The sequence below is a fragment of the Nakamurella alba genome (genome assembly GCF_009707545.1).
Taxonomy (GTDB): domain Bacteria; phylum Actinomycetota; class Actinomycetes; order Mycobacteriales; family Nakamurellaceae; genus Nakamurella; species Nakamurella alba.
In genome coordinates this window covers 114,124-344,809 of sequence record NZ_WLYK01000001.1, presented here as the reverse complement: position 1 = coordinate 344,809, position 230,686 = coordinate 114,124, and the positions used below count along the sequence as shown (strand labels likewise).

Annotated in this window: 207 protein-coding genes, 2 tRNA genes and 1 riboswitch (2 of these 210 running past the window's edge); of the genes, 78 read left to right on the top strand and 131 right to left on the bottom strand. The window is 70.1% G+C overall.

Annotated features, from left to right (window positions below):
• On the top strand, positions 1-1,096 hold the 3' portion of the coding sequence (locus GIS00_RS01580) for an FAD-binding oxidoreductase (RefSeq protein WP_322097338.1). Its footprint begins 404 nt before the window's first position; 1,096 of the gene's 1,500 nt are visible here — the last part of the coding sequence; its start codon lies off the left edge, out of view; it ends in the stop codon at positions 1,094-1,096.
• A 438-nt stretch (positions 1,097-1,534) separates the two neighbouring features.
• Positions 1,535-4,855 carry a BTAD domain-containing putative transcriptional regulator gene (locus GIS00_RS01575; RefSeq protein ID WP_154766664.1) on the top strand — a complete coding sequence of 1,107 codons (3,321 nt, stop codon included), beginning with the start codon at positions 1,535-1,537 and terminating at the stop codon, positions 4,853-4,855.
• Between the two features lie 136 nt (positions 4,856-4,991).
• On the opposite strand, the gene GIS00_RS01570 is transcribed toward GIS00_RS01575, so the two are convergent.
• The 5 genes from GIS00_RS01570 to GIS00_RS01550 form a co-directional block, all read right to left on the bottom strand.
• Entirely contained in the window at positions 4,992-6,257 is a 1,266-nt protein-coding gene (locus GIS00_RS01570; RefSeq protein WP_196073071.1) for an MFS transporter, read from the bottom strand.
• A gap of 268 nt (positions 6,258-6,525) precedes the next feature.
• Positions 6,526-7,665, bottom strand: a complete 1,140-nt coding sequence (locus tag GIS00_RS01565) for an ABC transporter substrate-binding protein (RefSeq protein WP_154766662.1) — start codon at positions 7,663-7,665, stop codon at positions 6,526-6,528.
• Positions 7,666-7,877: 212 nt separating this feature from the next.
• Positions 7,878-8,864, bottom strand: coding sequence for an ABC transporter permease (locus GIS00_RS01560; RefSeq protein ID WP_154766661.1), 987 nt, complete (start codon positions 8,862-8,864; stop codon positions 7,878-7,880).
• An 84-nt stretch (positions 8,865-8,948) separates the two neighbouring features.
• The gene (locus GIS00_RS01555) at positions 8,949-10,556 is read right to left on the bottom strand and encodes a sugar ABC transporter ATP-binding protein (protein ID WP_154766660.1); all 1,608 of its coding nucleotides are present in this window, start codon (positions 10,554-10,556) and stop codon (positions 8,949-8,951) included.
• A 133-nt stretch (positions 10,557-10,689) separates the two neighbouring features.
• On the bottom strand, positions 10,690-11,097 hold the full coding sequence (locus GIS00_RS01550; RefSeq protein WP_154766659.1) for an RbsD/FucU family protein: 408 nt from the start codon (positions 11,095-11,097) through the stop codon (positions 10,690-10,692).
• 239 nt (positions 11,098-11,336) lie between these two features.
• Between GIS00_RS01550 and GIS00_RS01545 the strand changes: the two genes are divergently transcribed.
• The 4 genes from GIS00_RS01545 to GIS00_RS01530 all read left to right on the top strand — a co-directional run bounded on the left by GIS00_RS01545 (position 11,337) and on the right by GIS00_RS01530 (position 16,925).
• Positions 11,337-12,296: a LacI family DNA-binding transcriptional regulator gene (locus GIS00_RS01545; RefSeq protein WP_154766658.1), complete on the top strand. Its 960-nt coding sequence runs from the start codon at positions 11,337-11,339 to the stop codon at positions 12,294-12,296.
• Positions 12,297-12,925: 629 nt separating this feature from the next.
• On the top strand, positions 12,926-14,560 hold the full coding sequence (locus tag GIS00_RS28740; protein ID WP_322097337.1) for a hypothetical protein: 1,635 nt from the start codon (positions 12,926-12,928) through the stop codon (positions 14,558-14,560).
• An 87-nt stretch (positions 14,561-14,647) separates the two neighbouring features.
• Complete coding sequence (locus GIS00_RS29235) at positions 14,648-16,429, top strand: glycoside hydrolase family 15 protein (RefSeq protein ID WP_154766657.1); 1,782 nt, start codon at positions 14,648-14,650, stop codon at positions 16,427-16,429.
• A gap of 88 nt (positions 16,430-16,517) precedes the next feature.
• Positions 16,518-16,925, top strand: a complete 408-nt coding sequence (locus GIS00_RS01530) for a PPOX class F420-dependent oxidoreductase (RefSeq protein WP_154766656.1) — start codon at positions 16,518-16,520, stop codon at positions 16,923-16,925.
• Between the two features lie 209 nt (positions 16,926-17,134).
• On the opposite strand, the gene GIS00_RS01525 is transcribed toward GIS00_RS01530, so the two are convergent.
• From GIS00_RS01525 to GIS00_RS01510, 4 genes are all read right to left on the bottom strand, one after another.
• Positions 17,135-17,659, bottom strand: a complete 525-nt coding sequence (locus tag GIS00_RS01525) for a hypothetical protein (protein ID WP_154766655.1) — start codon at positions 17,657-17,659, stop codon at positions 17,135-17,137.
• A gap of 124 nt (positions 17,660-17,783) precedes the next feature.
• On the bottom strand, positions 17,784-19,229 hold the full coding sequence (locus GIS00_RS01520) for a phospholipase D-like domain-containing protein (protein WP_154766654.1): 1,446 nt from the start codon (positions 19,227-19,229) through the stop codon (positions 17,784-17,786).
• Positions 19,230-19,370: 141 nt separating this feature from the next.
• The gene (locus GIS00_RS01515) at positions 19,371-19,658 is read right to left on the bottom strand and encodes a DUF1905 domain-containing protein (RefSeq protein ID WP_154766653.1); all 288 of its coding nucleotides are present in this window, start codon (positions 19,656-19,658) and stop codon (positions 19,371-19,373) included.
• Positions 19,659-19,661: 3 nt separating this feature from the next.
• On the bottom strand, positions 19,662-20,243 hold the full coding sequence (locus GIS00_RS01510; protein WP_154766652.1) for an NYN domain-containing protein: 582 nt from the start codon (positions 20,241-20,243) through the stop codon (positions 19,662-19,664).
• A 141-nt stretch (positions 20,244-20,384) separates the two neighbouring features.
• Here GIS00_RS01510 and GIS00_RS01505 point away from each other — a divergent pair, with 141 nt between their 5' ends.
• Both GIS00_RS01505 and GIS00_RS01500 read left to right on the top strand, forming a co-directional pair.
• Entirely contained in the window at positions 20,385-21,611 is a 1,227-nt protein-coding gene (locus GIS00_RS01505; protein ID WP_322097336.1) for an alpha/beta hydrolase family protein, read from the top strand.
• 186 nt (positions 21,612-21,797) lie between these two features.
• On the top strand, positions 21,798-22,091 hold the full coding sequence (locus tag GIS00_RS01500) for a DUF4287 domain-containing protein (protein ID WP_196073070.1): 294 nt from the start codon (positions 21,798-21,800) through the stop codon (positions 22,089-22,091).
• Between the two features lie 213 nt (positions 22,092-22,304).
• Here GIS00_RS01500 and GIS00_RS01495 read toward each other — a convergent pair whose 3' ends face one another.
• Complete coding sequence (locus tag GIS00_RS01495; protein ID WP_230312716.1) at positions 22,305-22,934, bottom strand: class I SAM-dependent methyltransferase; 630 nt, start codon at positions 22,932-22,934, stop codon at positions 22,305-22,307.
• A gap of 668 nt (positions 22,935-23,602) precedes the next feature.
• The gene (locus GIS00_RS01490; protein ID WP_154766650.1) at positions 23,603-24,943 is read right to left on the bottom strand and encodes an HNH endonuclease signature motif containing protein; all 1,341 of its coding nucleotides are present in this window, start codon (positions 24,941-24,943) and stop codon (positions 23,603-23,605) included.
• Between the two features lie 137 nt (positions 24,944-25,080).
• Between GIS00_RS01490 and GIS00_RS01485 the strand changes: the two genes are divergently transcribed.
• A complete protein-coding gene (locus GIS00_RS01485) occupies positions 25,081-25,446 on the top strand; it encodes a DUF1801 domain-containing protein (protein ID WP_154766649.1) in 366 nt (121 codons plus the stop codon).
• A 32-nt stretch (positions 25,447-25,478) separates the two neighbouring features.
• On the opposite strand, the gene GIS00_RS01480 is transcribed toward GIS00_RS01485, so the two are convergent.
• From GIS00_RS01480 to GIS00_RS01455, 6 genes are all read right to left on the bottom strand, one after another.
• The gene (locus tag GIS00_RS01480) at positions 25,479-26,114 is read right to left on the bottom strand and encodes a TetR/AcrR family transcriptional regulator (protein WP_196073069.1); all 636 of its coding nucleotides are present in this window, start codon (positions 26,112-26,114) and stop codon (positions 25,479-25,481) included.
• Positions 26,115-26,164: 50 nt separating this feature from the next.
• A complete protein-coding gene (locus GIS00_RS01475; protein ID WP_196073068.1) occupies positions 26,165-27,400 on the bottom strand; it encodes an NAD(P)/FAD-dependent oxidoreductase in 1,236 nt (411 codons plus the stop codon).
• A 2-nt stretch (positions 27,401-27,402) separates the two neighbouring features.
• Positions 27,403-27,732, bottom strand: coding sequence for a 2Fe-2S iron-sulfur cluster-binding protein (locus GIS00_RS01470; protein WP_322097335.1), 330 nt, complete (start codon positions 27,730-27,732; stop codon positions 27,403-27,405).
• Entirely contained in the window at positions 27,729-28,970 is a 1,242-nt protein-coding gene (locus GIS00_RS01465) for a cytochrome P450 (RefSeq protein ID WP_196073067.1), read from the bottom strand. Before GIS00_RS01465 ends, GIS00_RS01470 begins: the two co-directional genes overlap by 4 nt.
• Before the next feature lie 161 nt (positions 28,971-29,131).
• On the bottom strand, positions 29,132-30,277 hold the full coding sequence (locus tag GIS00_RS01460; protein WP_154766645.1) for an epoxide hydrolase family protein: 1,146 nt from the start codon (positions 30,275-30,277) through the stop codon (positions 29,132-29,134).
• Positions 30,274-31,479 carry an MFS transporter gene (locus GIS00_RS01455; protein WP_322097334.1) on the bottom strand — a complete coding sequence of 402 codons (1,206 nt, stop codon included), beginning with the start codon at positions 31,477-31,479 and terminating at the stop codon, positions 30,274-30,276. Before GIS00_RS01455 ends, GIS00_RS01460 begins: the two co-directional genes overlap by 4 nt.
• A gap of 72 nt (positions 31,480-31,551) precedes the next feature.
• On the opposite strand from GIS00_RS01455, the gene GIS00_RS01450 reads away from it, so the two are divergent.
• Positions 31,552-32,214 carry a CGNR zinc finger domain-containing protein gene (locus GIS00_RS01450; RefSeq protein WP_154766644.1) on the top strand — a complete coding sequence of 221 codons (663 nt, stop codon included), beginning with the start codon at positions 31,552-31,554 and terminating at the stop codon, positions 32,212-32,214.
• A 162-nt stretch (positions 32,215-32,376) separates the two neighbouring features.
• Here GIS00_RS01450 and GIS00_RS01445 read toward each other — a convergent pair whose 3' ends face one another.
• The 5 genes from GIS00_RS01445 to GIS00_RS01425 form a co-directional block, all read right to left on the bottom strand.
• Positions 32,377-33,135, bottom strand: a complete 759-nt coding sequence (locus tag GIS00_RS01445; protein ID WP_154766643.1) for an isocitrate lyase/PEP mutase family protein — start codon at positions 33,133-33,135, stop codon at positions 32,377-32,379.
• Positions 33,136-33,186: 51 nt separating this feature from the next.
• Positions 33,187-33,813: a vitamin K epoxide reductase family protein gene (locus tag GIS00_RS01440; protein ID WP_154766642.1), complete on the bottom strand. Its 627-nt coding sequence runs from the start codon at positions 33,811-33,813 to the stop codon at positions 33,187-33,189.
• A gap of 258 nt (positions 33,814-34,071) precedes the next feature.
• Positions 34,072-35,274, bottom strand: a complete 1,203-nt coding sequence (locus GIS00_RS01435) for a hypothetical protein (RefSeq protein ID WP_154766641.1) — start codon at positions 35,272-35,274, stop codon at positions 34,072-34,074.
• Positions 35,271-35,801 (bottom strand): SigE family RNA polymerase sigma factor, encoded by a 531-nt coding sequence (locus tag GIS00_RS01430; protein WP_230312715.1) that lies wholly within the window; start codon positions 35,799-35,801, stop codon positions 35,271-35,273. Before GIS00_RS01430 ends, GIS00_RS01435 begins: the two co-directional genes overlap by 4 nt.
• A 97-nt stretch (positions 35,802-35,898) precedes the next feature.
• The gene (locus GIS00_RS01425; RefSeq protein WP_154766640.1) at positions 35,899-36,666 is read right to left on the bottom strand and encodes an SDR family oxidoreductase; all 768 of its coding nucleotides are present in this window, start codon (positions 36,664-36,666) and stop codon (positions 35,899-35,901) included.
• Between the two features lie 84 nt (positions 36,667-36,750).
• Between GIS00_RS01425 and GIS00_RS01420 the strand changes: the two genes are divergently transcribed.
• Entirely contained in the window at positions 36,751-37,635 is an 885-nt protein-coding gene (locus GIS00_RS01420; protein WP_322097333.1) for a sigma-70 family RNA polymerase sigma factor, read from the top strand.
• An 8-nt stretch (positions 37,636-37,643) separates the two neighbouring features.
• Here the strand turns inward: GIS00_RS01420 and GIS00_RS01415 are convergent, their stop codons facing one another.
• Entirely contained in the window at positions 37,644-38,594 is a 951-nt protein-coding gene (locus tag GIS00_RS01415) for a helix-turn-helix transcriptional regulator (protein WP_154766639.1), read from the bottom strand.
• 51 nt (positions 38,595-38,645) lie between these two features.
• On the opposite strand from GIS00_RS01415, the gene GIS00_RS01410 reads away from it, so the two are divergent.
• The 3 genes from GIS00_RS01410 (at position 38,646) to GIS00_RS01400 (ending at position 40,367) form a co-directional block, all read left to right on the top strand.
• Positions 38,646-39,113 (top strand): DUF1761 domain-containing protein, encoded by a 468-nt coding sequence (locus GIS00_RS01410; RefSeq protein ID WP_154767776.1) that lies wholly within the window; start codon positions 38,646-38,648, stop codon positions 39,111-39,113.
• A 59-nt stretch (positions 39,114-39,172) separates the two neighbouring features.
• Positions 39,173-39,598, top strand: a complete 426-nt coding sequence (locus GIS00_RS01405; RefSeq protein ID WP_154766638.1) for a VOC family protein — start codon at positions 39,173-39,175, stop codon at positions 39,596-39,598.
• A gap of 85 nt (positions 39,599-39,683) precedes the next feature.
• A complete protein-coding gene (locus tag GIS00_RS01400; RefSeq protein ID WP_196073066.1) occupies positions 39,684-40,367 on the top strand; it encodes a Crp/Fnr family transcriptional regulator in 684 nt (227 codons plus the stop codon).
• On the opposite strand, the gene GIS00_RS28235 is transcribed toward GIS00_RS01400, so the two are convergent.
• Positions 40,352-41,623, bottom strand: a complete 1,272-nt coding sequence (locus tag GIS00_RS28235) for a M23 family metallopeptidase (RefSeq protein WP_322097332.1) — start codon at positions 41,621-41,623, stop codon at positions 40,352-40,354. The genes GIS00_RS01400 and GIS00_RS28235 overlap by 16 nt on opposite strands.
• Before the next feature lie 578 nt (positions 41,624-42,201).
• Here GIS00_RS28235 and GIS00_RS28735 point away from each other — a divergent pair.
• The gene (locus GIS00_RS28735; protein WP_154766636.1) at positions 42,202-43,374 is read left to right on the top strand and encodes a M23 family metallopeptidase; all 1,173 of its coding nucleotides are present in this window, start codon (positions 42,202-42,204) and stop codon (positions 43,372-43,374) included.
• Positions 43,375-43,431: 57 nt separating this feature from the next.
• On the opposite strand, the gene GIS00_RS01385 is transcribed toward GIS00_RS28735, so the two are convergent.
• Positions 43,432-43,782, bottom strand: coding sequence for a DoxX family protein (locus GIS00_RS01385; RefSeq protein WP_154766635.1), 351 nt, complete (start codon positions 43,780-43,782; stop codon positions 43,432-43,434).
• Between the two features lie 216 nt (positions 43,783-43,998).
• Here GIS00_RS01385 and GIS00_RS01380 point away from each other — a divergent pair, with 216 nt between their 5' ends.
• Complete coding sequence (locus tag GIS00_RS01380) at positions 43,999-44,373, top strand: winged helix-turn-helix transcriptional regulator (RefSeq protein ID WP_154766634.1); 375 nt, start codon at positions 43,999-44,001, stop codon at positions 44,371-44,373.
• Between the two features lie 12 nt (positions 44,374-44,385).
• On the opposite strand, the gene GIS00_RS01375 is transcribed toward GIS00_RS01380, so the two are convergent.
• From GIS00_RS01375 to glp, 8 genes are all read right to left on the bottom strand, one after another.
• Entirely contained in the window at positions 44,386-46,353 is a 1,968-nt protein-coding gene (locus GIS00_RS01375) for a hypothetical protein (protein WP_154766633.1), read from the bottom strand.
• A gap of 213 nt (positions 46,354-46,566) precedes the next feature.
• The gene (locus tag GIS00_RS01370; RefSeq protein ID WP_154766632.1) at positions 46,567-47,178 is read right to left on the bottom strand and encodes a hypothetical protein; all 612 of its coding nucleotides are present in this window, start codon (positions 47,176-47,178) and stop codon (positions 46,567-46,569) included.
• Positions 47,179-47,795: 617 nt separating this feature from the next.
• Positions 47,796-48,218, bottom strand: coding sequence for an NAD(+)--rifampin ADP-ribosyltransferase (gene arr / locus GIS00_RS01365; RefSeq protein WP_322097331.1), 423 nt, complete (start codon positions 48,216-48,218; stop codon positions 47,796-47,798).
• Positions 48,219-48,507: 289 nt separating this feature from the next.
• A tRNA-Ala gene (locus GIS00_RS01360) sits at positions 48,508-48,583 on the bottom strand.
• 89 nt (positions 48,584-48,672) lie between these two features.
• Entirely contained in the window at positions 48,673-49,488 is an 816-nt protein-coding gene (locus GIS00_RS01355; protein WP_322097330.1) for a 2-phosphosulfolactate phosphatase, read from the bottom strand.
• Positions 49,485-50,471: a divisome protein SepX/GlpR gene (gene sepX, locus GIS00_RS01350; protein ID WP_154766630.1), complete on the bottom strand. Its 987-nt coding sequence runs from the start codon at positions 50,469-50,471 to the stop codon at positions 49,485-49,487. Before sepX ends, GIS00_RS01355 begins: the two co-directional genes overlap by 4 nt.
• Before the next feature lie 114 nt (positions 50,472-50,585).
• Positions 50,586-51,236 (bottom strand): GNAT family N-acetyltransferase, encoded by a 651-nt coding sequence (locus tag GIS00_RS01345; protein WP_154766629.1) that lies wholly within the window; start codon positions 51,234-51,236, stop codon positions 50,586-50,588.
• 11 nt (positions 51,237-51,247) lie between these two features.
• The gene (gene glp, locus GIS00_RS01340) at positions 51,248-52,471 is read right to left on the bottom strand and encodes a molybdotransferase-like divisome protein Glp (RefSeq protein WP_154766628.1); all 1,224 of its coding nucleotides are present in this window, start codon (positions 52,469-52,471) and stop codon (positions 51,248-51,250) included.
• Positions 52,472-52,648: 177 nt separating this feature from the next.
• On the opposite strand from glp, the gene GIS00_RS01335 reads away from it, so the two are divergent.
• The 5 genes from GIS00_RS01335 (at position 52,649) to GIS00_RS01315 (ending at position 55,743) form a co-directional block, all read left to right on the top strand.
• Complete coding sequence (locus tag GIS00_RS01335; protein ID WP_154766627.1) at positions 52,649-53,218, top strand: 5-formyltetrahydrofolate cyclo-ligase; 570 nt, start codon at positions 52,649-52,651, stop codon at positions 53,216-53,218.
• A 131-nt stretch (positions 53,219-53,349) separates the two neighbouring features.
• The gene (locus GIS00_RS01330) at positions 53,350-53,748 is read left to right on the top strand and encodes an FmdB family zinc ribbon protein (protein WP_322097329.1); all 399 of its coding nucleotides are present in this window, start codon (positions 53,350-53,352) and stop codon (positions 53,746-53,748) included.
• 141 nt (positions 53,749-53,889) lie between these two features.
• Positions 53,890-54,564 carry an SAF domain-containing protein gene (locus GIS00_RS01325; RefSeq protein ID WP_230312713.1) on the top strand — a complete coding sequence of 225 codons (675 nt, stop codon included), beginning with the start codon at positions 53,890-53,892 and terminating at the stop codon, positions 54,562-54,564.
• 147 nt (positions 54,565-54,711) lie between these two features.
• The gene (gene mscL / locus GIS00_RS01320; protein ID WP_154766626.1) at positions 54,712-55,155 is read left to right on the top strand and encodes a large conductance mechanosensitive channel protein MscL; all 444 of its coding nucleotides are present in this window, start codon (positions 54,712-54,714) and stop codon (positions 55,153-55,155) included.
• 111 nt (positions 55,156-55,266) lie between these two features.
• Complete coding sequence (locus GIS00_RS01315; protein ID WP_154767771.1) at positions 55,267-55,743, top strand: GNAT family N-acetyltransferase; 477 nt, start codon at positions 55,267-55,269, stop codon at positions 55,741-55,743.
• A 202-nt stretch (positions 55,744-55,945) separates the two neighbouring features.
• Here the strand turns inward: GIS00_RS01315 and GIS00_RS01310 are convergent, their stop codons facing one another.
• Positions 55,946-56,218, bottom strand: a complete 273-nt coding sequence (locus GIS00_RS01310) for a hypothetical protein (RefSeq protein WP_154766625.1) — start codon at positions 56,216-56,218, stop codon at positions 55,946-55,948.
• A 63-nt stretch (positions 56,219-56,281) separates the two neighbouring features.
• Here GIS00_RS01310 and GIS00_RS01305 point away from each other — a divergent pair, with 63 nt between their 5' ends.
• On the top strand, positions 56,282-56,704 hold the full coding sequence (locus GIS00_RS01305; RefSeq protein ID WP_154766624.1) for a hypothetical protein: 423 nt from the start codon (positions 56,282-56,284) through the stop codon (positions 56,702-56,704).
• A 174-nt stretch (positions 56,705-56,878) separates the two neighbouring features.
• On the opposite strand, the gene GIS00_RS01300 is transcribed toward GIS00_RS01305, so the two are convergent.
• Positions 56,879-57,385 carry a MogA/MoaB family molybdenum cofactor biosynthesis protein gene (locus GIS00_RS01300; protein WP_154766623.1) on the bottom strand — a complete coding sequence of 169 codons (507 nt, stop codon included), beginning with the start codon at positions 57,383-57,385 and terminating at the stop codon, positions 56,879-56,881.
• 277 nt (positions 57,386-57,662) lie between these two features.
• On the opposite strand from GIS00_RS01300, the gene GIS00_RS01295 reads away from it, so the two are divergent.
• Positions 57,663-58,307, top strand: coding sequence for a histidine phosphatase family protein (locus tag GIS00_RS01295; RefSeq protein ID WP_154766622.1), 645 nt, complete (start codon positions 57,663-57,665; stop codon positions 58,305-58,307).
• A 3-nt stretch (positions 58,308-58,310) separates the two neighbouring features.
• On the opposite strand, the gene GIS00_RS01290 is transcribed toward GIS00_RS01295, so the two are convergent.
• Positions 58,311-59,135, bottom strand: coding sequence for an alpha/beta fold hydrolase (locus tag GIS00_RS01290; RefSeq protein ID WP_196073065.1), 825 nt, complete (start codon positions 59,133-59,135; stop codon positions 58,311-58,313).
• 155 nt (positions 59,136-59,290) lie between these two features.
• Between GIS00_RS01290 and GIS00_RS01285 the strand changes: the two genes are divergently transcribed.
• From GIS00_RS01285 to GIS00_RS01275, 3 genes are read left to right on the top strand one after another with little or no spacing between them, the layout of a single operon-like run.
• On the top strand, positions 59,291-59,902 hold the full coding sequence (locus tag GIS00_RS01285) for a biotin transporter BioY (protein ID WP_322097327.1): 612 nt from the start codon (positions 59,291-59,293) through the stop codon (positions 59,900-59,902).
• Positions 59,903-59,921: 19 nt separating this feature from the next.
• Complete coding sequence (locus GIS00_RS01280; protein ID WP_154766620.1) at positions 59,922-60,602, top strand: energy-coupling factor ABC transporter ATP-binding protein; 681 nt, start codon at positions 59,922-59,924, stop codon at positions 60,600-60,602.
• Positions 60,599-61,195 (top strand): energy-coupling factor transporter transmembrane component T family protein, encoded by a 597-nt coding sequence (locus GIS00_RS01275; protein ID WP_154766619.1) that lies wholly within the window; start codon positions 60,599-60,601, stop codon positions 61,193-61,195. Before GIS00_RS01280 ends, GIS00_RS01275 begins: the two co-directional genes overlap by 4 nt.
• 19 nt (positions 61,196-61,214) lie before the next feature.
• Here GIS00_RS01275 and GIS00_RS01270 read toward each other — a convergent pair whose 3' ends face one another.
• Positions 61,215-61,439 (bottom strand): putative acetyltransferase, encoded by a 225-nt coding sequence (locus GIS00_RS01270; RefSeq protein WP_154766618.1) that lies wholly within the window; start codon positions 61,437-61,439, stop codon positions 61,215-61,217.
• A 395-nt stretch (positions 61,440-61,834) separates the two neighbouring features.
• Here GIS00_RS01270 and GIS00_RS01265 point away from each other — a divergent pair, with 395 nt between their 5' ends.
• Complete coding sequence (locus GIS00_RS01265; RefSeq protein WP_196073064.1) at positions 61,835-62,863, top strand: lactonase family protein; 1,029 nt, start codon at positions 61,835-61,837, stop codon at positions 62,861-62,863.
• Here GIS00_RS01265 and GIS00_RS01260 read toward each other — a convergent pair.
• The 3 genes from GIS00_RS01260 to GIS00_RS01250 are packed head-to-tail and all read right to left on the bottom strand — an operon-like array spanning position 62,856 to position 65,366.
• Positions 62,856-63,377: an O-acetyl-ADP-ribose deacetylase gene (locus GIS00_RS01260; RefSeq protein WP_154766616.1), complete on the bottom strand. Its 522-nt coding sequence runs from the start codon at positions 63,375-63,377 to the stop codon at positions 62,856-62,858. The two genes, GIS00_RS01265 and GIS00_RS01260, sit on opposite strands and share 8 nt — an antisense overlap.
• 2 nt (positions 63,378-63,379) lie before the next feature.
• Positions 63,380-64,021 carry an HAD-IA family hydrolase gene (locus GIS00_RS01255; RefSeq protein WP_154766615.1) on the bottom strand — a complete coding sequence of 214 codons (642 nt, stop codon included), beginning with the start codon at positions 64,019-64,021 and terminating at the stop codon, positions 63,380-63,382.
• A gap of 22 nt (positions 64,022-64,043) precedes the next feature.
• A complete protein-coding gene (locus GIS00_RS01250) occupies positions 64,044-65,366 on the bottom strand; it encodes a hypothetical protein (RefSeq protein ID WP_154766614.1) in 1,323 nt (440 codons plus the stop codon).
• Positions 65,367-65,663: 297 nt separating this feature from the next.
• Here GIS00_RS01250 and GIS00_RS01245 point away from each other — a divergent pair.
• Positions 65,664-65,736 (top strand) — tRNA-Arg (locus tag GIS00_RS01245).
• Positions 65,737-66,260: 524 nt separating this feature from the next.
• On the opposite strand, the gene GIS00_RS01240 is transcribed toward GIS00_RS01245, so the two are convergent.
• From GIS00_RS01240 to GIS00_RS01230, 3 genes are all read right to left on the bottom strand, one after another.
• Positions 66,261-66,773: a flavin reductase family protein gene (locus tag GIS00_RS01240; protein WP_154766613.1), complete on the bottom strand. Its 513-nt coding sequence runs from the start codon at positions 66,771-66,773 to the stop codon at positions 66,261-66,263.
• 105 nt (positions 66,774-66,878) lie between these two features.
• Complete coding sequence (locus tag GIS00_RS01235) at positions 66,879-67,961, bottom strand: ABC transporter substrate-binding protein (protein ID WP_154766612.1); 1,083 nt, start codon at positions 67,959-67,961, stop codon at positions 66,879-66,881.
• A gap of 61 nt (positions 67,962-68,022) precedes the next feature.
• A complete protein-coding gene (locus GIS00_RS01230) occupies positions 68,023-69,177 on the bottom strand; it encodes an LLM class flavin-dependent oxidoreductase (RefSeq protein ID WP_154766611.1) in 1,155 nt (384 codons plus the stop codon).
• A gap of 150 nt (positions 69,178-69,327) precedes the next feature.
• Between GIS00_RS01230 and GIS00_RS01225 the strand changes: the two genes are divergently transcribed.
• Positions 69,328-69,735, top strand: coding sequence for a VOC family protein (locus GIS00_RS01225; RefSeq protein ID WP_154766610.1), 408 nt, complete (start codon positions 69,328-69,330; stop codon positions 69,733-69,735).
• Here GIS00_RS01225 and GIS00_RS01220 read toward each other — a convergent pair.
• The 7 genes from GIS00_RS01220 to GIS00_RS01190 all read right to left on the bottom strand — a co-directional run bounded on the left by GIS00_RS01220 (position 69,711) and on the right by GIS00_RS01190 (position 75,913).
• On the bottom strand, positions 69,711-70,787 hold the full coding sequence (locus GIS00_RS01220; RefSeq protein ID WP_154766609.1) for a zinc-binding dehydrogenase: 1,077 nt from the start codon (positions 70,785-70,787) through the stop codon (positions 69,711-69,713). The genes GIS00_RS01225 and GIS00_RS01220 overlap by 25 nt on opposite strands.
• 12 nt (positions 70,788-70,799) lie before the next feature.
• Positions 70,800-71,792, bottom strand: coding sequence for a LysR family transcriptional regulator (locus GIS00_RS01215; RefSeq protein ID WP_154766608.1), 993 nt, complete (start codon positions 71,790-71,792; stop codon positions 70,800-70,802).
• A 28-nt stretch (positions 71,793-71,820) separates the two neighbouring features.
• On the bottom strand, positions 71,821-72,108 hold the full coding sequence (locus GIS00_RS01210) for a YciI family protein (protein ID WP_154766607.1): 288 nt from the start codon (positions 72,106-72,108) through the stop codon (positions 71,821-71,823).
• Between the two features lie 4 nt (positions 72,109-72,112).
• Entirely contained in the window at positions 72,113-73,180 is a 1,068-nt protein-coding gene (locus GIS00_RS01205) for an alcohol dehydrogenase catalytic domain-containing protein (protein ID WP_154766606.1), read from the bottom strand.
• Positions 73,181-73,242: 62 nt separating this feature from the next.
• On the bottom strand, positions 73,243-74,076 hold the full coding sequence (locus GIS00_RS01200) for an ABC transporter permease (RefSeq protein WP_154766605.1): 834 nt from the start codon (positions 74,074-74,076) through the stop codon (positions 73,243-73,245).
• Positions 74,076-74,936, bottom strand: a complete 861-nt coding sequence (locus GIS00_RS01195) for an ABC transporter ATP-binding protein (protein ID WP_196073063.1) — start codon at positions 74,934-74,936, stop codon at positions 74,076-74,078. The genes GIS00_RS01200 and GIS00_RS01195 overlap by 1 nt, the downstream gene beginning before the upstream one ends.
• Positions 74,933-75,913 carry an ABC transporter substrate-binding protein gene (locus GIS00_RS01190; protein ID WP_154766603.1) on the bottom strand — a complete coding sequence of 327 codons (981 nt, stop codon included), beginning with the start codon at positions 75,911-75,913 and terminating at the stop codon, positions 74,933-74,935. The genes GIS00_RS01195 and GIS00_RS01190 overlap by 4 nt, the downstream gene beginning before the upstream one ends.
• A 569-nt stretch (positions 75,914-76,482) precedes the next feature.
• Here GIS00_RS01190 and GIS00_RS01185 point away from each other — a divergent pair.
• The 3 genes from GIS00_RS01185 (at position 76,483) to GIS00_RS01175 (ending at position 79,664) form a co-directional block, all read left to right on the top strand.
• Positions 76,483-77,442 (top strand): LLM class F420-dependent oxidoreductase, encoded by a 960-nt coding sequence (locus GIS00_RS01185; RefSeq protein ID WP_154766602.1) that lies wholly within the window; start codon positions 76,483-76,485, stop codon positions 77,440-77,442.
• Positions 77,443-77,472: 30 nt separating this feature from the next.
• On the top strand, positions 77,473-78,303 hold the full coding sequence (locus GIS00_RS01180) for an SDR family NAD(P)-dependent oxidoreductase (protein WP_154766601.1): 831 nt from the start codon (positions 77,473-77,475) through the stop codon (positions 78,301-78,303).
• A gap of 107 nt (positions 78,304-78,410) precedes the next feature.
• On the top strand, positions 78,411-79,664 hold the full coding sequence (locus GIS00_RS01175; RefSeq protein WP_196073062.1) for an FAD-binding protein: 1,254 nt from the start codon (positions 78,411-78,413) through the stop codon (positions 79,662-79,664).
• A 326-nt stretch (positions 79,665-79,990) separates the two neighbouring features.
• Here the strand turns inward: GIS00_RS01175 and GIS00_RS01170 are convergent, their stop codons facing one another.
• The 18 genes from GIS00_RS01170 to GIS00_RS01085 form a co-directional block, all read right to left on the bottom strand.
• The gene (locus GIS00_RS01170; RefSeq protein ID WP_154766599.1) at positions 79,991-80,743 is read right to left on the bottom strand and encodes an SDR family NAD(P)-dependent oxidoreductase; all 753 of its coding nucleotides are present in this window, start codon (positions 80,741-80,743) and stop codon (positions 79,991-79,993) included.
• Between the two features lie 106 nt (positions 80,744-80,849).
• Positions 80,850-82,025 (bottom strand): sugar ABC transporter substrate-binding protein, encoded by a 1,176-nt coding sequence (locus GIS00_RS01165; RefSeq protein ID WP_154766598.1) that lies wholly within the window; start codon positions 82,023-82,025, stop codon positions 80,850-80,852.
• A gap of 110 nt (positions 82,026-82,135) precedes the next feature.
• Entirely contained in the window at positions 82,136-83,101 is a 966-nt protein-coding gene (locus tag GIS00_RS01160) for an ABC transporter permease (protein WP_196073061.1), read from the bottom strand.
• Between the two features lie 56 nt (positions 83,102-83,157).
• Entirely contained in the window at positions 83,158-84,741 is a 1,584-nt protein-coding gene (locus GIS00_RS01155; RefSeq protein WP_196073060.1) for a sugar ABC transporter ATP-binding protein, read from the bottom strand.
• A gap of 292 nt (positions 84,742-85,033) precedes the next feature.
• On the bottom strand, positions 85,034-85,825 hold the full coding sequence (locus tag GIS00_RS01150) for an SDR family NAD(P)-dependent oxidoreductase (protein ID WP_154766595.1): 792 nt from the start codon (positions 85,823-85,825) through the stop codon (positions 85,034-85,036).
• Between the two features lie 20 nt (positions 85,826-85,845).
• On the bottom strand, positions 85,846-87,075 hold the full coding sequence (locus GIS00_RS01145; RefSeq protein WP_230312710.1) for an alpha-hydroxy acid oxidase: 1,230 nt from the start codon (positions 87,073-87,075) through the stop codon (positions 85,846-85,848).
• 44 nt (positions 87,076-87,119) lie between these two features.
• Complete coding sequence (locus tag GIS00_RS27115; RefSeq protein WP_154766594.1) at positions 87,120-88,040, bottom strand: cyclase family protein; 921 nt, start codon at positions 88,038-88,040, stop codon at positions 87,120-87,122.
• Positions 88,037-89,863, bottom strand: coding sequence for a flavin-containing monooxygenase (locus GIS00_RS01135; protein WP_154766593.1), 1,827 nt, complete (start codon positions 89,861-89,863; stop codon positions 88,037-88,039). Before GIS00_RS01135 ends, GIS00_RS27115 begins: the two co-directional genes overlap by 4 nt.
• A 78-nt stretch (positions 89,864-89,941) precedes the next feature.
• A complete protein-coding gene (locus GIS00_RS01130; RefSeq protein ID WP_154766592.1) occupies positions 89,942-91,321 on the bottom strand; it encodes a dihydrolipoyl dehydrogenase family protein in 1,380 nt (459 codons plus the stop codon).
• Entirely contained in the window at positions 91,321-92,574 is a 1,254-nt protein-coding gene (locus GIS00_RS01125; protein ID WP_154766591.1) for a dihydrolipoamide acetyltransferase family protein, read from the bottom strand. The genes GIS00_RS01130 and GIS00_RS01125 overlap by 1 nt, the downstream gene beginning before the upstream one ends.
• The gene (locus GIS00_RS01120; protein ID WP_154766590.1) at positions 92,571-93,554 is read right to left on the bottom strand and encodes an alpha-ketoacid dehydrogenase subunit beta; all 984 of its coding nucleotides are present in this window, start codon (positions 93,552-93,554) and stop codon (positions 92,571-92,573) included. Before GIS00_RS01120 ends, GIS00_RS01125 begins: the two co-directional genes overlap by 4 nt.
• A complete protein-coding gene (locus tag GIS00_RS01115) occupies positions 93,551-94,621 on the bottom strand; it encodes a thiamine pyrophosphate-dependent enzyme (protein ID WP_154766589.1) in 1,071 nt (356 codons plus the stop codon). Before GIS00_RS01115 ends, GIS00_RS01120 begins: the two co-directional genes overlap by 4 nt.
• A complete protein-coding gene (locus tag GIS00_RS01110; RefSeq protein ID WP_322097325.1) occupies positions 94,618-95,796 on the bottom strand; it encodes an acyl-CoA dehydrogenase family protein in 1,179 nt (392 codons plus the stop codon). The genes GIS00_RS01115 and GIS00_RS01110 overlap by 4 nt, the downstream gene beginning before the upstream one ends.
• Positions 95,793-96,812: a phosphotransferase family protein gene (locus GIS00_RS01105; RefSeq protein WP_322097324.1), complete on the bottom strand. Its 1,020-nt coding sequence runs from the start codon at positions 96,810-96,812 to the stop codon at positions 95,793-95,795. Before GIS00_RS01105 ends, GIS00_RS01110 begins: the two co-directional genes overlap by 4 nt.
• Positions 96,809-98,920, bottom strand: a complete 2,112-nt coding sequence (locus GIS00_RS01100) for an acetate--CoA ligase family protein (protein ID WP_154766588.1) — start codon at positions 98,918-98,920, stop codon at positions 96,809-96,811. The genes GIS00_RS01105 and GIS00_RS01100 overlap by 4 nt, the downstream gene beginning before the upstream one ends.
• The gene (locus GIS00_RS01095) at positions 98,917-99,858 is read right to left on the bottom strand and encodes an HpcH/HpaI aldolase/citrate lyase family protein (protein WP_154766587.1); all 942 of its coding nucleotides are present in this window, start codon (positions 99,856-99,858) and stop codon (positions 98,917-98,919) included. Before GIS00_RS01095 ends, GIS00_RS01100 begins: the two co-directional genes overlap by 4 nt.
• 1 nt (position 99,859) lies before the next feature.
• Positions 99,860-100,888, bottom strand: a complete 1,029-nt coding sequence (locus GIS00_RS01090; protein WP_154766586.1) for an NAD(P)-dependent oxidoreductase — start codon at positions 100,886-100,888, stop codon at positions 99,860-99,862.
• A gap of 397 nt (positions 100,889-101,285) precedes the next feature.
• Positions 101,286-101,909: a helix-turn-helix domain-containing protein gene (locus GIS00_RS01085; protein ID WP_154766585.1), complete on the bottom strand. Its 624-nt coding sequence runs from the start codon at positions 101,907-101,909 to the stop codon at positions 101,286-101,288.
• A gap of 183 nt (positions 101,910-102,092) precedes the next feature.
• Between GIS00_RS01085 and GIS00_RS01080 the strand changes: the two genes are divergently transcribed.
• Positions 102,093-103,076, top strand: a complete 984-nt coding sequence (locus tag GIS00_RS01080) for an NAD(P)H-dependent flavin oxidoreductase (protein WP_154767766.1) — start codon at positions 102,093-102,095, stop codon at positions 103,074-103,076.
• A 58-nt stretch (positions 103,077-103,134) separates the two neighbouring features.
• Here the strand turns inward: GIS00_RS01080 and GIS00_RS01075 are convergent, their stop codons facing one another.
• Positions 103,135-104,241, bottom strand: coding sequence for an SEC-C domain-containing protein (locus GIS00_RS01075; protein ID WP_154766584.1), 1,107 nt, complete (start codon positions 104,239-104,241; stop codon positions 103,135-103,137).
• A 203-nt stretch (positions 104,242-104,444) separates the two neighbouring features.
• Between GIS00_RS01075 and GIS00_RS01070 the strand changes: the two genes are divergently transcribed.
• The 3 genes from GIS00_RS01070 (at position 104,445) to GIS00_RS01060 (ending at position 107,959) form a co-directional block, all read left to right on the top strand.
• Complete coding sequence (locus tag GIS00_RS01070) at positions 104,445-105,035, top strand: hypothetical protein (protein ID WP_154766583.1); 591 nt, start codon at positions 104,445-104,447, stop codon at positions 105,033-105,035.
• A 669-nt stretch (positions 105,036-105,704) separates the two neighbouring features.
• Positions 105,705-106,517 (top strand): PaaI family thioesterase, encoded by an 813-nt coding sequence (locus GIS00_RS01065; protein WP_154766582.1) that lies wholly within the window; start codon positions 105,705-105,707, stop codon positions 106,515-106,517.
• Positions 106,514-107,959, top strand: coding sequence for an aminotransferase-like domain-containing protein (locus tag GIS00_RS01060; RefSeq protein ID WP_154766581.1), 1,446 nt, complete (start codon positions 106,514-106,516; stop codon positions 107,957-107,959). Before GIS00_RS01065 ends, GIS00_RS01060 begins: the two co-directional genes overlap by 4 nt.
• A gap of 41 nt (positions 107,960-108,000) precedes the next feature.
• Here the strand turns inward: GIS00_RS01060 and GIS00_RS01055 are convergent, their stop codons facing one another.
• From GIS00_RS01055 to GIS00_RS01040, 4 genes are all read right to left on the bottom strand, one after another.
• Positions 108,001-109,044 (bottom strand): ABC transporter permease, encoded by a 1,044-nt coding sequence (locus GIS00_RS01055; RefSeq protein WP_154766580.1) that lies wholly within the window; start codon positions 109,042-109,044, stop codon positions 108,001-108,003.
• Complete coding sequence (locus GIS00_RS01050) at positions 109,041-110,477, bottom strand: ATP-binding cassette domain-containing protein (protein WP_154766579.1); 1,437 nt, start codon at positions 110,475-110,477, stop codon at positions 109,041-109,043. The genes GIS00_RS01055 and GIS00_RS01050 overlap by 4 nt, the downstream gene beginning before the upstream one ends.
• Entirely contained in the window at positions 110,477-111,691 is a 1,215-nt protein-coding gene (locus tag GIS00_RS01045) for a sugar ABC transporter substrate-binding protein (RefSeq protein WP_154766578.1), read from the bottom strand. The genes GIS00_RS01050 and GIS00_RS01045 overlap by 1 nt, the downstream gene beginning before the upstream one ends.
• Before the next feature lie 174 nt (positions 111,692-111,865).
• On the bottom strand, positions 111,866-112,870 hold the full coding sequence (locus GIS00_RS01040; RefSeq protein ID WP_154766577.1) for a DUF7065 domain-containing protein: 1,005 nt from the start codon (positions 112,868-112,870) through the stop codon (positions 111,866-111,868).
• Between the two features lie 435 nt (positions 112,871-113,305).
• Between GIS00_RS01040 and GIS00_RS01035 the strand changes: the two genes are divergently transcribed.
• From GIS00_RS01035 to GIS00_RS01025, 3 genes are all read left to right on the top strand, one after another.
• Positions 113,306-114,481 (top strand): phosphotransferase family protein, encoded by a 1,176-nt coding sequence (locus GIS00_RS01035; RefSeq protein ID WP_154766576.1) that lies wholly within the window; start codon positions 113,306-113,308, stop codon positions 114,479-114,481.
• On the top strand, positions 114,478-115,023 hold the full coding sequence (locus GIS00_RS01030; protein ID WP_154766575.1) for a hypothetical protein: 546 nt from the start codon (positions 114,478-114,480) through the stop codon (positions 115,021-115,023). The genes GIS00_RS01035 and GIS00_RS01030 overlap by 4 nt, the downstream gene beginning before the upstream one ends.
• A gap of 83 nt (positions 115,024-115,106) precedes the next feature.
• Positions 115,107-116,558, top strand: coding sequence for an aldehyde dehydrogenase (locus GIS00_RS01025; protein WP_154766574.1), 1,452 nt, complete (start codon positions 115,107-115,109; stop codon positions 116,556-116,558).
• Between the two features lie 91 nt (positions 116,559-116,649).
• Here GIS00_RS01025 and GIS00_RS01020 read toward each other — a convergent pair whose 3' ends face one another.
• The 4 genes from GIS00_RS01020 to GIS00_RS01005 form a co-directional block, all read right to left on the bottom strand.
• Positions 116,650-117,525 carry an alpha/beta fold hydrolase gene (locus GIS00_RS01020; RefSeq protein ID WP_154766573.1) on the bottom strand — a complete coding sequence of 292 codons (876 nt, stop codon included), beginning with the start codon at positions 117,523-117,525 and terminating at the stop codon, positions 116,650-116,652.
• Positions 117,526-117,669: 144 nt separating this feature from the next.
• Complete coding sequence (locus tag GIS00_RS01015) at positions 117,670-118,452, bottom strand: SDR family NAD(P)-dependent oxidoreductase (protein WP_154766572.1); 783 nt, start codon at positions 118,450-118,452, stop codon at positions 117,670-117,672.
• Positions 118,449-119,357, bottom strand: coding sequence for an LLM class flavin-dependent oxidoreductase (locus tag GIS00_RS01010; protein WP_407666776.1), 909 nt, complete (start codon positions 119,355-119,357; stop codon positions 118,449-118,451). The genes GIS00_RS01015 and GIS00_RS01010 overlap by 4 nt, the downstream gene beginning before the upstream one ends.
• Entirely contained in the window at positions 119,351-120,535 is a 1,185-nt protein-coding gene (locus GIS00_RS01005; protein WP_154766571.1) for an acyl-CoA dehydrogenase family protein, read from the bottom strand. The genes GIS00_RS01010 and GIS00_RS01005 overlap by 7 nt, the downstream gene beginning before the upstream one ends.
• Before the next feature lie 176 nt (positions 120,536-120,711).
• Between GIS00_RS01005 and GIS00_RS01000 the strand changes: the two genes are divergently transcribed.
• From GIS00_RS01000 to GIS00_RS00975, 6 genes are all read left to right on the top strand, one after another.
• Entirely contained in the window at positions 120,712-121,818 is a 1,107-nt protein-coding gene (locus GIS00_RS01000; RefSeq protein ID WP_154766570.1) for a helix-turn-helix transcriptional regulator, read from the top strand.
• A 141-nt stretch (positions 121,819-121,959) separates the two neighbouring features.
• A complete protein-coding gene (locus GIS00_RS00995; RefSeq protein ID WP_154766569.1) occupies positions 121,960-123,285 on the top strand; it encodes a cytochrome P450 in 1,326 nt (441 codons plus the stop codon).
• Complete coding sequence (locus GIS00_RS28730; RefSeq protein ID WP_322097321.1) at positions 123,282-124,526, top strand: NAD(P)/FAD-dependent oxidoreductase; 1,245 nt, start codon at positions 123,282-123,284, stop codon at positions 124,524-124,526. Before GIS00_RS00995 ends, GIS00_RS28730 begins: the two co-directional genes overlap by 4 nt.
• Positions 124,514-124,834, top strand: coding sequence for a 2Fe-2S iron-sulfur cluster-binding protein (locus tag GIS00_RS00985; protein ID WP_322097320.1), 321 nt, complete (start codon positions 124,514-124,516; stop codon positions 124,832-124,834). Before GIS00_RS28730 ends, GIS00_RS00985 begins: the two co-directional genes overlap by 13 nt.
• 120 nt (positions 124,835-124,954) lie before the next feature.
• Complete coding sequence (locus GIS00_RS00980; RefSeq protein WP_154766568.1) at positions 124,955-126,058, top strand: NAD(P)-dependent alcohol dehydrogenase; 1,104 nt, start codon at positions 124,955-124,957, stop codon at positions 126,056-126,058.
• 37 nt (positions 126,059-126,095) lie between these two features.
• A complete protein-coding gene (locus GIS00_RS00975; protein WP_154766567.1) occupies positions 126,096-127,550 on the top strand; it encodes an aldehyde dehydrogenase in 1,455 nt (484 codons plus the stop codon).
• 76 nt (positions 127,551-127,626) lie between these two features.
• Here the strand turns inward: GIS00_RS00975 and menB are convergent, their stop codons facing one another.
• On the bottom strand, positions 127,627-128,484 hold the full coding sequence (menB, locus tag GIS00_RS00970; protein WP_154766566.1) for a 1,4-dihydroxy-2-naphthoyl-CoA synthase: 858 nt from the start codon (positions 128,482-128,484) through the stop codon (positions 127,627-127,629).
• A gap of 268 nt (positions 128,485-128,752) precedes the next feature.
• Between menB and GIS00_RS00965 the strand changes: the two genes are divergently transcribed.
• From GIS00_RS00965 to GIS00_RS00955, 3 genes are read left to right on the top strand one after another with little or no spacing between them, the layout of a single operon-like run.
• Positions 128,753-129,565, top strand: coding sequence for an enoyl-CoA hydratase-related protein (locus GIS00_RS00965; RefSeq protein WP_154766565.1), 813 nt, complete (start codon positions 128,753-128,755; stop codon positions 129,563-129,565).
• Between the two features lie 7 nt (positions 129,566-129,572).
• Positions 129,573-130,712 carry an acyl-CoA dehydrogenase family protein gene (locus tag GIS00_RS00960; protein WP_154766564.1) on the top strand — a complete coding sequence of 380 codons (1,140 nt, stop codon included), beginning with the start codon at positions 129,573-129,575 and terminating at the stop codon, positions 130,710-130,712.
• A gap of 22 nt (positions 130,713-130,734) precedes the next feature.
• Positions 130,735-131,631: an SDR family oxidoreductase gene (locus GIS00_RS00955; protein ID WP_322097319.1), complete on the top strand. Its 897-nt coding sequence runs from the start codon at positions 130,735-130,737 to the stop codon at positions 131,629-131,631.
• Positions 131,632-131,781: 150 nt separating this feature from the next.
• Here the strand turns inward: GIS00_RS00955 and GIS00_RS00950 are convergent, their stop codons facing one another.
• The 14 genes from GIS00_RS00950 to GIS00_RS00885 form a co-directional block, all read right to left on the bottom strand.
• On the bottom strand, positions 131,782-132,828 hold the full coding sequence (locus GIS00_RS00950; RefSeq protein WP_154766562.1) for a phosphotransferase family protein: 1,047 nt from the start codon (positions 132,826-132,828) through the stop codon (positions 131,782-131,784).
• Between the two features lie 161 nt (positions 132,829-132,989).
• The gene (locus tag GIS00_RS00945; protein ID WP_154766561.1) at positions 132,990-134,174 is read right to left on the bottom strand and encodes a CaiB/BaiF CoA transferase family protein; all 1,185 of its coding nucleotides are present in this window, start codon (positions 134,172-134,174) and stop codon (positions 132,990-132,992) included.
• Positions 134,175-134,268: 94 nt separating this feature from the next.
• Positions 134,269-134,961, bottom strand: coding sequence for an ABC transporter ATP-binding protein (locus GIS00_RS00940; RefSeq protein WP_322097318.1), 693 nt, complete (start codon positions 134,959-134,961; stop codon positions 134,269-134,271).
• Positions 134,958-135,662, bottom strand: coding sequence for an ABC transporter ATP-binding protein (locus GIS00_RS28725; protein ID WP_322097317.1), 705 nt, complete (start codon positions 135,660-135,662; stop codon positions 134,958-134,960). The genes GIS00_RS00940 and GIS00_RS28725 overlap by 4 nt, the downstream gene beginning before the upstream one ends.
• Complete coding sequence (locus tag GIS00_RS00930) at positions 135,659-136,861, bottom strand: branched-chain amino acid ABC transporter permease (RefSeq protein ID WP_154766560.1); 1,203 nt, start codon at positions 136,859-136,861, stop codon at positions 135,659-135,661. Before GIS00_RS00930 ends, GIS00_RS28725 begins: the two co-directional genes overlap by 4 nt.
• The gene (locus GIS00_RS00925) at positions 136,861-137,712 is read right to left on the bottom strand and encodes a branched-chain amino acid ABC transporter permease (protein WP_154766559.1); all 852 of its coding nucleotides are present in this window, start codon (positions 137,710-137,712) and stop codon (positions 136,861-136,863) included. Before GIS00_RS00925 ends, GIS00_RS00930 begins: the two co-directional genes overlap by 1 nt.
• 154 nt (positions 137,713-137,866) lie before the next feature.
• Positions 137,867-139,129, bottom strand: a complete 1,263-nt coding sequence (locus tag GIS00_RS00920) for an ABC transporter substrate-binding protein (RefSeq protein WP_154766558.1) — start codon at positions 139,127-139,129, stop codon at positions 137,867-137,869.
• Positions 139,130-139,310: 181 nt separating this feature from the next.
• Positions 139,311-140,321 (bottom strand): EamA family transporter, encoded by a 1,011-nt coding sequence (locus GIS00_RS00915; RefSeq protein ID WP_322097316.1) that lies wholly within the window; start codon positions 140,319-140,321, stop codon positions 139,311-139,313.
• Positions 140,318-142,243: an AMP-binding protein gene (locus GIS00_RS00910; protein WP_154766557.1), complete on the bottom strand. Its 1,926-nt coding sequence runs from the start codon at positions 142,241-142,243 to the stop codon at positions 140,318-140,320. The genes GIS00_RS00915 and GIS00_RS00910 overlap by 4 nt, the downstream gene beginning before the upstream one ends.
• Positions 142,244-142,282: 39 nt before the next feature.
• A complete protein-coding gene (locus GIS00_RS00905) occupies positions 142,283-143,098 on the bottom strand; it encodes an SDR family NAD(P)-dependent oxidoreductase (RefSeq protein WP_322097314.1) in 816 nt (271 codons plus the stop codon).
• 267 nt (positions 143,099-143,365) lie between these two features.
• Positions 143,366-144,697, bottom strand: a complete 1,332-nt coding sequence (locus tag GIS00_RS00900) for an MFS transporter (RefSeq protein WP_154766556.1) — start codon at positions 144,695-144,697, stop codon at positions 143,366-143,368.
• A gap of 243 nt (positions 144,698-144,940) precedes the next feature.
• Positions 144,941-145,906, bottom strand: a complete 966-nt coding sequence (locus GIS00_RS00895) for an acyl-CoA dehydratase activase (RefSeq protein ID WP_154766555.1) — start codon at positions 145,904-145,906, stop codon at positions 144,941-144,943.
• Between the two features lie 40 nt (positions 145,907-145,946).
• Positions 145,947-147,281: a 2-hydroxyacyl-CoA dehydratase subunit D gene (locus tag GIS00_RS00890; protein WP_230312709.1), complete on the bottom strand. Its 1,335-nt coding sequence runs from the start codon at positions 147,279-147,281 to the stop codon at positions 145,947-145,949.
• A gap of 56 nt (positions 147,282-147,337) precedes the next feature.
• Complete coding sequence (locus GIS00_RS00885; RefSeq protein WP_154766554.1) at positions 147,338-148,519, bottom strand: 2-hydroxyacyl-CoA dehydratase subunit D; 1,182 nt, start codon at positions 148,517-148,519, stop codon at positions 147,338-147,340.
• A 188-nt stretch (positions 148,520-148,707) separates the two neighbouring features.
• On the opposite strand from GIS00_RS00885, the gene GIS00_RS00880 reads away from it, so the two are divergent.
• A complete protein-coding gene (locus GIS00_RS00880; protein ID WP_230312708.1) occupies positions 148,708-150,321 on the top strand; it encodes an AMP-binding protein in 1,614 nt (537 codons plus the stop codon).
• A 69-nt stretch (positions 150,322-150,390) separates the two neighbouring features.
• Positions 150,391-150,876 (top strand): MarR family winged helix-turn-helix transcriptional regulator, encoded by a 486-nt coding sequence (locus GIS00_RS00875; protein ID WP_154766553.1) that lies wholly within the window; start codon positions 150,391-150,393, stop codon positions 150,874-150,876.
• Here the strand turns inward: GIS00_RS00875 and GIS00_RS00870 are convergent.
• From GIS00_RS00870 to GIS00_RS00825, 10 genes are all read right to left on the bottom strand, one after another.
• The gene (locus GIS00_RS00870) at positions 150,863-151,735 is read right to left on the bottom strand and encodes an enoyl-CoA hydratase/isomerase family protein (RefSeq protein ID WP_154766552.1); all 873 of its coding nucleotides are present in this window, start codon (positions 151,733-151,735) and stop codon (positions 150,863-150,865) included. The two genes, GIS00_RS00875 and GIS00_RS00870, sit on opposite strands and share 14 nt — an antisense overlap.
• Position 151,736: 1 nt before the next feature.
• A complete protein-coding gene (locus GIS00_RS00865) occupies positions 151,737-152,549 on the bottom strand; it encodes an enoyl-CoA hydratase/isomerase family protein (RefSeq protein WP_322097312.1) in 813 nt (270 codons plus the stop codon).
• 117 nt (positions 152,550-152,666) lie between these two features.
• The gene (locus GIS00_RS00860; RefSeq protein WP_154766551.1) at positions 152,667-153,485 is read right to left on the bottom strand and encodes an enoyl-CoA hydratase/isomerase family protein; all 819 of its coding nucleotides are present in this window, start codon (positions 153,483-153,485) and stop codon (positions 152,667-152,669) included.
• Between the two features lie 5 nt (positions 153,486-153,490).
• Entirely contained in the window at positions 153,491-154,249 is a 759-nt protein-coding gene (locus GIS00_RS00855) for an SDR family NAD(P)-dependent oxidoreductase (protein ID WP_154766550.1), read from the bottom strand.
• 96 nt (positions 154,250-154,345) lie between these two features.
• Positions 154,346-155,272, bottom strand: coding sequence for a hydroxymethylglutaryl-CoA lyase (locus GIS00_RS00850; protein ID WP_154766549.1), 927 nt, complete (start codon positions 155,270-155,272; stop codon positions 154,346-154,348).
• Positions 155,269-156,537 (bottom strand): acetyl-CoA hydrolase/transferase family protein, encoded by a 1,269-nt coding sequence (locus GIS00_RS00845; protein WP_322097311.1) that lies wholly within the window; start codon positions 156,535-156,537, stop codon positions 155,269-155,271. Before GIS00_RS00845 ends, GIS00_RS00850 begins: the two co-directional genes overlap by 4 nt.
• A 2-nt stretch (positions 156,538-156,539) precedes the next feature.
• Positions 156,540-157,736: a thiolase family protein gene (locus tag GIS00_RS00840; RefSeq protein WP_154766548.1), complete on the bottom strand. Its 1,197-nt coding sequence runs from the start codon at positions 157,734-157,736 to the stop codon at positions 156,540-156,542.
• Between the two features lies 1 nt (position 157,737).
• Positions 157,738-158,493, bottom strand: coding sequence for an SDR family NAD(P)-dependent oxidoreductase (locus GIS00_RS00835; RefSeq protein ID WP_154766547.1), 756 nt, complete (start codon positions 158,491-158,493; stop codon positions 157,738-157,740).
• Between the two features lie 77 nt (positions 158,494-158,570).
• A complete protein-coding gene (locus GIS00_RS00830) occupies positions 158,571-159,737 on the bottom strand; it encodes an acyl-CoA dehydrogenase family protein (RefSeq protein ID WP_154766546.1) in 1,167 nt (388 codons plus the stop codon).
• Between the two features lie 123 nt (positions 159,738-159,860).
• Positions 159,861-160,934, bottom strand: coding sequence for an acyl-CoA dehydrogenase family protein (locus GIS00_RS00825; RefSeq protein ID WP_322097310.1), 1,074 nt, complete (start codon positions 160,932-160,934; stop codon positions 159,861-159,863).
• A gap of 101 nt (positions 160,935-161,035) precedes the next feature.
• On the opposite strand from GIS00_RS00825, the gene GIS00_RS00820 reads away from it, so the two are divergent.
• Both GIS00_RS00820 and GIS00_RS00815 read left to right on the top strand, forming a co-directional pair.
• The gene (locus GIS00_RS00820; protein WP_230312707.1) at positions 161,036-161,815 is read left to right on the top strand and encodes a FadR/GntR family transcriptional regulator; all 780 of its coding nucleotides are present in this window, start codon (positions 161,036-161,038) and stop codon (positions 161,813-161,815) included.
• A gap of 68 nt (positions 161,816-161,883) precedes the next feature.
• Positions 161,884-162,915 (top strand): DUF7064 domain-containing protein, encoded by a 1,032-nt coding sequence (locus GIS00_RS00815; RefSeq protein ID WP_230312706.1) that lies wholly within the window; start codon positions 161,884-161,886, stop codon positions 162,913-162,915.
• A gap of 82 nt (positions 162,916-162,997) precedes the next feature.
• Here the strand turns inward: GIS00_RS00815 and GIS00_RS00810 are convergent, their stop codons facing one another.
• From GIS00_RS00810 to GIS00_RS26755, 11 genes are all read right to left on the bottom strand, one after another.
• Positions 162,998-163,528: a hypothetical protein gene (locus GIS00_RS00810; protein WP_154766544.1), complete on the bottom strand. Its 531-nt coding sequence runs from the start codon at positions 163,526-163,528 to the stop codon at positions 162,998-163,000.
• Between the two features lies 1 nt (position 163,529).
• Entirely contained in the window at positions 163,530-164,750 is a 1,221-nt protein-coding gene (locus tag GIS00_RS00805; protein ID WP_322097308.1) for a phosphotransferase family protein, read from the bottom strand.
• Positions 164,751-164,819: 69 nt separating this feature from the next.
• A complete protein-coding gene (locus tag GIS00_RS00800; RefSeq protein ID WP_154766543.1) occupies positions 164,820-166,268 on the bottom strand; it encodes an aldehyde dehydrogenase in 1,449 nt (482 codons plus the stop codon).
• 45 nt (positions 166,269-166,313) lie between these two features.
• A complete protein-coding gene (locus tag GIS00_RS00795) occupies positions 166,314-167,420 on the bottom strand; it encodes an NAD(P)-dependent alcohol dehydrogenase (protein WP_154766542.1) in 1,107 nt (368 codons plus the stop codon).
• Positions 167,420-168,436 carry a DUF7064 domain-containing protein gene (locus GIS00_RS00790; RefSeq protein WP_154766541.1) on the bottom strand — a complete coding sequence of 339 codons (1,017 nt, stop codon included), beginning with the start codon at positions 168,434-168,436 and terminating at the stop codon, positions 167,420-167,422. Before GIS00_RS00790 ends, GIS00_RS00795 begins: the two co-directional genes overlap by 1 nt.
• 76 nt (positions 168,437-168,512) lie before the next feature.
• Positions 168,513-169,070: a hypothetical protein gene (locus GIS00_RS00785; RefSeq protein WP_154766540.1), complete on the bottom strand. Its 558-nt coding sequence runs from the start codon at positions 169,068-169,070 to the stop codon at positions 168,513-168,515.
• Positions 169,070-170,281 (bottom strand): phosphotransferase family protein, encoded by a 1,212-nt coding sequence (locus GIS00_RS00780; protein WP_154766539.1) that lies wholly within the window; start codon positions 170,279-170,281, stop codon positions 169,070-169,072. The genes GIS00_RS00785 and GIS00_RS00780 overlap by 1 nt, the downstream gene beginning before the upstream one ends.
• Entirely contained in the window at positions 170,278-171,303 is a 1,026-nt protein-coding gene (locus GIS00_RS00775; protein ID WP_154766538.1) for a DUF7064 domain-containing protein, read from the bottom strand. The genes GIS00_RS00780 and GIS00_RS00775 overlap by 4 nt, the downstream gene beginning before the upstream one ends.
• Positions 171,300-172,352, bottom strand: coding sequence for an ABC transporter permease (locus GIS00_RS00770; RefSeq protein WP_196073059.1), 1,053 nt, complete (start codon positions 172,350-172,352; stop codon positions 171,300-171,302). The genes GIS00_RS00775 and GIS00_RS00770 overlap by 4 nt, the downstream gene beginning before the upstream one ends.
• 92 nt (positions 172,353-172,444) lie before the next feature.
• Entirely contained in the window at positions 172,445-174,052 is a 1,608-nt protein-coding gene (locus tag GIS00_RS00765; protein ID WP_196073058.1) for a sugar ABC transporter ATP-binding protein, read from the bottom strand.
• On the bottom strand, positions 174,049-175,215 hold the full coding sequence (locus GIS00_RS26755) for a sugar ABC transporter substrate-binding protein (RefSeq protein ID WP_196073057.1): 1,167 nt from the start codon (positions 175,213-175,215) through the stop codon (positions 174,049-174,051). Before GIS00_RS26755 ends, GIS00_RS00765 begins: the two co-directional genes overlap by 4 nt.
• A gap of 511 nt (positions 175,216-175,726) precedes the next feature.
• On the opposite strand from GIS00_RS26755, the gene GIS00_RS00755 reads away from it, so the two are divergent.
• Together GIS00_RS00755 and GIS00_RS00750 are read left to right on the top strand one after the other, a co-directional pair.
• Entirely contained in the window at positions 175,727-178,609 is a 2,883-nt protein-coding gene (locus tag GIS00_RS00755) for a BTAD domain-containing putative transcriptional regulator (RefSeq protein ID WP_196073056.1), read from the top strand.
• A gap of 125 nt (positions 178,610-178,734) precedes the next feature.
• Positions 178,735-179,538: an enoyl-CoA hydratase gene (locus tag GIS00_RS00750; protein WP_322097307.1), complete on the top strand. Its 804-nt coding sequence runs from the start codon at positions 178,735-178,737 to the stop codon at positions 179,536-179,538.
• A 65-nt stretch (positions 179,539-179,603) separates the two neighbouring features.
• Here the strand turns inward: GIS00_RS00750 and GIS00_RS00745 are convergent, their stop codons facing one another.
• A complete protein-coding gene (locus tag GIS00_RS00745; protein ID WP_322097306.1) occupies positions 179,604-181,592 on the bottom strand; it encodes an AMP-binding protein in 1,989 nt (662 codons plus the stop codon).
• 5 nt (positions 181,593-181,597) lie between these two features.
• On the bottom strand, positions 181,598-182,773 hold the full coding sequence (locus GIS00_RS00740) for an acyl-CoA dehydrogenase family protein (RefSeq protein WP_154766533.1): 1,176 nt from the start codon (positions 182,771-182,773) through the stop codon (positions 181,598-181,600).
• Between the two features lie 136 nt (positions 182,774-182,909).
• Between GIS00_RS00740 and GIS00_RS00735 the strand changes: the two genes are divergently transcribed.
• Together GIS00_RS00735 and GIS00_RS00730 are read left to right on the top strand one after the other, a co-directional pair.
• On the top strand, positions 182,910-183,374 hold the full coding sequence (locus tag GIS00_RS00735) for an FAS1-like dehydratase domain-containing protein (protein ID WP_154766532.1): 465 nt from the start codon (positions 182,910-182,912) through the stop codon (positions 183,372-183,374).
• Positions 183,371-183,799, top strand: coding sequence for a MaoC family dehydratase (locus tag GIS00_RS00730; protein ID WP_154766531.1), 429 nt, complete (start codon positions 183,371-183,373; stop codon positions 183,797-183,799). Before GIS00_RS00735 ends, GIS00_RS00730 begins: the two co-directional genes overlap by 4 nt.
• Positions 183,800-183,853: 54 nt before the next feature.
• Here the strand turns inward: GIS00_RS00730 and GIS00_RS00725 are convergent, their stop codons facing one another.
• From GIS00_RS00725 to GIS00_RS00710, 4 genes are all read right to left on the bottom strand, one after another.
• The gene (locus GIS00_RS00725; protein ID WP_154766530.1) at positions 183,854-185,521 is read right to left on the bottom strand and encodes an AMP-binding protein; all 1,668 of its coding nucleotides are present in this window, start codon (positions 185,519-185,521) and stop codon (positions 183,854-183,856) included.
• Between the two features lie 80 nt (positions 185,522-185,601).
• Entirely contained in the window at positions 185,602-186,390 is a 789-nt protein-coding gene (locus GIS00_RS00720) for an enoyl-CoA hydratase/isomerase family protein (RefSeq protein ID WP_154766529.1), read from the bottom strand.
• Positions 186,391-186,454: 64 nt separating this feature from the next.
• The gene (locus GIS00_RS00715) at positions 186,455-187,435 is read right to left on the bottom strand and encodes a quinone oxidoreductase family protein (protein ID WP_154766528.1); all 981 of its coding nucleotides are present in this window, start codon (positions 187,433-187,435) and stop codon (positions 186,455-186,457) included.
• 58 nt (positions 187,436-187,493) lie between these two features.
• Positions 187,494-188,690 (bottom strand): LuxR C-terminal-related transcriptional regulator, encoded by a 1,197-nt coding sequence (locus tag GIS00_RS00710; protein WP_154766527.1) that lies wholly within the window; start codon positions 188,688-188,690, stop codon positions 187,494-187,496.
• Positions 188,691-188,781: 91 nt separating this feature from the next.
• Between GIS00_RS00710 and GIS00_RS00705 the strand changes: the two genes are divergently transcribed.
• The gene (locus GIS00_RS00705; RefSeq protein ID WP_154766526.1) at positions 188,782-189,360 is read left to right on the top strand and encodes a TetR/AcrR family transcriptional regulator; all 579 of its coding nucleotides are present in this window, start codon (positions 188,782-188,784) and stop codon (positions 189,358-189,360) included.
• On the opposite strand, the gene GIS00_RS00700 is transcribed toward GIS00_RS00705, so the two are convergent.
• Positions 189,350-190,585, bottom strand: coding sequence for an acyl-CoA dehydrogenase family protein (locus tag GIS00_RS00700; RefSeq protein ID WP_322097304.1), 1,236 nt, complete (start codon positions 190,583-190,585; stop codon positions 189,350-189,352). The genes GIS00_RS00705 and GIS00_RS00700 overlap by 11 nt on opposite strands.
• A 207-nt stretch (positions 190,586-190,792) precedes the next feature.
• Between GIS00_RS00700 and GIS00_RS00695 the strand changes: the two genes are divergently transcribed.
• Complete coding sequence (locus GIS00_RS00695) at positions 190,793-191,245, top strand: MaoC family dehydratase (RefSeq protein ID WP_154766524.1); 453 nt, start codon at positions 190,793-190,795, stop codon at positions 191,243-191,245.
• Positions 191,246-191,302: 57 nt separating this feature from the next.
• Positions 191,303-192,289, top strand: coding sequence for an NADPH:quinone oxidoreductase family protein (locus tag GIS00_RS00690; RefSeq protein WP_154766523.1), 987 nt, complete (start codon positions 191,303-191,305; stop codon positions 192,287-192,289).
• Between the two features lie 39 nt (positions 192,290-192,328).
• On the opposite strand, the gene GIS00_RS00685 is transcribed toward GIS00_RS00690, so the two are convergent.
• A complete protein-coding gene (locus GIS00_RS00685) occupies positions 192,329-193,393 on the bottom strand; it encodes a phosphotransferase family protein (RefSeq protein WP_322097303.1) in 1,065 nt (354 codons plus the stop codon).
• 122 nt (positions 193,394-193,515) lie between these two features.
• On the opposite strand from GIS00_RS00685, the gene GIS00_RS00680 reads away from it, so the two are divergent.
• Positions 193,516-194,310, top strand: coding sequence for an SDR family NAD(P)-dependent oxidoreductase (locus GIS00_RS00680; RefSeq protein ID WP_154766522.1), 795 nt, complete (start codon positions 193,516-193,518; stop codon positions 194,308-194,310).
• 28 nt (positions 194,311-194,338) lie between these two features.
• Here GIS00_RS00680 and GIS00_RS00675 read toward each other — a convergent pair whose 3' ends face one another.
• The 4 genes from GIS00_RS00675 to GIS00_RS00660 form a co-directional block, all read right to left on the bottom strand.
• The gene (locus GIS00_RS00675) at positions 194,339-195,322 is read right to left on the bottom strand and encodes an NADPH:quinone oxidoreductase family protein (RefSeq protein WP_154766521.1); all 984 of its coding nucleotides are present in this window, start codon (positions 195,320-195,322) and stop codon (positions 194,339-194,341) included.
• Positions 195,323-195,334: 12 nt separating this feature from the next.
• Positions 195,335-196,765, bottom strand: coding sequence for a PucR family transcriptional regulator (locus tag GIS00_RS00670; RefSeq protein WP_154766520.1), 1,431 nt, complete (start codon positions 196,763-196,765; stop codon positions 195,335-195,337).
• Positions 196,762-198,423 carry an AMP-binding protein gene (locus tag GIS00_RS00665; protein ID WP_154766519.1) on the bottom strand — a complete coding sequence of 554 codons (1,662 nt, stop codon included), beginning with the start codon at positions 198,421-198,423 and terminating at the stop codon, positions 196,762-196,764. Before GIS00_RS00665 ends, GIS00_RS00670 begins: the two co-directional genes overlap by 4 nt.
• Before the next feature lie 143 nt (positions 198,424-198,566).
• Entirely contained in the window at positions 198,567-199,421 is an 855-nt protein-coding gene (locus GIS00_RS00660) for an NUDIX hydrolase (RefSeq protein WP_154766518.1), read from the bottom strand.
• Between the two features lie 246 nt (positions 199,422-199,667).
• Positions 199,668-199,784: riboswitch (SAM riboswitch) on the top strand.
• A gap of 277 nt (positions 199,785-200,061) precedes the next feature.
• Between GIS00_RS00660 and GIS00_RS00655 the strand changes: the two genes are divergently transcribed.
• The 10 genes from GIS00_RS00655 to GIS00_RS00610 all read left to right on the top strand — a co-directional run bounded on the left by GIS00_RS00655 (position 200,062) and on the right by GIS00_RS00610 (position 212,861).
• Complete coding sequence (locus GIS00_RS00655; protein WP_196073055.1) at positions 200,062-201,186, top strand: LLM class flavin-dependent oxidoreductase; 1,125 nt, start codon at positions 200,062-200,064, stop codon at positions 201,184-201,186.
• A gap of 68 nt (positions 201,187-201,254) precedes the next feature.
• Positions 201,255-202,910: an ABC transporter substrate-binding protein gene (locus tag GIS00_RS00650; protein WP_154766516.1), complete on the top strand. Its 1,656-nt coding sequence runs from the start codon at positions 201,255-201,257 to the stop codon at positions 202,908-202,910.
• Position 202,911: 1 nt separating this feature from the next.
• Positions 202,912-203,907 carry an ABC transporter permease gene (locus GIS00_RS00645; protein ID WP_154766515.1) on the top strand — a complete coding sequence of 332 codons (996 nt, stop codon included), beginning with the start codon at positions 202,912-202,914 and terminating at the stop codon, positions 203,905-203,907.
• Positions 203,904-204,815 (top strand): ABC transporter permease, encoded by a 912-nt coding sequence (locus tag GIS00_RS00640; RefSeq protein ID WP_154766514.1) that lies wholly within the window; start codon positions 203,904-203,906, stop codon positions 204,813-204,815. The genes GIS00_RS00645 and GIS00_RS00640 overlap by 4 nt, the downstream gene beginning before the upstream one ends.
• Complete coding sequence (locus GIS00_RS00635; RefSeq protein WP_154766513.1) at positions 204,812-206,485, top strand: dipeptide ABC transporter ATP-binding protein; 1,674 nt, start codon at positions 204,812-204,814, stop codon at positions 206,483-206,485. The genes GIS00_RS00640 and GIS00_RS00635 overlap by 4 nt, the downstream gene beginning before the upstream one ends.
• A complete protein-coding gene (locus tag GIS00_RS00630) occupies positions 206,482-207,495 on the top strand; it encodes an alpha-hydroxy acid oxidase (protein ID WP_154766512.1) in 1,014 nt (337 codons plus the stop codon). Before GIS00_RS00635 ends, GIS00_RS00630 begins: the two co-directional genes overlap by 4 nt.
• Entirely contained in the window at positions 207,492-208,883 is a 1,392-nt protein-coding gene (locus GIS00_RS00625; RefSeq protein WP_322097301.1) for an FAD-binding oxidoreductase, read from the top strand. Before GIS00_RS00630 ends, GIS00_RS00625 begins: the two co-directional genes overlap by 4 nt.
• Positions 208,880-210,091, top strand: coding sequence for an aminotransferase-like domain-containing protein (locus tag GIS00_RS00620; RefSeq protein WP_154766510.1), 1,212 nt, complete (start codon positions 208,880-208,882; stop codon positions 210,089-210,091). The genes GIS00_RS00625 and GIS00_RS00620 overlap by 4 nt, the downstream gene beginning before the upstream one ends.
• On the top strand, positions 210,088-211,494 hold the full coding sequence (locus tag GIS00_RS26750; RefSeq protein WP_196073054.1) for an LLM class flavin-dependent oxidoreductase: 1,407 nt from the start codon (positions 210,088-210,090) through the stop codon (positions 211,492-211,494). The genes GIS00_RS00620 and GIS00_RS26750 overlap by 4 nt, the downstream gene beginning before the upstream one ends.
• Positions 211,491-212,861, top strand: a complete 1,371-nt coding sequence (locus tag GIS00_RS00610) for an LLM class flavin-dependent oxidoreductase (RefSeq protein WP_196073186.1) — start codon at positions 211,491-211,493, stop codon at positions 212,859-212,861. Before GIS00_RS26750 ends, GIS00_RS00610 begins: the two co-directional genes overlap by 4 nt.
• A 105-nt stretch (positions 212,862-212,966) precedes the next feature.
• On the opposite strand, the gene GIS00_RS00605 is transcribed toward GIS00_RS00610, so the two are convergent.
• Complete coding sequence (locus tag GIS00_RS00605) at positions 212,967-214,565, bottom strand: helix-turn-helix domain-containing protein (RefSeq protein WP_322097300.1); 1,599 nt, start codon at positions 214,563-214,565, stop codon at positions 212,967-212,969.
• Between the two features lie 111 nt (positions 214,566-214,676).
• Here GIS00_RS00605 and GIS00_RS00600 point away from each other — a divergent pair, with 111 nt between their 5' ends.
• The 8 genes from GIS00_RS00600 (at position 214,677) to GIS00_RS00565 (ending at position 225,458) form a co-directional block, all read left to right on the top strand.
• Positions 214,677-216,560: a siderophore-interacting protein gene (locus GIS00_RS00600; protein ID WP_154766509.1), complete on the top strand. Its 1,884-nt coding sequence runs from the start codon at positions 214,677-214,679 to the stop codon at positions 216,558-216,560.
• A 63-nt stretch (positions 216,561-216,623) separates the two neighbouring features.
• Positions 216,624-217,736, top strand: a complete 1,113-nt coding sequence (locus tag GIS00_RS00595; RefSeq protein WP_154766508.1) for an ABC transporter substrate-binding protein — start codon at positions 216,624-216,626, stop codon at positions 217,734-217,736.
• Positions 217,733-218,782: a FecCD family ABC transporter permease gene (locus GIS00_RS00590; protein WP_322097299.1), complete on the top strand. Its 1,050-nt coding sequence runs from the start codon at positions 217,733-217,735 to the stop codon at positions 218,780-218,782. The genes GIS00_RS00595 and GIS00_RS00590 overlap by 4 nt, the downstream gene beginning before the upstream one ends.
• Positions 218,779-219,876 carry a FecCD family ABC transporter permease gene (locus tag GIS00_RS00585; RefSeq protein ID WP_322097298.1) on the top strand — a complete coding sequence of 366 codons (1,098 nt, stop codon included), beginning with the start codon at positions 218,779-218,781 and terminating at the stop codon, positions 219,874-219,876. The genes GIS00_RS00590 and GIS00_RS00585 overlap by 4 nt, the downstream gene beginning before the upstream one ends.
• Before the next feature lie 35 nt (positions 219,877-219,911).
• Positions 219,912-220,748 carry an ABC transporter ATP-binding protein gene (locus GIS00_RS00580; protein ID WP_154767745.1) on the top strand — a complete coding sequence of 279 codons (837 nt, stop codon included), beginning with the start codon at positions 219,912-219,914 and terminating at the stop codon, positions 220,746-220,748.
• 26 nt (positions 220,749-220,774) lie between these two features.
• A complete protein-coding gene (locus GIS00_RS27110; RefSeq protein WP_196073053.1) occupies positions 220,775-221,959 on the top strand; it encodes an alpha/beta hydrolase in 1,185 nt (394 codons plus the stop codon).
• Entirely contained in the window at positions 221,956-223,686 is a 1,731-nt protein-coding gene (locus GIS00_RS00570) for an ABC transporter transmembrane domain-containing protein (RefSeq protein ID WP_154766506.1), read from the top strand. The genes GIS00_RS27110 and GIS00_RS00570 overlap by 4 nt, the downstream gene beginning before the upstream one ends.
• Complete coding sequence (locus GIS00_RS00565) at positions 223,683-225,458, top strand: ABC transporter ATP-binding protein (protein WP_322097296.1); 1,776 nt, start codon at positions 223,683-223,685, stop codon at positions 225,456-225,458. Before GIS00_RS00570 ends, GIS00_RS00565 begins: the two co-directional genes overlap by 4 nt.
• An 8-nt stretch (positions 225,459-225,466) precedes the next feature.
• On the opposite strand, the gene GIS00_RS00560 is transcribed toward GIS00_RS00565, so the two are convergent.
• The 5 genes from GIS00_RS00560 to GIS00_RS00540 form a co-directional block, all read right to left on the bottom strand.
• Positions 225,467-226,285 (bottom strand): HpcH/HpaI aldolase/citrate lyase family protein, encoded by an 819-nt coding sequence (locus GIS00_RS00560; protein WP_322097295.1) that lies wholly within the window; start codon positions 226,283-226,285, stop codon positions 225,467-225,469.
• A 55-nt stretch (positions 226,286-226,340) separates the two neighbouring features.
• The gene (locus GIS00_RS00555) at positions 226,341-227,345 is read right to left on the bottom strand and encodes a MaoC family dehydratase (RefSeq protein ID WP_230312705.1); all 1,005 of its coding nucleotides are present in this window, start codon (positions 227,343-227,345) and stop codon (positions 226,341-226,343) included.
• A 107-nt stretch (positions 227,346-227,452) separates the two neighbouring features.
• On the bottom strand, positions 227,453-228,649 hold the full coding sequence (locus GIS00_RS00550; RefSeq protein WP_196073052.1) for an ABC transporter substrate-binding protein: 1,197 nt from the start codon (positions 228,647-228,649) through the stop codon (positions 227,453-227,455).
• 253 nt (positions 228,650-228,902) lie between these two features.
• Positions 228,903-230,126, bottom strand: a complete 1,224-nt coding sequence (locus GIS00_RS00545; RefSeq protein WP_154766502.1) for an acyl-CoA dehydrogenase family protein — start codon at positions 230,124-230,126, stop codon at positions 228,903-228,905.
• Positions 230,123-230,686: the final stretch of an acyl-CoA dehydrogenase family protein gene (locus GIS00_RS00540; RefSeq protein ID WP_154766501.1), read on the bottom strand. Its footprint extends 582 nt past the window's final position; 564 of the gene's 1,146 nt are visible here — the last part of the coding sequence; the start codon falls outside the window, past its right edge; the stop codon is at positions 230,123-230,125. Before GIS00_RS00540 ends, GIS00_RS00545 begins: the two co-directional genes overlap by 4 nt.

The window sequence follows — 230,686 nt, the reverse complement described above, 5'->3', positions numbered from 1 at the left end:
GGAGGTGCGCCCGGACGGCACCGCCCGGGTGGGAGCCGGCGTGCGGTGGAACGAGGTGATGGCCGCCGCCTCACCGCTCGGGCTTGCGGCCCCCGCCGGGTCCTCCCCGCACGTGGGCGTCGTCGGATTCCTCACCGGTGGTGGGATCGGGCCGTTCGTCCGCACCCTCGGCCTCGGGTCCGACCACGTCCTCGCCTTCGACGTGGTGACCGGTGACGGCGAGATGCGCCGGGCCTCGACGGTCGAGAACCCGGCCCTGTTCTGGGCCTTGCGCGGCGGCAAGGGCGTCGCGGGCATCGTCGTCGCCGTGGAGCTCCGGTTGCCCAGGGTCAGCACCTTCTTCGGCGGTGCGATCCACCTGGACGGCTCGCACGCGGCACGCGTGCTGCACGCCTGGCGCGACTGGACCGCCGGACTGCCGGAGCAGGGCACCAGTTCCGTCGCCCTGGTCCGGCTCCCACCGATGCCGGGCGTCCCGGCCGAACTGGCCGGCCGGCTCACCGTCGCGGTGCGCTTCGGGTGGCTCGGCGATCCGGACGAGGGGCGGCGGGTCATCGCACCGATGCTCGACCTGGCACCTGTTCTGCTCGGCGGGATGGACGTGCTCCCCTACGGTGCGCTCGAACTGATCCACGCCGACCCGGTGGACCCGATGCCGGGACACGAGGCCTCCTCGGTCCTGCGCGAGTTGACCGCCGACGACGTCGAGACCGTGCTCCGGTCCGCCGGGCCGGAGGCCGACTGCCCGCAGGTGCTCGTCGAGATCCGGCACCTGGGTGGCGCTCTCGCCCGGACACCGGCCCACCCGGACGCCTTCTCGCACCGGGACGCCCGGTACCTGGTGTCGTTGATCGGGCTGGGGGTGCCACCACTGATGCAGGCGGTCGCCGATCACGCCGACGGACTGATCGCCGCTCTGGCGCCCCGATCGTGCGGTCGGCTGCCGAACTTCGCGCCCTCGACGGCACCGGCCGAGGTGCGCCGCACCTACTCCCCCGAGACGCTGCGCCGGCTGGCCACACTTGCCGCGACCTACGACCCGGCCGGGGTGCTGGCCGATGCGGCTCCGATCCGGCAGGCCTGCCTCGACACCTGAGGGTCGCACACCGCACAGTGGGAGCCGGCCCCACCGCTCCGATCCGGCAGGCCTGCCCCGACTCCTGAGGTCGGCCCACCACCGCGGGAGCCGGCGGATCACCGCGATCCGGCAGGCCTGCCCCGACTCCTGAGGTTGGCCCACCACGACGGGAGCCGGACCTACCGCTCCGATCCGGCAGTCCTGCCCGACTCCTAAGGTCTGCAATCCCGGGCGGGCACCGGCCGCCGCGGGTCGGCAGGCCTTCCCTGAATCCAGGGACCCGACCGTCAGGCCGGCACCTGTCCGGACCTGGCGGGACCTGGCGGGACCTGGCGGGACCTGGCGGGACCTGGAGGGATACGGTGCGACCGGGACATCCGGCACCGGCTTCCAGCGCAGACCCGCGGTCCGCCGGACACCACCGAACACCGCACGTCGAGCACACCGGAGGGGATCGTGCAGTACCGCGTACTCGGGCCACTGGAGGTGGTCCGCGACGACCATGCCGTGGACCTGGGCGGGCCGAAGCAGCGGGCCGTGCTCGCCGTGCTGCTGCTGTCCGCCGGGCGGGTCGTGCCGACGGACTCGATCATCGACGCGGTGTGGGGCGAGGATGCGCCACCGAGCGTGACAGGCAGTCTGCAGGCGCACATCTCGAACCTGCGACGACTGCTGCGGGACAGCAGCACCGCGACCTCCCCGATCGTCCGACGGGCACCGGGGTACTCGCTCTCCGTTCCGGCGGAGTCCATCGACCTGTCGCTGTTCACCGCGGACGTGGAGCGCGCCCGGACCGCGGCCGCCCACCGCGACTGGGGGCTGACGGTGCAGGCCGCGGAGGCCGCCCTGCACCGTTGGCGCGGAACCCTTCTCGCCGACTGGCAGGACGAGGAGTGGGTCCGCATCCCGGCCGCCGGTGTCGACGAGCGGCGGGCCGAGGCCCTCGAACTCCTGGTGACCGGACTGCTCGGATCCGGTCGGGAGACAGAGTCGCTGCACCCGGCCCGGTTGCTGCACGAGCTGCAGCCCTTGCGCGACAAGGCCTGCTGGTTGTACGTTCTCGCGCTGCACCGGGCGGGTCGATCGGGTGAGGCGCTGGACGTCCACCGCGCCCACACCCGGCGGCTCGACGAGGAACTGGGTCTGGAGACCGGACCGGACCTGCGGGAGCTGCAGGGCGCGATCCTGCGGCAGGACCCGTCGCTGATGGCCTGGCCGGGTCCCGCTGCGCAGCCGGCCGCGACCCCGACCGCACCCGCGATACCGGCCCCGCACACGCCCGACATCACCGTCCCGGCCGAGGGTCTCGTCGGCCGGGGGCGGGAGTTGGACATCGCGGCCGGGCTCTTCGCCGAGGTACGGACCGGCGGGGATCGCTGGCTGCTGCTCGGCGGCCCGGCCGGGATCGGCAAGACCCGGCTGGCCGAGGAGATCGTGCGCCGCTGGGAGTCCACCGGCGGCCGGGCGGTCCGGACGACCTGTCCGGACGACGACGGCGTCCCGCCGTGGTGGCCGGTCCGCCGCGTGCTGCGCGGGTTGGGATCCGACGACGACGCGGTGCTCACCCCGCCCGAGGGCAGCGACGCCGACGCGGCCCGGTTCGCGATCTACGAGCGGGTGCTGGGCCTGTTGGCCGAGGTGTCGGCCGACGCGGGCGGGTTGCTGCTGCTCGTCGACGACGTGCAGTGGGCGGACCCGGCGACCTTGCGCTTCCTGACCCACCTGGCCGCCGCGCCCGGGGCGAACCGGCTCGCGGTCCTGCTCACCGCCCGCGACGGGCTGCGGGCACCGGACCTGCAGCGGCTGCTCGAATCTGCGGTGCGCCGGGCCGGTACCCGTCAGGTCACCGTGCCACCGCTGTCGGTGGCGGAGGTGGGCCGGTTGTCGGAGCTGGTCGGCGGCCGCGCCGTCGACCCCGGGGAGGCCGCCGCGCTCACCGCCCGCACCGGTGGCAATCCCTTCTTCGTCGCCGAGTACGCCCGGCTCCCCGAGGAGGAGCGGGCCGCCGGCGACCTGCCCCCGTCCATCAGATCGGTACTGGGGCGGCGGTTGTCGGCGCTGGACCCGGCGGTGCTCCAGGTGCTGCGGACCGCTGCGATCATCGGCGACCCGATGGATCCTGCACTGCTCCGCTCCGTGACCCGGATCGACCCGGAGGAACTGGCCGACCTGCTCGACGAGGCCTCCGACGAACGGATCATCGTCGCCGCCGCCGACGGCAGGTACACCTTCGCCCATGCGCTGCTGCGCGACGAGGTGATGGCCGGGATGTCCGCCGTGCGCCGGCAGCGGCTGCACGCCCGGGTCGCCGACAGCCTGGGTCCGGGCGGACCGACCGAGCGGCTGGTGCGTCGGGCGGCGCACCTGGTCGCCGCGCTGCCGTTGGCCGACCCAGCCACCGCTCTCGATGCCTGCCGCGCGGCGGCGGTGGACGCCGACCGGCGCTGGCTGTCCGAGGCCGCGGCCGACTGGTGGGAGATCGCACTGCAGGTGGCGGACCAACTCTCGCTGTCCGGCCGGGACGCGCTGACCGATACCGAACGGGACGACCTGGTGATCGCCCGGGTCGACGCCCTGGCCCGGGCCGGGCGCGGGCAGACCGTGCTGGACGTGGTCGACGCGGCGCTGCTGGACGCCGCGCGCCAGGGACGAACGGGGTCCGTCGGCCGTCTCGCGTCGACGCTGCTGCGCACCGCCGGCGCCTGGCCGTGGACGACCTACGGCGCGGACCCGGCGCCGCTGCTCACCCGACTGGCCGGCGTGGAGCGGATGGTCAGCACCGACCCGGCCGCCCACGTCCAGGTGCTCGCCGCCCTCGCCGTCGGGAGCTGTTACGACCCGGACGGGGCGGTGCCGGACCGACTCAGTGCCCACGCGCTCGAGATCGCCGAGCAGCTGGGCGATCCCGAGGTGCTCGCCGACGCGCTGCTCGGCCGGGCGCTCACCTTCTCCGGGGTGGCCGCCCGCGCCGAGGAGTCCGTCCGGCTGCTGGAACGACTGGCGGAGGTGCCGCACCGGCAGCAGCGGCTCGACGACGTGCTCCGGCACAGCCTGCTCGCCATGGCCACGATGACCCTGGGCGACGTCACCGCCGCGGAGGAGCACCGACGTCGCGGAGCCGAGGCGGCCGATCTCCTGCGGTTGCCGGTCGGCCGGGTGCAGCTGCGCTGGATGGAGGGCGAACTGGCCCAGTGGCACGGCGATTTCGTGACCACCCGGGCGATCTACGACCAGACCTACGAGATGCACCAGCAGACCGAGCTGTACTTCAGCGGGGTGTACTACCACGCACTGCTCGCGCTGCTCTGGGACTCCGGCCGGATCGGCGAACTGGGCCCGCCGGATGTCGACAAGGACGTCGCCACCTGGGCTCTCGCCGCCTTGCACGCCGCGCGCGGTGAGGCCGCCGCCGCCGACCGGGTGATCGGCGAGGAGCTGGCCGCCGACGGTCCGCTGGTCTGGACCTCGCACGGCCGGTGGACGCTGATGGCACACCTCACGGCCGATCTCGGTCTGCACCATCACGTCAACGCCCTGCTCGACCGACTGGTCCCGCTGCAGCACTGCATCGCCACCATGGGCCATGTGGGCGTGTTCGGGCCGATCGGATTGGCCGTCGCGCGCCTGCACCTGCTGCGCGGGGATCCCGAGGCGGCCGCCGAACCGCTCGCGGTGGCGACCGTGCTGGCCGAGAACGGCGGTGGCCCGGTGTCGCTCGCCCGCTGCCGGTCTCTGGCCGCCGAGCTCGAGGATCTGTCGATGGCCGATTCCCGCTGAACGACTCCGTGGCGACCAGCGCCTGTGACCAGCCACCCACCATGGAGAACGAACAGCCGCGCGCCGCCGATCCGCTCGGCACCGACCCGGATGTTCTCCAGGCCGGTGTTCGCCGTTGTCCAGCGGGTCCTCGCGATCAGCGCTGCCGGACCTCGCCCGGGAACCGGCCGATGCGGTGGTCTGCGATCCGCAGGACGGGGACCGCGGCGACCAACAGCACTCCGGCCAGGATCGCGACCGCGACCAGTGCGGCGCGCAGACCGAGCTGGCCGGCGACCTGCCCGACATAGACCGGTCCGAGCAGGAACCCCACGTAGGCGGTGGTCGCGATCCGGGAGGTGGCCCGGCCGCGGCGCCGGTCGGGCACGTGCCGCAGTCCGGCGCTGATCAGCGTCGGGTACAGCACGGCGGTCCCCGCCGCTGCCACGGCGAACCCGCACAGCGCGATGCCGGCGGACTGCGCACCTGCGACGAGCAACGATCCGCAGACCGCCACGGCAGAACCCCCGAGCAGCAGCGCCATCGGATACCGGCGGGTCGCGCCGGCGGCGGCGAACCTGACCACCGCCGCGGTTGCGGCGAACACTGCGGGGGCAGCCGCCACGAGACCGCCGGTGCTGTGCAGGACGTCGTTCAGGAACACCGCCGACCAACTCTGGTGGGCGTTCTCGACCGCGAACGCCAACGCGGCGACGGCGCCGATCAGCAGCAGCGCCCCGGGCAGGGTGCTTTCCTTCGCCAACCGGCCGCCGGAACCACCGGCATCGGTTGCACTGCCGTCAGCCGAACCGGCATCACCCGCGCCGCCATCAGGCGCACTGTCATCCCGATCCGTCCGCTGCTTCCGCTCGTTCGCAGCGGGTGTCCGGCCATGCGCTGCCTGCAGCAGCATCGCCATGGCCACCAGTGCGAGGGCGGTCACCACGACGAACGGCAGAATCACCGGCCCACCGGCGATCGAGACCACGGCCACCAGACCGGTCCCGAGCACCACGGAAGCAGAGAAGACGCCGTGCGAGCGGGAGATCCACGGCCGCCCGGCGCGACGCTCGGCCGACGCGGACAGCGCATTGATCGCCACATCTGCCGCGCCGGAGGCAGCCCCGATCACCAACAGACCGATCGAGAGGGAGACCGGGCCGCGGGCGATCACCGCCAGCAGCATGGCCGCAAGACCGAACACCCCGATGCAGCACGCCGTCGAGCGGATCTCCCAGCGGTCGACGGCCCGCCCGATGAACGCCATCGCGGGCAGCGCGCCCAGCCCGACGAACAGCAGGGCGATGCCGAGCTGCGCGTCGTCGACGCCGGCCTGATCACGGATCGACGGCAGGGAAGCTCCCCAGACGCCCCAGAAGCCGCCGAAGGCGGTCCAGGGCAGGAGCGTACGGACCGGCGACACCAGATCATCGTGGCACGGAGCGCCCGCGCCAACCGGAGGCCCGGGCCACGCATGTGTCCAGCCGGCGCCGGCCACCCAGCGGGCGGCGGCACAGCGGCGTGGAGCCCGGGCCCAGCTCCGGGCGAGCAGGGCAACGGGGCAGCCGGTCCACCCGCCGCGCCGTGGATCGCGAGGCAGGCAGCGCGACGTCCTGCATCCCGTGCGCAACGTGCACACGGGATGCAGGACGTCGCAGCGGTTCTCGACAGTACCGCGGTTCCTGCGAGCGCTACTGGTACAGCACCGCCTGGATCTGCGGCTCGTTGATGTTGGTCTTGTCGTACCAGTAGAACCCGGTGTCGATGATCTTCGGCAGGGTCTCGCCCTGCAGTGCGGCGACCGCGGCCTGGACCGTCTTCTCACCGATGCCGACCGGGTTCTGGGTGATGGCGCCGGCCATGATGCCGCTGTTGATCGCGTCGATCTGGGCCTTGCCGGAGTCGAACCCGATCACCGTGATGCCGGTGGCACCGCTCTCCTCGACACCCTTGACCACACCGATCGCGGAGCCCTCGTTCGAGCCGTAGATGCCCTTGATGTCGGGGTTGGCCGCGATGATCGACTTGGTGATGTCCGCCGACTTCGCCTGGTCGCCGCCGCCGTACTGCGGCTCGAGCAGCTCGATGTCGGGGGCGTTGGCCTCCATCCACTCGATGAAGCCGTCCCGACGCTCTGTGCCGGAGGCAGAGGTCTGGTCGTGCACCACCAGGGCGACCTTGCCGGACCCGCCGATGAGCTCCGACATGTGCTTGGCGGCCTCGGCGGCGGCGGCCTTGTTGTCGGTGGACGCGGTGGTCAGCGGGATGTCGCTGTCCACGCCGGAGTCGAAGGCGATCACCGGGATGTCCGCGTCGGCGGCCTGTTGCAGCAGCGGTGCCGCCGCCTTGGAGTCGAGCGCGGCGAACCCGAGCGCCGCCGGCTTCTTGGCGATCGCCTGGGTGAGCTGGTCGATCTGCGCCTCGACCTCCGACTCGGACGCCGGACCCTCGAAGGTGATCTCGACACCGAGCTTGGCCGCCTCGGACTCGGCGCCGGACTTCACCGCCTGCCAGAACTGGTGCTGGAAGCCCTTGGAGACGATGGCGATCAGCGGCTTCGGATCGTCCGACATCGACGTCGGCGACAGGCCGTCGCCGCCGGCGGACGACTCCGTGGTCTCCGAGGAACCACCGCTGCCGCCGGTCGCCTCGCTCGACGAGGTCGGGGCGTCGGAGGACCCGGCAGCGGAACTGGTCTCAGCAGCTGTGGTGGGTGGCGGGGTGGCGGTGGTCTGGCTCGCCGAGTCGCTGGCCTGGGCACAGCCGGACACGACGAGTCCGAGAACGGCCAGTGCGGAGATCGCACCGGTGGTGAACCTGCGACGTTGCATGGTGGGTGTGTCCTCTCGTTGCGGTGCGCCGGACGGCGACCGTGGGCGGTGCTTCAGGTGGTGCGGTGCTTCAGGTGGTGCGGTGCGTCAGGCGGTGCGGTGCGTCAGGTGCTGTGCTGCCTCAGGTGTTGCAGCGCGTCAGGTAGTGCGTGCGTCAGATACTGCGGACTTCAGGTGCCGTGTGCGTCAGGTGCTCGTGGTGGTCCGGTTTCTCAGGTGGTGCGTTTGCGGGCCATGTCGGCGTAGACGGCACCCAGGATGACCAGTCCGAGGATCACGTTCTGCCACTCCTGCGGGATCGACATGATCCGCAGGCCGTTGTTGAGCACGGAGATGATCAGCGCGCCGATCACCGTGCCCACGATGGATCCCTTGCCGCCGGTCAGCGAGGTCCCCCCGATGACGACCGCGGCGATGGCCTGCAGCTCGTAGCCCTGCCCGGTGGCGGGCTGGGCCGAACCGAGCCTGGCGGAGATCATGATGCCGGCGATGCCGGTGAAGAGGCCGGCGACCGTGTAGATGATGAGCTTCCACTTGCGGGTGTTGATGCCGGAGAGCTCGGTCGCCTCCTCGTTGCTGCCGATGGAGAACGTGTAGCGGCCGAACAGGGTGCGCCCCAGCAGGATCGCCGCCAGGACCGCCAGTACCAGCAGCACCAGGACCGCGTTCGGCACCTTCGGGATGATCTCCCCGGTGGAGATCTCGCTGAACGCGGGCAGGACGCTGAAGTAGATCGGGGCACTGTTCGACAGCACCAGCGCCAGTCCCTGGGCCACCAGCATCATGGCCAGGGTGGCGATGAACGGCGGCAGCCCGAGGATCGCCACGTTGAACCCGTTGACCAGGCCGATCAGCCCGCCGAACAGCACCGTCAACAGCAGACCGAGGCCGAGTGGCAGGTTCCAGTTGATCAGGAAGACGCCGGACATGACCGCGCACAGCGTCATGCCGGTACCGATCGACAGGTCGATGCCGCCGGTGATGATGACGAACGTGGTGCCCAGGGCCAGGATCCCGATGACCACGGTGGAGAACAGGATCGCGGTGATGTTGCTGAACGTCCGGAAGTTCTCGTTCGCGATCGCGAAGAACACCACGATCACGATCAGGCCGGCGAAGGCGAGCAATTGCTCGAGGCGGCCCCGCAGGTCGGAGGACTTGCGGGGGCCCGCGTCGACGGGGGCGATGGCGGTGCTCATTCCTGGACGCCTTTCAGCTGGGTCCGGTCGACCGGGGGGTTGACGGTGTCGCGATGGATCGCGGGAGTCGTTCCAGGGTTCACGTCAGGGCACCTCGTCCGGTTCGGTGGGTGGTGGCTCGAGGCCGAGTTCCTCTGCGTCCGCCGGGTTCTCGTCAGGCCGGAGGGTGGCCAGGTGCATCACGCTCTCCTGGTCCGCCTCTGCCGCGGTCAGCTCCCCGGTGACCCGGCCCTCGCTCATCACCACGATCCGGTGCGACATCCGCAGCACCTCGGGCAGTTCCGAGGAGATCATGATGATTGACTTCCCGGATTCGGCGAGCTCATTGAGCAGCCGGTAGATCTCCTCCTTCACACCGACGTCAATACCGCGGGTGGGCTCGTCGAAGATCAGCACGTCGCAGTCCTTGAGCAACCACTTGGCGATGACCACCTTCTGCTGGTTGCCGCCCGACAGGTTCTTCGCCGTCTGCAGGATCGACGGGGTCCGGATCCGCAACTTCTCCACGTACTCGCGGGACTTCACCTTCATCGGCCGGTCCTTGACGAACCCTGCGCTGCTGAACCTCTCGGCCAGCGAGCTGATCCCGATGTTGGCATTGACGTCCTGGCTCAGCAGCAGGCCGAACTGCTTGCGGTCCTCGGACAGGTAGCCGATCCGGTGGGCGGCCGCCTCGGCCGGTGACCGGACGGAGATCGGCGCACCGCGCAGTGTGACCGCACCGCCGATGATCGGGTCCGCGCCGACGATCGCGCGGGCCACCTCGGTCCGCCCGGCGCCCATCAGTCCGGCGAAGCCGAGGATCTCGCCCTCCCGGAGGTCGAACGAGACGTCCTTGAGCAGTGCCTTGGTCGACAGCCCGCGCACCGAGAGCAGCACCGGCCGGTCGGTCCGGACGTTCTCCGGTCGGGCGTCGGTGGTCAGCTCCCGCCCGACCATCCGCGAGATGACGTCCTTCATGGTCGATGTCGAGGTCTGCAGGGTGTCGATGTAGCGGCCGTCCCGGATCACCGTGATCCGGTCGCTGATCACCTTGAGCTCGTCCATCTTGTGCGAGATGTAGATGGCAGCGGTCTCCGGCGTGACGAAACGGCGGATCAGCTGGTGCAGCGTCGCGACCTCCGCGTCGTTCAGCGCCGCGGTCGGCTCGTCCATGATCAGCACCCGGGTCGTCTCGAACGACAGCGCCTTGGCGATCTCCACCATCTGCTGCTTGGCGACGGTCAGCGAACCCACCACCTGCCGGGGGCGCAGAGGCAGGTCGAGCCGGTCGATCAACTCGGCGGCCCGCCGGTTCAGCTCCCGGTCGCCGGTGAAGAAGCCGGCGCTGCGCGGCTCGCGGCCGATGAAGATGTTCTGCGCGACCGTCAGGTCCGGCATCAGGTTGAACTCCTGATGGATGATCGAGATCCCCATCGCCTGGGCATGTCTCGGACCCGACGGCAGGTAACGCTCACCCCGCACGAAGAACTCTCCCTCGTCCGGCGTGTAGATGCCGGAGAGCAACTTCATCAGCGTCGACTTGCCGGCACCGTTCTCGCCGACCAGCGCGAGTACCTCGCCGGCCCGCAGCGTGAGGTGCATGTCCTGCAGCGCCTTGACCCCGGGGAAGCTCTTCGCCACCCCGCGGACCTCGAGCAGCAGGTCGGCAGCCGCGTCGGAGGACGGCTTCTGCAGCAACGGCGAGGTCATGCGACCACCGTCCGGGCTCGCCAGGGCCGGTCCGCGAACCGGCAGCGACCGGCCGGCGACAGAGATGTCACCGTGCCACCTGGTGACACGCGGCGGACCGTCCGCGAGGAGCGCCCCCGCGGCGGCCGGCCGGTCATACGACCACGCCCTTGCGCAGAGCGACGTTGCCGTAGATGCGGGTCTCGCCGGTCCGGACCACCAGGAACGCCTCCTGCGCGACGTCGTAGAAGTCGAACCTGTCGACGAACCGGGTGCCGTCGGCGGTGACACCGGCGGCCTCCATCAGTTCCTGCTGCACCGGCAACAGCTCCCCGTCGGCCGACCGCATCAGGTCGACCGCCGGGTCGTCGTCCAGCGGCACCACCGAGCGCACGGCGGCCAACAGCCGCGGGGTGCCGATCAACGGCAGGTCGAGCACCCGCCGCCCGATGCGGGTGGCCGGGAAATGCGCATCGGCCAGCACCAGCGCATCGGAGTGACCCATCGCGTCGAGATGGGCCAGCAGCTCCCCCGTGAGAGCCGGATCGATACCGGTCAGCATCTTTGCCTTCCTGCCGAGAAATCGGTTTCCGAGACTAGGGCCACACATTCCACCAGTCAACAGTCCGGCCGCCCGGAATCCCGGTCGTGATGGCATCGTGACGCATCACCGGCGATCGTGCCCGGATCGTCACACGGACGGCCGCACATGGCCGTGGCCGGAACATGTTTCGACCGGCAAACCATTGCGCCGGGGCACCGGTGGCGGACCGTGCCGGTCCTGCGCCTACGCTGTCGGGCATGCCGACCATCTACGAGGTCGCCCGACTCGCGGGCGTCTCTCCGGCGACCGTTTCCCGTGTGTTCAACGGGGTCTCGGTGAACCCGGACTACGCCGACCGGGTGCGGGCCGCCGCGGCGGAGCTGCGGTTCACCCCCAACCGGACGGCACGCCGGCTCCGCCGTCGGAGTTCCGAGGTGATCGCGCTGATCATCCCGGACATCGAGAACCCGTTCTTCACCTCACTCGCGCGCGGTGTGGAGGACCGGGCCCAGCAGGCCGGCTACAGCGTCGTGCTCTGCGACAGCGACGAGCACCACGACAAGGAGGCGACCTACCTCGACGTGGTGCACGCGGAACACATGGCCGGTGTCATCCTGGTGCCGGCCACGGACCACCCGCAACTCGACCGACTGCTCGGACAGGGCACTCCGGCGGTCGCGGTCGACCGTTCGGTGCCCGGACACCCGGTCGACGCGGTGCTGCTGGACAACGAGACCATCGGCAGGCAGGCCACGGAACGGTTGTACGCCCGGGGTTTCCGCCGCGTCGCCTGCATCACCGGGCCGCACGGGACTGAGACGGCGCAGCAGCGGGCGGCGGGTTGGCAGGCAGAGTTCACCCGGCGGCACCGGCGGGTGGATCCGGACCGCTATCTGGAGCACGGGGACTACCGGGTCGGCGGCGGCCGGGCGGCGATGACCGCACTGCTGTCGCTGCGCACGCCGCCGGACGCGGTGGTGGTGGCCAACAACTCGATGACCGTCGGCGCACTGGAAGTCTTGCAGGAGCGCGACATCTCCCCCGCCGAGCTCGGCATGGCCTGCGTCGGCGACCTGCCCTACTCGGTGCTCCAGCGGTCCGGGGTGGAAGTGCTGCCGCTGCCGGCGCGCGCGCTCGGCACCGCCGCCGCGGACCTGCTGCTCGCCCGGATCGCCGGGGAGACCGGCCCACCGCAGCGCGTCGTCATGCCGGTCTGAATCGTTCCCGCCCGGGCAGGGACATCCGACCTGCAGGTCCACGGCCCGCTGGTCGTTGCCCGCCGAGCAGGCAGGTCCTGTGCTGACGGTTGCAGCGCCCGCACGACGTTCGGCCAGGACCCCTGGCCCTGACGGGTCCACCGTCCGCTCGAGGCCGGGTCTGCGTCGCTGAACACCGACGGAGCCTTGACCGAGAAATCGTTTTCTGAGACCGTGGCGACACGACGCGGTCGGTGCTCGCCGGCGTCCCGGACGACCCGACGGGCACCTGCCGTGATGCCCTCGCACAACCCTGATGTCCTCGCACGACCCCCGATGCCACCACACCACTGATCGATCCGCGGGAGCGGACATCCCCGGACGACCATGGCCGGGGCACCGGTCCCCGCTCGACATCCCGGCATGCCCTGAGCTATCCGGGATGTCGGAACGATCATCGGCGGCCTGCCCAGCCATGGGCTGCCGTCGAGGCCCGCCCTCACCGACGACCTGAACTGCTCGACAACTTGCACTGCTCGACGACCCGTCCTCCCGACGAACGCACCCCGCACCCCGCACCCCGCACCCCGCACCCCGACGATCCACACCGCACCCCGACGATCCACACCGCACAGCCGAAGGAGCCTGTCGTGTCCGTCTATGCACTGCCCACCCTCCGCGAGAAGCCGGCGGCCGCTGAGAACGTCGTGTACACCGTTGCCAGCGGCGACCTCCGGTTGCCGGCGAACGTGACCTGCTGGCCGACCCAGGCGCAGCTGGAAGCCGACCTGACCGCGGCCCTGGAGTCCCTGGGCCGCACCGTGCAGCGCGGTCACCCGTTCGACGAGGCCAAAGGCCACGGGTTCATCGACAGCCAACGCGCCGGCATCGAGATCTTCCGCACGATCCCGCGCGACGCCCCGCTGATCGTGGTCGAGGCGGTGTGGCAGTACAGCCACCATGTGCTGGCCGGGCTGCGCAGCCACCGCGGCCCGATCCTGCTGGTGGCCAACTTCAGCGGCGACTTCCCGGGCCTGGTCGGTCTGCTCAACCTGGCGGGCAGCCTGACCAAGGCCGGGGTCGCGCACTCCACCCTGTGGAGCCCCGACTTCACCGACGACTGGGCCCGGGCGGGACTGGAGGAATGGCTGCGCACCGGCACGATCTCCCACGACCTCTCGCACGTCAGGGATCTCGGCCCGCTGCCGGACTCGCCGGAGACCGAGCTCGGCCGGGCGCTGGCACACCAGCTGATCGACGACAAGGCGATCATCGGGGTGCTCGACGAGGGCTGCATGGGGATGTACAACGCGATCATCGACGACGAGCTGATGAACCCGCTCGGCATCTACAAGGAGCGGCTCTCGCAGAGCGCGCTGGTGGTCGAGATGGGCCGGGTCACCGACGCCGAGGCGCAAGGCGTGCGGGACTGGCTCGACGCGGCCGGCATGACCTTCCGCACCGGGACCGACGAGGCCACCGAGCTCACCGACGCCCAGCTGCTCAGCCAGTTCCGGATGTACATCGCAGCCCTGCGCATCGCCGACGACTTCGGGCTGGACGCCATCGGCATCCAGTACCAGCAGGGGCTCAAGGACGTGGTGCCGGCGAGCGACCTCGCCGAGGGTCTGCTCAACAACGTCGAACGCCCGCCGGTGCTCTCCCGGGACGGATCCCGGGAGCTGTACCCGGGCGTCGCCCTCCCCCACTTCAACGAGGTGGACGAGGGGGTGGCGGTGGATTCGCTGGTGACCAACCGGATCTGGACCGCGATGGGCTTCGACCCGGCCACCACGCTGCACGACGTGCGCTGGGGCGACGCCTGGGAGGGCGAGTTCGTCTGGGTCTTCGAGATCTCGGGTTCGGTGCCGGCCTCGCACAACGGCGGGTACGACCGGTCGCACAGCATGCGGCAGCCCCCGATGTTCTTCCCGCTCGGCGGCGGCACCCTGGCCGGCACGTCGAAACCCGGCGAGATCGTCTGGTCCCGGGTGTTCGTGATGGACGGTGCGCTGCACGTGGACCTCGGCCGCGGCACCGTCGTCGAACTGCCCGAGGAGGAGACGCAGCGGCGGCTGGACGCGACCAACCCGGAATGGCCGATCATGCACGCGGTGCTGCACGGCGTGGGGCGGGACCAGCTGATGGCCCGGCACAAGGCCAACCACGCCAACGTCGTCTACGCCCCGGATGCCGCAGCAGCCGACGCCGCACTCGCCGTCAAGGCCGCGATGTTCGAGGCGCTCGGCGTGAAGGTGCACCTGTGCGGTGATGTGAAGCTCTGAGCCCGCGGCCCTCACCCACCAGGACCACCGCTCGTTTCGGCACCCGCCTCAAGGGCACTCCCATGGGCGAGTGGAAGGAACCCGGTGATGGATCGGCGGATCGAGGACTACGGCCTGATCGGCGACACGCAGACGGCGGCGCTGGTCGGGCGGGACGGCTCGATCGACTGGCTGTGCCTGCCGAGGTTCGACAGCGCGGCGATCTTCGCCGCGCTGCTCGGGACAGAGGATCACGGTCGGTGGCGGCTGGCCCCGGCCGGTGAGGTCACCCGTACCGAGCGCCGTTACCAGGGCGACGACCTGGTACTCGAGACCACCTTCCACACCGCGGACGGCACGGTCCGCATCATCGACTTCATGCCGGTGCGCGGCCAGTCCCCGGACATCGTGCGGATCGTCGAGGGTGTGCACGGCGCGGTGCCGATGCGGATGGACATGACACTCCGGTTCGAGTACGGATCGGTGCTGCCGTGGGTCCGGCAGGACGGCAACGCCCTGGTCGCCATCGCCGGCCCGACCGCCGTCTGGCTGCGGACACCGGTGCAGACCCGCGGCGAGAACTTCTCCACCGTCGCGGATTTCACCGTCGAGGAAGGCGACCGGATCCCGTTCGTGCTGACCTGGCGGGAGTCGCACAAGTCGCCGCCGAAGCCCGTCGACCCGGAGCGAGCGCTCCGCGACACCACCGCCTGGTGGGCGAAGTGGCTCTCCCGCGGCACCGTCCCGGACTCCCCCTGGGCGCCGCTGATCCGCCGGTCGCTGATCACCCTCAAGGCGCTCACCTACGCCCCCACCGGCGGCATCGTCGCCGCGCCGACCACCTCGCTGCCCGAGCAACCCGGCGGGGTGCGGAACTGGGACTACCGGTTCTGCTGGCTCCGCGACGCGACGATGACCCTGCAGGCGTTGATGTACGCCGGGTTCGCGCAGGAGGCCGAGGACTGGCACCACTGGTTGCTCCGGGCGATCGCGGGGGACCCGGCGAAGATCCAGATCATGTACGGCGTGGCCGGTGAACGGCGGCTGTCGGAGTACGTCGCCGACTGGCTGCCCGGGTTCGACGGGCACCCGGTCCGCATCGGAAACGCGGCCGTCGACCAGTTCCAGCTGGACGTGTACGGCGAGGTGATGGACGCGCTCTACCAGGCGCGGCTGATGGGCAGCGGCACCGGTGAGTCGACCTGGGCGCTGCAACGCGCACTGATGGGCATCGTCGCGCAGCGGTGGCAGGAGCCGGACGAGGGCATCTGGGAGGTGCGCGGCGACCCGCAGCACTTCACCCACTCCAAGCTGATGGCCTGGGTCGCCGCCGACCGGGCGGTCAAGTCCGTCGAGAAGTTCGGCGTGGAAGGACCTGTCGACGACTGGCGGGCGCTGCGCGAGGAGATCAGGGAGGACATCCTGCAGAAGGGGTGGGACTCCGACCGGAGCACCTTCACCCAGTACTACGGCTCCGAGGAACTGGACGCCGCGCTGCTGATGATCCCGCTGGTGGGTTTCCTCCCGGCCGACGACGACCGGGTCCGCGGCACCGTCGCGGCGATCGAGAAGGGCCTGCTGATCGACGGTTTCGTCCGCCGCTACACGCAGCGGCACGACATCGACACCGACGGGTTGCCGCCGGGCGAAGGCGCCTTCCTCGCCTGCACGTTCTGGCTGGCCGACAACTACGTGCTGATGGGCCGGACCGACGAGGCCCGGCAGATCTTCGACCGGCTGACCGAACTCTGCAACGACCTCGGGCTGCTGTCCGAGGAGTACGACCCGGTCGGGCACCGCATGCTGGGCAACTTCCCGCAGGCGTTCAGCCACGTCCCGCTGATCAACACCGCCCGCACGTTGGCCGGAGGGCACACGCATCAGAGATGACCGGAATGCGCTCCTGCGGGGCACACGTTGCACCCCACGGTAGCGACACCAGTTGCCCGGTCACCCGGGCCCGTCAGGAAGGCAGTCCATGTCCCTCTCCCCCGGCTCCCACGCAGATCTGCTCGAGCGTCCGCTCTTCGCGCACCTGGCCACCGTCCGACCGGACGGCAGCCCGCAGAGCAGCGTCATGTGGTTCGACTGGAACGGTGAGGTGCTGCGGTTCACCCACACCAGCAACCGGCAGAAGTTCGCCAACCTCAAGCACGAGCCGCACGTCGCGATCTCGATCGTCGACCCCGATAACGGCTACCGGTTCCTGGAGGTCCGCGGTGTCGTGGAGAGCACCGAGGCCGACCCGGAGGGCGCCTTCTACCGGTCGCTGCAGGAGCGCTACGGCAACGTCTACCCGATCCACGACGCCGATGTGCGGGTGATCCTGAGCGTGCGTCCGGAGAAGTACATCAAGGTGGAGAACGGCGGCGTGGTCAAGGACTGACCGCCCCGGATCGACCACCCGCGCCCGGGCCGAGGGGTGTCGGGCGCGGGTGGTGAGTCACCGGGACAACCGGGCGGTGCCTTGCGGCGACCGTGTTGCGGCCCGGAAGTTGCGGCCCGGGAGCGGATCGGTGTCGGACGCCTGCGAACCTGGATCGGGCGCCCGCGAACCTGCTGTCGCCGGTCCCGTCCCGTCCCGACCGATGTCTTCTACTCGAACCAGACGATGTTGACCCCGGCGCGCTCGCAGAGCGCCGCCGCGACTTCGAAACCGGCCAGGATGCCCGCAGGATCGTAGTCCTCCTCGGCAGGCGCCCGACCGGCGGAGACGGCGTCGAAGACCGGCGCGCCGGCGGTGGCCGACGCGGTGAGCGCGGCGGCGAACTCCGGTGTGGTCGCGGCCTGGACCTCCAGCTGGAGTTGCTGCAGGGTGCGGGGCAGACCCGCCAGGTTCGAGGTCCACCCCTCCCCGACGCTGCCGGCCGCGGCCTCCTTCAGCCTGGGGACCAGCACGTTCTGCTGCGTGACGAACTCGCTGCAGGTCCGCAGTTCGCGCGAGCTCAGCTCCAGGCCGTCACCGGCGACCGCATCCTCGTCGCCCGCCACCACGGACATGTCGTTCTGTGCACCGCCGCCGACCGCGGTCGGGGTCGGGTTCGACGCCGTCCCTCCGCCACAAGCGGTGAGCACGACGGCGATGGCCATCGTGCCGACAGTGATCAGGGCACGTCGCATGGGAACTCCTGGCCTGATGCGGGCGCCGCTGCTGGGCCCGTTCGGGGTCTGGTCGTTGACGCCGTAGCAACGCCCGGTCCGTCGCATTCGTCCCCGGATGTGACCAAGATCCACTCGCGGTCGTTCAGGCGTCGACCAGCAGACCTCTGGTCGGGCCGAGCAACCGCTCCGTCCGCCTGGACACGGCGGTCAGCGCGGTGAGCCGTCGGGTCGCCGGCAGGCCCTGCTCGTCGCGCCTGCCCTGTTCCGCGAGGCGCGGTCGCCACCGGCCGTCGATCACCGGGGAGACGGGCCCTTCGAGCTCGGCCGGGTCGCACTCCAGGTGTTCCGACCACAACCTGATCCTCGTCGACCGCGCCAGATCCGGATCGCGCACCAGCACGTTCGCCTCGGTGTCGTTGAACAGGGAGTGTTCGTTGAGGTTCGCGGACCCGACGGTCAACCACTCGTCGTCGATGATGCCGACCTTCGCGTGCACGTAGAGCGACGCGCTGTCCCCCGACCTGGGCGCCCGGATCGTCGCGGCCGACAGCCGACCGTGCCCGTCGTCGGCGTCCATCAGCAGACCCAGTTGGCCGCGGGTGGTGTCGCGTCCGCTGCTGGGTCGGGCGGGCAGCACGAGCACCACCCGGAAGTCGTCGGCCGGCGGTTCGCGGAGCAGATCCCCGAGCACCTGCGTGATCTCGGCGGACCACAGGAACTGGTTCTCCAGGTAGACGAACCGGCGCGCCGACCGGAGGGCGCGGTGGTAGGCGTCGAGGATGGAGAACTCACCTCGCGGGGCGAACCCGTAGGTGCTCTCCGGAACCGTCCGGAGGAACTGCGCCGGCACCCCACCCACCAGTTCGTCCGGGATCCCCGGCATCGGCAGTTGCTCCTCGGCGACCTCCTGCCAGCGGTCCCGGAAGTGGTGCGCCACGTCTGCGACAACCGGACCGCGGAGGGCGAGGGTCACGTCGTGCCAGCCGGTCGGATCCCGTGGCGGATGGTCGTTGCTGTCCCATCGATCCCCGCTGAGGTCCGACATGTCCAGGCCGCCCACGAAGGCGACGCGGTCGTCGACGACGACGACCTTCTCGTGGTGACAGTGCAGGGTCCGCTCGCGGGCGTCGAGCACACAGCGGATCCTCCCGGCGGCCGTGAGGTTGTTGCGGACGTCCTTCATCATGCGTCGGGTGGGCTGGAAGGCCGGGATCGGGGGACCGGCCCAGAGCAGCACCCGGACATCGGCACGTTCGGCGACCTCCGCCAGCAGCCCGCCCACCGTGGGCCCGTCACCGTGGGCCCGGGTCAGGCGCAGCCCGGGGCTGAGATGCCAACCCGTCACGTGCACGTGCGAACGAGCACCGCGGATCGCCGTTGCGATCTCCGAGAACGCCTCGCGCCCGTCGATGAGCACCCGGACATCGTTCCCCGGCCGGGGCGGCCGCGGACCCGGGACCCAGAGATCCTCGGGGACCTCAGGCGCCAGCACCCCGCCGTGACCGAGTCGCTGCATCCGCCGCCGGTGGTGGACCCGCACCAGATGTTCCAGCGCGTTGCCGACGGCTGCGTCCAGTCCGTTACGCATCCGGCGATCGTGCCAGGCAGGCACGCCCGTCGCAGTCCGGGACTATGCGGCATCGGCAACGGTCCGCTGCCGTTGCCGTTGCCGTTGCGGTTGCTGTTGCCGGTGCCGGTGCCGGTGCCGGTGCTGGTCCGACCGCCGTACTCAGACGTCGACCGCCAGCCGGACGGCAACGGTGTCGCCCAGGTCGATCTTCTCCGCACGTCGGACGGCCGCTTTGACCGGGACGATGTACCCGCCGTCCTTCGGCCACAGAGCCGTCGCGAAAGTTGTGGCACCGATCCGCACCTGCACCGGGATCATCCCCCAGCCGTAACTGACCTGCGGCGAGACGGACTCCAGTGCCGCCGACTGCTCGTCGGGCACGGACACGAAGTGGAACGGCGAAGGGCCGCGCCAGAACCAGATCTCGCCCGTGAACTCCAGATCCATGGCTCAGGACGGGTCCGGCCCGAGGAACAGCAGCGGGTCGAACTCCTCGATCGGGATGATCCGCAGCCGGGGCAGCACCACGTTGAAGGCACCGACGTCGTGCTCCAGGTCGTAGATCTCCAGGCCGCGCTGCTCCAGTTCGAGGTAGGAGGAGCTGAGATGTTCGCGGAATCCGAGGATCCCGACCCGCCGGGTGCCGTCGAGCAACGGCTCCAGCCCGGTGAGGAAGTCGCCGTCGTTGGACACGAGAACGACGTCGCCGGGGATCTCCCGCAGCGTCTCCAGGGTGCGCAGGATCGCGACGTCGACGATCTTGACCTCGGGTGGTCCCTGCAGCAGCACCGGCCGGTAGTTCAGTGCGGTCAGTGCCTGGACGAACGGGTTCGGGAACTTCAGGTTGGTGGCGTTGAAGTAGAACAGGCAGCGGGCCTCCGGGCCCCACGTGCTGCGGGCGAAGTCGGCAACCCGGTCCCAGCGCGGGCGTTCCTTCGGTTCCGGGCGGCGGAGCAGGATGCTGGTGCCCAGGGTCGCGTCGATGTTCTCGCCGTCGACCACGACGAACACGGGCGCAGCAGCCTGTTCCATGCCACCACGGTGACATCCGCCGGGGCCGACCGCAATCACCATCGGGTTGCTGTGGGTGATCGGTTGACGACCTGTGGTGAGCGACCTGGTAGAACGGGCACTCCCACCGTTGTCGTCGCAGCACCGTCCGGAAGGCACCCCGTGAATCTGCACGCCTCGGGTCACAAGGTCATCGAACAGGGCTTCTTCTCCGACGAAGGCCTGGACTTCGCCGCACGGATCGCCCTCGGGCGGTGCGTGCGCGGCGCAGGCGAGATCGGCGAGGTCCTGGCCACCATCGCCCGGGTCAAGAACTATGCCACCTGGGCCGAACAGTGGCAGGTCACAGCGGAACACGTTGCCGCCGAGGCGGACCGCAGCCGGGCCGGCGGTCATCTCGTCAGTGCCCGCTCCGGGTACCTGAGAGCGGCGACCTACTGGGCCTGTGTGGTCGACGGGCTCACCGTCGAGGAGGATTCCGATCGGCTGGGCGACGCTTTCCGCCGGCACCGGGAGGCGTGGGACGCGTTCATCGACTGCTCCGACGGCGCGCACCTGGCCGTCGCCGTGCCGTACGAGGGCACGACGCTGCCGGGCTACCTGCTACGGCCTGATTCTTCGGGCGCCCGCCGACCCACCCTCGTCATCACCAACGGCAGCGACGGCGCCGTCAGCGACATGTGGACCAGCGCGATCGCCGGAGCGCTGGAGCGGGGGTGGAACGCATTCGTCTACGACGGTCCGGGCCAGCAGTCGATGCTGTTCGAGCGGCACACCTATTTCCGGCCCGACTGGGAGGCGGTGCTGACCCCGGTCGTGGACGCATTGGTGGCTCGCGACGACGTCGACGCCACCGCGCTGACCGCCTATGGCATCAGCCAGGCCGGGTACTGGCTGCCCCGGGCGCTCGCTTTCGAACAGCGCTTCGTCGCCGCCGTCGCCGATCCCGGCGTGGTCGACGTGTCCACGTCATGGACCGGGCCGCTCGGCAGGAGCATGACCGAACTGCTGGCCGACGGCGCCCGCAGGAAGTTCGACCGGAACATGAACCTCGCGGTCAAGCTGCCGGGACTCGGACGGACGCTGCGGTTCCGCGGCCGGCCCTACCGGCACGAGGACTGGTACGACCTGTTCTCCGCCGTCAGCGAGTACCGGATCGATCCCGAGATCGCCGCGCGGATCACCACGCCACTGCTGCTGACCGATCCGGAGAAGGAGCAGTTCTGGCCCGGACAATCGGCGCAGCTGGCCGGTATGCTCGGCGACATCGCGACCCTGGCGCCGTTCTCGGCCGAGGAAGGGGCGGAGTTCCACTGCCAGCCGATGGGCCGGCTGCTCACCGAGAACCGGATGTTCGACTGGCTCCAGGACCGGCTCGCCACGTCCTGACGCCTGCGTCGGCAGCGGTGGATCGGGGCCCGTAGGCGTGGTCCCTTCCGAGCGGCGCAGGGGTGCCGCAGGCGGACCCGACCGCAACGATCGTGGGGCGACCCGTCCGACAGCGAGTCCTGACCGAAGCCGGCTCTGGCACGATCGGAGGAGACCGACCCGACCCGACCGGACCCGGAGGACACCGTGCCCGCATCTGCACAGTCGTACCTGACGACGATCGAGAAGAACACCGGCCTGACGCCCCGACAGTTGCTCGAGCGTATCGACGCCGCCGGCCTCGGCGGTCCGGACACGAAGGCCGCTGACATCGCCGGGTTCCTCAAGACCGAGTTCGGCCTGGGACACGGGCACGCGATGACGATGGCCCAGGTGTCCCGGCACCGGGAGTCGATCGACATCCGCAACGAGGGCACCACCCCACCTCCGCCCGGGTCGATCGGACGACTGTGGTTGGAGGGCTTGGACTCCGCTCCCTGAGCGGCGGGTCCACAGGCACGAACCGCCCACCCCTGGGTCGGGCCGGACACACGACCTGCGGTCGCACTGCAGCCGGGCAGGGCGCGGATTCGACACGCGACGCGGTCTCTCCCGCATGCGCGCTGCGCCCCGGAGCGGACCACCGACTCGCCACCACCGGCGAGTGCACCGTGTGCGGCTGTGGGGCGGGTTCAGGATTCGGCGGTGGCGGTGTCAGCCCCTGGGACGCAGCACGTAGGCCGTGTACGAGTAGTCGGACCCGTGCGCGGCGCGGATGTCGATCTCCTCGCGGACCGGTGCGAGATCCGTGTCCGGGATGCCCTCCTGGCGAAGTTCCTGCAGCCGGCGCGCCAGCGGACCGTAGTAGTTCTCCCAGTCGCTGTCGGGAAGCACGTAGCTGGCGCGGATCTCCCAGCCGGCTGCCTGGAAAGCGGCGACATTCCCTGCTGTGGTGCGCATTCCGGGATAGCCGGGGGTCCAGAACGCCTGGGCTTCCGGTGCCGGGTGGTCGGTGAGCCACTCCGCCTCGGTGAGGACGACACAGCCTCTCGATGACAGCAAGGGACGCCAGGTCTCGAGCGCGGTGTCCACGCCGATGATGTACGCGGACCCCTCCGCCCAGATCAGGTCCGCCGAACCGTCGGCCACCGGCACCGTGTCCATCGAGGTCTGCACGGTGGTCACCCGATCGGCCAGTCCGGCCTCAGCTGCGCGGCGGTCCAGTTCGGCGAGAAACGGTGCGTGCAGGTCGATGGCCGTGACATGACCGCCGGACAGCTCGGCGAGCAGCAACGTCGCGGGCCCGGTGCCGCATCCCATGTCGAGCACCGAGAACGCAGGCATCGCAACCTGTTCATCCTGTGCCATCATCGATGCCGCCGACCCGGTCACTGAACGATCGGGCGCCGACCCGGTCGTCGTGAGATCGGTCCCCGTCGGCCCGGTCGCCGCCACATCGGTCGCTACCACATCGGCCGCTGCCACATCGGCCGCTGCCAACTCTGTGGGTGACAGACCGGGTATCACTCCGGCCAGTCGGAGCAGGAGCCGGGTGGTCGCATCCGATCCCGGGGCCTCACGCGGGAGGCCCTCGTGTGCGCGCCAGAAGATCTCGGCCGGATCGCTCATGACCGTCATGCTGCCACGGGGGCAGCGCCGTCCCGACTCGCAACCCCGTGCCGACGACTCATCAGGACGTCCGCGATGGCGCGCGCAACCCACAGCGCATCGGCCACGCGCCAGGGCGCCGAGGCCGGCAGTCGCCTGAGTGATCGCGCCGACCGAACACCGCGGGACCCCCGCCGACCGTCCCGGTCGTGGGCCGATGAAGTCCAGGGCTGTACGCCCACAGAGGTCGAGGGCGGTCCACGGGTCGACGGCCGACCACTGTTGCCGGCCCGCCACTGTCTCCGGCCGGCGACGGTCTCCGGAACACCTCCTGTCGGCGCCTGGAGTCGTGCCGGTGTCGCGATGTGAGGTCGGCACCGAATACGCTTGGCGTCGAGCGGATGTCACCCGGCGCCGGTGCGTGGCCAGGGTGGGTGCGAGGTGTTGCGCCTGGGTCTCTGCCCGGGGTCCAGCCAGGCGGGCGGGATGAAGTCCGGGAGCTGGTCGACCGGGTTCATCCGGATCCGCCAGGCCTCCCGGTGGATCAGCTGGTGGTGGAACCCGCAGAGCAGAGCGCCGTTGTGCAGGCTGGTCGGGCCGAGATCCCGTCCCCAGAAATCGATGTGGTGTGCATGGCACCAGGCGGGCGGGCGGTCGCAGCCGGGGAAGGCACACCCGCGGTCCCGGTGCGCCAGCGCACGGCGGAGCGCCCGGTTGGCCGTGCGCTGCGAGCGACCCAGGTCCAGCGGGACGCCGTCGCCGTTCATCACGACCGGCAGGATCTCCGCCTCGCACAGCAACCGCCGTGTCTCGGTGGCCGACAGGGTGCGGCCGCGTCCGGACATCGCCAGGGCTCCGGCCTGCTGCTGCAACACATCCCAGTCCAGGGTGAAGTCGATGGTCGGCCGTCCGTGGCCACCCTCGTGGTCCTCGCGGCAGCCCAGCAGGTGCTCCAGCGCGTCGGTCAGCGCGTGCGCCTGTCGGGTCGGAGCCGGGCGGAGATCGGGGATGTCGCCCGCCGGTTTCGGACCTGCATGCTTGTCGAAGAGCGCGGTGAGCAACTCGATCCCGTAGTCCTCCAGCCGACCGTGGAACGGGGTCAGGCCGGTCGCATGGTCGCGCCGACCGACGGTCAGCTCGGCGCGGTCCTTGGGATCGGGGCGATCCTTGGGCTCGAGCTCCTGCTCGAGCCTGTTCCGCAGGTTCGTCGCCAGCGTGTCCAGCGACGTCGGGTCCGCGACCTTCGCGTGCTCCACCACCGACTTCTCGAACCCGGCTCGGGCCTCGGGCGTGACCTCGGCGGCCATCCCCCGGAAGCTGCGCTCGATGATCCGGCAGTGCTCGGACGAGATCTCCCCCGCGGCCAGGGCTTGCGCGAGCAGCGGGAGCTGCGGTGGCGCCTCGCCACCGTCCGGCAGGTCCTGCGGGAGTACCTGACCCGCGGTCCGCACCCGCAACCAGGCCTCGCCCGGCCCGATGCCGAGCTGCTTGGCCAGCATGGCCGCCGTGGACGAACAGCCACGGGTCTTCGCGACGTGCTGGGCCTCGTACTCGCCGGCCAGGTTCACCTGCGCCGCCCAGCCCAGGCGGGTCGCGGTCTCCAGCCGGCGCGACACCTCGTCCAGCCCCTCGGGAGCCAGCTTCCAGATCGCGACCCGCCCGAGCCGGGCCAGGGCATCGGCCACCGAGTCGACCAGGTGCACGACCTGGTCGAGATCGCAGGCGATCACACCCTCTTCCGACATGAGGCCGACGCTACGACCCGACAAACGAACCGTGGGATCTGTGATCTTCCGATGTGGACAACCTCGCCGATGTGGACAACTCAGGACTGCCGCCGCGGGCCGGTCCGCCGACGTCCGCCTGGACGTACCCTGCACAGATGGGAGAGGTGGACATCGACGATCTCCGCGCACCCCTGGCCGGCCTGGTCCGCGGACTGCAGCAGATCCTTGGCGAGGAACTCCCTGATGCGACGGTCGAGCACGATCCCGGCCGGAGTCTGATCGGTTACACCTACCTGCCCGGCACCTACAAGGGCCTCGTCGCAGCGATTGCCGTCCACGGCGCGCACGTCAATCTGATGTTGTCCAAGGGCGCCGATCTCCTCGAACTCGACGAGCACGGCCTGCTGGTCGGCACCGGCAAGAAGGCGCGGCACATCGTCTTCCGCGAGACGGACGATCTCGACCGGCCCGGGATCCGCGAACTGATCCGGGAAACCGCCCGGCGGACACCGAGGGCGTGACCGCGACACCACCGCGTCGATCGGCGACTGCTTCAATCGGCAACGAAACCCCGGACGAAGATCCCGGCCACCTCACGGCCGATCTGCTCGGGGCTGAGGGCACCGTCGGCCCGGTACCAGCGGTGGAACCAGTTCAGGCTGCCCAGCAGGGACAACGCCGAGACCTTGACGTCGAGGTCCGCGCGGAACTCGCCGCTCGCCACGCCCCGGGCCAGCAGGTCGCGGAACACCCCCTGGTAGCCGCCGTCCCTGGTGGTGATCTCCTCCTGGCGCGCCATCGGCAGGGCGGACAGGTCACGCAGGAACACCGATGTCCCCGTGAGATGCCCCGACATGAACTGCATGTGGCCGATCACCGCGGCCTCCAGGATCTGCGCGACCGTCCCCGGCCCGGCGACCAGCCGCTGCAGGTTCACCAACCCGTCCAGGTGCACCCGGGAAATCACCTCGAAGAGGAGGTCCTCCTTGGACTGGAAGTAGTAGTACAGGCTGCCCTTGAGCATGCCGACCTCATCGGCGATCTGCTGCAGACTGGTGGCGTCGTAGCCGTTGTCGTGGAAGGCCTGGGTGGCGACGTCGACCAGGTCGTTCCACCGCTCGTCCCGCGGCTTCCGATCGGCGCGACCCCTGCGGGCCGGCGCGCGTCGCGGCTCGGCCACCCCGGTCACGTTCCTCTCCTGGCTCGCTGCAGACGGACGGCGAGCATACCGCGGCCCACTCAGCCGCTGAGGGATGTCGCGGACCGACTGCGGGCGACCAGATCTCGGAGGTCGACGTCCGGATCCAGGAAGTCGTCGAAAGTCGGCGGCACGTGTGCCAGCAGGGTTCTGACCGCCAGGTGCGAGGCGGCGTCGTCCACTGACTCCGCACCCACCAGCACCCCGTCGCGGAAGCCGAACACCGTGGTGCCACCACGCCGCCCTGCCCGCACCAGGTACCGGTCCGCGGACGCCAGGTCGCCGGCGATCTGGATCCGGCAGCCCGCCTGTTCCGACCAGAACCACGGCACCGCAGCGGGAACCGGTAGGGCCCCGGTCAGCAGAGCGGCCAGCCGCCGCGCCTGGTCCGTCGCGTTCTGCACCGACCGGTACCGCTGCACACCGTCCGGTCCGACCACCGCCGCACAGTCGCCGATGGCCCGGACCCGCGGGTCGGCGGTGCGGAACTCCTGGTCCACCAACACCCCGCCATCCACCGCCAGACCGGCTGCTGCTGCCACCTCGACGCGAGGCCGGGCACCGATACCGATCAGCACCGCGCCGGCCGGTAGCACCACGCCGTCGACCAGCCGCACACCCGCCACCCGGCCGTCAGCGCCGGCCACGATCTCCGCCGCCTGCAGGTCGAGCCGGATGTCGACGCCCCCCGCACGGTGCCGGTCCAGCAGGACCCGGGACAGGTCCGCCCCGAGCATCCTGCCCATCAGTCGGTCGGTGGCCTCGATCACCACCACGTCGAGGCCGCGTTTCCGGGCAGTGGTCGCCACCTCGAGACCGACCACCCCGCCGCCGATCACCACCAGCCGATCGGTCGCGGCGAGATCGGCGGACAGGGCATCGGCGTCCGCCCGGGTCACCAGCGTGTGCACCCCGGGCAGCGCCGTACCGGGCAGCGGTGGCACCGCCGCCTCGGCACCGGTGGCCAGCACCACCGTGGAGTACCGCAGACGTCGCCCGTCAGCCAGCACGACAGCGGCCGCCTCCTGGTCGAGAGCGGTGACGTCTACACCGGTCTCGAGGTCGACACCCAGCGCGGCGTAGGCCTCGGCCGGCCGGAACGGGAGCTCCGACGCGTTCCCGCCGTGCAAGTAGGCCTTGGACAGCGGCGGCCGTTGGTAGGGCACCTCGCCCTCGCCACCCAGCAGCAGCACCGGCCCGTCGTACCCGCTCTCGCGCAAGGACACCGCGAGCTGTGCACCGGCGTGCCCGGCCCCGACGACGACGATCGGATCCACGATCACACCTGGTGCGACGGCATCGTCAGTCGCAACCCGTCGAGCTGTTCGTCGAGCACGATCTGGCAGGACAACCGGCTCTCCGGCCGGCGCGGAGCCGCGGTGAGATCCAGCATCTCGTCCTCGTCCGGCTCCATCTCCGGCAGCTCCTCGAGCCGGTCCGGCTGCACGTAGACATGGCAGGTCGAGCACATCATCTGGCCCCCGCACTCGCCGACGATGCCCTGCACCCCGGCCCCGGTCGCAGCCCGCATCGCGGTCGTCCCCGGCGCAGCCGTCACCGCTGTGACCGTGCCGCCGTCCGAGACGAACTCCACCGTCGGCACGGTCACCGAACCCCCGCATCGTGCTGCACCAGCAGGGATGTCACCGCTCGGGATGCCGTGGTCGACCGGTACGACACCGGACCGGCGAGCCGGAGACCGGGCAACCGGTCCAGGATGATCGGGATCGCCGTGCGGGTCTCCAGCCGGGCCAGCTGGGCTCCCAGGCACGAGTGCACACCCCGTCCGAAAGCGACGTGCAGCGGCTGGGTGGGTCGGGTGATGTCGAAGTCGTCCGGCCGGTCGAAGGTGCCACCGTCCCGGTTGGCCGCGCTGTTCATCAGAAACACCCGCTGGCCGGCCTTCAGCTGCCGCCCGTCCCGCTCGTGGTCCTCGACCACCCAGCGCTGGATGGTCTTGATCGGGCCGTCGAACCGCAGCATCTCCTCCACCGCGGTCGGCACGAGACCACGGTCCGCGCGCAGCTTCTCGAGCTGCTCCGGGTGCTGCAGCAAGGACACGACGCCGTTGCACAACAGGTTCGTGGTGGTCTCGTGCCCGGCGAACAGGATCAGCGAGCATAGCGCGATCAGCTCGTCGTCGTCGAGCCGGTCCCCCTCGGCGTCCTGCGAGGTGAGCAGCACACCGATCATGTCCGACCCCGGCGCCGACCGCGCCTTGTCGATGAGATCGGAGAGGTAGGACTGCATCTCGGTGATCCCGGCGAGCGCCCGCCGGTAGCGGTCGGCCCGCTCCGCACCGCCGGTCCCGAACGCGACGAGAGCCAGTTCGTCGGACCACTTCTGGAACCGCAACGCGTCCTCCGCCGGCGCACCCATCATGGTGGCGATCACCGTCGCGGGCATCGGGAAGGCGATGTCCTGATAGAAGTCCTCGGAGCCGCTCGCGACGAACCGGTCGACGAGGCCGTCGACGATCTCGCCGATCCACTCCCCCATCGCCGCCACCCGCTGCTGCCGGAACGCGGTGTTGGCGAGCTTGCGCAGCCGGTGGTGCGCCGGACCGTCGGTCACCACCATCCACTCGGCCATGATCGCCAGCATCCGGCCCATCTCGTCCTGCCGGTCCCCCGCCACCATGCCGAGCATCGGCCGGATCCGGTCGGAGGACAGCCGCGGATCCAGGTAGGCCTCGCAGACGTCCTGGTACCGGGTGATCAACCAGGCCTTCTGGAACGGATTCCAGTGCACCGGGTCGTCCCGGCGCAGGTTGGCGTAGATGTCGTAGGGGTCGGCGGTCGGGCCCGGCGCGAGCAGGTCGGTCGGCGGCAGCGTGGAGGTCGTCATCGAACACATCCTTCGGCGGCGGAGGTCTGCCGGCGAAGTTATCAGACGGCCGTCTGGTAGACAATGGTTGGCACTGTTCCCGCTGTTCGCAGGACAGCACTACGGCCGCCCGGCCCCGAGATACACGCGACTCTGAATGGGGTGTCGGTGACCGACCGTCGTCAGGTCATCGACCCGAGCGACCTGCGCAGGGCGCCGGCGTACCCGGCCGGGACCTCCAGCATCGGGAAGTGCCCACCCCGCTCGGCGACGGAGAAGGAGCGGAGATCCCGGAACCGCTGCTCCACCCAGAACCGCGGGAACTTCTCGATGTCGGCCGGGAACACGGTGACCGAAGCCGGCACGCCGACCCGCTCGTCGTTGCCCCGGGGCGGGAAGTTCTCCCAGTAGAACCGGACCGCCGAGCCCCCGGTCCCGGAGAGCCAGTACAGCATCACGGTGTCGAGGATGCGGTCCCGGGACACCGGTGACCGCCGGTCGGTCCACAGGTGGAACTTGTCCAGGATCCAGGTGAGCAGCGCGAGCGGGGAGTCGACGAGCGCGTAGGCCAGGGTCTGCGGACGGGTCGACTGCTGCAGGGAGTACCCGCCGCCGTAGGTGTGGAACCAGCGGGTGTCGGCGACCCACTGCGACTCGAGCTCGGTGAGAGGGCCTGGACCGCCGGCAGGTTCGCTCACGTAGGGGGTGAACGTGTGCATGCCGATGACGTGGTCCGGGTGCGCGTGGGCCAGCCGCGCGGTGACCCGGCCGCCCCAGTCGCCGCCCGCCGCGAGGAACCGGTCGTAGCCGAGACGTCGCATCAACTCGACCCAGGCATCGGCCGTTCGTTCCACCGTCCACCCGGTCCCGGAGGGCCGCGCTCCGAACCCGAATCCGGGCAGCGACGGCGCGACGACGTGGAAAGCCGGCGCATCGGGGTCGGCGGGATCGACCAGGGCGTCGATGATCTCGAGCGGCTCGACCACCGAGCTGGGCCAGCCGTGGGTGATCACCAGCGGCCGGGCGTCCGGGCGCGGGGACCGGACGTGCAGCAGATGGATGTCGAGCCCGTCGATCTCGGTCATCGCCTGTCCGTGCGAGTTCAGCTCGGACTCGAGCCGCCGCCAGTCGTACCCGGTCGCCCAGTACTCGACGAGCTCGCGCACCGTCTCCAGCGGCGGACCCTGGTCCCAGATGTCCTTACCCGTCGTCGTTTCCGGCTCCGGCCACCGGGTCCGGCGCAGCCGATCCCGCAGGTGCTCGAGTTCGGACTCCGGCACGTCGAGCCGGAACGAGCGGATCGGGCTGATGGGATCGGGGGATGTCATGCCACCACGGCTTTCTCCTCGGTCGTTCGGCTCCGGACACACAGCACCCCGATCATCGCGCCGGCCAGAGCGAGCGCAGCACCGACCCAACCGATCGCGGCGTATCCGGCACCGGCGGTCAGCACCACCCCGCCGGCCCACGCGCCGACCGCATTCGCGGTGTTCGTCGCCGAGTGCAGCAGTGACGCTGCGAGTGTCGGCGCGTCGGGCGCGACGTCGAGCAGCCGCGCCTGGATCGCGGGCATCGGCGTCAGGCAGGTCATCCCGATCAGGAACACGCCGATCGCGGCGGTGACCGGGGTGTGCACCAGGAGGGTGAAGACCGCCATCACCGCGGCGATCGCGAACAGGCCGAAGCGGACGGTGCGGTCCACCGACAGGTCGGCCAACCGTCCACCGATCACCGTGCCGACGGTCATCCCGAGCCCGAACAGCGCCAGCACAGCCGGCACCCACGCCCGCGGGATCCCGGACACCTCGGTCAGGGTCGAGGAGATGTAGGTGAAGACGGCGAACATGCCGCCCAGCCCCACCACGCAGATCAGCAGTGCGACCCAGAGCTGACCGTGACGCAGGGCATGCAGCTCGCCGAGCACCCGCCCGACCCGACCGGCGGGCTGCCAGGGCACCCGCAGGCGGACCGCGACCAGGGTGAACAACCCGAGCACGGCGACGACGGCGAAGGTGGCCCGCCAACCCCACCACTGCCCGATGGCGGTCGACACCGGCACTCCGGCGATGTTGGCGACGGTCAGGCCCAGGATCACCGAGGCGATCGCCCGGCCACGGCGTTCCTCCGGCACGAGCGAGGCGGCGACCAGCGCGGCCACCCCGAGATAGGCACCGTGCGGCAGTCCGGCCACGAAGCGGGTGCCGACCAGGAACCCGAAGCCCGGGGCGAGCGCCGACCCGATGTGCGCCACCACGAAGAGGCCGACCAGGGCGAGCAACAGGGTGCGGCGCGGGATCCGTGCGCCGAGCACGGCGAGCAGCGGCGCCCCGATCACCACGCCGACCGCATAGGCCGAGATCAGCACGCCGGCGGTCGGCTCCGAGACGCCGAGATCGGTGGCGACGGCCGGCAGCACACCCATGGTCGCGAACTCGGCCGTGCCCAGCGCCACTCCGCCGAGCGCCATCGCGAAGAGAGCGGGGCCGGGCCTCGTGCGCACTCCGGCGGCGGGTGCGGTGGTTGCGGTCACCCCGGCACCGTAACTGGTTGAACCGGTGTCTTCAACCGGTCAGACCGGTGTCGGTCCGGTACGGTGGACGGTATGACCACGCCGCGGATGGCCCCGTCCCTGGCCAAGCGGTTCCGCTCCGGCCGGGTCAGCCTGGACTTCGCGCACACCGCTGCCACAGACGAGTGGATCGAACCGGAACTGATCGGTGACGCGGCGGGCCTTGAACGGTGGCTGGGACACGTGCTGCGGCCGATGCGGATCACCACCGCCACCCCGGCCGGCACGAGAGACAACGACGACCCGACCACCAGTGCCGACCTCACCACCATCGCAGACCTGACCACCAGCGCCCGACCGACCGACGAGGTCACGGCCGCGCACGAACTGCGCGGCGCGATCCTGCGGCTGGCCCGCATCCTGTCCCGTGACAACGATGTCGACGACCTGCCGGGTGTGGACGTGGAGACCGTCAACCGCTACGCCGCGTCTCCCCCGCCGGCGCCCCGGATGGCCGTCGACGGGACCGCCGCTGCGACCACAGCCACGGTGCCGCAGGCGTTGTCGGTGCTGGCCCGGGACGCGGTCGACCTGTTCACCGGACCGCTGGCGCACCGGATCCGCGAGTGCGAGGCCGACGGTTGCGCCTTCCTGTTCGTCGACGCCTCCCGCCCGGGCACCCGCCGCTGGTGCTCGATGGAGCGCTGCGGGAACCTGCTCAAGGTCCGGAAGCACCGGAGCACCACGACCCCGTGACCCGGCGGACGCCGCCGTCGCCGCCCGGGGCGGCCGTCAGGGTCAGCAGTCCGAAGGGTCAGCAGCGTCCGGAGGGTCAGCAGCGTCCGGATCGTCAGCAGTCCGAAAGGTCAGCAGCGTCCGAAGGGTCAGCTGTCTGCCGGGATCAGCACTCCGTAGCGGTCAGCGCCAGCGCGAGATCATCTCGGTCATCGACTCGGTCAGCGCGCCCTGCAGCAACGGCCCGTAGGTGATCCGGCCGACGCCGAGCCGGGTGAACCGCGGCAGGTCGTGCTTCACCGGGTGCGCCGTGCAGTTCACCGGTACCGGCAGCGCGCCGACCACCCGGGTGATCAGTGCGTCGTCGTCCTGGATCCGCACCGGGTACACGCTGTTCGCGCCCGCCTCGACGAGTGCCTGCAACCGGGCGATCGCCTCGTCGGCCACCGCGTCCTTGTCGTCGGCGTGCAGGAAGAGATCAGTGCGCCCGTTGATCCAGACCGGCACCCCGGCGGCGTCGGCCGCCGCGCGCAGCCCGGCGATGTAGGTGGCATGTTCCTCGGTGGTCCGGACCCGGCCGCCCTCCGAGTGGACGGTGTCCTCGAGATTCAGGCCGACACCACCGGCCTCCAGCAACCCGGCGATCAGGTCGGCCGGCGTCTGGCCGTAGCCGGACTCGAGGTCCACCGAGACCGGCACGTCGACCGCGTCGATGATCGGCCCGACGGCGGAGATCACCTCGGCGAAGGTCTGCCCCTCGTGATCCTCGGCGCCGCGCGAATCGGCCAGCGGATGGCTGCCGATCGTCAACGCCTCGAACCCGGCGGCGACGGCGGTCCGGGCCGACCAGACGTCCCACACCGTCGGCAGCACCAGCGGCTTCCGGGTGGCATGCAATTTGCCGAGCCGCTGTGCCCGGGCCAGTCGTGTCGAGATGTCCATGGGCCGATGGTAGGACCCGTCACCGACAGGTTCCCGGGCGGACGAGGCGGGTCAGAACAGTGAGGTCCAGTGCTCCTGGAAGCGGAAGAAGACCAGGGCGGCGACCACCAGGTACCAGGCGATGAGGACCGGTGCATGGAACCGGCGCAGCCGGGGCAGGTCCACGGTGTCCAGCAGCGTGTACCACCACAGCGGCGCCATGACGGCCCACACCACCATGCAGTACGGGCACAGCGCACCGACCTCGTAGAGGCTGACCCAGATCAGCCAGTGCACGAACACCAAGGCCACCGACATGCCGGCCAGCACGGCCCACCGGTACCAGCGCGGCGGGTAGAACCCGGCGAGTGCGGCAGCACCGACCATCATCACCATCGGGAAGCCGATCAACCCGAGCAGCGGGTTGGGGAACCCGAGCAGCTCCGCCTGGTCGCTCGACATGATCGACCCGCAGGACAGCACCTCGTCGATCGAGCAACTGGGGACGTAGTTCGGATCCCGCAGGGTGGCGATCTTCTCGACCGTCAGCACCAATGCGGCGAGCAGCCCGATCGCCCCGCCGATGAGTTGCCACGCTGCGAGACCGATGCCTCCGCCGACATTCTCGTCGTCGTACTGTTCGTGGTCCAGGTCGTCGGCCAGGTCCTCACCCCGGTCCTGTCCAGCGGCGGCGGTCATCGATCCGACCCGTCTCGCCGGGGCGCACGCAGGGTCCCGGCGGGAGACGCCCCGCCGGCGGATGTGTCGGCCATGGTGGTGCTGCTCCGTCCGATCGCAGTGGCAGCGCGCTGCCCCGTCACCACGGCAGCGCGCCGCGGTGGACCCTCATTCTCCGGTGTGCCGGGTCTGCGACAGGTGAGGTCGGTGCCCCGGCCGCGTCGGTCGTGATCATCACGACGCCGGACCGACCAGGCCTCGGTGAACTCCGGTGCGGTGTCAGCCGGTGAGAGTGCGAGGGTCGGTCCAGGTGGCCACGTCGGCGAGATCGTCGGCCACCACGACCCGCTCGGCCGCTGCCACCAGATCCGGCAAGGAGTCGTCCTGGCCGCCGTGGATGAGGACCAAGGAATCCGGTTCCGCGCGGGAGAGTTCGCAGAAGTCCTGGTTGAAGTACCACTGCGCGCCGTCGATCGTGACCGCGCGATCGCCCCGGGCCTCGGCGAGCCCGGTGCGATCGATGGGTTGTCCGTCCCAGGAGTGCAGGATCGGGCCGCTGATCATCACCGACACCGGGTCCGCCCCGTCGATCGACACCCCGGCCTGGACGTCGATCCACAGGTTCCCGTCGGGATCTGCCCTCGGGACGTCCGAGCCGAAGACGGACACCATCCTGGCGCCGTCCGCCGGGACGAGGTCGAACGGCACCGGGCTGGTCCGTGACCGGCCCAGCAGCAGATCCTGCACCACGGCTGCTGCCCTGGCCCGGGAGACCGCACTGTCACTCGGCGGCGACACCACCACCGTGCTGCCGTCCGGCGCGTCCAGGAAGACGTTCTGCGTGGCGTGGCCCTCCTCGGTCGCCGATCCGGCGGGGCCGACGACGCCCCACTCCCCCTGGGCCAGAGAGGGGTTGTCGGGCAGCACCTGTCGCTCCGGGCGGTAGCCACGTGGAGTGACCCCCGCTGCGAACACCGCGATCGCGACGGCCGTGACCTTCCCGCCGGACAGCACCATCAGGTGTTCGGACTGTCCCGACCAGGAGATCCGCCGGGTGCTGAACGCCGAACCGTGCCGGAATCCGACCAGGGTCGCCGCCTCCAGCGCCGGACCGGAGGGCACCGCACCACCGGGAAGCCCGATGGTGCAACGGTCCTCGGCTGCCGACGACTGCTGCGACTCCTGGGATGACGACGAGCCGCCGGTGGTCGACGTCGGCACCGATCCGGTCGCCGAGGTCGAGCCCACCGGTGGGACTGCCGGGGCGGGCTGTCCGTCGATCGGCGACCGCAGTCCCAGCGCCACCACCACCCCGGCGAGCAGCACCACCACGGCGGCTGCGACCAGTGCCGGGAAGTGCCTACGGCGCCGATGCACTCGGTGGTCGACCCCCAGCATCCCGACGAAATCCGAGAGCCGAGCCTGCAGCTCCGGATCCGGCATCCGCAGCGCCTCCCGCAGATCCTGCTCGGTGCGGCTCATCCGGTCACCTCCTCGTCGATGGTCGGGTCGGAAATCCCTGCGCTGTCGCCGGTCCTGCGGATCCGCAGCGTGCGCAGCGCCCGGGAGGCGTGCACCCGCACCGTCCCGCGCGAACATCCCAGGTCAGCGGCGATCTCGTCGTCGGACAGGTCGAGGAAGTAACGCAGGACGATCACGGCTCGCTGCTTCACCGGCAACCGCCGGACCTCCGCCAGCAGCTCCTCGCGCAGCGCGAACCGTTCGCTGCTGTCGGGTGTCACCTCGTCGAGCAGTTCGGCGGGGCTCGGCACCGACCTGCCCCAGCGGCGCCGCCAGGAGATGAGCTCGTTGACGAGCATCCGCCGCACGTAGGCGTCCCGGCCGTCCATCGGCCCGATCGACGGCCACCGCCGGTGCGCCCGGAGCAGTACCTCCTGCAGGACGTCCTGCGCGAGGTCACGGTCCCGGCAGATGCCCCGGGCGATGCCGACCAGCACCGGCAGCCGCGCCCGCGCGTACTGCTCGAAGCTCATCGGCTCGTCCGGCATCCCCACATCCTGGACAACGCACGACGGCGACGATCTGCATACCTGCCTGGTGAACGGGATCAGTCCGCACCGGTCGGGCCGCACCCGGATCCGGAGATCAGGCCGCCCGTGCGAGCGCCATGGCTTCCAGGAACGAACGCCAGGTGCCACGACCGCGAGGAGCCGCGACCTCGGTGAGATTGTCGCCGGCCCGGTACGCACGGCCGGCCGCACCGGGCAGGCCGATCCCGTGCACCCGGCGTCCCGGTCGGCCGAGCACCTCGTTGTAGGTCCGGACCAGGCCGGCCGCGTCGAGAACCTCAGGACCGGCCAGGTCCGGCACCCGCCCGGCGGGCGCACCGAGGGTCAGCTCGGCCAGCCGTCCGGCCACCTCGTCGACGTCCACCGGTTCGAACCGCAACCCGCGCGGGGCGAGGCGCAGCGTCGACAGGGTGCGGGCGACCGGCAGCACGAAATCGTGCAGCTGCGCGGACCGCAGGATCGTCCACGGCACCCCGGACCCGACAAGTTCGTGCTCCGCCAACGCCTTCCGGCGGAAGTACCCGATGGGCATCCGGTCCGCCCCGATGACCGAGATCAGCACCAGGTGGCGGACGCCCGCCTCCCGGGCAGCGCCCACCAGCCGCCGGGCCGCCACGTCGTCACCACGGGCGCCGCCGGCCAGGTGCAGCACCGTGTCGATGCCGCCCATCGACTCTGCCAGGCCAGTGCCCTTGACCACGTCGCCGCGGACCTGCTCGATGCCGGGCGCCGGATCACCGGGGTGCCTCGAGAGGATGCGGAGCGAGCGGGTCGGGGCGAGCAGCCGGACGACACGGCGGCCGATGGTGCCGGTGCCTCCGGTCACGAGGACGGTGGAATCCATTGTGTGCTCCTGTCACATCCGGACGGCGAGATCCGTCGGGATGATGACGGGCGAGGGCGCATCGATGTGACGAGAGGAGTTGACGTGGACAGTCCGGTCGGCTGGGCGCGCCGTTTCGAGGCGGCGCGTCCCCGCCTGCGGGCCGCCGCCGCGAGCCTGCTCGGATCGACCGCGGACGCCGACGACGTGGTGCAGGACGCCTGGCTGCGCCTGGAACGGGCCGACCCGTCGACGATCGGGAACCTGGATGCCTGGTTGACAACGGTGGTCTCCCGGCTGTGCCTGGACCAGCTGCGCTCGCCCCGACGCACCCGGCAGATGTCCTGGCAGGTCGCACCGTGGCCGGACGATCCCGGTCCGGACGACCTGCTCGGCACGGCGCCCGATCCGGCCGATCTGGTGGCCGGCGCCGATCGGGTGGGCGTCGCACTGCTCATGGTGCTGGAGACCCTCGGGCCCACCGAGCGTCTCGCCTTCGTCCTGCACGACGTCTTCGGTCTCCCCTTCGAGGAGATCGCAACGTCGATCGGCCGTACTCCGGCGGCCGCCCGCCAGCTGGCCTCCCGCGGCCGACGGCGGCTCCGCGAGGCATCGGCACCGGTCGTCCCGGATCATCGGCGGGCCCGCCGGCTCGTCGATGCCTGGTTACGGGCCGTGCAGAGCGGCGATCTCGGTGCGTTGCTGGCACTGCTCGCCGAGAACGCCGTGCTACATGCTGATCTCGGCACCCAGCAGCAGACCCTGGAGGGCGTGCAGGACATCGCCGCCCAGGCGTTGCTGTCGGCCCGCCTCGCCGCCCACTCCACGCCGATCCTGATCGGCGGGAGACCTGGTGTGGCAGCGTCTTTCGGTGGCCGAGTCGTCTCGATCATGGCCTTCGGATTCGACGGCGACCGGATCGTCCGCCTCGACGTGCTGGCGGACCCGGGGCAGCTGGCCGATCTCGACGTCGACAATCTCCTCGGCTGACGACCGGTTCAGCCCGCGGCGCGCGCGCAGCGCCGGCCGACCTCCTCGACGGCCGCGGCCAGCTCCGGCGGCCCGATCACCTCGAGGTCGGCGTCGAACCGGAGCAGCGAGGCCACCAGCGCAGGCCATGACCACGAGCCGAGAACCACCCTGGTGCGTCGGTTGTCGACGGGCGTCGCCAGCCCGTCGCCGATGAACGGGCGGACCTCGTCGACGGGCAGCTCCAGGATCGCCTCCCCCTCGCACGGCCAGCGGGTCGATCCCTCGTTGCCGCGGAACCGGCCGGTGAGGAAGGTGGTCAGGTCACCACCGGGCAACTCCCGCGGGGCGAACCGCGGGCCGTTGGGGATCCGCGGGCGGACCCGGTCGACCCGGTAGGTGCGCCAGTCCTCGCGGTCCAGGTCCCAGCCGACGAGGTACCAGCGCCCGCGCCAGGAAGCGACGTGGTGCGGCTCCGCCCGGCGGACCGGCCCGTCGCCGTCCCCGTAGTCGAACCGCAGCACCTCGCCCGCATGCACAACAGCACCGATCTGCTGCAGCACGGCGGGGTCGACGTCCTCTCCGTCGGTGGGCGGCCGCACCGCCGTCACCGACAAGGCGTCGACCCGGTGCCGCAGCCGCGGTGGCATCACCTGCCGGACGGTCGAGAGCGCCCGCAGTGCCGCCTCGCCGGTCCCGGCACCGGAGCCCGAGGCGATCTGCAGGGCGATCGCCAGCGCCACGGCCTGCTCGTCGTCGAACAACATCGGCGGCAGTTGCGTGCCGGCGTCGAGCCGGTAGCCGCCGTCCGGCCCCTTGAACGTCGCGATCCGGTAGCCGAGCTCGCGGAGCCGGTCGATGTCGCGCCGGACGGTGCGGGAGGTGACGTCCAGTCGCTCCGCGAGGACCTCACCGGGCCAGTCGCGACGCGACTGCAGCAAGGACAGCAGTGCCAGCAGTCGGCTGGAGGTGGTCGGCATGTTTCTCAGTATGGCCCGAGTAGCGGACACATCCTGTCCGCTACCTGCGTGATGCTGCTGCACGTGGTGATCGCAGGGATCACCGGAAGTGGAGAGTCCGCAGTGTTCAACGTTCTGGGCGACATCAACTGGCTCGCAGTGCTCGTCGCGGCCGTGGTCGCCGTCGTGCTGGCCGGCCTCTGGTTCGGTCTGGTCATCGCGAAGGCGTATCCGCTCGCGCTCGGGCGTGACGCGTCCGCTCCGGCGCCGACGGGACCGGTGCGGTCGATCGGTCCGCTGGTCTGCACGCTGGTCGTCGTTCTCACCACCGCGGTCCTGGTGGAGGCGCTCGACATCTCCTCCATCGGCGACGCCGTGGTGTTCGGGTTGGTCGTGGGGATCGGCTTCCTGACCGCGATGACCTTCCAGATCGCCATCAACCCGAACTTCCCGCGCCCGCTGTTCTACGGCCTGCTCAACGCGCCCTACTTCGTCATCAGCACGGTCGTCGGTTCCGTCGTGCTCGTGGCGATGCGCTGATCCGTTCATCGCGACTCCCGCACACCCCTCATCGCAGCCCCGATACCAAGGAGAAGTCCATGTCCATCACCACTGTCACCCACATCAACCTGCGCGGCACCGCCCGGACGGCGCTGGAGTTCTACCGGTCCGTCTTCGGGGGTGAACTGGTCGCGATCACCTATGCCGACGCGCACAGCGTCACCGATCCCGCCGAGGCCGACCAGGTCATGTGGGGCCAGGTCACCTCCGAGGCCGGCTTCCACGTGATGGCCTACGACGTCCCCGCCGCCCGGCCGCTCGACCTCGGCACGGCACCGTTCTTCGTCTCGGTGCGCGGCACCGATGCTGATGAGATCTCCCGCTACTGGGCGGCTCTCGCCGGCGAAGACTCCACTGTTGTGGTCCCGCTGGCTCCGGCCGGTTGGGCACCGCTGTACGGGATGGTCGTCGACCCGTTCGGTGTCACCTGGGTGCTCGACGTCGCGGTGCCGTACCAGGCCTGATCCGTGTGCCCGTTCCGCCGGGGCCGGCGGGACGGGCACACCACCCGCCGGGTCCGCAGGTCATCGGCCCTGTCAGCATGACCTGGTGACCGGTGAGGCCCTCGACGTGCTCCGCGGCGTGACGTTCCTCGCGCCCGCGTCGACGGCCGGGCTGCAGCGGCTGGCCGCCCGGAGCCGGCGGCGGTCCTGGGCCCGCGGCGCCTTCATCTTCCACGTCGGCGAGCCGGCGGACAGCTTCTTCGTGATCATCTCCGGCCAGGTGGCCGCCACCGACGCCTCCGACCACGGGCGGCGGGTCATCTTCCACGTCGCCGGACCCGGCGAGACACCCGGCCATCTGGACATTCTCGAGCAATCACAGCGCACCGCCTCCGCGCAGACGCTGACCCGGACCACCGTGCTGGAGGTTCCCGGCGGCGCCGTGCGTGCGCTGCTGGAGGAGGAGCCCGCGGTGCTGCGGGCGTTCGCCCTGGACGTGGTTGCCATCAACCGATCCCTGGGCCGGACCTTGGCCGACGTGGTGCTGCTCGACCTGCCGCGCCGGCTCGCCCGCTTGCTGGCGGCCGAGGCCGACCACGACCTGGCCGTCCGCTTGCCCGGCACCCAGGCAGATGTCGCCGCCCGGCTCGGCGTCACCCGGCAATCGCTGAACCAGGCGCTCGGACTGCTGGCCATCGGCGGGATGATCGCCTTCGATTCACCCACCCGCATCAGGATTCTCGATCCGGACGCCCTCCGCCGGTTCGTCGACGGTCAGCCACCCGGGTAGGTCATGATGTCCAGGCTCAGCGGCATCGCGGCCCGCTGAGTCGAGCGTGCAATGCCCGGCTCGGTCGGGACCGGACCGCCGTCCTCGAGCAGCGGACCGAGTGCGTCCTCCGAGGGATACCGGCCCTCGACCTCGAACTCGTCCAGGACGAAGGGCAGGCCGTTGGCCCGCAACGGGTCCGGCGAGTCCATGATGTGGAAGTGCAGGTGCGGGGCGTCGGTGTTGCCGGTGTTGCCCAGCTCGGCGATCTGCTCTCCGGCGGTCAGTTGATCGCCGACCTTCCAGGCACCGGCCGTGCCGGTCTTCAGGTGGGCGTAGAAGGCGTACCGGCCGTTGCCGATGTCCTGCACGATGTGGTTGCCGCCGTACTCCGCCAGCTCGAGGCCGGTGGGGTTGACCGTCGGTGTCTGCTCCGGCATCCCGTCCACGACGGCGACGACCGGTCCGTCGGCCACCGCGTACACCCCTGTCCCGAAGTACGGGTAGGAGTCCACTGACGTGGCATCCCCCGACCACAGCCGCCCCTCGCTGTCGACCTGGACGTAGTCGATGGCGAACCGCTCCGCCGCGAAGAACTCGCCGCTGATCGAGTTGACCGCACCGCGGTGCGCGGTCAGCGCGCAGCACGACCCGCCGTCCACCCATCCCGGACCTCTCAGCGGCGGCAGCACCTCGACCGGCTCGGCGGTCGACACCTCGGTGGCCGCGATGGTCTCGGTGAGCGTCGCCGGGATCAGCGGCTCCGACGGGGTGGTCGGCGTCGCGGTGATGACGTGGTCGAGCCGGGCCGGGACCTGCTGATCGGGTTCGAGTGTCACGTCCAGCCAGACCAGACCGGCCTGTCCCGGGCCGAAGGTGGTGGTCCCCGGCTCCGTCGCGCCGAACACCCGCATCCAGGACGGCAGGTCGTCGGCCGCCAGTTCCAGCAGGTCCTCCCCGTCCCCGCGCACGGCCACCGAGTCCAACCGGACATCCTGGGCCAGCACGTTGATCAGCTGCAGTTCGTAGACGAGGTGGATCATCCCGTCGGTGGCCGGCACCGGCTCGGGGGCCGCCACCACCCGGCCGGTGATCGGGGTGAACGCGACCGGCAGCTCGTCCGCGATCGGGTTGCCACCGGAACCGGGTTGCGCCCCGCTCGTCGACGACCCCTCGGTCGACGTCGACGAGCCGGTTGTCGGTGATCCGGTCCCCGACGACCCCGCTCCCGACGACACGGCTCCCGACAACATCGTCGTGCTCGCAGCGGTTGTCACTGCCGCAGGCGGAGTGCTCGTCGATGTCGATGCCGTGGAGGAGGTGCATGCCGCGGCCGCCAGCAGCGCGGCCGCAGCGATCGCAGGGAAGAAGCGGCGGCTCCCTCGGCGGCCCACCCGGCCGGGATGTCTCGTCACGCGGCGACCGTAGAACGCGAAGGTGGTACGTGCTGTCGGGTACCCGACAACATCCGCTCCGCCGGTGCGGCAGCGTCACCCACCGAACCACGGATCGCGGACCCGGGCCGTTCGTCCCACACTCGGTGTGGTTCCGGTCACCGCGCCGGCCCCGGACCGCGCCCCCTCCATCGACAAGGAGTCCCCCGGTGACCAGAGACCGCCATCGCACCGGCTCGTCCCTCCGACGCAGCCGTTCCGCGCCCGTGGTGATCGGGGCGGTCGTGCTCTGCCTGAGCGCGTGCACATCCGCCGCATCGAGCGGCACCTCCACGTCCGCACCGCCCACCACCAGCGGCATCTCGTCGCCGACCTCCGAAGCATCGACAGCCGTGCCGACCTCCGGATCCCCGGCTTCCTCGAGCTCTGCACCCGCGTCGAGCGCACCCTCCGGATCGGCGGTGTCGTCCGTGCCGACCGGGACGTCGGCGAACGAGCCCGAGCACTTCACCCCGCTGATCATCACCAGCATCTCGCCCGACCCGGTGCCGGTGACCGGGACCGACCGCAAGATCTACCTGGTCTACGAACTGCAGGTGCTCAACGCCGCGCCGCGTCCGGCCACCATCACGTCCGTCGACACCCTGGGCGGCGCATCCGGCGAGATCCTGGCGTCGTTGACCGGGGACCAGGTGGTGGCCCGCTCGCTCCTCGTCGCCGACTATGCGCTGCCTCCCGTGCCCGCCACGACCATCCCGGCCGGCCGGACACTGCTGCTCGTCATGGACGCGGCCTTCGACGCCGCAGGGTCGGTACCGACCTCGATCGTGCACCGGATCACCGCGACCTTCGGCGACTTCGACCCGAACCAGGGTGATTTCGCGCTGAACAACTTCCCGGGCCGGATCACCCAGACCGGCGGCGCAGTCTCCGTCGGCACGGGCGCCCCCGAGGTCGTCGCCCCGCCGCTCGCCGGTCCGGACTGGGTGGCGGTCAATGCCTGCTGCGAGCTGTCCCCGCACCGGGGCGCGATGCTGCCGCTGGACGGCCGGATCAACGGGGCCGAGCGGTACGCGGTCGACTTCGCGAAGTTCGACCTGACCGCCGAGCCGATCGTCGATCTGGAGAAGGGCACCCAGGCGTCGTTCTCCGGCGACCCGGACAAGAACGAGAGCTACTTCGCCTTCGGCCAGCCGATTCTCGCGGTCGCGGACGCCGAGGTCGTCACCGTGGTCCAGGATCTCCCGGAGGCCCCGCCGCACGTCTTCCTGCAGGGCCTGGGCGTCGGCGAACTCGGCGGCAACCACGTGGTGCTGAAGCTGCGGGACGGGGTCTACGCCTTCTACGGCCACCTCAAGACCGGTTCGGTGACCGTCGCCGTCGGCGACCGGGTGCAGGTCGGCGAGCAGATCGCGGAACTCGGCAACTCCGGCAACACCTCCGAGGCGCACCTGCACTTCCACCTGATGAACGGACCGTTGCCGCTGACCGCCACCAACCTGCCCTGGGTGATCGACAGCTTCACCTGGGACGGCGATGTCACCCCGGAGAAGCTGCTCACCGCGACCGCCGGCGAGCGCACCGACGAGCTCCCGCTCATCTACGGGGCCATGACCTTCCCGGCGGTCGGGTGACATCCGGCCCTGGTGCCGTCGCATGCGGTGCAGATGCGTGGAGGCGGCGAGAGATGTTCAGGTCGACGCGATCCCGAGCGCCAGCGCGACCGCCGACAGGACCGCGAACGCGACCGCCATCGGCAGTCCTGCCGCGGACCTGGCCCGCGCATGGAACGCCAGGGCTCCCAGGAAGTACAGCAGCAGCCCGACCGCTGCGGCGATACCCAGTGGTCGCCAACCGATCCCGATGAGCAGTCCGACCGCGCCGGCCAGGTTGAGCACCGCCAGTGGCACGAACCACGACCGCGGCACGCCGGCGGCGAGCAGTCCGGACGACGCCGGCTCCACCCCGCGGATCTTCGCCAGGGCGGTCCCAGCACTCATCAGTGCCAGCACGGCTGCGACGACGACGTAGGCGATGAACATGACAACCTCGTTCTGTTGGGTTCTCGGGTCTCGACCGCAGACAGTGGCTCGGCCGGGCCGTGGGACCCGGGCACACCCTCTGCAGGTGAACAGGTGTGATGCCGGACGACACCGTCCGCCGACGGACGACGGGGCTCCCGGCGGAATCGACGGTAGATCCGGCACACCCGGAGAACGCTAGGCACCCGATAGGTACCGAAAGGTAACCTTCGGGGCATGAGCCTGCGTCCCGGCACCGTGTTCCTGGCCGACTGCCCGGCACGGCTGACCATGGAGATCATCTCCAGCAAGTGGTCCGTGGTGACGCTCTTCGCGCTGACCGACGGTCCGGTGCGGCACGGGGAACTGGTCGACCTGATCGGCGGCATCTCCCGCAAAGTGCTGACCCAGACCCTGCGGCGACTGGAGGATCACGGCCTCGTCCGGCGCGAGGTGTTCGCCGAGGCACCGCCCAGGGTCGAGTACAGCCTCACAGCACTCGGTCAGACCCTCAAGGACCCGATCGTCGCGCTGACCTCGTGGGCCAGGACCAACGGCGAGGCGGTCGCCGGTCACCACGAAGGCCGTCTCCGGTCCACCGGGACGACCTGAGGCCGCGACAGGTCAGTCGTGCCCTCCGGCCCGCCGCCTGCCGATCCGCACCAGCACGGCGCCGGCACCCAGCAGCAGCACCACCACCGGCCACCAGGAGTCGACCGGAAGTCCGGTCGCGGCAAGGTCGGTGGACGTGGCCGGTGCGGACGTCGCCATCGGGGCGGTCGTGGAGGTCGGGCCTGTGGACGTCGGACTCCCGGAGGTCGGGCCGGCGGAGGTCGACGACCCTGACGTCGGGGTCGCTGCGGTCACCACCAGAGCCGTCGACACGGCGCAGGTGTCCCCCGGTTCGCAAGCGAGCGGCGATGCCGGGGTGCCGCCGAACGGATCGACGGACGCGCGGACGACCACCGTGCTGCCGACCTGCGCGGCCGCCGGCTCCAGGTGGAGCGTGAAGGTGGCGGTCGCTCCCGGAGCGACCGGGCGCTGCAGCGCACAGCTCAGCTCCTGCGAGCCTTCACCGGTCGCAGCGGCGGTGCAGGTCGCTCCGTCCGGGGCCGGGCCGGCCGTGCTCGGCCAGGACACGGCGACAGGCGCGGTGAACGGCGCGGTGCCGGAGTTGTGGACCTCCACCGAGTAAACCGCCTTGCTCGAGACCACCACTGCCGACGGGCTCTTCATGCCCAGGCCGAGCACCGGACCCGGCGCGACGAACAGCGGATCGCCCACCGCGCAGCCCAGGGGCTCGGGGCCACCGGCACAGGCCGTCGGGTCGGCGACGCCGCCGTCGCGGTTGTCGACCGCGGCCCGCAAGGACACGCTGGTGCCGCTCGACGCGTTCGTGGAGAGCATGTCGAGGGTGACGACGGTCGGTGCTCCGCCGGCGGGGAACGGGCCGGGGACCCTGCACAGCAGCGTGGCGGTGGCGACCGAGCACTCCGCACCCTGCACCGCCTGCACCTCCAGACCGGCCGGAATCGCGAGGCCGACGGTCGCCGGTCCGAGCAGATCGAGGCTTCCGGTGTTGCTCACCGTCACGGCGAACGGGTTCGTCCGCCCGACCGCGGACGTGGCCGGCGTGTCGATGTCGAGCGTGAGATCGACGCCGGGAAGGACCTCGGCGTCGTCGCTCTCGGCACACCCGGCCGGCAGTGGGTCGCCGACGCAGGAGGCAAGAGGCTGCGGGGTGTCTCCACCGGTGACATCGAGGCTCGCGACATCACGCACCGACGTCCCCGTCGCCGGTCCGGTCGCGACCACCCACAGCCCCAGCACGGCAACGGTGTCCGGGCCGATCGGACCGGTGACGCTGCAGCGCATCTCAGGTCCGGAGGTACATGTCCCGCCGGTCGAGACGTCGAGCAGCCGGACCCCGGACGGCAACGCGTTCAACACGGTCGCCCCGGCCGCCGGCGCGGTGCCGCGGTTCGCGATCAACAGCTGATAGTCGGTCGGCACACCGACCTCGAGGAAGGTGGGCCCGACAACTCCCAGCTCCAGGGCGATGCCGGAGCCCACGGTGCGGGAAGCACTGACAGCGCATCCGACAGCAGGTTGGTCGGTACCGGTGCAGGTACCGGGATCCACGAACGGTGAGCTGCCGTCGGAGTTCTGGACCGCACCGAGGACCCGCACCTGTGCGTCGGCGCTGTCCGGCGCGGCCGTGAGTCGCAGCTCCAGGACGGCTTCGTCACCGGGTAGCACGGCAAAGATCTGGCAGGACAGTCGCTGTCCGGCGGCCGCGCAGTTCTGCCCGCCGGACAGACCGGCGAACTGCAGCGACTCCGGCAGCAGCACCAGCAGCACGGGCGAGGCGATCGAGTCGCCCCGGTTCACGACGGTGAACTCGTAGATGTCGGTGCGGCCGGCCTCGAGCGAGTCCGACGCGGTGATGCTCAACCGGAAGTCAGCGCCGGCGGCCGCTGCCGCAGGTCCGGCACCCAGGACCGACGCCGTCAGCACGGGCAGCAGGATTGCCGTCAGCAGTGTCGCGATGCGGCGGATCCGCGGACGGCGGGGCGTTCCCTGGGCAGGCACGAGCAAGTGATCCCCCTGGCGAGTGCGGACCCCGGGCGACTGTCGCAGCACCAGGGAAGGTCAGTATGGCATCGGATCGGCCGCCAACTCACCTGTTCGGCGAGAACGACTCTGCGCTGATCGGCTCATCGTCACCCGATCGAGGAATTCAGTCGCGATCCGCCGCAACGCATCGCCTGCCGGCCGTACCGATCCTGCCGGTGGCACCGAGATTCAGCGGATCACCGGAGCGAGCTCCTCGACACCCGCAGTCGCGCCCTCGGTACAGGTCGCGAAGGGGACGTCCATCGGGTACGACGTGAGGAGCACCAGGATGTAGCGCTGGGCGTGACCCACCAGGCCCGTGGTGTTCACGACGCGCCGTTGGCGCGACGAACCCCAGCCCTGTTTGATCCACCATTCCCTCCCGGGCAGGGCGTCGGGTATTCCGAAGTACTGGTCGAAGCCGTCTGCCGCGATCTCTGTGGCTCCGCCCGTGCTGTCGAGGATGGTCTCCCTGATGCTCGCCGGCGCCTGGGTCAGGATCCACGACCACAACCGCGCGACGTCGAGCGCGTCGATGCGCGTCGACCCCCACTGCCCCGGGGAGTCCGGCGCGGACAGGGTCGGCAGGTGCATCAGATCCTGCATCCGGTCGATGATCCGGGTCTCGCCGCGCTGGACCCACAAGGCACTGGCGATGGTGTCATCGCTCTTCGCCAACATTTCCCGGACACGAGCGGCGCTGTCCGATGGGGCATTGCCGTCGAGCAACAGATCGATTCCGATCAGTAATTTCACCACGGAGGCGGTCGGAAATGTCTCGCTCGCGTTCGCGGTGGCCACGCAGCCGCCTTCTGCCTGTCGACGAGTGCCATTCCCGCCGCCGCATGGGCGGTATGATCTTTCACCGTTCGGACCACCCTATTCACCGCATCCTGAACGGTGCGATCGCATTGCCGCTGCGGAATCTGCACCGTCGCCGGCATGTCGGAACTCTCCACGGACCTCCCGCAGCCCGACAGCAGGCCGGCGAGGCCGACCGCGACGACGGCAAGAACACCCAATTTCACGGACAACGATTGCCGGACGGATGCCACTGATTGCGTTTTCACAGGATTGCCATTTCATTGTCGAGCGGAACGATGAAATGAAGCTAGCCCGACGACAGAAACATCGGATCCGCCCGAGGTAGGGGTTCGGACTCGTACCCAGGTGGTGATCCCCGCTCCGATCTCCACCCGTGGTACCGCCCCGGCCGACGAGCCTTCGCGGCCTCTCCGGCCGGTCCCTGCATCACCGGTCGCAGTGTCCGTCACGCCGATGGGCACGGCACAGGTCGGCTTCCGGCGTTCGCGATCAGGAGAGGTCACCGGCATGCCCGGCCTTGCCGCCCGCATCGACGAGTGGCTCCGCGCCCGTGCCGTACCGCCGTTCGGTGGTCCGCGAGGAGTTTCACGGACTCAGTTGACGATCTCGCCTCGCTGATCCGGTGGCAGCGAGATCAGGCGATCCCGCCACGCCTGCAGTGCTTCGGGTGTCAGCCGCGTCCAGGCGGTGACCTCACCCACGACCCGCAGCGGCGCCGTGCTGCGATAGGACCGGGTCGGATTGCCGGGGAACTTCTTGTCCGTCACGTTCGGGTCGTTCTCGAAAGCTCCCGTGGGCTCGACGACGTACACCCGCGGCGACGCCCCGCCGCCCACCAGTTCGGCGGCCAGTTCCGCGGCCAGCCCGCCACCATCGGGCAATGCGGTGAAGTACACGTGGTTCATCAGCACCTCGGGCCGGTAATTCGACGGCCTACCCGGGACCAGCAGGTCACCGACCTGCAGATCCGCCACGGTCCCGTGGAAAAACGGCCCGGCGTCCAACGGTGCCGACACGCACTCCACCTCCTCGGTCCCCGTTCGTGGGCCCGTCGATCCGCATCCGGTCGAAGGCCCCTGCACGGAGTGCTCGGGACACCCACGGACCAGCATGACACCAACGATCCCCGGGGGCCCGTGGCGCCGGCGCTGCGTCCGACATGGGTGGTGGGTGACGACGCTCCGGCCGGATCACTGAGTCGCTCAGGGAAGTGTGCCCAAAATGTGCCCACGAGACGGAGAAGAGCCGGTGCCCTAGACCTCGACACCGGCTCTGACCTGCGTCAGCACTTCATTCAACGCAGTGTGGTGGAGCTGCGGGGAATCGAACCCCGGACCTCTTCGATGCGAACGAAGCGCGCTACCAACTGCGCTACAGCCCCGCGTCGCGGATCTCCCCGCGATGCCCAGCAAGGATAGCAGCCGATCACCCGGCACCCGACCAGCCCGCAAACGGCAGGGAAACGCCAGCTCAGGGCAGGGAGCCGGCGCGGAAGACCTCGCCGTCGAGCACCGGCACGGCGGTGGACATGTCGAGTTCGGCGGCGACGTCGATCTCGTCGCCCCAGCCGTCGCCGATCAGTTCCTGACCGGAGGCGCAGGCCCGCAGCATCGCCGGCACGGACTCCTGGACGGTGTGCACGCCCAACGGGTCGAGCAGCGCCCGGTAGCCCGCCGCGGCGGCCTCGGCCTCCGGGGAGGCACCCTGCAGTCCGGCGTCGAGCAACGCGGCGATCACCGCGCCGGCGCCCCACAAGTCCTCGACCGCCGGCCGCAACTGATCACCCGGCCACCGCTCTCCTGCCGCCACCACGGCGATCGGCCGGTCACCGGCGTGCGCCCAGGCCCAGGCGGCCACCGAGCGGGCGTTGCGCAGGCAGGCACCGACCACCGCGGCGTCGCCGTCGGCGAGGCGCTTGCTGATCGCGGAGCCGTTGGGCGAGGGCAGCACCAGCGCGTCGCCCGGGGACAACCGCCCCTGCTCGACGGCCCGCCGGATCGACAGTGGCGACAGGCTGATCCCGGTCTCCCCGGCCTCGCTCCGGCCGACCGCCAGCATCGCACCGCGCTGCGCCGCGAAGGACGCCGCGGAGGCGTCGCGGAAGAGATAGGGGTGCACGACGAGGTCGTTCTCCACCGCGACCGAGAGCGTGGTGGTGAAGGACAGCACGTCCACGACGACGACCACCCCGGCACCCTCGGAGATGGCGGTGGCGCCGGGAAGTCCCCAGTCACAACGGATGCGGGCGGCGGCCTGCTGGTGCGCGCCCGTCGGCGCGGCGGTCACTCCCCGACAGCTCGGCGGTAGGTGATCGGCTCGTAGTACTCGAGGTCGTCGAACGCCGGGTCGTCGTCGTCGAGATCGACGATCTGCCGCGTGCGGTGGTACGAGACCGGCGGCAGCGTGCTGGGCCGCGGGGCGGACGGATCCGGCAGCGACTCGTTGTACGGGTTGTACTCGTCGCGCGGGTGGTACTCGGGCCGGATCTGGCGCGCCCGGCGGAGTCTCGCGGTCCGGCGCGCCCGGATGTCCGCCTCCACCTTGACCTGCCGGCGCAGGTAGGTCAGGTAGCCGACGAGCAGCAGTCCGAAGAACCCGGTGGCGAACCACACCGGCTTGACCAGGAAGTACGCCGCGGCACCCGAGACCAGCGTCAGCAGCAGCAGGGTCAGCGTGACCCGGCGACGGCGCCGGTACCGGAAGGCCCGGGTGATCTCGGCCTGCTCGGGGTCGTAACCACCGCGGCCGCGCCGGTGCGGGATCGGGCGGTAGCGCTCATCGTTCTCGTACGAGTACCCGGAATCCGAGCCGTAGGAATCGGTCTCGTAGGAATCGGTCTCGTAGGACTCGCTCTCGTAGGCGTCGGCCTCGTGGGCGTCGGTGCGGCCACCGGACAGGCCGGCCGACCGGCGCGCACCGGCCCCCACCAGCTCACGGCGGCGCGGGGCCGGCTCCTCCTCGGGGTCGTCCCCCTCGAGATCGTCGAAGTCGTCCTCGGTGTCGAGCAGCTCTTCCTGCAGCTCCTCGAGATCCTCGGCGGAGTCGGTCTCGGTGAACTCGTCGTCGGCGTCGTCCTCGTCGGCCCGCCTGTGCCGCAGGAAGCCGTTGCGGCGCTGCCGGCTCTCACCGCGACGCAGCACCCGGAAACCGCCGGTGCCTTCGTCCTCGGCCTCCGGTACCGCCTCCCGTCGCCGCGAGACCATCGGCACCAGGACGGCCAGCCAGGCGATGACCAGCAGGCCGACGGCGACGGACGTGGGAATCGACACCTCCGTGCCTCCTTCGGTTGATCGTGCCGACCGAAGGCCGGGACTGCTGGATCTGCTCGCGATGAACGCTAGTCACAGGAGTCCCTCTGGTACCGGCGACACGCGGGCGAAAGATCAACCTGTGCTCGAGGCTTGTCCGGCCAGGACGCCCGGCAACCGCCCCTCCCACTCCTCCGCCGTCAGCGCGAACAGCAGGTGGTCGGTCCAGCTCCCACCGACGTCGAGGTAGCGATGCAGCACACCCTCCTGCCGGAAACCCAAGTGCCCCACCACGGCCCGGCTCGGCGTGTTCGTCGGCGCGATGGTCGCCTCCACACGGTGCAGTCCCATCGGACCGAAGGCGTGGCTGAGGGCCAGCGCCACCCCGACGGTGGCCACCCCGCGGCCGTGCCGGCTCGAGTCCACCCAGTAGCCGATCCAGCCGGACTGCAGCGCGCCGCGCTGGATCCCGCCGAGGGTGATCTGGCCCGCGAACTGCTCGTCCACGGTGACCGCGAACGGCGCCGCCTCACCGCGCCGGGCCGCCATCCGCAGCACCGACCGGTGACCGGCCCACATCGCCCGGCTGTGGCGTTCCGGCCAGCCGTGTTCGCTGCTCGCGTCCCACGGGGCGATGAACCGCTCGTCCCGGATCCGCATCTCGCGCCAGTCCTTGCCGTCCCGGCGGCGCAGCGGGCGCAGCCCGACCAGACCCGCGCGCACCTGCACCGGGCCGACCACCGCCGGCCAGCCCGGGCGGCCGGCCAGCGGCCGCGGCTGTGTCATCGCATCCGGTCTCAGGCCCGCTGGGCCAGGAACGACACGGCGACCTCGCCGCCGGTCGGCACGTCGGTGACGGCCTCGTCGATCAGCACCAGGCAGTTGGCCTCGGCAAGCGAGGCGAGCAGGTGCGTACCGCCGCCGCCCAGCACGTGCACCAGGTATTCGTCGTCCTCGTCGCGCATCAGCTGGCCGCGCAGGAACTGCCGGCGTCCCACCGGCGACGAGATCGGCTCGAGCGTGCGGGCGGTGACGGTGCGCCGGTAGGGGTTCCGGCGTCCGAGCATGACCCGGAGCATCGGCCGGACCATCACCTCGAACACCACCAGTGCGGACACCGGGTTGGCCGGCAGCAGGAAGGTCGGCACCTGGTCCGGGCCGAGCCGGCCGAACGCCTGGGCCGACCCGGGTTGCATGGCCACCCGCTCGACGTCGAGCTCGCCCAGGTCCGACAGCGCCTCGGCCACCTGCTCGCCGCTGCGGCCGCCCGCCCCGCCGGCGATCAGCACGATCTCGGAGACCAGCAGCCGGGCCTCCACCATCTCCTTGAGCCGGCGCGGTTCGCCCGGTGCGATGCCGACCCGGTTGACGTCGGCGCCGGCGTCACGGGCGGCGGCGGCGAGCGCGAAGGAGTTGACGTCGTAGACCTGGCCCGGGCCTGGCGTGCGGGAGACGTCGACCAGTTCGTCGCCGACCGAGATGATCGACAGCCGCGGCCGCGGGTGCACCAGGACCTTGTCCCGGCCGACCGCGGCCAGCAGGCCGACCTGGGCGGCACCGATGAAGGCGCCGGAGCGCACCGCGACGTCTCCCGGCTGCACGTCCTCGCCGGTCCGCCGGACGTACTGCCCGGACCGGAGCGACGCGGTCACCGACACCCGGGCACCGGTGCTGTCGGCCGAGGACCGCGGGACCACGGTGTCGGCGATCGTCGGCAGCGGGGCGCCGGTGGAGACGTAGACGGCCTGCTGCGGCTGCAGCCGGTGCGCGGCCCGGGTGCCGGCGGCGATCTCACCGACCACCGGCAAGGTGATCGGGTTCACCGGGGACGCACCTTGGATGTCCACCGACCGCACCGCGTACCCGTCCACCGCGGCCTGGTCGAAGGACGGCAGGGCGGCGCTGGCGACGACCTCCTCCGCACACAGCAGACCTTGGGCCTCGGAGATGGCGACCCGGACCGGCTGCGGGGTGACCGCGGCGGACAACACCAGGTCGAGTTGCTCGGTGACACTCCTCATCGGGCGGACCTCCGGTGGCCCGGCCCGGCGACACCGACCACGTCCATGACGTCCGTGGTTCCCCGGGAACCGGCGGGCATGCCGATGGCGCGGTGCAGGTGCATAGCGCCTCACGCTACTGTGCCGCGCCGCGCGGACCAGGCAGGCCGGTGCGGCACACGCCGTTAGGGTCGGGGCGTGCACAATCCCGTTCCCGGCGGCAAGCAGTGGTGGCGCGCCCGGGTGGGTGCCGCACGCAAGGGCATGGACCTCGAGGACCGCGCCCGCGCACGGGCCCGCAACCGGGACCATGTCGCCGGGGAACTGTCCGATGGGACGGTCTGCGCGTTCCACCCGCTGCCGAGCGAACCGCTGGATGCCGGCGTGCTGGACGACCTGCATGGGGCCAGCACCACCGTGCTGGTCCCGGTGACCGGGAAGGACGCACCGCTGGACTGGGTCCGGTACCCGGTGCCGACGGTGCCGGGCAGCTTCGGCATCGAGCACCCGCAGGGCTCGCTGCTCGGTCCCGCCGCGATCGCGGGCGCGGACGTCGTGCTGGTCCCGGCCTTCGCGATCGACCACTCGGGGCGCCGTCTCGGCCGCGGCGGCGGCCACTACGACCGCTCCCTCGCGCTGCTCGAGGCCGCCACCCGGATCGTCGCGGTGCTCTACGACGACGAGTTCGTGGACCGGCTGCCGGACGAGCCGCACGACATCCGGGTGCACGGGATCGTCCGCCCGTCGACCGGGCTGACCTGGCTCTGACCTGCCTGTTCCGGGCGGTCGTTTGCGGCGGAGGGCACGCCCGGCGCATCATCGACCTGGCACTCGTGGTGGTGGAGTGCCAGCACGGGCCCGGTGGATGCGCCTGTGGACGATCTTTCCCGGAGGTTGACGTGCCCACGTACCAGTACGCCTGCACCCAGTGCGGCCATCGCTTCGAGGCCGTGCAGGCCTTCACCGACTCCGCACTGACCGAGTGCCCGGAGTGCGGCGGCAAGCTGCGCAAGGTCTACGGGTCGGTCGGCGTGGTGTTCAAGGGCAGCGGCTTCTACCGCAACGACGCCCGTTCCGACAGCAAGAGCTCGTCCGGATCCACCAGCAGCTCCTCGAGCAGCGAGTCCTCCGGCAGCTCGGACTCGAAGCCGGCCGCGAAGTCGGACAGCTCCTCCTCGACCCCGGCCTCCTCCGGGTCGACCTCCGCCGGTTCCTCGTCCTCGGCATCGGGCGGTTCGTCGTCCTCCACCGCAGCGTCCTCGGGATCCTCGAGCAGCAGCTCCCCCGCCAAGAACTGACAGCCCGGGTCGTCCGGGCGACCACCGGCCGCCGACGCCGCGCGCGGAGCGTCCGTGCCGATCTGTCCACAGGCTCCGATCGATCCACAACCGCAGCGGGCAGTGCTGCCCCGCCACCTCCCGGCTGCCTACCGTCGCGGCATGGTGATCCCCGGATGGCTGCGCGCGGTGCCCGGTTCGGCCCGCTCGGTCCGGGCGTCGCCCGGCGACCGGCTGATGACACGCGCCCGCATGCGACGCCGTGGCGGTGTCCGGGCCCGCCGGGTGCGCCGGCTGCTGGCGCTGGTGCTGGTCGGGATCGCGGCGGTGCTCGCGCTGCGTGAGCAACAGCCCGGTTCCGGCGAGAGCACCGTGCTGGCCTGGGCCCGCGACCTTCCGGTCGGGACCGTCGTGGCACCGGGCGATCTCGTGGCCGTCGCGCTCCGGGCACCACCCGACGGTGCACTCACCGATCCCACTGCTGTCCGGGGCCGCACCCTCAACGCTCCCGTCCGTCGCGGCGAGGTGCTGACCGACGCGCGGCTGGTGCCGGCGGGCGGACCGGACGCCGGCCCCGGGCGGGTGGCGGTCCCGGTCACCCCGGCCGATCCGACCACGGTGGCGCTGCTGTCCCCCGGTGTGCACGTCGCCGTTCTCACCGTGGACGACGACGGCAACCCGACGCTGCTCACGGCTGATGCGGTGGTTGTGGCACTGGTGCCACCGACCGACGATCCGCGACGTCCGGATGCGGTGGTGCTGGCGGTCGACATCTCCGTTGCAGACATCGTTGCCGGTGCGACCCTGGCCGATCGGGTGACGTTGCGATTCAACTGATGTCCCGCAACGATCACGCCACTCACGCGGCGTAACATCCGCCCCGACCAGCCGGTGCGGGGCGGCGGATCCCGCCCCTCGTCCGGCACCGGTCGGCTGTGCCGCATCGTCCCCGCACCGCAGGTGCCGACCGGAAGAGAGACACTGATGCTCAAGGGTTTCCGCGACTTCATCATGCGCGGCAACATCGTCGAACTGGCGATCGCCGTCGTCATCGGTACCGCGTTCACCGCGATCGTCGCGGCGTTCACCAGCGCGATCATCCAGCCGATCATCAACTCCATCGGCGGTCAGGGAGCGGCGGACGGCCTGGGCTTCCGGATCCTGAGCGACAACCCGGACACCTTCGTGAACATCGGCGCGGTGATCAACGCGATCATCACGTTCCTGATCACCGCCGCGGTCGTCTACTTCATCTTCGTGGTGCCGATGAACAAGATCAACGCCCGGTTCAAGAAGGGCAAGGAGGAGACGCTGGCCGCGGCTCCCACCGACGTCGAGCTGCTGATCGAGATCCGCGACCTGCTCAAGGCCCAGCACGACGGCCCGCTGCCGACCACCGTCAAGGACTCGCCCACCGACACGGTCTGATCCGACGACGACCCAGGGTCATCGCCTCGTCCGGCAGCACCTGTTGACGAGCGACCACCCGGCCGACGACATCTGTTGAGCACCAACAATTCCGCAGCCCTGATCCGGGAGATGGCCGCCGCCGACTGGCCGGCCGTCTCCCGGATCCATGCTGCCGGGATCGCCACCGGGGACGCCACTTTCGAGCTCGCCCCGCCGGCCTCCTACGACGCCTTCGATGCTGCACGGCTCCCCGCGCACCGGTTCGTGGCCGTCGACCCCACGGCCGGAGGTGTGGTCGGTTGGGTGGCGGTGTCCGCCGTGTCGGCCCGGCCGGCGTACGCCGGGGTCGTCGAGCACTCGGTCTACGTGGACCCGACGTCCGGCGGACGCGGGATCGGCCGGCTGCTGCTCGACACCCTGATCGCCTCCACCGAGGCCGCCGGGATCTGGACCATCCAGTCCGGCATCTTCCCGGAGAACGCCGCGAGCCTGGCGCTGCACGCCCGGGCGGGGTTCCGCATCATCGGGGTCCGCGAGCGGGTCGGGCAACTGCACGGGGTCTGGCGGGACGTGCTGTTGCTGGAGCGGCGCAGCGCGGTGGTCTGAGCCCGCGGCGGGGGCAGTGTCGGCAGGTGGACGTCCACCGTCGGCCCGACCCGGTTCTCCCCGCCGTGGGACCACAGCGACAGCCGCGGTGGGCGCAATGGTGCCGCCACGGGTGGAGCATCCCGTCGGCCCGGCCCGGGGTGACAGTCGTGTTTCCTGCGGTCCGACGAGTTCCGGCGTGCCGTTCGCGGGACGGGCGCCGTCAGCCGCCGTGGTGCGGCGGCCTGTTCTCGCGGTACCAGTCGTCGGTACCCCGCGATTCCGACCGCTCCGGCAGTTCGTCGCGGGTCACCTCCGGCAGCGTGGTGCCGAAAATGCGGTCCAGCAGCGCCTTGTCGATCGGCGGGCGGGGCGTGACCGCCACAGGGTCCGGCGTGGTGGCGACGGTGTCCGCCGGTCCGGCGTCGGGGTCGGTGCCCTGAGCCGGATCCGGGTCATCCCCTGTGGCCGGTGCTGCGTCGCCGGGTACGGTCATGGTGTCAGCCTGCCACTCGTGGCCCGTCGCTGTGCCGGGCCCTGCCCCCTCAGGAGATGCCCGATGAGCTTCGTCGAGAAGGCCGTCGAACAGGCCAAGGACACCGCCGGCGAGGTCGGCGAGAAGGTCAAGGACGTCGCCGGCACCGTCACCGAGAAGGTGACCGAGGTCGCCGGCACCGTGGGCGACAAGGTCGCCGAGGTCGCCGGGCCGGCGTGGGACAAGGCCAAGGACGTCGCGGAAACCGTGGGCGAGAAGGTCGCCGAGGTGGCCGGTGCCGTCGGCGGGAAGATCGCCGACGTCGCGGGCGACGTCAAGGACAAGGTGTTCGGCGGCGGCGATGCCGCCGATGCCACTGACGCCGCGGAGAAGGCAACTGTGAAGGCCACCGACAAGGCCGAGGCGGTGGCCGCCGAGCAGGCGGAGAAGGCGTCGGAGCTGGCGAAGGCCGCGGCCGACAAGACCCGCGAGGCGACCGAGAAGTAGCGCGCTGCTGCCGGACCCGGTGCTGCTCGCGGGTCCGGCGCTGCCGCGCGGGTGCTGCTCCGGCTACGAGACCGGGCGTGCCGACGTGATGCTCGCTGGTCCGGCCGCCGCCAGGCACTGCTCCGGCGACGAGACCGGGGCGCGCCTTCGTGATGCCCGAACCGGCGGCCGGTCCTAGATCTCCGGGTCGGAGAGCTCCTCGATCACGTGCTTGGCCAGCGGGATCAGCGTCGCCAGGCCGTCCCGGATCGCGGTGCGCGACCCGGCGACGTTGGCGACCATGGTCGACCCGGACACCCCGACCAGCCCGCGGGAGATCACCGCGTCGGTGACGCCGGCGGCCATCCCGGACCAGCGCAGCGCCTGCGCCACACCCGGCAGCTCACGGTCGAGCACCTCGCCGGTGACGTCCGGGGTCACGTCGCGCGGGGACACACCGGTGCCGCCGACGGTGACCACCAGGTCGACACCGCCGATGACGGCGGTGTTCAGCGCGTTGCGGATGTCGCCGGCGTCGGAGGCGATGGTGACCGAGCCGTCGACGACGAACCCGGCCTCGGTGAGCAGCTCGGTGACCAGGGCGCCGGCACCGCCGTCACCTTCGCCGTGCACCAGCTGATCGGTGATCGAGACGATGAGTGCGCGCCCGGCATGGGTCGTGGTCGGACCTGTCGACGGCATCGCTACGTCCCCTCGTTCTACGCCGCCCTCCCGGCGAGTGCGGCGTCCGCAGAGCCTATCGGTGCGGGCGGACAGCGGGCCTATCGGTGTCCGGCGCCGGGTCCGCCTCCACGAGTGGCCGTGGGGCCGGCGATGAGCACGCCGCCGACCGGGCAGAGGCGCGCACCGGCCGGCCGTCGTGCCCCGCCTGCCGGGGTGTCGCGCTCGGCCGGCGGGTTCGGTGTGCGGGACGAGGTCTACCGGTGTCCGCGGACGGCGGCCGGGCATCATCGGGGCCATGCGGTTGATCCTGCTGCGGCACGGCGAGTCCGAGGGCAACGTGGACGAGACCCTGTTCTGCAGCGTCCCCGACCACGCGATGGTGCTGACCGACCGTGGCCGCGAGCAGTCGGAGCGGGCCGGCATCCGGTTGGGGGAGGTGATCGGCGACGACCCGATCGACGTGTACGTCAGCCCCTACCGCCGCACCTGGCAGACCTGGGAGTTGCTCGGGCTGCAGGACCGCACCCGGCGGATCCGCGAGGAGCCCCGGCTGCGCGAGCAGGACTGGGGCAATCTGCAGGACCCGGCCTGGCAGCAGGCGCAGAAGGCCGAGCGGAACAGCTTCGGCCACTTCTACTACCGGCTGCGGTCCGGCGAGTCAGGGGCGGACGTGTTCGACCGGCTGTCCGGCTTCTTCGACGGGTTGCTCGGACCGCACGCGGTCTGGCCGCGGGGAGCCGACGGGACCGGTTACCGACCCGGCGAGACGGTGGTGTTGGTCACCCACGGCCTGGCGATGCGGCTCGCCTGCATGGCACTGATGGGCTGGACCGTCGAGCAGTTCGAGTCGCTGTCCAACCCGGGCAACGGCGACTTCCGGATCGTCACCCGGCACCGCGACGGGTGGGAGCTGGACCGACCGTTCGACACCTGGCGCTGAGGGTCAGCGCGCCGGGGTCCGCGGATCGGTGAGGAACTCGGCGACCCGTTCCCGGAACAGCGCCGCCGTCACCACCGAGATGTGATCCCGCCCGGGCACCTCCAGCCACCGGGCGTGCGGCAGCGACGCGGCCCAGGCCTGAGCGGCGTCGTCGATCGGATCCAGCGCGCCGGTGACCACCAGCGTCGGCTGCTGCGGGGGTGGCGCGGCCCGGGCCAGGGCCGGATCGACGGACAGCCCGGCCACCAGTGCCCGCAGGGCGGTCAGGTCGTTCGACGGCGTCGCGGCCGCGATGGCCGCCAGCCTGGTGGCCCCGCGGTGCTGCTCCCCCACCGCCGGCGGGCCGCCGATCTGCGCGAATGCCTGGTCGACCGCGTCCGGCGGAAGGTCCTGCAGCAGCGGGGTGCCGGCGTAGCCACCGATCACCATCCGGCGCACGGCCAGCCGGCCCGGCCGGTGCGCGAGCTCGCAGACCAGCCGACCGCCGAGGGAGTAGCCGACCAGGTCGACCGGTCCGGCGAGTTCGGGCAGGGCAGCGGCGACGGCACGCAGGTCCGCCAACAGGGTGTCGAGGCGGTACCGGGCGGGGTCGTGCGGCCGGTCGGAGCCGCCGTGCCCACGCAGGTCGACGGCGATCGCGGTGATCCCGGCCCGGCCCAGGGTGCGCAGCCAGCCGGTGCGCTCCCAGTTCGCCGCGCCACCGGACCCGAACCCGTGCACCAGCAGCACCGGCGGCCGCGGGGCGCCGACCTCGGCGGGTCGGGTCACCCGCACCGCGATCGTCGTCCCGTCGTCGGAGTGCACCGGGAACTGCTCGGACTCGCTCACCGGCTCCATCCTTCTCCTCGGTGGCACGGGCGACGGCACGGGGCGTGCGTGCGCGGTCTCACGGGCCTGCACGGTGGGTTTACCCCGAAGTAGCCCCTACAGTCCCAACGTCACGGTGGTGCGCCGTTGCCCGCCGATGTCGATGAGGAGAGCCCGTGGCCGACCGCAGGACCACCGCGCGCGATCTCGCGCAGATCGCCGTGTTCGCCGCGCTGATCGCCGCTCTCGGCCTGACCGGCACCCTCTACCTCGGCGGCGGCACCGCCGTCCCGATCACCCTGCAGACCCTCGGCGTCATGCTGGCCGGCGCGATCCTCGGGCCGCGCAAGGGTTTCCTGGCCGTGCTGGTCTTCGAACTGCTGGTGATGACCGGTCTCCCGCTCCTGTCCGGTGGCCGCGGCGGGATCGGTGTACTCGCCGGCCCGACGGCCGGCTACCTGATCGGCTGGCTGCCCGGTGTGTTCGTCGTCGGCTTCCTCACCAAGCGCATCCTGCCGCGCTACCCGCTCTGGCTCGGGATCGTCGTCACGGCGATCGGCGGCGTGCTGGTCATCTACACGATCGGCACGATCTGGCTGATCGCGAAGGGCATCGCACCCGGCGTCGCCATCAGCAGCAACGTGAACTTCCTGATCGGCGATGCGATCAAGGTGGTCGTCACCGCCCTGGTCGCCAAGCAGGTGCACCGGTCCTACCCGGGTCTGATCGGCGGCGTGCCCGCCCGGTCGCCCCTCGCCGGGCGCCCGACCGCGTCGCTGGAGAAGTGACCGCGCCGGTCGGGGGCGCATGAGCGAGATTTGTTTCGCCGGTGTGCACCACTGGTTCGGGGAGCGGGTGGTGCTGGACGGCATCGACCTGACCCTCGCCGAGCCGCGGGTGGGTGTGGTGGGCGCCAACGGTTCCGGCAAGTCGACGCTGGCCCGGATGATCAACGGGCTGGTGACGCCGTCGCAGGGCACGGTGACCGTCGACGGCCTGGACACCGCCCGCGAGGGCAAGCAGGTGCGGCGCCGGGTCGGGTTCGTCTTCACCGACCCGGACAACCAGATCGTGATGCCGACGGTTGCCGAGGACGTGGCGTTCTCGCTGCGGAAGTCGGGGCTGCCGAAGGACGAGATCCGTTCCCGGGTGGACGATCTGCTGGAGCGGTTCGGCCTGGCCGGGCACGCCGATCATCCCGCGCATCTGCTGTCCGGTGGGCAGAAACAACTGCTGGCGCTGGCCGCGGTGCTGGTCGCCCGGCCGGCGGTGATCGTCGCGGACGAGCCGACCACGCTGCTGGACCTGCGGAACTCCCGCGAGGTCGCCGGGATCCTGTCGACCCTTCCGGAGCAGGTGGTGCTGGTGACCCACCAGCTGGACCTGCTGGACGATTTCGACCGCGTGGTGGTGGTGCACAAGGGTCGGATCGCCGCCGACGACACCCCGGCGGTGGCGGTGCGCCGCTATCGGGAGCTGCTCGGATGATCGGCCTCTACCACCCGGGACATTCGCTGCTGCACCGACTTCCAGCCGGACCGAAGCTCCTGCTGCTGCTCGTCGCGGTGGTGACCCTCACCCTGCTGCGGCAGCTGTGGCAGCTCGGGATCGCGGCGCTGGTGGTGCTGCTGCTGATCCCGGTGACCCGGTTGCCGTGGCGACTGGTATGGCAGCAGCTGAAGCCGATGCGCTGGTTCGTCCCGATCGTCTTCGGCTTCCAGTGGCTGCTGGTGGACCTGCGGTCCGCGGTCATGGTGTGCGGCGGGCTGGTGCTGGCGGTGGCGCTGGCCGCGCTGGTCACGCTGACGACCCGGGTGACCGCGATGCTTGACCTGATGCAGAAGCTGCTGCGGCCGCTGCGCCGGTTCGGGGTCGATCCGGACCGGGTCGGGCTGGTGCTGGCGCTGACCATCCGGTGTGTGCCGTTGCTGTCGGAGATCGTGCGCCAGGTGCAGGAGGCCCGGATTTCCCGCGGGGTCGGGTTCTCATTGCAGGCGCTGGTGGTGCCAGTGGTGGTGCGGGCCTTGCGGTCCGCCGATGCGATCGGCGATGCGCTCGTGGCCCGCGGCGTCGACGACTGATCTCCTGGCCGCGGCGGGCTCACCGGCCGCGGCGACGGCGGACGTCGGGTGGCGGCGGGATCTCCTTGCCCGCGACGACCGCGGTCCACGCGATCCGCACCGGGCCGTACTTCGTCCCGACCGTGCAGCCGTTGTCGTCCCGTTCCAGCAGCTCACCGAGCGCATCAGTGGCGCTGCCGCCCTCCAGCCGGTGCCGGATCACCACGCGGGTGCCGAGCGGCAGCGTCAGCAGCGGGTGGGTCATCCTCGGGTCACCGGGGCCTCCGATTCTGAACATCGCGTGGCCCTGAGGGGCACTGGATGTTCACGATCCGCGGGGTTCGCGGCGGGCATCGCGTGTGCGACTGGCCGTTGATCAGCCCTTGCCGCCCGGCCCGCATCACCCGTGGCCGGCAGAGCCCCGCCGGCCACCGCGCCTCGCGGGTTGTCGAGATCACCACTGGCCGCCCGGCCCGCATGACACCGTGGCCGGCGGAGCCTGCCGAGCAGCGCGCCTCGCGGGTTGTCGTGATCACCACTGGCCGCCCGGCCCGCATGACACCGTGGCCGGCGGCGCCCCGCCGGGCAGCGCGCCTCGCGGATAGTCGTGATCACCACTGGCCGCCCGGCCCGCATCAAGCACTGTGGCAGATTAGTCCGATGCCGCCCGCACCCCAGTTGATCGCTCTCGGGACGTACACCAAGAGCACCGGCGGGCGAGGGCCCGGGGTCCGGACGCTGTGGTGGACCGGGGATCCCGCGACCAGCACCTTCGCCGGCACAGCCGCGATCGCCTCACCGTCGTTCCTGTGCGCGCACCCGTCCCTTCCCCTGATCTACGCGGTGGGCGAGCTCGACCAGGGTGTGATCACCACGATCGCGGTCGACAACGGCCAACTCTCGGTCATCGACGAGCAGCCGACCGGCAGCAGCGCGCCCTGCCACCTGGCGTTCACCCCGGACGGTCGGCACCTGGTGATCGCCGGCTACGGGTCGGGCGATCTCACGGTCTTCGGCGTGAACGAGTCGGGCCGGCTGACCGGGCGGACCGAGCTGCTGGCCCACCAAGGCCGCGGTCCGCACCCGATCCGCCAGGACGCCCCGCACGTGCACCAGGTGGTCGCTGCACCGGACGGCGAGATGCTGGCCTGCGACCTCGGCAACGACACGATCACCGGCTACCGGGTCCAACCGGACGGCACACTCTCCCTACGCGATCTGGTCAACGCCCCCGAAGGCAGCGGTCCGCGCCATCTCGCCCTGTCGGCCGACGGCGAGACCGCCTATGTGACAGCGGAACTGGACTCCGGCCTGCTCTGGTACGAACGCGACGGCCAGGGTCCGTGGGTGTTGCGGTACCGCGTCCCGTCCACCGGGCCGGTGACGCCGCTCGAGAACAACCTGCCCTCGCACGTCGCCTTCACCGCCGACGAGCAGTACCTATTGGTGGCGAACCGCGGAAACGACGTGCTGTCGGTGTTCGACGTGGGCGGCGGCGAACCGATTTTCGTCGGTGATGCGCCGACAGGTCGCAACCCGCGTCACTTCTCGATCGTCGGTGATCACGTACTGGTCGCCGCCCAGGATGACGACGCCATCACCGTGCTCCGCCTCGACGAGTACGGGACGCTCACTCCTGCGGACTCCCTGGACCTGGGCAGCCCGACCTGCATCCTCCCGCTCAGCTGAGCAGTTCCCCCGCCACGTCTTCCGCAATCGCGAGCAGGGCCGGATCGAACAGCACCAGCGTGGCGGTGACGACCTTGCTCGGGGTGTCCCGCAGCGCGGTGAGGGCCTGCACGATCGCGTCGCGCTTCGGCCAGCCGTAGACACCGGCCGAGATCAGCGCGAAAGCCACGGTCCGGGCGCCGATCTCGTCCGCGACGGCGAGGCTGTTGCGGTAGCAGTCGCGCAGCTGCTCGGTCTGCGCCGGGTCACCGTTGTGGACGGGCCCGACGGTGTGGATCACCCAGCGCGCCTGGAGTTTGCCGCCGGTGGTGGCCACCGCCTGCCCGGTCGGCAGGCCGCGCCGGTACTTCTCGGTGCGGCGGAGTTCGCGACAGGCATCCATGATCGCCGGGCCGCCGGCCCGGTGGATCGCACCGTCCACCCCTCCCCCGCCGGCCAGCCCGGAGTTCGCGGCGTTGACGACCGCGTCGACGTCGAAGGTGGTGATGTCGCCGGTGGCGAGCGTGATCTCCATGATCAGTACGTCACGATCACGCCGAGCCGGTCCGCGGAGAACTCGACCTCGGTGAGGTTGCGGACCATCGGCACACCGAGATCCCTGTGGTTGGTGGCAATCCCGATGACTGGTACGCCGGCGGCCTGTGCGGAGGCGACCCCGGCCGGCGCGTCCTCGAAGGCCAGGCATTGCGCTGGGGGCACGCCCAGCTTCTGCGCACCCATCAGGTACGGCGCCGGATCCGGCTTGCCGAGGCTGACATCATCCGCGGTCACCAGGTACTTCGGCTGCGGCAGCCCGGCCGCGCGCATCCGCGAGGTGGCGAGCCGGACGCCGCCGCTGGTGACGATCGCCCATCGGTTCAGCGGCAGGTGGTCCAGCGACTCGATGGCGCCGGGGATCGGCATGACGTCGCCGGTGTCCGTGGATTCCGCCTCGAACATGAACTGGTGCCAGTGCTCGATCTCGTCGGGGTCCATGTCGGGTCGGAGCCGCGCCAGCACCTGCCGGACCGGGATGCCGTGGATCCAGTCGGCGATGTCCTCCCACGGCATGTCGATGCCCGCGGCCAGCTTCTGCCAGTTCCGCTCCACCGAGGCCGTCGAGTCCACCAGCGTGCCGTCCAGGTCGAACAGCAGCCCCTGCACCACCAGTTGCGTCATACCCGTGAGCCAAGCACACCGCTCACCGGCGCTGTGTCCGGCGCCGGGCGAGCAGGACCAGCGCGCCACCGGCGAACAGGGCGAACAGCCCGACGGCTCCGGGCCCACCGACCTGCACACCGGTGGCCGACAGCTGCGGTCCGGGCTGTTCACCTTCGGCCACACCGGGCAACGATTCAACGTCGGTGCCGCCCGTGGGGAGTGCCTGGATCGATGTGCTTCTCGTGGGGGTCGGGGCAGCCACCGTCGATGACGACGGTGGCATCGAAGCGGAGACAACGGCAGTCGAGGGAGGCTCGGTCGTCGTGGAGGTGGTCGTCGTCGGACCGTCCGACACAGTTCCGGTGCTTGTGACAGTGGATGGCGGAACAGAGGTCACGACCGTAGACGGCGGCGCCACTTGCGGAAGCCCACACGAGTCACCGACCGAGAAGTTCGTGATGATGCGGTTGTCCGTGGGCGACGAGAAGAGGAACTCCCAGGGCTCCTGTTGGATCCAGGTCCATTCACTCCACTCCTCGAGGACCTCCGTCGGGTCACAAGGATCGGTCGAACCCGGCCCGGCGGGCAGCAGGGTGTGCACGAAAGTCAGGGAACCACCCACAGGCAGGTCATCGATGTGTACGAAACCGATGTAGTCGTTGTAGTCGCCACCATCCCAGACCTGGCTGAGCGTCGGGCACACAGCGCCACCGGCGGGCGTGCACGACTCCCAACGGGCGACCAGCTGCGGCACGCGGTCTGTCCGTGGCCCGAATAGCTCGGTGACCAACACCAATGGGTAGGGCAGCGGATCAGGACCGACCCATGTCACGGTGGTGGTCACACTGATCGGCAAGCCCGGTCGAGCGACCAAGGAGCTGAAGCTAGAGGTGTGCTCGATCTCCAGAGGTGGACAGTCCGGCATCGTCGGCGTGTCCAGCGGGAGACCCATCTCGTTGTTCGAATAGTCGATGTCCGGCTCCGTCTCGGAGACCACCTCTGCAGGATCGACGCGGCCATAGACATAGGTCGCCGGCGGGCCGCAACGCACACCGGTTGTTCGCTCCACGGCGACGAAGCTGTACTTGACGACGAACGCGGCACCCGCGTCCAGACCGCTGAGATCCAGCGACCAGACATCGGTCCAGGCGGTCGACGTCGACGTCCGCTCGTGGAAGACCATGTCCACAGGACAGCCCACTGTGTCGACGTCGATCCACACCCCGGATGACGCCTCGCATGACAACAGAGTGAAGTTCGCGCCGTCGATGACCGGATCGCTGTCGGAAGACATGGACGAGAACGCATGCAGCGCCCCAGAGGCATCCGGGCCATCGTTGGCCACCACCGACGTGACGACCACCGTCTGTCCTGGTTCGACGGACGCGCTGTCCGTCGAGATCACTATCGAGAGATCAGATTCAACGGGTGCAGCTGAGACCGGAGTGGCTGCTGGACCGATTGCCAACCCGGCCATAGCCGCAACCACGACGGCCGTCCGGACCCGGAGTTCCTTCATCCGATCCCCCTCCCCCTCGGCCGGCCAACTCAGCCGGTCAGGCATGGATGATGGCAGCGGGGCCGTGCTCCGACCAGCCGCCGAACGAGGTGTCGCCGGTTCGTTCGGCGGCGCCCCGAACGGCTACTCTGGACCCGCCCCGCCCTCATAGCTCAGGGGATAGAGCATCGGTTTCCTAAACCGTGTGTCGTAGGTTCGAATCCTACTGGGGGCACGTTTGACCAGGTCACAGGCCTGCACGTCTTCGGAGTCATCCGCTGCTAGGGTTCCAGCCAGGATTTGTCCATGCCAAACGACGGCGATCCTGCTCCAGGAGCCTTTCGACGGCTTGTCGATGCCTTTCATCGGTGCTGGTCAGCCCGCTCCGACGCACGGTCACCGGCCGAACCTACTAACCGTCAGTTGGCGGGTTCGGGTGCCTGCCATACGTCGGAGCGGGCTGACCAGCACCGATGGAAGTCGTTGAAGGCGCCGGAGCATCAACGAGCAGACTGAATCAGGAGGATGTCTGCCCGGCCACCCGCGACCGAGAGCAGTGAAGGGTGACCCGCGCAGAACGTCGCCGCGGTGGCCAGCCGCATCCCGGGGAAGTCATCGCCCGTGGCGCTGCGGAGGTCCCCAGTGGTTGCTGTCGGGAACGGTTCCTCGAGGAGAGCGACATGACCCGTCTGGTTGAGTCGCTTGAAACGGGATCGAACGAGATCCCGCTATGGGGAATGCGATCTTCGCGCGAGCGAACTATGAGATCGAGGCCAAGGTCCCGAATGCGCTCCGGAAGAACACCAGCGGATCCGCAGTCGACTCCTGCGAGAGTGCACGCACTCGACCCACCACAAGAAGGTGATCCCCCGCCGGATGTTCTGCCTGGAAGTCACATTCGATGACTGCAGCGACACCTCTGATCACGGGAGCACCCGACAGCCCTGGACGATGCTCGACGTCATTCCACCTGTCGATGCCACTACGTGCCATCTGTCGGGCCAGATCCTCCTGGTTAGCGGACAGGATGTTCACCGCGAACCGGCCGGCCTGACGGATCTTGGGGTAGGACTTGGAGGCGGCCGACGGTGAGAAGGCAACCAGCGGAGGGTCGAGGGACAAGCTGAAGAACGACTGACAGGTCATGCCGATCAGTTCCCCGGCCAAGCAGGCGGTCACCACGGTGACACCGGAGCAGAAGCTCCCCACCACCGAGCGGAACTGAGCGGCGTCGAAGGGACGCTCGTCCGCAATGTCGGGCACGACGTCCATACCCAAACCTTTCAAGCCTGACTACCGGAGATGTACGACGAAGTTTCCTGCCCCGCCGAGCATCCCGGTCGGGAGAAGCACGTAGTGGCCTGATCGGCCGGCCGATCAGCCTTGCGCTCCGGTCGCGGACGTCGGCGCCGATCCCGCAGCAGCCACGGACTGTTGGCAACCGGCGTTGACCGAGGTGTCGTAGGGCGGAGGCTCCTTGCCGTACCAGAGCTGCTGCTGTGCCCAGACCTCCGGGGTGATCGCCACCGACGCCGGCCAGATCTTGGTCATGTACCGGTCGTAGGTCTCCTGTGCCTGGGCATCCGTGAACCCCAAGGCCGACTTCATGTCCGTCATCAGCGCCTCTTTGCTGGCCGGGTCGAGTGCCCAGTCGCGGATCTCCTGCGCACCGCGGCAGAAGGTCTGGATGACATCGGGATGGGCCTCGGCGTACTCGCAGGTCGTCGCATAGAGACTCTGCACGGCGCCCTGACCGGGAGCGTCCGGCGTGCCCGCCAGGTCGACCACGGTCTGGTAGTTCCCGGCTCCGAGCACCACGTCGGCCGGAGGGGTCATGTACAGAATGTCGACCTGCTTGTTCTGCAACGCCAGCGCGGCCTGCTGCGGTGCTCCGACCGCGACATACGTGACGTCGGAGGGCTTCAGCCCTGCATCCGCGAGGACCAGGTTGGTGATCGACTCCTGAGAACCGCCGAGCGACACCACGCCCACCGTCTTGCCCTTGAGGTCGAGGGCGCTGGCGGGATAGGCCTCGCCCTGGTGGGTCAGCGGCAGGTCGGGCAGGCTGATCAATGAGCTGACGACGGCATTGTTCGCGGTGAGGAACTGCAGGCATTGTCCTTGCGCCATCAGCCCGAACGCGGCGTTCGGCACCTGCAGGGCGATGTCGGCCGAGCCGCCGGCCAGGGCCGAGGCCAACTCGGCCCCGCTTGCGGCAGAGGCGATCTGAGAGACGTTCCAGTTCGCAGTGGAGAAGACTCCCGCGGCCTTGGCCTGCTCCTCCAGTTGCAGGAGCGGCGAGGTCGCCCCGGGTCCGACCATGAAGGTGAACGAAGCGGCTGTCGAGGCCTCGGAGCCACCAGATGATGAACTGGTCGAGCCGCAGCCGGCCAGTAGGGCCGCGGAGATCGCGGTGATGACGGCGCTTGCGATGATGCGTCGGTGCGGGTTGTGCGTCATTGCATACTCCCGGGTGGTCGGTGGTCGAACAGGGTTCGAAGAGCAGTTGCTGCAGAAGGGATCACACGCGCAGGCCGGCTTCGACCAGCAGTGGCAGGAGTTCCTGGTGGAACTGGGCGATCCCCTCGTCGTAGTCGATCCAGGTCAGTCCGAGTCCGTCCAGTCCGAGTTCGGACAGCCAGGCGAGCTTGTCGACGATCATCTCCGGCGTGCCGACGATCGGGAGTTGGCGACCACTTGCACTGAGTTTGGCGATCAGCTCGGCCCCTTCACCGATGTTGGCGTGCGATCCGGACGCGTTGCCCAGCAGCGTCTCTGCGAAGCGCCGGATGCCTTCGACGTCGGCGTTCGCATCGACGAACCGGGCCACGTATTCGGAGGCTTCCTGGACCGTCGGGCGACAGACGAGCAGTGCTGTCCCCCAGATGGACAGTGGCCGAGCGGCGGCCGTGGCCGCGGCACGGAGGTCGGCCACGATCGTGGCAACATCAGGGGAATTGATCTGGATGAACATGATGTCGGCCCGGCGCAGCGCGAAATCCTTCCCGGCCGCGCTCATTCCGGCGTTCATGATGAGCGGGCGGGGTGTCGACATCGGCTTCGGCTCGGATGCCAGCCCGCGCAATTGGAAGAACTGGCCCTCGTGGTCGAACTCTTCGTCCGTCGCCCACAGCCGGGTCACCACTTCGGTCCACTCGTCGGCATAGGCGTAGCGGGCGTTGCCGTCCAGTTCCGGGAGCCCGAACATCCGGAACTCCGGCATGATCCACCCTGACACCACGTTCAAACCCCAGCGGCCGCCGGCGATGTGATCGATGGTGGCGCCTGCCTTGGCAGCGAACACCGGGTGCACCATCGGCACCATGCAGCTGGTGAAGACGGTGATCGACTCCGTCACCGCGGCGACACCTGCCGCCCAGGTGAAGGTGTCGAGTGAGCGGTCCCAGAATCCGCTCTCCGAGCGGAAGCCCTTCCACCTCACGACCGGCACAGCGGCCTCGAACCCGGCCCGGTCGGCGGCGACCACGAGCGAACGCGCTTCGTTCCAGTTGCCCACCACGGGCGGCCCGTCCAGGGTGGTCAGGACTCCGGCGCCGCCCGACAAGTTGGGGCCGAACACGGCGAGCTTCAGCTTGTTCGGGCCTCCCAGCAAACGGCTCCCTGCGGTGGGGACGGTCCGGTCGAGCACAGCGCGGTGGTTCGAGAGCTTGTTCATCGATTGGCATCTCCGCTACATTCCGGGCGACGACGTTGCCGCTCGTCCATTTCATCGCCACTGGCGGTGAGCTGTCCAATACTTGTGTCGGCCCCCGGATTGCGCGTAACGCATGGAAGGGCTGCGGACCCCTCGAGTGGAGTGAGTGAGATGATCCTGTACCACGTCGGCTGTGCGGTAGCAGATCTGGACCGATCGATGCGCGATGTCGGTTCTGCGCTCGGTCTGGACTGGTCTCCGGTGCGCGAGCGCCCGGTGCCGGGTGGGCGGGCGCGGGTGGTGTACTCCCTGGGCGGCCCGACCCATGTAGAGCTGCTGGAAGGCAGCCCAGGCACACCCTGGCACGTCTCGGGGGCGCCGGTTCATCACCACATGGGTTATTGGACAGATGATCTCGCTGCCGAAACGGCGCGGCTCCTGGCCTTGGGCTTCCGACTCGAGCACGATCTCGGCCACGTCAGGTATCTGTGCTCGGACGCAGCGCCGAGGATCGAACTCGTTTCGACGGCGGCTGCGCCCGAGCTGGCCCGGCTCTACGGGTTGACTGCTCCCGGCTGAGCGCCTGGCCGCAACATCACCTTGATCGATCGTCGCTCGTCCATGGCCCGGTACGCCTCGCCGACCTGCGAGAGCGGCATCTGCGCGTCGAAGACGACACCTGGGCGCAGGTTCCCCTCGATGACCTCGCCGAGCAATTCCGGAAGGTAGTCTCGGACGGGTGTGCTCCCGCCGGACAGGCGGATGTTGTTGGAGAACATGTACCGGGCCGGCAGTTCCGGGCCGCCGTGCGGAACGCCGACGACTGCGACGGCACCTCCCGGCCGGACCGACCGGATCGCCTGGTCCCAGGCGTCGTTGGTGCCGACGCACTCGAGCACCCGGTCCGGACCGATCCCCTCGAACATGTCCCTGACCTCGGTCACGGCTTCTGCTCCCCGAGCCGTCAGCACGTCGGTTGCCCCGAAGGTGCGGGCGATCTGTTGCCGGTCCGGGTGGCGCGACATCACCACGATCCGCTCTGCCCCGGATCGTGACGCCGCGAGCACCGCGCACAGACCGACCGCGCCGTCGCCGATCACGACGACGTTGTCGCCGGCCGCCACCTGGGCCGACCGGGCGGCGTGGTACCCGGTCGTGAACACGTCGCAGAGCGCGAGAACATGAGGCACCAGTGCCTCGTCCGGCGCTTCCGGCAGGACGAGCAGTGTTGAATCCGCTCGTGGCACGCGGACCAGCTCCCCCTGGGCCCCGTCGGCGAAGCCGCCGATGCTGTCGTTCGATGCCCACAGTGAGCGGGTCAGACAGGCGACGCTCATGCCGGTGAGGCAGTTCGGGCAGGTCATGTCGCAGTCGTAGAAGGGAGCGACCACGAAGTCACCGACCCGTACGTCGGTGACGGACGGTCCGATCTCTTCCACGACGCCGATGAATTCGTGCCCGATCCGATCACCCGGCGCGGTGGCCAGCACCCCTCGGTACCGCCACAGATCGGAGCCGCAGACACAGGACGCGACCACCCGGACGATCGCATCCCCGCCGGTGCTCAACCGCGGATCCGGTACCTCCGCGTACTCGATCTGCCCGGGCCCGTTGATGATCGCTGCATACATGGTCCGATGCAATCAGCCGACCCGGCCGGGGTCCAATACAAGCTCGCGAATCTCGCTTGCGTGCGGCGCATGTCCGGGCGTTCGAGGCGTGTGCTCGGCGGCCGGCGTCGCCCCGATCGCTGTCCGGATGTGATCCCGAACGATGCGGTAGAGCTGCGCGGCGCGTTCGGTCAGGCCGTGCCGTGCCGAACAGCGCAGCGACCACTCCGGAGCACCGGGGATGACCGGCCGTCCGGGTAGTGGCTGCAGATCGAGCCGGCCGGTGAGCAGCCGGTTGCCCAGCACGATGTAGTCGAGCCGTTCAGCGAGTTCGGCCAGGGCCTGGTAGTCGTCGCTGATCACCGTCGGCACCTGCAGCTGCAGTCCGTCCAGCGCTGTCAAGGGAATGGTATCCCGCATGAAACTTCCTGCTGCGACCGGATAGTCGCCACGTGAGGATGCGCCGGCCGGATCGAGCAGGGGATGACCGGTCCTGACCAGCGGTTCCATCACATCGCCGGGGAACCGGTGTGAGATCAGTTGGTTGGCCCGCGCGAACTGGTCGGACCGGGCAGGCACACCGCTCACGGAGAAGTCGAGCTCTCCCCTGGCCAGCAGCGTGACCAGACGGGAGTTGGAGCCGTTCACGATCTCGACGGGCGTTCCTGTTCCGGCCAGCACAGGTAGTAGCTGCGGCAGGAACACCAGGCTGGAGATGGGGCCCATCCCGATCCGGACCGGCGTCCGCAGGACCCCACTGGTCAGGGCACGCATGGCATTCGAGGCGTTGTCGGCTTCGCGCAGGACCGACTCGGCGATCGCGACGAACTCGGCGCCCGAGGGGGTGAGTCGGACGCCGTCACGCCCTCGGTGGAACACGCACACCGAGAACTCGCGCTCGAGGCTCTGCACACTTCGGGTCAGGGCCGACTGGGACACCGGGATCTCGGCGGCCGCGGCGACGAAGCTGCCCTCCCGGGCAACCGCCACCAAGTGCCGCAGCTTGTTCAGATCGAGATCTGTCATGGCTGCGTTCGGGCCGCTGTTGCAGTGGTCATGCCCAAGGGCCGGTGACCGGCGTCCACGACCGGATCCGCCGCTGCGCAACCGCCCCGTGCAGCCGGAAGGGATCGCGATCCAGCATGGCGTGCAGCTCGCCCGGGCCCGGGGCCGAGACCACCAACAACGCGCCCGGTTCACCGTCCGACCACGGTCCGGTCGCGACGACAGCCACCGTCCCATGGTCGGTCTCGTTGAGGTACGCGCGGTGCGCCGCTCGGTGGTGCTCGCGAAGCGGGTCACTGCCCGGTGCGTAGTCGTAGAGGACGGCGAAGTACGGCACCGGCTCAGCCGTTCGCCGCTGGTGTCACCAAGATCTTGACCTCGTTGTCCCGGCCGCCGCCCAACAGGTGCTCGAATCCCTTCGCAACGATGTCGGCCAACCCGATGGTCGAGGTGATCAGCGGCGTCGGGTCGAGCCGGCCTTCGTGGACCGCGGCGACCACATCGGCGAAGTCCACATCGGTGTAGGCGTAGCTGCCGGTCACCGATTTCTCGGTCTCCAGGAAAAGGTTCGGGCTCAGGGTCACCTCGGAGTGGAAGAGCGCCACCGTGACCAGCGTGCCCCCGGTGCGGAGTGCTTGCAGCCCCGCGCCGAATGTGGCCTGGCCGACACCCGAGGCGTCGTAGGCCGAATCCACCCCGCCGGCGGTGATCGCCACGGTCTCGACCGCGACATCACAGTCGCTGGGATCGAGCGTGCGGGCGCCGAGCGACGCGGCCAGCTCCCGTCGGCGCGGGCTGGGTTCGCTGACGATGACCGTCCCGACCCCCATCGCCTTCAACGCGAGCACCAGACCGAGGCCGACCGGGCCGGCGCCGATCACCAGCGCGCTGGTCCCGGGTCCCGGCTGTCCGCGACGCGCCGCCCTCCAAGCCACCGCCATGGACTCCACCATGGCGCCGGTTTCCGCGGTGAACGGGTCCCGCAGCACGTGAACCTGGTCGGGTTGGACCACGACGGTGCTGCTGAAGCCGCCACCGCCCCCGTGCAGACCGACGAAACCCCAGTTCTCGCAGAGGTTCACATCACCCCGGAGGCAGGCCGGACAGGTTCCGTCCCAGACGTTCGGCCGGATGGCGACCAGGTCGCCAACTGCGATGCCCTCCACACCGTCGCCGACGGCGCTGACGTGCCCGGAGAACTCGTGCCCAAGGGTGTGCGGCCCGGTCTCGCCGAACTGCGGGTGCGCGAAGTCCTCGGGGATCGGGGAGCCGTGTTCGAAGAAGGACAGGTCGGAGCCACAGATCCCGGCGTAGTCGACAGTGACCTGCACCGTGCCGGACCGCAATTCGGGCTCGGCGACCTCGTCCAGTCGCAGGTCGTGCGGACCCCACAATCTCGCGGACAGCATCGTTGTCGTTCCTTTCTGTGGGCGTGCGTGTGCTCGGTGCATCACGGTGGTGGGAGAGACTGTCAGGACACGCGCGGGGGTTGCCAGCGCAGCAGCCTGCGCTCGGCGACATTTCCCAGGGCATTGAGGACGGCGGCGGTCACGACCAGCAGAATCAGGATGGCGTAGACCTTGGCCATGTCGAACGACCCCGACGCCCTGGTGATGACCTGCCCGAGCCCGTCGCGGGCGGCGATCAGTTCCGCCGAGATCACCCCCAACAACGAGAAGATCACGGTCAAGCGGGCTCCGGCCACCAACGACGGCACGGCCGCGGGCAGGATCACCTTGTACAGCACTTCCGATTTCCGGGCGCCCATGACCGTCAGCATCCGTACGGCCTCCTGGTCGGCAGCGACCATGCCCGCCTGCGCATTGATGATCATGACGAACACTGCGAGCGAGAACGCCAGGGCGACCTTCGCGGTCGAGTTGATCCCGAAGATGACGATGAACACCGGGGCGAGTGCGATCCGCGGAGTTGCGTTCACCGCATTGAGGATCGGGTTGAAAACCCGCGACACCATGGGAAAGGAGCCGATGAAGAGCCCGACCGGGGCGCCGATCACGATCGCCAGCACCAACGCGATGAGCGCCGCCTGCAAGGAGGCCCCGTAGTTCGACCACAACTCGCCGGAGGACGACATCGTCCCGAACGCCTCCACCACGTCCTTCGGACTGCGGACCAGCACCTTACGACCCCACTCGAAGGTGGCGGCCAATTGCCAGATCCCGATGAGTACCAGGATGAACAGGAGTTGCCACAGGGCCACCTTGAGCCGCCCGCGCCGGTGGCCCGCGCGCCGTCGGGAGGCGGTCGCGGTGGCGCGACGATCATCGGTCTGCAGAACTGTCATCAGGTCCCCTCCGACGACGCCGTGGGGTCGGCCGGCTCCAGCAGGCGGTGCAGGCGGCGTTCCAGATCGGTGAAATCCTCGGTGTAGGGCAGAGTTCCGGGGTCCCGCGGACGCGCGAACGGCAGGCGGATGTCCTCGAGGATGCGGCCACCGAGTCCCATCACGACGACCCGGTCGGCGAGCAACAGCGCTTCCCCCAGGTCGTGGGTGACGAAGACGATGTTCGACCGGTCACGTTCCCACAGCTGCAGGAAGGCGCTCCGGACACTCTCCCGGGTCTGGGCGTCCAGAGCCGCGAAGGGCTCGTCCATCAGGATCAGGGCCGGCGCCATCGCCCACGTACGCGCCAGCGCAACACGCTGCCGCATTCCCTGGGAGAGCTGCCACGGATACCGGCGTTCGGCGCCATCGAGACCCAGCACCCGGATGAGCCCCTGGGCGATCTCGCGGCGATGCTTGCGTGGGACCCGGCGGATCTCCAGGCCGATCTCGACGTTCGCCAGGGCGGTTCGGGATGCGATCAGGGCGTCCCTGGCGAACATGTACCCCATCTGCTGCCGGGCGAGCCGAGGAGCCTTCCCGTCGAAGGACACCGTCCCCTGATGATCCTGGATCAGCCCGGACAGCACGTTCAACACCGTCGTCTTGCCGCACCCGCTACGCCCGATGATGACGAGGAACTCACCCGGGGGGCTGTCGATACTGAGATCGTCCAGCACCCGGTTCGCCACACCCGTTGCCGGATCGTCGAACTCGACCGAGAGATGACTGATCGAGATGCCGGTGGAAACGGCGGGCCGGGTGGAACCTGGCGCAAGCGGTGCCCTCGTGCCGCGGTCCGCGGTGTGCGGAGCACTCACGCCTGGCCCGCAGCGGCAGCCACTGCCTGCTGGCAGTCCGCGTTCACGTTGTCCGAGTACGGCGGCAGATCCCCGCCGGTCCAGAGTTTCTGGGCCTCCCACACATCCTCTGTGATGGCAACGCTCTCCGGCCAAACGCCGGTCACGTACTTCTTCCACGCGGCTTCGGCTGCGGCTGCATCGACGTTCAGTGCTTTCGCGAGATCGCCGGCGATCACGCCGATGTTGGCCGGATCCAGCGCCCAGTTGCGTACCTGCTGTTGGGCCGTACAGAAAGCCTTCACGACCTCGGGATGCGCCGACGCATAGTCACACGTGGTGGCGAACAGACTCTGGACCTTGCCCGCGATGGGCGAATCCGGAGAGCCCGAGATCGGCACGATCACCTTGAACCCGCCCTCCCCCAGCAGTTCTTCGGCCGGTGGCTGGGCGAGGAGGATGTCGATCTGGCGCTCCTGCAACGCCGTCACCGCGGTACCGGGCGACCCGACGGCCACCTCCGTGATGTCCGTCGGCTGGAGCCCGACCTGCGCGAGCAGCGAACGCAGGATCGCGCTCTGCGAGCCACCGATCGAGGTGATCCCGATGGTGTGTCCCTTGAGGTTCTTGATGGACTCCGGGAACTGCGCGTCCGGATCGGCGGGTTGGAAGTCCGGGAGCGAGACCAGATTCAGGTAGGGGACGTTGTTCCCGGTGAGGAACTGCAGACATTCGCCCTGCTGGGTCAGCGGAATGGCGGCGGCCGGCACCAGCAACGCGAAATCCGCGGAGCCGCCGATCAGTCCGGAGGCGAGCTCCCCGCCGTTGGATGCGGTGCTGAACGCAGGTGCCAGACCGTTGTCGGCGTAGATCCCTGCTGCCAGCCCCTGTGTCTCCAACTCCTGCAGCGGGGATTCGTTGCCCGGCCCCAGTAGGAAGTTGATCGCCGTCGACGCGCCCGACGTCGACGCGCCGGATCCACCGGACGAGGACACCACGGCGCCGCCGCCGGTGCTTGCAGTGGTGCTGGGGTCGGCTGCTCCCGAGGGTGAGCTGCTGCCGCAGCCGGCGAGTAGCACCACGCCGGTCAGAGCCGATACCAGGACGGCTGCGCGCCGCCGGGTGATGGAGCCGAGAGAGGTCTGCGTCATTGCATCTCCATGAGCTGCCGGGCCCCTGCGATCACCGTGACGCCATTGGCGGCGTCCTGTAATTTTTCGGTGCCCGTGCGATATTTGGTCGTGGCAAGAGTAGCAACCTGCGCCCCTCTGTCAACAGGCCCCTACCCGCGAATCCACCACCCGGGCAACGGGTCCCACGACGGTGGCAGTCGACTATCACCCGCAAGACAGCCGGCAACCACGCACCGGCACATCCGGTGCCACACCCACGGCGCCGACCTGCACGCTCCAAAATCGTCGCCCGTGCGAAATATGCGCCGACGGTAGTGAAGGTACACAGCACTCGGAGTGACGTCAATCACTTGTCGCCGGCTGTCGTGCGGAGGCAGCACGCATCTAGTCAGAATCTCGTCCTCACTGCCAAATATCGGTCTAGAGTCCCCGGTGTGACCGCAACGACCGCGGCCGAGGCCGCTGCCCGAGTTGCCAGTGGGACACAGGTTCCGATGCTGCTCGGCGCCCTCCTCCCCAATGACGAAGTCGATTTCTCCACGCAAGATCTCATCCACTGGATCCGCGCGGCGGAATCCGCCGGCCTGCACCACGTCGTGCTTGCCGATCATGTCCTCGGGGCCGATCCGACAGCCACGCCCGAGTGGGGGACACAGTGGTCCGGGACCAGCAATGTCGGCCCGTACACGACCGCCGACGTCTTCCGCGAGCCCTTCGTGCTGATGGGATACCTGGCAGCACTGTGCACCCTCGAGTTGATGACCGGGATCCTGATCCTGCCCCAACGACAAACGGCACTGGTCGCCAAGCAGGCCGCCGAGATCGACCGCTTGACACAGGGCCGGACGCGCCTGGGAGTCGGCGTCGGGTGGAACCCGGTGGAGTTTGAGGCCTTGGGCCGGCCTTTCCACAGGCGTGGTGCCCTGATCGAGGAGCAGGTCGCGCTGTTGCGGCAGTTCTGGACACAGGACGTGGTCCGGTTCTCCGGCGAGTTCCACTCGATCCCACCGAGCGGCATCCAACGGCTCCCCGTGCAACGCCCGATCCCGATCTGGATGGGCGGCGAGGCACCGAAGGTGCTGGAGCGGATCGGCCGATGCGCCGACGGGTGGTTCCTGTTCTCCAAGGTCAGACCCGGCGCGGAGTTCGCCGAATCGCTCGCGGTCGTTCGACGATCCGCCGTCGAGGCCGGGCGCGACCCCGACAGCATCGGCACCGAGCCCCGTCTCGTCATCGGTGACCGTTCCGACGCCGCCATCCGAGCGGATGTCCGCGCGTGGCGCGACCTCGGAGCCACCCATCTCTGTCTCGACACACGTTTCGGCGGCCGGGATCCACGGGCACATGCGGACGCCTTGGCCCGCTTCACCGACCTCGTCCGTTCTGTCGGCTGACAGCCGCGACCCGCGGAGGAGTTTTCGCGAATGGACCAGCCTGGCCATCCGGCACCGCGGCCGTCGCTCGGGGCGCTGCTGTCCCTGCAGGGACGGACTGCGGTCGTGACCGGGGCCGGCCGCGGCATCGGCGCAGCGATCGCGGACCGGCTTGCGGAAGCCGGAGCGGACGTCCTGCTGGCCGACCTCGACGGCACAGCGGTCGAGCAGGGCGCCGCGGAACTCCGTCAGCGCTGGGGCACCAGATGTACCGGCCACGAACTGGACGTCCGCAACCCGCGGTCTGTCGATGCCCTGGCAGCGCTGGCAGACGGGCCTGATGGGCGGCTCCGGATCTGGGTCAACAATGCCGGCATCTACCCGGCTGCGGCTCTCGCGGAACTGGAACTCGAGCAGTGGCAGCAGGTCCAGGACATCAACGCCACCGGAACCTTCCTGGGAGCAAGAGCCGCCGCCCGTCGGATGACCGGACACCCGGACCGTCACGGTCACGTGATCGTCAACCTGAGCTCCGTTGCCGGCCTCACCGGTCGCCCAAGGATGGCGTCCTATGTCGCGGCCAAGCACGCCGTCTCGGGTCTGACGCGAGCACTGGCGGTCGAACTAGGACCCAGCGGCATCAGAGTGGTCGCCGTTGCACCCGGGTTCGTGGACACCCAGGCCTTCCGCGAACGGGCGAGCACCCCGGCGGGCGCGCGCCAGAACGCCATGGCGTCTGCCGATCTGGGGAACGCCGTCCCACTGGGGCGTGCGGCCTCTGCCGACGACGTGGCCCGGGTGGTGCTGTGGGCGGTCAGCGACCTCGCGTCCTACGTGAGCGGCGTCGTGCTGCCGATCGACGGTGGCATGCTGGCGCGTTGAGCGGGGTCTTGACCAGACCCCGAAGGAGGGCTTGAATTCAGCTCTGAGCGCCACAATATTGGTGCCGCCATCTCGCAGAGACAGCAATGAAGCTGAAGGGACGCCGCATGGCCATCAACACCTCCGACCTCGAGGGACTGGACTACACAGTCGCTCCCACCTGGAGCAACGGGACCCGGAACATCCAGGCCACACCGTCCGTACTCGTCCGTCCGCGCGACGAGACCGAGGTCGCCAGGATCGTCAAGTTCGCCCGGAGGCACCGCCTTCCGGTGCGACCGGTGGGTGGTGGCTACTCATGGATGCCGCTGGTCACGACCGGCGGGATCATCATGGATCTGCAGTTCCTCACCGGGGTCGTGTCGGTCGACCTGCCGAACCGCCGGGCGCGGGTCCGCGCCGGGACGCGTCTGTACGACCTCAACGAGCGTCTGTGGGACCAGGGCGCCGCGATGATCCAGCTCGGCGCGTGGGCAGGGCAGACGATCGCCGGTGTCGTGGGCACCGGCACCCATGGCACCAGCACCACCCTGGGCAACATCGCCTCCTTCGTGCGTGCGGTCCGGATGGTCAACGGAGAGGGCGAGATCGTCGAACTCGTCCAGGGGGACGCCGATCTCGAGGCGGTCCGGGTGTCGATGGGACTGTTCGGCATCATGGTGGAGATCGAACTCGAGGTGGCGCCTGCATATCACCTGGCGCAGGACGGCGGCTTCCACCCGTGGGAGAAGGCCGGGGAGCTGATCTTCGCGGACGCCGGCAACTACCGTCATCTCGCCGCGTTGTGGGCGCCCCACGAGAAGTCCTTCGAGTCGGTCCGATTTCCTGCCGGACCGGGCCTGGGCGATCACTTCTACCTGCAGCGCTTCTACGAGCCCGATCCTGCCCGCACCGACCAGGCGGTCGATCGCAGCTACCGGGTGCTCTCGTTCGCATCGATCACCCAGCCCCTCGGCGAGTACATCGAGCTGGAGTACGGCATCCCGGTCGAGCGGACCGAGGAAGCGGCGAATGCGACCCGCACGCTGCTGCGCGAGGAGTTCCCGTTCTTCATCGGACCCATGTACAACAGGTTCATTGCAGCCGATTCCGCCTACTTGTCGCCGTTCTCGGATCGCGACTCCGCCACGGTGAGCATCAGCAGCTCCCCGCTCTTCGAGTTCTGGCCGGTGTTCGAGGCCGTGCACCGGCTCCTGGTCGAACGTTTCGAGGCGCGCCCGCACTGGGGGAAGATCAACTTCTTCGAGGGTGAAGACCTCGAGAAGGCGTTCCCGCGGTACCAGGACTTCGTGGCCGCGCGCCGCCGGTTCGACCCGGACGGCGTCTTCCTCAACGAGTACGGCCGGGCAAACTTCGTCTGAGCCGGACCTCGACACAGCAGAACGCCACCCACGCACCGCGTGGGTGGCGTTCTGCTGTCGGGTCGATCTCGAACCGACACGGTTCCCGATCCGCGGACGGCACCGGACGAGAGCTGCATCCAGGCTTCGCATTCCGGCGAGGTCATCAGCGGAGGCGCCGGGAGTCAGCGCGCAGCACCTGTGACAGCCGCCTCGGGGCCCCGCTCGCGATGGTGCGACGCCTACCCGTGGACCGCGAAGGACGGGGAACAGCGTCGGACGACGCCAGAGCCGCTGGGCAGCCGGGTATTCCGGCCGCACAGCGGCTCAGAGCCTGCGCGTTCTGATCAGCCGGCGAGATAGCCGGCGTCCACCGGGATCATCACACCGTTGACGTACGACGACGCGCTGGAGACCAGGAAGAGCGCCACCTGCGCTGCTTCCCGGGGGGATCCGAGCACCCCGGTCGGGATGCGTGCCGTCAGCTTGGCGTTCAGGTCGGCGTGGCCCGATTCGATCGTCTTCTGCACGATGGGTGTGTCGATCATGCCGGGAGCGATCGCGTTCACCCGGATACCGCTCGTGGCGTACTCGATCGCAGCGGTCTTGGTGATCTGCGTGATCCCGCCCTTGGACGCCGCATAACCGGCGACGTGCTCCGTGCCGATGTAGGAGGCCAGCGATCCCCAGTTCACGATGGAACCGCCGCCGGACCTGATCATTTCCGGAATGGCGAACTTCATCGCCATGAACGTACCGCGCAGGTTCACCGCGACAACCCGGTCGAAGTCCTCGATACCGTGGTCCGCGGTCAGCCCACCGGGGTTCGGGACGATCCCGGCGACGTTGCAGAGCGAGTCCAGGCGCCCCCAGGTGGACACTGCTGTGTCGACCATTCGCCGCACGTCCTGCTCCTGGGAGACGTCGCCGTGGACCGCGACGGCGTTTGCGCCCATGTCCTGTGCGACAGTCTCTTCCTCACCGGAGATGTCGAACAGCACGACCTTGGCGCCCTCTTCCACGAAGAGTTGCGCGGTGGCCTTGCCCATCCCCGACCCGGCTCCGGTGACGATGGCGACCGTTCCTTCGAGAACTCCCATGTTGCAGTGCTCCTCACATGTGTGTCATGGTGGCCCGCTCGGCCGGAGCGGGTTCAAGGCCGGGCGTCCGTGCCGCTGACGGGCACCCGGCTCGAGAAGGTTGGGGCTACTTCCCCCAGATCTTCGAGAACTGCTCCTTGTAATCGACGACCACCGGGAACAGGGTGTCCGTCGACGGCAGGTTCTCCTTGGTGAGTGCCCAGACCGGAGGCTGCCAGGCCACCTGCGGCTGCCCGGCGAAGGCGCGGGCCAGCGCATCGGCGGCTGCGAAGGTGTCCTCGAACAGTGGGAAGTAGACCGACATCGCCTGCTGTCCGGCCGCGATGTAGCCCAGGTTCACCGTGTCGGGTCCGAGGCCGATGATCTTGATGTCATTCAGACCAGCTGCCTTGAGCGCCGCCGGGAGTCCGATGCCGAGGAAGTCGGTCGCCTGGATCACGTACTTCACGTCGGGGTGTGACCGCAGGTAGGACGTGATCAGGGACGGCGCGTCCTTGCCGGACTGGGTGAACGAGATGTTGATGGTCTCGTAGCTGCAGCCCGGGCAGAGCAGGGGCATGTTCTTCTCCAGCGACGCGTCGCGGGCCAGGTTGATCGGGAAGTCCGGAATCGTGGCGTAGAGGGCCTTTCCGGTCCCGCCGCTGTCCGCTCCGATGAACGACGCCCATACCTTGCCGGGGTCTTCGGTCTCCGGTCCGGCGATCACATTGAGAACACCGTTGGTCGCGCCCTCCGAGGTCGCGATGGAGACCACCTTGACGCCCTTGTCCTCCGCTTCCTTGAGGTACTTGGCCACCGCCGACTGCGGGGTGCCGGCGTAGACCAACCCGTCCACGTTGTCGTTGAGCGCCTGTTGGAAGGCGTTCTGGACCTGCTGCACGGACCCGTCCGTCAGGTACGGCTTGATCGTCCAGCCGAGGATCTGGCCGGCTTCGCCCATGATCTGCGCCTCCTGCTTGCAGATGCTGGCGCCGCAGTCGATGAACCCGATGGTCTTGCCGGTCGGGATCGGGGCGGTGATCGGTTCGGTCATTCCGATCGAGGTGGGCCGCGTGGCGAATTCCGCGAAGACCGTCGCGGCGTCGGTGCCGCTGGCCGAGGTCGGGGAGGAGCTGCCTGATCCGCCGGCTGATGCCGACGACGGCGTGGTCTGTCCGGCCGGGCTGGTGGCGGCGGTACTTGCGGAGCTGCCGCCGGAGTCGGAGGTCCCGCCACATCCGCTCAGGACCAGGGCGGCGATGCCGCAGGCGATGAGGGCACGAGTAGAGCGTCGATGCTTCACAGTCGTTTCCTTTCGATGAGAGTGACGGTCCCGAACCGGATATCCGGCAGGACGCAGGCCGGCGGGCAGCTGCCCGCCGGCGGAAGCAGTGGTCGAGGACCGGCCGGCTGTCAGTTCCGGCGGACGGTGAAGGCCAACGCGGCCAGCAGCACGATCCCGGTGAAGACGCCCTGCGTCCAGGTCGGGGCCCCGGACAGGGAGAGCCCGATGATGCCGGTCTGCAGCAGTACGGTGGCCAGCAACGTGCCCCAGGCGTTGAAACGGCCGGGGGTGAGCTGGGTGGCGCCCAGGAAGGCCGCTGCGAATGCCGGCAGCAGGTAGGCGGTCCCGGCGGTCGGAGTGCCTGCCCCGATGTTCGAGGCGACCACGATCCCGGCGAAGCCGGCGATCGTCGACGACACCAGCAGCGAGCCGAACCTCAGCCGGCTGGTGCGCGCACCGGCCAGCCGTGCTGCTTCGAGATTGAAGCCCGTCGCGTAGGTGCGGCGCCCGCCCGCGGTGTGGGAGAGGAACACCCAGATGACCACCGCGATCAGCACGGCGTACAGGATCGGCAGGGTGTAGCCACCGATGTCCTTCTGGGCGATGTCGGCGAACCCACCGAGCAGTTGGGGGGCCGTGATGCTGGCGTCATCGGTGATGGCCGTGATCACGGCCTGCAGCAACGCGCCGGTCGCGAGGGTCGCGATGAGCGAGTTGATGCCGAGAACCACGACTGCCACGGCGTTGACGACTCCGACCACCAACGCGGCGACCAGGGCGGTGACGACGCAGACCCAGGTCGGCCAGTCGGTGTGCACCAGGAGGTAAGCCACGAGAACACCGCTCAGCGACATGACGTAGCCGATGGACAGGTCGAAAACCCCTGCCGCCAAGGGAACGACCAGGGCGAGCGCAGCCAGCGCTGAGGTTGCGCTGGTGTTGAGCACCTGTTGCACGGTGGCCGATGTCGGGAACGTCGCGGATGCCGTGAACGAGAAGACGATGCACGCGACGACCAGCAGGTACAGCGCCCCCACACGCCGCGGGGACACCACGTGGAACCATCCGTCGCCGGTGCGGGATCCCGCAGGCATCGATGCTCGGTCATCGGACGGGGGCCGCGCAGGCGCCGGCGGGTGGTGGGTCGAGGTCATGAGTGGATTCCCTCCATGGCCAGCAGCACTCGCTCCTGGGTGATGTCCTGCGTGCCGAATTCGTCCACGACGGCGCCGCCGCCGACCACGAGCACCCGGTCGCACAGTGCGGTCATGTCTTCCGCGTCGGTCGTCGAGAGCAGCACGGCGAGCCCCTTCTCGGCCTCGCGTTGCAGGTACTGGTAGATCGCGAACTTCGCGGCCAGGTCGACCCCGGCTGTGGGCTCGAGCATGACGAGCAGCTGCGGATCGGCGGCGAGTGCCCGGCCGATGATGACCTTCTGCTGGTTGCCTCCGGAGAGTGCCGCGATGGGGATGCGCGGATCGTCAGCACCTCGCACGTCCAGCTCTGCAAGTCGCCGGGCTGCGAAGGCCCGCTCGGCCCGTCGCGAGAGCAGACCGAGACGCGAGAATCTCTGCAGTAAGGACAGAGTCAGGTTCTCTGTCACCGACATCTCCGCCACGATGCCCTCGGTGAGCCGATCAGCGGGAACGTAGCCGACAGTGGCAGGGCGATGTCTGCGCAACGGTCGCCAGGTGGTCGTTCCACCTGCCCGGATCTCGCCGGTGAGCCGCGCGGACCGAGCGGGCGATCCGAGCGCGGTCGCCAGTTCCACCCGCCCGCCGTCGACCAGCCCTGCGACAGCGGTGATCTCACCGGTCGATACGGTCAGCTCCGCCCCGTCGAGATACCGACCCCGCAGATCGCGCACGGCGAGAAGTTCGTCTCCCGGCGGTCGGTGGTGCGCGCGGACGGCCTCTTCGTTCGCCAGTTCCCGACCGAGCATCATGCCGACCAGGTCACGCTCGGTGAGTCCGGGCACCGGCACGTCGGCAACCACCCGCCCGTTGCGCAGTACCGTTGCTGTGTCGGCGATCTCCAGCACCTCTCCCAGCCGATGAGAGACGTACAGGATCGACGCTCCCCTGCTGCGCAACTCGGTGACCACGCCGAGCAGGACCGATACCTCGTGCGGCGGGAGCACCGACGTCGGTTCGTCCAGGACGAGCACGCCATCGGTGGCGTCCCAGCCGGTCAGCACCGCAGCGATGGCGACGATCGCCCGCTCGACCGGGCTGGCCTCCGCCAGCGGCCGGTTCAACGGGAACCGGAATCCGAAGGGCTCCAGTGCCTCCGCGGTGCGGCGGCGCTGCGCCCTCCAGTCCACCCGGCGGCCGGGACGACGTCGGTACCCGGCGTGCAGGGCGAGGTTGTCGATCGCGTCGAGTTCGCGGACGATGCCCAGGGTCTGGTGGACGAAGGCAAGTCTCGAGCCGGAGGCAGAGCTGCCTCGCAGGGCCTCCAGCTCGACGTCCTCGCCGTTCCATCGCACGACGGAGTTGTCGGCGCGATGGAATCCGGACAGGCACTTGATCAGTGTGGATTTCCCTGACCCATTGTGCCCGAGCAGGGCTCGGATCTCGCCGGCCCGCAGGTCGAGCCCGACGGAGTCGACCGCCGTGAAGGACCCGAAAGACTTGGTCATACCGGCGATGTGCAACCGCGGCACCGACTCCGCACCGGGTTCCGCGCCATGGCGTGGGACATTGGCCATGTCCGACGCCGCCGACTCGGTCATGCGTCCCCTTTTCTGCTCGCGCCGTTGCGGTGGGATGAGAAGCAAGATCGGTGTGCACATCGACCGGCGGTTCTCCCGCGCCGACAGCGCACAGGGGTGCCGGTTCGGACCACCGGTTCACTGCAGATCCGCCCGCCGCTGGGCGCTCCGTCGTCGAGTGGAACCGCCTGGGGGCGGCAGTGCGAGACTGCGTGGACCTGATGCGAAATACTGGGCTCAGAGCAAAATACAGCGCAAGCGCCTCGTGGTCAACAGCTGGCCTTCAGCGGCGTACCGGATCAGTGGCCGCGCCTCACGCCAACCATGCGCCGTCCGCACCGACGATCGAACCGGAGACGAAGCTGGCCTCCTCCGAGGCCAGATAAGCCACCAACGATGCGATCTCGTCGGCACGAGCCTGCCGTTCGGGACGGCTGAGGCGACCCCGCAGGTGCTCGAACCCCCAGGGGTCCCGCACCGCGTCGCCCTCGGCGAGCCTGGTGGTCACCGAGCCCGGACAGACGGCGTTGCACCTGATGTCGTACTGCCTGTACATCGACGCGATGGACCGGGTCAGCCCGATCAGGCCGTGCTTGGCGGCGGTGTAGGCCGCGCCCGAGATGGATCCGCTGAGCCCCGCGACCGAGGCGACGTTCACGATGGAGCCGGATCGTCGCTCGATCATCGACGGGAGCACCGCTCGCGCCATCCGCAGCGGGCCGGTGAGGTCCACGTCCAACACCCGGTCCCAGAGCTCGTCGGTCATCGAGTGCGCGGCGGAGAAGCCGTCGTGGATGCCGGCCACGTTGGCGAGCACATCGACGCGACCCCACCGGCCCAGAACCGCATGCACAGTGGCGCGAACCGCTCTCGAATCGCTGACGTCCAGACGGCGGGGATGCAGCTGCTGGTGCACGGCGCCCGTCGAGGGCATCGAGACGACGTCACAGCCAATCACCGTCATCCCGCGAGCGAGCAGCCGGTGGACCACGGCCGCACCGATGCCCGACGCGGCACCGGTCACCACTGCGACCTGCCCGGTCGGGCGCATGTCGGTGAACTCGGCCGGCCTGTCCGGCTCGATGGTTGCGGGGTGCGGCGACACAGTCTCTCCTTCAGTGACGATCAGCTGGACAGGACCGGAGTCGCTGCCGATGACGTGGACGCGGGTGTCAACCAGCTGCGGTCGAGTTCCGCGACGTCGCCGACGCCCATCAGCAGGAGCGCCTGGACCATCTCGGCGCGAATGATGTCCAGCACGTGCCGCACACCCTCGGCACCGTTGGCGACCAACCCGTAGATGTACGCACGGCCGACACCGACCGCGTCGGCGCCCAGCGCGAGCGCTTTGATCACGTCTGTCCCCCGGCGGATGCCGCCGTCGAGGTAGACCGGCACCCGGCCGTGCAGGGCGTCGACGACGGCGGGCAGTGCGTCCAGGCTCGCCTGTGCGCCGTCGAGTTGTCGACCGCCGTGGTTGGACACCATCACGCCGTCCGCTCCGAGTTCGACGGACCGCACGGCGTCCTCCGCGCTCAACACCCCTTTGATGATCAGGGGCAGGTCCCACTGGTCCCGGATCCACCGGAAGTCGTCCCAGTTCAGATCGGGACGCATCAGGCTGCCCTGCATGCGCACCGCACCGACGGCGCCGTCGGCCCTCGCCTCCTGCGCCAACATCCGCGGTGTGATCCGGTTCTTGGTGAGGAAGTGGTAGGACCAGCGGGGATGCGCCGCGCCGCTGAGCATCTGGCGTACGGAGAGGGTGGGTGGCGCTCCCATTCCCCTGCGCCGCTCACCGTCCCGGTTGCCGACCGCCGGTGCGTCGACGGTCACCCAGAGAGCGCGGTATCCGGCCGCTCGGGCGCGCCGGAGGAACGCTGTTGTCAGCGCCCGTCCCCCATGGTCGGGGTTCGCCCAGGGGTAGAGCTGGAAGAAGTGCCGGTGCTCGGTCGCATCGGCGATCTCCTCGGGCGTCCAGCTGGCGGCGGTGCTGATCACGGCCCTGGTGCCGGCGCGCTCCGCTCCGATCGCCGCTGCACGCTCGCCCTCCCAATGCAGGAGGCCGGTGGTACCGGTGGGTGAGGTGAAGACGGGGAAGGCGAGCTGCTCGCCTGCGACCGTGACCGCTGTCGAAGCGCCCGGATGACCGGCCAGCACCTTGGTGCGCAGGGCCCACTTCTCGAAGGCCGACCGGTTACCGCGCAGTGTCATCTCGTCCTCGGCGCCGCCGTCCAGGAATGGCCACACCATGTCCGGGAGCTTGCGGCGCGCACGCCGCCGGTAGTCCTCCACGGTGATCGGCTCGGACGGCCTCGCGATCCGGAACCGCATGTCCTTGAACGGATTCACCATGTGGATCGATGTCTCCTCGATCTGTGTTCGGCGGACGGAAGGGGTCAGAAGGTGGCGATCGGGTTCACCGGGGATCCGGTCCCCCGCCCTATGCGCAGCGGCGCGATGCTCAGGGAGAACGAGTACCGCTCCCGGGTACGGCATGCGGTTGCGAGGTCCTCCGCCTGGAGGTTGTCGATGAGCGGCAGACCGAGATACACCAAGGCACCGACGTGCACCGGGAAGATCACCCGCCCGACGTCGCCGGCCGGCCGGGCATCGTTGCCGCCGTCGCCGGCCAGGACCGAGATGTCGCGTTTGCGGAGCCAGCGCAGGCAGGCCGGGTCCAGCCCGGCCAGCACCGGCGTGCGGTCGAATTCGGCGGACACGCCGAGCACAGCCCGGCGGCGGGCTCGTCCGACGTACACCACCAGCGCATCCCCCGGTTCCACCGAGCACCCTTGCAGCTCCAGCGCGGCGTCGAGTTCCTCCGGCTGGACCGGCTGGTCCGGGTCGACCCAGTCGGCGCCGCGCAGGGCCGGAATGTCGGCGAGTACCGCCCTGGTGACGATCCCGTTCCCGAAAGCGGTCACCGCATTCAGTGCGGCGCCATGGTCACCCACCAGCGACGCGGGCCGCCCGTTGTACATCGAGCCGTCGAAGAAGACGTGACACAGCGCGTCGATGTGGGTGTGTCCCGGTCCGTGGAAGGCCACGCTGATGGACTCGGTGGCCAGTGTCGGTTCGGCGACGTGCTGCTCGCCGGTGGTGAGCATCTCCAGCTCGCCCCGTGACCGCCCGAGCCGCGATCCGGACAGGTCGATCTCACCGCAGCCGATGGTCAACCCCTCGATGACCTCCGCCGCAGCACGCACGACGGACCGCGGGGTCACCAGGTTGACCGTCCCGCGCTCGTCGTCAGCCCCCCAGCGGCCCCAGTTGCTGATCTCCGAGAACAGTTGCCGCAGAGCTGCTTCGTCGGTCACAGGTACACCAGACCCTCAGGGTGTTCAGCGGTCCGCCATTGCTCGAGCAGGCGGAAGAACCGTTGCGGGCCACCGGCATAGCGGCGGGCGAGGAAACCGAATGCGTTCTCGACATCGCCGTCGCCGTTGAGGTAGCTCGGGGTGCAGCGCAGCCACCGCTGCACCTCCGCATCGCCTGCGAATGCCAGCATCTCGTCCAGCCAGGCCTGCTCGGATTCCGCGGTCACCGTCACCGGCTGCCGGCGCCGTACGGAACGCGCCACCACGTCGGCGATGTGGCCGGCCTGCTCGGCAAGCATGTGGGTGAAGTTCAGCGTCGACGAGTTCTGCACGATGCCCATGAAGAACAGGTTCGGAAATCCGCTGGCCTGCATGCCGTGCAGCGTTCGCGGTCCTTTGACCCAATGATCGGACAGTCGGACCCCGTCGATACCCACCGGGTCGAATCCGGTCTGGCTGACGAAACTCGTCGCGACCTCGAACCCGGAGGCGAAGATCAGGCAGTCCAGCTGGTACTCCCTGTCACCGACCACCACGCCCCGCTCGGTCAGCCGGTCCACCCCGGTGCCGGCAGTCTGCACCAACGTCACGTTCGGCCGGTTGAACGCCGGCAGGTAGCCGTCGTGGAAGCAGGGGCGCTTGCAGTACAGGTAGTACCAGGCCTTGAGCCGCTCCGCGGTGGCCGGATCCTCGACCAGGGTCTCGATCCTGTCGCGCAACGCATTACCCGCCCGGAGGTCGGAGAACTCGATGGCCAGTTTGCGTTCGTCGGCCGACAGAGTGCGGCCAAGCCGGCGCTCGGCCCGTGTGGCGGCGGTTCCGGTGATCGCCTTGTTCAACTCCGTCCAGCTGTCGCTCACCAGATCGACGTCGTCCCTGACGCCGTAGACGACGTCGGTGAAGTTCTCCATGCGCTCGCGCTGCCACCCGGGTTGCAGCGAGACCGCCCAGACCGGATCGGTGGGTCGGTTGTTGCGCGGACCGACCACCGAGGGGGTCCGCTGGAAGACGTACACCTCCCGCGCCGATTCGGCCAGGTGCGGGACGACCTGGATCGAGGTGGCCCCTGTGCCGATGATCCCGACCCGCTTGTCGGACAGTCGATCCAGATTCCCGTTCTGGTCGCCCCCGGTGTAGGCGTAGTCCCATCGGCTGGTGTGGAAGGTGTGCCCTTGGAACGACTCGATGCCCGGGATGCCGGGCAGCTTCGCCCGGCTGAGGGCGCCGTTGGCGACCACCACGTGCCGCGCCTCGATCCGGTCGCCGCGGTCGGTCTCGACCAGCCACCGGGCCTTGTCGTCCTGCCACTGCAAATCGGTGACCCCGGTCTGGAACAGGGCGTCAGGGTAGAGACCGAAGTGCTGGGCGATGCGTCGGGCGTGGGTGAAGATCTCCTGGCCGTAGGCATACTTCAGCGTCGGCAGGTAGCCGGTCTCCTCCAGCAGCGGGAGGTAGACGTACGAGTCGATGTCGCACTGCACACCGGGATACCGGTTCCAGTACCAGGTTCCGCCGACATCGCCGCCGCGCTCCACGAGTCGGATCCGCTGCAGACCTGCCTGGCGCAATCGGCCGGCGGCCAGCAGGCCGCCGAAACCGGCCCCGATCACCACGGCGTCGGTGTCCTGGTCCTCGATCGGCATTCGGTCGAGCGGCTCGGCGTACGGATCGTCGACGTAGTGCGAGAACTCGGCGTCGACCTTCACGAACTGGCGGACGGCATCCGGTCGTTCGCGAGCGTCCCGCTCGTTGTCATAGCGGGTGCGCAACCCATCGGCGTCGACGCCGTAACCGTTCAGCAGATCGACGAAGTCACTGTTCATCTCCGCGCTCCTTTCCAACATCACATCAGGACGGCGTGGCGGCGGCGGTCCTACGGGTACCCGGGCCGCCGGACCGACTCACGAACTGCGGAGATCGAGGGCCACGTCTGCGATCGCCTCGGCCAGGGTCGGGTGGGGGTGGATGGTCGACCACACATCTTCCGGGCTCGCCGCCATCTCGATGGCCAGCACCGCTTCGCTGATGAGCTCCGATGCGTGGGGGCCGACGATGTGGACGCCAGTCACCGGTCCGCCGTCCGGCATCGCCGCCATCCGCACGAAACCTGTGGGATCACCGGTGGTCAGAGCTCGCCCCGAGGCGGCGAAGGGCCGGCGCACGGAGGCCTGTCGGCTCTGGTCGATGCCCATCGCCCCGGTGATCGCGATCTCCGGGTCGCTGTAGACGACCATGGGAATCGTTGCGGGTTCGAACGCGACACGGCGACCGGACAGGGCGGCCACAGCGACCCGCGCCTCGGCGGTCGCCTTGTGCGCGAGTGCCGGGCCCGCTGTCACGTCGCCGATCGCCGCGATGTGCGGCACGACGATGCGATCGGGGCCGACTGCGAGCAGGCCGTCAGCTCCCACCTGGATGCCGGCGTCGGCCAGCCCGAGGTCGTCGGTGTTGGGTCGCCGCCCGATCGCGACGACGACGACCTCGGCGGGGACGGCCCCGGCGCCGGCGCCGGCCAGCACCAACTCGTCTTGTTCCACACCTGCCACCGAAGTTCCGGTACGGACGTCGACCCCCAGTGCCGACAGCCGCTTCCGGACCGGGGTGACCACTTCGGAGGGCAGGCCGGGCAACAACGATTCCTGGGCCTCGACAATCGTGACCGCGCTGCCCAGCTTGCGTAGTGCCGTGCCGAGTTCGACGCCGATATAGCCGCCGCCGACCACCGCGACCGACGAGGGCAGGGCTGTCAGGCCGAGCACGTCGGTGGAGTCCAGGATGTGTACTCCGTCGCGTACCAACCTCGGAAGGGCACGCGGGGTCGATCCGGTGGCAATCACTGCGTCGGTGAATTCCAGGAACTGCGGCGGCGTGGTGCCGCCGGCGTCGACCACACCGCGGCGGGCGCCGAGGAACCGGAACCCGCCGGTCAGGATGGTCACGCCGGCCGCCTTGAGCAATCCGGCGACCCCACCGGTCAGGCGGGCGACGATGGCGTCCTTCCATGCCTGGAACGCTCCCATGTCGAACGGCTCGACGACTCCGCGCAGACCTGCGACGGCCAGGGCGGCATAGCGACTGCGCAGCTCGGCCACCTCGATGAGTGCCTTGCTCGGGATGCAGCCGACCCGCAGGCAGACGCCGCCCAGACCCGCCGGCCCGTCCCGGTCCACCAGGGTGACCGTGCGGCCCAATGCGGCAGCCTCCAGAGCCGCTGTGTATCCGCCCGGCCCGCCTCCGATCACCAGCAGGTCGATCGACTCGGCGATCTCGCCGACGACCATCAGGCACCGTCCAGCAGCAGGATCGGATCGCTCAGGTACCGGCCGAGTGCACCGAGGAACAGGCCCATGTCCTCGCCGTCGATGATTCGGTGGTCAGCGGAGACGCACAGGGTGAGCACCGGCCGGATCGCCGGTTCGCCGTCGACCGGGACCACGCGGTCCTGGATACGCCCGATACCCAGGATCGCCGCCTCGGGCGGCCGGATGATCGGTGTTGCGAGCCAGCTGCCGTACGAGCCGAAGTTGGTGATGGTGAACGTTCCTCCGGTCAGTTCGGCCGGTGTGCTGGTTCGGTGGCGCGCCCGATCGGTCAGCGTCCGGACCTGACGGGCGATCTCGGCCAGCGACAGTTGATCCGCGTCCTTGAGGACAGGGACCATCAGTCCGTCGGGCGCAGAGGTCGCCAGGCCGATGTTGCGGCGACCGTGCACGGTGACGGTGTCGGCTTCCGTGTCGATGCTGGAATTGAAAGCCGGAACCTGCGCCAGCGCGGCGGTCACTGCGCGGATCACCAATGGCAGGAAGGTGAATGGCACCTCGCCCAGGGCCAGGTGGTTCTTGAGCGCCTGCCGCGCAGTGACCAGGCGCGTCGCGTCGACCTCCCGCATGTCGGTGATGTGCGGGACCGTGTTCCACGCCGTGGTCATCGCCTTGGCGATCTGCCGCCGCAGACCGCGCAACGGTCGCACCTCGTCGGTCCCGGCCGTGGGCACCGGGAGGACGGCCGCCGAGGGGTCAGCGGCCGGCTCGGCGCCACTCCCCCCGGGTGCGGACGCCGCGGAGAGGTGCGCTTCGAGGTCCTGCCGGGTGATCCTGTGGTGAGGGCCGGTACCGCGCACGGCCGCAAGATCGACACCGGCGTCCCGCGCCCGCTGACGGGTCGACGGCGAGGCCAGTGGTCGCGTCGCAGCGCGCACGTCCGCGCCCCTGTCGGGATCGGCGGGCATGCCTGCTGCCTGCGGTGACGGATCGGGCGCGCGGACCGGCTGGGCCGCCGGTGTGGTGGCCGGGGCATCGGTCTCGAAGACGAAGAGCAGGCCACCGACCGGGACGATGTCCCCCTCGGCCGCCGCGTGCGACACCATCGTTCCGGTGCCCGGTGCCGGCAGCTCGACGATCGATTTGGACGTCTCGATCTCGACCACCGGCTGGTCGCGAGCGGCCTGCTCACCTTCGCCGACCAGCCAGCGCACCACCTCGGCCTCGTCCAGGCCCTCCCCCACGTCCGGCAGGGCGAAGTCGACCCTGGTCATGCCGGCACCCGCACTGCTCGTCGCGCGGCGGCGACAACGGAGGCCACGCCGGGGATGTAGAGCTCCTCGAACTGGAACGACGGGTAGGGCAGGTCGGGTGCGGCCACTCGTTCGACCGGCGCCTCCAGCGAGTAGAAGGCCTCCTCGTTGATGGTGGCCACCACCTCCGCGCCGAAGCCGGCGGTCAACGGGGCCTCGTGCACGACCACACAACGCCCGGTGGTCGCGACCGCCCGGGCCAACCCGTCGACGTCCAACGGGACCAGTGTGCGAAGGTCCAACACCTTGGCCGAGATACCCTCCGCGGCAAGCACATCGGCGGCCTTCTCCGCCAGTTGTACCGCGGCGCTCCAGGCGACGATCGTCACGTCCGATCCCTCGCGGGTCACCGCGGCCTGCCCGAACGGCACCGTGTAGTCACCGTCCGGCACCTCGCCCTTGACCAGCCGGTAGCCACGCAGCGGCTCGCAGAACAGCACTGGATCGCGATCGCGGATCGCCTCGAGCAGCAGGCCTTTCGCGTCGTACGGGTTCGACGGCATCACGATCTTGAGACCGGGCGCATTGGCGTACTGGGCCTCGATCGCGTCCGAGTGGAGTTCCGGTGTACGCACCCCGCCACCGAACGGGGCGCGGATGGTCACCGGGACGTCGAAACGACCCTGGGAGCGGTAGCGGTACCGGGCCAGCTGCGGCGCGATCTGGTGGAAGGCCTGATTGCTGAAGCCGAGGAACTGGATCTCTGCGATCGGCACCAGGCCCGAGAGCGCCAGACCCAGTGCCGATCCCACGATGGCCGCCTCGGCGAGAGGCATGTCCACCACGCGATCCGCACCGAAGGTGTCGAGCAATCCGTCGGTGGCGCGGAAGACGCCGCCGAGTCGCCCGACATCCTGTCCCAGCACCATCACCCGGTCGTCACGCTGCATCTCGAACTGCAACGCGGACCTGATTGCCTCGACCATGGTCATCGTCGTCATCGCGCGTCCTCCTCCGAGATCTGGAGAGCCTGCCGTCGCTGCCGCAGCAGGCGTTCCGATGGCCGGTGGTACACGTCGGTGAAAAGGCCTTCGACGTCGGGGGCGGGGTAGGCATCGGCAACGGCCAGGGCGCGGTCGATCTCCGCGTCGGCCCGTGTTTGCATCTCGCCGGCCCGGGCATCATCCCAGAGCCCAAGCCGAGCAAGATATCTCGTCACCCGGGTGATCGGATCGATGTCGTCCCGGACGGTCGCGGGGTCCTCCGGTACGTACCGCGAGGGGTCGTCAGCGGTGTTGTGCGCGCCCATCCGAACGGTCTGCAGCTCCAGTAGGGTGGCCCCCTCGCCGCGGCGTGCCCGCTCCACCGCGTCCCTCGTCGCGGCGTGGACGGCGAACAGGTCGTTGCCGTCGACCAGCACCCCGGGAATGCCGTAGCCGGCAGCCCGGGCGGCGAATGACTCCGCGGCAGTCTGCCGTGAGCGTGGTGTGGAGATCGCCCATCCGTTGTTCTGCAGGGCGAACACCACGGGCGCCCGGACGACACCGGCGAGGTTCAGCGCTTCGTGGAAGTCGCCTTCCGACGAGGCGCCGTCGCCGAAGTAGGTCAGGACGACCTCGTCGGTCTGCTGCAGCTTTCGTCCCCAGGCCAGCCCGACTGCGTGCGGGATCTGTGCGCCCAGAGCGATCTGTGTCGGCAGCATGCGGACGTTGTCCGGAACGCGTCCGCCCGCCATGTTGCCGCGCCAGTAGAGGATGAAGTTCTCCAGCGGATAGCCGTGCAGGATCATCGCGGGTGCCTCGCGGTACGCCGGGACCATCCAGTCGTGTCCGCGTCGTACCGCGATGGCCGCCCCGACGACCGCGGCCTCCTGGCCGTGCACCGCCGAGAAGGTGCCCATCCGGCCCTGGCGTTGCAGGCTGATCAACCGCGCGTCCAGCGTCCGGGACAGGATCATCCACCCGAGGGCATCGATCACCTCGTCATCGGACAGCGGTGACTCGGCGCCCGGCGCGAGCGAACCGTCGGGCAGGAGGATCTCCACCCGGTGCGCAAGCGTCGACGTCATCGCCCGCCCCCCAGCACCTTCCTGGCGATGGCGTACTGGTGCACCTCGGTCGGGCCGTCGTACAGACGGAATCCGCGCACATCGCGGAAGAGCATCGACACCGGGGTCTCCTCGGTCACACCGATCCCGCCGAGCACCTGGACGCAGCGGTCCAGCACCCGGAACAGTTCCTCGGAGACGAACGCCTTCGCGACGGAGCTCTCGTGCCTTGCCTTCTCACCCTGATCGAGCAACCATGCGACGTACCAGACGGACAGACGGCAGTGATGCAAGGCAATCTCGTTGTCGGCGATCTTGAACGAGACACCCTGGTGCTCGGCGATGGGCTTGCCGAACGCAGTGCGTGTGCGGGCGTGGTCGATGGCGATGCTCTGCGCGCGCTCAGCGGCACCGAGCCAGCGCATCGCGTGCGTCAATCTGGCCGGTGCGAGCCGCAACTGGGCGTACCGGAACGCCGCGCCGGCCTCACCGAGCAGGGCTTCCCGCGGCAGGGACAGCCCGTCGAACCTGACGACGCAGTGTCCTTCCACATAGTTGCGGTCCATCGAGTTCATCACCCGCTCGATGACGATCCCCGGCGCGTCGCCGTCGGCGAGGAAGAGGGTCGGGCCCGACGGCAGGTGCGGGTTCTCCTGCAGGTCCGCCATGATGATCCAGGTCCTGGCGCCGTTGGCCCCGGTGATCAGCCACTTGAGTCCGTCGATGCGGAAGTGGGTGCCGTCGAAGGTGGCCGTCGTCCGTAGCTGCCCGGGGTCGGACCCGGCGCCGTCCGGCTCGGTCATCGCGAACACCGAACGCTGGTGGCCTTCGATGACCGGGCGGAGGTAGCGCTCGGCCTGCGCTGCGTCGGTGATCTTGTTGAGCAGGAACATGTTGCCCTCGTCCGGGGCGGCGCAGTTCATCGCGACCGGTCCCAGGGTGGACCATCCGGCCGCCTCGTACAGCACGGCCTGCTCGAGGTGCGACAGGCCCCAGCCGCCGTACTCCACCGGGGCCTGGATGGTCAGCAGACCGGCGGCGCGGGCCTTCTCGACGAGCTCCTGGCGGAGTCCGTCGGTCGGGCCGTGCTGGGTCAGCCGCGGATCGGTCTCGTACGGGATGATCTCGTCGATCACCCACTGCCTGACGCGGTCACGCTTGGCGACCAGGTCCTCGGGGATGGAGAAGTCGATCACAGCGTGCCTTTCAGGTAGTTGTGCTCGGCAAGGTCCAACAGGGCCAGCGCCAGTCGTTCGAAGTCCGCGTATCCGTCGCCGATGACCGATCCCTGTTGCCACAGCCGGAACAGTTGCATCCACAACACCGCGAGCCGGTAGCGGGCGAGGGCGACCAACCAGACCAGGTTGTCGCCCGAGCGCCCGGTCCGGGCGAGGTACTGCTCGGCCAGATCGGTCCGGCTGCCGAATCCGTCACGCAGGGACGGGACACGTTCCAACGCCTGCACGTCCGCCGGATCCGACGGCTCGATCCAGTAGGCCAGCAGCACCGCCAGGTCGAACAGCGGCGTCCCACGGGTGGCCATGTCCCAGTCGATGACCGCCTGTGCGTCGCAGGTGTCCGGGTTCACCAACATGTTGTCGAACTTGAGATCCATGTGCAACAAGCACACCTCGTCGTCGACCGGTACTTTCGCAGCCAGTGCGGCGGACATCCGGTCGATTCCGGCGGGTATGTCCTGCGGCCAGACGGCGCCGGCCCGCTTGTGCCACGACGTCACCTGTCGCGACAGAAAGTTCTCGGGCCGGCCGAGATCTGCCACACCGGCGGCTGCCGGGTCGACGTCGTGCAGCTCCGCCATGACACCCACCAGCGCACCGGTGAGCCTTTTCGGCGCATCGACGGCGCCCATCGGTGGCATGTCCGCACCGATCGCGATGCCGTCGCGGAACTCCACAAGCAGGAACGGCACCCCGAGCACGGATTCGTCGTCGCAGTAGGCCAGCCCGAGAGGGGCGAGCGGGTACACGGCACCCAACCCGGACAGCACCTTCCACTCCCGCGCCATGTCGTTGGCTCCTACCTGCCGTGGACCGACCGGTGGGTGACGGAGCACAGCCGGCCGCCCGTCGAACGTGACGAGTTGGTTGACGTTGGCCAGACCGCCGGTGAATCGGCGCGCGCCGGATGCGTCGAACTGGTGACCGCGGGCGGCGAACCAGTGAGTCACCCGCTCCCCCTGCTCCCTGTTCACCCGGAGTCCGTGCCGCAGCGCTCGACTGTGATGAGCGCATCGACCGCGACCGCGGCGACCCGGGTGAGGATCACCGGGTTCACGTCCAGCTCGGAGATCTCCGGGTGTTCGGCCCCCAGCGCGGCGATCCGGACAGCGATGTCGAGCAGTCCCGCCCGCGGAGCGCCGTGGAGCTGTGATCGCTCGATCGCTCGAGCGAGTTTTGATGCTGTCAGGGCGTTCTCGATGGCTTCTGCCGTGGCCGGCAGCGGCAAGACCGCGGCGTCGGCGATCTCCTCGATCCACCGGCCGCCCAATCCCAGGCTGAGGATCATCCCCCACTCGGGATCGCGCTTCAGCCCGATGTAGGCCTCCAGTTCGCCTTCGACGAACTCGGCCACCAGCACCGGGCAGCCGTCGCGGCCGGTGTGCGTGCGGAAGGCGTCGGCGATGCCGTTCCAGGCGTCCACCAGTTGCTTCGCGGTGCGCACGGCGCCGGACACCAGCCCGGTGCCGGCCCGGTGGGTGGCGGAGTCGTCCAAACCCTTGAGGATGACCGGGTAGCCGATCGCGTCGGCCGCCGCCTTCGCCGCTTCCAGGGTGTCGACCACCAGTTCCCGGGAGACGCGCACACCGCGTGCATCGAGCAGTTGCTTGGCACGGTCCTCCAGGATCGTGCCGTCGGGCAGTCGAGGCGTCGAGATCATCTCGTTGACTGGTGATGTCGTGGCCGTTGGTGGGCCGGCCGCGTCGGCCATGAGGGACTGCACCGTGGCCGCGGCCTCCGTCGCCGATCGGACCGGCAGCAGGCCGGCCTGGACCAGTACATCGAGCTCCGGACCACCGCGCGCCGACATCCAGACCGGGATCACCGGCACGTCGGCCTCGGCCGCCACGGCGATCGCGGCCTTGGCGTATCGCATGGAGTTGTTCTCGTACCAGGCGTTGAAGATGACAAGCAGGGCACCGACGCCCGGATCCTGGGCTACCAGGCGCAGGGAGTCCTCGAAGGCGTTCTCCCGGAAGCTTGCATCGGCCAGGTCCAGCGGGTTGGACAGCGGCAAGGTCGGCGGGAGGAACAGCCGCATCCGATCCTTGGTGCTCGGGTCCAGTTCGGCGAGTCCGACGCCGTTGGTGGCCAGTGCGTCAGCCACCAGGACGCCCGAACCGCCGGACATGCCGACGATTGCGACCTCCCGGCTGCGTGGGGTCCAGCCCTGGTTCCCGTGGGTGACGGCGAGCCGGTAGTGCACCACGTTGACCAGGTGAATCAGATCATCGACGACCGAGATCCCGTGCTGCGCAGCGACCGCGCGCATCGCTCCCTGCTCACCGACGACCGCGCCGGTGTGCGAGCTGGCCGCCTTCCGTCCTGCCTCCGATGTGCCCGTCTTGAGCATGACCACCGGTTTACCGGCTGCCCGCGCGCGTTCGGCGGCCTCGACAAAGCGGTCCGACGACGGAACACTCTCGATGGCCAGCGCCACACCCTTCGTCGCCGCGTCCTGGACGAAGTAATTGAGGTAGTCCGCGACGTCCAGGTCCATCTGGTTGCCGGTGGCGAAGAAGGCGGAGAAACCGACTCCGCGGTGCGAGTCCTGGAGCACCGCGCGAGTGACACCGCCGCTCTGCGCGATCAGCCCGATCGGACCGGGCGACAGTTCGTCCTTGAAGCCCGGCTGGATGGTCAATCCGAGCGGCGCCAGGATCGATCCCACCCCGGGCGAGTTCGGCCCGACCACCCGGGTCGATCCGGCTGCGATCACCTCGCGCAGTTCGCGGTCCAGTGCGATGCCCTCCTCATCGCCGAACTCGCCGAATCCGCCGGCCATGATGACTGCGAATCGCGCCCCCTTGGCCTGCGCGTCCCGCAGCGCCTGCGGTACCAGTCCGCGGGGCAACAGGATCAGGGCGACGTCGATCTCGCCGTCGATGTCGGCGACCGACGGGAATGTCGGTCGACCGAAAACCTCCGGCCGCCGGTCCGTGACCAGGTGGATCGGTCCGGCGAAGGTCGAGTGCTCCAACACGTTCCGGGTGAGCCACGCTCCGAGACCGGTTTCCCCGGCACCAATGAGGGTGATCGATCGCGGGGCGATCAACTCGCGCAGATCGGCGAACTCGATCATCCGACGCTCCCGTCGTGGGCATCGATCAGATCCTGCAGAGACCGCAGGAAGCGGGCGTTACGGATGAACGGACCGTCGACCATGCTGCCGTCGACCACCACGACGGCGCGCTGCTCGGCCGCCGCGGCATCCACCGCGGCCAGAACCTTGTCGGCCCAGACGAGATCGTCGGCGCCGGGCCCGAACACCTCGTTGTAGATCGGTAGCTGGCGGGGGCTGATGGCCAGCGCGCCGGTCGCGCCGAACTGGGCGGAGATCTCCGCGTCCTCACGAGAGGCGTCCAGATCGGTGTAGGAGGTGAAACCTGTGACCTGGATGTCGATGCCGGCCGCGCGGGCAGCGGTGATCATGCGGCTGTAGGCGTAGAAGTACTCGTAACGGTGGATGCCCAGCGTGCGGTTCGACCCGAGCTGGATGCGCTTGAGCCGCAGATCCGCCCCCAGGTCGCCTCCACCGAAGATCAGACAGGTGACCCGTGGGACTTCCGCGATCGCGTCGGCGTTCTGGACCGACTGCACCGTTTCGGCCAGAGCCCATACCTCGACCGTCCCTGCCTCGCGTCCGGCCGCTTGCTCGGCACGATCGATGAGCAGGTTGGCCTCGATGATCTGCTCGGCGTTCTCGACCTTTGGCAGCATGATCGAATCGACACCGGCCGCCACTGCAGCGAAGACGTCCGTTTCGAACAGGTCCGAGTCCATCCCGTTGGTACGGATCACCCGCTCCGGACACCGCCAGGCCTTCTGCAAGGCCTCGGCGGTCAACCGGCGGGCCTCCTCCTTGCGAGCCGGGACGACGCCGTCTTCCCAGTCCACGATGCAGACGTCGGCGGCCACCGTCTCCATCTTTCCCAGGAGTTTCGTGTCGTCGCCCGGACAGATGAGCGACGACCTGCGCAGTCGGATCCGTCCGCGGTCGGCGGAGTCGACGTAAGCCATGTCAGTCCTTTCCCAGCGGCCAGCCGAGCGCAACTGCACGCCCCGGCGGCCATTCGATGTCGTTCACCGTGCGGTCGGGGCGCTCGCCACGCGAGAGTGCGAGAACCTTTGCTGCGGTGGCCCGGCAGAGCCGGTCCATGCCTTCGTCGGTCATTCCCGCCAGATGTGGGGTCGCCAGGACGTTCGGCAGGTCCAGGATCGGATCGGAGAGATCGGCCGGTTCCGGGTCCAGTACGTCGAGCACCGCTCCACCGAGTCGACCCGCGCGCAGAGCGTCGGTCAGGGCAGCCTGGTGCACTACTTCACCGCGCGAGGTGTTGATCAGTAGCGCGTCCGGTCGCATCACAGCGATCTCGGCCCTCCCGATCAGGTGCCGGGTCTTCGGTGTCGCCGGCACGTGAACGGTGATCACGTCGGAGCGCTCGAGCAACTCTGCGAGGGTCACCACCGTCATCCCGGCTCGCTCGATGTCGGCCGGTGCGGCAACGGGATCACTGATCACGACGTTCATGTCGAGACCGGCCCGGGCTCGCCGGGCGACGTCCCGGCCGATGTGGCCGTACCCGATGATGCCCAGTGTCCGGTGGGCGGCTTCGCGACCGCGCAGACTCCAATCGCGCTGGTCCCATCCGGCGCCGGCACGGAGCGCCAAATCCGCCTCACGGAACCGTTTCAGGCCGGCCACGATCGCGCCGATCACGTACTCGGCCACGGGTTGCGGGGCCACACCCGCGTTGTTGACCACCGCGATTCCCAGCTCGGTGGCGGCATCCAGATCGATGTTGTCCGTTCCCGATCCGGGGGCAACCACGAACCGCACCGTGTCGAGTCGTTCGAGCACGCCGCGTGGAAGTGTCGCCGGCCCGCGCGCGATGATCGCCACGGCACCCGTGCCGACGGTGATGAGCGATTCCGCGTCCGGGGAGGGAGATGTCGTCAGTTCGAACTCATCGCTCAGCAGTTCGTCGAGGACCGGGTGCAGGGAGGGGTAGTTCTGCAGCACGAGGGGTCGCGACCGGGCGGTACTCATGCCGCTCCCCGGGCGCGCCGTTGCGGCGATATCGTCATCGACATCCTCGTCTGATAGCACTGAATACTGCTGGACAACCACAATATTGGTTCTCGCTTGTAGCGGACGTTACTGCCGCCGGGATCACGGTGTCAATCGACGGTCCGCCGCACGACGTAGGCCCGCCGGAGCGGATTCGAACGGACTACTGCCAAGCCCTCCGGAGGGCACCATCCATCCCGATGGTCCTGCCGTCGAGATGGGTGTCGTCGGCCGGAACCAGGACCAACTGCGCGAATTCGGCAGGTTGGGTGCGGCAGCGTGGGAACTGGTCGGCCGCCCGCGACTCGTTCGACTTCGGTACTGACGCTGCGAGCATCGAGGTCATGACAACGCCGCCCGGACGATCGTGGACGACTCAGGAGTCCGCACGGACGGCGACCACGGTGTTGATCAAAGTGGTGGCCGGCGCATCCGATCGATTCACGAACACATGGGCATTCCCGGCGGCAAAAGCGCCTGAGTCGCCGACGTGCAAGGTGAACAGTCGGTCGTCGACTGCGACCTGCACGTCGCCCTCCACGACGTAGACCGTGACCATCCCGTCGTCGACCTCCGGTCCGCTGTGGCGTGCGTCCGGCTCCAGAGTCAATCGGGTGAGACGCTGGGAGGTGCCGGGAACCAAGCACTCCAGATAGTCGATGCCGGGCCCGACGTCCTTTCGCACCCAGTCCTCGGCAGGGACGTAGTTGAACCGGACCTCGTCCCGGGAGTAGCCCAGGATCGACCGCAGATCTTCTTTCAGGTAGGCCGCGATGCGCTCCAGTCGACCGATCGCTATGTCGGTCTCGCCGCGTTCGAGGGCTCCCACGAAGGAAGCGGACACGTTCGCGCCAACACTCACGTCCTGCAGCGTCAGACCACGCTCGGTCCGGATCCGCCGGATCGTCCGACCGATCCGTGTGGTGACGTGCGGCGTGGACGCCTGGGCGCGGTCGTACTCGTCCTGGCCGGAGCCGTCACTCGATGGGTACGGGTTCATCGATCCTCACGCTGCAGCTGACAATCCGCGACCACTGACCTCATGTGGCGGCCACGACTTGTGCCGGTGCCGCACGGTAGGCCATCATTGCCCCGAATTCTGGTTACCCTGCGAAATACTGGGCCAGGTGAAGGTAGTCGCTTCAGGCGTCTGCTGTCAATCGTCGTCAAGGAGTGGGCACTGATGCTTGCAACCGCCGTGACCGAGTTGCTCGGGATCGACCATCCGGTGGTGTGCGGAGGGATGATGGGCGTCGGAACTGCTCCGCTCATCGCGGCCGTCGCGAACGCCGGGGCACTGGGATTCCTCTCGGCCCTGACACATCCCACACCCAAGCGTCTGGCCGAGGAGATCAAGCGCACCCTCGAACTGACCGATCGGCCGTTCGGCGTGAACCTCACCATGCTGCCGACGCTACGCCCGGTTCCCTACGACGAGTACCGCGACGCGATCATCGAAGGCGGCGTCAAAGTGGTCGAGACCGCCGGCTCCAGCCCGGAGCCGCACCTACCGGCCTTCAAGGCAGCCGGAGTGAAGGTCGTCCACAAGGTCGTCGCTGTACGGCACGCCGTCACGGCTGAGCGGATCGGCGTCGACGCGCTCAGTGTCGATGGATTCGAGTGCGCCGGACATCCCGGCGAGGACGACATCCCCGGGCTGGTGTTGGTACCCGCCGTTGCCGCACGGACGACGCTTCCGATCATCGCGTCCGGTGGGTTCGCCACGGGTTCCGGCCTCGTCGCGGCGATGGCTCTGGGCGCCGGCGCGATCAACATGGGCACCCGCTTCCTGGCCAGCACCGAGGCGCAGGTCCACACCAACATCAAGCAGGCGATCGTGGCGAACACGGAACGGGACACCAGGCTGGTGTTCCGCAAGTTCCGCAACACGGCCAGAGTGGTGCGCAATGCGGTGTCGGAGGAGATCGTCGACATCGAGCGCCGCCCGGACTCCACCTTCGATGACATCGCAGCCCTCGCGTCCGGCGCTCGCGGCCGGGAACGGGCCCTCGGTATGGGATTGGTCGACGACGGACTCTGGTGGGCCGGCCAGGTGCAGGGGCTGATCACCGATGTTCTGCCCGTGGCCGAGATCGTCGAGAACATCGTTGGCGACGCCGAGAAGTTGATCACGACCCGACTGCCTGCTGCAGTCCGGAGGCACTGACCCGGCGCGGGGCCTTCCAGCTATGCACTGACCCAAGAGTGCACTCCGAGTGTTTCGTCTACCAAATTTCAGGATCTTGAACAACCTTACCCGTCCTGGTATTGGTGATCTTGTAGTCCTTTCGCGTGGTGCCGGGCAAAAACAAATATGACGGCATCTCGAACGGTGCGCCTCCCGCCGCTGAAGCGAGTTCACGGGTGTCCAGGCCGAACTTCTCAATGGTCGCGCCGACAGGTGGGGTATTCCGCGAAAGCCCCAGCCTGCCGTGACATCTTCGATACTCGGACCCGGACCCACACGGACATTTCTGGCGCTTATACGTCGGCGCCGGAGCCGTTACAACAGCCATCCGATCGACTGTGCCGCCGTACACAGTCGCACCGTTCATCGCTATTCCAGCACCCTTATCTCCATGCGATGCTTGAACGAAGGCAGGGAACTTGAACTCATTACTTGCTCGATTCGGCCGGTAGGACGCCTCAGGTTCCGCATCAAAATTTCTCGGGATCACGATACTGGTGCAATCCTCTCCGATGACTTCGTTCGCGCCTTGACGAATGATGTCGACTAGTACCGCGACAACGCCGGCAGCCGACATTTTCAGACTGACAAGCCGGTCGACTAGCTTCTTCGCCAGTTCGCTGTCTTCGCGATAGCCGCCACTGCCAATCGGCACGGCCAGACAGCGCACCGGCGACGTCTCTTGGAAGGAGAGACGGAACCGTTCAAACGGCCGGGGCCAGATGTCCGTTCCGGATATGGGACTCAGTTCCTGAAAGTTGCTGACCATCGCCATTCGGCTTATCGATCCACTCTCAGTGCGCTGATAGCCCGCGAAGAGAACCGAAAACTTCAGGTGGTCAGTGCGGACATTCGGCAGCATTGCAAACCTATGGCTGCAGATCGCTGAGAATCTGGCAAGTGCCTTCCAGAATTCGACACCCCCCGTTCCAGCTTCAGCGAGAGACATGGCAACCCACTTGGCAGCATCAAAGCCAGGCGCCTGCACCAGACCAGTCATAGTATAAGCGAATCGACCGTCACTGAACTCGACCAACCCTGCTTTCTCGTACTGATCGCTCAGCGCGCGGCTATCTCGACTGATCCTCCGATCAGTGACGACTCCGGCATACAAGGGGTGGACGAAGCCGATGCCGAAGGTCATGAGTCATTGTAGCGGCCATGCATGCTCGTGCCGGAAATTCTTTGCATCTGCGAGCGCGCTCGAGCCCAGAGTCTTCATCGTCACCACTGCCGGAGACTCGTCCGCGACTTGCTGAGTGGGATCGCAGCACCTTGAGTCGCGCCACACTAGACCGCGCACAGCGTTCAGGAAGATCGGTAGCGCGAAGAGTAGCGTCTGTCGCCATGACCGAGTCCACGCCGGTGGAGGCCTACGCCGACCTCTTCACCGTCATCCTACGCCCCGTTGACGATCCCCGTTTCGGCCCTGATCACGTTGACGGGGAGGTGATCATGTTCGAGTTTCGAACACCCGATGCCTTGGCCCCGGTAGACGCAATCCGACAAGACATCCAGATGGGGTTGGGGGACGACCGATTCGTCGCTCAGGAGGTCCGACGCCAAGTCTCCTGGGGTGCAGACTCGCAGACCTGGTCGCTCATCATCGACATCGCAGCCCAAGCCTTTGAAACGATCGCGACAGCCGGCATGGGGATCATGGCGGAGCGGATCATCGACCACGTCCGCCGGAAGCGGGACGCGGGCGCCGATCCGCTGACCGAAGAGCGCACAGTCGAACGAGCGAAGCGAGCCGTGGCGATCCATGCGGGTGTGCCCGCAAACCGCTTGGAGACCACTTCGGTGATGATCTCGGGCGACAAGCTCGAGGCAACCATCGAGGTGCTGGACACAGCGCCCGGCGGCCGCAGGTATGAACTGAGGTTTCGTTCGCATCGGAGCGCTGTCACTCAGACGTACCTGAAGTGGACGGTGTGAATCGCACCGCGTTGAACTTTAGTCCGCTACCTGCGTACCCGGCCATCGCCGTGGGCACCTGGCTCCATCCCCCCGCTGGACTGCAACACACGACCGATGCAGGCTCGTCCGGTCGCCAGCTCCGCCCAGGATTCAGCCATGCTTAAAGACGAAAGAGAGCCACATCTGGTCACATGCACCCAAAGCCCGAAGTCGTTGTCCACCAACAGGTTCGAAGCAGATCGCAGCGCCTGAAACACAGGCTCCGCGACACCGTGTGTCGTAGGTTCGAATCCTACTGGGGGCACAACTCTCGCCGGCCGGTGCGTCATGCACTCCTGACCTCCCCGCCTGATCGACCAGGTTCATGTCGTCGGCATGCCATCGCAAATGGTGCCCACCCGCCGTCGAGCCCGGTCGCCCGCCAGCCCCGACGGGTCGGTGTCCGGAACGGAGAACTCGATGTCGATGGCATTGCCACCCACGGCGGACCTTCCCTTCGACAGTGACGGAAGTCATCCAATGGTAGAAAGGTCGGACCGATACGGCAAGACGCCTACGATGCGATCGAGGGCCGCATCGCGAAGGGGTGCGATCGGAGCTCTGCAGCGAAGGAGAGGAGCCGTCGATGCGACACACGGGACGGTGGCCGCGCGGTGCAGTCGTGGCGCGGGCATCCGGTGATCACCGATGAGCAGGGCCACCGCACCCGCCCGCACAGTCCCGCCGGGCAGGCCGGAGTCGCTGTTCGGGCTGACCCCGATCAGGATCGCCCCGGACGGCACGGTCACCGGGTCGATGGACGTCGACGCCGGATGCGCCGACCCAGGCGGACCGGAACCGGTCGCACCGCTCTCCGGCGCGATCGGGGTGCTCGCCGACAGCGTCCTGGGCTACTCGCTGAACAACACCTCCGACGGCTGGTTCGTCACCACCGACATCGCACTGGAGTTCCTCGCACCCCGACTGGCCGGCACCGTCCACACGCACGCCCGCAGCGCGCACGCCGACGGCACGGACGGCATGGCGCGCGGCGAGATCACCGACGGCTCCGGAACAGTCCTGGCCTACGGCACCTTCCGTGGCCGGAAAACCGGCTGCGTGCCGTCCGCCGCGGAACAATCACCACCGAATGTCCAGGCCCGACCGGGTGCATCGCCGGTCGGCGCGCTGGCGAAGGCGATGCGTCCCGCTCCGGAGGGTGGCGCCACCTTCCTCGCGGATCCGATGTTCGGCAACCCGCTCGGCAACCTGCACGGCGGGATCACCGTCTGTCTGGCCGATCTGGTCGCCTGTCGCGCGATGCCGATCCCATCCTTCACCGAGTCCATCCGGGTGCACTTCGTCCGTCCTGTGGTGTCGGGCTCCCTGTTGACCCTCCGACCGGAGGTCGAACACCTGGGCCGCACCTTCGGCATCGTCAGGGTCCGGGGCTTCGACGAGCGGGGCAAGTTGTGCACCAGCGCCACCGTCGTCAGATCCGTGATGAGCGGCCGGATGTGAGCGGCCACGGCTCCGCCGGGCGGCAGCGGACGGCTGCCCTCTCCGGCACGGTCCGCGCTGAGGAGCTCGTCGCGCTGCTGGGCACCTGGCGGGTGGGGCCGGGGTCGCTCGGGGTCTCGTTGGCCTCGGCGATGGGCAACCTGATCGAGTCCGGCCGGTTGGCCCCGGAGAGCCGGCTACCGGCCCAGCGCGCGCTGGCGACCTCCCTCGGTATCGCCCGCGGCACGGTGAACTCGGCCTACGACATCCTCGCCGGGGCAGGCTATGTCACCTGCGAAGTGGGGCGCGGCACGCATGTCAACAACAGCGTCCGGCGGTCCGCGCACGGTCATGTACAGGCGTCCTCGGTCCCACCGGGCACCAGCGGGATCCTGGACCTGTCGGTCCAGTCGTTGCAGGCGGCCACCGGCGTCCGGGACGCCATCGCCCGGCTCGGGCGCGAGGTGATGGACCCCTACCTCGAAACCGGCGGGTACTTCGCCTGCGGACTACCCGTGCTGCGGTCCGCGGTCGCCCGGATGCTCACCGACGACGGCATCCCCACCCAGCCGGACCAGATCCTCATCACCTCCGGCGCACAGCAGGGACTGGCGATCGCCGCTCGCGCACTGACCCGACACGGCGATGCCGTGCTGGTCGAGGACCCGACCTACCGCGGCGCGTTGTCCACCTTCGGGTCGATCGGCACCCGGGCCGTCGGCTACCCGTTCGATCCCGATCTGTCCGGGCTCAGCCTGCAGGCCGCGGCCGGTGCGCGGTTGCTCTACTGCCAGCCGGCGGTGCACAGCCCGACCGGTCGGTTGATGAGCGAGGCCGGGCGGGCCGAACTGGCCCGGATCGTGCAGCACCACGGACTCATGACGATCGAGGACTGCTCGTCCCGTGACCTGCTGATGGACGGCGACCGCCCCGCGTCGGGCCTGACCGGGCTGGTCGACCCCGACCTGCTGGTGACCATCGGTACCTTCTCCAAGGTGCTGTGGGGCGGGCTGCGCATCGGTTGGATCCGCGGTTCGGCACGCACCATCGGGTTGCTCTCGGAGGTCAAGGCCACCATCGATCTGGCCACCTCGGTCGTCGACCAGTTGCTGGTCGTCGACCTGGTGTCGGACATCGCCGGTGCCCGGGCCAGGCGACGGGACCAGTTGCGCTCGACGATGGAGGCCGCTGTCGACCTGCTGGGCACCTACTGCCCGAGCTGGACGTCGTCGCCGCCGGACGGCGGCACCGGACTGTGGGTCGACACCGGTTACAACAGCGTCGAACTCGCCATCCACGCACTGGAGATCGGCATCCATGTCGCCGCCGGGCCGTCCTTCTCGTTGTCCGGCGGCCACACCACACACATGCGGCTCCCTCTCGGCCACCCGGCTTCCCGGGTGGAGCCGGCGCTGTCCCGGTTGGCGGGTGTGCTGGCGTCCAACCGCTACCTGCTCGCCTGACACCGGCCGACCATCGGGCCGGGGCCAGGCGGGCACGTCAGTCACCGGTCCGCCCGCAGGCTCCGCGACCTCCGTTTCCGGGTCCGGAGCGCCTGTGACAGCGCGACCGCACCGATCAGCACCACGCCGTTGAAGATGGGCTTCGCACCCGCTGACAGGCCCATGATGTCCAGGCCGTTCAGCGCCAGGCCCAGCAGGAACGTGGCGATGATCGACCCGACGACACTGAAGGACTCGGTGCCCATGAGCGAGGACCCGAGGAACGCCGCGGCGAAGGCCGGGAGCAGCAGCTCCGGTCCGGAGGTCGGGTTCGCCGATCCGATGGTGCCGGTCATCACGATCCCGCCGATCGCCGCGACCACGCCGGTCACCACGAACGCCCACCGGGTCACCTTGCGGGTCGGTACCCCGGCGAGACCGGCCGCGGTCGGATTCGCCCCGGTCGCGTAGAGGAAACGACCGAACACCACCCTCTTCGTCAGCAGCCACAAGGCAAGCAGCAGCACCAACGGCAGCAGCAGCACCAACGGGAACCCGGCCACCTTCACCCGCATCGGTTCGGTGAGCGCCGGGTCGATGCCGCTGTAGATCAGCTGACCGCCGGTGTAGAGCAGGGCGACCCCGCTGAAAGCGGTACCTGTCCCGAGCGTGGCGATGAACGCATTGACCTTGAGACCACTGACCAGGAAGGAGTTCAGCAGACCGGTCAGCGTCCCGATCACCACGATGACCACGACGATCATCGCCGGCGGCAGGCCTTCGTTCGCCGACAGTCCGGCGGTCAGCACCGCGCAGAGACCGACCAGGGCACCCACCGAGAGGTCGAACTGTCCGGCGATCAACGTCATGGTGATCGCCGCGGCGGCGAAGGCCGTGTGCGCGTTCTGTGCGAAGACGTTGGTGATGTTGCTCTGCGAGAGGAAGCTCCAGTTCCCGACCACGCAGATCACCAGGTACACGACGAGGAAGAATCCGATCGTCACGAACCGTTCCCACGGGATCGACCGCACCCGCCTGCTCGCCGTGGCGCCGGGCGCCCGGGCGACCGGCCCCGCGTCGGTCTCCGCGGTCGGGCGGGCCGTCACGACACACGCTCCAGCAGGTCGTCGAGCTGCACACCGGCGCGGTCGACGACCGAGACCAGTCGGCCGTTCTCGGCGATCGCCAGCCGGTCCGCCACCGCCAGCGCGTCGTCGACGTCGATCGTCGCCACGACCACAGCGGCCCCCTCCGCCTTCCGCTCGAGCACGAATCTGCGGATCGCGGCCCTGGTCGGCAGGTCCACCCCGCGGGTGGGCTCACAGAGCACGTAGAGATCCGGTTCCTGCAGCGCTATCCGGCCGAGCAGCACCTTCTGCTGGTTACCGCCGCTGAGTGCCAGCATCGGCATCCCCTCACATCCCTCCGGGCGGACGTTCATCCGTTCCACCACCTCCGATGCCGTGCGCAGGCCGCGCCGGCGGTTCACCCCACGCCACAGGCCGGTCCGACCCCGGGGACGGGTGTCGAGCACGGCGTTGTCGGCGACGGTCAGGCCGGTCAGCACGCCCTGTGTCAGCCTCTCCTCCGGGAGCAGCGCGGCCCGGCCCGGGCCGCCGGCCGGGGCGCTCACGACGACCCGGCCGGACACCGGACCGACGATGCCGGCCAGCAGATGGCCGATCTCGTACAGCCGGGAGGACAGCGCACCGACCACGGCCACCACCTCCCCGGCCCGGACGTCCAGCGAGATCGGTCCGACCGCAGCAGTTGTCGCCGCGGTCGCCGCCAGCACGACCGCGCCGGAGGCCGCGGCGCCCGCGTCGACCGGTTCCTGTGTCGTGATGTCGCCGGCGGCGAGGTCGTCGTGCAGGTCCGGAAGCGCCGGCACCGGACCGGTTCTCACGACCTTCCCGTCCCTCAGCACGGTCACCTCGTCGCAATGGGTGGTGACCTCGTGCAGCCGGTGGGTCACCACCATCGCCGCGCCGCCGCGGTCGACGAACTCCCGCACCCTACCCAGCAGCCAGTCGCTCTCGACCCGGTTCAGCGCCGCCGTCACTTCGTCCAGGATGATCAGATCGGGCTCGTCCCGTTCGAACAGCCTGCTGATCGCCACCATCGTCCGTTCGCCGAGCGACAGCGAACCCAGTTCGCGTCGCGGGTCGACTTCCACGTTCACCCCGGCCAGCTGCACCCTGGCCCGCCTGACGTCACCCGAGGGCGACACCCGGTGCAGTGGCCCGGCTCCCGGTACCAGGTAGAGGTTGTCGGCGACCGACATCGACGAGACCAGACCGAGGTCCTGGTGGATCACCCCGATCCGTCCGGGGCCCCCCTCCGCGCCCCGGACGGAGATCTCGCCGGCATCGGAGCGCTCGATCCCGGTGAGGATCTTGATGAGCGTCGACTTCCCGGCGCCGTTGGCACCGAGCAGCGCGTGCAACGTGCCTGGGCGGATCCGGAACGACACGTCGTCGAGCACACGTTTGATGCCGAAGGACTTTCGCAGACCGTGCACCGACAGGGTCGGCGGCATCACTTGCCCCACAGGCCGGCGTAGTAGGCCTTGTGGTCGAAGCCGGTGGGCGGCTCGTCCCCGGCCGGCACGTTGTCGCGGGTGATCAGGCGGAACGGGATGGAGACGTCCTTGGTGACCGGCTGGTCCGAGAGCTGCCGTGCCATCTGGTCGACCGCGGCGTAGGCGAGCCACTGCAGCGGGGTGTCGACGGTCGCCTCGAGGATGCCGTCGGCCTGCCGGAGCGAGTCGAGACCCGCGGCGCTGGCGTCGTAGGCGACGAGCTTGACGTCGGTGCGGCCGGAGGACTCGATCGGCGGCGCGATGGCCTCGAAGTAGGCGTCGGTCGGCGACTCGATGTAGTTGATGTCGCCCTCCGGGTACTGCGCGAGTTTTGCCGCAACGTTGGACCGGATGCGGTCGAGAATGGTGGCATCCTGTGCGATCTCGGTGTTGTCCAGGACGGTGCACGTGCTGCAGGTGCCCATCTCGCCGACGAAGCCCTCGGTCCGCAGCCGCACCGGGGTGGCCAGCTTGTTGTCCATCACCGAGACCTTCGAGGTGCCGTTCCCGGCCGCAATCACCCAGTCGGCCAGCACCTTGCCCTGCTCCGCGTAGTCGACGTCGGTGTTGGCCAGCGACGGGCTTGCGACCGGGTCCTCGGCGTAGTTGCCGCACACGCCGCAGACCACCGGGATCCCGGCCGCCTTCGCATCCTCCATCGAGTTCGGCATGAAGCTGTCCGGCTGGACGAACTTGATGATGCCGTCGACGTCCTGGTTGATGAGCGAGGACATGCCGGCGATCCAGCCCGACTGGCTCTGCGTGCCGTCGTAGAACACCGGTGTCCAGCCGAGTTCCTCGACGGCCTCGGTGGCGGCCGCGACCAGGGTCTGGCACGACGGGATGTTCTGCCCGCAGCCACTGATCCCCACCTTGAACGGCCCGGCCGCCGGGGTGAACGGCTGCAGGTCGTCCGGACCGGCCGGCACCGCCGTGTACTTCTCGACCGCCGCCTTGGCCGCTGCCACGAAGTCCGGTTCGCCGGCGCTGGGGGACGCGGTGCCGGCGCCACCCGTGCTGCTGCCGGGCGCTGTCGCCGCGCCGCTGCCCGCGGCGGACGTGGACGAGGTGGTGGAGGTGGTGTCGCTGCCGCAGGCGGCGAGCATGGTGGGCACCAGGACCGCGAGCGCGGCCACTGCCACGATGCGGTTCAAGCGGGTGGACCGGGGCACGATGTCTCCTGTGGTGTCGGCCGCAGGTCGATCGGGACTGCCTGCCGGCGCGGTGCCGAGTCACCAGGGGGTGTGGACCGCGGCCGCCGTTGGCCGTCCCGGCCGGTTCGCGGGCGGGTGTGGTGGTGCGAAGTTCGTCGATGTGCGCAGGCGGGCCTGATGGCCCCGCCCTGGTCAGAAGGCGCTGGATCCCGACGTGGTGATGTCGGTGGTCAGCCGGCCGCCGGTGGCGTGGTCGAGCGGGTAGGCCTCCATCAGCGTGCCGATACCGGTGATCGCGTCGGAGGTGGTCCAGTCGAGCATGGAGTGCCCGGTCAGACACACGCCGTAGGGCAGCCAGTTGTTGAAGGTTCTTGCGGTGGCGGTCATCTCGTCGGTCCGGCCGTTCACGTCGCGCACGGACAGGGTGATCAGCTCCGGGTAGATCCCGCGGTGGTCGACCTTCAGCGTGCCGCCGACCAGCCCGGTGAGCACACCGTCCCGCACGGTGTAGCCGTGCTTGAACTCGTGCTGCGCGCCGTCCGGCTGCGTCGGGTCGAAGGCGAAGATGGTCTGCACCACGAAGTCGTCCGGGAAGTGTGCGTTCATGTACGTCATCGGGTTCATCCCGCGCTCCGGGCGCGGGCCCCAGCTGTGGTCCTGGGTGGCCAGGCAGTTCACGTCGTACGACTTCCCCCGCACCTTCACGGTGCCGGTCACCCGGGTGGTCAGGTCGAAGTGGCTCGAGTACGCGGTGCCGAAGCCGCTGTGCTCGATTCGGGTCTCCTCGGTGTCGCGCGCCATCGGGTCGATCGCGGGATCGTGGATGTCGTAGGGGATGTGGATGCCCACGCAGTCCAGGTGCATCTCGGTCTCGTCCGCGCCGACGTAGTCGATCCGGTACTCCGACGGGCTCCGGGCCTCGAAAGTGAGACCGTTCGGGAGTGTGAAGGAGTCGAGCCGCTCCGGGATCGGGATGTGGTTCTGGATGTCGATGTACCGGGCGTCGTACATGAATTGCGACTTGCTGTCGACGAACTCGACATCGCACATCACCGCACCGGTGCCGGCCCGGAAGACCATGTACACCCAGCCGTACAGATCGTCCTCGGGGACGTAGAGGCCGAACCAATACGTCTCGGCCCAGATGTGGTCCACGTCGGCCGGGGTGTGGAACTGCAGATCGGCAGGGGTGATCACAAGCGAATCCTTCGGATCGGTCGGGTTCGAACACCGTGCAGCACAGAACTTCTCGTCCGGATCAGCTGACGCTTCGGCCAGCCGCACACAGGCTCCGGACCACGGCTGGAGGCGACCCTACGAGGCGCTGCAGAGACTGTCAATGGAACAATTGGACCAAACTGTGAGCCAGCACACCGACGCTCCGGCGGAAGCCTCCCGAAGGCCCCCATCGCGAGCCTGACAGGGGGCTCTCCAGCCCCGCCGGGCCCTCCGGGAGCCCGATCGACCGACCCCGGGAGGGCTCCGGTGGAGACTCCTACACCACCCCTGATGTCCGATCTGGCCGATCCATCGGGCCCGTGTTGGCATGTGCGCACGCGCAGAGCAGCGCAGGCGTGACCGGTGGCCGGGTCCTGGCCGGCCGACGAACGCGCCAGGCTCCTAGGAGATCTCATGTCGATCGCTTCACCTGCCGGCACCGCCCGGCACCACCTCGACGTCGACCCGGGGGTGCATGCACTCCTCGATCGGAAGCGGGACCGCGTCGCCGCCGGCGGGCCGTACACCCCGCTCACTGTCGAACAGACCACCCAACTGTTGGTGGACTACTTCGCGACAGTGGTGCCCGGAGCGAGTGTCTCCGGGGTCGGCCGGATCGGTGGCGGTGCGTCGAAGGAGCAGTTCTTCTTCGAACTCACCGACGCATCAGGCAACCGCACCGGGCACATCCTGCGGATCGACCCGGTGCAGACGGCCAGCGAGACCGACCGCCGCCGGGAGTTCGAGGCACTCGACGTGTACCGCTCCGTGGTGCCTGCCCCAGCACCGGAATGGCTGGACCATGAGGGTGCGCACTTCGGCCAGCCGGCGGTCATCATGGGATTCGTCCCCGGTGTCACCAAGCCGACGGCACCGTCGGACGACCTGAAGGTCACTGGCATCGGGACGACCTTCTCCGGATCGCTCCGCGAGAGTCTGGCAGATCAGTACCTCGGCCACCTGGCCGCCATCCACAACCATCCGGTCGACACCGCACGGCTGCCGAGCTTCGAGGCGCCGACCGCCGACCCCTGGCAGCCCGCCCGCTGGGCACTGAACTGGTGGTCCCGGGTGTGGGCCGACGACGCTGTGGAGGCGGTGCCGATCGCGGCGCTGACCGAGGAGTGGCTGCGCCGGCACATTCCGGCCTCCACCGCCGAACCGGTGATGATCCACGGCGACTTCCGCACCGGCAACTTCCTGTTCGACGAGAGCACCGGGCGCATCACCGCCGTCCTGGACTGGGAGTACGTGCACCTGGGCGACTTCCACGAGGACCTCGGCTGGATGATGCAGCAGCTCTTCAGGTCCGTCGAGGACGGCGAGGAGCTGATCTGCGGGCTCTACCCCGCCGCGACCTTCGTGCAGCGGTACGAGCAGCTCTCCGGCCGTACCGTCGATCCGGAGACCCTCCGCTGGTACGTCGTGCTCAACGCCTGGAAGTGCCTGGCCATCACGCTCGCCTCCTCGGCCAAGGCCGCCAGGGACGCGCAGAACCACCAGGACGCCCTGCTGGCCTGGATGTCACCGGTCGGCTACCACTTCGCCACCGACCTGTGCGCGCTCATCGAGAAGGAGTTGTCGGCATGATCCCGTCCACCCGCATCCGGATCTCGAGCGTGTCGAGGGCGATCGAGTCGGTGATCATCCCGGCACTCGGCGACGACCAGCCCTTCGCGCTCGAGCAGGCCCGGCTGCTGCTCGGGCACCTCGCCGTCCTGCAGGTCCAGGACCCCTGGTCGGCCCAGTTCGAGCGGCTCGACAACCTCCTGCTGCGCGAGTTCGCGCGGGACCTCGAGGGCGCCGCGCACGGTGGGCCCGCGACAACGTCTGCGGTGGGACAACTCCGGTCGCTGCTGGCAGAGCCGGTCCCGCTGACCCTGCCGGAGGTGCGGGCGGCGCATTCCGCACTGGGAGCGGCCATCCGGGACGTCATCCGGGCCGTCGGCGAGGACGGCGGTGACGAGACCTTCCGCACCACCGCGCTCATCACCATCCGGCACGAGCGCGCCGCCGCCGACCGGTACCGCGCCTACTTCGCCGCCATGGGGTACGAGGGCCCGGACAGCCCGTTGCCCGACCTGCCCGACCTGATCAGTGGGATGCAGGACTCCCTGGAACGATCCGGCTGAGTCGGCCCCGCGACCGGGTTCTTGCTCGACCCACCCGTGACCACCAGCGGACATCACTCCCCACCATCCGAAGAGAAGGAAACATGATCACCTACAACGAGTTCTACATCGACGGGGACTGGGCCGCTCCGGCCGGCACCGAGCGGCTCGACGTCGTCTCCCCCACGACCGAGAGCGCGATCGGTTCGGTGCCGGTCAGCACCACGACCGACATCGACCGGGCGGTGTCCGCGGCCCGGGCCGCGTTCGACGATCCCTCCGGTTGGCCGGCCTGGAGCCCGGAGCGGCGCGGCGAGGCGCTCGGCCGTTTCGCGGACGAGCTCGAGAAGCGCAGTCCGGAAACGGCCCGTCGGGTGTCGAGCCAGAACGGTATGCCGATCACGCTGGCCGAGGCGTTCGAGGGCGGATTCCCGCCGGTGCTGTTGCGGTACTACTCGCAGTTGATGATCGACGGCCCGGCCGAGGAGCGGCGCCCGGGGATGATGGGCGGGACCTCGCTCGTCCGGAAGGAGCCGGTCGGAGTCGTCGGCGCCATCGTCCCGTGGAACGTGCCCCAGGCGATCAGCTTCCTGAAGCTGGCCCCGGCCCTGGCGGCCGGCTGCACGGTCGTCATCAAGCCGGCCGAGGAGACCGTGCTCGACGCGTATCTCATGGCGGAGGCGGCGGTGGCGGCCGGCCTGCCCCGGGGCGTGCTGAACGTGGTCCCGGGGGGCCGGGCGGTCGGTGCCTACCTGGTCGAACACCCCGGGGTCGACAAGGTGTCCTTCACCGGATCCACCGCTGCCGGCCGGAAGATCGCCGAGACCTGTGGCCGGCTGCTCCGCCCGGTGACCCTCGAGCTCGGCGGCAAGTCCGCCGCGGTCGTGCTGGACGATGCCGACCTCGCCTCCTCGATGGAGAGCTTCTTCGGCGCCACCCTGCTCAACAACGGCCAGATCTGCTGGCTGAACACGAGGGTCGTCGCGCCGCGCAGTCGGTACGGCGAGATCGTCGACACGATCACCGATCTCGCGAAGTCCCTGAAGGTCGGCGACCCGCTCGACCGGGAAACCGCGATCGGCCCGCTCGTCTCCGGACGGCAACGTGAGCGGGTCGAGGGCTACATCAGCAAGGGCCTCGCGGAGGGCGGTCGGATGACCACGGGCGGCCGTCGCCCCGGGGATCTGGACCAGGGCTTCTTCGTCGAGCCGACGATCTTCGCCGATCTGGACAACTCCGCAACCATCGCCCGCGAGGAGATCTTCGGGCCGGTGCTGACGATCATCCCCTACGACGACGTGGACGACGCGGTCGCGATCGCCAACGACAGCGAGTACGGACTCGGCGGCACGGTGTGGACCTCGGACCCGTCCCGCGGCGAAGCCGTTGCCCGCCGGATCAGGTCCGGCACCGTCGGGATCAACGCCTACAGCAACGATCCGCACGCCCCGTTCGGCGGCATCAAGTCCAGCGGCATGGGCCGGGAACTCGGCCCCGAGGCGCTCTCCTCGTTCCAGGTCTACAAAACCATCTACCTGGACCCCCGGGCGTCCTGAAGCCCACGGGGTGCGGGCCGCCGGATCGCGGCGGTCCGCACCCCGCGACTCCTGCGCGCCGTGCCGGCGGCCGGGGTCTGCAGTCTGCCGATCAGGTCGCGAGTCTCGCGTCCAGCCAATCGATCACGCCGGCAACCACCTCGTCGCGGTTGGTCTCGTTGAAGACCTCGTGCCGGGCGTCGGGGTAGGACACCAGGGTGACGTCCGTGAGGCCGCGCTCCCGGTACCGGCGCACCAACTCGTCCACCAGGGCCATCCCGCCGTTGACCGGATCCATCTCACCGACCACCACGTACACCGGCAGTTCGGGGCGCATCCCGGCCACCCGCGCGGGATCGGCGAGCTGCCGGGCCCCGACGAACATCGCTCGCCCGCCGGGGATGTCGAGCCCGAACCCGCAGAGCGGGTCGGCGATGTAGGCGTCCACCTGCGCCTCGTCCCGGCTCAGCCAGTCGAAGTCCGTGCGCTGCGGCTGGAACGCGGCGTTGAACATGCTGAGGTCCATCGGTGCGTCCAGGTCCATCATCGGTTCCAGCAGGTCGATGACGGCGGTTCCGGACAGCACCACCGCCGCGACGTCGGCGCTGTGGTCGAGCAGGTACTGCTGCGTGGCGAAGGATCCCAGGCTGTGCGCGACGATCGCCGACGGCAGATCGGGATGCGCCGCCCGGGCCGTCGCGCCCACCCTGCCGATGTCCGCGACCAGTTCGCCCCAGCCGTCCTCGCCCAGCACACCGAAGTCGGCGGGCGAGACCGCCGTCCTGCCGTGCCCGCGGTGGTCGTGGGCGTACACCACGTACCCGGCATCGACCAGGGCACGGGCGAGCGGTCGGTAGCGGAGTGCGTACTCCCCCACGCCGTGCACGATCTGCACGACGGCCTTCGGCGTCCCGACCGGGTCCCACCGGTAGGTGGCGATGCGGGCACCGTCCGGCACCAGGACCTCGGACGACTCCGGTTCGACCATCTCTGCGCTCCGGTTCCCGGGTCCGGACCCGGCCGCGCGCCGAGGTACTCGTCACCGATCGTTGAACTGTCCGGGTCAGCGTCGGTCGGCCCGCGGGAACCCGCAACCCGAGCCCGCTGTCGGGTCCGACATCCGCAGGATCCCTCAGCCGGTGGGAGGCATGTGGCAGAGCATCCCGCCATCGACGGCGATCACCTGCCCGGTGAGGTACGACGCCCGGTCCGAGGCGAGGAAGAGCACCACCTCGGCGATCTCCTCCGGGCGCCCCAGCCGGCCCAGGGGTGTCTGCCGCTCGATCGCCGCGGGCTTGTCCGCCGGCAACCTGCCCAGCGCGCCGGCGGTGGCGATCAGACCCGGTGCCACGGCGTTGCACCGGATCCCGTCACCGCCGTACTGGGTGGCCACGTACCGGGTGAGCGACTCCACGCCCGCCTTCGCCACACCGTAGGAGGTCCAGGCGATGTCGCCGGCCCGGCCCTGCGCCGACGAGGTGTTCACGATCGCCCCGCCGCCGGCGTCGATCATCACGGGGACCACCGCCGCCACGAGATCGGCCGATGCCCGCAGGTTGACGTCGAGGGTGAGATCCCAGCTCTTGCGGCCGGCTTCGTGCAACCGGCCCTCGCCACCGGGGAAGAAGCCGGCGATGTTGACCAGCACGTCGATCCGCCCGGTCGCCGCGAGGGTCGCCTCCACCACCGCCCCCGCGGCGCCGTCGGCGCGCAGGTCGGCCGCCACCACGTGCACGGCGTCCGGCCGGTCGCTACCGGCGGCGATCGCCGCGGCCGGATCGGCCAGGCCGTCGGCGCTCCGGTCCACCAGCACCACCTGCGCCCCGCTCGCGGCGAACCGCGCGGCGGTGACGCTGCCGATCCCGCCCGCCGCGCCGGTGACGATCACCGTGCGTCCGGCGAAGTCGCCCGTCATCCGGCGACCAGGAGCCGGCGCACCTCGGCACTGAGGTCGATGCTGTCGGTCACCGTGCCGGCGACCGGGATCAGCGTGACGTGCCCGGCACCGCCGGCCACGAAAGCTGCCGCGAACTCCGCGATCTGCTCCGGCGTGCCGGCCGGCGCGATGTACTGGAACTTCTCGTACGGCAACCGGTACATGCCTTCGAGTTTCGCCGCCAGCAGCTCCCTGGCCCGGCCCGGGTCGGGATCGATCCCGCACCAGATGTTCACCCCGAACCAGTCCGGTGCCCGGCCCAGACCGGCTGCCTGCTCGAGGATCTCGGTGCGGGTGGCAGCCAACCGTCGCGCCGAGCAGAAGATGCCCAGCCAGCCGTCCCCGTACTTCGCGGTCCGCCGGATCGCCGAAGGGCTGGTGCCGCCGATGACGATCGGCACCGCCGGCGCCGGGGGCGGGAAGATGACGGCGTCCACCAGGTCGAAGAACTCGCCGTGGTGGGTCACCGGGGCGCCGGTGAGCAACTGCCGCAGCAGTCCGAGGGTCTCGTCCAGCCGGCGGCCGCGACTCGCCGGATCGACGCCGGCGTTGCTGATCTCGTTACGGTCCTCGCCGCCGACGCCGGCACCGAGCACCAACCGGCCCGGCGCCAGCTCGGCGAGGGTGGCGATCTGCCGGGCCGCCAGCATCGGGTGTCGCAGTCCGAGCAGGTAGACGCCGATCAGGACGTCGAGATCGTCCCTCGCCGCCAGGACGGACGTGGCGGAGACGATGCCGTCGAAGCCGGTGCCCCCGTGGAAGCTGATGTGGTCGCCGACGGTCAGGCCGTCCAGTCCGGCTGCGGCGACCCGGTCCAGCACCGCCCGGCGTTCGGGGCCGACGACGGCGTCGTGCGGGAGCGAGATGCCGACCGTGGTCACGATGCCGCCACCCGTCCGAAGAGGGAGGTGGCGATGATCCGCTTCTGGATCCCTGCCGTCCCGTCGCCGATGAGATAGCTGCACACGTCGCGGTAGCGCTGCTGCAACGGCGATTCCGTGGAGTAGCCGATGTTCCCGAAGGTCACCATCGCCGTCTCGATCGCATCCTTCGCCACCTGCGGCGGCCACCACTTGCACATCGCGGCGTAGCTGGTGTGCGCGCCGCCGGCGTCCCGCGTCCACAGTGAGCGGTAGCAGAGCCAGCGCGCCGCCTCGAGAAAGGTGGCATGTTCGGCGATCGGGAAGGTGACCCCCTGGAACGCCGCGATCGGCCGGCCGAAGGCCTGCCGCTGCAGCGACCACTCCACGGTCTCGTCGATGCTCGCCTGCGCCGCACCGAGACAGGCGAGACCGATGGCAGGGCGGCTGAAGTCGAAATGCGACATCGCCCCCGCGAACCCGCGGCCGGGTTCACCGACGAGGTGCGTGTCCGGGACGAACACATCGGTGAAGGCCAGTCCGCCCCAGCCGAGCGGGAGGGCACCCATCCCCGGCATGTGTCGGCGCTCGACCCCGTCGGCGTCGAGCGGCACCAGGAAGCAGCTGATCCCCTGATGGCCGGTCGACCCCGGTTCCCGGGCGTACACCAGGGCGGCCTGGGCGGTGATCGCGTGCGAGATCGCGATCTTCTCCCCGGAGATCCGATACCCGCCGGGGACCTGGCGAGCGGTCGTCAACAGCCCCGAGACATCCGACCCTGCTGCGGGTTCGGTCACGGCGATGGCCACCATCGCCGTCCCGGCGACGATCCGGGGCAGCCACTCGCCGCACACCTCCGCCGACCCGTGGGCCGCGATCTGCGCCGCCACCAGGCCCACGTAGATCGGACCGGCACCCACGTTCACGTCACCGTAGGAAAGTGCCTCGACCGCCATGCCCAGGGTGATCGGATCCGGATCGCCGGTCCCGCCGTACTCGGCCGGGATCCCGATCCCCAGGACCCCGAGATCACCCAGCCGGCGATGCGCGTCCCAGGGGAACTCGGCGACGGCGGCGCGCCTGCGGTAGTGCGGCGCGAGTTCCTTGGCGGCGAACGCGACGAGTTCCTTGCGGAACTGCTCCTGCTCGTCGTCGAAGGCGAAGGACAGCACGGCGACCTCCTCGTCGATCGGTCCGACCATTGTATCAGCAGGTGCAAACGATCGTTCACATCGCCGACCATCCCGTTGCCAGGTAGAATGGTCTGACCAACAATGTCGATCCTCGCAGTCGTCGCCGTCCGACCGGATCACCGCACCACCCGCCTGAGCGCACCACCCGCCACATCACCCCGCCGCAGGGCTCGACGAGGAGCACAGTGGACGAACTCCTGCCCCGCGTCCGCCGGGCCGTCGAGCACGCCGCGCAACTGACCGCCCGGCCGGACATCGTCGACGACCGCCGACTGGCCTCGCCGGCAACCGCCGGCGACGTGGTGCACGCGGCCCAGCAGGCGGTCATCGACCTGCTACGACGGCCTCCGGACCCGGTCGTCGGGATGGAGGCCGGCGCCGCTCTGGTGTCACTCTCCGATGTCCGCGCGTCGTTGCGCGAGCTGGAGTCGGAGCGCCGGGCCACCTCGGTCACCCAGGTCCACGAGTCGTTGCGACGACTGCGTGCCATCGACTCCATCGACCGCCTGATCGCGCAGACCCCGCTGGAGATCCGCCGGCTCGGCTACAACAGGTCCCTGCTCTCGCGGTTGTCGGGGCGCTCGTGGACACCCCGGTCGTCGTTCGCCGACCACGACCCGGAGCTCCAGGCCGCGCTGCTGCGGGTCGGTCAGGCGATCCCCGGCCGACTCGGCCGGGAGATCCCGGAGACCGAGGTGGTCCGCAGCCGCACCGCACTGCTGGTGAAGGACGCGCGCCACAACCCCAACGTGCACCACCATCTCATCGACCTGGCCGGCACCGAGGTCTACATCGTGGCGCCGCTGGTGGTGAGCGGCGAGGTGGTCGGCATCCTGCACGCCGACCAGCACGTGGTGAGCGACCGGGTGACCGAGTTCGACCGGGAGGTGCTGGAACTCTTCAGCGAGGGCCTGGGCTGCATCCTGGAGCGGGCGATGGTCGGCGAGCGACTGGCCAGGTTCCGGCGCAAGCTGGACGAGCAGTCCCGCTCTCTCGACGAGATCACCTCAGGCGGTTTTGATCTCGATCCGCTGCCGGAGGACGCCGGCGGTCATCCCGGACCGGTGTACGCGGCCGGCGGACCACTGGCGGACCTCACCCGCAGGGAGATGGAGGTGCTGCGACTGCTCGCCGAGGGCCGGACCAGCGCACAGCTCGCCGAAGCCCTCTACGTCGCTCCCGGCACGGTGAAGACCCACGTCAAGAACGTCCTCCACAAGCTCGGGGTGAACTCGCGCGGTGAGGCGGTCGCGCGCTACCACGCCTTCCGGCAGTCCGGAACGGACGGCTGATCGCGCTCGCGGGGATGGGGCAGAAATCTCCCCCAACAGGGAGACGCGGGTCACATCACGGCACGCCGACGATGGCCGTACGTCCCGCACCGCCGCGGGATGTCCGGGGCCGCCGCCCCGGCCACCTCTTCCGGAGGGCCGATGACCACCACCCAGATCCCGGACACCATCAGCGTTCCCGACTCCGTCGCCCGTACCGTCGTCCTTCCCGAGGGCCACCGGGAGGACGGTCCGCTGTTCGAGGCCTACCGCTGGTTGCGGGAGAACGCACCGCTGGCCAAGGTGCAGGTCGAGGGCTACGACCCCGTCTTCCTGGTGACCAAGCACGCCGACATCATGGAGATCGAGCGCCAGCCGCACATCTTCACCAGCGGTGGCGGCGACGAGCCGGGCTCGCACAACCCCATCCTGCAGAACCAGGCGGGCGACGCGTTCACCCAGTCACTGACCGGCGGCAGCCTGCGGATCCTGGACACCCTCACCTATCTCGACCCACCGGAGCACACGGCGGTCAAGGACATCGCCGCCGACTGGTTCCGGCCGGCGAACCTCAAGAAGTGGGAGGACCAGATCCGGTCCCTGGCACGGGAAGCCATCGACAAGTACCTCGTCGAAGGCGCCAACGACATCGACTTCGTGCAGGATTTCGCCGTCTACTACCCCCTGCACGTCATCATGACGCTGTTCGGCGTCCCGGAGTCGGACGAGCCCAGGATGATGGCGCTGACCCAGGACTTCTTCGGAACGGCCGACCCGGACACCCAACGGGCGGACGTCGAGCCGCTCACCCCCGAGGCCGCCGCCCAGCAGTGGTCGGCGGCGATCCAGGACTTCTACGCCTACTTCGACGCCCTGGTCGAGGACCGTCGCGCGGCCCCGCGGGACGACCTGGCCACGGTGATCGCCGTCGCGAAGGACGCCGACGGCGAGTACTTCCGCAAGACGTTCGCCTACGGCTGGTTCATCGCCATCGCCACCGCCGGCCACGACACCACCTCCAGCACCATGGCCGGCCTCATCGAGGCACTCGCCGAGAACCCGGATCAGTTGGCGAAGGTGCAGGAGAACCGCGCCCTGATACCGGATCTGGTGAACGAAGGACTGCGGTGGGCGTCACCGGTGAAGCAGTTCACCCGCCGTGCCACCACGAACTACACGCTGCGCGGACAGGAGATCCACGAAGGTGACCGGTTCATGTTGCTCTACCAGTCGGCGAACCGGGACCCCGACGTCTTCGCCGACCCGGACGCGTTCGACCTGACCCGGCGCCCGAACAAGCACATCGCTTTCGGCTACGGCCCGCACATGTGCATCGGCCAGCACCTGGCCAAGCTCGAGCTCCGGATCATGCTCGAGGAGCTGATCCCGCGGATCGCGAGTGTCTCGACCACCGGGCCGCGCAAGGTCGTGCAGACGAACTTCGTCGGCGGGCTCCGGAAACTGCCGGTGCAGCTGGTGCTGCGGTGACCACGGGCCGCGTCGTGGTGGTCGGCGGCGGGCACGCCGGCGCGGCCCTGGCGGGTCTGCTGCGGCAGGGCGGGTACGACGGCGAGATCACCGTGCTGTCCGCGGAGACCGACCCGCCGTACCACCGGCCGCCGCTGTCGAAGAAGTTCACCGACGCCGCCCTGGAGCAGTGGCTGCGACCGGCGGAGTTCTGGCCCGAACAGCGGATCGACCTCCGGCTCGGCACGACGGCGACCGCCATCGACCGGCGCCGGCACCGGGTGGAGCTGGCCGGAGGCGGGAGTCTCGACTACGACCACCTGGTGCTCGCCACCGGGGCGCGGCCGCGCGAGTTACCGGTACCGGGGGCGGATCTCGACGGCGTGATCGGGTTGCGCACGCTGTCGCACGCCCGGGAGCTCCGCCGGCTCGCCGGCGCCGGCAGCGGCCACCTGGTCATCATCGGTGGCGGGTACATCGGTCTCGAGGTCGCCGCGGTCGCGAGATCGGCCGGAACCGAGGTCACCGTCCTGGAGCGGGAGTCGCGATTGCTGGCCCGGGTGGCGAGCGACCGTCTGTCGGAGATCCTGGCCCGGTACCACTCCCGCGCCGGGACCCGTGTCGTGACCCGGGCGGACGTTGCCGGGTTCGTGGGTGAGGCCGGCCGGGTGCGCGCGGTCCGGCTCGGTGACGGCAGTGAGATCGCCTGCGACGCAGTGCTCGTCGGTGTCGGCGCGGTCCCGGCCGACGAGCTCGCGGTCGCCGCCGGCCTGGGCTGCGAGCAGGGGGTGCTGGTCGACGAGTGCGCGCGTACCAGCGACCCGAAGGTGCTCGCGATCGGTGACGTGACCCGGCGCCCGGTCCTCGGGCTGGACGGGTTGCGCCGCCTGGAGAGCATTCCGAGCGGGACCGAGCAGGCGCGGCAGGCGTGCTCGGTCGTCCTCGGCACCGCGGCGCCGGCGCCGGAGGTGCCCTGGTTCTGGTCCGACCAGAACGACCTGAAGATCAAGATCGCCGGGGTGGTGGTCCCCGGGACCGCAGTGGTGCTGCGCGGGTCCCCGGACGAAGGCCGCTTCGCCCTCTACCACCACGTCGGCGGGGTGGTCACCGCCGCCGAGACCGCCAACGCCCCTGCCGACTTCATGGCCGCGAAGAAGTTCATCGCGGCCGGCAGCCGCATCGACCCCGCACTGCTCGCCGACCTCTCGGTCCGGGTGCAGGACGCGGTCCTGACCTCCGAGGAGGCTTCGTGCCCACCGTGATCTACGAGCTGTCCGACGGCTCGGTCCACGAGATCGACGTTCCGGCCGGACAGAGTGTGATGGACGGATCCGTCCGGAACAACCTGCCCGGGATCGTGGCCGAGTGCGGCGGCAGCTGTTCGTGCGCCACCTGCCACGTGTTCCTGGACGAGGGCGACTCCGGCCGGTTCGACGCACCGAGCGACGAGGAACGCGACCTGCTGGAGTTCGCCGAGGGCGCGCAACCGAACTCCCGGCTGTCCTGTCAGTTGATCGTCGGGGCCGGCTGCCCGGCGGTGCGGGTCGTTGTCCCCGACACCAACGGCTGATCACCACCTGTCGATCCCCACATCCGCGGTTCCCACCGTGACCGCGCCGGACGCCGGCGTCCGGAGTCGAATGAACCCCGGCGGTGGCCCATCGATCCACCCAGTTCAACGAGGAGCACCATGGACATCACCGCAGCCGTCGTCGACGAGGTCGGCGGCCCCTTCCACCTTCGCACCGTCACCCTGGACGCACCCGACCCCGACGAGGTTCTCCTGGAGATCGCCGGCGTCGGCCTCTGCCACACCGACCTCGCCGCCAAGGACGGCCATCTCCCGTTCCCGCTGCCCGGGGTCTTCGGGCACGAAGGCAGCGGGACCGTCCTCCGGGTCGGCTCCGCGGTCACGAAGGTCGCACCCGGCGACAACGTCGTGCTCAGCTTCCACAGCTGCGGGCAGTGCACCCAGTGCAAGACCGGCGCACCCGCCTATTGCCTGCAGTTCATGCCGCTGAACTTCGGCGGGGCCCGGCCGGACGGTCGTGCGACGCTGCACGCGGGCGACACCTCGCTCGGCTCGGAGTTCTTCGGCCAGTCCTCCTTCGGCACCCACGCCCTCGCCCACGAACGCAACGTGGTCAAGGTGCCGGACGACGCACCGCTGGAGATCCTGGGCCCCTTGGGGTGTGGCATCCAGACCGGGGCGGGCGCGGTGCTGAACTCGTTGGACTGCCCGCCCGGGTCCTCGATCCTGGTGCTCGGCGGCGGGTCGGTCGGCCTGTCCGCGGTGATGGCCGCGGCCGCCCGCGGGCTGTCCACCATCCTGGTGCTGGAGCCGCACGAGGCCCGCCGCGCGCTGGCCCTCGAACTCGGCGCCACCCACGCCCTGGACCCGGCCGACGGCCCGCTGCCGGAGCAGGTCCGGGCGATCCTGCCGGAAGGCGTCGACCACGCCATCGACACCACCGGGCTGGTCACGGTGCTGGAGGCCGCGGTGCAGTCACTCGCCCAGCGCGGCAAGGTCGGGATCATCGGGGTGCCGTCCGACCCGACCGCGGCCCTGCCCGTCGGCCTCATCCAGGCGCAGATGATCGGGCTCACCGTGGTGGGCATCGTCGAGGGCGACAGCGATCCGGACGTGTTCATCCCGGAGTTGCTGGAACTGCACCGTTCGGGCCGCTTCCCGATCGAGAAGCTGATCACGACGGCACCTTTCACCGAGATCAACGAGGCGGTCGAGCGGCAGGCCCGCGGCGAGGCCGTCAAGATCGTCCTCACCCACCGGTGATCCCGTACCCACCACCAGCTGACAGGACAGGCACCCCATGACGATCGACTACGACCAGCTCTACGTCGGCGGTTCGTTCACCGCTCCGGCCGGCCGCGGCACCATCGCGGTGCACTCCCCGCTGACCGGGGACCGGCTCGGCTCGGTCCCCGAGGCCGACGAGACCGACATCGACCGTGCGGTGGCCGCGGCCCGGACGGCGTTCGACGACCCGCAGGGCTGGTCCCGGTGGACCCCGGCACGCCGCGGCGAGGTCCTCGAGCGGTTCGCCGTCGCGCTGGAGCAGCGCGGCGCGGAGTTCTCCCGGCGGGTCAGCATCCAGAACGGCATGCCGATCACCCTCGCGCAGGCCTTCGAGGGCGGCTTCCCACCGGTGCTGGTGCGCTACTTCGCCCGGATGATGCAGGACCTGCCGCAGGAGGAGACCCGGCCGGGGATGCTCGGCGGCGCCTCCCGGGTGATCAAGGAGCCCATCGGGGTGGTGGCGGCGATCGTGCCGTGGAACGTCCCGCAGGCGATCAGCTTCCTCAAGCTGGGCCCGTCGCTGGCCGCCGGCTGCACCGTCGTGCTGAAGCCGGCCCCGGAGACGGTGCTGGACGCCATGCTGCTCGGCGAGGCCGCCGCCGAGGCGGGCCTGCCGGACGGGGTGCTGAACATCGTCCCCGGCGGTCGGGAACTGGGCGCGTACCTGATCTCCCACCCGAAGGTCGACAAGGTCTCCTTCACCGGCTCCACCGCCGCCGGTCGGTCGATCGCCTCGACCTGCGGTCAGCTGCTGCGCCCGGTCACCCTGGAGCTCGGTGGCAAGTCGGCGGCCATCGTGCTCGACGACGCCAACCTGTCCCAGCAGCTCGAGGCGTTCTTCGGCGTCACCCTGCTCAACAACGGGCAGATCTGCTGGCTGAACTCCCGGGTGCTCGCCCCGCGGTCCCGCTACGCCGAGATCGTCGACACCATCTCCGATCTCGCCTCGTCGGTGAAGCTGGGTGACCCGCTGGACCCGTCCACGCAGATGGGTCCGTTGGTCTCGCAGCGCCAACGTGACCGGGTCGAGGGTTACATCGCCAAGGGCCTGTCCGAGGGTGCCCGGATCACCACCGGCGGCGGTCGCCCGGCCGGCCTGGACAGCGGCTGGTTCGTCGAGCCGACGATCTTCGCCGATGTCGACAACGGGTCCACCATCGCCCAGGAGGAGATCTTCGGCCCGGTGCTCTCGGTGATCCCCTACTCGACCGAGGACGAGGCGGTGGCGATCGCGAACCAGAGCGACTACGGCCTCGGCGGCAGTGTGTGGACCACCGATCCCGAGCGAGGCGAGGCGGTGGCCCGGCGGGTGCAGTCCGGGACCATCGGCATCAACGCCTACACCAACGACCCGACCGCGCCGTTCGGTGGGATCAAGGCCAGCGGGCTCGGTCGCGAGATGGGCCCCGAGGGCCTGGCCGCCTACCAGGTCTACAAGACCATCTACCTGGACCCACCCAAGGCCTGACGAGGCATTGCCAGGCGAAACCTCTGGCGATGTCCTGCATCCGGTGATCGCCCACCGGGTGCAGGACATCCCGGGGTCAGGGGCGGCGGGGGAAGCGGCCGAAGTCCGGGGTGCGCTTGGCCTTGAACGCCTCCCGCCCCTCCTTGGCCTCCTCGGTCGAGTAGAAGAGCAGGTTCGCGTCATGGGCGAGCTGCTGGATGCCGGACAGACCGTCCTCGGCGGCGTTGAAGCTGGCCTTCATCAGGCGCAGGGCGAACGGCGACATCTGCAGCATCTCCCGGCACCACTGCACCGTCTCGGACTCCAGATCGGCCAGCGGGACGACGGTGTTGACCAGTCCCATCGAGAGCGCCTGCGCGGCGTCGTACTGCCGGCAGAGGAACCAGATCTCCTTGGCCTTCTTGACCCCGACCAGTTCGGCCAGCAGCCCGGCCCCGAACCCTCCGTCGAAGGAACCCACCTTCGGGCCGACCTGGCCGAACCGGGCGTTGTCGGCGGCAATGGTGAGATCGCAGACCAGGTGCAACACGTGGCCGCCCCCGATCGCGTACCCGGCCACCATCGCCACCACCGGCTTGGGCAGGCGCCGGATCTGGATGTGCAGGTCGGTCACGTGGAACCGGCCCACCGCCCGGGCGCTGCCGGGTTCCGTCAGATACCCGGTGTCCCCCCGCACCCGCTGGTCACCGCCGGAGCAGAAGGCATTCGGGCCCTCGCCCGTCAGCACGATCACGCCGATCTCCGGGTTCTCCCGGGCCTCGACGAGCGCGTCGGAGATCTCCATCAACGTCTGCGGCCGGAACGCGTTGCGCACCTCCGGCCGGTTGATGGTGATCTTCGCGATCCCATCCGCGCTGTGCTCGTACCGGATGTCCTGGTAGTCGCCGGCCGGGGACCACAGCACCGGGTCCGCGCCGGCTTCGGGTGTTGTCATGGGGCGAGCCTACGACCGTCCCGATGGCGCGGCCGACAGCCGTCGGGTCGGCGCCACACGGGCCGGAAGGCCGCGGAGGGCGGTCCCCTGCACTGCGGAGGTCGTTCCGGGACAGCGGGTCTCGGTCACCCCACCACCGGCGGGACCAGCCGGGAACCACCACTTGAAAACGATCGTTCACAGCGCTAGATTGGGTGAACGATCAGACCAAATGGTGCAGCGCGGCGCCTCCCGACGTCATGCCTGCCACCCCGGAAGGACGCACGGCATGGCTGCCAACACCGACGTTTCGCTGTTCACCGACGTCACCTACGAGGTCGAGAACGGCCTGGCCACGATCACCATCAACCGTCCCGACCGGTACAACGCCTTCCGGGCGCAGACCGTCGACGAACTGGTGAAGAGCTTCAAGAAGGCGTGGGTCAGCCCCGACGTCGGCGTCGTCTGTCTGACCGGTGCCGGTGACAAGGCGTTCTGCACCGGCGGGGACCAGAAGCAGCGGATGGAGACCGGCGACTACGGCCCGTCCGACTCCGGGCTGTTCGAGATCGAGTCCCTGCACCGGGTGGTGCGGGACATCCCGAAGCCGGTCATCGCCGCGGTCAACGGCTTCGCCGTCGGCGGCGGTCACGTGCTGCACCTGATCTGCGACCTGTCGATCGCCAGCGAGACCGCGATCCTCGGTCAGAACGGTCCCCGGGTGGGCTCTTTCGACGCCGGGCTGGGCACCGGGTACCTGGCCCGTGTCGTCGGCGAGAAGCGCGCGCGGGAGATCTGGTTCCTCTGCCGGCGCTACTCCGCGGCACAGGCCTACGACTGGGGCCTGGTCAACAAGGTGGTCGCGCCCGACAAGCTGCGCGAGGAGGTGCGGGCCTGGGCCGACGAGATCCTGCTGCTCTCGCCCACTGCTCTGAAGGTGCTCAAGCAGTCCCTGAACGCCGACACCGAGCAGTTCGTCTCCCTCGGCAACCTCGCCTACACCAGCCTCAAGCTGTTCGGCGAGACCGAGGAGGCCCGCGAGGGCATCACGGCCTTCAACGAGAAGCGGCCGCCGAACTTCGGCGCCTACCGCACCAGCTGATCCCTCGATGAGGTTCAGCGACGAGCAGCAGGCGTTCCGTAGCGCTGTGCGCGGCTTCTGCGCACAGCACTACGGGACCAAGGCGCAGCGGGACGCGCTGACCGCCGACGGCACCCTGGCGAACAGCCCGCGGGCGCTGGCCGATCTGGCCGCCCTGGGTTGGCTGGGCGTCTCCCTGCCCGCCGAGTTCGGCGGCGGCGGCGCCGGCATGGTCGAGGAGTGCATCCTGCTGGAGGAGACCTCCCGCGGACTGGCACCGATCACGGCCTACTCCACGGGCCTCACGGCCGCGCAGACCTACCTCCGGTACGGCACCGACGAGCAGCGACGCACCGTGGTCGGCAATCTGGCCGGCGGCCGGTTGGAGGCGATCTCGCTCTCCGAACCCGGTGCGGGCTCCGACCTCGGCGGCGTGCAGATCAAGGCGGTCCGCGACGGGGACCGCTTCGTCGTCGACGGTCAGAAGACCTGGTGCAGCGCCGCCCATGTCGCGGAGAACATCCTGCTGCTCACCCGCACCGACGCCTCCGGCGGCAAGCACCGTGGCCTCACCCTCTTCATGGTCCCCCGGGACACCCCCGGTCTGGAGATCCGCGAGATCCCCACCATGGAGGCGCACACCGTCAACGACCTCTTCTTCACCTCGGTGCAGCTACCGGAGTCCGCGGTGGTCGGCGAGATCGATCAGGCCTGGCGGCATCTGATGCGGGGATTGTCGGTCGAGCGGCTGATCATCGCCGCGATGTCGCTCGGTGCCGCGGCCCGATCGCTGGACGACGTGCTGGCCTACGTCAAGCAGCGCGAGCAGTTCGGCGCCACCATCGGCAGCTTCCAGGCGATCCGGCACCGGATCGCCGACCTGGCCACCGACATCACCTTCTGCCGCTCGTTCGTCTACGACGTCGCCGACCGGATCGACGCCGGCCAGGAGGACGACCTGGCCACCGAGGGCTCGATGGCGAAACTGCGGTGCACCGAGGTGGCCAAGAAGGCCGCTCTGGAGGCCATGCAGATGATGGGCGGATACGGCTACGCCCGCGAGTACGGCATGGAGGAGCAGGTGCGCCGCGCCCTGGCTCCCCCGATCTACGGCGGCACCAACGAGATCCAGCGCGAGATCATCAGCAAGAACCTCGGTCTCCGATGACCGCACCCGAGAGGACCTGCACGTGACCACTTCCCCGTTCCGCCCCGATGTCCTGGCCGGGAAGCGGGTGTTGATCACCGGCGGCGGCACCGGTCTCGGCCGTGGTGTGGCCGCCCACCTGGCCGGGCACGGCGCCCAGGTGCATCTGTGGGGGCGTCGGCCCGCCGTGCTGGAGGAGGCCGCGGCGATCGCGGGGGCGGACGTGCCGGGCGCGGTGCACGTGCAGACCGTCGACGTGCGACAGCCGGAGATGGTCGATACCGCGATGGAGGAGCTGTTCACCACCCACGGACCGCTGACCTCGGTGATCAACAACGCCGCGGCGAACTTCATCGCACCGACCGAGACGCTCAGTGCCCGCGGCTACGAGGCGGTGTCCTCCACGGTGATGGACGGCTCCTTCCACACCACCCACGCCGCCGGGAAGCGTTGGATCGCCGCAGGCCTGCCCGGCTCGGTGCTCTCCACCCTGACCACCTGGGTCTGGACCGGCTCGGCGTTCGTCGTCCCGTCGGCGATGGGCAAGGCGGCCGTGCACGCGATGACGATGTCGCTCGCGGTGGAATGGGCGAAGTACGGGATCCGGCTCAACGCGCTGGCCCCCGGACCGATCCCGACGGACTACGCCTGGGAGATGCTCAACCCGACAGACAAGAGCTCGGTGGGTGCGACGCAGGCCGACCAGGTCCCGGCCGGCCGGATGGGCACGATCGACGAGCTCGCGAACCTGACGATCTTCCTGCTGTCGGATGCCTGCGATTACCTGACCGGTCAGACCATCGCGATGGACGGCGGTCAGATGTTGGCCGGGCCGGGCACTTTCGCCGGGCTGAACAGCATGTCCGCGCAGGACTGGGCCGACGCGAAGGAACGCAGCAAGGCTGCCTCCGCTGCGGCGAAGGCACAGCGCGGCACCTGACCGCCGGCAGTCCGCGAGCCCGGGCCGACCCCGGCACCCCACAGCAGTGGTGTGCCGGGGTTCTCCGTTTCCCGGTCCGGATCCTGCGTGGCACGACCCCTCGGACCGGCGCGGGGACACCGGGCGCGGCAGGGCGCAGCACCAGGCAGGTCAGTCGCCGGCCGGGACCACCGGGGCGTCGAGTCCGGCAACCTGGTGCGCGGCCACCAGGAACGCTTCGACCTTGGTCCGCTCGCGGTAGTACGGATCACCGACCCCGCGGACGGCACGCCGCCGTCCGTACTCGTAGAGCGCGGCCAGTTTCCACAGGGCCAGCGCCTGGTACCAGGCGATCCCGGACAGGTCGCGTCCGGTGGTGGCCGCGTACCGGTCGGCGAGCTCGGCCCGCGAGGGATAGCCGGGCTCGAAGACCGCAACACCGAACTCGCCGGTGGGGGTGAGGGTCTCGCCCGGCTCGGGGTAGGAGGACAGGAAGTAGCCGAGGTCGAAGAGCGGGTCGCCGATGGTGGCGAGCTCCCAGTCGAGTACCGCCGCTATCCGGCCCGGGGATTCGGGAGCCAGGATGACATTGCCGATGCGGTAGTCGTTGTGCACGATGGCCGCGCCGGACTGGGCGGGGACCGCGGACTTCAGCCAGGCATCGATCGCGGCGAACTCCGGCGGCGGTGTGCCGTCCTCGGCGTTGACCAGCCGGCCGACGCTGCGCAGGTGCCGGGCGTTGAAGTTGTCCGGGCGGCCGAGCCCGGCCAGACCCGCCTGCTCCCAGTCCACCTGGTGCAGCGCAGCGAGAGTGTCGATCAACGACTCACCGATCCGCCGCCGGTCGTCCGGCCTGTCCAGCGGCGGGGGCGTCGCGGCGGTCACCACCGGTCCGCGCACGTGGCTCATCACGTAGAACGGCACGTCGATGACGTCGCCGGCCTGACCGACCGCCAGCAGATCGGCGACGGGCACCTCGGAGGACCCGAGTGCGCCGATCAGCCGTGCCTCGCGGAGCATGTCGTGCGCGCCCGCAGGGACTGGGGGCGGCGGCGGGCGCCGCAGCACCACGTCGTGCTCGCCGTCGGACACCAGGTAGGTCAGGTTCGAGTGGCCGTCGCCGATCGGCCTGGTGGTCACCGGCCCGGAGGTGATGCCGCGTTCCTGAAGGAATCCGGCGAGGGTGCCGAGCTGTTCCGCCGACCAGTCCCAGTTCATCGGAGAATCCAGGTACCACAGGTGATCTGCATCGCAGCAACTCCCTTCCGGCGCCTTCGCCAGTCAGGTCGATCTTATCGTCCGGCCGGGCTGATCGGCGCCGGTCGGCCTGCGGACTGCACCACATCGAAGGTGCACGAGGCCGACCCACCACCGATCGCTCAGCGGTTGACATCCTCCGGATCCGGCTGCGCCAGGACGCCGTCGGACAACCAGGTATCGATCCGGTCGACGGTGAAACCCCAGTCCAGCAGGGCCTCACGGGTGTGCTCACCCGGAACGGGCGGCCGCGGTCCGGGACTCGCCGGGGTGCGGTCGAAGCGCGGCGCCGGCGCGGGCTGCACGATCCCGTCGATCTCCACCAGGCTCTGCCGCGCCACATGGTGCTCGTGCTGCCCCACCTCGTCGAGGTCGAGCACCGGCGAGACGCACGGCTGCAGGCCGAGTGCGGCGACTCTGGCCATCCACTCGTCCCGCGTGCGCCGGCGCACCGCATCCGCGACTACCTTCTTGAGCGCGGGCCAGGCCGCCCGGTCGTTCTGGTCGGGCAGGCCTTCCGGGAGCTCCAGCAGGATCACCAGGTCACGGTAGAAGTGTGCCTCGATGGCGGCACAGGACAACCACTTCCCGTCGGCGGTCTCGTAGTTGTCGTAGAACGGTGCGCCGCTGTCGACGATGTTGGCGCCGCGTGGGGCACGCCAGGTGCCCGTCTGCCAGAACCCGAAGAACGGCATGCCCAGCAGCATCGCGCCGTCCACCATCGCGGCGTCGACCACCTGGCCGCGGCCGGAACGGCTGCGCTCGAAGATTGCGGCGAGAACGCCCATTGCCAGCAGCATCCCGCCACCGCCGAAGTCGCCGACCAGGCTGAGCGGTGGGGTCGGCGGCTGGTCCAGCCGGCCGATCAACGACTGCATCCCGCTCATCGCGACGTAGTTGAGGTCGTGCCCCACCTCCTGGGCCATCGGGCCGCTCTGCCCGTAGCCGGTCATCCGGCCGTAGACCAGTCCCGGGTTGCGCTGCAGGCACACCTGCGGCCCGAGCCCCATGCGCTCGGTGACACCCGGGCGGAAGCCCTCGGTGAGCACGTCGGCCTGTTCCACCAGCTCCAGCACCAGCGCGACCCCGGCCGGGTCCTTCAGATCCACTGCCACCGAACGCCGCCCGCGGTGCAGGAGTTCCACCCGGAAGTCGGCGTTGGGGCCGGAGAGCACCGCCCCGTGGGCCCGGTCGATGCGCAGCACCTCGGCACCCAGGTCGGCAAGCAGCATGCAGCAGAACGGGCCGGGGCCCCACCCGGCCAGTTCGACGACCTTCATCCCCGCCAGCGGGCCACCGGTTCTCATGGGACCGATGATGGCAGCGCCGATCCGCTCCTTCGCATCGTGCGGTCCGCGCCGGTGTCGACTTCCCCACCGGCGGGACCCGGTGTCCACAGCCCTACAGGGCGATGAGCTCCTGCACCTCGCGATTTGCGAGATCGGCCACCGGTCCGCTGCCGACCAACTCGCCCTTGCGCAGCGCCAGGTAGCGGTCGGCGACCTTCTGGATCATGCCGATGTGCTGCTCGACGAGCAGCAGCGCGGTGCCGGTCTCCTGGATCTTCCGGAAGGCGGTCACCAGCTGGTCGATGATGACCGGGGCCAGGCCCTCGGTGGGTTCATCCAGCATCAGCAGGGTCGGCTCGGCCATCAGCGCCCGGGCGATGGCCAGCATCTGCTGCTCGCCGCCGGACAGTGCGGTGCCGGGCCGGGAGCGGCCACGCTCGAGGTTGGGGAAGAGTTCGAAGAGCCGAGCGGTGGTCCATTGGCCCTTCCGCCGGGATGCCCGGCCGAGCATCATGTTCTCCTCGACCGTGAGGTGCCCGAAGATGCGCTTGCCCTGCGGCACCAGGCTGACCCCGCGGCTGCTGGGCTCGTACCGTCGCCGGCCGAGAGGTGTCCCGTCGACCAGGATCTCACCGGTCACCGAGGGCACGCCGTACACCGACAGCAGCGCCGTGCTCTTGCCGGCGCCGTTGCGGCCGACCAGGCCGACGGTCTCCCCCGGCTCGATCGCGAACGAGACGTCCTGCAGCACCTGCGCTCCCGCGTAGGCGGCGGACACCGACCGGAACTCCAGGACCGGGCTCACGCGGCACTCCCCAGGTAGGCACGGACGACGTCCTCGTTGGCCCGCACCTCGGCGGGATCCCCGGAGGCCAGCACCCGGCCGAGATCGAGCACCGTGATGCGGTCGCAGGTGCGGAACACCCCGTCGACGTCGTGCTCCACCAGCAGCGCTGCGACCTCCCGCTCCTTGCAGAGGTCCCGGACGTGGGCGAGCATCCGCACCGACTCGTCCTGCACCAGCCCGGCGCACGGCTCGTCCAGTAGGACGACCCTGGGACGGCCGATCAGCGCCATCGCAAGGTCGACGGAACGCTGTGTCCCATAGGCGATCTCACTGCACACCCGGTCGAGGACCGGGACCAGGTCGAGTGCCGTCACGATCCCGTCCAGGTCGGTCTCCCGGTGCCGGTGGGCGATCATCTCCAACTGTGCCCGCACCGTCATCGAGCCGAAGACACTGGTCCGCTGGAAGGACCGCGAGATGCCACGGTGGCGCCGCCAACCCACCGGGCGTCGGGTGATCTCGACGCCGTCCAGCAGCACCCTGCCGGAGGTGGTCCGGGTGCGCCCGGAGAGGGCATCGATGAAGGTGGACTTGCCGGCGCCGTTCGGGCCGATCACACCGTGCACCACCCCCGGCTCCAGCACCACGTCCACGTCGGTGAGCGCCTTGACGGCGCCGTAGCGCACGGACACCTTCTCGGCGACGAAGAGGGCGGTCACCGCGCCACCTCCTGCGGGTCGATCGCGGCGGGTTCGTCGACGAAGGGGTCCTTCGCCCGGTCCTCGAGACCGGCCGGTCCGTCGGGAGCCGACGGCCCGGAACGTCGCCGGAGGATCCGGCGTGCGCCCCGCACCACCATGCCGACGATGCCGCCGGGCAGGAACATCAGCACCACGATCAGCACGATGCCCATGTACAGGTGCAGATTGCCGCCCGCGTTGAACTCGGACTGAGCGACGATGTAGAGCATGCCGCCCACCAGCGGGCCCGCCAGGAATCCCAGCCCGCCGATGATCGCGGCCGTCAGTGCGTCGCCGGCCTTGAGGAATCCCAGGGTGTCCGGCGAGACGTAGGCGGCGTTGAGCGCGAACAGCACCCCGGCGACCGATGCGACGAACCCGGACAGCACGAACGCGATCAGCCGCGGCCGGAAGGTGTTGAAACCGGAGAAACGCATCCGCTCCTCGTTCTCCCGCACTCCCTCCATGACGGTGCCGAAACGGGACCGTCCGACGAGCCACAGCACAAGGGCCAGCAGCACCAACGGGATCCACACCACGGGCCAGAACACGCCGCCCGCCATCATCTCCCGCGGCGTGTAGCCGAGGAAGTCGCCCTCGAAAGGGATCTGCAGACCGTCGTAGGCGCCGGTCCACGGGATGGCGACCTGCTGCACCGAGAACTGGTACAGCGCCTGTCCCAGCGCGAGGGTGAGCATCAGGAAGCCCATGCCGGAGGCCCGCACCACCAGCAGCCCCATCACCACCGACAGCACCGTCCCGGCCAGTACCCCGAAGAGAGCGGCCGGCAGCGGGCTCCAGCCCCATTGGGTGACCGCGATGCCCAGTGCGTAGGCCGACCCGCCGAAGAACGCGGTGTGTCCCAGGCTGATCAGCCCGAGATGCCGTGCCAGGAAGCCGATCGAGAGGGCGAGCATGGCCAGGATGAGGCCGTCGAAGAGGGTGCCGATCCAGAAGCGGTCCAGCACGATGTACGGCACGGCCAGGCCGGCACCGAGCAGCACCAGGGCGAACAGTGCCCCCCGCAGCACCAGCGGGCGGGTCAGCCCGGTCGCCGGCGCGGGGCGCAGGTGCCGGGCGACCATTCCGGACAGCCCGCCGTAGCGCGGCGGGCCCGGGACGGTCGGGGCATCGGCGGGGCCGGCCTCCACGGGTGAGATCGAACCAGGGGTGCTCATCACGCCTTCCTTCCGGCCAGACCGGCGGGTCGCCAGAGCAGCACGGCGACCAGCGCCGCATAGGGAACGAGAACGGCCACGCTCGGCAGCCAGATCGCACCGACCGTCTGCACGATGCCCAGCCCCATGCCGGCCACCATCGCGCCGCCGATGCTGCCGGCCCCACCGATCACGACCACGATGAGGACGGTGACCAGGATGGAGACTCCCATCGAGGGCGAGACCGAGACATAGGGTGCGGCAAGGGTTCCGGCGAGCCCGGCCAGGGCCGCGCCGACGCACACCACGATCAGGCTGACCTTGTCGACGTTGATGCCGAGGATCGCGGCGGTCTCGACATCGGTGCTGGCAGCACGGATGTGCAGTCCGGTGACGCTCCGCCTGATCCAGAGCACGAGCGCCAGGGCCAGCGCCAGCGCGACGCCGATCACGAAGAGGCGGTAGGTGGGGTACCCGACGCCGAGCACGCTGGTCGAGCCGTCCAGACCGGCCGGGGCACTCACCCCGAGCGTCCGCTCTCCCCAGATCAGCACGATGACCCGTTCGATCACCATGGCGATCCCGAAGGTGACCAGCCCGGTTTCGATGTGCGAGCGGTGCTGCAGCCGCCGGAAGAAGACCAGCTCCAGCAGCGCGCCGAGGACCGCGAGGACCAGCGGCGCGACGACGAGGGCCAGCCAGAAGCTGACGTTCGTGCTGACGCTGTAGGCCACGTAGGCGCCGGACATGTACAGCGCACCGTGGGCGAAGTTGGTCACGCCACGGAGTCCGTAGATCATGGACAGACCCGAGCTGAGGATCATCAGCAAGGACCCGAGGGCGATGCCGTTGAGCACCTGGGCGAAGTTCATCGTCGACTCCTGCACCCGCCACCGGCGTGCGGCGCGGTTGTGATCGGTGCCGTCCCCCGGCCGGATCCTCTGTGTGACAGGGTCTGTCGGCCGGGACGGAACCGGTGCGGACCCGGCCGCCGCGTCACCGCGGCGGCCGGGCGGCGGACTGCTGTCAGAGCTTGCACTCGGTGTTGACCGGGGGCATGATCGCCGCCCCGTCCGACTCGCTGATCAGGGTGAACCCGAGCTCACCGGCGCTGTCCTTCTCGACCTGCCCGACGTAGGACGGACGGATCAGCTGGTGGTCCCCGGCGCGCATCTCGACCGAGCCGACGATGCTGTCGAAGGTCAGGCCCTCCATGGCGGTGCGGACGGCGTCGACGTCGGTGCTGCCGGCCTTCTTGATCGCCTCGAACAGCAGCTGCGCGCCCAGGTAGTTGTCGGCCTGCACGTAGTAGGGCTCGGCACCGTCGTGGGCGGCCTTCCACGCCTCGACGAACTTCTTGTTCAGCTCGTTGTCCAGGCTCGGGTCGTACCCGACGTTGTTGAAGAAGCCGAGCACCTTGTCACCCAGCGCCGGGAAGAGCGGCTGGGAGACCATGTTGAAGCCCAGCACCGACTTCAACTGGGCCGGCAGACCGAACTGTGCCGCCTGGTTGACGAACGCGACACCGTCCGCGCCGTACTCGACGGCGAGCAGCGCGTCGGCGCCGGAGTCCTGGATCTTGGTGATGTAGGTGCCGAAGTCCGTGGTGTTGAGCGGGGCGTACTGCTCGAGCACCACCTCCTTGCCGGCCTTCGCCGCCGCTGCCTTGAACACCTCGGCCGAGGTGTGGCCGGTGGAGTAGTCGACGGCCTGGATGGCCCACTTCTCACCCGGGATCTTGTCGATCGCGGCGGCCATCGCGTTGACGTCCATGGTGGTCGACTGCACGACCCGGAACGCGTTGTCGTTGCAGTCCTTCCCGGACAGGCCGTCGTCCTTGCCGAGCGAGTTGATCGACAGGGCGCCGAGGGTGTCGAGCTGTGCGTTCAGCGCACCGTGTTCGGTGGAGGTCATGACAGCGCCGATGAAGGAAGCTCCGTCCTGGGTGACGGCCGCCTTCGCCTCGCGCAGCGTCGTCGCCGCGGCACCGTCGGTGTCCTTCTTGACCAGCTCGACCTGGCGGCCCAGCAGCCCGCCGGAGGAGTTGACCTCGTCGACCGCGAACTGCCAGGCGTCGACCGCGTCGGCGCCGAACTGGGCCAGGGCGCCACTGCTCGGGCCGATCACCGCGATCTTGATGGGGCCGTCGGCCGACGGTGCGGCGGAGCTTCCGCCGGCCGACGCCACTCCCGTGGTCGTGGCGGCATCGCCGGTCGAGGGGGTGCCGCAGCCGGCTGCGAGACCGGCGATCAACAGGAGCGACATCACTGCGCGGGACGTCTTTGTCACTGCCTACCTCTTCGGAGGGAATCGAGGAGCGCGCCATGGCTCCGGCGGGCGACGTCCGTCTGTGACGCCGCTCTCACCGACAATGGTCTGAACATTGACCCACAGGAATCCCCCATCGGGGGTGTTTCGCCACCACCAAGTGGGGGTGGCCGCAGTCCGACGGCGCCCGGCGGCGGCGGCTTCAGCGCTCCGCGACAGGCTGCACCCCGCCTGCCGCCGCACGTCCCGCGGGGCCAAGCGGGCGGTCGTCGACCGGAGTGACGTCCCCACCGTTGCGGCCGACGGGACTTCTGTTCCGACGCCGCGCGCGCTGCTCGGCGCCGATGACCAGCACCACGGCCAGTACCACCACCCCGCCCCCGACCAGCACCGCCGCCGTGACCGGCTCGTGCAGCACCACGGCCCCGAGCAGCACCGCCACCACCGGGTTGACGTACGCGTGCGTCGACACCACGGACACCGGTGCGTGCTGCAGCAGCCAGGTGTAGGCCGAGAAGCCGACGATGGAGACCACCACCACCAGGTAGGCCATCGCTCCCCAGCCGCGGACCGACAGGTGCGGATCGAACGGCTCGCCGGACACCAGGCCGGCGGTCGCCAGCGTCACCCCCGCCACGGCCAGTTGGTAGGTCGCACCGACCAACGGGTCGGCGGGCAGCGGGACCCGCGGCCGGATCCACGAGCCCAGGGACCAGCAGAAGGCCGAGACGAGCATGACACCGACGCCCAGCGCCGGCAGTGGCCCCACCCCGGCGCCGCCGCCGAGCACCAGCACCACCAGTCCGCCGAACCCGACCAGCACCCCCAGCAGACCGAGCCACGGCGGCCGGTCACCGGATGCCGTGCGCAGCAGCGCGATCCAGAGCGGCGCGCTGGCCACCAGCAGGGCCGCGCCGCCCGAGGACACCCCGTGCTGCTGCCCCAGAGAGGTCAGACCGTTGCCGATGGCCAGCAGGCACAGACCCATGAGGATGACCCCGGCGATCTGTCGACCGGAGAGTCGGAAGGACCGGAATCCCCGTCGCCACCAGACGTATCCGCCGAGCAGCACCGCGGCGATCAGGAAGCGGGCGCCCATGGCGGTCAGCGGGGGTGTCTCGTCGATGACCAGGCGGACCGCCAGGTACACCGACCCCCAGATGACGTAGACCAGGCCCAGTGCCACACCGATCTGACCCGGTCCTGCCCTCACGCCGGGGCGCCGGCCACGGAGACCTCCGACGCGAATTCGTACCCGCCCAGCCGTTCTGCCACCAGGCGCACCCCGGTGGGGTCCGCGCCGGCGGCGAGACGGACCCGGGCGGTCCGGCGCGCGGCGTCGTCGATGACGATCTCCGCGGCCACCCCCGGCAGCAGCTCGTCCAGCACGCTCCGCACCTCCGCCTCCAGCGCGAGGTTGCGCAGCGCGGGTTTGGACACCTTCCCGACCGGTGTCAGCGGCATCAGCTCGATCACATGCACATGCACCGGCGCGGCGGCCTGTTCCTGCACCCGTTCCCGGCAGAAGGCCTTGAGCTCCTCCGGTGTCGCGCCGGCGGCTGCCCGCAACTGCACGTAGGCCACCGGCAGCTCGCCCTTCGCCCGGTCCGGGCGCCCGATGGCCGCGGCGAACTGCACGGCCGGGTGCCCGACGAGCACCTCCTCGATCTCCTTGGGATCGATGTTGTGCCCGCCCCGGATGATCAGGTCCTTCGCCCGGCCGAACACCCATACGTAGCCGTCGTCGTCGATCATGCCGAGATCCCCGGTGTTGCCCCATTTCCCGGGCTCCGGAACGCCGCTCACATGGAAGTCCGCGTTCAGCGACTCGGGGAGGTACCCGGCCGTGACGCTCGGGCCGCCGATCAGCAGGACCCCGCGCTCGCCGGGCGCGCAGTCCCTGGCCCAGGACCCGTCCGGATGCAGTTCCACCACCCGGGCCGGGCTGTGCGGCAGCGGGCGGCCGACCGAACCGACCACCGGCTGCCGGCCGTCGTTGGGATGACCGGTGGTCGTGCCGTGGAACTCAGTGGCCCCCCAGTTCTCGCGCAGCCAGACCCCGAACCGGTCGTGGAACGCACGCACCAGGTCCATCGGCACCGTGCTGCCACCCACATGGAAATCGGTCAGCCGGTGTCCGGGCGCCGGCGTACCGGTGGCGGCGAGCAGCGCCTGGGCGGTGGTCGGGGTGGCCAGCAGCGAGGTCATCCCGTACCGGCCGGCGATCTCCCAGAAGTGCTCGATCACCTCGCGCGACCGGAACCCGACCGAGGTCAGCGTCAGCAGCGTCTGTCCGGTGACCAGCGCCCGGAGTCCCAGCGAGATCGTGCCCCCGCAGTGGAAGTTCGGCATGCCGTGGCCGACCACGCCGTCGCTCTCGTTGCCCATCAGGGCGCCCACGTTCCACGCGATGGACAGCTGGTGCCCCTGGCACATCCGCACCATCTTCGGGGTGCCGGTGGTGCCGCCGGTCGGCATCAGCATCGAGTCGCGCAGCGGGTCCTCGTCGACGGCAAGATCCCGGAAACGGTCGGCGAATTCGTCCCATCTGCTGCGCAGGTCCAGTGCAGGGTCCTCGTCGTCCAGCAGGAACACCTCGCGGAGCGAAGCCACCCGGTCCAGGAGCGCGGGCACCCCGCCCGGGACCTTCTGCTCCAGGATCCGCCGGTCGGTGACCAGCGCGGTGGCCGAGGTGGCGTCGAGCATCCGGACCAACGCGGAGTGCTCGAGGAACGGGTTCAGCGGCACGGCGATCCCCGCCGTCTGCGCCCCCCAGGTGGCGATCAGCCCCTCCGGCACCATCGGCAGCATGAGCGCCACAACCGGCGCGGCGTCCCCCGCCGCGTACCGGAACAGGCAGGCGGACCGTTCGATGCCCTCGACCACCTCGAGGTAGCTGACCTCGCGGTGCGGGGTCAGCAGGTCGGGCGGTTCGACGACGATCATCGCCGGTTTCCCGGGCCGATCGGCGGCGGCCTCCGCGATGCAGGCATGGATGGTGTTGCCCGGGCGCAGCTGCTCCGGGCGGTACATCTCGAGATCGCCGATGTCGTCGGCACTGCGCAGGCGAAGTCGGAACAGGTGGCGGGAATCCGGCCGGTCGATCGCCGGCCTCGCCACCGCAGGAACCGTCATGGCAGAGCTCCCTCTCCTGGGCGGGACCCGGACGCCGGATCAGGCGACCGAGATCCCTCCGTTGATGCTGATCACCTGACCGGTGATCCGGCGGGACAGATCGGAAGCCAGGAACAGCACGGTGTTCGCCAGGTCCTCCGGTTCGGTCAGTCCCAGATGTGCCTGCGACACGATCTTGTCGAAGATCTTCTTGCTGAACTCCAGGCTCATCGCCCGGTCGTAGGAACCGGTGTTGACGATCAACGACGGGGTGATGACGTTGACCCGCACCCCGTTCCGCTTCCCCTCGACGGCCAGTGTCCGGGAGAAGGTGACGATGGCGGCCATCGCCGCGCCCAGCACGGTCTCCCCCGGTGTCGGCACCCGCGCCGCGTCCGAAGCGATGTTGATGATCGATCCGCCGCCGCTCTGCTGCATGTGGGGCAGCAGCGCCCGGCTCATCATCAACGGCCCGAGTGCCTGCTGGGTCAGGATCGTTGCGACGTCGGCGAGCGGGATGTGGTGCAGCAGCGTGGGCTGGTACGGGGCGACGGTGGAGTTGACCAGTACGTCCACCCGGCCGAGCAGTCCGACGGCGGTGGCGGCGGCGTCCTCCACCATCACCGGATCGTTGGCATCCGCCGCGAGGAACTGCGGGTCCGCATCGGGCACCGCTGCGACGACTGCGCGCACCGCATCCTTGCCACGCTCCTGGTTCCGGCCGACCAGCACCGGACGACGCACGCCGGCCCGGGCGAACGCGATCGCGGTGGCCAGGCCGACACCCGAGGTGCCTCCGGTGATCACGACTCCGCGCCCGGCCAGGTCGAATCCGTCCGCGGCGACCGGCGGCGGGGGAAGATCGGGTGTACTCACGAGAACTCCTTGGGGACGTGCGTCGTTGATCGTCGCGAACGGTGCGGTGGCGCGGCTCGGTCGCCGGACGTGCACGGCTCCCGGCAAAGCCGCTTTGGTCAAACCATTCGCTATTTGATTCTAGCAGTGCCGGATGCCTACCACCATCCGGCAGGATCGGTGGCCCGTGACCGACTTCCTCTCCCGCACAGTGGATCTCGTACGGCAGGGACTCCCCGGGCGCACCCGGCCGGAGGGGGCCGGGTGCGCCCGGGGATTGCTACCCGGTCAGCCGGCGAGGACCGACTGCGGGTCCTCGGTGGGTGCGCCGGTGCGCCGACGGTCCCGCAGCACCGTACTGGCGGCGGCCCCACCGAGCAGGCAGAAGGCGAAGCAGGCGATGGCGATGGTGAACACGCCGAGCGGGGACTTCTCCAGCGACACAGCGACCAGCGGGGCGAAGCCGGCGATCAACCCGGCCATCTGCATGCCGAACGAGCCGGCGGTGTAGCGCACCTCGGTCGGCAGGCTCTCGGCGATGAAGGCCGGGAAGATGCCGTTCACCATGGCATGACCGACGCCGGCCACCAGCAGCATCGCGACGAGCACGAAGCCGACGCTGCCGCTGTCGACGGCCGTGAAGTACAGGAACAGCAGGGCACCCTCGAGCAGCAGACCCACCGTGATCAGTTTGCTGCGCCCGACGCGGTCCGAGAGTGCGCCCCAGACCGGGTTCATCACCACGATCGCCAGGTTCGCGGCGGCGATGATCCACAGCATCGAGGTCTTGCCGATCCCTGCGGAACCGGTCGCGTAGGACAGGCTGTAGACGGTGATGACGTACCAGATCGACATCATCCCGGCCATCACGAGGGTAATCGCCACGATCTTGCCGGGGTGCTTGGTGAAGGCCTCGCGCAGCGGCGCCCGCACCCGGCCGGATGCCTTCGACTCCTCGAAGTCCGGCGTCTCCTCCAGCCCGTAGCGGATCAGGATCCCCACCAGCACGATCACGGCACTGCCCAGGAACGGCAGGCGCCAGCCCCAGGACGAGAAGTCGTCGGAGGGCATCAGTGTCACCAGGGAGAAGACGGCGGTGGCCAGCAGCGTGCCGGCCTGGGCGCCCGCGGTGGAGAAACTCCCGAAGAATCCGCGTCGGTGGGCCGGGGCGTGCTCCACCGAGATCAGCACGGCGCCACCGAGCTCGCCGCCGACCGCCAGCCCCTGGCAGATCCTCAGCAGCACCAGCAGGATCGGCGCAAGGGCGCCGACCGACGAGTACGTCGGCAGCAGGCCCATCAGCACGGTGGCCCCGCCCATCAACGCGATGGTCAGCAACACCGAGGTGCGACGGCCGATCTTGTCCCCGATGTAACCGAACAGCAGGCCGCCCAACGGTCGGGCGACGTACCCGGCGGCGAACGTCGCGAAGGACAGCACCAGCGCGACATGGGAGGTCACGCCCTTGAAGAACAGATCACCGAACACCAGCGCGGCGGCGGTGCCGTAGGCGACCAGGTCGTAGTACTCGATCACCGACCCGAAGAAGGCCGCGGTGGCCGCGCGTTTCGGACTGGTCCTACGGGCGGGACGACCGGCGGATGCGACGTCAGTGGGCATGGCTGGCTCCTGATCGATGACGGGCGGTGGATCCGGCAGTGGACCCACCGTGGGCGGTGCGGACGACCACTCCGTCGTCCGCGGTACCTGCTCGGTGATGTCTTCGCGGTGCTGTATTGCGGCGGCGCCTGTGTTCCGGTCGAGCTGCGGTGGTGGTGCGGTCGTGCGTTGCAGAAGTGCGACGAATCCCGATGACCCGGGTGCTGGACGCACCGACATCTTCTTCCGATCAGTGTTTCTCGGTCAGCGGTGTGAATGGATGGTGAGCCGCAGTGGGGTCGCCGCAGCGGCGTGTGCGCCGGCATCGTGCGCACCCGGCGTCGACGTCGATCCGCCGTTCACCAAGGCGCAGGTGGCACAGCCCGGTGCGGCGCGCACCGGGAACTCGACGTCCGACCCGGGTTCCGACCCGTTCGCTCCGTAGGTCTCCAGGGCGAGCAGGGCGGCGCCGTAGGCGCCGGTCACCTGGGGGTCGGCCGGCACCCGGACATCGGTACCGAGCAGGTCGGCGAGGAACTTCACCGCTGCCGCGTTCTTCGCGACCCCACCGGTCATGACCACCGGGGATCGCTTGCCCACCTGGGCGACCATGCCCAGCGTCCGGGCAGCCACCGCCCGGTGCACGGATGCGGCGATGTCGGCGGGTTCGGCACCCTCGGCCAGCAGCGAGACCAGTTCGGTCTCGGCGAATGTCGCGCACATGCTGCTGACCTCGAGATCCCTGGTCCCGCGCAGGGCGAGGGCGCCCAGGTCGTCGACATCGACCTCGATGGCTCGGGCGAGCACCTCGAAGAAGCGTCCGGTGCCGCTGGCGCACCGGTCGTTCATGGCGAAGTTGTCGACCAGGCCCTCGTCGTCCACGGCGATCACCTTGCTGTCCTGCCCGCCGACGTCGATCACCAGCGCCACACCCGGGCACATGGCCGCGACACCTCGCGCATGACAGGTGATCTCGGTGAAGGTCCGATCGACGCCGGGCACCAGGCGGCGGCCGTACCCGGTGCCGATGGTGCCGCTGATGTCGTCCCGGACCAGCCCCGCCGCCAGGAGCGCACCTTCGACGGAGCGCCGCATGCCCTCTTTGCTCACGGCGCCCATCTGGACGACGTTCGAGCCGACGATCGCGCCGCGCTCGTCGACGATCACCGACTTGGCGGTGGTGGACCCGAGATCCACTCCCAGGTAGTACTTCCCGACTTCGGTGACCATGCGTTCCACCACCTCTCCGTTCCTCCGACGCCTGCGGGTGTCAGGCCAGTGCCCGGGCACGGCGGACGTCGATGCCCTCGAGCATGGCGACCAGCCGGCTCTCCAGGATCTCCTCCTTGTAGAAGGAGGCGTCGGCCACGTCGCCCTCGAAGAACATCGACGGGATGCCGAGTTCCTTCTGCGCCGATTTCGCCAGCAGGTGCTGAGGATTGGTGAAGGCCCGGCAGGTGCGGGTCGAGTGGAAGACGATCCCGTCCACGCCGTAGTCGGCGCAGTCCCGGTTCGTCAGGTACTTGAGCGTCCGGACCCCGTGGTTGGTCGGGCACAGCAGGTAGTGCTGGGCCATACCCCGGATCGGGTCGTCGGTGTCGATCAGGTGCGGCTCCTGCCAGAACGCATTGTGCGTGTAGCGCCCGCAGACCACTGCGACGTCGTACTCGGCGAACTTGCGCGCCAGGTAGCCGAGCTTGTTCCAGTTCATGATGCCGTCGAAGTAGAGGCGGTAGCGCTCGTTCGCGATCCCGGGCACCCCGTCCGCCAGCCGCTGCGCGACCTCGTCCCGCACTGCCTGGAAGTAGGCGACGAGCTCCGGGCCGGCCGGCAGGAAGTTGATCGGCGCGATGCTGGCGATCCAGTCCCAGTAGGTGGCCGGGGTGGGCGCGGCCTTGCACATGGCCATGGCCTCGCGGCGCAGCTCCGAGGCCTTCTTCACGTACGACATGACCTCGCGGAGCCGGTCGAAGTCGAACTTCCGTCCGGTCATCTGCTCGACGAACCGGATCAGGTCGTGCAGCTGGTCGGAGACGTAGGTGGTCGCCTCCTCCCACTCCTGACCTCGCAGGTAGCCGGCATCCGGCTTGTTCCCCCAGAGGAACGGCAGGGACACGTTGAAGATGGGGACGTCCTTGCCGAACACCCGGTAGGAGATCTCGTCCCACTGCTGGCCGGTGCTGCAGCCCGCGTAGGCATTGACGAAGAAGTCCGGTGCCGGCAGCCGGCTCGCCAACTCCCGCTGGTCGACCATGCCGACGACGCCCGAGTTCTCCTCCTCGCGCGCCTGCTGCGTGAGGACCGCGCAGCCGAGATGGGTCCGGGCGTAGCTGCACAGCTCGCCGACGTAGCCGTACTCCTCGCCGGCCAGCTGGGCCGGCTTCTCCAGGTGCTGGGCGGCCAGTCGTGCCGAGAACGCCTCGCCGTGGCACCATTCCAGCCCGGCGGCCTGGAAGATGACGTTGACCGCGGAGCCGTTGTACCAGACCACTTGCGCCCCGCGTTCCCGCGCGGTGAAGATCCTTTCCCAGTAGGCGCTGGTCATCGCGCCGGCCAGCGCGGTGGAGCCGAGCCTGTTCATCGGGCTCGCGACGGCGGTGCTCATGGGCTCGGTTCCTCTCGGGTGCTGGTGGCGTCGGGATCAGGTAGTGGCATGGGGGGTCAGACCAGGACGGCCTGGCGCCGGCGGATGCGTTCCAGGAGCGCCTCGATCCGGGTCCGCATGGACTCCAGCGGCATCCCCTCGTGCTCGGTCTCGATCAAGAGGTGCGGGATACCCTTGCTGTCCAGAGCTTTTCGGAGCTCCGGGTAGTAGAGCATGTGCGGCTCGCAGAACTTGGCCATCAGGACGATCAGGCCCTCGGCGCCGCTGCCGTCGAGCACGTCGAGCAGGTAGCCGTCCCAGTCGACGTCGTGCTGCACCCGGGTCGGGCAGGGCACTGCGACGTTGCGCGCCAGGTACCACAGCGCCATCGCCTCGATCGGGTCGTCGGCGTCCGGCACGTCGGCGGCGATCCAACGGGTCCCGTGGAACAGGTCGTCGTCGACGACCTGGGCGCCGCACTCCTCGATCAGCTCGAGCAGCTCGGTCCGCGGGGCATGGCAGAAGTGTCCGGACAGGTGGACCTTGATCCGACCGCGCTGCCGCTCGGCGGACAGGCCGAGCTGCAGCACCTCCTGCAGCAGGGCGATGTGTTCCGCCCGGTCCATGACCATCCCGGACTTCACGAGGACCTGCAGGTGGGCCGGCGAGAAGTAGGCGTTGCCGGAACGCCGCTCGTCGTAGAACCGACGCAGCAGCCGGCGCTGCTCGTTGAACAGCTCGATGCTGGCCCGCAGGTCGTCGTCGTGGATGTCGTGTCCGACGAAACCCGCGATCTCCGCACGGAACGCCGCCATCTTGCGCTGCACCTTGTCGATCGCCCAGGTGCTGCCGATGGAGGTCTCCAACTGCCCGAAGTAGACCGGCGTGTCCTCCTCGAACTCGCGGGTGACGTCGACCGCACCCAGCAGCTGGATGCAGTGGTCGGCGTTGTAGAACCCGTCGTAGATCGACAGCCTGCCCTTGGCGGCCTGGTCGGCGATGTTCCGGGTGTATCCGCAGTAGAACTCGGTCAGCAGGTTGCGGCCGACGGTGATCGTCTCCCGGTTCTCCTGGATCAGGACCGGCAACAGGCCTGCGGCATGGGCGATCTCGGCGGGGAAGTTCATCGGGAAGGCCCCGATGACCCGGCCGCCGGTGCGCTGCTTCCATTCCCGGACGTAGGCGTCCGGGTCGCCGGCGACCGCGGTCAACCGGGCGATCGCCCGACCGGGAACGACCCGGTCCTCGATGTCCACCATGTGTTCCGACCTCGCTGTCCACACCGTCGTCGACCCGTGCGGCGGCGGCGCACTGGTTTGGTCCGACAGTTGGTGACCGTACGCCAGGATGTTGTCCCGGTCAACGACTTGTCCCGATGTTCCGGAAGTCCAGATTTTTGGTCGGACCATCTGTACATCGGACCGCATCTCGGCTAGCGTCGCCGCCCATGATGCGATCCACGTCACATCGACCTGCCGACATCTCCCTTCCGCTGATCGAGACGACCGTTCCCGGGGTGCTCGCCTCCGCGGTCGCCACCTGCCCGGACCGGGTGGCACTCGTCGATGCCGTGGCGGCGCCGGAGGCGCGACGGACCTGGACCTACGCCGAGCTCGATGCCCAGGTACGACACATCGCGCTCCTGCTGCTGGATCGGTTCGCACCCGGCGAACGGGTCGCGGTGTGGTCGCCGAACAGCGCGGACTGGGTGCTGCTCCAGCATGGCGCGGCACTGGCCGGGCTGGTGCTGGTCACGGTCAACCCGGCGCTGCGCGAGTCCGAGGTCCGGCACGTGTTGTCGAACTCCGGTGCCGCCGGGGTGTTCGCCGCCGGCGAGTACCGCGGGTTCCGGCCCTACCAGGCCGTCGTCGACATGCAACCGGACCTCCCCGATGTGCGCCAGGTGGTCTCGTTCGACGACTGGGCGGGCTTTCTCGGCGGGACGCCCGGCGCGCACGAGCTGCCGGAGGTGACACCGGACGATCCCTGTCAGATCCAGTACACCTCCGGGACAACGGGTTTCCCGAAAGCCGCGCTCCTGCACCACCGGGGCCTCGTGAATGCATCGCGGTTCGTGGCCAGGGGCGCCGGCGTGACCGACGGCGCGGTGTGGGTCAACTCCATGCCCATGTTCCACATCGGCGGCGGCGCCCTCACCGAGCTCGGGACCTTCACCCACCACGGGACCTACGTCCTGCTACCGGCTTTCGACCCTGCACTGCAGCTCGAGTTGATCGAGACCTACCGCGGCACCATCATGCTCGCGGTCCCCACCATGCTGGTCGCGATGCTCGATCATCCGGACGCCCGCACCCGGGACCTCTCGTCCCTGGGGACCGTCATGTCCGGCGCTTCCTTCGTGCCCGCCGAGCTGGTCCGGCGCACCACTTCCGCGTTCGGGTGCGGTTTCTCGATCCTGTTCGGGCAGACGGAGATGCACGGTGTGATCAGCCAGACCCGGCTGTCCGACAGCCCCGAGGACATGTCGGAGACCATCGGCGCACCTCTGCCGCACGTCGAGGTCGCCGTCACCGATCCCGCGACGGGCGAGGTGGTGCCGACCGGTGAGCCGGGCGAGATCTGTGTCCGCGGCTACCAGACCATGCTGGGCTACTTCGGCGACGGGCCCGCCACCGCCGCGGCGCTGTCCGACGACGGCTGGCTGCACTCCGGTGACCTGGGCACCATGGACGAGCGGGGCTACCTGCGCATCGTCGGCCGGCTGAAGGACATGGTGATCCGTGGCGGGGAGAACGTGTACCCGGCGGAGGTGGAGCAGTTGCTCTCGACCCATCCGGAGGTCCGCCAGTCCGCGGTCATCGGCCTGCCCGATCCGCACTGGGGAGAGGTGGTGGCGGCGATCGTGCAGCGGGCTCCCGGATCGGAGGTCACCCCGGAGTCGCTCCGGGCCTTCTGCAAGGAGCGGCTCGCCTCGTTCAAGGTGCCCGGGGTGTGGTTCTTCGTCGACGAGTTCCCGGTGACCGCCACCGGGAAGATCCAGAAGTTCCTGCTCCGCGCCTGGGCGCTGGGGCAGCCCCCGGCCACGGCCGTCCCGGTCTGACCGGAGTCGACACCACCCCAGGAGCACCGCCAACCGCTCGGCGACCCGTGCGCCCTCTAGTGTCGAGTGGTGCACCCACCGTCCGACGAGGATCTCTTCCGCATCGAGCGGGCGATCGGGCATCTGGCCCGCCGGGTGCGCACCTTCGGCCGCCGGTCGGCCGGCGACATCCACCCCGGTCTGTCGACCGCCGCGTTCGGCCTGCTCCGCCGGCTGGTGGAGTCGGGCCCGGTCCGGAACCGGGACCTCACCGAGGTCTTCGGCATCGACAAGGCCGCCATCAGCCGTCAGCTGGGGCAATTGGTCCGGATGGGCCTCGCCGAGCGGTTCCCCGATCCGGGCGACCGGCGGGCGCCGCTGGTCGCGGCGACCCCGGACGGCGCGCGGCGGGTCGACGACATGCTGCAGCGCAGCCACCGCATGCTGCGCCTGCAGCTCTCGTCCTGGACCGAGGCGGAGATCGAGAACCTGCGGTCCGTGCTGGAACGGTTCAACACCGACGAACCACCCCTGGACGCCGGCGACGCACCCCAGGGTGACGTCAGCGGCCGGTGAAGACGGGTGCTCGCTTCTCCTTGAACGCAGACAGGGCCTCCGGCATGTCACTGCCTCTGGTCAGCAGCGCCTGTCCCCGGTTCTCCAGCTCGAGAGCGGCCGCGTAGGAACCGATCTCCTGGTTGCGGTGCAGGGCACGCTTGGACATCCGCACCCCACCCGGCGAGTTCGCCGAGATCTGTCCGGCGATCGTCAGGGCCTCGTCCATCAGGTCCGCCGAGGGCACGATCCGGTTGACCAGGCCGATGCGCTCGGCCTCGTCGGATTCGACCATCCTGGCGGTGAAGGCCAGCTCGGCGGTGCGTGCCGGCCCGATCAGCCGTTGCAGCAGCCAGGAGGTTCCCAGATCACCGACGGAGAAGCCGATCCGGGTGAAGGCCGCGGAGAACCGCGCGGTCGGTGCGGCCAGCCGGATGTCGGCCGCCAGGGCGAGCGCCATGCCACCTCCGACCGCGGCGCCGTGGATCGCCGCGATGATCGGGAACGGCGACTGCCGCAGGGCCGCGATGCCCCCGGTGGCCATCTCCTGGAAGGCCAGGAACTCCCGGATCCCGTAGGACGGCAGCACGCCCACCTCGTCCAGGTCGAAACCTGCGCAGAAGACCTTCTCCCCCGCCCCACGCAGGATCATCGCCCGGGCGCCGGTGTCGCGCAGCGCGTCGGCGACGATGCCGAACTCCTCGAACATCCGGATGGTCATGGAGTTCATCCGGTCCGGCCGGTCGATCGAGAGCACCACCACGCCACCCGGCAGCACCTCCAGCGACAGCGTCTCCAGCTCCGGCGGGGTGTAGTTGCGCAGCACGCTCGTCTCCTCGGTCGTGGACTTCTCGGGCGTGGACAGCTCAGGCGTGGACATCTCAGGCTCCGGTGAACTGCGGGGCGCGCTTGGCCTTGAACGCGGCGAGGGCCTCGGCCATGTCCGCGCCGCGGGTGAGGAGCGCCTGGCCCCGGTTCTCCAGTTCCAGGGCGGCGCCGTAGCTGCCGATCTCCAGGTTGTTCTGCAGCGCCCGCTTGGACAGTTGGATACCGGCCGGGGAGTTGGCGACGATCGCCCGGGCCATCGACAGCGTCTCCGGCAGCAGCTCGTCGGCCGGCACCACCCGGTTGACCAGGCCGATCGCCTCGGCCTCCTCGGCCCCGACGATGCGCCCGGTGTAGGCGATCTCGGCCGTCCGGGCCGGTCCGATCAGCCGGGGCAGCAGCCAGGAGGCGCCGAGGTCCCCCGCGGAGAGGCCGATGCGGACGAAGGCGGCGTTGAACCTCGCCGCCGGCGAGGCCAGCCGGATGTCCGCGCACAGCGACAGCGACAGCCCGCCACCGGCGGCCGCGCCGTTGACGGCGGCGATCAGCGGCTGCTTGATCCCGCGCAGGGCGGACAGGCCGCGGGCTGCGAGTTCCTGCTGGTCCAGCATGCCCATCGCGGTGAGTCCGGGCAGCTCCTCGGCGTCCTCGAGGTCGTAGCCGGCGCAGAACCCGCGCCCGGCCCCGGTCAGCACGAGCACCCGGGTCGCCGGCTCGGCGTCGACCCGCCGGGCGAGCACCTCGAACTCGCGGAACATGGTGTTGTTCATGGCGTTGAGCCGTTCCGGGCGGTGCAGCGTGGCCACCACGATGCCCTCGTCCGGCCGGTCGATCCTGATCGTCTCGAGCGACGCCGCCCAGTCGGTCACGTTCTCTCCTCGGTGGTGCTGCGGCCCGCCGGGTCCGGCGGGCGGATCTTCAATGGCGCCACAGGTACGTCCGCCAGGACGGTATCGACCTCCGGCTGTCGGTCTGCGGTCCGGACGTCAGCCGAACCGGGGCGCCCGTTTGCCGACGAAGGCGGCGATACCCTCGGCCGCCTCACCGGTCTCGAACAGTTCCTGCTCCTGCGTCACCTCGAAGGCCAGCCCCTGCTCCAGCGGGAGGTCCGCGGCGGCATCGACGGTCCGGATGACCGCCTGCTGCGCCGGCAGGGACATCCCGCGCAGGCCCGCCACCAGCTCGAGTGCGTGCTGCAGTGCCGTGCCCGCCGGCACCAGCCGGTCGACGAGCCCGATGACGTGCGCCTCCTCGGCGGGCACCTGCCGGGCGGTGAGCATGATGTCCAGCGCACGGCCGCGGCCGACCAGTCGTGGCAGTCGTTGTGTCCCACCGGCTCCCGGGATCAGCCCGAGGCGCACCTCGGGCAGCCCGAACGAGGCGTCGGCGCCGCCGACCCGGAGTGTGCAGGCCATGGCCAGTTCCAGGCCGCCGCCCAGCGCGAGCCCGTCGACGGCGGCGACCGTGATGCGGTCGGCCGAGGCGAGCCGGTCCAGGGCGCCCCGCAGCCGGTTGCCGTAGGCGAGGAACCCCTCGGCATCGGCCTCCGCCATCAGCTTGATGTCGGCCCCGGCGGCGAAGAATCCGGGCAGCGCGGAGGCAACGACGACGTACTTGACGCCGCCGGCGGCGTCGGCAGCGTCCAGCGCGGCGTTGATGCCGTCGATGATCGGTTCGCCGAGCGCGTTGGCCTTGGGGCGCTGCAGCGTGATCACCTGCAGGTCGCCGTCGATCTCGTGGGCCACGGCAGGCACGGGGGCACCAGCCGCGGCGGAGGGGCCGGTGGTGGTCGCGGTGGAGGTCATGCCGCTCACGCCATCGTCAGGCCGCCGCTGACGGACAGCGTCTGGCCGGTGATGAAGGACGTGGCGTCGGAGGCGAAGAAGGCCACGGCGGTGCCGACGTCCTCGGGCCGCCCCAGTCGCTTCATCGGGACCGCGCGGGTCATCCCGCTGATCACCTTCTCGGCGTCCTGGCCGGCGTTGTCGGCGAACTTCCGCAGTGCCGGGGTGTCGGTGGGTCCGGGGCACACCGTGTTCACCGTGACGCCCTTGGTGGCGACCTCCCGGGCGAGGGTCTTGGTGAAGGCGATGATCCCGCCCTTGGCGCCGGAGTAGACGGCCTCGAGGGACGATCCGACCCGGCCGGCGTCCGACCCGATGTTGATCACCCGGCCGTACCCGCGCTCGATCATGCCGGGCACGACGTTCCGGATCATCCGCAGGGCGCCCTTGAAGTTGATGTCCAGGATCTTGTCCCAGAACTCCTCGGTGGTGTCCAGGAACGGCATGAAGTCGTCCCAGCCTGCGTTGTTGACCAGCACCTCGATCGGGCCGAGTTGATCGGCGACGGAGGCGATGGCGGCGGACACCGACGCGGTGTCGGTGATGTCGATCCGCACCACCACCGCTTCACCGCCCGCCTCCCGGATGCCGGCCGCCGTCTTCTCCGCCGCCTCGATGTTCAGGTCGGCGATGGCGACCCGGAACCCGGCCGCGCCGAGGGCGTCCGAGATCCCCTTGCCGATGCCCTGGGCACCACCGGTGACGACTGCGACGCGATTGCTCATGGGACTGGCCTTCTTCTCTGCTCGTGACTGCGGTGTGGGGACGGCACTGTCGGATTGCTGTGTCGGACCGTGCTTCTCGTGCTGTGCGGGGGAAGGTCAGTGACCGACGACGTCGACCCCGGGGGTCCAGTTGATCGGGCCGGAGACGATGGAGTGGCTGGTCAGTTTGCGGCCCAGCACCTGCTGCGCCTCCCGCGCCGAGCCGATCACCACGTCCAGATCGACCCCGGTCTGCACGTCCATCTCGTGGAACATGCTGACCAGGTCCTCGGTCGCGATGTTGCCCGTCGACCCCTTCGGTACCGGGCACCCGCCCAGTTCACCGAAGCTCGACTCGAAGCTGCGGCAGCCCGCCTCCAGCGCCGCGTAGGCGTTCGCCAGACCCTGCCCACGCGTGTTGTGGAAGTGCGCCGTGACCTCCACCCCGGGCAGCCGCTCGATCGCCGCCGCGAAGAACTCGTTCGCGTACTTCGGGTTGCACATCCCGGTGGTGTCACCGAATCCCAGCTCGGTGGCGCCGTGCTCGGCGAACCGCTCCGCCAGATCCAGCACCCGCGACATCTCCACCTTGCCCTCGTACGGGCAACCGAACGACGTCGCGATCACCGCCGCGCACGTCAGGTCCTCCGCCACGACCCGCTTGACCAGCACGTCGTTGTCGGCCATCGACTCCTCGACCGTGCGGTTCACGTTCTTCTTGTTGTGCGTCTCCGACGCCGACACGAACAACGCCACCTCGTGGAAGTACTCCCGCTGCACCAACGCGTTGTCCAGCCCCCGTGAGTTCGGCACCAGCACCATCAACGACACCGAGTCCGGCACATCGATGCCGTGCAGCACCTCCACCCCGTCCGCCAACTGCGGGATCACGTCCGGCCGCACGAAGCTCGCCACCTCGATCCGGGAGAACCCGGCCCGCCCCAGCCCGTTGATCAACCGGATCTTGTCCGCAGTCGGGATCGTCTCCGGCTCGTTCTGGAACCCGTCCCGCGGACCCACCTCGCGGATCTGCACCGTTGTCATGACGCCGTCTCCTTCGTCCTTCTGCTGGTCCCGCCGGCCGCGGTCGCGGCCCATGCCTCCGACAGCTCCCGCCGGTGTTCGGGCGCTGCGATCGCGATCAACTGCTCGGCCCGCTGCTCCGCGGTGCGGCCGCGCAGGTCGGCCACCCCGTGCTCGGTGACCACGTGGTCGATGTCGGCGGCCACGGTGGTCGGGGCACCCTGGGCCAGCGTGGCCCGGATGGTCGAGGCGTCCCGAATCGTCGAACGCAGTGCGATGACCGACCGGCCGCCGCCGTGCGCGGCGGCCCGGCTGAAGTCGACCTGCCCGCCGATGGCACCGACCCAGTGTTCGCCGACCCGTTCCGCACCGACGTCGCCGTTCAGGTCGACCTCGAGCGCCGAGTTGACGGCCACCAGGGACCGGAGCCGGCCGAGCACCTGCGGCGAGTGGGTGTAGCTGGACGGCCGGAACTCGATCGGCAGGCCGCCGATCCGGCCGTACAGTTCCGGGCCGCCGAACGCGGCTCCGGTGATCATGAGCCCGGTGTCGATCTCCTTGCGGGCGCCGGTGAGTGCGCCGCTGTCGAAGAGCCGCAGGACGCTGTCGCCGATCAGTCCGGTGTGCAGGCCGAGGTCCCGGTGTCCGGTCAAACCGTCCAGGATTGCACCGGGCAGCGCACCGACACCGATCTGCACGGTGTCGCCGTCCTGCACGAGACCCGCGACGTGGGCGGCGATCCGCTGTTCCACCTCGCTCGCGGCCGGCTCCGGCGCCTGCACCAGCGGCCGGTCGGTGCGGATCGAGGCGGTGAGGCTGTCGACGTGGATCCGCGGGGCACCGGCCGTCGCCGGCATCTGCGCGTTGATCTCGGCGATCACCGCGCGGGCGTGCGGCAGAGCGTCCGCGATGTAGTCCACACCCAGCCCGAGCGTGCACCAGCCGCCACTGTCCGGCGGCGAGACCTGGATCAGGGCAACATCTCCCGGCAGTCGCCGGGCGGCGAACAGGCCGGCCAGCGCCGAGTAGTGCGCGGGCACCACCTCGAGCCGCCCGGAACGGGCGAGCCGCCGGAGCTCGCCCAGACCGCCGTAGGACACCACGTGCAGCTGTTGCGGCGGGTCCTGGGTGAGTCGCCGGTGCAGCGTCATGCCGACGAACGCCCGGATGTCACCGATCTCCGCGACCTGGTCGAGGAGGGCGTCCACCAAGGGGGTGGGCTCGGCGCAGGTCTGGTTCCAGAACACGCCGTCGCCGGCGGCCAGGAGCGGGCGGAGGTCGATCACGATCAGATCCGCTGCAGCAGGGTGGCGGTGCCGAGGCCGCCGCCGCAGCACATGGTGACGAGCGCGAGTTCGACGTCCCGCCGCTCCATCTCGGCGACCGCCGTGGCGATGAGCCGCCCGCCGGTCGCGCCGACGGGGTGGCCGAGCGCGATCGCCCCGCCGTTGACGTTGACCCGGTCCGGGTCGGGCTTCAGTTCCTGCTGCCAGGCGAGCACGACCGAGGAGAACGCCTCGTTGACCTCGAACAGATCGATGTCGGTGATGTCGAGTCCGTTGCGCTCCAGGATCTTCCGGGTGGCGGGGATCGGCCCGGTCAGCATGATGATGGGGTCGACCCCGACCGTGGTCTGGTCGACGACCCGCGCGCGGGCCCGCAGCCCGTACTCCTCGACCCCGTCCCGGGAGGCCAGCAGGACGCCGGAGGCGCCGTCGCAGATCGGGGACGAGCTACCGGCGGTGATCCTCGCGTGCTCACCCTGGCGGAACACGGTGCGCAGACCGGCGAGCGTCTCCACCGTCGTACCGGGGCGGACCGTCTGGTCGGACGTGCGCACGGCGCCGTCCAGGTCCCACGGCAGGATCTCCGGTTCGAACCGCCCGGCGGCGATCGCGTCGGCGGCCAGCGTGTGCGACCGGGCCGCGAACTCGTCCATCTGCAACCGGTCGATGCCCCACCGGTCGGCGATCAGCTCGGCGCTCTCGCCCTGGGTGACGAAGTCGTACCGCTCGCGCAGGGCCGCCGGCCAGGGTTCCCCGAACAGCTCGGAGATCGCCGCGGGCGAGTTCATCGGGACGTGCCCCATGTGCTCCACGCCGCCCGCGATCACCACGTCGTGGGTGCCGGAACCCACCAGGGCGGCGCCCATCTCGACGGCGGTCTGCGCCGAACCGCAGCGGCGGTCGAGGGTGACGGCCGGCACCTCGGCCGGGAAACCGGCCTGCAGCCAGGCGTTCCGGCCGATGTTGCGGGACTGCTCGCCGAACGGCGCGGTGCAGCCGATGATCAGGTCCTCGACGGCGGCGGCGGGCAGATCGGCGCGCCGCAGCAGTTCGGCGTAGACGGCGCCGAGAAGTTCGTTGGGATGGGTGTCGCGGAACCATCCCTTCTCCGCGTGCGACCGGCCCATCGGGGTGCGGACGGCCTCGGCGACCAACACCTCACGGGCGGTGCGCCGGAAAGGTCCACTGACGCGGGCCATCTCAGATCACCGTCCCGCCGTCGACGGCCAGCACCTGGCCGGTGATGTAGGACGCCGCGGGCGAGGCGAAGAACACGAAGGTGCCGGCGATCTCGTCGGGGTCGGCCCAGCGGCCGAGCGGGATCCGGGCCAGGGTGAGTGCGGCCAACTTCTCGTTGTCCCGGATGTTCTGGGTCATCGGGGTGGCGGCCAGCGGTGCGACCGCGTTGACGGTGATCTGCCGCCGGGCCAGTTCCTTGGCGAGGGACTTGGTGAGACCGACGATCCCGGCCTTGGCCGCGGAGTAGTTCACCTGCCCGATGGTGCCGACCAGCCCCGCCGCGGAGGTGACATTGATGATCCGCCCGGTGCCGTCGTCGGGCAGGAAGGGCAGCGCCGCCTGGCTGCAGGCGAAGGTGCCGAACAGGTGGATGTCGACGACCTTCCGGAAGGCGTCCGCAGTCATCTTCGGCAGCATGGCCGGGGCGATGGCACCGGCGTTGTTGACCAGGATGTGCACCGCGCCGGTACCACCGAGTTCGGCGGCGGCGGTGAAGGCAGCCGTCGCCTGGTCCGCGTCCCGCACGTCCAGCGCGGCGGATCCGGCGACCAGCCCCGACTCCCGCAGCGTCCCGGCGACCTTCTCGGCGGCATCTGCGTCGATGTCGGTGACGAGCACGGCGGCGCCGGCTGCGGCGAAGGCACGGGCCACCGCGGCACCGATGCCCGATCCCGCGCCGGTGACGACCGCGGTCCGGCCGTCGAGTGAGAAGGTCATGCGCCGCTTCCTGTCGTGTCTTCGAGAGTGTCTATAGGAATGGAGTTGTCGGAACGGAGCCGTCGGATCCGGAAGACTCAGTAGCTGCGAGGCAGGCCCAGCACGTGCTCGCCCAGGTAGTTGAGCACCATCTCCTGCGAGAGCGGAGCGATCCGGGTCAGCCGGGCCTCCCGGAAGTACCGGGCCACGTGGTACTCCTCCGAATACCCCATCCCGCCGTGCGTCTGCAACGCCCGGTCCGCCGCGGTGAAACCTGCATCCGCGCACAGGTACTTCGCCGTGTTCGCCTCCCGCGCGCACGGCCGGCCGTTGTCGTAGAGCCAGGTCGCCTTCCGCAGCACCAGCTCCGCCGCGTCCAGATGCGCCAACGAATCCGCCAACGGGAACTGCAAACCCTGGTTCATCCCGATCGGCCGGCCGAACACCTCACGCTCCCCCGCGTACTGCACGCCTCTCCGCAACGCCGCCCGCCCGATCCCCAGCGCCTCGGAGGCCACCAGCATCCGTTCCGGGTTCAACCCGTCGAGGATGTACTTGAAACCCTTCCCCTCCTCACCGACCCGGTCCGCCACCGGGATCCGCAGGTCGTCGATGAAGATCTCGTTCGAGGTGATCGCGTTCCGACCCATCTTCCGGATGGGCCGCACATCCATGTGCGCCCGGTCGATGTCGGTCAGGAACAACGTCAACCCGTCCGTCTTGCGCGGCGAGTCCTCGAACTTCGCCGTCCGCGTCAGCAGCAGGATCTTCTCCGACTCCACCGCCTTGGAGATCCACACCTTCCGCCCGTTCACCACGTACTCATCACCCTCACGCCGGGCGAACGTGGTGATCTTCGTGGTGTCCAGACCCGCACCCGGCTCCGTCACCCCGAAACACACGTGCAGACTGCCGTCCACGATCCGCGGCAACGTCCGCGCCTTCAACTCCTCCGACCCGTGCTTGATCACCGGATGCATCCCGAAGATCGACAGGTGCATCGACGACGCACCGTTCATCCCCGCCCCCGACGCCGCGACCTCCTCCAGGATGATCGACGCCTCGGTGATCCCCATCCCCGCGCCACCGAACTCCTCCGGCGTGGTGATCCCCAACCACCCGCCCTTGGCGAACGCGTCGTAGAACTCCCACGGGAACTCGTGCGCCTCGTCCTTCTCCAACCAGTACTGGTCGTCGAACTTGCCGGCCAACTCACGCACCGCCGAGCGGATCGTCTGCTGATCCTCGGTGAGGTCGAAATCCATGACGCCCGTTCCCATCTGCCTCGTCGGAGGCCGCGGTGCGATGGGAACGATCGTTCCGCAACGCCGCGGCGGGACCGACCACGGTCCCGATTGGCTTCACCGTATAAAAGGACTGACCAAAGTTCAAGCAGTCGCGGACACGAGCCGGAGCCCGTCGGCGATCCGCTCGTTCCAGGCCGCCGGCGCGCCGAAGAGCTTCTCGTCGAGCTTGAGCCGCTTGTAGAACAGCTGCAGGTCGTGCTCCCAGGTGTAGCCGATCGCGCCGTGCACGGTGAGTGCCACATCGGCCGCGCGCGCACCCATGGCCGTGACCTGCGACTTGGCGACCGCCGCGTGCAACGCCCGGTCGGGGTGCCCCTGCGCCACCGACGCCGCGGCGAAGTAGACGATGCCCCGGGACGCCTCGACCTCGACCAGCATGGTCGCAGCGGCGTGCTTGACCGCCTGGAACGACCCGATGGGCTTGCCGAACTGCTGGCGCTGCCCGGCGTACTCCACTGCCAGGTCGAGGACCCGCTCCATTGCTCCCAATGCATCGGCAGCCGTGAGCACCGCGGCGCGGAGCGCGACCTCGGCCATCACGGCCGCGCCGTCCACCTCCAGGCGCTCGGCAACGGCACCGTCGAGCCCGATGTCGGCGACGGTTCGCGACCGGTCCAGCAGCCGCCGGGGCCGGGCCCGCACGCCTTCCGCGGCAGCGTCCACGGCGTACCAGACAGGACCTCCGGACGCGTCGTGCACCGGCACGAGGAGCCGGGTCGCGCCGGCACCACCGACCACCCAGCCGATCTCGCCGGTGAGCCGGCCTCCGTCCGCGGTGACCGCGCGCGCGACACCCGGCACCCGGCCCGCATCGACGGCGACGGCCGGGTTCTGCTCGCCGGACACCGCCGCCTCGACCCCGTCCGGATCGATCGCGCCGGCCAGCGACAGCGCGGTCCACCGCCCGGACGGGGCCGCACACCGGGCCAACTCCTCCGCCGCGAGGGCACTCTCCAACAGGTCGCCGCCCTGGCCGCCGACCTCCTCGGCGAAACCGACGGCGGACCAACCCTCGTCGTCGAGCTGGCGGTCGAACCCGGCGGGATCCTCCGTGTCCAGCCACTTGCGCACCGCATCGGGCGCGGCGGCCCGGCCGAGCCACCCACGGAAGGTCTCCTGGAACATCTGCTGTTCATCGGTCAACGTCCACCGCACGGGCTGCACCTCTTCGTCGGAGTCCGGCTACCCTGCCGAGATCACGATTGTTGATCGAAGAGTATATTAGGTCTGACCGTTAGACCAGAACGGAGTGGGGCATGTCGACGGACCCGATCGACAGGGTGGGGCGGTCGGAGATCAAGTTGTCCCCGATGCAGGTTCCGAAGGCCTCCGACGTGCTCGCCGATGCCCTGCGCGAGCGGATCCTGTCCGGCGAGTTCGTCGAGGGGACACCGCTGCCCCCGGAGCGCGAGCTGGTCGTGCAGACCAGGATGAGTCGCACCACGGTGCGCGAGTCCCTGCGCATCCTGGAGGTACAGGGTCTGGTCCGCATCAAGGCCGGGCGTGCCGGCGGCGCCTTCGTGCAACGCCCCGGTGAGGAGTCGATGGCCCGGTCGGTCGGACTGCTGATCCGCGGCCGGCAGATCCGGCTCGCCGCCCTGCTGGAGACCCGCGAGGCCATCGAACCGTTCTGCGCGCGGTTGGCCGCCACCCACCGCACCGACGAGGACCTCGACGCGCTGGGCCGGGCCAACGCCGACCTCGAGGCGTCGCTGGACGAGCCGGACCTGGCGCTGTTCCTGCAGTCCAACCTGGACTGGCATGTCGCCGTCGCCGCGGCCGGCCACAACGAACTGCTGACCGGCATGATGATGGCCCTGTCCCGGGCGATCTACACCGCCACCGAGAACGAGGCGTTCGTCGACCGGGCCGTGAAGGCGACCACCCTGCGGGCCCACACCACGATCACCAATGCCATCAGGGATCTCGACCCCGATGCGGCGGTCCGCCGGATGACCCGGCACGTGCACTCCTACGCCGAGGCCCTCATGCAGGTCGACGAACGGACCGACATCTCGGTGCCGGACGAGGACTGACACCCGGCAGCCTCGCTGCTATGTTCGGTGCGATCGTTCTTTTGGTCGTACCGAACATGGAGGTTCAGGTGCTGCAACTCGAAGACACCTTCCACGATCCGCTCGTCGCCCCGGGCACCCCGGACCTTCCCGAGCGCTTCTTCGACCGGTTCATGTTCAACCTGCACCCGACGGACGCCACCGCGCCGTCGGTCATCATGGGCGCCGGGGTCTACCCGGTCCGGGACGTCACGGACGGTTTCGCGGTCGTGACCACGGCCACCGAGCAGCGCAACCTGCGGTTTTCCACCGAGCTCTCCGCGCTGTCGCCGGCGGCCGCGGGATCGGTCGGGCCGCTGTCCTGGACCGTGCTGGAGCCGAACCGCAGCTGGCGACTCCGGTTAGCGGACAACCCCATCGGGCTCGGCTGCGACATCACCTGGCGGGCACGGACCGAGGCATGGCACGGCGGCGTCGAGGTGCGCAACGCCGACGGCGTCCCGTCGACCTTCGACCACCTCTTCCAGTCCGGCACCTATACCGGCACCATCACCATCGACGGCGTCCGGACCGACGTCGCGGGCTGGTACGGCCAGCGGGACCGTTCCCGCGGCGTGCGCACGATGGCCGGCGGGCAGGGCCTGCACCTCTGGTACCAGGCACAGTTCCCGGAGTACTGCGTGGGATTCCTGCACGTCGAGGACCGCACGGGCGGCCGGCTGCTGCTGGAGGGTGCGGTGCTGCACACCTCCGGCGAGGTGGACGACATCGTCGACGTACGGCACGATCTCACCTTCGGTCCCGGTCTTGACCTGGAGACCGGCCGGGTCCGGGTGACCACCGCATCCGGCGCGGTGCTGGACATCGACGGCGACGCGCGGGCCGGCGGCGGCTGGATGGCCGGGGCCGGCTACGGCGGGCACCATGGGAAGCCCTGTGGCGTCGATCATCTCGAGTACGACGTCTACCCGCTCGACGGATCCGTGTCGCCTGCCACCGTGGACTCCGCCCTCACCGACCGGCTCACCGCGTTCACCTGCGACGGAGTCGCCGGCACCGGCATCCTGGAGTTCGCGCACAGCCGCAGCCGGTCCTACACGTACCGACCTTCGCTGGTCTGAGAGCCACCGGTCCGAGGGCCACCGGTCCGCGAGTCCCTGGTCCGGGCGTCACCGACCATCTGGCGCACCGGCGCATCCCGACTCAGCCGGCACCCAGACCCCAGTCGAGACTCGCCCCCAGTTCGGGCACCCCCAGTGGATCGGGATCGAAACCCAGTGGCGCCAGCCACGATCGATCGCCCCTGATCCCCGGTTGCGCCCCCGCCACGACGATCTGCTCGATCCGTCGGCGCTCCACGGCGGGAAGCCCGTCGGCGTCCCGGACGACCGCACCGATCGCGGCGTTGAGCCCGGCCGTGACCGCCTCGATCGATCCGCCGGCCGCGGTGGGGTCGGGACGCTGCCGGAGAGCCTGCTCCAGGCGGGGCCGGGACCGGAGCCCGGGCACCGCCGGGTCGGCGGCGAGGGCCCGCGCCGTGGCGGTCGTGCACCGCAGGTGGAACGCCGCCCGCCGGTCGATCAGATCGACCCGCTCGGCGACGAAGGCGAGGAAGTCCGCGACGAGCTGCGCCTGCTCGGCCGCCTGCTTCCTTCCGTCCCCGTCCAGTGCCGGTACCACCACCTCCCGCATGGCCTTCAACGCCGCGCGGGCCGTGTTCGCCGTGTGGTCCAATTCAGAGCACCTCCTCAAGTTTGGTGGAGAGCTGTTGCAGCAGAACAGGAACGGTTCCCTCGAGCCGGGCCAGCAGCACGTCCTGGTGCGAGCGGCCGAGCCGGGCCACCCGGTAGGAGGTGGCCAGGGTCTTCACCACGGCCGAGTACGAGCAGAGGATCGAATACCAGCCCAGCCGCACCGGGTCGATCGACAGACCCGAGGCCTCCTCGTACATCCGGAGGAGGTCGGGAACCGGGAGCAGACCGCCGGCCAGGAAGGTCTCACCGTCCTCCGCGTAGTGGCCGTACAGCGGTTGGGTGCAGTAGGCGAGATCGGCATGACGGTCGCCGAGATGGCAGGACTCCCAGTCCAGCCACGCGGTGATCCGCCCGCAGGCCTCGTCGAAGAGGAAGTTGCCGCTGCGGTAGTCACCGTGGACCACGCTCACCCGGTCCAGGACCGGGGCGGTGCGGGCGAGCCAGCCGCCGGCCACATCCATGAGCGGGACGTCCTCGCCCCTGTCGAGCTCCCACAGCTGGCGTTCGAAGTTGAGTCGCCACAGGGCGGACTCGCTGGTGCCCGTCCGCGGTGCGACCACCGCTGGAGACTGCACACCGGTCACCGGGAGGGTGTGCAGCGCGGCGAGGTGCGTCACGAAGTCGGCGCCGAGCGACGGACGCAACGACGCCCCGAAGTTCGTGCCCAGGCCCGTCACCTGGCCGGTCGAGGTCAGCGCCGGTTTCGTCACACCGTCGACGAAGCCGCAGATGAGTGCCGGTTCCGGCAGGAACTCGCCCGTTGCGTCCATCCACGGCGCCTCCGGCACGGGCAGCACGGCGCCGACAGCGCGGAGCACCTCGAACTCGGTGGACTTGTTGGTCGCGTTCAGCGTCTCCGGCGGATCCATCCTGAGCAGCATCCGTCGTGGTTGTTGCCCGGGAAGGACGACGGTGAAGGCCATCTGGATCTTCGAGGCGCCGCCGGTGAGCCACCGCGGCTCGCGGATCTCGCATCCGGCGCCGACCCGTTCGTCGAGCAACGCCCGGACGCCGTCGACGAGCCGGGACAGTGCCAGCGGTGTCCAGCCGGGACCGCCCCTGCGGTGCAGCTTCTGGTCGATGGCCTGTTGGCCCGCCGGGTCGGTCGGAAAGCTCTCCCGGACGGCCGTCTGCAGGGCATCCGAGGGCCTGTCCCGGTCCGCGTCCTCCGGGCCGGGCAGTTCCGCTCTGCCGGTGCTCACCACAGTGTGATCACTCCTTCTATCCCAGGTTCCGGAACCGCTTCCGGCCGCGAGAACAGTACGACTTCCTCAGTTGTCGAGGTAGACACTCTTCGGGAACTGGTAGGAGTGCAGGCCTTCCGGCCCGAGCTCCCGGCCGAGCCCGCTGGCCTTGACCCCGCCGAAGGGCGAATGCGGGTCGTTGGAGTAGGCGTTGATGCCAACGGTGCCGGACCTGATGCCGCGGGCGACCTCGGCCCCACGGTCCGGGTCCTCGGTCCAGACCGAGCCGCCGAGTCCGTAGTCGCTGTCGTTGGCGATCGCGATGGCATCGGCGACCGTGTCGTACGGGATCACCGAGAGCACCGGGCCGAAGATCTCCTCGCGGGCGATCCTCGCCGAGTTGTCGACGTCGGCGAAGACGGTCGGCTCGACGTACCAGCCGCGGTCCACACCCGCCGGCCTGCCGCCGCCGGTGGTCAGACGGGCGCCGTCCTGACGCCCGACGGCGATGTAGCCCTCCACCCTTTCGCGCTGCCGGGCCGATACCAGCGGGCCGACGTGCACGGCCGGGTCGAACGGATCACCGACGACCCTGGACCGTGCCATGTCGGTCACCGCGTCCACGACGCGCCCGTAGCGGCTGCGCGGCGCGAGCACCCTCGTTCCCAGCCAGCAGATCTGGCCGTTGTTCATCATCGTCGCGGCGAAGAAGCTCTCCATGCGCATGTCCAGGTCGGCATCGTCGAGGACGATGGCCGCCGACTTGCCGCCGAGCTCGAGCGTCACCGGCCTGAGCAGCTCGCCGCAGGTCCGGCCGATCGCCCGCCCGGCAGCGGTGGAGCCGGTGAACGACACCTTGTCGACCCCGGGGTGACCGACGAGGTAGGCGCCGAGCTCCCGGCCGCCCGGGACCACGTTCAGCACGCCGGGCGGCAGGCCGGCGGCCGCTGCCGATTCCGCGAGCAGGAAGGCGTCGAGCACGGTCTCCTCGGCAGGCTTCAGCACCACCGAGCATCCCGCGGCCAGGGCGGGTGCCAGTTTCAGCGCGGTGATGCCCTGCGGGACGTTCCACGGCACGATGGCCGCCACCACACCGATCGGTTCCCGCGTCACCCTGGTCCGGCCGCCACCCATGCCAGGACGGATCTCCTCCTGATCGCCGTCCACCATCAGCCCGCCGTAGTAGCGCATGAGGATCGCCGGGAACCCGGCCTCGATGGCATGTGCGACGGTCGTCGGCATCCCGTTCTGCAGGGTCACCCGCCGCGCCGTCTCCGGTCCCCGCCGCTCCAGTTCGACGGCGAAGGCCTCCAGCACCGACAAGCGGCGCTGCGGCGTCCATGTCGACCACCCCCCGGGATCGTCGAATGCTGCCCGGGCGGCCGCCACGGCCGCGTCCACATCACCCTCGGTGCCACGCGGCACCGAACCTGCCGGTTGCTCGGTGATCGGCGAGATCACCGTGATGGTCGACTCTCCCACCGGCGTCTGCCAGCGGCCACCGATGTAGAGCGCGTCGTAGTCGATCGTGGGCATCGTGGACTCCTGTGCTTCGGGAAGGGAACGGAACGGACGCCGCGGTCAGCGACCGGGTAGCAGGACGACCTTCACCACCTCGCCACGGTGCTGGGCCTCGACCGCTGCGTTGATGTCGCTCAGCGGGTACGTCCGGATCATCGTGTCGAACGGGAACCGTCCTTCCCGGTGGTACTGCAACAGCTCCGGGATGAACACCTGCGGGTCACTGTCCCCCTCGACGATCCCCTTGACCGTGAGACCGAGCTGCATGGCGCGGACGATGTTCAACGGCAGCTCCACCGAGAAGTCCTGCGGCACACCGACCAGGCCGAGAGTCGCGTTGGCCGCGGCCACGCCCAGCGCCGCCGAGATCACCTCCACCCGGCCGGTCGTGTCGAACAGGTAGTCGGCCCCCTGCGGGACGACGGCACGCAGGCCGTCGGCCAGTGGCCCCTCGGCCGGGTCGACCACGGCGGTCGCGCCGACCGTCAGTGCGAAGGCACGCCGGTCGGCATGCGGCTCGACGACGACGATGGCCGAGCAGCCCCGGATCGCCCCGGCCATGACGGCCGCGAGCCCGACCGGCCCGCCACCGAGCACGACCAGTCTCGTCCCCGCCCGGACATCCATGGAGTTCATCACCGCGCCGGCTCCGGTCTGGATACCGCAGCCGAGCGGGCCGAGCAGACCGGTGGCCAGCTCCGTCGTCACCCGGACCACGCTGCGCCGTGGAGCGAGAGCGTGGGTGGCGAAGGAGGACTGGCCGAAGAAGTGTCCGTGCATCGCGCCACCGGGCTGCGTCATCGTCGCGCTGCCGTCCGGGCGGCTGCCGATGTAGTTGAACTCGGTGAACCGTTCGCAGTAGGCAGGCCGGCCCGCCGAGCACGTGACGCAACCACCGCAGCTGGCGAAGGAGAGGACCACCGGGTCGCCGATCGCGAGGTCGGTCACCGCCGGACCCACGGCGGCGACCGTGCCACTGCCCTCGTGCCCGAGTACGAGAGGATAGGGCAGGCCGTAGATCCCGTCCCTTGCGGCGATGTCGGTGTGGCACAGCCCGACCCCGGCGATCTCGACCAGCACCTCGTCGGGCCCGGGCCCGCCCAGATCCACCTCTTCCACCGTGAACGGCTCCCGGGCCGCGCGCGCCACGGCCGCCGTGGTCCTCATCAGATCCCCGGACCGAAGGCGGTCGAGGTCAGCCGCCCGTGGCGGGACGTCCGGTCGGCCAGGAACTCGATGCCGTAGGTGTCGGCCATCAGGCCGAAAGCTGTTCGCCCGTCGAGGTCGTAGCGCACCAACGCCTGGAAGGTCACGTACGACGGGCTGAAGGTGTACCACGGGGCGTTGGCGACAGCCGTTCCCCGCAGCGTCCACGACCTGCCGAGCACATCCGTCACCTCGATGGCGTTCCACATCGGCAGCAGTCCCTGCGCCTGCCCACCGGTCATCCGCGCCTCGGTCAGGCCGGTCGTCCCGCCGTTCTCGTAGACGTAGCCGAACCGGAACGGGCTGTACCGGACCTGACCGCGGTCCAGTTCGATGCCGGTCACCACGTGGAACCCGAAGTCGTCGTCGAACGGCATGTGCAGGTAGGAGATCGCCGCCTGGCCGAGTTCGGTCCGCCGCCCCCAGCTGCGATCCATGCCACCCATGGAGTCCACCTCGTACTCGACCCCCCGCAACCGGAGGGTGCCGCGGACCCGTCCGACGAAGTCGAGATGTCCCCCGGACCAGGCGTCCCCGAGGCCGAGGTCGGTCCGATCCGGGTCGGCCAGCAGCGGATTCTCCCGGGGATCGTTCGGATCCCAGGCGGGCATGACGCCCTCGAAGGTCAGGTCGAAGGAACAGGCATCTTCTGCGGGCGAGACGTAGCTGAACCGGTAGTTGTTCGGGGGCTTCGTGACAGTGACCCGGAGCCCGTTCTGCAACGTGAAGTCGAGCATGGAATCCGGGCAGGGCACGTGCATGTGCGGGTCGGTGAAGTCCACCGAGAACGGGTGGTGGTTGCGGCCCTGGATCACGTTGATCGAGGAGTAGGCCGCGCCCACGTTCGGCCGGCACAGCACGTAGACGTTGGCGTAGATCGCCTCCTCGGGCACTGCGAACCAGAAGCCGATGGTCTCGGCCCACGTCGTCATCGACGCCTCGCTGGGGTGGAACTCGGCGTCCTCGGGCTTGATCAAGTGGTCCTCCAGGTGAAGTGCGGTGCGGGCTCGCTGCGCCGGTGGGCTCGGTGGTTGCCCCCCGTCGGTCGGGCGGTCATCCGGTCTCCTGTCGCGCGCGACGGGGCGGCGGCGCGCCGGCCGGCAATGGGATCGGCATCGCCTCGTCGAGGGTCGCCAAGGTGTCCGGGTCGGTGTCGAATCCCAGCGGTGCGAACCAGGCCCGGTCGGCCGTGATACGGCGGCGTTCGCCGGCCAACACGTGCCAGGCGGCACTGCGCCGGAGCGCGGGGTCCCTCCAGGAGAGTAGGTTCCGCAGTGTCTCCCGGATCGCACCGGTCACCTCGGCGAGCGCGTCCCCGCCGGACGGGAGCTCCGCAGCGCGCCTGGCCGCCGACACCAGCATCCCTGCGGTGTCCGGACTCTCGTCAGCCAGATCCTCCGCCAACGCCGCAGCGAGGTCGACCGAGTTCTGCAGCAGGAACGCGCTCCGCCTGGGCAGATCGGCCAGCCTGAGTTCGAGGAAGCGAAGCGTGTCCGTCACCAACGTCAGTTGGTCCGCTGCCTGTGCGTCGTCGGCGGCCTCGACGACCGGGCGGACGACCTCGTCCAGTGCCCGGATCGCGGCGTGCAGGGCGTTCGCGCTGTATTCCATCACAGCAGCCTTTCCAGCAGGCTCAGGAGTTCGAGCTCGATGACGCTGCGGGAGCCCTCCAGTCGGGCGAGAAGCACGTCCTGATGGGATCTTCCGAGCCTGGACACCCGGTACGCCGACCCGATGGTCTTCACCATCATCGAGTAGCAGGTCAGTACCCGGTACCAGTCCAGACGCTCATGGTCCACCGGCAGCCCGGACGCCTGTTCGTAGCGATCGAGCAGTTCGGGCACCGGCAGCAGTCCGCTGACCAGGAAGGTGGAGCCGCTCTCGTCGCGGTGGCCGAACAGCGGCTGGGTGGACCAGGCCAGGTCCCAGTGCCTGTCGCCCAGGTGAGCACCTTCCCAGTCGAGCCAGCCGGTGATCTCCCCCGAGGTCTCGTCGAAGAGGAAGTTGCCACTGCGGTAGTCGCCGTGCACAGGACCGACGTGATCGAGCTCCGGCAGATGCCGCTCCAACCACGAAGCGGCGAGTTCTATCAGTGCGCAGTCCTCACCACGATCCTCTTCCCACACCCGACGCTCGTAGTTCAGCCGCCACAACGCATTCTGCACCGTTCCTGCCGTCGGTGCCGTCGTGCTCCGGTACAGGTGCGTCGACGTGTCGAAGGTGTGCAACGCGGCAAGGTCCCGGATGAATTGCGGAGCCAGCCGTTTCCGGAGTTCAGGTCCGAAATTCGTTCCGAGGCCGACCACCTGACCGGTGACCGCCCCGGAGGGACGTGCCACCCCGGGGACGATCCGGTACACGATCGCCGGCTCCGGGAACCAGGTCGCATCCGCGTCGACCCACAGCGGTTCCGGCACCGGGACCGTGCCCACCAGGGATCTGACCATCTCGAACTCGCGGGTCTTGTCGGTCGTGTTGATCGGCTCGCGTGGATCCATCCGGAGGATCAGCTTCTCGGCCGTGTCTGCGCCGCCCGGACCCGGCCGGTGCAGCGTGAACCCCATCTGGACCTTCGATGCGCCGCCGGTCAGCCAACTCTCGTCCGCGACGGTGAACTCTCCACCCAGGGATGCGGCGAGCAGCGCGGTCAGCGACGCCCGTAGTCCGTCCAACGACGGGGTGACGCCGGGCCCCTGGCGACGCAGGGCCATCTTCCGGTCAAGCATCGCGGCGAGATCGGGATCGGTCGGGTAGTTCTCCGCCACCCGACGCGCGAACCGTGTCGTCGGCAGGTCCCGCTCGGCCTGGGACAGCGCGTTCACCGGGTGCCGCCCGGGTGTGCGGTGCGACGTGAGATCCCGTGCCGGGACATGCGATCCGCCAGGAACTCCAGCCCGTAGACGTCCGTCATCATCGAGTGCCCGACCTCCCCGGTGCCGCTCTCGTACCGCATCAGGCTCGAGAACGAGCAGGTGAAAGGATTCCAGGAGTACCACGGGGCACCGCCCACGGAGGCGCCGCCGAACTCCCACTCGCGCCCCCGGGCATCCCGGGCCGTGATGTGGTTGCGGACCGGGATCAGGTGGTCGGTCTCTCCGATGATCTCCGCCGATTCGATGCCGGTCACCTCACCGTCCTCGACGACGTAGCCGAAACGGACCGGGCCGTAGCGCACCTCGCCGTCCTCGATCTCCAGGGCGGCCGCCAGGTGCATCCCGAACCTGCGCCCGAACGTGACGTGCAGCCAGGTGACGGCCACGTCCTGGCCACCGGTCTCCGGACGAGGGCCCCAGCTGTGGTCCATGCCCTCCGTGCACCGGACCTCGTACTCGCGTCCGCGCAGCCGCAGGGTGCCGGTGATCTCGTTGATCAGGTCGAAGTGGCCGTGTGCCCAACCGGCCCCGAGCCCGGTGTCCGCGTCCTTGAGTCCGTCGGCGGGCAGCAGCGGGTTCGTGGCCGGGTCGTGCATGTCCCACGGGGCCATGATCGGCGAGTAGTCGAGGTCGAAACTGCAGTTGCCGTCGGCACTCCGGTAGGTCATCCGGTAACCGCCGCTGCTGTCGACCTCGACACCCATCCCGCTGTCCAGGGTGAAGCTGCTGAAGCTCGACGGGCAGGGCAGGTGCACCTGCGGGTCGTGGAAGTCGATCTCGTACGGGGTCGTGCACAGCCCCTGGTGCACGTTCACGCAGGAGGTGACCACACCGAGGTTCGGCCGGGCCAGCACGTAGACGTTGGCGAGGATGCCCGCCTCCGGTACGGAGAACACCCCGCCGATGGTCTCCGTCCACGTCCGGTCGGTCCCGTCGTTGGTGTGGAAGTCGAAATCGGCGCGCGTGATCATGCGGTGTCCTTGCTGTCGGTGTTCCCGCGCCGGCCGGGCGGCACAGTCGCGTCCGGAGGATCTCCGGCCGGCTCCGCGGCCTCGGTCATCGCGGCCTCGGCCTCTTCGTCGCCCCGTCGCTTCCGCCGGGCACGCACCATCGAGGACACGGACACCGCGACGACCAGTGCAGCGCCGTAGAAGAGCTGTTGGACGAAGGTCTGTGCGCCCAGCAACTGCAGTCCGTTGATACCGGTGACCAGGAAGTACACGGCGATCACGGAGCCGAAGGCGTTGAACCGCCCGGGCACGATGGACGTCGCGCCGAGGAACGCCGCGGCAAACGCCGGCAGCAGCAGCTCGGCACCACCCGACGGTGTCGCTCCGCCGCTGTTCCCCACGTAGAGCACCCCGGCCAGGCCTGCCAGACCGGAGCACATGACCAGCCCGAGCACCCGCGTCCGGTTGACGTTGATGCCCGACAGGAGGGCGACATCCCGCGCCTGCCCGACGATCAGCATGCGCCGGCCGAACGGGAGGTAGCGCAGCATGTAGAAGAGGCCGACGGCGATGACCATCGCGTAGTAGAACTCCGGGGCGATCCCCAGGATGCGGTGCCCGACCACCGCGTCCACCAGGCCCTGCGACACCCCGGTGATGGTGTTCAGATCACTCATCCATGCGGTCACCCCGGTGATCAGGCTGCCCGTCCCGAGAGTGACGATCAGCAGGTCGACGTTCATCGTGGTGGCGACGATCCCGTTGAACAGGCCGATGGCCATGCTGGCGACGATCGCGATGAGCACCGCCAGGAACACGGGCACGTCGTGCTGCACGTTGAGGATCGCCGTCAGCATCGCCGAGAACCCGACGACCGCTCCCACCGAGACGTCGAGATCACCGACGGTGAACGGGATCACGATCGCGAGTGTGACAACCACCAGGACCGCTTGGGAGGACAGGATGGAGGAGATGTTGGCCTGGGTGAGGAACACACCGGGTTTCAGGATCGTGAACAGGACGATCACCAGGACCCAGGTGACCGGCAGTGCGATCGGCTCCAGGTCCAACCGGCGACGCGGTGCCGGGCGTGCGCGGCTCGGATCCCCGCGGCCTTGCAGTGCGGGCGACCTCTTGGCTGCTTCTGTCGGGCTCACGTGACCTACCTGCTTCCTTCTCGTGGGACGGCACGGCCGGGCACCTTGAGACACTCCGCTGCAATGCCGTCCGCGGTCATCCGGCGACCGGCGAGTGTGGTGGCGATCCGGCCGTTGGCAACGATCGAGACCCGTGTGCAGAGGGTGGCGAGCTCGTCGTAGTCCGAGCTCGCCACGAGGACGGGACAGTTCGACGCGGCTTCCCTCACGAACTGCCAGATGTCGTTCCTGGCCGCGATGTCCACGCCCTGGGTCGGTTCGTGGAGCAGCAGCAGCGCCGTCCGGCGTTGCAGCCACTTCGCGATCAACACCTTCTGCTGATTGCCTCCGGAGAGGGTGTCCACCCGCGTCGAGGGTCCGCCGGCGACGATGCCGTACTTCGAGATCACCTCCCCGCCCGCCGCTGTCATCCGGCCCAACCGCAGCCTGCCTGCCCGGAAGTACCGTTCGAGCACCGGCAGGCTCAGGCTCTCCTCGATGCTGGCGACTCCGGCGATGCCCTGCTGCAGTCGGTTCGCCGGTACCAGCGCGACACCGTTCCGGATCGCCTGCCTCGGCAGCAGACGGGAAAGATCGAGCCGGAGGTTCCCCAGGGTCAGCGAGCCCGCAGCCCGCTCCTCGGCGCCGAACATCGCGTACAGCAGTTCCTCGTAGCCGCTCTCGGCGAGACCGGTGAATCCATGGATCTCGCCCGGCAGCAGCTCGAGATCGACGCCGCGCAGATGTCGGGAGGCGAGGCCGGACACGGTCACCGTACCGGCACCGCCAGGCTCCGCCGGTGCGACGGATGTGACCGCCTGAGCCTGCTCGAGCGGGTCCGTGCCGCTGTGCCACTCGGAACCCACTGCCATCCCGACCATCTCGTCCTCGCTCGAGCCCGCGGTGACCAGCGTCTCGATGATGCGGGCGTCACGCAGGACGGAGACGCGTGCCGTGTTCTCGAGCAACTCGGTGAGACGGTGCGTCACCAGCAGCACCCCGTGGCCGTGCCCCACCACCCGGCGCAGCAGGTCGAAGAGGGCTCCGACCTCCTTCTTCGGGAGGTAGACCGTGGGCTCGTCGAGGACGAGCAGCGCCCGCCGGTCCTCGCCGCCGCCGGCCCGCAGTGGTGCGAGCGCCCTGGCGATCGCGACCTGGGCCCGCATCAACGGGGTCAGCGTCCGCACCGCCACCCGTGGATCGACGCGCAGACCGTACTGACCCAGCATCTTCTCGGCGTCGGCGAACACCCCCGACCACCGGATGTGCCGCTGCCCGCCGGAGAACTTCTCGAGCATGAGATTCTCCGCCACGCTCAGGGAATCAACGAGTCCCAGGTTCTGGTGAACGAACCGGAGGCCGAGCTGTTCGGACCTGGCGGCCGTCAGTGGCAGCGGGATCTCTTCCCCGCGGACGAAGATGCGGCCGCCGTCGGGAGTGACGACCCCGGCGATGCACTTCACCAATGTGCTCTTCCCCGAACCGTTCTGGCCCAGCAGCCCGTGGATCTCGCCGGACTCGACGGTCAGGTCCGCGTGGCTCAGTGCCTGGGTGGTCCCGTAGGCCTTCGACAGGCCGGAGATCCGGAGCAACGGTTCCCCGGGCCGGTCCCCGAGGTCGTCCGTCCCGGTCACCCGGCCAGACCCCAGAGCTTCCAGTACCCGTCGGCGAACTCGGTGCCGAACCCGTCGGCATAGGCGGGTGCCGCGCCGGCGTTCGAGATGGTGGTCTTGTCGAAAACCCGTGCCGGGGTGGCCGCTTCGACCGGAGGCATGCCAAGAATGATCCGGAAGGCCTGGTCGAGGTTCGCGTAGGCCGTCCAGGCGAGTGGCTCCGCGACGTCGGCGGCGACGACACTGTCCGGATTCGCGACCTGCGCCATCACCGAGGAGGTGCCGCCGAACGACACGACCTTCACCCCGTCCGCGCGGTTGCTCGTGTTCATCGACGCGATCGTGCCGTCGACCAGGATGTCGAAGGTGGGGACGATGTAGTCGATGCCCGGGTCCGCGGAGAGTGCGCTCGACACCGCCTGCAGCGAACCGCCACTGATCTGATCGAGGGTCAGGCTGACCGTGGTCACCTTGCACCCGGGGCAGTTGGCGGCGTACTCGGCCTGTTCGGCCGCGTTCACCACGTCCCCCGAGTTGATGCCCTTGATGCCGACCATCAGCACATTGGCCGTGCCCTTCGAATCGTTGATGACCCAGTCGGCCATCATCCGACCCGCATCCGAGAACGGTCCCTTGACGACCGCAGCGAGGCCGGTGCAACCGATGCAGTCCGGAGCCTGCGGGTCCTTCGCATCCCAGATGTGCGAAGCGACGACAGGGATCCCGGCGGCGTTGGCGGCGGCGATCTGCGGTTGGAGCTGGCGCGGATCCGGCGCGGACTGCAGGAAGATCAGGTCCGGCTTCGCCGCGATGGCGGAGTTCATGCCCTGCACCCACTCGGCGACGGTGCCCTGGTTGGTGTGGAACGTGAGCTCGATCCCCATCTTCGCGGCGATCTCCTTCTCGGTCTCCTCCACCTGGATCTCGAACGGGGACTGGCTGGTGATCGGAATGACGTAGATGCTCTTCCCGCGCAACTTCGAGCCGTCCAGGGCCGGGCCCGGCGCCGTCCACGACGGGACGGCGCTGTCCGCCTCGACCGCGGCGGCGACCGCCGAGAGCTGCTGCGGGGACGCGCTCGATCCCGCCTGGGTGGAGGACGTCCCTCCGCCGGAGTCGGAACCGCACGCGGCGGCAGTGACGATCACTGCGAGCAGGGCACCTGCCCGGACAGCATTCTTCATGTGGAAACGCCTTTGTCTCGGTGCTGCGGTGGCAGACGCCGCCGCCGGGTCGTTCGGGGAACGCCGATCGGCGACGAGGTCTGTGGTGGACGGGCGGACCGACGGGCGATCCTGGTCTGCCGGACGGACCGGCGGCGCATCCGCGGTGCGGAGGTCGGCGCCGGGCCTCGTGTGTGGACTGACTTCGACACTGCTGCGGGTTCGGTCATCGGCGGCACGTCGGGCCGCCGAACCGGCACCTGTGGCGACCTCCACCTCTGCGTGGAAGGAAGCCCCGGTGACCGACATCCCAGACGCTACTGTGGGTGCCGAAATGCAGCCGAAATCACATGCCCGACCTGATGAGGCGGGTCCGACGAGGGCGGCCGGTCCGCCCGGACGACCGGCCGCGCACGCCGACGAAACGGGACGGCCCAAGTTCTCGGTCCCGCCGGTCAACAGGTGGGTGATCAGCCGGGCGCGGGTCCGTGACCGCCTCGCGGCGCTGTGCTCGACGCACCAGGTGACCTGGGTGCTGGGATCCGCCGGATCGGGGAAGACGACCGCCGTGGTGGATCTGGTCGCGGACCGCCTCCCCCTGACCAGCTGGCTGACCCTCGACGAGTCGGACCACGCGCCCGGGCGCCTGCTGACCCATCTCGAGATCGCGCTCCGCCGTGTCCATGCGGCGCTCGACGGCCTGGCCTCCCGCGCCCTGCAGGCCGAGGTGCCGCACATCGAGACGGCCGCGCTGCTCGCCGAGTCGTTGCACGACCGGGCGGGCACGATCGTGCTCGACGAGGTGGAGCATCTCGAGCACGCCCCGGAGGCCGCACTGACGCTGAGCAGGTTCCTGCGCTCGTTGCCGGACGAGGTCCGGGTCGTCCTCATCTCCCGCAGGGACTTCCCGCTCCGTCTCGGGGGACGTCTCGATGTCGGCGGCGTCGGTCGGTTGGAGGAGCGCGAGCTGGCCTTCGACGTCGCGGAGGCCGCCGAGCTGTACGGGGTCCTGGACCACGGCTCCGGCACGCCTGCTGAGGCGGTGGCCGCCGCCGGCGGCTGGATCTCCGGCATCCTGTTCCAGGCCTGGCGTCTCCCCGAGCACGCCTACGGCAGCGGCGGCGAGTCGGGAGCCCTGAACAGCTATCTCGCCGCCGAGATCATGAGTGACCTGTCCCCCGCCCTGCAGTGGTTCCTGGTGGCGACGTCGGTCTTCGACACGGTGACGGCCGACGACGCCGCCGCCGTCGGGGTTCCGGAGGCGACCAGCACGCTGGCGACCTTCCGCGGCCGCTTCCTCCCGCTCTGGACCTCGGAGGACGGCAGCGAGCTGCGCTGCCACCCCATGTTCCGCCAGTACCTTCGCCGACAGCTCGACGAATCCGGCGCCGCGGCCGGGGTGCACCGTCGCCACGCGCTGCGGCTGCTGCGTTCCGGCCGTGCCGCGGACGCGGTCAGGGCGGCGCAGGATGCCGGCGACGACGATGTCTTCAGGGAGGCGGTCGTCCGAGCGGTACCGGAGGCGCTTGCCCGTGGCGACGTGCGGGTGGTGGCCGGCTGGTTGGGCCGGATCAGCAGCGCGGCGATCGCGGCGACCACGACCCTGACCCGGGCCCAACTGGTGGTTGCGGTGGATGACGAGTCCTGGTCCGACGGCGCGCGGATCGCCGATCGACTGCTGGTGCTGCTGCACAGCTCCGCCCCCCGAGGGGAGCTCGAACCTGGGCTCGCCGGGACGATCGCGGCCTGCTACAGCCACGAAGGACGGCAACAGGACGCCATGACCGTTCTCGACCGGTCGAGGCCGGGGACGATCACCGCCGCGTGGCGGTCGGGGTTGGGCCTGGACGCCGCGGGGACGCTCGATCACTACCGGGACCGGTCGCCCGACTGCGGAGAGGTCGTCGACGGCATGCTCCACCGTTTCGACCTCATGCACGGCCGTCTCGGCGAGCTCGTGAACCGCAGGCCGGCACCGTGGAACGCCTCCCGGTCGAGTCGGGTGGCGGCGCTGCGCGCATCCGGGCGCCTGCACGATGCGGAGGAACTGATCTCGGAATGGACCGACCCGGGCAAGTCGCCCGCGCTGTCCCGGATGCGGGTGGAGTTGCTGCTGGACCTCGGGCGGGTCGACGAGGCGGTGGCGCTGCTGTCGGCGACCACGGATCGGGCGCGAAGTGCCAGTCGCTACTGCGAGCACCTGCACCTGCTGCTCGAAGCAGCCGTCTCGCTGCGCCACCTCGACGACATCCCCCGCGCACGACGCGCCCTGGGCCTCGTCGAGTCGGATCCGACCGCCCGGCAGCACCGCCGCGTCATGGAGCAGCTCCCGCTCTGGCTCGGGCTGGCCGATCTCAAGGAGGGGCGCCACGAATCGGCGCAGGCCCACCTGGCGACCGCGCTGGACTACATGCTCGCCTGGGACCGGCAGCTGCACGTCCCCAGCGCTGCAGTCTATCTCGCGGAGGCGGCCTGGCACACGGGCGACGAGGAGGTCATGGCCGCGGCCGCGGCCGCGGCCCTGCGGGCGGCCGAGATCCAGGGGTCCGACCACCTGCTGCTGCAGGCCCTCCGCGAGTTCCCTCTCGTGCTCTCCCGGCTCGTCGATGCCTCCCCGGAGGCCGACTCACCGTGGCACCGTCTCGGACACGGCCTCCGTCCCACCGAGACGGTCCCTGCGGTCGACCACGACGGGTCCGGGCCGACGGTCCGGGTCCACGAGATGGACGACGTGGTGGTCGAGGTCGACGGACGGCCGGTGAGCCTGCGCCTGCGGCGGAGCGTGGAGCTGCTGTGCTTCCTCGCGCTAGCAGCCCACCGGGCCGGCGTCGCGCGGAGCACCGTGCTCCGGGAACTCTTCGACGACCGCACCGACGACAGCGCTCAGGCCTACCTGCGCCGGGCCCTCGGCGAGATCCGGAGCACCATCGGAGACACCTGTCTCGAGGTCACCGCGTCGACCGTCCGCTGGCGCTGGGCGCCGATCCGGAGCGATTGGGAAGACCTCCGCCGCAGGTCGCGGGAGGCGTCCCTGGTCCGTGGGCCGAGCCGATATCCGGCGTTGTCGGATGCCCTCGCCACGGGCTCCGGCGTCTACCTCCCCGACTCCGCCGCGGGGTGGGCCACCGAGGTCCGGCGGGAGGCCGCCGACCTGCAGGAGGAACTGCTCCACCGGGTCGCCGAGACCGCCTACGAGACCGGTGATCTGATCAACGCGGAACGGCAGGTCAGAACGCTGCTGGACACCTCCCCCTACCGCGAGAGCGCCTGGCGGCTCGCCATGCGCATCGCCGGCGATCTGGGGGACGACGACCGGGTGATCGAGATCTTCCGGTCCTGCCGACACCGCCTCGCCGAGCTGTCCGTCGAGCCCGCGCGCAGCACGACGCAACTGCTCGAGCGGCTGCGCCGCTGACCGGTCGCCCCGGGCGAAGGCGCCGCAAGTGACGGGTGGGTGACGAAACCCGCACGGGTGCATACTGTTCACCATCCCACCGGTCGAACGAACCACCGGTGCTGCACACCTGCCGAGGAGCACACGTGCCCGACCCCAGCGACACCGACATCGAATCCGGCAGCGACACGGTGCTGATCCGCAGGGACGGCGCCGTGGCGATCCTGACGTTGAACCGCCCGGAGGTGCTGAACGCGCTGTCCGCGGAGCTGCGTCGCGCGCTGCACACGACGATCGAGCAGCTCGACGCCGACGGCACCGTCGGTGCGATCGTCCTCACCGGCGCAGGGGACCGGGCGTTCACCGCCGGCTTCGACCTGAAGGAGGCCGACGAGCGGGGCACCCAGCAGGATGTCGCCGAGGAGAACCCGGTGCTGGCGATCGAGAACTGCAGCATCCCGATCATCGTGGCGCTCCGCGGGTTCTGCATCACCGGCGGGATGGAGATCATGCTGGCGTGCGACGTCGTCTACGCCGACCGCACGACCAGGTTCGCCGACACCCACGTCAGGGTCGGCCTGCTCCCGGGATGGGGCCTGTCACAGCGGCTGGCCCGGCAGATCGGGATCCAACGGGCCAAGGAGATCTCGTTGTCCGGTAACTTCGTCGACGCCGACCGGGCATTCGAGATCGGCCTGGTGAACCGGGTTCTGGAGCCGGAGGATCTGATGCCGGCGGCGCTGGCGCTGGCCCACGACTTCGCCGACGGCAACCGCGAGATCGTCACGACCTACAAGCGTCTCATCGACGAGGGCGCCCGCACGACACTCGCCGAGGGCCTGGCCCACGAGGCGGCGACCTCGGCCGCCTATGCCCGGACGCTGGCCGTCGGCGACCTGGAGGCGGGCAAGGCGGACGCTGCTGCGAGAGCGCGCACCAGGTTGTCGTGATCTGGCGGCCGGCAGGTCCCGTCGACCAGCCGGCCGGGGACAGGCACCAGCGGACGGCGCTGCGATCAGCCCGCGGGAACGACGGAACCGGTGAGTGTCCGGCGGATCTCGTCGACGGCCTCCGGGTTCTCCGCGCCGGACAGGTCCCCGGGGTCGGTGCCGAGCGCGGCCGCCCGCACCGCCCGCCGAAGGATCTTCTGCGACCTGGTCTTGGGAAGACGGTCCACCCGGTGCACGGCACCGGGCGCGAAGGGCTTGCCCAGCGCCGCACCGACCATGGCCCGCAGCTCCGCGGAGACCTCCTCGTCGTGGGCCGGATCGGCGGCGACATCCGGCCGGGCGACCCAGAAGGCCCAGGGTGTCTCGCCCTTCTTGGCATCGGGCATCCCGACCACGGCCGACTCAGCCACCGCGGGGTGCGCGGCCAGCACGGCCTCGACCTCGGCCGGCGCCAGACGCTTGCCGGCCACGTTCATCACGTCGTCGGACCGGCCGCGGATGTACCACTGCCCGTCCTCCACCAGGGCGTAGTCGCCGTGCCGCCACAGACCGGGGAACGTCGACCAGTAGGACTCGAGGTAGCGCTCCTCGTCCTGCCAGACCCCCCTGGTCATCGCCGGCCAGGGCTGCCGGCACACGAGTTCGCCGATCTTCCCGCGCACCGGAGCGCCGGAGTCGTCGACCACATCGACATCCATGCCCAGCGAGGGTCCGCCGAGCGAGCAGCTGCGGATCGACTCCACCGGGTACGGTGCCAGGAACGACCCGCCGACCTCGGTGCCGCCGGAGAAGTTGATCACGGGCACCCGACCGCCGAAGACGTCCCGGGCCATCCATTCGTAGGACTCCGGGTCCCAGGGCTCGCCGGTCGACCCGATGGTGTGCACCGAGGACAGGTCGTAGGGCGGGGCTTCGCCGTCGGTCAGCCGAAGTGTTCGCATCAGGGTCGGTGACACCCCGAGCATGGTGATCCGGTGCCGCTGTACCAGGTCCCACAGCCGGTTCAGGTCCGGGACGTCCGGGGATCCTTCGTACAGCAGGAGCGTGGCGCCGTTGGCGTGCGTGCCGATCATCGAGAGCGGACCCATGATCCAGCCCAGATCGGTGATCCAGCAGAACACCCCGCCGGCCGACATGTCGAAGGAATAGGCGACCTCGCTGGCGGTCTTCACCAGGAACCCGGCGTGGGTGTGCACCGCCCCCTTCGGACGCCCGGTGGTCCCGGAGGTGTAGGCCAGCAGCAGGGTGTCCATCGCGCCGGTGGACACCCGCGCCACCGGCTCCGGGTTCGCCAGCAACTCCGCCCAGGCGATCTCCGTCGCCGCACCTGGGGCATCGACCGGCCGCGGGTCGGTCGGCACGGCAGCGGAGGCGTTCGACACCACCACCACCGTCCGCACCGTCGGGCAGTCCGCGAGGGCCTGATCCATCAGCGGCTTCATCGCGACCGGCTTGCGCCGTCGCACCGTCCCGTCCGCGACGATCACGGTCGTCACCGCCGCGTCCTGCAGCCGGGAGGCGATGGCCGCCGGGGCGAATCCCGAGAACAGCGGTACCAGCACCGCTCCCAGCCGGGCAACGGCGTAGACCGCGACCACCGCCTCCGGGATCATCGGCAGGAACAGCGCCACCGCGTCGCCGCTGCGCACCCCGGCCTGCTGCAGCCCGTGCGCCGCCGCCTCGACCTGCCGGTCGAGCTCGGCGTAGGTCATCGACCGGACGGTGCCGTCCTCGGCCTCGTGCACGACCGCCGGCCGGGCGGCGACAGCGGGATCCTCGCGCCACCGCGAGACGCAGGCGTCCGTGACGTTGACCCGGCCACCGACGAACCAGTCCGGGTGCTCGATCCCCCGACTCACGTCCAGGACCTGGGTCCAGGGCTGCTCGAAGGGCAGACCGAGATCCTCGACCACCGCACCCCAGTACCAGGAGACGTCGGCCACCGACCGGGCGCGGAGCTCGTCGATCGTCGACAGCCCGTACCGCCGCCCGAGTCTCGTCACATTGGCGTTCTCGATGTAGTCCTGCGACGGGTGCCACACGTAGTCCGACACGGTGCTCAGCCTCTCGGCAGGCCGAGCATGCGCTCGGCGACGATGTTGCGCTGGATGTAGGTCGAGCCGCCGGCGATCGCGGTCCCGCGGGCCTGGTAGGCCAGGCGCAGCCACTTGTCGGCGGGTTCGTCGGGGTCGTCCGGCAGGGACTGACCACCCATCGGGTCCAGCGACAGCCGGAAGTCGGCGAGATCCTCGACCAGCGGACAGAAGTAGAGCTTCCCGATCGAGGTGACCGGTCCCGGGGGGCCGTCCGCCGCGGCGTTCGCGATCACCCGCTGTCCGATGAGGTAGTGCACCAGCGCACGGCCGTAGAGGTCCGCCACCTTCTGCCGGATCGCCGGTACCGCACCCAGCGGCGATCCGTCCTCGGCGGTCATCCCGCGGACGTCGCTGATGATGTCGGACACCGCCTGCTGGGTGTTGACCCGGCCGGTGGCGATGGCGACCCGCTCGTAGGCCAGGGTGCCCATCGCGACCTTCCATCCGCCGTCCACCTCACCGACGCGCAGATCGTCCGGGATGAAGACGTTCTCCAGGAAGACCTCGTTGAACTCCGCCTCGCCCAGCATGTGCGCCAGCGGCCGCACCGAGATGCCAGGCGTGTCCATCGGTACCAGGAAGAAGGTGATGCCCTTGTGCCGCGGCCCGCCGCCGGTGCGGGCCAGCAGGATGGCGTGGGCAGCGAGGTGGGCCCGGCTGGTCCACACCTTCTGACCGTCGATGCGCCACCCGCCGTCGACCTTCGTCGCCCTGGTGCGCAGCGAGGCCAGGTCGGAACCGGCCTCCGGCTCGGAGAACAGCTGGCACCAGATGTCCTCGCCGGTCAGGATCCGGCGCAGGAATCGTTCCTTCTGCGCATCGGTCCCGAAGTCGATGATCGTCGGTCCGGCGAAGTCCTCGCCGATCGTGTTCAGCCGCTCCGGCGCGCCCGCCCGGTCGAGCTCCTCGGTGAAGATCGCCCGGCGCACCGGGTCCGCCCCCTGGCCGCCGTACTCCACCGGCCAGGACAGCCCGGCGTACCCGCCGTCGTAGAGCTTGCGCTGCCACTCCTGCCAGAACGGGAGCTTCGCCACCAGTTCGACCGGCTCGGGCCAGGGCAGGGTCGGCAGTGTGGCCGCCAACCAGGTGCGCACCTCGGCGCGGAACCGGGCTTCGTCAGGGGAATCGGCGAGCTCCATCGGCCACCCTCTCGTGCGTCGTCACGTCGCCGACCAGCCTCGTCGCCGACAATGGAAATGATACTATAGGTCGGACCGAAACGCAGTGCAGCGTCCCCGGACATTCCTGGTGGCGCGCAGTCCGGGAGGAGTCGGGATGACCGCACCAGGAGCCGACGGCCCGGACGGTCCGGTGGAGATCGACCGGGTCGAGTTCGAGGTCGAGCGCGGCAAGATCGGCGAGTTCGTCCGGGCCACCGCCGTGCAGGATCCGATCCATCGCGACAGCGCCGCGGCACGTTCCGCTGGCCTGGCCGACATCGCAGCGACCGCAACCCATGTCGTCGTAGCCGGGCACCACCGGGACCAACTCGCCTTCGTCCGCGCGCTCGGGCTCGATCTGCCCCGGGTGGTCGTGGGAGCGGTGCGCTGGGACTACGAGCGACCGCTGGTCGCCGGCGACAGCCTGCGCGGCATGCGTCACGTCGTCGCGGACGAACGGCGGGCGACCCGCACCGGCGGCTCGCTGCGGCGGATCACCCTGCGGACGGACTACCTGGATGCGGCCGACACCAGGGTCGTGCGGGTCACCGAGACCATCATCGAACGGAGCGCCTCATGAGTGCCGACCCGTCGACCGAGGACGCAGTGGTCGACAACTTTCCTGCAGCTCCGGTACCGCGCACCTTCGGCCCGGTCACCCAGACTGACATCGTCCGGTTCGCCGGTGCGGGCGGCGATTTCAACCCGTTGCACCACGATCCGGGATTCGCCGCCGAGGCGGGTCTCGGCGGCATTGTCGCGATGGGCCAGTTCCAGGCCGCCCTGCTCGCCGGTTGGGTCACCGACACCTTCGGCATCACCAGGCTCCGGTCCTTCGAGGTCCGGTTCACCGCACCTGTCCGGATCGGGGACGTCCTGGAGATCGGCGGTACCATCAGCGATGTCGATGACGATGCCGGGACCACCACCCTCGCACTGTCGGTGCAGGTCGGCGGGTCGCCGGTGGTCACCGGGACCGCGGTGCTGCGCAACGAGCCCGTCTGACCCACGCCGTACCCGGCCCGGGCGCGCGACCGACGAGCCCGGGCCGCTGCCCGTTCAGGCGTTCTGGGTGGAGAGCGTCTCGGCGATCATCGAGCGGAGCACGTGCTTCTGGATCTTCCCGGTCGCAGTCGTGGGCAACTCCTGCACGACCTCGACCCGCTCCGGGACCTTCTGGATCGCGAGACCGGCGCCCAGCAGGTACTCGCGGATCCCGGCGAGGTCGGGTGCCGTGCACCCGGCGGCGGGAACCAGGTAGCAGCAGACCTTCTCACCCAGCCGCGGGTCGGGCATCCCGACCACCGCGACCCGGGCAATGTCCGGGTGGGAGGACAACATGTCCTCGACCTGCCGGACGCTGATGTTCATGCCGCCGCGGATCACGATGTCCTTGGTGCGCCCGGTCACCCGCACGTAGCCGTCCGCGTCCATGGTGCCGAGGTCACCCGAGCGAGAGTGGCCGTCCGGGGTGAACAGGGCATCGGTCTCCGCGGCATTGCCGATGTACTCGAGCATGTGCATCGCGCCCTTGTAGGCGATGTCGCCCTCCTGGCCGCGGGGCACCTCGTCTCCGAACTCGTCGACGATCTTCACCGACTGGAGCGGCAACGGCCGGCCGTCCGAGGTCAGCGAGCGGACCGGCTCGTCCCGCACGGTACAGGTCGTGGTGGTGACGTTCTCCGTACGGCCGTACAGGCTCAGCACCTGCAGGCCCGGGACAGCGCTCCCCGCCCGTTCGATGATCGCCGCCGGGATCGGTGCTCCGGCCGCCACCCACAGCCGCATGCGGCCGAGGTCGTCGACGGCGGGATCGAAGGCGTCGAGCAGCATCTGCAGGAAGGTGGTCGCGTTCACGGTGACCGTGCAGCCCCGTTCCCGGATCTGCCGGATCCCGGCGACCGGCTCCCACGCCTCCATGATGTGCGACCCGGCACCGTGGATCATCGGCAGCACGATGCTGGTGACCAGCCCGGTCGTGTGCGTCACCGGGGACGGCCCGAACTGGACGTCGTCCGGCGTGTAGCCGAAAGCCTGTGCCAGCAGCCGGGACCCACAGGCAAGGGTGTTGAACGTGTGCAGGCAACCCTTGGGCCGGGAAGTGGTGCCGCTCGAGAAGACGATGGTGATCGGGTCGTCCGGACCGACCCCGGGACCGATCTCGGCCGCGGCGTCGGCGGCCGGCACGTCGACAACCAACCCGGCGAAGTCGTGGACCCCGTCCGCCGCGACTCTGCCCGGAGTTCCACGCAGCACCAGGATGTCAGTCAGCTCCGGGCACTCCGCCCGCAGATCGGTGTACATGCCGAGGTAGTCGAACTTCTTGAACGACTCCGGCACGATCGCCGCCCGGACGCCTGCGGTCCGCAGCACGTAGGAGACGTCGTCGCTGCGATAGATCGGCATGATCGGGACCATGATCGCGCCCAGCCGGGAGAGCGCGACCGCGATGACCCCGAACTCCGACCAGTTCGGCATCTGCACCGCCACCCGGTCGCCGGCACGGATGCCCAGCCGGTGCAGTCCGACCGCCAGGCCCAGCCCCCGGTCACGCAGCTCACGGAACGTCAGCGAGGTGGTGTCGTCGGTGAGGAACACCCGGTCGGGGCGGACCGCGACCTGTTGCTCGACCAGGTCCGTCAAGGTCTCGGGTTGCCACTGCCCGGTCGCGTAGAAGCCTTCGATCTCCTCGGCGGAGTACCGATCGGACACGGTGGCGAAACCCATGACAGCTCCTTCCACAACCCACTCTGGTTCGCTCCAACAATAGAATGGTCGGACCGAATGGGTCAAGGTGGGCGTGCAGGTCAGCGAAGGGTCCACTGCGGCGCCCGCTTCTCCCGGAACGCGGCCACCCCCTCCTTGATGTCGTCGGTGGTGAAGGCCAGCGCGAGCTGGGACTGCAACGCCTGCAACGCCTCCGGCAGCGCCATGTCCCTGGTGGCATCGATCGCGTCCTTGCCCAGCCGCATCAGCAGCGGGGACTTGTCCGCCAGCCGGCGCGCCCAGTCGCGCACCGTGGAGTCGAAGTCCGCCGCCGGCACCGCCCTGTTCGCGATGCCCAGGGACACCGCCTCCGCGGCGCCGATCCGCTCCCCCAGCAGCATCAGCTCGTTCGCACGCATCCGGCCGATGTTCCGGTAGATCAGCGCCGAGATCATGAACGGGAAGACCCCGACGTTGATCTCCGGGCAGCCGAAGGACACCGTGTCCTTGGCGATGACCAGATCGCAGGCCAGCGCCAACCCGAACGACCCGGCCAGCACGTCACCGCCGGCGGCACAGATCACCGGCTTGCCCAGCGCCCCGATCAGCCGGTAGAGCCGCGGGAACCGTTCCAATCCGGCGTACTTCGTGATCGTCGGGGTGTCGTCGGCGAAGGCCTTCAGATCCCCGCCCGCGGAGAAGATCCGTTCGTGCGAGGACGCCAGGACGACCACCCGCACCGCATCGTCGGAGCGGGCCCGCTCGAAGGCAGACAGCAGTTCGTCGAGCATCTCGTCGCCGAGTGCGTTCCGGCTGGCCGGATCGTCCAGCACGATCCAGGCGATGTCGCCCTGCTCGATCTCGTAACGCACCTTGGTGGTCGCGGACATGTTGCTCTCCTGATGGTGGGTGATGAGTGCGGACCGGAGCGGTGTCTCCCGTCGCCGGTGGCGGTCAGCCGATGTGCAGGACGACCTTTCCGAAACCGCTCCCGGTCTCGAGGTACTCGTGCGCCGTGACGATGTCGGCGATGTCGAACACTTTGCTGACCGGCGGCGGCGGCACCCGGTGCCGGTCGATCATGTCCAGCAGCCCGGCGAAGTCGGCCGGGCTGCCCATGGTGGTGCCGAGCAGGTCGTACTGCCCGAAGTAGTACGGCCGCAGCGACAGGGTCGCGGTCTCCGCCCGGGAGGCACCCAGGACGACCAGGCGACCCCCCGGCCGTAGCGCCGCCACGGAGTCCGCCCAGCTGCCGACGGCGTCGAGCACCAGGTCGTAGCCCCCGCCGTCCGGTGTCCGGGATCTGGCCGCCCGCACCCAGTCCGGGTCGGTGTACAGCACCCCGCCCTCCGCGCCCAGGGCCACCGCCTGGTCGATCTTCGCGGCGGACGACGAAGTCACTGTCACCGAGGCACCGGCCGCCGCCGCGAGCAGCACCGCCATGGTGGCGACGCCACCGCCCGCACCCAGCACCAGCAACCGTTCACCGGCGACGAGCCGTCCCCGGGTGAACAGCGCCCGGTAGGTGGTCAGGCCCACCAGCGGCAGCGCCGCCGCCTGGGTCCAGGTCCAGCCGGCAGGTTTCGGCGCCACGCAGTCCGCCGGCACCACCACCCGCTCCGCGTGGGTCCCCCACCGGCGGTCACCCAGGATCTCCCACCCCGGACCGGGTGCGGCCGTCCGCGGTCCCCAGTGCAACGACGGCAGCACCACCACCTCCTGCCCGGTGTCGACCCGGACGCCGGCCCCGTCCGAACCCGGGACGTGCGGCAACGGCGATCGGTACTGCCCCCGCCGCACCAGCACGTCGTGCCAGTTCAGCGCGCCGGCCCGCAGCTCCACCAGCACCTCACCGGGACCGGGCCGCGGATCGTCGGTCTCGCGGACGTCCAGCACGCCGGGTTCACCGTACGCGGTGAGAACTGCTGCTCTCATGGAACTCTCCTTGACGGGGCAGGCAGCCGGGTTCGGCCTGACGGATGTCCGGCGACCTTCATGTGCGTCCCCGCCCGATGGTCTCCCGCAGGTAGAGCGCGATCGCCTCGGCCCGGTTCTCCACCCGGAGCTTGCGCAGGATCTGCTTCACGTGGGACTTCACCGTGCCGCCGGCGATGACCAGCGCCTCCCCGATCCGGTCGTTCGAGGCGCCGGTGGCCATCAGCGACAGCACCTCGACCTCCCGTTTGGTGAGAATGGTGCCGAACCCGGAACCACCCTGCAGCGGGACGAGCCTCGAGCTCACGAGCATGGGACCCGGTGCCCGGGTGGACAGTTCGATTTCGCCGTGGGCCAGTTCTTCGAGTGCCGCGTCCACCGATTGCATGGCCGCCCGCACCCGGTCCCGTTGCTCGGCCAACCGCTGCAGCAGGACCGCGCGCTCGAAGATGTGGTCGAAGGAGCGGGCGAAGGCGGCCAGCACGTCGCGGTCCAGCGGGACCACGGCATCGTTCTCCCGGTCGGCATGCAAGAACCCGACCACCTTGTCCTCGGGGATCAGCGGCGCGACCACGTAGGAGGAGGTACCGGACAGCTCGACCAGGGCGGTGGAGATCCGCGGGTCGGAGTCGTCGACGATCGCCGGCCCGCGCCTGCGGACGATCTCCGACTCGACGGTCCGGTGGTCGAAGCGCATCTCGGGGATGCCGGCGATCCACTCGCGGAACCGCTCGTCGGCAGCACGTTCGGTCACCCCGAAGCTGCGGAACGGTCGCCAGACCGACCCGTCCACCCGGGACAGCATCACCCGGTCGAACCCGCAGCACTCGGCGACCGCCTGGCAGACCTGGGCGAGCAGCTCCTCCGGATCCTGGACGCGGCGCAGCTTCTCCAGCCCGCGCTCGAGTCTCGCCAGCCGCCGCAACCGTTCCGCGGACAGGAACTCGTGAATGCCGTAGCGGACCGTGTGCACCTCGCTGAGGGCATGGCTGGACCTGGCCAGTCGCTGCCAGTCGGCGCCCTCGGTGGCCGAGGCGAGCTGCTCCCGCAGCCGTCCGCCGAGGATCGCCAGCTGTCCGTCCAACCGGCGCAGACCGGTGGCCGAGCCCGGGTCGATCTCGGTGTCGTCGACCCCGAGGTCGCGAGTCATCTGCAGCAGCCCGGACCCCCGTGCACGCAGCAGGTCGGCCCGGCGCAGGCCGATCCGGTCGTCCCCCGACGCCCCCTGGCCCGGTGTCGACACGCGGGTGGTCACCGCCTCTTCCTCGAGTTCGATCGCTGGGTGGTCCGCAGGTCGCGGCGCCCTCACGATAACGTTCGTTCACAGCTGGTGCTACCGTGGGCGGATGCCCAGGGACCGGAGGATCCTCGACGCCGCCGCCGAGGTCTTCTTCGAGAAGGGGTTCGGCGGTGCCGGGGTGGACGAGATCGGCCGCCGGGCGGGCCTTTCCGGCCCGGCCATCTACCGGCACTTCACCGGTAAGGACGAAATCCTTGCCGCCCTGTTCGACGAGGCGATCGACGAGCTGGATCGCGCGACCGGCGCCACCGGCGAGGTGAACGACGGCCCACCCCAGGCCCCTCGACTTCGCCTGGAAACCCTGCTGCGCCACCACGTCGACTACGCCGTCCGCCGGCGGCAGCTGGTCAACATCTACCAGCGCGAGGACCGGAACCTGGTCGACCCCTGGCGGCAGACGTTCACCCGCCGACGCCGCGCCTACATCGGGCGGTGGGAGGCGGTGGTGGCAGCGGCGGCCCCGGGCCGCGACCCGCAGGAGATCGCCGTGCTCACCCAGGCAGTGCTGGGGACGGCGTTCTCGGTGGCCTTCTGGCCCGCTGCCGTGGTCCGACTCGGCGACCCGGCGGACCGGCTGGTCTCGTTCGTGTGGTCCGGGCTGGACGGTCCCGGCCTCACCGGCTGAAGTCGAACATCCGCGAGGCGATCCGGCGCAGCTGCAGCTCGTCGGTGCCCTCCGTGATCCGGTAGCGGCGGTGGTGCCGGTAGATGTGCTCGAACTGCTTGTGCCGGGTGTACCCGACCCCGCCGTGGATCTGGATCGCCCGGTCGGCCGCGTCGCAGGCCAACCGGTTGCTGCGGAAGTTCACCATCGCCACCTTGTCCGACACCTCGGTCCGGCCGAGACCGTCCATCATGGACGCTGTCCGGTGGATGGTGTTGCGCACCAGCTCCGCCTCGGTCTGCAGCTCGACGAGCTGCCACTGAATACCCTGGTGATCGCGCAGCGGCTTTCCGAAGACAACCCGTTCCTGGGCGTACTCGACGCTGCGGTCGATGCAGTACTGAGCAGCACCGAGAGACGAGGCCGCCTGCCGGATCCGGTTCTCGTGGACGAACAGCTGGGCGCAGTCGAGCCCGCGGCCGACCTCGCCGAGCACGGCCGAGGCCGGCACCCGGACGTCCTTGAGGTGCACCTCCGAGTGGTCGCTGGGCATGTTGAAGGTCCAGTGGTTGTACGGGACCGAGAAGCCCTCGGCGTCGGTCGGCACCAGGAAGGCGGTGATCCCGTCGGCCTTCCCGGTGGTGCCGCCGGTCCTGGCGAAGACCACGTCGACCGACGAGCAGTCGACCAGGCTGTTGAACCGCTTGGCGCCGTTGATGATCCAGTCCGACCCGTCGCGGACGGCGGTCGTCTCCAGGAAGGTGGCGTCGCTGCCGTGCCCGGGTTCGGTGAGCCCGAAGGCGATCTCGATCTCGCCCGAGATCAACGGCTCGAGCAGCGCCTCCTTCTGTTCGGCGGTGCCGTAGTGGTGCAGCACCAGCGCGAGCGGCAGGTTCGCCACCACCGAGTGTTCGTCGGCGTGCGGGAAGTGCAGGCCGGACCCCTTGGTCAACAGATGCTCCCGGATGACCGCCATGGCGAGGTTGGTGCCGCCGCGGCCTCCCAGTTCGGCCGGCAGCCCGTAGCGGAAGAAGCCGGCGCGGTCCGAGCGGCGGCGCATCTCCAGCAGCAGTTCGCGCCAGGCCTTGGCGGGGAACCCGTCACGCTCCCAGTCGGTCCGGCTGAATTCCCTGCGGTGGTCGAAGAACTCGGGATGCGCGGCCTCGAGCGGCGCGATCTCCCGTTCGATGAAGGCGTCGAGCTCCGCGAGGAACGCGGTGACGTCGGTCGGTATCGACCAGTCCACGGTGGTCTCCAGTTCGTCGGTGGGGGCGCCGGTGATGTCGTCGCCGCGACGTCCGGGCCGCGGCGGGTCCGACGGGCGCCGATGTCCGCGAACGCTAGGGCCGGTCCGCTGACGCCGGGGACCCGTCTACGCCGGCGGGTGTTGATTCCTCCACCGCCTTCTCTGACGCCGTGCGGCCGCCGGACAGGATCGTGATGGGATCGCGAGATGAGAATCGTGGACGGCGTCCAGGATCTGGAGGACCTGCTGGGCCAGGAACTGGGCACCAGCGGGTGGCACACGGTCGACCAGAGCCTCATCACGGCCTTCGCCCACGCCACCGACGACTTCGAGGCCATCCACCTGGATCCCGGTCGCGGGATCGAGGCAGGACTGGGTGGCACCATCGCGCACGGCCTCTACACCCTCGCCCTGGGACCGAAGTTCCTGTACGAGATCTTCGAGGTCCGCGGTCACCGGCTGGGACTCAACTACGGCTTCGACCGGGTGCGCTTCACCGCGCCGGTCACGGTCGGGTCGCGGGTGCGGATGTCGGCGACCCTGGTCCGCGCCGCGCCGCTCGACGGCGGCACCCGGTTCACCATCCGGCAGCGATTCGAGATCGAGGGCAGGGAGCGGCCGGCCTGCGTCGCCGACGCGCTCGTCGCATACTTTCGCTGAACATCCAGGCACATCCCGGCACCACCCCCGTCCGACCGAGCAAGGAGCACCCGCATCATGAGAGCCGTTCTGGTCGAGGAACTCACCGGCCCCGAGACCGTCCGGTTGACCGACCTCCCGGAACCGTTGGGTGCCCACCCGCGCGCGGTGGGTGAGCGGCTGCTGGTCGAGGTGCACGCGGTCGGCCTGTCGTTCATCGACCCGCTGCAGACCCGCGGTCTGTACCAGAACGGCGTCCCTGTACCGTATGTCGCCGGCAGCGAGGTTGCCGGGGTGGTGCTCGAGGCCCCGTCCGGTTCCCGGTTCGCGACCGGCGACCGGGTGGGCGGCATCGTCTGGCACGGCGGCCTCGCCGAGCGGACGCTCGCGCTGCCCGAGTACACGGTCAAGCTGCCCGACTCCCTGACGTTCGAGCAGGGCGCCTCGCTCTACATGAACTACTCGACGGCTTGGTACGCCTACCACCGGGCGGCCGCGCAGCCCGGCGAGATCGTGCTGGTCCAGGGAGCGGCCGGCGGGGTCGGCACCGCCGCGCTCGACCTGGCCGACGTCTTCGGCGTCACCGCGATCGCCGTGGTGTCCTCCGACGAGAAGGCCGCTGTTGCCAAGGCTTCGGGTGCGCACGAGGTCGTCAGGTCGGACGGGCCGTGGCTGCAGGACGTGAAGGACCTGACCGGGGGGCGCGGGGTCCATGTGGTGATCGACCCGGTCGGCGGGGACAGGTTCACCGACTCGCTGCGCTCGCTCCGGCAGGGTGGCCGGTTGGTCGTCGTGGGCTTCACCGGTGGCAGCATCCCGACCGTGAAGGTGAACCGGCTGCTGCACCGCAACCTGACCGTCACCGGCATCACCATGGACAACATGGAGACCGAGTACCCGGGCACCCTGCGCACCGTCTCGGACGCCGTCGAGGGACTGGCTGCAGCGGGCCGGATATCGCCACGGGTGGGCCGGGTCTTCCCGTTCGACGAAGCGGGCGCGGCGATGCGCTCACTGGAGGAACGCGCGGCCACCGGAAAGGTCGTCGTCCGCGTGCGGGACTGACCTCCCCGCAATCCGTTGCGCCGGATGCGGTCGTCCCTGTCAACCCATCGTGTGCGGCGCACCGACCGGTCCGAGCGGATCGACCGCACCGTCCAGGATCTCGAGACCCCGGCGGACCACGCCGGCCAACACCTCGTCCGCGACGACCAGCTTCGCCTCCGGCACCTCCCGCCGGCGGTTGCGTTTGACGAAAACGGCGATGGTGGAGGCCGTCTTGTAGTGACAATAGGCGAGAAACCACCGAAGGTCGGAGATCTCGGCCAAGGGATGCTCGGTCAGGTAGGCCGACAGTGTCTCGTCCGCCGCGGGCATACCGGTGCCTGCCCACCGATCGGCCGGCGGCCGGGTGCGGTGGAACCGGTGAGCCGGGTCGGAATGCATCAGCAACCACGCCAGGTCCGTCCGCGGGTCACCGATCGACCAGATCTCCCAGTCGATGACGGCGGTGAGGTCCGGACCGTTGAAGAGCATGTTCGCCAAGCGGTAGTCGCCGTGCAGCAGCGTCGACGGGATCGCGTCCGGCAGTCGACCGGCGAGCCGGTTCTGCAGGTCGTCCCGGCCGGGTGCGATGTCCGGCGGCACGGTGCCCAGGAGTGCCGACCACCGGGAGAGTTCGTCGGCGATCGACAGTGTGGGCTCCCCCGCCGGGCTCACCACGGCCGGGTCGGCCGCGTGCAGGCGTCCCAGTGCCCTGGCCGCCGCGAAGGCCCGCGCCCGGACCACCCCCGGCTCGGGTGGCGCCTGGGAGACATCGAGAAGCGGTTCGTAGGACTGGCCCTCGGCGAACTCCATGCCGAACATCGGTGGGTTGCCATCGTCGTGGAACAGCACGGCAGGCACCGGCAGCGCACCGGTCACGGCCAGCTGGTCGAGGACCCGCGCCTGCCGCAGCACGTCGCGGTTGCGCACCGGCGGAAAGCCGGGCGGCGCCATCTTCACCACGATGCTGCGGTCGATGCCGTCCACCGTGAGACGGGCGGCATAAGTCAGACTCGACACACCGCCCGGGAGCGGCCGGAGGTCGCCGACGATCGCTCCTGACCAACGGCGCGCCGCGGCCGCGGCCGCCCGCGCGGTCACCATGTCGAGATCGGCATCGCTCACCGTCCCACCGTCCGGGTCCGCGGGCCGACGGGCAAACCTGCCGGGCTGCGCCGGTGTGGCGACCCACACCGTGCCGGTGACACAGCCGCGGACCTGCGCCTCGGTGGTGGTACCGATGTCACATGGCAGATGTCGCGCAGGAGCCGATCACCGTCCCCGTACTGGAGCGGTTCTCCCTGGCGGGGAAGGTCGCGGTGATCACCGGCGCGTCCAGTGGTCTCGGTGTCGCGACCGCGATCGGACTCGCCCAGAGTGGTGCCGACATCGCGATCGGCGCGCGGCGACCCGATCTGTTGGAGCAGACCGCGGACCGGATCCGTGCGCTGGGGCGGCGGGTGGTGGCCGTGCCGACCGACGTGACGGTGATCGGCGACTGCGACCGCCTGGTCGAACGGGCGGTCTCCGATCTCGGCGGGGTCGACATCCTGGTCAACAACGCAGGAGTCGGCGGCGAATACCACCCGGCCACCGAGGACCCACCGGAACACTTCCGGTCCGTGGTCGACGTCAACCTCTTCGGGACCTACTGGATGGTGCAGGCCGCTGCCAGGGTCATGCCACCGGGCAGCGCGATCGTGAACATCTCGAGCGTGATGGCGGTGACGACGGCGAAGATGCCGGCCGCCGGCTACTCGGCGAGCAAGGCCGCGGTACTCGGACTGACCCGGGATCTGGCCGCCCAGTTCGGCGCCCGTGGGATCCGGGTCAACGCCATCCTGCCCGGCGTGTTCCTCACCGAGGCGACCGCGAACTACAGCGAGAACTACCGGCGGAAGATCATCGATGCCCGGATCCCCCTCGGCCGGATCGGCGACGTGTCCGACATCGCGGCGGTGGTCTGCTTCCTCGCCGGCGACGGCGCCGCCTACGTCACCGGCGTGAGTCTGCCGGTCGACGGTGGCGTCCTCCTGCTCTGACCCGGCATGCGGATCGCCGCGGGCGTGCTCAGCGGACGCCGACCACGACCTTGCCGACGGCCTCCCGGCGGTCCAACAGGGCCAGCGCCTCGGCTCCCGCGGACAAGGGCAGCTCGTGACCGACCAACGGTCGGATCTCGCCCCGCTCCGCCAGGTCCTCCAGGGCCATGATCATCTCCCCCGCCACGGCCGGGTAGCGCTCGAGGTACGGGGCCAGCGCCACGCCGACCACCGAGAGATCCCGCAGCAGCAGGCGATTCGCCCGCACCGTCGGGATCCCGCCACCGGCGAAACCGACGACGGCCAACCGGCCGCCGACCCCGAGGCACCGCAGCGAGTCGGTGAACCGATCACCGCCGACGGGATCCACCACGATGTCGGCCCCGACACCGCCGGTGAGTTCGCGGACGACCGAGTGCCAGCCGGGCTCCGGCCGGATCACCAGCTGAGCCCCGGCCGTCCGGACCGCCGCCTCCTTGCGGTCGTCGGACACCACGGCGATCGGCACCATCCCCAGCGCGCGGGCAACCTGAACGGTCGCCGTGCCCACACCGCCCGATGCGCCCTGCACCACCACAGTCTCGCCGGCGCGGGCGCCGACCCGGTACAGGGCGAACCACGCGGTGGAATAGTTCAGCACGAACGCCGCACCCTGCGCCCAGGAGAAATGGTCCGGGATCCGGGCGGCAAAATGCGGTATCACCACGGCTCTCTCGGCCAAACCGCCCCACACCGTCACGCCGGCCACCCGGTCCCCGGGCGAGAAGCGGCTGCCCTCCGCCGCCTCCAGCACCACGCCGGCGATCTCGCCACCGGCGACGTACGGCACGGGCATCCCGTGCTGGTACTCACCACGGCTCTGCAGCAGGTCCGGGAAGGACACGCCCGCAGCCCGGACGTCGACCAGGAGGCGTTCGCCACGGGCCCACGGGTGTGCACCGACCGGCTCCGGGACGTCCCTGACGGTTCCCCCGGCCGGGCCGGTGAGGTGCTCGACGACGAACGCTTTCATCCGACCTCCGCGTCAGGCCGTGTTCCGTACGGCATCGCCGGTCCGAACGGGCCGGCCGTCCTGCTCCCCGTGGTCGTCCCGGACCGTTCGCCCTGGCTGGTCGACGAACGAGAAGGCCGGGTGACCCTGGAGTCTGACGACCAGCAGCGCGGTCTGCACACCGAGCTGGTCGTTCGGATCTCCGGCGACGTCCATGCCGGTCAGCACATGGACCCTGTTGAGCCGGAGCCGGACGGTGTTCTCGTGGATCCCCAGTCGGGTGGCCGTCAGCCGGATGCTACGTCCCGCATCGAAGTACTGGGCGAGCGTGGCCAGCAGATCGACCGACGACCCGTCACCACTGAGCAGCGGTCCGAGGATGTCGTCGGCGTAGTCACGCACCGCACTGTCGCCGCCGTTCGCCAGGAACAGCCGCGCCGGGCCCAGGTCGCCGACCGAGAGCACCCGCTGCACCCCGGGGCGGCCGAACCGGTCGAGACACAGACCGACCTCACGTGCCTCGCGGTAGGCCCGTCGCAACCCGTCCGGCGGTGTCGCCCCGGACACCCCGGCCGTGACGTCGCTACCCGGCCACACCATCGACAACGCCTCGGTGACAGCGTTCTTCACCGCCGTGACGGCCGCAGCGGCGGCAGTTGCCGGATCGACCGCGCAGAGCAACAGGATGCCCTCGGATCCGCGGGTGATCAGCACCTCGGCATCCAACCCGCGCTCCATGACGTCCGCGAGTTCGTCACCGCTGTCGGCGAGTTCGCGGTCGCACCGCACGTACACACAGATGCGCTGGGCCGCGACGTCGACGCCCAGGTATTCACCGCTGGCCTTGAGCTCCCCGGGGTCGGAACTGCCGTGCACGAGCTGCCGGGTGAGCGCGGCCCTGGCATTCCAGGCGACCTTCGCGACCCGGCGCTGCGCGACGTACTCGGCCGCGAGGCGCTGCGAGATCCGCCGGGCCACGAAGTCGTCGAGGGCCCGGAGCGATGACCGGTGCTCGTCGACGACCAGCCACCCGAAGTGGTCGCCGAGCCCGGCCACCGGAGTGACAAGGGCGCGCCGCGGAGGGCCGTTGACCGGATCGGCCGGAATCACCACCGGGACGACGTCGGTGAGGGACACCGGGCCACCTGCACCCAGCAGGATGTCGAGCGCAGGAACAGGATGCCGCTCGGGCCCGGCTCCGCCGCCGGCGGCGGCCACCACCCGGTGACGGGAATCGAACAGCACAACAGGTTTCCCGGTGAGTTCTGCGCAGGCGGCAACCATGCCGGCCAGACCGGCACATTCGACGGTGAGTCGCTGCAGCCGGTCGTCCGCGGCGCACCGGGCCTCGAGGGCGCGCAGACGGGCCTGTGTCTGGTCCGGACCACTGCGATCGGTGATCGGTCGCTCCGCAGCGCGCGGTCGGGCGGGCGAGTCCTGGACTGCCGGGTGGAGGGGCCTCATCCGAGCTTCCGCGCGATGTCCTCGCGCAACAGGTGCTTCTGGATCTTGCCGGTGGCCGTCATCGGCAGCACATCCACCACCTCCAGCCGTTCCGGCAGCTTTGCGGTCGGCAGCTTCGCTGCGCGGAGGCCGTCGAGAATCGACTCCAGCGTGGGCGGCTCGGCGCCGGCGGCCGGCACGACGTAGAGGCAGACCTTCTCACCCAGCCGCTCGTCCGGCATCCCGACGACGGCCACGGTACCCACGGCCGGATGGGCGAGGACGAGGTCCTCGATCTCCCTGGCGCTGATGTTCATGCCACCGCGGATGACGATGTCCTTGAGCCGGCCGGTCACCCGCACGAAGCCGTCGGCGTCCATCCGACCGAGGTCGCCGGAGCGGGAAAATCCGTCCGGGGTGAAGAGCGCAACCGTCTCCACCGGATCCAGGTAGTAGCCGATCATGTGACTCGGTCCGCGGTAGGCGATGTCGCCCTCCTCCCCGCGTGGGACCTCCTCGCCCTCCGGGCCCACGACCCTGACTTCGGCGCCGTGCAACGCCGAGCCGTCGGACGACACCGAGCGGGACGGGGCATCGGTGGAGGTGCACATCGTGGTGAGGAAGTTCTCCGACCGACCATAGAGACTGAGAACCCTTCCGCCGGAGAGCATCTGGCCCGCCTTCTCGACCACCGACCCGGGGATCGGCGCACCGGCGCACACCCAGTACCGGACGCTGCTCAGGTCGTCCCGGGCAGGGTCGTAGGCGGCCATCATCATCTGCAGGAAGGCAGTCGCGGTCACGGACACCGTGCAGCCGTGTTCTTTGATCCGGCGCATGCCCTCGACCGGCTCCCACGCCTCCATCAGGTGCGAGGAGGCGCCGCTCAGCAGCGGCAGCAGCACGCTAGTCACCAGACCGGTGCTGTGGGTGATGGGCGACGGACCGAACTGGACGTCGTCCTCGGTGTAGTCGAGGCTCCGCGCGATGGCGGCCGCGCTCGACCGGATGGTGTTCAGCGTGTGGTGGCAACCCTTCGGCCGGGCGGTGGTGCCCGAGGTGTAGACCACCAGGAACGGCTCGTCGGGGTGCGTGTCGGGCCCGATCTCGGACTCCAGCTCGGCGATGTCGCCGGCGATCTCCAGGTCGGCCCAGGCGATCTCGCCCGCACCCGGCGCGGTCGCGCCGCGGGTGATGACGACCGTCTCCAGCCCCTCGCAGGCCGGTCGGATCTGCCGGAACATCTCCAGGTAGCCGAACCCCTTGAACTCCTCGGCGGTGACCGCCACCTTCGCCCCGGAGTGTGCGAGGACGTAGGCGACGTCCTTGTCCCGGTAGATCGGCATGATCGGCACGATGACCGCCCCGGCCCGGGCGATCGCGGCGGCGATGACCACGAACTCGGTCCAGTTGGGCAACTGGACCGCGACCCGGTCACCCGGGGCGACCCCCGCCCTGCGCAGCCCGGCCGCGACTCGGACGGCCGATTCCTGCAGCCCGGCGTAGGTGACCGCCGTGGTGCTGTCGAAGACGAACACCTTGTCGGGCCGGGACGCAGCGGAGGTGCGGATGAGCTCGTAGAGCGAATCCGTGCTCCAGTAGCCGGATTCGTAGAACGAGGCGATCTGGTCGTCGGAGTAGCGGTCGCGCAGGGTGGTGGCCGGTGCGGTGGACGTCATCGTCGCGCTCCATTGCTCGGTGATGGGCTCGTCGGACCAACCGTACAATGGTCGGACCGAACTGGCAACGAATCGGACACCTCGATCGCAGCAGCCGGCGCGCGTGCGGAGTGGTGGCCCCATTGGTCCACTCAGCGGACCGATCAGCGGGTCGGCTCGTCCGACCGCCAGGCCGCCGCGCGGTCCACGAGATGCTGCGGAAGGATCAGGTCCAGGCGATCCCCGGCGATCCGCAACTCCGGCAGGACGACCTCGCGAGGCGCAGTGGCAGCGGCCAAGGCGTCCGCCACCGCCCGGTGCTCCCGCAGTTCCAGGGCGATGGAGAGTTGGGGTGGCAGCACCTCGAGCGTGCCGGACGCCGCCCCGGCGAGCAGGTCGTCGCACCGGAACCACCGGAGACCGTCCGACTCGGTGGAGCCGTCCTCGGCCTCCTGCCCCGCGGGCAGTGCCGCGAGGAAGAAGGCATTCCGGTAGCGACGGGACTCGAACTCCGTCGTGATCCAGGTGCTCCACAGCCGAAGTCCGTCGGTGCGGATGCCCAGACTTCGTGCGGCGAGGAAATCGGCGAAGGTGAGCCGGTGCGCCTCCAGATCGCGCCGTGCGGCGGTCCATGTCCGCGCCACCATGGTTCCGCCCGGCGGGCGCGGCTCGGCGAGCAGGATGCCGGTCTCCTCGAACAGCTCCCGGACCGCGCCGGCCACGACCGCCCGAGCGAGATCCCGGTCCGTGCCGAGCGCTTCCGCCCACTCGGTGGGATCACCTGTGAGCCAACGTGTCTCGCCGTCGGCCGGGTCGATCAGCCCACCGGGGAACACCGGCACCCCGCCGGAGGTGGCCATCGCGTGACTGCGCATCAGCATGCACAGCTCGATGCCGTCCTCTCCGTCGCGAAGCAGCACCACGGCCGCGGAGTCCCGCGGTTCCACCGCAGGCAGTCCCGCATCCAGGTACTCGAACGCCCGGCGACGAGCCGCTTCACCCAGCGAACGTAGGTCCATCTCGATCTCCTTGTTGCGGCTGCCCACCCGCGTGGATCGCGTGCAGCTGCCGCCCGCGACCTCACGGCCGGATCATGCCCGACGGAAGTGGCTGAACCGTAGCGCCGCCCGACCACTTCCCGTGGCCGTCCGCGACGACCCGGGCACGGCCCCACCACCCGCTGAACCGGTTCACCATCTGTGGCAGATGTTCTCGTTGATCACCGCCTTGACACCGTCGCCGTCGCGCACCTACTGTCCATCTCAGGTCACGAGTTCCGACATCAAGGCCCCGGCTTGTCGGACGGCAACCCTCGCGCTGCGGTGGGGTGCCCCGGGTGAAGACCAGGTTCCGACGCACACCCGTCGGAGCAAGCGCAGCGTCTCCTCGATGGCGACGCGAGTTCGAACGCGAGGGAGCATCATGCGGCGGAGAGGCGACATGCCTGACGCTGTCCGGCTGACCTTGGCGCACCGGCCGAACACCGTGCGCCAGGGCCGCTGTCGCCGCGCGCACTGATCTCCCCTTTCTCACCGTTCCCGGCCGGGTGCCGTGGGTGCTGCCCTGCACCGACGGACCGTCTGACGTGCTGGCCGCGTCCTGCCCGAGCCGGGCTTCCAGAGACGAAAGCGCGCTTCCGCCATGTCTTCTCAACTTTCCTTGCACTGGTATCTGCCCACCGCCGGTGAATCGACCGCCTTCCTCGAGGGCGGCACGAACGTGCACGTCGACGCCGCGACCCGGCGCTCGGCCCCGTTCCGCCCGCCCAGCCTGTCCTACCTGACCCAGATCGCACTCTCGTTGGAGGAGACCGGGTTCCGCGGGGTGCTGGTACCTACCGGCTCGTACTGCGAGGACCCGTGGGTGGTGTCGTCGAGCCTGCTCGCGGCCACCCGCGACCTGCAGTTCCTGGTGGCGCTCCACCCCAGGACGGCGACCCCGTTCGCCACCGCGCACCGGGCGACCTCGCTGCAGGCGCTCTCCGGCGGACGGGTCAACCTGAACGTGGTCACCGGTGAACCGGGCGCCGAGGCGCTGCGGCACGGCGACCGGGGCGACAAGGCCGACCAGTACGCCCGCACGGACGAGTACCTGGACGTGCTGCACCGGCTGTTCGCCGGCGAGACCGTCACCGTCGCAGGTCACCACCACGACGTCGAGGGTGCGACCTTGCTGTCCGGCTACCGGAGGACCCTGCCACGCCGGCCGGAGGTCTGGTTCGGCGGGTCCTCCGACTTCGCCGTCGGGGTCGCCGGCCGGCACGTCGACGTCTACCTCTCCTGGCTGGAACCACCCGCTCAACTGGCCGGGAAGATCGACCGGCTCCGCGGGGCCGCAGCGGCCAACGGCCGGACATTGCGCTTCGGGATCCGCAGCTGGGTGCTCAGCCGGGAGACCGACGCCGCGGCCGAGCGGGACGCACTGGCCCATCTGGACGGTGTACGCCCGGACCACCTGGCCTCCGCCCGCACCCAGTTGCTGGGCCGGCAGTCGGTCGGCCAGCAGCGTGGCCAGGCGCTGCTCGCAGATGCCGACCCGCACCGCCCGGAGTCGCTGTGGATCGGCGAGAACCTCTGGGGCGGTTTCGGTCTGCTGGCCGGCGGCCCGGCCTTGGGGTTGGTCGGCAGTCATGCGGCCATCGCCGATCGGCTGCTCGAACTGGCCGATCTCGGCATCGACGAGGTCATCCTGTCCGGCTTCCCGAACCTCGAAGAGGCCCGCTGGGTCGGCGAGGGCGTCCTCCCCCAGCTCTCCCGACGCGGCGCGCTCGCCCGCGTCGCCTGATCCGTCCCGCGCCGACCCGACCGGTCATCACCACTGCCGCACGTCACGATCCCCAGAAACGGAAACCCATGCGCCACAGACATCTTCGACTCGTCCTGGCCGGCCTCGCCGTCACCCTGACGGCCGCCGCCTGCGGCGGGAACTCCGCCGCCTCCGACAGCACGCCCGGGACATCCGGGTCCACCGCCGCGGCCGGAACCCCGACGGACGGCGGTTCGCTGACCTGGGGCGTCAGCGTCGAACCGGTCTGCTACAACCCCCAGCGATCGGGCCAGCAGAACTCCTACCCGATCATCCGCAACTACGCGGAGTCGTTGGTGGGCAAGGCCTCCGACGGCAGCTACACGCCGTGGCTCGCGCAGTCCTGGGACATCTCCGGCGACGGGAAGACCTACACCTTCCATCTGCGGGACGGGGTGAAGTTCTCCGACGGCACCCCGCTGACCGCCGAGGCGGTCAAGGAGAACCTGGACTTCATCGTCGCGCCGGAGAGCACCCAGTCCAGCAAGCAGGCCCTGGTCAACTACGTCTCCTCGACCGCGGTGGACGACACGACGCTCGAGGTGGAACTCAAGCAGGCCGATGCCGCGACGCTGGACATCTTCGCGTCGATCGGCACCGCCGTGCTGCTGCCGGCGTCGCTGAAGAAGGACTCGGACCTCTGCACGCCGGATGCCGACCTGATCGGCACCGGCCCGTTCGTCCTGGACGGGTACCAGTCGGGACAGCAGATCTCGTTCAAGAAGAACCCCGACTACGACTGGGCTCCGGGCTACGCACAGCACACCGGGCCGGCCCACCTGGACACGGTCACCTACCGCTTCCTGCCGGAGGCCACCACCCGCACCGGCGCGCTCACCTCGGGTCAGGTCGACCTGATCGAGGGCGTGCAGGTCACCGACACCTCCCTGTTCTCCGGCCAGTCCGGCTACCAGTACCTGACCGGACCGTCCACCGGCACCGCGTTCTCGCTGAACATCAACACGCGGATCGCGCCGGCCGACGACGAGCGGGTGCGGCAGGCGCTGCGGGACGGCTTCGACCTGGACGCCCTGATCCAGAACCAGTACCTGGGCACGGTCAAGCGCGCCTGGTCCTCGATCGGCCCGGACAGCCCCTACTACGACAAGGATCTGGAGAACACCTGGGGCAACGACGTCGATGCGGCGAACAAGCTGCTCGACGAGGCCGGGTGGACCGGTCGGGACGCCGACGGCTACCGCACCAAGGGCGATCAGCAGCTGAAGATCGTCGTCGGCTACCCGCAGCCCTACGTGCGGGACCAGCGGGACGTGCTGCTGCAGGCGATCCAGGCACAGGTCAAGCAGAACATCGGACTCAACCTGGACGTGCAGATCATCACCGCGGCGGCGTTCACCGACGAGACCGCCAATGGAACCTGGTCCGTGTACCCGAACACGCTGCCGACCGCTGATCCGTCGCTGATGTTCCAGAGCCTCTTCAGCAGCAACGGTTTCCTTTACGTCGGTGCCGACAAGTCGCTGGTGCTCGACGATCTGGTGGCCGAGAGCCGGGCGGGCAGCGACCAGGCGAGCCGCAAGGCCGCCCTGGACCGGATCCAGCAGACCGTGGTGGACGACGCCCGATACATCCCGCTGTACACGCCGGTCTACACCGTCGCGGCCACGGACAAGATCCACGGCATCGCCTTCGAACCGCAGCTGAACTCGCCGGCCTCGTCGTACGACATCTGGAAGAGCTGACATGACCGACCAGCTGGAGCGTGCGGCGGCGACCGCGGGGACCACCCCGGTCGCCGCCGGGCGGCGGGGCATCTTCCCGTGGGGACGGATCCTGCGGCGGCTCGGCACCGGGATCCTGGTGCTCTGGGCGGCCGTCACGGCGGCCTTCTTCGTGCTGCGGGCGATCCCGGGATCGATCGCCGACATCCTCGCCGGCGACCAGAACTACCCCGGTCTGAAGGAGGCGATCAACGCCGAATGGGGGCTGGCCGATCCGGTCTGGCTGCAGTACCTGCAGTACCTGGGGCGGTTGGTCACCGGCGACCTGGGTACTTCGTACGTCCAGCGTCGCCCCGTCGGCGACATCATCGCCGGCGAAGTGTGGTCGACCGTCGAACTGGCCCTGGCGGCGTTGCTGCTGGGAGTCGTGCTGGCGGTCGCGCTGTCGGTGTTCTCGCTGCGCCGCGGCCGGGTCGCCCGGGCCCTCATCTCCACCGTCGAGCTGGTCTTCACCTCCGTGCCGGTGTTCTGGGTCGGCATCCTGCTGCTGACCGCCTTCTCGTTCACCCTGCAGTGGTTCCCGGTGTCCGGGGCCAACGGCTGGAACTCGCTGGTGCTCCCGACGATCACGCTGGCGCTGCCCACCGCGGGCGTGCTGGGTCAGGTCCTGCGCGAATCGATGGAGCGCACCCTGGGCGAGCCGTTCGTGCTCAGCGTGCGGGCGCGGGGGGTCGCCCCGGGTGTGGTGCTGGTGCGGCACGCGCTCAAGCACGCGCTGCTGCCGGCCATGACCCTGGCCGGATCGATCGTCGGTGGTCTGCTCGGCGGTGCCGTCATCACCGAGACCGTCTTCGGACGACCCGGTCTCGGCTCGATCACGCTGCGCGCCGTCACCAACAAGGACGTGCCCGTGGTGCTCGCGGTCGTGCTGTTCGCGGCCCTGATCTACGTCGTCGTCTCGACCCTGCTCGACATCCTCTACACCGTCGTCGATCCGCGTCTGCGAGGTACCCGATGACCACTCTGCTCCCCCGCACCCGGACGTCCGCCGCCGCGCCTTCCGACGCAGCGGAGCCGGTGCGCCGCAGGCCTTCCCGCGGTCGCCCACGGCCGTCGGTGCTGGTGGCCGGCGTCGTGGTGCTCGTCCTGGTGGTGATGGTCGCCTTCCCCGGACTGTTCAGTGCCGTCGACCCGCTCCGTACCGACCCGGCCCAGGGCCTGAAGCCGCCGGGCGGCAGCCACTGGTTCGGGACCGACCGGCTCGGTCGCGACATCTACTCGCGGGTCGTGCACGGCGCGCGCTACTCGATCCTCATCGGCCTGGCCGCCGCCGGTCTGGCCGTCGTCGGCGGGTCGCTGCTGGGGCTGCTGGCCGGCCTGGCCGGGCGGGTCGGTCGGCGCTGGGGCTCCGCGGTGGAGGAGACGCTGGCCCGGTTCTTCGACGTCATCTCCGCCTTCCCGGCGATCCTGCTGGCGATGGTGGTGGTGATCTTCACCGGTTCCGGCATGGCCAACATCGCGCTGGCGATCGGGATCGCCACCATCCCCGTGTACGGCCGCATCGTTCGCAGCCAGACCCTGCTGACCTCGCGCGCCGACTACGTCGTGCACGCCGCGGTGTACGGGCGGTCGCGGTTCATGGTGGTCCGGCAGCATCTGCTGCCGAACGTGCTGGCGGTGATCCCGGTGCTGGCCGCGATCGACGTCGGCGCCTCCATCCTCGCGGTCTCCGGGCTCTCCTTCCTCGGTCTCGGCCCGCAGCCGCCCACCCCCGAGTGGGGCGTCATGCTCGCCGAGTCGCGCGACGTGCTTCGGATCGCCTGGTGGGGCGGTCTTTTCCCGGGCCTGTTCATCACGGTGTCCGTCATCTCGATCACCGTGCTGGGCCGGGCCCTGCAGCGACACCTGGACGGGCGGAACCGATGAGCGCACTGATCACCGTGGAGGGCCTGTCGGTCGGTTTCCGGTCGGCGAACGGACGGGAGGTCACCGAGGTCGTGCACGACCTGTCCTTCGAGCTGCGGGCCGGCGAGTGCCTGGCGATCGTCGGCGAGTCCGGCTCCGGGAAGACCGTCACCGCCCGGGCGCTGGTCGGACTGAACGGGCCGCGCGCGGTCACCACCGCCACCCGGCTCGAGGTCGGCGGGCACGACCTGCGTTCGGCGACCGACCGCCAGTGGCGCCGGATCCGCGGCGGCACCGTCGGTCTGGTGCTGCAGGACGCCTTGGTCTCGCTGGATCCGCTGCGCACCGTCGGCGCCGAGATCGGCGAGGTGCTGCACACCCAGCACGTGGTGCCGCGGCGGCTCGCCCGCGGTCGGGCCGTCGAACTGCTCGGCGAGGTCGGCGTGCCGAGTCCGGAGTTCCGTGTCGACCAGTACGCGCACCAGCTCTCGGGCGGGCTGCGGCAGCGGGCGCTCATCGCCTCCGCGCTCGCCGCCGACCCGCCGGTCCTGCTGGCCGACGAGCCGACCACCGCTCTGGACGTCACCGTCCAGGCGCAGGTGCTCGACGTGCTGCGGTCGCGGCTGACCTCGGCACGCGGCATCGTGCTCATCTCGCACGACCTCGCGGTGGTGGCCGGCATCGCGGACCGGGTGCTGGTCATGCAGCACGGCCGGATCGTCGAGGCCGGGCCGACCGCGGCCGTGCTGCGGGAACCGCAGCACCCCTACACCCGGCAGCTGCTGGCGGCGGTGCCGTCGGCCGGCTCCCGCGGACGGTACCTGTCGGTCGGCACGTCGACCCCGGGTACCGCCGAGGACCGGGTCGACGCGGTGGTGCACCGCCCGGCGCTGCCGACCCGCACGGTGGACCGGCAGCGCACGGTGCTGTCCGCGCGCGGTCTGCGGAAGGTCTATCCCGGACGGCGTGGTGCGCCGGATCTGGTGGCGGTGGACGACGTGTCGTTCGAACTCGCGGCCGGCGAGGTGCTCGGCATCGTCGGCGAATCGGGCTCCGGGAAGAGCACCGTCGCCTCACTGGTGCTGGGCCTGCAGGAGGCCGACAGCGGCGTCGTCGAACTCGACGGGCAGGGCTGGTCGGCGGTGCCGGAGCGGGACCGGCGACCGCACCGGCGCCGGATCCAGTTCATCTCGCAGGACCCGCTGAGCTCGTTCGACCCGCGGTGGACGGTGGGCCGGGTGATCGCGGAATCCACTGCGGAACTCGGGTTGTCGGCGGCGGCGCAGCGATCCAGGGCGGTGACGCTGCTGGACCGGGTCGGGCTGGGCGAGGACGTGCTCGACCGGGCGCCGCGCACGCTGTCCGGCGGCCAGCGGCAGCGGGTCGCGATCGCCCGCGCGCTGGCACCCGAACCGGACGTGCTGATCTGCGACGAACCCACCTCCGCACTGGACGTCTCGGTCCAGGCGCAGGTGCTCGACCTGCTCGCCGAGCTGCAGGCGGAACGCGGCACCGCGGTGCTCTTCGTGTCGCACGACCTGGGCGTGGTGCACCACCTGGCCGACCGGGTGCTGGTCCTCAAGGACGGCCGCGCGGTCGAGACCGGCGACGTGGACCAGGTGTTCTTCGATCCGCAGCGGCCGTATACCCGCCAACTGGTCGCGTCGCTGCCGAGCCTGGTGGTCGCATGACCGCGCAGCTCGAGCGGCTCCCGGACGCCGTCCTGGCCTACCTGGAGGGCACCGCGGGTGACGGCGGGACCCTCCGCGCGAACGAGGACGCCTGGCAGCACTGGCGGTTCCGGCCACGGGTGCTGCGCGACCTGACCGGCCTGACCGCATCGGCCACCGTGCTCGGCATCCCCGTGCTGGCACCGATTTTCGTTGCTCCCTGGGCCGGTCACGGTCTGCTGCACCGGGATGCCGAGGTCGCCACCGCACACGGCGCGGTCGCCGGCGGCATCGGACTGTCGGTGTCCTCGGGGGCGCAGCGCCGGCTGCACGAGATCTCCGAGGTGTCCGGCCCGTTCCTGCAGCAGATCTACATCCCGCAGCGCCGGGACAACATCCGGCCGCTCGTCGACGCCGCGGTGCAGGCCGGCGCGGCGGCACTGCTGCTGACGGTGGACGCACCGGCCGTCGGCAACCAGCTCGGCTTCCGCGCCGGCCTGGCCGGACTGCCCTGGACGCCCCCGGTGAACCTGCCGGACGCGGAGCCCGGGACGCTGGGCACCGCGGTCGATCTCGGCCCGCACGACATCGAGTGGCTGGCCTCCGTCTCCGGCCTGCCGGTGCTGGCCAAGGGGATCGTCCGGGCCGACGACGCCCGCCGCGCGGTCGAAGCCGGCGCGGCCGGTGTGGTCGTGTCCAACCACAGCGGCCGGCAGCTCGGCGGCGGGCTCGCGACGGCCCGCGCCCTTCCGGAGGTGGTCGCCGAACTCGGCGGTCGCGCGGTCGTGCTGGTGGACGGCGGGATCCGCTCGGGCGAGGACGTGGTGCGGGCGCTGGCCCTCGGCGCCGACGCGGTGCTGGTCGGGCGGCCGTTCGTGCGCGCGCTGCGCGACGGCGGCACCGATGCGGTCGGGGCGCTGGCGGAGCTGCTGGTGCTGCAGACGCGCACCACGCTCGCCATGGTCGGCGCGGTCGGAGTGCACGACGTAGCGGAGGACCTGGTGCGATGGGACGGGGAGGTGGCGCGGTGAGCTCCGTGCTGGAGGAACTGCTGGCGGTGCTGCCATCACAGGTGGTGTCGGCCGACGACGATGTACGGGCGGCCAACGCCGCTGATGTCACCGGCCACCTGCCCGGGGGACCGCCGGCGGTGGTGGTGTTCCCGGAGACCGTCGAGCAGGTGCAGACCACGCTCCGGGTCGCGCACCGGCTGCGCGTCCCGGTCGCCGTCCGCGGCCGCGGCACCGGCCTCGCCGGCGGCGCAGCAGCCCCCGACGCGGGGATCGTGCTGTCCACGGTCCGGTTGAACCGGATCGTGTCGATCGACGCGGTCGACCAGCTCGCGGTGGTCGAGCCGGGAGTGGTGACCGCCGACCTGGACCGCGCGGCGGCGGAGCACGGGCTGCGCTACGCGCCCGACCCGGCCAGCTCGGAGTGGTCCAGCATCGGCGGCAACATCGCCACCAACGCCGGCGGACTGCACTGCGTCAAGTACGGGGTGACCCGCGAGTCCGTGCTCGAGCTCGAGGTGGTGCTGGCCGACGGCAGTCTGCTGCGCACCGGGCACCGCACGGTCAAGGGTGTCACCGGCCTCGATCTGGTCGGCCTGTTCGTCGGCAGCGAGGGCACGCTGGGTGTCGTGGTCGGCGCGGTGGTCAAGCTGCAGCCGGTGCCGGTCGCCACCGAGACCCTCATCGCGTGGGCGGATTCCACCGCGACCGCAGCCGCCGCCGTGGCCGCGATCATGAGCTCCGGCGGGCGGCCGAGCGTGCTGGAGCTGCTCGACCAGGCGACCCTGCAGAACATCGACGGCCACAGCGGCACCGCCCTCGCCGGCCAGGGCGACAGCCTGCTGCTGGTGCAGACCGACGGGTGGGCCGCCGACCGGGAGGCCGATGCACTGCTCGCGGTGCTGGCGGCGGCGGGCGCCGACGCGCGGAAGCTGTCCGCGGACGAAGCCGAGACGTACGTGGAGCTCAGGCGTTCCGGCCGGGGCCCCCGACCCGACCTGTGGACCATCGGCGAGGACGTCGCGGTCCCCCGGTCGCGGCTGGTGGAGATGATCCGCACGATCGAGGCGATCGGGCAGCGGCACGGCCTGCTGGTGGCATCGGTCGCCCACGCCGGTGACGGCAATCTGCACCCGGCGCTGTCGGTGGCGAAGAGGCCCGGGGAGACCGCACCCCCGGAGGTGCTGCGGATCGCGGCGGACGAACTGGTGCGCGCGGCGCTGGCGGTCGGCGGCACGATCAGCGGCGAGCACGGCATCGGTGCGCTGAAACGGGAGTGGCTGGCCGACGAGCTCGGTGAGCCGCAACTGGACCTGCAGCGCCGGATCAAGGCCGTCTTCGATCCGCTGGGCATCCTCTCCCCCGACTCGTTCCTCGCAGTCACCGAAGAAAGGCAACTCGTTCCATGACAGGCGTTCTCGACGTGAGCGGCCCGGTCGCCGCACGTCGCATCTCCGACTACGTGGCACCCTCGGCGTTTGGTGCCTCTCTCGGCCCGGCCCCGGCCGACGTCATCGCGTTGACCTCGGGATCACCGGCAGCCGAGGCATTCCCGGCAGCGAAGCTGGCCGAGGCGTTCACCGCGGTGCTGACGGACCCCGCCCGCGCACCGCGGGCGCTGGACTACTCCGCCCACCAGGGCCATGCCGGGCTGCGCGAGTTCATCGCCGGTCTCGAAGGTGTCGATGCGGGGCGGGTGGTCATCACCAACGGCGCACTGCACGCACTGGCGCTGCCCGTGCTGGCCGGCCTGGATCCCGGCGACCAGGTGGTCGTGGAGAACCCGCTCTACCCGTTGGCACTCAAGGTGCTCCAGCTGCCGGGGGCCGTCCCGGTGCCGATCGACATCGACGGCGACGGGCTGCGGGTGGACCTGCTGGCCGATCGGCTGCGGGCCGGGCTGCGACCCCGCGCGGTCTACGTGGTGCCGGACTTCCACAACCCGACCGGTGTCACCCTGAGCGCGCAGCGGCGCCTGGACCTGGTCGAGCTGGCCGAGCGGTACGGGTTCCTGGTGGTCTCCGACAACCCGTACCGGTGGCTGCGCGGGCATGGCGACCCGGTCCCGGATCTGGACCTGGCGAGTCGACAGGTGGTGCACAGCAACACCTTCTCCAAGGTCTTCGGGCCCGGATTGCGGGTCGGCTGGACCGTGCTGCCGGAGTCGCTGGTGCGACCCGCCCTGGAGGTGCGGTCGCGCCTGGACCAGCACGCGTCCTCGCTGACCCAGGAGGCGCTGGCCGAGTTGGTCGCCCGACGGGGGTTCTTCGATGCGGTGGCAGGCCGGGCCGCGGCGCTATACGCAGAGCGCGGCGAGATCTGGGTGGACGCACTGCGGTCCGCGCTGGGAGACCGGGTACGGATCGAGCAGCCCGCCGGCGGGTTGTTCAGCTGGCCGGCGTTCCCGGGGCTGGCCGACACCACCGAGTTCGCCACCCGGCTGCTGGCCGCAGGGGTGGCGACGGTGCCCGGCGCACAGTTCACCAGCACGGGCGGAACCGATGCGCCGCAGCATCTCCGGGCGTCCTTCGGGCAGAACACTCCCCCACGGCTGCTCCGGGCCGCGCAGATCTTCGCCGAGGTGTACAGCGCACTGGACAGTGAGGGTAGGGCATGACCGTGCAGTGGCCGGAAGGCTACCGGCTGGAAACGCTCGCCTGGACTTCGCCGGAGGCGTCCGGGCTGCGCGACGCGATGGACGCCGAGCTGCGGCCGCGCTACGCCGACCTGATCCGGGACGCAGCGGCAGCGCCGGCGCCGGTCGACCCGACGCAGATCCTCTTCACCCTGGTGGTTCTCGCGGGCGCCGAGCCGGTGGCGACCACCTCGCTGAAGTGGACCGACGGGTTCGCCGAGATCAAGCGGGTCTACGTGGCCGCCGACCACCGGCGGGCCGGGCTGGCCTGGCGGTTGCTCGCCGAGGCCGGTGACCGGGCCAGGGCCCTCGGGATCGCCGAACTGGTGCTGCAGACCGGCTTCCGGCAGCCCGAGGCGATGGCGCTCTACGAGCGGTCGGGCTGGCGGGCCGTCCCACCGTTCGGTCCGTACGAGGCGGACACCGTGGTGAGCCGTTGCTACGCCCTTCGACTCGATCCGCTGCTGATCGGGGTCGCGGTGCGGGCGGCGGGGACCGACACGGCCACGGCGTCCGCCGTCACCGGACTGGTGCAGGGATGGGACCGGGCCGGTCTGGACCTGGCGGTGCTGGACGACGACAGCGTCGCCGACATCGCCCGCCCGGCGCAGCTGGACGCCGGTCTGGTGGCGTCCTACCTCGCCCTGCGCACCCGGCGGGTGGCGATCCTGCCGGTGCTGGAGACGCTGCACACCGAGCCGTTCCACCTCGCCAAGGCCGTGCAGACGCTCGACATCGTCAGCGGCGGCCGGGCCGGCTGGCAGATCGGGGTGGCCACCTCTGCGGAGCAGGCGGCGCTGGTCGGCCGGCGGACCGCTCCGCAGCGTCCGGCCGCCGTGGCCGAGGCCGCCGACGTGGTGGAGGTCGCCCGCCGGCTCTGGGACAGCTGGGAGGACGACGCGGAGATCCGCGACGCCGCCACGTACCGGTTCGTCGATCGCGAGAAGCTGCACCACATCGATTTCTCCGGCGATCATTTCGCGGTCCGTGGGCCCTCGATCGTGCCGCGTTCGCCGCAGGGTCGGCCGCCGGTCCTCACCGACGACCCGGCGCTCGCCGCGACCGCGGACATCGTCCGGGTCCGGGACCTGGACACGCTGGCCACCGTGAGGAAGGTGGCGCCCTTGACCCGGGTGCTGTGGGATCTGCCGGCGGTCGGGGCGGACCGGCGGTCCGTGCCGGCCGGGGTGGACGGGATCGTGCTCACCGGCGCCGACGGTCGGGCGCTGCGCCCGGACGACCACCAGGGGATCGCCACGGTGGACCGACTGCTGGCGGACGCCGCCCGGCACCCGGTCGACGGGGCCTCGCTGCGCGATCGACTCGGGCTGGAGCGGCCGGCCAGTCGCTACGCCGCCCCCGACCGGCCGGCGGTGACCGCGTGACACCGATCCGCACCGTCCATCTCGGGGCCCACTTCCCGGGGGTCAACAACGCCACCATCTGGACCGACCCGCAGGCCGGCAGCCAGATCGACATCGAGTCCTTCCGGCACTTCGCGCGCACAGCGGAGGCCGGGCGGTTCGACTTCCTGTTCCTGGCCGAGGGTCTGCGGGTCCGCGAGCACAACGGCCGGATCCACGACCTGGACGTGGTCGGACGCCCGGACTCGCTCACCGTGCTGGCCGCACTCGCGGCAGTGACGGACCGGCTCGGCCTGGTCGCCACGCTCAACTCCACGTTCAACGAGCCGGTCGAACTGGCCCGGCAACTCGCGACCCTCGATGCGCTGTCCGGGGGCCGGGCCGGGTGGAACCTGGTCACCAGTTCGGATGCCTTCACCGGTGAGAACTTCCGCCGCGGCGGCTTTCTCGACAAGGCCGACCGCTACACCCGGGCCGACGAGTTCCTCGCGGTGTGCCGCGAGTTCTGGGGCGGCTGGGACGGGCCGCTACCCCGCAGGATCGAGCACCAGGGGCCGTTCTTCACCGTCCGCGGCCGCCCGACGGTACCGCCGGGCATGCAGGGTCGGCCGGTGGTGCTGCAGGCCGGCGACTCGTCCGAGGGTCGCGAGCTGGCGGCCTCGAGCGCGGACGGCATCTTCGCGATGCACGGCACGCTGCGCGCCGGGCAGGAGTTCTACGCGGACGTCAAGGGACGGCTGGCCAAGTACGGCCGGAACGAGGACGACCTGAAGATCCTGCCCGGCATCGGCTTCGCCCTCGGCGACACCGAGGACGAGGCGCAGGAGCGATACCGGTACCAGCGGTGGGCGCAGATCAGCCCGCCGACCGCGCTGCAGTACATCGAAGCCGTGTGGGGGCGCGACCTCTCGGACTTCGACCCGGACGGGCCGCTGCCGCCGGCCGACCTCGTGGTCCAGGACGCGCCGGAGCTGGCACTCGGCCGGGCGGGGACACACCGCGACAACCGCGGCACCGCCGAGCAATGGATCGAGCGATCGGAGGCCACCGGCTGGAGCATCCGCGAGCTGGTGGTCGAGCTGACCACCCGGCACGCTCTGGTCGGCACCCCGGCCACGGTGGCCGAGCAGATCCACACCTTCGTCCAGGAGCGTGGCGGTGACGGCTACATCCTGGTGCCGTCCGTGACCCCGGGCGGTCTGGACGAGTTCGTGGACACGGTGATCCCGCTGCTCGTCGAGCGCGGCAGCTACCCGGCCGAGTACGTCGGCACGACACTGCGGGATCACCTGGAACTCCCGATCCCGACCGTACCGATCCCCCCTGCCACGGACCCCGCACGGTCCGCCGCGGTGGACCGCGCCGCAGTCGTCCGCAGCCTCGGGTGACGGTCGGCAACCCACACCCGGCCCGATGTGGTCGACACCCCTTCGGTTCTCGGCGTCGGCCGCCGTCGATCGACGCCGAACAGCGGCGATCGGCGGCGGGTTCGATCACCCGGCCGACCCGGCCTCCTGACCCCGGTACTCACTCGGCGACACCCCGTGGAAGCGGGCGAAGGCGGCACTGAAGGTCGGCAGGTGGGCGTAGCCGACGCGGCGCGCGACGGCGCCGGGGGTCGCGCCGCCGGCGAGCAGGTCACGGGCGATGCGCATGCGGGCGGCGTAGCGCCAGCGGGCGAAGGTCATCCCGGTCTCCTCGCGGAAGGCGCGATGGGTCTCAGCGGGCAGGTCAAGGTCAGCGGATCGATCACCGGTGCCGATGGTGCGGAGGAAGTCGGTCGCGGCGGCGCGGGCCGTCGGGTCGGTCGGCATCGGCGCGGACAGCACACGCTGGGCGGCGAGCTGCTCGTGGAACAGCCCGACGATTTGCGCCGGGTCGTGGTCGTCGGGCTGCAGGATGGACCTGGAGCTGATGCCGTGGAACATCAGGAAGTCGTCCCAGGCGGGCGAGAACCGCACCCGCAGCGGCACTGTCAGCCGCAGGTCCCCCGGGCGGGCATCGCCCACCGGCAGCGAGATCGAACCCTGGCGGAGCCCGGTGACGTGCTCGACACCGGCCGGGATCCAGATCGCGTCGCCCCGTCGCCTTTCGTACCGCCGGCCGGCGACGTCGAGGTACCCGCTGCCGCGGTACACCCAGCTCAGCACGTGGGCGTCGTTGGCGTGCGCGGCGGTGTGGGCCTCGGGGAGCAGTGCGGGTGCCTCCGAGACCTGTTGCTCACGAACCAGTTTCACCAGGTCGTCGGACCGGCGCTCGGCCGTGGCCCGCCGGGAGGGGGCGGCAGCCTGGTGCACGGTGAGCCTGCGCCGGAAGTCGTGCGGGGTCGAGGCGAACCGCTGCTTGAAGGCACGGGTGAAACCATTGCGGCTGGCGAAGCCGACACGCGCGGCCACCTGGTCGACGTCGTACCCCGACCCGAGGAACTCCACGGCCGCGGACAACCGGCAGTCCAGCCGCCACTGCTCGAAGGTCACCCCGGTCCCCGAGAGGAAGTCGCGGCGCAGGGTGCGCGGGCTGGACAGCACCTTCGCCGCCCACTGCTCGACCGTGAGATCGACAGCGGGATCGCGACTCAAGGCCTCCGCCACCGCCCTCGCGCCACGGGTTCTCGGCATGGCCGGCGGATCAAGGGGCACGGCGGGCGTGGCGGTCTCCGGCCCGGCCACCGTCGGCGGGCGGGACGGACTGCGCCGGAGGAGGTCGCCGATCGCATCGGAAGGGATCCCGGCCCCGCGCAGCGGGGTGATCTGCAGGTTGAACTGCTGGATCAACCAGTCCTGCCAATCGTCCGGCACGTCGAACCGCGTCGGTTCCGCCACCGGCCGGGCGACGGGGCCGGGCCACAGCGGGAACGCGACGGTGCCCGGCTCGGTGACGACCGCGCGGTGGTGCCAGCCGTCCGCGGGGATCCAGACCCCCGTCCCGGCCGTCAGGTGCACGGCCACCGAGTGGTCGATGTGCACGTGCGCCTCCCCGGTGCGCACCCAGATCACCAGCGGCCGGCGGGACTGACCGGTCGAGTCGGATCGGGCGGCGGGCAACGGCGGCGGCCCCCCGGTGCCGGCGAGTGCCGGAAAGGTCCAGATCACATCCTCACGATACGGCAGTCTGCGCACACCATTGAAGGAAAGGTTTCCTAACCTCTGACACGTTCGAGCGCGGCCGATCCGACCTCGACCTCACGGAAAGGGCCGCTGCGCATGCCGAGGACCGCGCGTCGACTCACCGTGCGCCCGACGACCCTGCGTCAGGTCGAGGTGCTGCGGGTCGCCGACCTCTCCTCCGGTCTGCGGCGCATCACCCTGACCGGCGCCCAGCTCGGTGCGTTCATCTCGAGCAACGGCTTCCGGCAGCCCGCCTTCGAGTCGACCGGCTTCGACGACGACATCCGGTTGCTCTTCTGCCATCCCGGCGCCTCGGTCCCTGTCCTCCCGGTCCAGCTGGAGAACGGTCTCGACGTGCCGCGGCACCCCCGCCCGCTGTCGCGGGAGTACACCGTGCGGCGCTGGGATCCCGACGCCGGTGAGCTGGACGTCGAATTCGTCCGGCACGGCATCGGGGTCGGCACCACCTGGGCGGCCCGCGCCCGTCCCGGGGACGCCCTCCACCTCTACGGCCCCTCGACGTCCCGGGCGCTCCCGCAGCACACCGACTGGCTGCTGGTGGCGGGCGACGACACCGCCCTCCCCGCGATCGCCCGCCTGCTCGACCAGCTTCCGGAGGACACGAGGGCGCAGGTGTTCGTCGAGGTCGCCGAGGCCGCGCACCGGATCGAGCTGCGGCCGCTCCCCCGGGTGGAGGTCACCTGGCTGGTCCGCGACGGCGCCGAGGCCGGCACGACCACGCTGCTGGTGGACACCGTCCGCGGCAGCACGTGGTGGGACGGCCGCCCGTTCGCCTGGGTCGCCGGGGAACGCACCGCCGTACGTGACCTGCGCCGGCACCTGCTGGAGGACCGCAGGATGCCCAAGGGGGACGTCGAGTTCACCGGGTACTGGCGCCGCGGCGAGGTGATCGCCTCCGAGATCGACGACGCCGTACCGGATCCCGAGAAGTCGGTCACGCCGTTCGAGCGCTTGCACGAGCTGACCGAGCTGATCCGGCCGATCGCCATCCGGACCGCCGTGGAACTGGGTGTCCCCGACCTGATCTCCCGTGGGACCACCGGCGTCGCGGACCTCGCGGTCGCCACCGGGTCCGACGAACGCGCGCTGGGCAAGCTGCTGCGTTACCTGCAGTCCATCGGCCTGCTCACCACAACCGCGCCCGGACGTTACGGGCTCACGCCGGTGGGTGAGGTGCTGACCGTCGACTTCATGGCCGACTCGCTGCACCCGCGCGGGGTACGGGGGCGGGAGATGCTCGGCATCCTCGGTCTCGTCGGGTCGGTGCGGTCCGGCCGCTCCGCGTACGCCTCGGTCACCGGTCAGGCCTTCGCCGACGTGCGGGCCGAGCAGGACTACGAGGACCGCTACCTGGACCGCATCGCGGGCTTCCAGTCGGCTCCTGCCCTGGCCATCGCAGCGTCGGGCCTCCTGACCGATGTCCGGCACCTGGTCGTCCACTCCGCCGGCGCGGGGGTGCAGGCACAGGAGTTCGTGGCCGCGCACCCGGATCTGCGGGTGACGATCTGCGCACTGCCCGCGCAGGCCGACTGGCTGCGCCGGGACCTGGCCGACTCCGACCTCGACGCGCACCAGCGGGAGCGGGTGACCGTGCTCGAGCAGTCGATCTTCGAGGCCGGACCGGCCGCGGACGCGGTGCTGATCGCCCGCGCGCTGCAGCCACTTCCCGATCCGGACGCCACCCATGCCCTGCGCCGTGCCGCCGACGGTCTGCTTCCCGGCGGCCGCGTGCTGCTGATCGAGGAGACCTTCGACACCGGTGATCTCGACGAGCACGACGCCGAGGCCGACCTGCTCGCCTTGACCGTGCACGGGTCCGGCATGCGCACGGCGGCCGAACTCGACGCCGTCATCACCAGGGCCGGGCTGCTCCGCGGCGCGACCCACACCGTCGGCCACGGCACCACCGTCCACGACCTCCGGCCCACGGCACCGGTCACCCGGCCCACCGACCTCTGACCCGACCCACCGGCCTCTGACCCGACCCACCGATCAGCCCGAACAACAGGAAGCAGAACATCCATGATCACGACACGACGCCGACGCGGCGGCGCTGCCCTGACCACCGCCATCGCGGGTATCGCGTTGGTGCTCAGCGGTTGTGGCAGCGACCAGCCGGCCGCCGGATCCGGCGCCACCACCACCCCTGCCGCCACCACCGCGGCGAGCAGCTCGGCGGGCACCAGCAGCGACAGCCCGGCGACCTCCGGTACCACGAGCGCCGCGACCAGTGATGCGACCTCCACCAGCGAGAGCGCCGGCAGCGCGACGCGGACGGTGCAGGCCGGCAACGGCAGCATCGAGATCCCGGCCGACCCGCAGCGGGTCGTCACCATCGGCAACACCACCCTGCCGTTCATCGACATGGGCGGCGAGCCGGTCGGTGTCACCGAGGAGAGCGCCTCCGACATCGGCCTCATCCCCGAGGCGCAGCAGGCCGCCTACGCGGCCGCCACCAACCTGGGTACCAGCGGTGACCAGGTCGACATGGAGCAGCTCGCCGGCCTGGAGCCGGACCTCATCCTGGTCCAGCTGCCCGACAGCGAGTTCGAGCAGATCGAGAAGCAGCTGACTTCCATTGCCCCGACCGTCTTCTGGGGTCTCGACGTGGAGTGGAAGGAACTCGCCGACGGGCTGGCGGAGGCCGGTGACGTCACCGACGGTCTCGACGAGCAGAAGGACGCGTTCGCCACGAAGCTGGCCTCGATCGAGGAGACCTATCCGGAGATCATCGCCGACACCTCGTTCGTCAACGTGGACCGCTGGTCGAACTCGGACCCGGGCACGTTCGCCGTCTCGGACATCGGCTGCGTCGAGATCGCCCAGGGTGACATCGGCATGAACTTCCCGCAGGCCGCCGAGGGTGCGGATCCGCTGGCCTGGGCGTCGTTGTCGTTCGAGCAGATCGCCGAGCTGGCCGACTACGACGTGATCACCTACCCGGTCGACGCGGAGGGCAAGCCGAAGGAGGCGTTCCAGGCGGTGGTCGACAGCAACACCTGGAAGGCGCTGCCGGCCGTGGCCTCCGGTCGTGCGCTCGGGCTCTTCTGCCCCGGCAACAACTCCTACGGACCCGTCCTGCAGTACCTGGACTCGCTCGACGCCGCGCTGGCGTCGCTCCCCGCGCAGGGGTGACAGCTTTCGCCGTGCGGCACGACGGCCCGGGCACCCGCCGCCGGCGGGGGCCCGGGCCGCGTCGGCGTCTGATCGGACTGCTCGTCGCACTGGTGACCCTGCTGGTGCTGGTGGTGCTGAGCGTGATGATCGGGTCGACGACGATCGCGCCGTCGGTGGTGTGGGATGCGCTGTTCCGCGCGTCGGCCGACATCGACCAGTACGCGATCCGCGACTACCGTTTGCCCCGCACCGTTGTCGGTCTGGTGGTCGGCGCCGCCCTCGGCCTGGCCGGCGCCCTCATCCAGGCGCTGACCCGCAACCCGCTGGCCGACCCGGGCATCCTGGGCGTGCAGGCGGGCGCCTCCTTCGCGGTGACGGTCGCGGTGGGCCTGCTCGGCGTCACCGCGATCGGCGACTACCGGTGGTTCGCCTTCGCCGGTGCGCTGGTCGTCACGCTGCTGGTGCTCGCCCTCGGGTCGACCCGGCAGGGCCGCTCGCCGGTGGTGATGGTCCTGGCCGGCGTCTGCGTCGGCGCGGTGCTCGGCGGCGCCCGGGAGGCGTTGCAGCAGACCAACCCGGACGCGTTCGACGCGCTGCGGTCCTGGGACGCCGGATCGATCCTGGGCCGCCCGCTGGACCTGGTGTGGCCGATCCTGCCGTTCTTCGCGGTGGCGCTCGTCCTGGCCTTCGTGGTGGCCGGCCCGCTCAACGCCATGGCCCTGGGCGACGAGCTCGCCGTCGCCCAGGGTGTCCTGCTGACCCGGACCCGCATCCTGGCGGTGGTCGCGCTCACCCTGCTCGCCGGCGGCGCCACCGCGATCGCCGGTCCGATCGGGTTCGTCGGCTTGATGGTGCCGCACGTCGCCCGCTGGATCGTCGGCCCGGACCACCGCTGGATCTTCGCCTACAGCGTGCTGCTGGCCTCGGTCCTGCTGCTGGCCTCCGACATCCTCGGCCGCATCGTGATGCATCCCGGCGAGATCCCCGTCGGGATCGTCACCGCGTTCGTCGGCGCCCCGGTGCTGATCGTCATGGTGCGGCGGCGGAAGGCGAGCGGGCTGTGAGCGCGGAGGTGTCGGCAGCGCGCCGTCGCCAGGCGGACGGAACCGCCCGGCGGACCGTCGATGTCGGTCGGCGGGTGGTGGTGCTGCGGCGGTGGGGCATCGCGCTGCGGCTCGGCCGGCGCCCGCTCGTGGTCTGCTCGGTGCTCACCCTGACCCTCGCCGTGGCGGTCGTGGTGTCCCTGATGATCGGTTCGTACCCGCTGAACCCCGGCCAGGTGTTCTCCGCGCTGACCGGTGGCCAGACCGGGCTGGTGCACGACATCGTCGTCGAGTGGCGGGGGCCACGGGTGGCCGCCGCGGTGGTGTTCGGCGCCGCTCTCGGTGTATCGGGCGCGGTGTTCCAGTCGATGCTGCGCAACCCGCTCGCCGACCCGGGCGTCATCGGCTTCTCCCACGGCTCCTACACCGGCGCACTGATCGTCATCCTGGTCATCGACGGCAGTTACTGGCAGCTGGTCGGCGGGGCCCTGATCGGTGGCCTGGCCACGGCTCTCGCCGTGTACCTGCTGGCCTACCGGCGGGGTGTGCAGGGATTCCGGCTGATCGTCGTCGGCATCGCCGTCTCCGCGATCCTCATGTCGCTCAACACCTGGTTGATGCTCAAGGCGAAGCTCGAGCAGGCGCTGGCCGCCGCCGCCTGGGGCACCGGATCCCTCAACGGCGTGTCCTGGGCCCAGGTGGCCGTCGGCGGTGCCTGCATCGCCGCGTTCCTGCTGCTCGCCGCCGCGCTCGGCCGGCCGATGCGGCAGCTGGAGCTCGGCGACGACGTCGCCGCCTCGCAAGGTGTGCCGGTGGCATCCGCACGTCTCGGGCTGGTCCTGGTCGGGGTCGCGCTGACCGCGATCGTGACGGCGGCTTCCGGCCCGATCGCGTTCATCTCCCTGGTCGCCCCGCAGATCGCCCGCCGGCTCGCCCGCACCGCGGGCATCACCCTCGCGCCGGCCGCGTTGATCGGCGCGCTGCTGTGCCTGATCGCGGACCAGATCGCCCAGCACATCGGGCCCACCCCGCTGCCGGTCGGGATCATCACGGTGATGCTCGGCGGCAGCTACCTCTGCTACCTGCTGTTCATCGAAGCGGGGAGACGGCTGTGAAGGCCCGCACCGACACCACCGCCGCAGCAGAGGTTCTGCGCCCCGGCCCGACCCGGACCGGGCACGGCCGGCTGCATCTGGACCACGCGACGATCAGCTACGACCGGCGGATCATCAGCCAGGACCTGTGTGTGTCGATCCCGGACGGGTCGTTCACGGTGATCGTCGGACCGAACGCGTGTGGCAAGTCCACCCTGCTCCGCGGTCTGTCCCGACTGCTCCGGCCGTCGGACGGTCAGGTGGTCCTGGACGGCGCCGACATCCGGACCTACAGCACCAAGGAGGTGGCGCGCCGGATCGGGCTGCTGCCGCAGACGGCGATCGCACCGGACGGCATCACCGTCGCCGACCTGGTGGCGCGCGGCCGGTACCCGCACCAGGGTGTGCTCCGGCAGTGGACGGAGACCGACGAACAGGCCGTCGCGGTGGCGATGGACGACACCGGGATCACCGACCTGGCCGGCCGGCTGGTGGACGAGCTGTCCGGCGGTCAGCGGCAGCGGGTCTGGGTGGCCATGGTGCTGGCCCAGCACACCGACATCCTGCTGCTCGACGAGCCGACGACGTTCCTCGACATCACCCATCAGATCGAGCTCCTGGAGCTGTTCACCGATCTGCACCTGGCCGGCCGCACCCTGGTGGCCGTCCTGCACGACCTCAACCAGGCCGCCCGGTACGGCACGCACCTGATCGCGATGAAGGACGGACGCGTGCTGGCCGAGGGACCACCGGAACGGATCGTGACTGCCGAGCGCGTCGAGGAGGTATTCGGGCTGCGGTGCCTGGTGGTGCCCGATCCGGTGGCCGGGACACCGCAGGTGGTGCCGCTCGGCCGCGGTCGCACCGCCGGCCCGGAGCGGGGCACGGCGTGAGCACCGCAATGGCGAGAGACCCTGCCGTGCCTGTACACCCGTTGCTCGAGGAGGTGGCGGCGGGCCGCCGGGGCCACGAGGAGTTCCGGCAGCACCTGCGGGACACCGGCGCGCCGATGGTGGAGCGCACCACCGCCGGCGAGGTGGCAGTCACCTTCGTCGACGAGCCGGGAAGCGCAGCGGTGAGCCGGTTGTCGGTGGCGATCGGGCCGGTCGTCGGCCGCAACACCGTCGATGTGCCGTTCACTCCCGTGGCCGGGACACCGTTCCGCGCGCTGACCCTGCGGATGCGGTCCGACCTCCGGTTCTCCTACGTCTTCACCCGCAGCGGGCCGGACGGCACGGACACGCACGTCCCGGACCCGTTCAACCCGCCGCCGCCGTTCTCCGACTACCCGGAAGCCCGGTTCTCCGGGTCGTCGGTGGCGACGCTGCCGGACGCGGCGGCGCTCCCCTGGCTCGCGGAGGCCGAGACACTCACTGCGCCAACGGTCGCCAGCGCCGTGCTGCGCAGTGCGATCCTGGGCAATGAGCGGCGTATCTGGGTCTCGATGCCGCCCGGCGGGTCGCCGGAGGGGACACCGCTGCCGTTCGTGGTCCAGCTGGACGGCACCCCCGACCACAGCGCGCCCGCGGTGCGGGACGCCCTGGTCCGGGCGGGCCGGATCCGGCCGTGTGCGGTGGTGCTGGTCGACCAGCTCGGGCCGCTGCGCTACCAGGAGCTGCGCTGCGACCCGCAGTTCTCCCGGATGCTGGTCGAGGAGCTGCTGCCGTGGCTCCGCGACCGTCATCCGCTGTCGCATGACCCGGCCGATGTGGCGCTGGCCGGCGAGAGTTTCGGCGGGCTCTGCGCGGCCTGGACGGCGTTGCACCATCCGGCGGCCTTCGGGAACGCCGTCCTGCAGTCCCCCTCGTGCGCCTACCATCCCGACACCGTGTACGGCACCGGGGCGGGAGATCTGCTGCGCCGCAACCCTGTTCCGACACTGATCGCCGATGTCCTGGCAGCGGCACCGGCCCCGGTCCGGATCTTCCACGACGCCGGGGAGCTGGAGGGGTCGGTGACGCACAGCCGCTGGCTGCACCAGGTGCTCACCGACCGGGGCTACGACACCGTCCACCGGGAGTTCGCGGGCGGGCACGACTACGCCTGGTGGCGCGGCCTTTTCGCCGATGCACTGCAGTGGTGCTTCCCGCCGGAGCGGCCATGAGGGGCGCGGATGCCGATCCGGCCGGGCTGGGTCGCGGTCGGCTGACCCGGTGGCTGCCGGTGGTGATGCCGGCCCCTGCGGAGCCGGTGGACGCCGCACCGTTCGCGATCGGCCCGGGTACGACGGCGGGCCGGTTCCTGCTGCGGGTCGTGCTGTCGGTCAAGCGGGTCACCGTCCCGGCGATGCTGCTGGCGATCGTCTGGCAGGTGGGCGAGTCAGCGGTGCCGGTGGTGATGGGGGTGGCGATCGACCGGGCGCTCGCCACCGGCGACCCGGCGCAGCTGTTGCTGTGGATCGGCGTCCTGGTGGCCTTGTACGTCGTGCTGACCCTGGGGGCGAGGTTCGCCAACCGGCTCACCGCCTACGCGGTGCAACTGCTCCAGCACCGGCTGCGCAGCACTCTCTCCACCCGGGTGCTGCACCCGGTCGGCGGCGGGGCGCCGCCCCCGGACGGCAGCCTGGTCTCGGTGATGACCAGTGATGTGGCGCGGGTGGCCAACGCCGGCATCCTTGCCATCGTGCCGGTCTCCCGGATCGCGGCCATCGGCTTCATCGCGGTGTCGCTGTTCACGGTGCACTGGCTGCTCGGTGCCGTCGTGCTGGTGGGGGCGCCGCTGACGGTGTGGTTGATGGGTGTGTCCAGCGAGCGACTGTCCCGCGACACCCGCGCGTACCAGGGTCTGCTCGCCACCACCGTCGGCCGGGCGACGGACCTGGTCACCGGGTACCGCGTCATCAAAGGGATCCGCGCCGAGGCCGAGGCCACCCGTCGGTACCGGGAGGCGAGCCAGGAGGCGCTCGCCGGCGCGACGCGCAATGCGCGTGTCCTGGGGAGTTTCCTCCTGGGCTCCGGGGTGATCGGCGGCGTGTTCGTCGCGGGTGTGACGGCCCTGGCCGGTTGGCTGGCGGTGAGCGGTCGGATCGGCATCGGCGAGTTGATCGCCACCGTCGGCCTCACCCAGGCCGTGCTGCCGCAGATCGAGTCGATCGCAACGCTGTCGGTGCCCAATCTCGCCGGGGCCCGCGCCTCGTCCGCGCGGCTGCTCGACGTGCTCGGCCACCACCCCGGTGTCGGCCGGGTACCGGGTGATGCACCGCTGCCCGCGCCGCTGCCGGTGCTGGAGGTGGCGCTGCCACAGGACGTGGTGCTCCGGGTGGGGGCCGGCGAGATGGTCGGGGTCCGCGCCGACGATCTCACCGCCGCAGGCATCGTCGAGGCTCTGCTGGATCCGTGGGCCGGGTCTCCGTTCCACGCGCGGCTCGACGGCATCGCCGCCCGGGAACTCGGCCCCGGGACGTACCGCTCCAGGATCACCGTCGCGCCGCATCGGGCCACCTTGTTCACCGGGACCATCCGGGACAACCTCACCACCGGCGCGCACCGGTCCGCACGACCGGAACAGGCCGTTTGGGCGGCCGCGTGCGAGGACTTCGCGACGGACCTGGACAGCCATGTCGGCGAGGACGGCGGGCGGCTGTCCGGCGGGCAGCGCCAGCGGGTCGCGCTCGCCCGCGCCCTGGCCGCTGCGCCGCCGGTGCTGGTCCTGCACGACCCGACGTCCGCGGTGGACCCGGTCACCGAACATGCGATCGCGATGCGGCTCCACGAGGTCCGCGCGGGGCTGTCCACCCTCGTGGTCACCTCGTCCCCGGCACTGCTCGCCGGCTGCGACCGGGTGGTCGACCTGCTCGCGGACGTCCCCGCGCGCTCGGGAGCGCCGTCGTGACAGCTTCCGGATCGAGAGCTGCGGCCGACCCGGCCGGGACCGGGCTACCGATCGCCGGTGGCCGCGAGACCGCCCGTGAGCTCTGGCGTCTCAGCCGTGGCCACCGGCTCCGGCTGGCAGCCGTCGCGTTGCTCGGGATCGCCGGCACCGGCATCGATCTGATCCCGCCGGTGGCGATCGGCGTCCTGGTCGACCGGGTGCGGGCCGGCACCGCAGGTTCCGGCACCGTGCTGCTGGTCGGCGCCCTCATGGCCGTCTCCGCGGTGCTGGGCACCGCCTGCATCGCAGCGACCGTCGTGCTGGCCGCCCGTGCGTACCACACCGTGCTCGCCGCGCTGCGGGAGCAACTGGTGGACCGGGCCATGACACTCCCCCGGCACCTCGTCGAGCGCGCCGGCACCGGCGACCTCATCTCCCGGTCCAGCGACGACGTCACCGCGGTCGCGGATGCCGCGCCGACGGTGATCCCCGCGCTGAGCGTCTCCACGTTCAGCATCGTCGTGTCGCTGGTCGGCCTGGCCGCGCTCGAGTGGCCGTACGCGGTGGCCCTCGCGGTGGTCTTGCCCGTGTACGCGTTCGTCATGCGGTGGTACCTGCGCACCGGCCCGCGGGTCTACCGCGCCGAGCGCACTGCGATGAGCGCCCGCGCGCAGCAGATCCTTGAGTCCCAACGGGGGTATGCCACCGTGCTCGGTTTCGGGCTCGGCACGACCCGCCACCGCGCGGTGATGGCGTTCTCCTGGGCGGTCGCCGTGCGGTCCCTCCGGGCCCGCACCGTGCAGAGCATGCTGAACGCGCGCCTCAACCTCGGCGAATGTCTCAGCCTCGCCGCAGTTCTCGTCGTCGGGTTCGTGCTGATCGATCGGGACATGTCCACCGTGGGCGCCGCCACCACCGCCGTGCTGATGGTGCTGCGCCTGCTGGGACCGGTCAACCAACTGCTGTTCGTCGTCGACACCCTCCAGTCCGCACTCGCGTCGCTCAGCCGGATGATCGGGGTGGTCACCGTCCCGGTGACGGATCCCGGGACCGTTTCGACCCGACCGGGTGTGCCGGCAGCCGTCCGACTGCGCGGGGTCGAGTTCCGTTACGGCGGAGGCCCACCCGTGCTCGCCGACATCGACCTGGACATTCCGGCCGGCGGTCAACTCGCGGTCGTCGGCCGGTCCGGCGCCGGCAAGACCACACTCGCCGCCGTCATCGCCGGCACGCTCCGGCCCGACTCGGGGACGGTGCACCGTCCCCTCCGCACGGCGGTCATCACGCAGGAGGTGCACGTGTTCGCCGGCACCCTCCGCGACAACCTCACCCTCGCCGCCCCCGACGCCACCGACCGCGACATCCGGGTGGCGCTCGAGACCACCGGCGCAGCAGCCCTGCTCGCCCTGCCGGACGGCCTCGACACCGTGGTCGGCGCCGGCGGGCACTCCCTCACCGATGCCCAGGCCCAGCTGCTCGCCCTCGCCCGGCTGCAGCTCGCCGACTCCGACCTGGCCATCCTGGACGAGGCGACCGCCGAGGCCGGCTCCGCCCACGCCGACCAGCTCGACCGTTCCGCCGCAGCGGTTCTCGCCGGCCGGACCGGCATCGTCATCGCCCACCGCCTCTCCCAGGCCGCCGCCTGCGACCGCATCCTGGTACTGGACCGCGGGCGCGTCGTCGAGCAGGGGTCACACGCGGAGCTGGTCGGCGCCGGTGGTGTCTATGCCGGCCTCTGGCAGGCGTGGGTGGCCGGGCAGCAGGTGGCCGCTGAAGGTGCACCGACCAGCTGATCCGCGGCTCAACGCAGCTCTCGACGCGACCGATCGAGGATGCGCCGAGCACGCTCCACCACCGGACGGTCGACCATGCGGCCGTCGACCTGGACGGCGGCGTCCCCGGCGGAGACCACCGACATCGCCCACCTCGTCTCCTCCGCGGAGGGTTCGTAGGACTCCCGGACCACACCGACCTGTGCGGGGTGAATGCAGAGCGCGCCGCCGAAACCCCAGGCGCGACCGCGACACGCCGCCCGGCGCACGGCATCGAGATCGTTGATGTCGGGTGACGGACTGTCCCACGGCGGTGTCAGACCGGCGGCCGCGGAAGCGAACACCACCGCAGCACGGGCGTGGTCCAGCGCCGGCGAATCGGACTCGACGCCCAGCTCGGCAGCCAGGTCCAGCAACCCGAGGGCGATCCGGCGCACCCCGGGGACGGCTGCCACCTCTCGCGCCGCCATCACTCCGGCCGCCGTCTCGATCAAGGGAACGACCGGCACGCCGACCGCTGCCAATTGGGCGGAGATGGCGCTGACCGCCGACGCATCGTCCGCCTTGGGGATCATGACGCCCTGCAGGTTCGGTCCGGCCCGGGCGGCCAGCTCCCGCAGCTGGTGCTCCGCACACGAGTCGGTCGGTGCGACCATGCGGACCACCGCACGCATCCCGCCGGTTCCGAGGGCATCCAGCACATGCAGCAGGGCTGCGTCCTTCTCGTCGTCCGGTACCGCGTCCTCGAGGTCGAGGACCACGACATCACCGGCCGCACCGGCCTTCGCGAATCGATCGGGGCGGTTGCCCGGCACGAACAGCGCTGCCACACCGCCGAGATCGTTCACCGGACCGCCCCGGGGCGCCCTGTCGATACCACCTCCGCCTCCACCCGGGCCTTCCTCAAGCCACCACGGCGGCGAGGGTCCAGTCCAGGACCCGGCCGCCGTCCGAGCCGTCGTCGCGGCGGGCATCCACCTCGACATGCAGATCGACGATCCCGCCGCCCATGTCGAGCGCGCGCCGGCCCACCACCTCGATGGAGGCACCGAGCAGGTCCCCCTCGTACACCGGCCCGGTGTGGTCGCACCCCTCCCACCTCAGCACCGTGACGAGAGTCGGTACAGCCAGGCACATCTGATGGAGGGCGAGACCGATGGTGTGACCGCCGTACACCAGCCGACGTCCGCCGGCCGCCCGTGCATCGTGGTGGATCGTCGCGATGTTGCCGGTGAGCCGAGCCAGTTCCGGCGCGCTGCTGACCAGATCGGGCATCTTGACCTGCCACCGGCGACCCACGGTCATCGCCGCGAAGTGCTCGCCGGGCACGGCCGCCCGGAATGCCGCGAGATCCCAAGCTCGAAGGTCACCCTCGATCCCGAAGTCGATCACGTCCACGGAAGAGGACAGGTCGTCCCGGCGCCCTGTCCCGACCTGCAGACCGGACTGCAGCAACATGGCGCAGCGAAGGTAGTCGAGGACAACAGAGCCTGTCTGGTCCTTGGTGACGATGTGCAGGACCGCCAACCCGGTCGGCGGGCGGCCCTCGCGCACCGAGTTCTCGCGCAGCGCTTCGACTGTCGTCGTCGTGTGCAGTGTGTCGCCGACCGTCGGGAAGCGCCCGAACCCCAGGTGACGGTAGAACAGGTTCGCCCGCACGTGTTGCGTCACGGCGGTGGACTGCCCGATCGAGATGTCCCACACCAGCGACGGCTGCACGAAGGGAGCTCCGGTCACCCTCCTTGCCAGTCCGTCGTCGAGGGCGAGGGGCAACCGGTTCCCGACGATCGACCGGTGGACCGCACGCATGCCCTCGGTGATCGTCACCGACGGCGAGTCGGCGAACACCTGGCCGATCTCCAGTTCATCGAAGAACGGCCCGCGCACTGTTCCCGGAATCTCCGTCACGTGGGTCCTTCCGTTCAGATCGCCGGGTAGGTATCCCCAGCGGCCGCGGGGCCGGCGTCCGCCCGGCAGCGTCGTTGCCGAAACGGCCGGGCGGACGTCGACCTGCGTCAGGGTGCGGTGATGAGCAAGCCGGATTCCGGGTCGTATTCCAAGGTGCTCATCGCATTGCTGAAGCCGTTCGGTCCATTCGCCCAGGAGATCGTGGAACCTTCCTTGCCGGCCACACCTGCGTACGGCGGCAGCGCGACCAGGGCTGCCTTCAGCTTGTCACCATCGGTGTCACCACCTGTCACGTCGAGCGCCTTCTTGAGCAACATGAAGGCGTCGTAGGTGGCTCCGGCCGGTTCCGCCAGACCGCCTGCAGCCTCCTCCGCGGTCCCGCCGTACTCGGCCGCGTACTTCTTGGCGAACTCGGCGTAGGCGGGCTTGTCGGGCTGCTTGTTCTGGATGCTGTAGATCTTGATCTGCTTGTAGGCGTCACCGCCGATACGGACGGCGTCGGGCGCGACCGGCGACGACAGTCCGAGCACCGGCACGTCCAGGCCCTGCTCCGCCATCGTCTTGATGTCGAGACCGGCATCCGCCGCCGACGAACCGATGAGGACGATCCCGTCCGGGTCCTGCGCCTTGACCGCGGCGATCGCCGAGGACACGTCGGTGGCGTTGAGCGCGTAGCCGACCTCGGTACCAGCGGTGACGCCGGCCTCGGTCAGCGCGGTGTTGGTGGCCTCCCACAGTGTCGAACCTGACGGTGAGTCATCGTGCAGCACAACGACCTTCTTCATGCCCAGGTTCTTCGCGGCGGCAGCGAACAACGCCGGGTAGTCGGTCTGCACATGCGTCGTCCGGAAGACGAACTGCGAGCCGTCGGTCAGTTGCGGCGAGATGGTCGACGGAGACATGAACACGATCTTGCGCGGGTCGGTCAGCTGGCGGATCGCCAGCCCTTCGATGGTCGTGTAGGCGCCGATGAAGACCTGTGCACCGTCGACGGTGATCGCCCGTTGCGTCACCTTCGCCGTCTCGTCGGCCGTCAGCTGGTCGTCGTAGGACTTGATCTCCAACTGTTTGCCGCCGGCGCCGCCCGCCGCGTTGATCTCCTTCACTGCCAGCTCCCCGGCGTTCAGGATCTGCTGCGCGGTGGTGGCGTTGCCACTGGTCAGCGGAAGAGGCATCGCCACCACGATGGTGCCGGCACCCTGTGCGGTGCTGCTCCCCCCGGTGTCGGAGCCGGAACCGCACCCGGCGAGCACGAGCGTTGCACTGGTCAGGATCGCGCCGATCGCGATCTTCGGAATCCTCATCGATTCACTCCTGGTCGGTGGTGGGGGAACGGATGTCCTGCAGGCGGGTGCCGGCGTGGTACGGGCGGCCGGGAAATCCCGGCGGCCCCGGGGGCAGCAATGGTGTTCACAATGGTTTGTGTGGTTAACCATTGGCCGCGACTGACGATCGCTTCGGAGAAGAAAGGTCGGCGTCCGGTGGAGCAAATCCACGGGAATGCTACCGTGCGCCCCGTCACATCGCCACCCTCCGCCGTCACATTGCCGAATGTTTTCATCCGCGACGGAGCTGGTCGAACGGCAATGACCGCCCGTCCTCCCGGTCGGCGGGGAGTTGCAGGATCCGCTCGGCGATGATGTTCCGCTGGATCTCGTCGGTGCCACCGGCGATCCTCAGGTACGGCGAAGTGAGCAGGTTGGCCTGCCACGCTCCTGCGCCCACACCGTCCGATCCGGAAAGGAGCGCATCCGGACCCAGGATGCGCATGGCGATGTCGTTCCCGACCCGCTGCACATCGGCGTACTCGAGCTTGAAGATGGAGGCCTCCGGACCGGGCTGGGCACCGGCTGCTGCGCGCTGCTCGGTGCGCCGGGTCAGTGCGGCGAGAGCACGGTTGCGCACGTGGACCGCGACGATGGCGTCCACCAGGACCGGATCGGGCAGGGATGCCGAGCCGCGATGCCTCGCCACCGAGTTGCCGAGACCGATCAGTTGCTCCGCCTCGATGCCGGGATCGCCACCGATCGCCGACCGTTCGTTGCCCAACGTGGTACGCACCACCTGCCACCCGTTCCCGACGCCGCCCAGCACGCTGTCCGCCGGCAGCACCACATCGTCGAGGAACACCTCGGCGAAATGGGAACCACCGTTCATCTGGCGCAGTGGTCGCACCGTGACCCCGGGTTCGTGCATGCCGGCGACGAAGTAGGTCAGTCCCCGATGCTTCGGCACCGAGAAGTCGGTTCTGGCAACGAGAATCGCGAGATCCGCGTCGTGTCCGCCGGAGGTCCAGACCTTCTGTCCGGTGACGTGCCAGCCGTCGTCCCGGAGTTCGGCCCGGGTTGCGAGCGAGGCGAGGTCGCTGCCTGCGCCGGGCTCGCTGAAGAGCTGGCACCAGAGGTCCGCCCCGGACAGGATGCGGGGAAGATATCGCGACCTCTGTTCGTCCGTCCCGTGCGCGAGGATCGTCGGTCCGACGAGATCCATGGCCACCTTGAACGACTCGAGCTCGAGATCGTAGTCCGACGACAGTTTCAGGAACAGGCGTTCTTCGGTCTCACCGAGTCCTGCGCCGCCGAATTCGACCGGCCACGAGATCCCCGCGAGCCCCGCGGCGGAGAGCGCCGCCTGCCTCCGGCGGGCACGCCCGATCTCACCGGGTCTCGGGTCCCGCACGCTGGCCACCGGGGGCAGCTCTCCCGCGGCACGGCGGGGAACGTTCGCCTCGAGCCAGTCGCGCGCACGGACGCCGAAGTCGGCGGATGTCGCCCTGCTCATGCCCGCCACCCCCGCTGCAGCGCGATGGCAGACCTCAGCTCGGCGGCGGCGCCGAATGTCACCTCGGACGACTTCGCCCGACGGAAGAACAGATGTGCGTCGTGCTCCCAGGTGAACCCGATACCGCCGTGCAGCTGGATCATCTCGGAGGCGACGAAGGTGAACGCGTCGGCGGCGTAGGCCGCGGCGGCGAGCACCGTCTCACGGGCATCGTTCCCCGACTCCGACACCGCGTCGACCGCCTCCGCGGCCAGTGCACTCATCAGCTCGACCCTGGCCAGCATATCGGCGCAGCGATGCTTCACCGCCTGGAACGACCCGATCGGACGACCGAACTGGTGCCGGACCTTGACGTACTCGACCGTCAACTCCAGGGCGTGCCGGGCCGCGCCGGCGGATTCAGCGGCGAGCAGGGCCGCTCCGGTCAGGACAGCCCTGACCACGGCATCGGAGCAGTCACCGGCGCCGACAACTTCTCCTTCCACGTCCGTCAGCTCGACCCCGGCCGCCGGCCTCGTCGGATCGAGGTGGTCGGCCGGGAGGAACCGGAGCCCGACGGC

Coding starts and splice junctions, on each gene's coding strand:
- GIS00_RS01565 (WP_154766662.1), bottom strand. CDS start 7,665: ATGCAACGTCGCAGGTTCACCACCGGTGCGATCTCCGCACTGGCCGTT.
- GIS00_RS01560 (WP_154766661.1), bottom strand. CDS start 8,864: ATGAGCACCGCCATCGCCCCCGTCGACGCGGGCCCCCGCAAGTCCTCC.
- GIS00_RS01555 (WP_154766660.1), bottom strand. CDS start 10,556: ATGACCTCGCCGTTGCTGCAGAAGCCGTCCTCCGACGCGGCTGCCGAC.
- GIS00_RS01550 (WP_154766659.1), bottom strand. CDS start 11,097: ATGCTGACCGGTATCGATCCGGCTCTCACGGGGGAGCTGCTGGCCCAT.
- GIS00_RS01545 (WP_154766658.1), top strand. CDS start 11,337: ATGCCGACCATCTACGAGGTCGCCCGACTCGCGGGCGTCTCTCCGGCG.
- GIS00_RS29235 (WP_154766657.1), top strand. CDS start 14,648: ATGGATCGGCGGATCGAGGACTACGGCCTGATCGGCGACACGCAGACG.
- GIS00_RS01530 (WP_154766656.1), top strand. CDS start 16,518: ATGTCCCTCTCCCCCGGCTCCCACGCAGATCTGCTCGAGCGTCCGCTC.
- GIS00_RS01525 (WP_154766655.1), bottom strand. CDS start 17,659: ATGCGACGTGCCCTGATCACTGTCGGCACGATGGCCATCGCCGTCGTG.
- GIS00_RS01520 (WP_154766654.1), bottom strand. CDS start 19,229: ATGCGTAACGGACTGGACGCAGCCGTCGGCAACGCGCTGGAACATCTG.
- GIS00_RS01515 (WP_154766653.1), bottom strand. CDS start 19,658: ATGGATCTGGAGTTCACGGGCGAGATCTGGTTCTGGCGCGGCCCTTCG.
- GIS00_RS01510 (WP_154766652.1), bottom strand. CDS start 20,243: ATGGAACAGGCTGCTGCGCCCGTGTTCGTCGTGGTCGACGGCGAGAAC.
- GIS00_RS01495 (WP_230312716.1), bottom strand. CDS start 22,934: ATGCCTGCGTTCTCGGTGCTCGACATGGGATGCGGCACCGGGCCCGCG.
- GIS00_RS01490 (WP_154766650.1), bottom strand. CDS start 24,943: ATGTCGGAAGAGGGTGTGATCGCCTGCGATCTCGACCAGGTCGTGCAC.
- GIS00_RS01485 (WP_154766649.1), top strand. CDS start 25,081: ATGGGAGAGGTGGACATCGACGATCTCCGCGCACCCCTGGCCGGCCTG.
- GIS00_RS01465 (WP_196073067.1), bottom strand. CDS start 28,970: ATGACGACCTCCACGCTGCCGCCGACCGACCTGCTCGCGCCGGGCCCG.
- GIS00_RS01460 (WP_154766645.1), bottom strand. CDS start 30,277: ATGACATCCCCCGATCCCATCAGCCCGATCCGCTCGTTCCGGCTCGAC.
- GIS00_RS01450 (WP_154766644.1), top strand. CDS start 31,552: ATGACCACGCCGCGGATGGCCCCGTCCCTGGCCAAGCGGTTCCGCTCC.
- GIS00_RS01445 (WP_154766643.1), bottom strand. CDS start 33,135: ATGGACATCTCGACACGACTGGCCCGGGCACAGCGGCTCGGCAAATTG.
- GIS00_RS01440 (WP_154766642.1), bottom strand. CDS start 33,813: ATGACCGCCGCCGCTGGACAGGACCGGGGTGAGGACCTGGCCGACGAC.
- GIS00_RS01435 (WP_154766641.1), bottom strand. CDS start 35,274: ATGAGCCGCACCGAGCAGGATCTGCGGGAGGCGCTGCGGATGCCGGAT.
- GIS00_RS01430 (WP_230312715.1), bottom strand. CDS start 35,801: ATGCCGGACGAGCCGATGAGCTTCGAGCAGTACGCGCGGGCGCGGCTG.
- GIS00_RS01425 (WP_154766640.1), bottom strand. CDS start 36,666: ATGGATTCCACCGTCCTCGTGACCGGAGGCACCGGCACCATCGGCCGC.
- GIS00_RS01415 (WP_154766639.1), bottom strand. CDS start 38,594: ATGCCGACCACCTCCAGCCGACTGCTGGCACTGCTGTCCTTGCTGCAG.
- GIS00_RS01410 (WP_154767776.1), top strand. CDS start 38,646: ATGCTGCTGCACGTGGTGATCGCAGGGATCACCGGAAGTGGAGAGTCC.
- GIS00_RS01405 (WP_154766638.1), top strand. CDS start 39,173: ATGTCCATCACCACTGTCACCCACATCAACCTGCGCGGCACCGCCCGG.
- GIS00_RS01385 (WP_154766635.1), bottom strand. CDS start 43,782: ATGTTCATCGCCTACGTCGTCGTCGCAGCCGTGCTGGCACTGATGAGT.
- GIS00_RS01380 (WP_154766634.1), top strand. CDS start 43,999: ATGAGCCTGCGTCCCGGCACCGTGTTCCTGGCCGACTGCCCGGCACGG.
- GIS00_RS01345 (WP_154766629.1), bottom strand. CDS start 51,236: ATGACACAGCCGCGGCCGCTGGCCGGCCGCCCGGGCTGGCCGGCGGTG.
- glp (WP_154766628.1), bottom strand. CDS start 52,471: ATGAGGAGTGTCACCGAGCAACTCGACCTGGTGTTGTCCGCCGCGGTC.
- GIS00_RS01325 (WP_230312713.1), top strand. CDS start 53,890: ATGGTGATCCCCGGATGGCTGCGCGCGGTGCCCGGTTCGGCCCGCTCG.
- mscL (WP_154766626.1), top strand. CDS start 54,712: ATGCTCAAGGGTTTCCGCGACTTCATCATGCGCGGCAACATCGTCGAA.
- GIS00_RS01315 (WP_154767771.1), top strand. CDS start 55,267: ATGGCCGCCGCCGACTGGCCGGCCGTCTCCCGGATCCATGCTGCCGGG.
- GIS00_RS01310 (WP_154766625.1), bottom strand. CDS start 56,218: ATGACCGTACCCGGCGACGCAGCACCGGCCACAGGGGATGACCCGGAT.
- GIS00_RS01305 (WP_154766624.1), top strand. CDS start 56,282: ATGAGCTTCGTCGAGAAGGCCGTCGAACAGGCCAAGGACACCGCCGGC.
- GIS00_RS01300 (WP_154766623.1), bottom strand. CDS start 57,385: ATGCCGTCGACAGGTCCGACCACGACCCATGCCGGGCGCGCACTCATC.
- GIS00_RS01295 (WP_154766622.1), top strand. CDS start 57,663: ATGCGGTTGATCCTGCTGCGGCACGGCGAGTCCGAGGGCAACGTGGAC.
- GIS00_RS01280 (WP_154766620.1), top strand. CDS start 59,922: ATGAGCGAGATTTGTTTCGCCGGTGTGCACCACTGGTTCGGGGAGCGG.
- GIS00_RS01275 (WP_154766619.1), top strand. CDS start 60,599: ATGATCGGCCTCTACCACCCGGGACATTCGCTGCTGCACCGACTTCCA.
- GIS00_RS01270 (WP_154766618.1), bottom strand. CDS start 61,439: ATGACCCACCCGCTGCTGACGCTGCCGCTCGGCACCCGCGTGGTGATC.
- GIS00_RS01265 (WP_196073064.1), top strand. CDS start 61,835: ATGCCGCCCGCACCCCAGTTGATCGCTCTCGGGACGTACACCAAGAGC.
- GIS00_RS01260 (WP_154766616.1), bottom strand. CDS start 63,377: ATGGAGATCACGCTCGCCACCGGCGACATCACCACCTTCGACGTCGAC.
- GIS00_RS01255 (WP_154766615.1), bottom strand. CDS start 64,021: ATGACGCAACTGGTGGTGCAGGGGCTGCTGTTCGACCTGGACGGCACG.
- GIS00_RS01240 (WP_154766613.1), bottom strand. CDS start 66,773: ATGGACGTCGTGCCCGACATTGCGGACGAGCGTCCCTTCGACGCCGCT.
- GIS00_RS01235 (WP_154766612.1), bottom strand. CDS start 67,961: ATGACGCACAACCCGCACCGACGCATCATCGCAAGCGCCGTCATCACC.
- GIS00_RS01230 (WP_154766611.1), bottom strand. CDS start 69,177: ATGAACAAGCTCTCGAACCACCGCGCTGTGCTCGACCGGACCGTCCCC.
- GIS00_RS01225 (WP_154766610.1), top strand. CDS start 69,328: ATGATCCTGTACCACGTCGGCTGTGCGGTAGCAGATCTGGACCGATCG.
- GIS00_RS01220 (WP_154766609.1), bottom strand. CDS start 70,787: ATGTATGCAGCGATCATCAACGGGCCCGGGCAGATCGAGTACGCGGAG.
- GIS00_RS01215 (WP_154766608.1), bottom strand. CDS start 71,792: ATGACAGATCTCGATCTGAACAAGCTGCGGCACTTGGTGGCGGTTGCC.
- GIS00_RS01205 (WP_154766606.1), bottom strand. CDS start 73,180: ATGCTGTCCGCGAGATTGTGGGGTCCGCACGACCTGCGACTGGACGAG.
- GIS00_RS01200 (WP_154766605.1), bottom strand. CDS start 74,076: ATGACAGTTCTGCAGACCGATGATCGTCGCGCCACCGCGACCGCCTCC.
- GIS00_RS01180 (WP_154766601.1), top strand. CDS start 77,473: ATGGACCAGCCTGGCCATCCGGCACCGCGGCCGTCGCTCGGGGCGCTG.
- GIS00_RS01175 (WP_196073062.1), top strand. CDS start 78,411: ATGGCCATCAACACCTCCGACCTCGAGGGACTGGACTACACAGTCGCT.
- GIS00_RS01170 (WP_154766599.1), bottom strand. CDS start 80,743: ATGGGAGTTCTCGAAGGAACGGTCGCCATCGTCACCGGAGCCGGGTCG.
- GIS00_RS01160 (WP_196073061.1), bottom strand. CDS start 83,101: ATGCCTGCGGGATCCCGCACCGGCGACGGATGGTTCCACGTGGTGTCC.
- GIS00_RS01155 (WP_196073060.1), bottom strand. CDS start 84,741: ATGACCGAGTCGGCGGCGTCGGACATGGCCAATGTCCCACGCCATGGC.
- GIS00_RS01145 (WP_230312710.1), bottom strand. CDS start 87,075: ATGGTGAATCCGTTCAAGGACATGCGGTTCCGGATCGCGAGGCCGTCC.
- GIS00_RS01135 (WP_154766593.1), bottom strand. CDS start 89,863: ATGAACAGTGACTTCGTCGATCTGCTGAACGGTTACGGCGTCGACGCC.
- GIS00_RS01130 (WP_154766592.1), bottom strand. CDS start 91,321: ATGGTCGTCGGCGAGATCGCCGAGTCGATCGACCTGCTGGTGATCGGA.
- GIS00_RS01125 (WP_154766591.1), bottom strand. CDS start 92,574: ATGACCAGGGTCGACTTCGCCCTGCCGGACGTGGGGGAGGGCCTGGAC.
- GIS00_RS01120 (WP_154766590.1), bottom strand. CDS start 93,554: ATGACGACGATGACCATGGTCGAGGCAATCAGGTCCGCGTTGCAGTTC.
- GIS00_RS01115 (WP_154766589.1), bottom strand. CDS start 94,621: ATGACGTCGACGCTTGCGCACCGGGTGGAGATCCTCCTGCCCGACGGT.
- GIS00_RS01100 (WP_154766588.1), bottom strand. CDS start 98,920: ATGATCGAGTTCGCCGATCTGCGCGAGTTGATCGCCCCGCGATCGATC.
- GIS00_RS01095 (WP_154766587.1), bottom strand. CDS start 99,858: ATGGCTTACGTCGACTCCGCCGACCGCGGACGGATCCGACTGCGCAGG.
- GIS00_RS01090 (WP_154766586.1), bottom strand. CDS start 100,888: ATGAGTACCGCCCGGTCGCGACCCCTCGTGCTGCAGAACTACCCCTCC.
- GIS00_RS01085 (WP_154766585.1), bottom strand. CDS start 101,909: ATGAACCCGTACCCATCGAGTGACGGCTCCGGCCAGGACGAGTACGAC.
- GIS00_RS01080 (WP_154767766.1), top strand. CDS start 102,093: ATGCTTGCAACCGCCGTGACCGAGTTGCTCGGGATCGACCATCCGGTG.
- GIS00_RS01075 (WP_154766584.1), bottom strand. CDS start 104,241: ATGACCTTCGGCATCGGCTTCGTCCACCCCTTGTATGCCGGAGTCGTC.
- GIS00_RS01070 (WP_154766583.1), top strand. CDS start 104,445: ATGACCGAGTCCACGCCGGTGGAGGCCTACGCCGACCTCTTCACCGTC.
- GIS00_RS01065 (WP_154766582.1), top strand. CDS start 105,705: ATGAGCAGGGCCACCGCACCCGCCCGCACAGTCCCGCCGGGCAGGCCG.
- GIS00_RS01050 (WP_154766579.1), bottom strand. CDS start 110,477: ATGCCGCCGACCCTGTCGGTGCACGGTCTGCGAAAGTCCTTCGGCATC.
- GIS00_RS01035 (WP_154766576.1), top strand. CDS start 113,306: ATGTCGATCGCTTCACCTGCCGGCACCGCCCGGCACCACCTCGACGTC.
- GIS00_RS01030 (WP_154766575.1), top strand. CDS start 114,478: ATGATCCCGTCCACCCGCATCCGGATCTCGAGCGTGTCGAGGGCGATC.
- GIS00_RS01025 (WP_154766574.1), top strand. CDS start 115,107: ATGATCACCTACAACGAGTTCTACATCGACGGGGACTGGGCCGCTCCG.
- GIS00_RS01020 (WP_154766573.1), bottom strand. CDS start 117,525: ATGGTCGAACCGGAGTCGTCCGAGGTCCTGGTGCCGGACGGTGCCCGC.
- GIS00_RS01015 (WP_154766572.1), bottom strand. CDS start 118,452: ATGACGGGCGACTTCGCCGGACGCACGGTGATCGTCACCGGCGCGGCG.
- GIS00_RS01005 (WP_154766571.1), bottom strand. CDS start 120,535: ATGGTCGGACCGATCGACGAGGAGGTCGCCGTGCTGTCCTTCGCCTTC.
- GIS00_RS00995 (WP_154766569.1), top strand. CDS start 121,960: ATGACCACCACCCAGATCCCGGACACCATCAGCGTTCCCGACTCCGTC.
- GIS00_RS00980 (WP_154766568.1), top strand. CDS start 124,955: ATGGACATCACCGCAGCCGTCGTCGACGAGGTCGGCGGCCCCTTCCAC.
- GIS00_RS00975 (WP_154766567.1), top strand. CDS start 126,096: ATGACGATCGACTACGACCAGCTCTACGTCGGCGGTTCGTTCACCGCT.
- menB (WP_154766566.1), bottom strand. CDS start 128,484: ATGACAACACCCGAAGCCGGCGCGGACCCGGTGCTGTGGTCCCCGGCC.
- GIS00_RS00965 (WP_154766565.1), top strand. CDS start 128,753: ATGGCTGCCAACACCGACGTTTCGCTGTTCACCGACGTCACCTACGAG.
- GIS00_RS00960 (WP_154766564.1), top strand. CDS start 129,573: ATGAGGTTCAGCGACGAGCAGCAGGCGTTCCGTAGCGCTGTGCGCGGC.
- GIS00_RS00950 (WP_154766562.1), bottom strand. CDS start 132,828: ATGAACTGGGACTGGTCGGCGGAACAGCTCGGCACCCTCGCCGGATTC.
- GIS00_RS00945 (WP_154766561.1), bottom strand. CDS start 134,174: ATGAGAACCGGTGGCCCGCTGGCGGGGATGAAGGTCGTCGAACTGGCC.
- GIS00_RS00930 (WP_154766560.1), bottom strand. CDS start 136,861: ATGAGCACCCCTGGTTCGATCTCACCCGTGGAGGCCGGCCCCGCCGAT.
- GIS00_RS00925 (WP_154766559.1), bottom strand. CDS start 137,712: ATGAACTTCGCCCAGGTGCTCAACGGCATCGCCCTCGGGTCCTTGCTG.
- GIS00_RS00910 (WP_154766557.1), bottom strand. CDS start 142,243: ATGACGGTTCCTGCGGTGGCGAGGCCGGCGATCGACCGGCCGGATTCC.
- GIS00_RS00900 (WP_154766556.1), bottom strand. CDS start 144,697: ATGCCCACTGACGTCGCATCCGCCGGTCGTCCCGCCCGTAGGACCAGT.
- GIS00_RS00895 (WP_154766555.1), bottom strand. CDS start 145,906: ATGGTCACCGAAGTCGGGAAGTACTACCTGGGAGTGGATCTCGGGTCC.
- GIS00_RS00890 (WP_230312709.1), bottom strand. CDS start 147,281: ATGAGCACCGCCGTCGCGAGCCCGATGAACAGGCTCGGCTCCACCGCG.
- GIS00_RS00885 (WP_154766554.1), bottom strand. CDS start 148,519: ATGGTGGACATCGAGGACCGGGTCGTTCCCGGTCGGGCGATCGCCCGG.
- GIS00_RS00880 (WP_230312708.1), top strand. CDS start 148,708: ATGATGCGATCCACGTCACATCGACCTGCCGACATCTCCCTTCCGCTG.
- GIS00_RS00870 (WP_154766552.1), bottom strand. CDS start 151,735: ATGTCCACGCCTGAGCTGTCCACGCCCGAGAAGTCCACGACCGAGGAG.
- GIS00_RS00860 (WP_154766551.1), bottom strand. CDS start 153,485: ATGACCTCCACCGCGACCACCACCGGCCCCTCCGCCGCGGCTGGTGCC.
- GIS00_RS00855 (WP_154766550.1), bottom strand. CDS start 154,249: ATGAGCAATCGCGTCGCAGTCGTCACCGGTGGTGCCCAGGGCATCGGC.
- GIS00_RS00850 (WP_154766549.1), bottom strand. CDS start 155,272: ATGACAACGGTGCAGATCCGCGAGGTGGGTCCGCGGGACGGGTTCCAG.
- GIS00_RS00840 (WP_154766548.1), bottom strand. CDS start 157,736: ATGGCCCGCGTCAGTGGACCTTTCCGGCGCACCGCCCGTGAGGTGTTG.
- GIS00_RS00835 (WP_154766547.1), bottom strand. CDS start 158,493: ATGACCTTCTCACTCGACGGCCGGACCGCGGTCGTCACCGGCGCGGGA.
- GIS00_RS00830 (WP_154766546.1), bottom strand. CDS start 159,737: ATGGATTTCGACCTCACCGAGGATCAGCAGACGATCCGCTCGGCGGTG.
- GIS00_RS00820 (WP_230312707.1), top strand. CDS start 161,036: ATGTCGACGGACCCGATCGACAGGGTGGGGCGGTCGGAGATCAAGTTG.
- GIS00_RS00800 (WP_154766543.1), bottom strand. CDS start 166,268: ATGCCCACGATCGACTACGACGCGCTCTACATCGGTGGCCGCTGGCAG.
- GIS00_RS00795 (WP_154766542.1), bottom strand. CDS start 167,420: ATGAGGACCACGGCGGCCGTGGCGCGCGCGGCCCGGGAGCCGTTCACG.
- GIS00_RS00785 (WP_154766540.1), bottom strand. CDS start 169,070: ATGGAATACAGCGCGAACGCCCTGCACGCCGCGATCCGGGCACTGGAC.
- GIS00_RS00775 (WP_154766538.1), bottom strand. CDS start 171,303: ATGATCACGCGCGCCGATTTCGACTTCCACACCAACGACGGGACCGAC.
- GIS00_RS26755 (WP_196073057.1), bottom strand. CDS start 175,215: ATGAAGAATGCTGTCCGGGCAGGTGCCCTGCTCGCAGTGATCGTCACT.
- GIS00_RS00740 (WP_154766533.1), bottom strand. CDS start 182,773: ATGGAGCTCGCCGATTCCCCTGACGAAGCCCGGTTCCGCGCCGAGGTG.
- GIS00_RS00735 (WP_154766532.1), top strand. CDS start 182,910: ATGACCGCACCAGGAGCCGACGGCCCGGACGGTCCGGTGGAGATCGAC.
- GIS00_RS00730 (WP_154766531.1), top strand. CDS start 183,371: ATGAGTGCCGACCCGTCGACCGAGGACGCAGTGGTCGACAACTTTCCT.
- GIS00_RS00725 (WP_154766530.1), bottom strand. CDS start 185,521: ATGGGTTTCGCCACCGTGTCCGATCGGTACTCCGCCGAGGAGATCGAA.
- GIS00_RS00720 (WP_154766529.1), bottom strand. CDS start 186,390: ATGTCCGCGACCACCAAGGTGCGTTACGAGATCGAGCAGGGCGACATC.
- GIS00_RS00715 (WP_154766528.1), bottom strand. CDS start 187,435: ATGAGAGCAGCAGTTCTCACCGCGTACGGTGAACCCGGCGTGCTGGAC.
- GIS00_RS00705 (WP_154766526.1), top strand. CDS start 188,782: ATGCCCAGGGACCGGAGGATCCTCGACGCCGCCGCCGAGGTCTTCTTC.
- GIS00_RS00695 (WP_154766524.1), top strand. CDS start 190,793: ATGAGAATCGTGGACGGCGTCCAGGATCTGGAGGACCTGCTGGGCCAG.
- GIS00_RS00690 (WP_154766523.1), top strand. CDS start 191,303: ATGAGAGCCGTTCTGGTCGAGGAACTCACCGGCCCCGAGACCGTCCGG.
- GIS00_RS00680 (WP_154766522.1), top strand. CDS start 193,516: ATGGCAGATGTCGCGCAGGAGCCGATCACCGTCCCCGTACTGGAGCGG.
- GIS00_RS00675 (WP_154766521.1), bottom strand. CDS start 195,322: ATGAAAGCGTTCGTCGTCGAGCACCTCACCGGCCCGGCCGGGGGAACC.
- GIS00_RS00670 (WP_154766520.1), bottom strand. CDS start 196,765: ATGAGGCCCCTCCACCCGGCAGTCCAGGACTCGCCCGCCCGACCGCGC.
- GIS00_RS00665 (WP_154766519.1), bottom strand. CDS start 198,423: ATGACGTCCACCGCACCGGCCACCACCCTGCGCGACCGCTACTCCGAC.
- GIS00_RS00660 (WP_154766518.1), bottom strand. CDS start 199,421: ATGGACCTACGTTCGCTGGGTGAAGCGGCTCGTCGCCGGGCGTTCGAG.
- GIS00_RS00650 (WP_154766516.1), top strand. CDS start 201,255: ATGCGCCACAGACATCTTCGACTCGTCCTGGCCGGCCTCGCCGTCACC.
- GIS00_RS00645 (WP_154766515.1), top strand. CDS start 202,912: ATGACCGACCAGCTGGAGCGTGCGGCGGCGACCGCGGGGACCACCCCG.
- GIS00_RS00640 (WP_154766514.1), top strand. CDS start 203,904: ATGACCACTCTGCTCCCCCGCACCCGGACGTCCGCCGCCGCGCCTTCC.
- GIS00_RS00635 (WP_154766513.1), top strand. CDS start 204,812: ATGAGCGCACTGATCACCGTGGAGGGCCTGTCGGTCGGTTTCCGGTCG.
- GIS00_RS00630 (WP_154766512.1), top strand. CDS start 206,482: ATGACCGCGCAGCTCGAGCGGCTCCCGGACGCCGTCCTGGCCTACCTG.
- GIS00_RS00620 (WP_154766510.1), top strand. CDS start 208,880: ATGACAGGCGTTCTCGACGTGAGCGGCCCGGTCGCCGCACGTCGCATC.
- GIS00_RS26750 (WP_196073054.1), top strand. CDS start 210,088: ATGACCGTGCAGTGGCCGGAAGGCTACCGGCTGGAAACGCTCGCCTGG.
- GIS00_RS00600 (WP_154766509.1), top strand. CDS start 214,677: ATGCCGAGGACCGCGCGTCGACTCACCGTGCGCCCGACGACCCTGCGT.
- GIS00_RS00595 (WP_154766508.1), top strand. CDS start 216,624: ATGATCACGACACGACGCCGACGCGGCGGCGCTGCCCTGACCACCGCC.
- GIS00_RS00570 (WP_154766506.1), top strand. CDS start 221,956: ATGAGGGGCGCGGATGCCGATCCGGCCGGGCTGGGTCGCGGTCGGCTG.
- GIS00_RS00550 (WP_196073052.1), bottom strand. CDS start 228,649: ATGAGGATTCCGAAGATCGCGATCGGCGCGATCCTGACCAGTGCAACG.
- GIS00_RS00545 (WP_154766502.1), bottom strand. CDS start 230,126: ATGAGCAGGGCGACATCCGCCGACTTCGGCGTCCGTGCGCGCGACTGG.